230 protein-coding genes, 1 other RNA gene, 3 pseudogenes and 2 other annotated features (2 of these 236 running past the window's edge) are annotated in these 230,686 nt (G+C 48.1%); of the genes and pseudogenes, 171 read left to right on the plus strand and 63 right to left on the minus strand.

Translation table 11 applies throughout. From position 1 onward, the window contains the following. Positions 1-506: the final stretch of a valine--tRNA ligase gene (locus GIW82_RS01200; protein WP_154748113.1), read on the plus strand. The gene continues 2,128 nt to the left of window position 1, outside the view; only the last 506 of its 2,634 coding nucleotides appear in the window; its start codon lies off the left edge, out of view; the stop codon is at positions 504-506. Positions 507-691: 185 nt separating this feature from the next. On the opposite strand, the gene GIW82_RS01205 is transcribed toward GIW82_RS01200, so the two are convergent. Together GIW82_RS01205 and GIW82_RS01210 are read right to left on the minus strand one after the other, a co-directional pair. Further along, positions 692-1,462, minus strand: a complete 771-nt coding sequence (locus GIW82_RS01205; RefSeq protein ID WP_154748114.1) for an ATP-grasp domain-containing protein — start codon at positions 1,460-1,462, stop codon at positions 692-694. Beyond that, the gene (locus GIW82_RS01210; RefSeq protein WP_370456163.1) at positions 1,459-2,322 is read right to left on the minus strand and encodes an ATP-grasp domain-containing protein; all 864 of its coding nucleotides are present in this window, start codon (positions 2,320-2,322) and stop codon (positions 1,459-1,461) included. Before GIW82_RS01210 ends, GIW82_RS01205 begins: the two co-directional genes overlap by 4 nt. 68 nt (positions 2,323-2,390) lie before the next feature. Between GIW82_RS01210 and GIW82_RS01215 the strand changes: the two genes are divergently transcribed. Both GIW82_RS01215 and GIW82_RS15010 read left to right on the plus strand, forming a co-directional pair. Next, the gene (locus tag GIW82_RS01215) at positions 2,391-3,584 is read left to right on the plus strand and encodes a bifunctional folylpolyglutamate synthase/dihydrofolate synthase (protein WP_154748115.1); all 1,194 of its coding nucleotides are present in this window, start codon (positions 2,391-2,393) and stop codon (positions 3,582-3,584) included. A 75-nt stretch (positions 3,585-3,659) separates the two neighbouring features. After that, complete coding sequence (locus GIW82_RS15010; protein WP_154748116.1) at positions 3,660-5,360, plus strand: sensor domain-containing diguanylate cyclase; 1,701 nt, start codon at positions 3,660-3,662, stop codon at positions 5,358-5,360. A gap of 50 nt (positions 5,361-5,410) precedes the next feature. Here GIW82_RS15010 and GIW82_RS01225 read toward each other — a convergent pair whose 3' ends face one another. From GIW82_RS01225 to GIW82_RS01235, 3 genes are read right to left on the minus strand one after another with little or no spacing between them, the layout of a single operon-like run. Beyond that, positions 5,411-7,201 (minus strand): hypothetical protein, encoded by a 1,791-nt coding sequence (locus GIW82_RS01225; protein WP_195913912.1) that lies wholly within the window; start codon positions 7,199-7,201, stop codon positions 5,411-5,413. Then, the gene (locus GIW82_RS01230; protein ID WP_195913913.1) at positions 7,201-7,749 is read right to left on the minus strand and encodes a PulJ/GspJ family protein; all 549 of its coding nucleotides are present in this window, start codon (positions 7,747-7,749) and stop codon (positions 7,201-7,203) included. The genes GIW82_RS01225 and GIW82_RS01230 overlap by 1 nt, the downstream gene beginning before the upstream one ends. After that, positions 7,742-8,128 carry a type IV pilus modification PilV family protein gene (locus GIW82_RS01235; protein ID WP_154748119.1) on the minus strand — a complete coding sequence of 129 codons (387 nt, stop codon included), beginning with the start codon at positions 8,126-8,128 and terminating at the stop codon, positions 7,742-7,744. The genes GIW82_RS01230 and GIW82_RS01235 overlap by 8 nt, the downstream gene beginning before the upstream one ends. 219 nt (positions 8,129-8,347) lie before the next feature. On the opposite strand from GIW82_RS01235, the gene GIW82_RS01240 reads away from it, so the two are divergent. The 10 genes from GIW82_RS01240 (at position 8,348) to GIW82_RS01285 (ending at position 18,401) form a co-directional block, all read left to right on the plus strand. Continuing rightward, a complete protein-coding gene (locus GIW82_RS01240) occupies positions 8,348-8,749 on the plus strand; it encodes a hypothetical protein (protein WP_154748120.1) in 402 nt (133 codons plus the stop codon). A 6-nt stretch (positions 8,750-8,755) separates the two neighbouring features. Continuing rightward, positions 8,756-10,360, plus strand: a complete 1,605-nt coding sequence (locus GIW82_RS01245; RefSeq protein ID WP_154748121.1) for a VanW family protein — start codon at positions 8,756-8,758, stop codon at positions 10,358-10,360. Positions 10,361-10,386: 26 nt separating this feature from the next. Further along, a complete protein-coding gene (locus tag GIW82_RS01250; protein WP_370455948.1) occupies positions 10,387-12,045 on the plus strand; it encodes a GspE/PulE family protein in 1,659 nt (552 codons plus the stop codon). 1 nt (position 12,046) lies between these two features. Further along, positions 12,047-13,087 carry a type IV pilus twitching motility protein PilT gene (locus GIW82_RS01255; RefSeq protein ID WP_154749542.1) on the plus strand — a complete coding sequence of 347 codons (1,041 nt, stop codon included), beginning with the start codon at positions 12,047-12,049 and terminating at the stop codon, positions 13,085-13,087. Between the two features lies 1 nt (position 13,088). Then, positions 13,089-14,300, plus strand: coding sequence for a type II secretion system F family protein (locus tag GIW82_RS01260; RefSeq protein WP_154748122.1), 1,212 nt, complete (start codon positions 13,089-13,091; stop codon positions 14,298-14,300). 132 nt (positions 14,301-14,432) lie between these two features. Then, entirely contained in the window at positions 14,433-14,912 is a 480-nt protein-coding gene (locus tag GIW82_RS01265; protein WP_370455949.1) for a prepilin-type N-terminal cleavage/methylation domain-containing protein, read from the plus strand. 38 nt (positions 14,913-14,950) lie between these two features. Continuing rightward, on the plus strand, positions 14,951-15,892 hold the full coding sequence (pilM, locus tag GIW82_RS01270) for a type IV pilus biogenesis protein PilM (RefSeq protein WP_154748123.1): 942 nt from the start codon (positions 14,951-14,953) through the stop codon (positions 15,890-15,892). Positions 15,893-15,894: 2 nt separating this feature from the next. Next, a complete protein-coding gene (locus GIW82_RS01275; RefSeq protein WP_154748124.1) occupies positions 15,895-16,626 on the plus strand; it encodes a PilN domain-containing protein in 732 nt (243 codons plus the stop codon). Then, the gene (locus GIW82_RS01280; protein WP_195913914.1) at positions 16,623-17,567 is read left to right on the plus strand and encodes a LysM peptidoglycan-binding domain-containing protein; all 945 of its coding nucleotides are present in this window, start codon (positions 16,623-16,625) and stop codon (positions 17,565-17,567) included. Before GIW82_RS01275 ends, GIW82_RS01280 begins: the two co-directional genes overlap by 4 nt. A 78-nt stretch (positions 17,568-17,645) precedes the next feature. Continuing rightward, a complete protein-coding gene (locus GIW82_RS01285) occupies positions 17,646-18,401 on the plus strand; it encodes a prepilin peptidase (protein ID WP_154748125.1) in 756 nt (251 codons plus the stop codon). Positions 18,402-18,446: 45 nt separating this feature from the next. On the opposite strand, the gene GIW82_RS01290 is transcribed toward GIW82_RS01285, so the two are convergent. Then, on the minus strand, positions 18,447-19,973 hold the full coding sequence (locus tag GIW82_RS01290) for an AbgT family transporter (protein ID WP_154748126.1): 1,527 nt from the start codon (positions 19,971-19,973) through the stop codon (positions 18,447-18,449). A 320-nt stretch (positions 19,974-20,293) separates the two neighbouring features. On the opposite strand from GIW82_RS01290, the gene GIW82_RS01295 reads away from it, so the two are divergent. The 5 genes and pseudogenes from GIW82_RS01295 to GIW82_RS01315 all read left to right on the plus strand — a co-directional run bounded on the left by GIW82_RS01295 (position 20,294) and on the right by GIW82_RS01315 (position 24,964). Beyond that, positions 20,294-20,905, plus strand: coding sequence for a Maf family protein (locus GIW82_RS01295; protein ID WP_154748127.1), 612 nt, complete (start codon positions 20,294-20,296; stop codon positions 20,903-20,905). A 22-nt stretch (positions 20,906-20,927) separates the two neighbouring features. Then, positions 20,928-21,464: pseudogene (gene radC / locus GIW82_RS01300) on the plus strand (RadC family protein); the annotation flags it as partial. 131 nt (positions 21,465-21,595) lie between these two features. Further along, positions 21,596-22,681, plus strand: coding sequence for a tyrosine-type recombinase/integrase (locus tag GIW82_RS01305; protein WP_000867971.1), 1,086 nt, complete (start codon positions 21,596-21,598; stop codon positions 22,679-22,681). Between the two features lie 2 nt (positions 22,682-22,683). Continuing rightward, positions 22,684-24,597: a tyrosine-type recombinase/integrase gene (locus GIW82_RS01310; protein WP_029658482.1), complete on the plus strand. Its 1,914-nt coding sequence runs from the start codon at positions 22,684-22,686 to the stop codon at positions 24,595-24,597. A gap of 1 nt (position 24,598) precedes the next feature. Next, positions 24,599-24,964 carry a DUF6262 family protein gene (locus GIW82_RS01315; RefSeq protein WP_000619629.1) on the plus strand — a complete coding sequence of 122 codons (366 nt, stop codon included), beginning with the start codon at positions 24,599-24,601 and terminating at the stop codon, positions 24,962-24,964. A 282-nt stretch (positions 24,965-25,246) separates the two neighbouring features. Here the strand turns inward: GIW82_RS01315 and GIW82_RS01320 are convergent, their stop codons facing one another. The 3 genes from GIW82_RS01320 to GIW82_RS01330 form a co-directional block, all read right to left on the minus strand. Next, positions 25,247-25,663 (minus strand): NAD(P)H-dependent oxidoreductase, encoded by a 417-nt coding sequence (locus GIW82_RS01320; RefSeq protein ID WP_000855243.1) that lies wholly within the window; start codon positions 25,661-25,663, stop codon positions 25,247-25,249. 177 nt (positions 25,664-25,840) lie between these two features. Further along, positions 25,841-27,268, minus strand: coding sequence for a chloramphenicol/florfenicol efflux MFS transporter FexA (gene fexA, locus GIW82_RS01325; protein WP_040928540.1), 1,428 nt, complete (start codon positions 27,266-27,268; stop codon positions 25,841-25,843). A 253-nt stretch (positions 27,269-27,521) separates the two neighbouring features. Next, entirely contained in the window at positions 27,522-27,665 is a 144-nt protein-coding gene (locus tag GIW82_RS01330; RefSeq protein ID WP_002360221.1) for a hypothetical protein, read from the minus strand. Between the two features lie 444 nt (positions 27,666-28,109). On the opposite strand from GIW82_RS01330, the pseudogene GIW82_RS01335 reads away from it, so the two are divergent. The 14 genes and pseudogenes from GIW82_RS01335 to pheA all read left to right on the plus strand — a co-directional run. Continuing rightward, positions 28,110-28,250: pseudogene (locus GIW82_RS01335) on the plus strand (JAB domain-containing protein); the annotation flags it as partial. Positions 28,251-28,442: 192 nt separating this feature from the next. Continuing rightward, positions 28,443-29,471, plus strand: a complete 1,029-nt coding sequence (locus tag GIW82_RS01340; RefSeq protein WP_370455951.1) for a rod shape-determining protein — start codon at positions 28,443-28,445, stop codon at positions 29,469-29,471. Between the two features lie 15 nt (positions 29,472-29,486). Beyond that, the gene (gene mreC, locus GIW82_RS01345) at positions 29,487-30,371 is read left to right on the plus strand and encodes a rod shape-determining protein MreC (protein WP_154748129.1); all 885 of its coding nucleotides are present in this window, start codon (positions 29,487-29,489) and stop codon (positions 30,369-30,371) included. Then, positions 30,371-30,901, plus strand: a complete 531-nt coding sequence (gene mreD, locus GIW82_RS01350; RefSeq protein WP_154748130.1) for a rod shape-determining protein MreD — start codon at positions 30,371-30,373, stop codon at positions 30,899-30,901. The genes mreC and mreD overlap by 1 nt, the downstream gene beginning before the upstream one ends. A 22-nt stretch (positions 30,902-30,923) precedes the next feature. Next, entirely contained in the window at positions 30,924-31,589 is a 666-nt protein-coding gene (gene minC / locus GIW82_RS14805; RefSeq protein ID WP_230309127.1) for a septum site-determining protein MinC, read from the plus strand. A gap of 1 nt (position 31,590) precedes the next feature. After that, positions 31,591-32,391, plus strand: a complete 801-nt coding sequence (gene minD, locus GIW82_RS01360; RefSeq protein ID WP_370455952.1) for a septum site-determining protein MinD — start codon at positions 31,591-31,593, stop codon at positions 32,389-32,391. A 55-nt stretch (positions 32,392-32,446) separates the two neighbouring features. Further along, entirely contained in the window at positions 32,447-32,842 is a 396-nt protein-coding gene (locus tag GIW82_RS01365; RefSeq protein ID WP_230309129.1) for a nuclease-related domain-containing protein, read from the plus strand. Positions 32,843-33,199: 357 nt separating this feature from the next. Next, positions 33,200-33,278: a sequence feature (ribosomal protein L21 leader region), on the plus strand. A gap of 13 nt (positions 33,279-33,291) precedes the next feature. Beyond that, positions 33,292-33,600 carry a 50S ribosomal protein L21 gene (gene rplU, locus GIW82_RS01370; RefSeq protein ID WP_154748133.1) on the plus strand — a complete coding sequence of 103 codons (309 nt, stop codon included), beginning with the start codon at positions 33,292-33,294 and terminating at the stop codon, positions 33,598-33,600. Between the two features lie 3 nt (positions 33,601-33,603). Beyond that, positions 33,604-33,933: a ribosomal-processing cysteine protease Prp gene (locus GIW82_RS01375; protein ID WP_154748134.1), complete on the plus strand. Its 330-nt coding sequence runs from the start codon at positions 33,604-33,606 to the stop codon at positions 33,931-33,933. Between the two features lie 12 nt (positions 33,934-33,945). Next, on the plus strand, positions 33,946-34,236 hold the full coding sequence (rpmA, locus tag GIW82_RS01380) for a 50S ribosomal protein L27 (RefSeq protein WP_154748135.1): 291 nt from the start codon (positions 33,946-33,948) through the stop codon (positions 34,234-34,236). A gap of 127 nt (positions 34,237-34,363) precedes the next feature. Further along, a complete protein-coding gene (locus GIW82_RS01385; RefSeq protein WP_154748136.1) occupies positions 34,364-34,879 on the plus strand; it encodes a Spo0B domain-containing protein in 516 nt (171 codons plus the stop codon). Between the two features lies 1 nt (position 34,880). Further along, complete coding sequence (obgE, locus tag GIW82_RS01390) at positions 34,881-36,173, plus strand: GTPase ObgE (protein ID WP_154748137.1); 1,293 nt, start codon at positions 34,881-34,883, stop codon at positions 36,171-36,173. 15 nt (positions 36,174-36,188) lie between these two features. Then, positions 36,189-36,641 carry an ACT domain-containing protein gene (locus GIW82_RS01395; protein WP_154748138.1) on the plus strand — a complete coding sequence of 151 codons (453 nt, stop codon included), beginning with the start codon at positions 36,189-36,191 and terminating at the stop codon, positions 36,639-36,641. 19 nt (positions 36,642-36,660) lie between these two features. Further along, complete coding sequence (gene pheA, locus GIW82_RS01400) at positions 36,661-37,521, plus strand: prephenate dehydratase (protein ID WP_154748139.1); 861 nt, start codon at positions 36,661-36,663, stop codon at positions 37,519-37,521. 240 nt (positions 37,522-37,761) lie between these two features. Here the strand turns inward: pheA and GIW82_RS01405 are convergent, their stop codons facing one another. Then, positions 37,762-38,298: a transcription repressor NadR gene (locus tag GIW82_RS01405; RefSeq protein WP_154748140.1), complete on the minus strand. Its 537-nt coding sequence runs from the start codon at positions 38,296-38,298 to the stop codon at positions 37,762-37,764. A 130-nt stretch (positions 38,299-38,428) separates the two neighbouring features. On the opposite strand from GIW82_RS01405, the gene ruvA reads away from it, so the two are divergent. From ruvA to dtd, 14 genes are all read left to right on the plus strand, one after another. Next, positions 38,429-39,028 (plus strand): Holliday junction branch migration protein RuvA, encoded by a 600-nt coding sequence (gene ruvA, locus GIW82_RS01410; RefSeq protein WP_154748141.1) that lies wholly within the window; start codon positions 38,429-38,431, stop codon positions 39,026-39,028. A gap of 18 nt (positions 39,029-39,046) precedes the next feature. After that, on the plus strand, positions 39,047-40,045 hold the full coding sequence (gene ruvB, locus GIW82_RS01415) for a Holliday junction branch migration DNA helicase RuvB (protein WP_154748142.1): 999 nt from the start codon (positions 39,047-39,049) through the stop codon (positions 40,043-40,045). Between the two features lie 29 nt (positions 40,046-40,074). Next, on the plus strand, positions 40,075-41,127 hold the full coding sequence (gene queA, locus GIW82_RS01420) for a tRNA preQ1(34) S-adenosylmethionine ribosyltransferase-isomerase QueA (RefSeq protein WP_154748143.1): 1,053 nt from the start codon (positions 40,075-40,077) through the stop codon (positions 41,125-41,127). Beyond that, complete coding sequence (gene tgt / locus GIW82_RS01425) at positions 41,124-42,269, plus strand: tRNA guanosine(34) transglycosylase Tgt (protein ID WP_154748144.1); 1,146 nt, start codon at positions 41,124-41,126, stop codon at positions 42,267-42,269. The genes queA and tgt overlap by 4 nt, the downstream gene beginning before the upstream one ends. A gap of 45 nt (positions 42,270-42,314) precedes the next feature. Beyond that, positions 42,315-42,590: a preprotein translocase subunit YajC gene (yajC, locus tag GIW82_RS01430; protein ID WP_154748145.1), complete on the plus strand. Its 276-nt coding sequence runs from the start codon at positions 42,315-42,317 to the stop codon at positions 42,588-42,590. Between the two features lie 120 nt (positions 42,591-42,710). Beyond that, on the plus strand, positions 42,711-43,031 hold the full coding sequence (locus tag GIW82_RS01435; RefSeq protein ID WP_370455953.1) for a post-transcriptional regulator: 321 nt from the start codon (positions 42,711-42,713) through the stop codon (positions 43,029-43,031). Between the two features lie 64 nt (positions 43,032-43,095). Next, positions 43,096-45,369, plus strand: coding sequence for a protein translocase subunit SecDF (secDF, locus tag GIW82_RS01440; RefSeq protein ID WP_154748146.1), 2,274 nt, complete (start codon positions 43,096-43,098; stop codon positions 45,367-45,369). A 79-nt stretch (positions 45,370-45,448) separates the two neighbouring features. Next, positions 45,449-45,820, plus strand: a complete 372-nt coding sequence (locus GIW82_RS01445) for a LapA family protein (protein ID WP_154748147.1) — start codon at positions 45,449-45,451, stop codon at positions 45,818-45,820. Positions 45,821-46,102: 282 nt separating this feature from the next. Continuing rightward, positions 46,103-46,297 carry a hypothetical protein gene (locus GIW82_RS01450; protein ID WP_154748148.1) on the plus strand — a complete coding sequence of 65 codons (195 nt, stop codon included), beginning with the start codon at positions 46,103-46,105 and terminating at the stop codon, positions 46,295-46,297. 442 nt (positions 46,298-46,739) lie between these two features. Then, complete coding sequence (gene recJ / locus GIW82_RS01455; RefSeq protein WP_154748149.1) at positions 46,740-49,085, plus strand: single-stranded-DNA-specific exonuclease RecJ; 2,346 nt, start codon at positions 46,740-46,742, stop codon at positions 49,083-49,085. Further along, positions 49,076-49,588, plus strand: coding sequence for an adenine phosphoribosyltransferase (locus GIW82_RS01460; protein ID WP_154748150.1), 513 nt, complete (start codon positions 49,076-49,078; stop codon positions 49,586-49,588). Before recJ ends, GIW82_RS01460 begins: the two co-directional genes overlap by 10 nt. Positions 49,589-49,778: 190 nt before the next feature. After that, the gene (locus GIW82_RS01465; protein ID WP_154748151.1) at positions 49,779-51,278 is read left to right on the plus strand and encodes a glycosyl hydrolase family 28-related protein; all 1,500 of its coding nucleotides are present in this window, start codon (positions 49,779-49,781) and stop codon (positions 51,276-51,278) included. A gap of 126 nt (positions 51,279-51,404) precedes the next feature. Next, on the plus strand, positions 51,405-53,597 hold the full coding sequence (locus tag GIW82_RS01470) for a RelA/SpoT family protein (RefSeq protein WP_154748152.1): 2,193 nt from the start codon (positions 51,405-51,407) through the stop codon (positions 53,595-53,597). A gap of 9 nt (positions 53,598-53,606) precedes the next feature. After that, entirely contained in the window at positions 53,607-54,050 is a 444-nt protein-coding gene (gene dtd, locus GIW82_RS01475; RefSeq protein WP_154748153.1) for a D-aminoacyl-tRNA deacylase, read from the plus strand. Between the two features lie 173 nt (positions 54,051-54,223). Here dtd and GIW82_RS01480 read toward each other — a convergent pair whose 3' ends face one another. Beyond that, positions 54,224-55,765 carry an N-acetylmuramoyl-L-alanine amidase family protein gene (locus tag GIW82_RS01480; RefSeq protein WP_154748154.1) on the minus strand — a complete coding sequence of 514 codons (1,542 nt, stop codon included), beginning with the start codon at positions 55,763-55,765 and terminating at the stop codon, positions 54,224-54,226. 120 nt (positions 55,766-55,885) lie between these two features. Beyond that, positions 55,886-56,133 (plus strand) — a binding site (T-box leader). Between the two features lie 52 nt (positions 56,134-56,185). Between GIW82_RS01480 and hisS the strand changes: the two genes are divergently transcribed. From hisS to GIW82_RS01500, 4 genes are all read left to right on the plus strand, one after another. Next, a complete protein-coding gene (gene hisS / locus GIW82_RS01485; RefSeq protein ID WP_154748155.1) occupies positions 56,186-57,469 on the plus strand; it encodes a histidine--tRNA ligase in 1,284 nt (427 codons plus the stop codon). After that, the gene (gene aspS, locus GIW82_RS01490; protein ID WP_370455954.1) at positions 57,466-59,250 is read left to right on the plus strand and encodes an aspartate--tRNA ligase; all 1,785 of its coding nucleotides are present in this window, start codon (positions 57,466-57,468) and stop codon (positions 59,248-59,250) included. The genes hisS and aspS overlap by 4 nt, the downstream gene beginning before the upstream one ends. A 45-nt stretch (positions 59,251-59,295) precedes the next feature. After that, positions 59,296-59,481, plus strand: a non-coding RNA gene (gene ssrS / locus GIW82_RS01495) — 6S RNA. A gap of 99 nt (positions 59,482-59,580) precedes the next feature. Then, positions 59,581-60,342 carry a tRNA threonylcarbamoyladenosine dehydratase gene (locus GIW82_RS01500; RefSeq protein ID WP_154748157.1) on the plus strand — a complete coding sequence of 254 codons (762 nt, stop codon included), beginning with the start codon at positions 59,581-59,583 and terminating at the stop codon, positions 60,340-60,342. A 216-nt stretch (positions 60,343-60,558) separates the two neighbouring features. Here GIW82_RS01500 and GIW82_RS01505 read toward each other — a convergent pair whose 3' ends face one another. Beyond that, positions 60,559-61,848, minus strand: coding sequence for a replication-associated recombination protein A (locus GIW82_RS01505; protein WP_154748158.1), 1,290 nt, complete (start codon positions 61,846-61,848; stop codon positions 60,559-60,561). A 136-nt stretch (positions 61,849-61,984) separates the two neighbouring features. Between GIW82_RS01505 and cymR the strand changes: the two genes are divergently transcribed. The 28 genes from cymR to GIW82_RS01645 all read left to right on the plus strand — a co-directional run bounded on the left by cymR (position 61,985) and on the right by GIW82_RS01645 (position 87,976). Beyond that, positions 61,985-62,401 carry a cysteine metabolism transcriptional regulator CymR gene (gene cymR, locus GIW82_RS01510; RefSeq protein ID WP_154748159.1) on the plus strand — a complete coding sequence of 139 codons (417 nt, stop codon included), beginning with the start codon at positions 61,985-61,987 and terminating at the stop codon, positions 62,399-62,401. A 24-nt stretch (positions 62,402-62,425) separates the two neighbouring features. Beyond that, positions 62,426-63,556, plus strand: a complete 1,131-nt coding sequence (locus GIW82_RS01515) for a cysteine desulfurase family protein (protein WP_154748160.1) — start codon at positions 62,426-62,428, stop codon at positions 63,554-63,556. Positions 63,557-63,574: 18 nt separating this feature from the next. After that, positions 63,575-64,693, plus strand: a complete 1,119-nt coding sequence (gene mnmA / locus GIW82_RS01520; RefSeq protein WP_154748161.1) for a tRNA 2-thiouridine(34) synthase MnmA — start codon at positions 63,575-63,577, stop codon at positions 64,691-64,693. Positions 64,694-64,707: 14 nt separating this feature from the next. Continuing rightward, the gene (locus tag GIW82_RS01525; RefSeq protein WP_195913915.1) at positions 64,708-65,376 is read left to right on the plus strand and encodes a tetratricopeptide repeat protein; all 669 of its coding nucleotides are present in this window, start codon (positions 64,708-64,710) and stop codon (positions 65,374-65,376) included. A 21-nt stretch (positions 65,377-65,397) separates the two neighbouring features. Continuing rightward, positions 65,398-67,797, plus strand: a complete 2,400-nt coding sequence (recD2, locus tag GIW82_RS01530) for an SF1B family DNA helicase RecD2 (RefSeq protein ID WP_154748163.1) — start codon at positions 65,398-65,400, stop codon at positions 67,795-67,797. A 378-nt stretch (positions 67,798-68,175) separates the two neighbouring features. Continuing rightward, a complete protein-coding gene (gene alaS / locus GIW82_RS01535) occupies positions 68,176-70,806 on the plus strand; it encodes an alanine--tRNA ligase (protein WP_154748164.1) in 2,631 nt (876 codons plus the stop codon). 68 nt (positions 70,807-70,874) lie between these two features. Beyond that, complete coding sequence (locus tag GIW82_RS01540) at positions 70,875-71,147, plus strand: IreB family regulatory phosphoprotein (RefSeq protein ID WP_370455955.1); 273 nt, start codon at positions 70,875-70,877, stop codon at positions 71,145-71,147. Continuing rightward, entirely contained in the window at positions 71,144-71,563 is a 420-nt protein-coding gene (ruvX, locus tag GIW82_RS01545; protein WP_154748165.1) for a Holliday junction resolvase RuvX, read from the plus strand. The genes GIW82_RS01540 and ruvX overlap by 4 nt, the downstream gene beginning before the upstream one ends. Before the next feature lie 10 nt (positions 71,564-71,573). Continuing rightward, a complete protein-coding gene (locus GIW82_RS01550; protein WP_154748166.1) occupies positions 71,574-71,882 on the plus strand; it encodes a DUF1292 domain-containing protein in 309 nt (102 codons plus the stop codon). Positions 71,883-71,993: 111 nt separating this feature from the next. Beyond that, on the plus strand, positions 71,994-73,091 hold the full coding sequence (gene mltG / locus GIW82_RS01555; protein ID WP_154749547.1) for an endolytic transglycosylase MltG: 1,098 nt from the start codon (positions 71,994-71,996) through the stop codon (positions 73,089-73,091). An 84-nt stretch (positions 73,092-73,175) separates the two neighbouring features. Beyond that, positions 73,176-73,781, plus strand: a complete 606-nt coding sequence (locus GIW82_RS01560; protein WP_154748167.1) for an O-methyltransferase — start codon at positions 73,176-73,178, stop codon at positions 73,779-73,781. Further along, entirely contained in the window at positions 73,778-74,431 is a 654-nt protein-coding gene (gene udk, locus GIW82_RS01565) for a uridine kinase (protein WP_370456164.1), read from the plus strand. The genes GIW82_RS01560 and udk overlap by 4 nt, the downstream gene beginning before the upstream one ends. Positions 74,432-74,512: 81 nt before the next feature. Beyond that, positions 74,513-74,989: a transcription elongation factor GreA gene (gene greA, locus GIW82_RS01570; RefSeq protein ID WP_154748169.1), complete on the plus strand. Its 477-nt coding sequence runs from the start codon at positions 74,513-74,515 to the stop codon at positions 74,987-74,989. Positions 74,990-75,183: 194 nt separating this feature from the next. Next, positions 75,184-75,819: a YrrS family protein gene (locus tag GIW82_RS01575; protein ID WP_230309293.1), complete on the plus strand. Its 636-nt coding sequence runs from the start codon at positions 75,184-75,186 to the stop codon at positions 75,817-75,819. Positions 75,820-75,865: 46 nt separating this feature from the next. After that, positions 75,866-76,570 carry a 5'-methylthioadenosine/S-adenosylhomocysteine nucleosidase gene (mtnN, locus tag GIW82_RS01580; RefSeq protein ID WP_154748171.1) on the plus strand — a complete coding sequence of 235 codons (705 nt, stop codon included), beginning with the start codon at positions 75,866-75,868 and terminating at the stop codon, positions 76,568-76,570. A gap of 383 nt (positions 76,571-76,953) precedes the next feature. Further along, complete coding sequence (locus tag GIW82_RS01585) at positions 76,954-77,484, plus strand: YqeG family HAD IIIA-type phosphatase (protein WP_255475118.1); 531 nt, start codon at positions 76,954-76,956, stop codon at positions 77,482-77,484. Continuing rightward, positions 77,466-78,584 carry a ribosome biogenesis GTPase YqeH gene (gene yqeH / locus GIW82_RS01590; protein ID WP_195913916.1) on the plus strand — a complete coding sequence of 373 codons (1,119 nt, stop codon included), beginning with the start codon at positions 77,466-77,468 and terminating at the stop codon, positions 78,582-78,584. Before GIW82_RS01585 ends, yqeH begins: the two co-directional genes overlap by 19 nt. A 12-nt stretch (positions 78,585-78,596) precedes the next feature. Then, positions 78,597-79,424 carry a shikimate dehydrogenase gene (gene aroE, locus GIW82_RS01595; RefSeq protein ID WP_370455956.1) on the plus strand — a complete coding sequence of 276 codons (828 nt, stop codon included), beginning with the start codon at positions 78,597-78,599 and terminating at the stop codon, positions 79,422-79,424. Continuing rightward, complete coding sequence (gene yhbY, locus GIW82_RS01600; RefSeq protein ID WP_154748175.1) at positions 79,411-79,710, plus strand: ribosome assembly RNA-binding protein YhbY; 300 nt, start codon at positions 79,411-79,413, stop codon at positions 79,708-79,710. The genes aroE and yhbY overlap by 14 nt, the downstream gene beginning before the upstream one ends. Beyond that, positions 79,707-80,294: a nicotinate-nucleotide adenylyltransferase gene (locus GIW82_RS01605; RefSeq protein WP_154748176.1), complete on the plus strand. Its 588-nt coding sequence runs from the start codon at positions 79,707-79,709 to the stop codon at positions 80,292-80,294. Before yhbY ends, GIW82_RS01605 begins: the two co-directional genes overlap by 4 nt. Then, positions 80,263-80,817: a bis(5'-nucleosyl)-tetraphosphatase (symmetrical) YqeK gene (gene yqeK / locus GIW82_RS01610; RefSeq protein ID WP_154748177.1), complete on the plus strand. Its 555-nt coding sequence runs from the start codon at positions 80,263-80,265 to the stop codon at positions 80,815-80,817. The genes GIW82_RS01605 and yqeK overlap by 32 nt, the downstream gene beginning before the upstream one ends. 17 nt (positions 80,818-80,834) lie before the next feature. After that, positions 80,835-81,173 (plus strand): ribosome silencing factor, encoded by a 339-nt coding sequence (rsfS, locus tag GIW82_RS01615; protein WP_154748178.1) that lies wholly within the window; start codon positions 80,835-80,837, stop codon positions 81,171-81,173. Further along, on the plus strand, positions 81,170-81,895 hold the full coding sequence (locus GIW82_RS01620; protein WP_154748179.1) for a class I SAM-dependent methyltransferase: 726 nt from the start codon (positions 81,170-81,172) through the stop codon (positions 81,893-81,895). The genes rsfS and GIW82_RS01620 overlap by 4 nt, the downstream gene beginning before the upstream one ends. A 256-nt stretch (positions 81,896-82,151) precedes the next feature. Continuing rightward, positions 82,152-82,733 carry a helix-hairpin-helix domain-containing protein gene (locus tag GIW82_RS01625; RefSeq protein ID WP_230309137.1) on the plus strand — a complete coding sequence of 194 codons (582 nt, stop codon included), beginning with the start codon at positions 82,152-82,154 and terminating at the stop codon, positions 82,731-82,733. Positions 82,734-82,791: 58 nt separating this feature from the next. Continuing rightward, the gene (locus tag GIW82_RS01630) at positions 82,792-83,364 is read left to right on the plus strand and encodes a ComE operon protein 2 (protein WP_154748180.1); all 573 of its coding nucleotides are present in this window, start codon (positions 82,792-82,794) and stop codon (positions 83,362-83,364) included. 83 nt (positions 83,365-83,447) lie between these two features. Next, positions 83,448-85,637, plus strand: coding sequence for a DNA internalization-related competence protein ComEC/Rec2 (locus tag GIW82_RS01635; protein WP_154748181.1), 2,190 nt, complete (start codon positions 83,448-83,450; stop codon positions 85,635-85,637). A gap of 550 nt (positions 85,638-86,187) precedes the next feature. After that, a complete protein-coding gene (locus GIW82_RS01640) occupies positions 86,188-87,759 on the plus strand; it encodes an amidohydrolase (RefSeq protein WP_154748182.1) in 1,572 nt (523 codons plus the stop codon). Between the two features lie 13 nt (positions 87,760-87,772). Further along, on the plus strand, positions 87,773-87,976 hold the full coding sequence (locus tag GIW82_RS01645; protein WP_154748183.1) for a hypothetical protein: 204 nt from the start codon (positions 87,773-87,775) through the stop codon (positions 87,974-87,976). Positions 87,977-88,032: 56 nt separating this feature from the next. On the opposite strand, the gene GIW82_RS01650 is transcribed toward GIW82_RS01645, so the two are convergent. Continuing rightward, positions 88,033-88,836 carry a TIGR00266 family protein gene (locus tag GIW82_RS01650; protein ID WP_154748184.1) on the minus strand — a complete coding sequence of 268 codons (804 nt, stop codon included), beginning with the start codon at positions 88,834-88,836 and terminating at the stop codon, positions 88,033-88,035. A gap of 741 nt (positions 88,837-89,577) precedes the next feature. On the opposite strand from GIW82_RS01650, the gene GIW82_RS01655 reads away from it, so the two are divergent. Beyond that, on the plus strand, positions 89,578-89,835 hold the full coding sequence (locus tag GIW82_RS01655; RefSeq protein ID WP_154748185.1) for a hypothetical protein: 258 nt from the start codon (positions 89,578-89,580) through the stop codon (positions 89,833-89,835). Between the two features lie 65 nt (positions 89,836-89,900). On the opposite strand, the gene GIW82_RS01660 is transcribed toward GIW82_RS01655, so the two are convergent. Continuing rightward, positions 89,901-90,545 (minus strand): SDR family oxidoreductase, encoded by a 645-nt coding sequence (locus GIW82_RS01660; protein ID WP_154748186.1) that lies wholly within the window; start codon positions 90,543-90,545, stop codon positions 89,901-89,903. A gap of 207 nt (positions 90,546-90,752) precedes the next feature. On the opposite strand from GIW82_RS01660, the gene GIW82_RS01665 reads away from it, so the two are divergent. After that, on the plus strand, positions 90,753-90,941 hold the full coding sequence (locus GIW82_RS01665; RefSeq protein ID WP_154748187.1) for a hypothetical protein: 189 nt from the start codon (positions 90,753-90,755) through the stop codon (positions 90,939-90,941). 265 nt (positions 90,942-91,206) lie between these two features. Here GIW82_RS01665 and GIW82_RS01670 read toward each other — a convergent pair whose 3' ends face one another. From GIW82_RS01670 to GIW82_RS01680, 3 genes are all read right to left on the minus strand, one after another. Further along, positions 91,207-91,422 carry a hypothetical protein gene (locus GIW82_RS01670; protein ID WP_154748188.1) on the minus strand — a complete coding sequence of 72 codons (216 nt, stop codon included), beginning with the start codon at positions 91,420-91,422 and terminating at the stop codon, positions 91,207-91,209. Between the two features lie 84 nt (positions 91,423-91,506). Next, positions 91,507-91,896 carry a ribonuclease HI family protein gene (locus GIW82_RS01675; protein WP_154748189.1) on the minus strand — a complete coding sequence of 130 codons (390 nt, stop codon included), beginning with the start codon at positions 91,894-91,896 and terminating at the stop codon, positions 91,507-91,509. Continuing rightward, on the minus strand, positions 91,893-92,588 hold the full coding sequence (locus GIW82_RS01680) for a queuosine precursor transporter (protein WP_154748190.1): 696 nt from the start codon (positions 92,586-92,588) through the stop codon (positions 91,893-91,895). Before GIW82_RS01680 ends, GIW82_RS01675 begins: the two co-directional genes overlap by 4 nt. Before the next feature lie 144 nt (positions 92,589-92,732). Between GIW82_RS01680 and GIW82_RS01685 the strand changes: the two genes are divergently transcribed. Beyond that, entirely contained in the window at positions 92,733-92,933 is a 201-nt protein-coding gene (locus tag GIW82_RS01685) for a zinc-finger domain-containing protein (protein WP_154748191.1), read from the plus strand. Positions 92,934-93,072: 139 nt separating this feature from the next. Here the strand turns inward: GIW82_RS01685 and GIW82_RS01690 are convergent, their stop codons facing one another. Next, entirely contained in the window at positions 93,073-93,285 is a 213-nt protein-coding gene (locus GIW82_RS01690) for a cold-shock protein (protein ID WP_154748192.1), read from the minus strand. A gap of 203 nt (positions 93,286-93,488) precedes the next feature. Here GIW82_RS01690 and GIW82_RS01695 point away from each other — a divergent pair, with 203 nt between their 5' ends. From GIW82_RS01695 to GIW82_RS01790, 20 genes are all read left to right on the plus strand, one after another. Continuing rightward, entirely contained in the window at positions 93,489-95,366 is a 1,878-nt protein-coding gene (locus GIW82_RS01695; RefSeq protein ID WP_154748193.1) for an ABC-F family ATP-binding cassette domain-containing protein, read from the plus strand. Positions 95,367-95,391: 25 nt separating this feature from the next. Beyond that, entirely contained in the window at positions 95,392-96,528 is a 1,137-nt protein-coding gene (locus GIW82_RS01700; RefSeq protein ID WP_154748194.1) for a conserved virulence factor C family protein, read from the plus strand. A gap of 1,176 nt (positions 96,529-97,704) precedes the next feature. Beyond that, entirely contained in the window at positions 97,705-98,001 is a 297-nt protein-coding gene (locus GIW82_RS01705) for a hypothetical protein (RefSeq protein WP_154748195.1), read from the plus strand. A gap of 127 nt (positions 98,002-98,128) precedes the next feature. Beyond that, a complete protein-coding gene (locus GIW82_RS01710; RefSeq protein ID WP_154748196.1) occupies positions 98,129-99,019 on the plus strand; it encodes a TIGR01777 family oxidoreductase in 891 nt (296 codons plus the stop codon). 405 nt (positions 99,020-99,424) lie between these two features. Then, on the plus strand, positions 99,425-99,862 hold the full coding sequence (locus GIW82_RS01715; RefSeq protein WP_154748197.1) for a BrxA/BrxB family bacilliredoxin: 438 nt from the start codon (positions 99,425-99,427) through the stop codon (positions 99,860-99,862). Then, positions 99,859-100,653 carry a class I SAM-dependent methyltransferase gene (locus tag GIW82_RS01720; RefSeq protein ID WP_370455957.1) on the plus strand — a complete coding sequence of 265 codons (795 nt, stop codon included), beginning with the start codon at positions 99,859-99,861 and terminating at the stop codon, positions 100,651-100,653. Before GIW82_RS01715 ends, GIW82_RS01720 begins: the two co-directional genes overlap by 4 nt. 311 nt (positions 100,654-100,964) lie before the next feature. Then, positions 100,965-101,555, plus strand: a complete 591-nt coding sequence (locus tag GIW82_RS01725) for a YpjP family protein (protein ID WP_154748198.1) — start codon at positions 100,965-100,967, stop codon at positions 101,553-101,555. 177 nt (positions 101,556-101,732) lie between these two features. Next, positions 101,733-102,677, plus strand: a complete 945-nt coding sequence (locus GIW82_RS01730; protein ID WP_154748199.1) for a thymidylate synthase — start codon at positions 101,733-101,735, stop codon at positions 102,675-102,677. 11 nt (positions 102,678-102,688) lie between these two features. Further along, positions 102,689-103,177, plus strand: coding sequence for a dihydrofolate reductase (locus tag GIW82_RS01735; RefSeq protein WP_154748200.1), 489 nt, complete (start codon positions 102,689-102,691; stop codon positions 103,175-103,177). Further along, the gene (locus tag GIW82_RS01740) at positions 103,170-103,919 is read left to right on the plus strand and encodes a lysophospholipid acyltransferase family protein (protein ID WP_154748201.1); all 750 of its coding nucleotides are present in this window, start codon (positions 103,170-103,172) and stop codon (positions 103,917-103,919) included. The genes GIW82_RS01735 and GIW82_RS01740 overlap by 8 nt, the downstream gene beginning before the upstream one ends. Then, positions 103,920-104,759 carry a DegV family protein gene (locus GIW82_RS01745; RefSeq protein WP_154748202.1) on the plus strand — a complete coding sequence of 280 codons (840 nt, stop codon included), beginning with the start codon at positions 103,920-103,922 and terminating at the stop codon, positions 104,757-104,759. It begins immediately after the preceding gene. A 16-nt stretch (positions 104,760-104,775) separates the two neighbouring features. After that, a complete protein-coding gene (locus GIW82_RS01750) occupies positions 104,776-105,573 on the plus strand; it encodes an SGNH/GDSL hydrolase family protein (protein WP_154748203.1) in 798 nt (265 codons plus the stop codon). 15 nt (positions 105,574-105,588) lie between these two features. Beyond that, positions 105,589-106,161: a YpmS family protein gene (locus GIW82_RS01755; RefSeq protein ID WP_154748204.1), complete on the plus strand. Its 573-nt coding sequence runs from the start codon at positions 105,589-105,591 to the stop codon at positions 106,159-106,161. Positions 106,162-106,197: 36 nt separating this feature from the next. Next, positions 106,198-106,728 (plus strand): peptide-methionine (S)-S-oxide reductase MsrA, encoded by a 531-nt coding sequence (msrA, locus tag GIW82_RS01760; RefSeq protein WP_154748205.1) that lies wholly within the window; start codon positions 106,198-106,200, stop codon positions 106,726-106,728. Continuing rightward, entirely contained in the window at positions 106,725-107,153 is a 429-nt protein-coding gene (gene msrB, locus GIW82_RS01765; RefSeq protein WP_154748206.1) for a peptide-methionine (R)-S-oxide reductase MsrB, read from the plus strand. The genes msrA (GIW82_RS01760) and msrB overlap by 4 nt, the downstream gene beginning before the upstream one ends. A gap of 106 nt (positions 107,154-107,259) precedes the next feature. Beyond that, a complete protein-coding gene (locus tag GIW82_RS01770) occupies positions 107,260-107,475 on the plus strand; it encodes a YozE family protein (RefSeq protein ID WP_154748207.1) in 216 nt (71 codons plus the stop codon). Between the two features lie 74 nt (positions 107,476-107,549). After that, complete coding sequence (gene deoD / locus GIW82_RS01775; RefSeq protein ID WP_154748208.1) at positions 107,550-108,254, plus strand: purine-nucleoside phosphorylase; 705 nt, start codon at positions 107,550-107,552, stop codon at positions 108,252-108,254. Between the two features lie 84 nt (positions 108,255-108,338). Continuing rightward, on the plus strand, positions 108,339-109,883 hold the full coding sequence (locus GIW82_RS01780) for a lmo1851 family serine protease (RefSeq protein WP_154748209.1): 1,545 nt from the start codon (positions 108,339-108,341) through the stop codon (positions 109,881-109,883). Between the two features lie 95 nt (positions 109,884-109,978). Further along, positions 109,979-110,860, plus strand: a complete 882-nt coding sequence (locus GIW82_RS01785) for a CobW family GTP-binding protein (protein WP_154748210.1) — start codon at positions 109,979-109,981, stop codon at positions 110,858-110,860. Continuing rightward, positions 110,857-111,093: a hypothetical protein gene (locus GIW82_RS01790; protein WP_154748211.1), complete on the plus strand. Its 237-nt coding sequence runs from the start codon at positions 110,857-110,859 to the stop codon at positions 111,091-111,093. Before GIW82_RS01785 ends, GIW82_RS01790 begins: the two co-directional genes overlap by 4 nt. A 268-nt stretch (positions 111,094-111,361) precedes the next feature. On the opposite strand, the gene GIW82_RS01795 is transcribed toward GIW82_RS01790, so the two are convergent. Beyond that, on the minus strand, positions 111,362-112,711 hold the full coding sequence (locus GIW82_RS01795) for an MATE family efflux transporter (RefSeq protein ID WP_154748212.1): 1,350 nt from the start codon (positions 112,709-112,711) through the stop codon (positions 111,362-111,364). A 93-nt stretch (positions 112,712-112,804) separates the two neighbouring features. Between GIW82_RS01795 and GIW82_RS01800 the strand changes: the two genes are divergently transcribed. From GIW82_RS01800 to GIW82_RS01830, 7 genes are all read left to right on the plus strand, one after another. Further along, positions 112,805-113,884 carry an undecaprenyldiphospho-muramoylpentapeptide beta-N-acetylglucosaminyltransferase gene (locus GIW82_RS01800; protein WP_154748213.1) on the plus strand — a complete coding sequence of 360 codons (1,080 nt, stop codon included), beginning with the start codon at positions 112,805-112,807 and terminating at the stop codon, positions 113,882-113,884. Positions 113,885-113,914: 30 nt separating this feature from the next. Continuing rightward, positions 113,915-114,871 carry a diaminopimelate epimerase gene (gene dapF, locus GIW82_RS01805; RefSeq protein WP_370455958.1) on the plus strand — a complete coding sequence of 319 codons (957 nt, stop codon included), beginning with the start codon at positions 113,915-113,917 and terminating at the stop codon, positions 114,869-114,871. A gap of 229 nt (positions 114,872-115,100) precedes the next feature. Then, complete coding sequence (locus tag GIW82_RS01810) at positions 115,101-117,911, plus strand: 2-oxoglutarate dehydrogenase E1 component (RefSeq protein WP_154748214.1); 2,811 nt, start codon at positions 115,101-115,103, stop codon at positions 117,909-117,911. Positions 117,912-118,005: 94 nt separating this feature from the next. Continuing rightward, the gene (gene odhB / locus GIW82_RS01815) at positions 118,006-119,259 is read left to right on the plus strand and encodes a 2-oxoglutarate dehydrogenase complex dihydrolipoyllysine-residue succinyltransferase (protein WP_370455959.1); all 1,254 of its coding nucleotides are present in this window, start codon (positions 118,006-118,008) and stop codon (positions 119,257-119,259) included. 244 nt (positions 119,260-119,503) lie between these two features. Next, positions 119,504-119,701 (plus strand): DUF6501 family protein, encoded by a 198-nt coding sequence (locus GIW82_RS01820; RefSeq protein WP_154748215.1) that lies wholly within the window; start codon positions 119,504-119,506, stop codon positions 119,699-119,701. Positions 119,702-119,792: 91 nt separating this feature from the next. After that, positions 119,793-120,629, plus strand: coding sequence for an AAA family ATPase (locus tag GIW82_RS01825; RefSeq protein WP_154749551.1), 837 nt, complete (start codon positions 119,793-119,795; stop codon positions 120,627-120,629). A gap of 13 nt (positions 120,630-120,642) precedes the next feature. Continuing rightward, positions 120,643-122,493, plus strand: a complete 1,851-nt coding sequence (locus GIW82_RS01830) for a vWA domain-containing protein (RefSeq protein WP_154748216.1) — start codon at positions 120,643-120,645, stop codon at positions 122,491-122,493. Between the two features lie 62 nt (positions 122,494-122,555). On the opposite strand, the gene GIW82_RS01835 is transcribed toward GIW82_RS01830, so the two are convergent. Next, a complete protein-coding gene (locus tag GIW82_RS01835; RefSeq protein ID WP_154748217.1) occupies positions 122,556-123,731 on the minus strand; it encodes a toxic anion resistance protein in 1,176 nt (391 codons plus the stop codon). After that, entirely contained in the window at positions 123,703-124,401 is a 699-nt protein-coding gene (locus GIW82_RS01840) for a 5-bromo-4-chloroindolyl phosphate hydrolysis family protein (RefSeq protein WP_154748218.1), read from the minus strand. The genes GIW82_RS01835 and GIW82_RS01840 overlap by 29 nt, the downstream gene beginning before the upstream one ends. A gap of 223 nt (positions 124,402-124,624) precedes the next feature. Here GIW82_RS01840 and GIW82_RS01845 point away from each other — a divergent pair, with 223 nt between their 5' ends. The 3 genes from GIW82_RS01845 to GIW82_RS01855 all read left to right on the plus strand — a co-directional run bounded on the left by GIW82_RS01845 (position 124,625) and on the right by GIW82_RS01855 (position 125,681). Further along, on the plus strand, positions 124,625-124,957 hold the full coding sequence (locus tag GIW82_RS01845) for a DUF1033 family protein (protein ID WP_230309139.1): 333 nt from the start codon (positions 124,625-124,627) through the stop codon (positions 124,955-124,957). Positions 124,958-125,144: 187 nt separating this feature from the next. Further along, positions 125,145-125,345, plus strand: coding sequence for a cold-shock protein (locus tag GIW82_RS01850; RefSeq protein WP_154748219.1), 201 nt, complete (start codon positions 125,145-125,147; stop codon positions 125,343-125,345). A 129-nt stretch (positions 125,346-125,474) separates the two neighbouring features. Further along, positions 125,475-125,681: a cold-shock protein gene (locus GIW82_RS01855; protein ID WP_154748220.1), complete on the plus strand. Its 207-nt coding sequence runs from the start codon at positions 125,475-125,477 to the stop codon at positions 125,679-125,681. A gap of 56 nt (positions 125,682-125,737) precedes the next feature. Here the strand turns inward: GIW82_RS01855 and GIW82_RS01860 are convergent, their stop codons facing one another. Together GIW82_RS01860 and GIW82_RS01865 are read right to left on the minus strand one after the other, a co-directional pair. Then, positions 125,738-126,430, minus strand: coding sequence for a DUF4956 domain-containing protein (locus GIW82_RS01860; RefSeq protein WP_154748221.1), 693 nt, complete (start codon positions 126,428-126,430; stop codon positions 125,738-125,740). After that, positions 126,431-127,189, minus strand: coding sequence for a polyphosphate polymerase domain-containing protein (locus GIW82_RS01865; RefSeq protein WP_154748222.1), 759 nt, complete (start codon positions 127,187-127,189; stop codon positions 126,431-126,433). It abuts the gene before it with no gap. Between the two features lie 130 nt (positions 127,190-127,319). Between GIW82_RS01865 and GIW82_RS01870 the strand changes: the two genes are divergently transcribed. Together GIW82_RS01870 and GIW82_RS01875 are read left to right on the plus strand one after the other, a co-directional pair. Beyond that, positions 127,320-129,593, plus strand: coding sequence for a CotH kinase family protein (locus tag GIW82_RS01870; protein ID WP_154748223.1), 2,274 nt, complete (start codon positions 127,320-127,322; stop codon positions 129,591-129,593). Between the two features lie 69 nt (positions 129,594-129,662). Next, positions 129,663-130,139 (plus strand): YkvA family protein, encoded by a 477-nt coding sequence (locus GIW82_RS01875; protein WP_154748224.1) that lies wholly within the window; start codon positions 129,663-129,665, stop codon positions 130,137-130,139. A gap of 71 nt (positions 130,140-130,210) precedes the next feature. Here the strand turns inward: GIW82_RS01875 and GIW82_RS01880 are convergent, their stop codons facing one another. Beyond that, complete coding sequence (locus tag GIW82_RS01880; protein ID WP_154748225.1) at positions 130,211-131,815, minus strand: ABC-F family ATP-binding cassette domain-containing protein; 1,605 nt, start codon at positions 131,813-131,815, stop codon at positions 130,211-130,213. Positions 131,816-131,920: 105 nt separating this feature from the next. Then, the gene (locus GIW82_RS01885; RefSeq protein ID WP_154748226.1) at positions 131,921-132,160 is read right to left on the minus strand and encodes a hypothetical protein; all 240 of its coding nucleotides are present in this window, start codon (positions 132,158-132,160) and stop codon (positions 131,921-131,923) included. Between the two features lie 75 nt (positions 132,161-132,235). Between GIW82_RS01885 and GIW82_RS01890 the strand changes: the two genes are divergently transcribed. Together GIW82_RS01890 and GIW82_RS01895 are read left to right on the plus strand one after the other, a co-directional pair. Continuing rightward, entirely contained in the window at positions 132,236-133,399 is a 1,164-nt protein-coding gene (locus GIW82_RS01890; protein ID WP_154748227.1) for an MFS transporter, read from the plus strand. A 236-nt stretch (positions 133,400-133,635) separates the two neighbouring features. Further along, the gene (locus GIW82_RS01895) at positions 133,636-139,875 is read left to right on the plus strand and encodes a DUF4073 domain-containing protein (protein WP_154748228.1); all 6,240 of its coding nucleotides are present in this window, start codon (positions 133,636-133,638) and stop codon (positions 139,873-139,875) included. Positions 139,876-139,942: 67 nt separating this feature from the next. On the opposite strand, the gene GIW82_RS01900 is transcribed toward GIW82_RS01895, so the two are convergent. Continuing rightward, entirely contained in the window at positions 139,943-140,263 is a 321-nt protein-coding gene (locus GIW82_RS01900) for a hypothetical protein (protein WP_154748229.1), read from the minus strand. A 203-nt stretch (positions 140,264-140,466) separates the two neighbouring features. Here GIW82_RS01900 and GIW82_RS01905 point away from each other — a divergent pair, with 203 nt between their 5' ends. After that, a complete protein-coding gene (locus tag GIW82_RS01905) occupies positions 140,467-141,573 on the plus strand; it encodes a GGDEF domain-containing protein (protein WP_154748230.1) in 1,107 nt (368 codons plus the stop codon). A gap of 29 nt (positions 141,574-141,602) precedes the next feature. Here GIW82_RS01905 and msrA (GIW82_RS01910) read toward each other — a convergent pair whose 3' ends face one another. Continuing rightward, positions 141,603-142,133: a peptide-methionine (S)-S-oxide reductase MsrA gene (gene msrA / locus GIW82_RS01910; RefSeq protein WP_154748231.1), complete on the minus strand. Its 531-nt coding sequence runs from the start codon at positions 142,131-142,133 to the stop codon at positions 141,603-141,605. Between the two features lie 152 nt (positions 142,134-142,285). Between msrA (GIW82_RS01910) and GIW82_RS01915 the strand changes: the two genes are divergently transcribed. From GIW82_RS01915 to GIW82_RS01930, 4 genes are all read left to right on the plus strand, one after another. After that, positions 142,286-143,233 (plus strand): LCP family protein, encoded by a 948-nt coding sequence (locus GIW82_RS01915; RefSeq protein WP_154748232.1) that lies wholly within the window; start codon positions 142,286-142,288, stop codon positions 143,231-143,233. Between the two features lie 55 nt (positions 143,234-143,288). Beyond that, a complete protein-coding gene (locus tag GIW82_RS01920) occupies positions 143,289-144,482 on the plus strand; it encodes an AI-2E family transporter (RefSeq protein WP_370455960.1) in 1,194 nt (397 codons plus the stop codon). A gap of 34 nt (positions 144,483-144,516) precedes the next feature. Further along, complete coding sequence (locus GIW82_RS01925) at positions 144,517-144,921, plus strand: sporulation protein (RefSeq protein ID WP_154748234.1); 405 nt, start codon at positions 144,517-144,519, stop codon at positions 144,919-144,921. Positions 144,922-145,317: 396 nt separating this feature from the next. Further along, positions 145,318-146,628 (plus strand): M48 family metallopeptidase, encoded by a 1,311-nt coding sequence (locus GIW82_RS01930; protein WP_154748235.1) that lies wholly within the window; start codon positions 145,318-145,320, stop codon positions 146,626-146,628. A 50-nt stretch (positions 146,629-146,678) separates the two neighbouring features. Here GIW82_RS01930 and GIW82_RS01935 read toward each other — a convergent pair whose 3' ends face one another. Further along, the gene (locus GIW82_RS01935; protein WP_154748236.1) at positions 146,679-147,704 is read right to left on the minus strand and encodes a potassium channel family protein; all 1,026 of its coding nucleotides are present in this window, start codon (positions 147,702-147,704) and stop codon (positions 146,679-146,681) included. Positions 147,705-147,909: 205 nt separating this feature from the next. Between GIW82_RS01935 and GIW82_RS01940 the strand changes: the two genes are divergently transcribed. The 3 genes from GIW82_RS01940 (at position 147,910) to GIW82_RS01950 (ending at position 150,451) form a co-directional block, all read left to right on the plus strand. Then, on the plus strand, positions 147,910-148,866 hold the full coding sequence (locus GIW82_RS01940) for a tRNA dihydrouridine synthase (RefSeq protein WP_154748237.1): 957 nt from the start codon (positions 147,910-147,912) through the stop codon (positions 148,864-148,866). A 162-nt stretch (positions 148,867-149,028) separates the two neighbouring features. Next, a complete protein-coding gene (locus GIW82_RS01945) occupies positions 149,029-149,619 on the plus strand; it encodes a hypothetical protein (RefSeq protein ID WP_154748238.1) in 591 nt (196 codons plus the stop codon). Positions 149,620-149,785: 166 nt separating this feature from the next. Beyond that, positions 149,786-150,451, plus strand: coding sequence for a DUF1643 domain-containing protein (locus tag GIW82_RS01950; RefSeq protein ID WP_195913917.1), 666 nt, complete (start codon positions 149,786-149,788; stop codon positions 150,449-150,451). Positions 150,452-150,481: 30 nt separating this feature from the next. Here GIW82_RS01950 and GIW82_RS01955 read toward each other — a convergent pair whose 3' ends face one another. Continuing rightward, entirely contained in the window at positions 150,482-150,802 is a 321-nt protein-coding gene (locus GIW82_RS01955; protein WP_154748240.1) for a DUF3784 domain-containing protein, read from the minus strand. Positions 150,803-150,942: 140 nt separating this feature from the next. Here GIW82_RS01955 and GIW82_RS01960 point away from each other — a divergent pair, with 140 nt between their 5' ends. Further along, on the plus strand, positions 150,943-151,209 hold the full coding sequence (locus tag GIW82_RS01960; RefSeq protein ID WP_154748241.1) for a hypothetical protein: 267 nt from the start codon (positions 150,943-150,945) through the stop codon (positions 151,207-151,209). Positions 151,210-151,236: 27 nt separating this feature from the next. Further along, positions 151,237-152,706: a protein adenylyltransferase SelO gene (locus GIW82_RS01965; protein ID WP_154748242.1), complete on the plus strand. Its 1,470-nt coding sequence runs from the start codon at positions 151,237-151,239 to the stop codon at positions 152,704-152,706. Between the two features lie 80 nt (positions 152,707-152,786). On the opposite strand, the gene GIW82_RS01970 is transcribed toward GIW82_RS01965, so the two are convergent. The 3 genes from GIW82_RS01970 to GIW82_RS01980 form a co-directional block, all read right to left on the minus strand. Then, positions 152,787-154,385 carry a glutathione ABC transporter substrate-binding protein gene (locus tag GIW82_RS01970; protein ID WP_154748243.1) on the minus strand — a complete coding sequence of 533 codons (1,599 nt, stop codon included), beginning with the start codon at positions 154,383-154,385 and terminating at the stop codon, positions 152,787-152,789. 258 nt (positions 154,386-154,643) lie between these two features. Further along, positions 154,644-156,239, minus strand: coding sequence for a glutathione ABC transporter substrate-binding protein (locus GIW82_RS01975; protein ID WP_154748244.1), 1,596 nt, complete (start codon positions 156,237-156,239; stop codon positions 154,644-154,646). Between the two features lie 384 nt (positions 156,240-156,623). Continuing rightward, entirely contained in the window at positions 156,624-158,234 is a 1,611-nt protein-coding gene (locus tag GIW82_RS01980) for a glutathione ABC transporter substrate-binding protein (protein ID WP_154748245.1), read from the minus strand. 454 nt (positions 158,235-158,688) lie between these two features. Here GIW82_RS01980 and GIW82_RS01985 point away from each other — a divergent pair, with 454 nt between their 5' ends. Beyond that, positions 158,689-159,987, plus strand: coding sequence for an alpha/beta hydrolase (locus tag GIW82_RS01985; RefSeq protein ID WP_230309141.1), 1,299 nt, complete (start codon positions 158,689-158,691; stop codon positions 159,985-159,987). Between the two features lie 173 nt (positions 159,988-160,160). Continuing rightward, positions 160,161-161,597 (plus strand): flotillin family protein, encoded by a 1,437-nt coding sequence (locus tag GIW82_RS01990; protein WP_370455961.1) that lies wholly within the window; start codon positions 160,161-160,163, stop codon positions 161,595-161,597. Between the two features lie 122 nt (positions 161,598-161,719). Here the strand turns inward: GIW82_RS01990 and GIW82_RS01995 are convergent, their stop codons facing one another. From GIW82_RS01995 to GIW82_RS02005, 3 genes are read right to left on the minus strand one after another with little or no spacing between them, the layout of a single operon-like run. Then, the gene (locus tag GIW82_RS01995) at positions 161,720-162,442 is read right to left on the minus strand and encodes a hypothetical protein (RefSeq protein WP_154748247.1); all 723 of its coding nucleotides are present in this window, start codon (positions 162,440-162,442) and stop codon (positions 161,720-161,722) included. After that, positions 162,435-163,316, minus strand: a complete 882-nt coding sequence (locus tag GIW82_RS02000; RefSeq protein WP_154748248.1) for an ATP-binding cassette domain-containing protein — start codon at positions 163,314-163,316, stop codon at positions 162,435-162,437. The genes GIW82_RS01995 and GIW82_RS02000 overlap by 8 nt, the downstream gene beginning before the upstream one ends. Next, entirely contained in the window at positions 163,316-163,690 is a 375-nt protein-coding gene (locus GIW82_RS02005; RefSeq protein WP_154748249.1) for a GntR family transcriptional regulator, read from the minus strand. Before GIW82_RS02005 ends, GIW82_RS02000 begins: the two co-directional genes overlap by 1 nt. 153 nt (positions 163,691-163,843) lie before the next feature. Between GIW82_RS02005 and GIW82_RS02010 the strand changes: the two genes are divergently transcribed. Continuing rightward, a complete protein-coding gene (locus GIW82_RS02010; RefSeq protein WP_154748250.1) occupies positions 163,844-164,743 on the plus strand; it encodes a 3-hydroxyacyl-CoA dehydrogenase in 900 nt (299 codons plus the stop codon). Between the two features lie 225 nt (positions 164,744-164,968). Next, entirely contained in the window at positions 164,969-167,776 is a 2,808-nt protein-coding gene (locus GIW82_RS02015) for a M14 family metallopeptidase (protein ID WP_195913918.1), read from the plus strand. A 45-nt stretch (positions 167,777-167,821) separates the two neighbouring features. On the opposite strand, the gene GIW82_RS02020 is transcribed toward GIW82_RS02015, so the two are convergent. Together GIW82_RS02020 and GIW82_RS02025 are read right to left on the minus strand one after the other, a co-directional pair. Continuing rightward, positions 167,822-168,709, minus strand: a complete 888-nt coding sequence (locus GIW82_RS02020; RefSeq protein WP_154748252.1) for a fructose bisphosphate aldolase — start codon at positions 168,707-168,709, stop codon at positions 167,822-167,824. 123 nt (positions 168,710-168,832) lie between these two features. After that, positions 168,833-169,723 (minus strand): oxidoreductase, encoded by an 891-nt coding sequence (locus tag GIW82_RS02025; protein ID WP_370455962.1) that lies wholly within the window; start codon positions 169,721-169,723, stop codon positions 168,833-168,835. Between the two features lie 110 nt (positions 169,724-169,833). Between GIW82_RS02025 and ggt the strand changes: the two genes are divergently transcribed. Further along, complete coding sequence (gene ggt, locus GIW82_RS02030; protein ID WP_154748253.1) at positions 169,834-171,540, plus strand: gamma-glutamyltransferase; 1,707 nt, start codon at positions 169,834-169,836, stop codon at positions 171,538-171,540. 33 nt (positions 171,541-171,573) lie between these two features. Continuing rightward, positions 171,574-172,350: a YsnF/AvaK domain-containing protein gene (locus GIW82_RS02035; RefSeq protein ID WP_154748254.1), complete on the plus strand. Its 777-nt coding sequence runs from the start codon at positions 171,574-171,576 to the stop codon at positions 172,348-172,350. A gap of 60 nt (positions 172,351-172,410) precedes the next feature. On the opposite strand, the gene GIW82_RS02040 is transcribed toward GIW82_RS02035, so the two are convergent. Continuing rightward, positions 172,411-173,310 carry a GNAT family N-acetyltransferase gene (locus GIW82_RS02040; RefSeq protein ID WP_154748255.1) on the minus strand — a complete coding sequence of 300 codons (900 nt, stop codon included), beginning with the start codon at positions 173,308-173,310 and terminating at the stop codon, positions 172,411-172,413. Positions 173,311-173,488: 178 nt separating this feature from the next. Here GIW82_RS02040 and GIW82_RS15015 point away from each other — a divergent pair, with 178 nt between their 5' ends. The 5 genes from GIW82_RS15015 (at position 173,489) to GIW82_RS02065 (ending at position 176,937) form a co-directional block, all read left to right on the plus strand. Further along, entirely contained in the window at positions 173,489-174,127 is a 639-nt protein-coding gene (locus GIW82_RS15015; RefSeq protein WP_154748256.1) for a FusB/FusC family EF-G-binding protein, read from the plus strand. Positions 174,128-174,141: 14 nt separating this feature from the next. Further along, positions 174,142-174,537: a VOC family protein gene (locus tag GIW82_RS02050; protein ID WP_154748257.1), complete on the plus strand. Its 396-nt coding sequence runs from the start codon at positions 174,142-174,144 to the stop codon at positions 174,535-174,537. Between the two features lie 94 nt (positions 174,538-174,631). After that, positions 174,632-175,330, plus strand: coding sequence for a YsnF/AvaK domain-containing protein (locus GIW82_RS02055; RefSeq protein ID WP_154748258.1), 699 nt, complete (start codon positions 174,632-174,634; stop codon positions 175,328-175,330). Positions 175,331-175,462: 132 nt separating this feature from the next. Further along, entirely contained in the window at positions 175,463-176,332 is an 870-nt protein-coding gene (locus GIW82_RS02060; RefSeq protein WP_154748259.1) for a PPK2 family polyphosphate kinase, read from the plus strand. A gap of 104 nt (positions 176,333-176,436) precedes the next feature. After that, positions 176,437-176,937 (plus strand): DUF1648 domain-containing protein, encoded by a 501-nt coding sequence (locus GIW82_RS02065; protein WP_154748260.1) that lies wholly within the window; start codon positions 176,437-176,439, stop codon positions 176,935-176,937. A gap of 51 nt (positions 176,938-176,988) precedes the next feature. On the opposite strand, the gene GIW82_RS02070 is transcribed toward GIW82_RS02065, so the two are convergent. From GIW82_RS02070 to GIW82_RS02090, 5 genes are all read right to left on the minus strand, one after another. Continuing rightward, complete coding sequence (locus GIW82_RS02070) at positions 176,989-177,189, minus strand: hypothetical protein (RefSeq protein WP_154748261.1); 201 nt, start codon at positions 177,187-177,189, stop codon at positions 176,989-176,991. A 126-nt stretch (positions 177,190-177,315) separates the two neighbouring features. Next, positions 177,316-178,233, minus strand: coding sequence for a cysteine synthase A (gene cysK, locus GIW82_RS02075; RefSeq protein WP_370455963.1), 918 nt, complete (start codon positions 178,231-178,233; stop codon positions 177,316-177,318). A 112-nt stretch (positions 178,234-178,345) separates the two neighbouring features. Beyond that, positions 178,346-178,675: a four-helix bundle copper-binding protein gene (locus tag GIW82_RS02080; RefSeq protein WP_154748263.1), complete on the minus strand. Its 330-nt coding sequence runs from the start codon at positions 178,673-178,675 to the stop codon at positions 178,346-178,348. A 69-nt stretch (positions 178,676-178,744) separates the two neighbouring features. Further along, on the minus strand, positions 178,745-179,491 hold the full coding sequence (locus GIW82_RS02085; protein ID WP_154748264.1) for an arylamine N-acetyltransferase family protein: 747 nt from the start codon (positions 179,489-179,491) through the stop codon (positions 178,745-178,747). A gap of 91 nt (positions 179,492-179,582) precedes the next feature. Continuing rightward, positions 179,583-181,241 carry a DUF2207 domain-containing protein gene (locus GIW82_RS02090; RefSeq protein WP_154748265.1) on the minus strand — a complete coding sequence of 553 codons (1,659 nt, stop codon included), beginning with the start codon at positions 181,239-181,241 and terminating at the stop codon, positions 179,583-179,585. Positions 181,242-181,360: 119 nt separating this feature from the next. Here GIW82_RS02090 and GIW82_RS02095 point away from each other — a divergent pair, with 119 nt between their 5' ends. Next, a complete protein-coding gene (locus tag GIW82_RS02095) occupies positions 181,361-183,154 on the plus strand; it encodes a S9 family peptidase (RefSeq protein ID WP_154748266.1) in 1,794 nt (597 codons plus the stop codon). 29 nt (positions 183,155-183,183) lie between these two features. Here GIW82_RS02095 and GIW82_RS02100 read toward each other — a convergent pair whose 3' ends face one another. Further along, complete coding sequence (locus tag GIW82_RS02100) at positions 183,184-183,753, minus strand: TVP38/TMEM64 family protein (RefSeq protein WP_154748267.1); 570 nt, start codon at positions 183,751-183,753, stop codon at positions 183,184-183,186. A gap of 221 nt (positions 183,754-183,974) precedes the next feature. Between GIW82_RS02100 and GIW82_RS02105 the strand changes: the two genes are divergently transcribed. The 5 genes from GIW82_RS02105 (at position 183,975) to GIW82_RS02115 (ending at position 187,424) form a co-directional block, all read left to right on the plus strand. Beyond that, complete coding sequence (locus tag GIW82_RS02105) at positions 183,975-184,916, plus strand: MBL fold metallo-hydrolase (protein ID WP_154748268.1); 942 nt, start codon at positions 183,975-183,977, stop codon at positions 184,914-184,916. Positions 184,917-185,030: 114 nt separating this feature from the next. Beyond that, the gene (locus GIW82_RS02110; RefSeq protein WP_154748269.1) at positions 185,031-186,371 is read left to right on the plus strand and encodes an MATE family efflux transporter; all 1,341 of its coding nucleotides are present in this window, start codon (positions 185,031-185,033) and stop codon (positions 186,369-186,371) included. Positions 186,372-186,605: 234 nt separating this feature from the next. Further along, complete coding sequence (locus GIW82_RS14655; RefSeq protein WP_195913919.1) at positions 186,606-186,770, plus strand: hypothetical protein; 165 nt, start codon at positions 186,606-186,608, stop codon at positions 186,768-186,770. Positions 186,771-186,847: 77 nt separating this feature from the next. Beyond that, the gene (locus GIW82_RS14660; RefSeq protein ID WP_195913920.1) at positions 186,848-187,027 is read left to right on the plus strand and encodes a hypothetical protein; all 180 of its coding nucleotides are present in this window, start codon (positions 186,848-186,850) and stop codon (positions 187,025-187,027) included. A gap of 172 nt (positions 187,028-187,199) precedes the next feature. Continuing rightward, positions 187,200-187,424, plus strand: a complete 225-nt coding sequence (locus GIW82_RS02115; protein ID WP_154748270.1) for a hypothetical protein — start codon at positions 187,200-187,202, stop codon at positions 187,422-187,424. 293 nt (positions 187,425-187,717) lie between these two features. Here GIW82_RS02115 and GIW82_RS02120 read toward each other — a convergent pair whose 3' ends face one another. Together GIW82_RS02120 and GIW82_RS02125 are read right to left on the minus strand one after the other, a co-directional pair. Beyond that, positions 187,718-188,170 (minus strand): DUF305 domain-containing protein, encoded by a 453-nt coding sequence (locus tag GIW82_RS02120; RefSeq protein WP_370455964.1) that lies wholly within the window; start codon positions 188,168-188,170, stop codon positions 187,718-187,720. A 296-nt stretch (positions 188,171-188,466) separates the two neighbouring features. Further along, positions 188,467-189,054 carry a YdhK family protein gene (locus GIW82_RS02125; RefSeq protein WP_154748271.1) on the minus strand — a complete coding sequence of 196 codons (588 nt, stop codon included), beginning with the start codon at positions 189,052-189,054 and terminating at the stop codon, positions 188,467-188,469. Positions 189,055-189,293: 239 nt separating this feature from the next. Between GIW82_RS02125 and GIW82_RS02130 the strand changes: the two genes are divergently transcribed. The 3 genes from GIW82_RS02130 (at position 189,294) to GIW82_RS02140 (ending at position 192,360) form a co-directional block, all read left to right on the plus strand. Continuing rightward, entirely contained in the window at positions 189,294-190,202 is a 909-nt protein-coding gene (locus GIW82_RS02130; protein WP_154748272.1) for a F510_1955 family glycosylhydrolase, read from the plus strand. 99 nt (positions 190,203-190,301) lie between these two features. Beyond that, a complete protein-coding gene (locus GIW82_RS02135; protein WP_154748273.1) occupies positions 190,302-191,705 on the plus strand; it encodes a sensor histidine kinase in 1,404 nt (467 codons plus the stop codon). Beyond that, the gene (locus GIW82_RS02140) at positions 191,683-192,360 is read left to right on the plus strand and encodes a response regulator transcription factor (RefSeq protein ID WP_195913921.1); all 678 of its coding nucleotides are present in this window, start codon (positions 191,683-191,685) and stop codon (positions 192,358-192,360) included. Before GIW82_RS02135 ends, GIW82_RS02140 begins: the two co-directional genes overlap by 23 nt. Positions 192,361-192,419: 59 nt before the next feature. Here the strand turns inward: GIW82_RS02140 and GIW82_RS02145 are convergent, their stop codons facing one another. Next, on the minus strand, positions 192,420-192,752 hold the full coding sequence (locus GIW82_RS02145; protein ID WP_154748274.1) for a four-helix bundle copper-binding protein: 333 nt from the start codon (positions 192,750-192,752) through the stop codon (positions 192,420-192,422). Positions 192,753-193,092: 340 nt separating this feature from the next. Here GIW82_RS02145 and copZ point away from each other — a divergent pair, with 340 nt between their 5' ends. The 3 genes from copZ (at position 193,093) to GIW82_RS02160 (ending at position 196,263) form a co-directional block, all read left to right on the plus strand. Then, positions 193,093-193,296 carry a copper chaperone CopZ gene (copZ, locus tag GIW82_RS02150; protein WP_154748275.1) on the plus strand — a complete coding sequence of 68 codons (204 nt, stop codon included), beginning with the start codon at positions 193,093-193,095 and terminating at the stop codon, positions 193,294-193,296. Positions 193,297-193,434: 138 nt separating this feature from the next. Beyond that, positions 193,435-195,573, plus strand: a complete 2,139-nt coding sequence (locus GIW82_RS02155) for a copper-translocating P-type ATPase (protein WP_154748276.1) — start codon at positions 193,435-193,437, stop codon at positions 195,571-195,573. Positions 195,574-195,903: 330 nt separating this feature from the next. Further along, positions 195,904-196,263: a hypothetical protein gene (locus GIW82_RS02160; protein ID WP_230309142.1), complete on the plus strand. Its 360-nt coding sequence runs from the start codon at positions 195,904-195,906 to the stop codon at positions 196,261-196,263. A 178-nt stretch (positions 196,264-196,441) separates the two neighbouring features. Here GIW82_RS02160 and GIW82_RS02165 read toward each other — a convergent pair whose 3' ends face one another. After that, positions 196,442-197,038: a nitroreductase family protein gene (locus GIW82_RS02165; RefSeq protein ID WP_154748278.1), complete on the minus strand. Its 597-nt coding sequence runs from the start codon at positions 197,036-197,038 to the stop codon at positions 196,442-196,444. Between the two features lie 599 nt (positions 197,039-197,637). Between GIW82_RS02165 and GIW82_RS02170 the strand changes: the two genes are divergently transcribed. From GIW82_RS02170 to GIW82_RS02185, 4 genes are all read left to right on the plus strand, one after another. After that, the gene (locus GIW82_RS02170) at positions 197,638-198,282 is read left to right on the plus strand and encodes an O-methyltransferase (protein WP_154748279.1); all 645 of its coding nucleotides are present in this window, start codon (positions 197,638-197,640) and stop codon (positions 198,280-198,282) included. A gap of 658 nt (positions 198,283-198,940) precedes the next feature. Continuing rightward, the gene (locus GIW82_RS02175) at positions 198,941-199,438 is read left to right on the plus strand and encodes a GNAT family N-acetyltransferase (RefSeq protein ID WP_154748280.1); all 498 of its coding nucleotides are present in this window, start codon (positions 198,941-198,943) and stop codon (positions 199,436-199,438) included. Positions 199,439-199,470: 32 nt separating this feature from the next. Next, complete coding sequence (locus GIW82_RS02180) at positions 199,471-200,031, plus strand: hypothetical protein (protein WP_154748281.1); 561 nt, start codon at positions 199,471-199,473, stop codon at positions 200,029-200,031. A gap of 27 nt (positions 200,032-200,058) precedes the next feature. Further along, positions 200,059-200,610 carry a hypothetical protein gene (locus tag GIW82_RS02185; protein ID WP_195913922.1) on the plus strand — a complete coding sequence of 184 codons (552 nt, stop codon included), beginning with the start codon at positions 200,059-200,061 and terminating at the stop codon, positions 200,608-200,610. A gap of 408 nt (positions 200,611-201,018) precedes the next feature. On the opposite strand, the gene GIW82_RS02190 is transcribed toward GIW82_RS02185, so the two are convergent. After that, positions 201,019-201,705 (minus strand): hypothetical protein, encoded by a 687-nt coding sequence (locus GIW82_RS02190; protein WP_154748283.1) that lies wholly within the window; start codon positions 201,703-201,705, stop codon positions 201,019-201,021. Next, on the minus strand, positions 201,695-201,913 hold the full coding sequence (locus GIW82_RS02195) for a helix-turn-helix transcriptional regulator (protein ID WP_154748284.1): 219 nt from the start codon (positions 201,911-201,913) through the stop codon (positions 201,695-201,697). The genes GIW82_RS02190 and GIW82_RS02195 overlap by 11 nt, the downstream gene beginning before the upstream one ends. A 228-nt stretch (positions 201,914-202,141) precedes the next feature. Here GIW82_RS02195 and GIW82_RS02200 point away from each other — a divergent pair, with 228 nt between their 5' ends. The 5 genes from GIW82_RS02200 (at position 202,142) to GIW82_RS02220 (ending at position 206,454) form a co-directional block, all read left to right on the plus strand. Further along, complete coding sequence (locus GIW82_RS02200) at positions 202,142-202,636, plus strand: DUF4279 domain-containing protein (RefSeq protein WP_195913923.1); 495 nt, start codon at positions 202,142-202,144, stop codon at positions 202,634-202,636. A gap of 92 nt (positions 202,637-202,728) precedes the next feature. After that, on the plus strand, positions 202,729-203,043 hold the full coding sequence (locus GIW82_RS02205) for a hypothetical protein (protein ID WP_154748286.1): 315 nt from the start codon (positions 202,729-202,731) through the stop codon (positions 203,041-203,043). A 183-nt stretch (positions 203,044-203,226) separates the two neighbouring features. Next, on the plus strand, positions 203,227-204,864 hold the full coding sequence (locus tag GIW82_RS02210; RefSeq protein WP_154748287.1) for a tetratricopeptide repeat protein: 1,638 nt from the start codon (positions 203,227-203,229) through the stop codon (positions 204,862-204,864). A 408-nt stretch (positions 204,865-205,272) separates the two neighbouring features. Next, positions 205,273-205,689: an RrF2 family transcriptional regulator gene (locus GIW82_RS02215; protein WP_154748288.1), complete on the plus strand. Its 417-nt coding sequence runs from the start codon at positions 205,273-205,275 to the stop codon at positions 205,687-205,689. A gap of 204 nt (positions 205,690-205,893) precedes the next feature. Beyond that, a complete protein-coding gene (locus GIW82_RS02220) occupies positions 205,894-206,454 on the plus strand; it encodes a class I SAM-dependent methyltransferase (protein ID WP_154748289.1) in 561 nt (186 codons plus the stop codon). Positions 206,455-206,519: 65 nt separating this feature from the next. Here the strand turns inward: GIW82_RS02220 and GIW82_RS02225 are convergent, their stop codons facing one another. Beyond that, the gene (locus GIW82_RS02225) at positions 206,520-207,212 is read right to left on the minus strand and encodes a FadR/GntR family transcriptional regulator (RefSeq protein ID WP_195913924.1); all 693 of its coding nucleotides are present in this window, start codon (positions 207,210-207,212) and stop codon (positions 206,520-206,522) included. A 177-nt stretch (positions 207,213-207,389) separates the two neighbouring features. On the opposite strand from GIW82_RS02225, the gene GIW82_RS02230 reads away from it, so the two are divergent. The 4 genes from GIW82_RS02230 to GIW82_RS02245 all read left to right on the plus strand — a co-directional run bounded on the left by GIW82_RS02230 (position 207,390) and on the right by GIW82_RS02245 (position 211,039). Next, entirely contained in the window at positions 207,390-208,790 is a 1,401-nt protein-coding gene (locus GIW82_RS02230) for an FAD-binding oxidoreductase (RefSeq protein ID WP_154748291.1), read from the plus strand. Next, complete coding sequence (locus tag GIW82_RS02235) at positions 208,787-209,770, plus strand: bile acid:sodium symporter family protein (protein WP_154748292.1); 984 nt, start codon at positions 208,787-208,789, stop codon at positions 209,768-209,770. Before GIW82_RS02230 ends, GIW82_RS02235 begins: the two co-directional genes overlap by 4 nt. A 215-nt stretch (positions 209,771-209,985) precedes the next feature. Then, complete coding sequence (locus GIW82_RS02240) at positions 209,986-210,135, plus strand: hypothetical protein (protein ID WP_154748293.1); 150 nt, start codon at positions 209,986-209,988, stop codon at positions 210,133-210,135. Positions 210,136-210,307: 172 nt separating this feature from the next. Beyond that, complete coding sequence (locus GIW82_RS02245) at positions 210,308-211,039, plus strand: DeoR/GlpR family DNA-binding transcription regulator (RefSeq protein WP_154748294.1); 732 nt, start codon at positions 210,308-210,310, stop codon at positions 211,037-211,039. A gap of 46 nt (positions 211,040-211,085) precedes the next feature. On the opposite strand, the gene GIW82_RS02250 is transcribed toward GIW82_RS02245, so the two are convergent. Further along, entirely contained in the window at positions 211,086-211,268 is a 183-nt protein-coding gene (locus tag GIW82_RS02250) for a hypothetical protein (RefSeq protein ID WP_154748295.1), read from the minus strand. A gap of 117 nt (positions 211,269-211,385) precedes the next feature. Between GIW82_RS02250 and nhaC the strand changes: the two genes are divergently transcribed. The 8 genes from nhaC (at position 211,386) to GIW82_RS02290 (ending at position 218,825) form a co-directional block, all read left to right on the plus strand. After that, complete coding sequence (gene nhaC / locus GIW82_RS02255; RefSeq protein WP_154748296.1) at positions 211,386-212,780, plus strand: Na+/H+ antiporter NhaC; 1,395 nt, start codon at positions 211,386-211,388, stop codon at positions 212,778-212,780. 108 nt (positions 212,781-212,888) lie between these two features. Further along, entirely contained in the window at positions 212,889-213,338 is a 450-nt protein-coding gene (locus GIW82_RS02260) for an SRPBCC family protein (protein ID WP_154748297.1), read from the plus strand. 53 nt (positions 213,339-213,391) lie between these two features. Next, positions 213,392-215,389, plus strand: a complete 1,998-nt coding sequence (locus tag GIW82_RS02265; RefSeq protein ID WP_154749557.1) for an ABC1 kinase family protein — start codon at positions 213,392-213,394, stop codon at positions 215,387-215,389. A gap of 15 nt (positions 215,390-215,404) precedes the next feature. Further along, positions 215,405-216,007, plus strand: a complete 603-nt coding sequence (locus GIW82_RS02270; RefSeq protein ID WP_154748298.1) for a 3'-5' exonuclease — start codon at positions 215,405-215,407, stop codon at positions 216,005-216,007. A 131-nt stretch (positions 216,008-216,138) separates the two neighbouring features. Then, entirely contained in the window at positions 216,139-216,438 is a 300-nt protein-coding gene (locus GIW82_RS02275) for an ArsR/SmtB family transcription factor (protein WP_370455965.1), read from the plus strand. Then, positions 216,432-217,721, plus strand: coding sequence for an arsenic transporter (locus tag GIW82_RS02280; protein WP_154748299.1), 1,290 nt, complete (start codon positions 216,432-216,434; stop codon positions 217,719-217,721). Before GIW82_RS02275 ends, GIW82_RS02280 begins: the two co-directional genes overlap by 7 nt. A 15-nt stretch (positions 217,722-217,736) precedes the next feature. Next, the gene (arsC, locus tag GIW82_RS02285; protein ID WP_154748300.1) at positions 217,737-218,156 is read left to right on the plus strand and encodes an arsenate reductase (thioredoxin); all 420 of its coding nucleotides are present in this window, start codon (positions 217,737-217,739) and stop codon (positions 218,154-218,156) included. 279 nt (positions 218,157-218,435) lie between these two features. Then, positions 218,436-218,825 carry a hypothetical protein gene (locus tag GIW82_RS02290; RefSeq protein ID WP_154748301.1) on the plus strand — a complete coding sequence of 130 codons (390 nt, stop codon included), beginning with the start codon at positions 218,436-218,438 and terminating at the stop codon, positions 218,823-218,825. Between the two features lie 20 nt (positions 218,826-218,845). On the opposite strand, the gene GIW82_RS02295 is transcribed toward GIW82_RS02290, so the two are convergent. From GIW82_RS02295 to GIW82_RS02330, 8 genes and pseudogenes are all read right to left on the minus strand, one after another. Then, on the minus strand, positions 218,846-220,450 hold the full coding sequence (locus GIW82_RS02295; RefSeq protein WP_154748302.1) for a pyruvate oxidase: 1,605 nt from the start codon (positions 220,448-220,450) through the stop codon (positions 218,846-218,848). 137 nt (positions 220,451-220,587) lie between these two features. Then, positions 220,588-221,049: an immunoglobulin-like domain-containing protein gene (locus GIW82_RS02300; RefSeq protein WP_195913925.1), complete on the minus strand. Its 462-nt coding sequence runs from the start codon at positions 221,047-221,049 to the stop codon at positions 220,588-220,590. A 19-nt stretch (positions 221,050-221,068) separates the two neighbouring features. Further along, positions 221,069-221,203: pseudogene (locus tag GIW82_RS02305) on the minus strand (AMP-binding enzyme); the annotation flags it as partial. Positions 221,204-221,339: 136 nt separating this feature from the next. Then, positions 221,340-221,885 (minus strand): AAA family ATPase, encoded by a 546-nt coding sequence (locus GIW82_RS02310; RefSeq protein ID WP_154748304.1) that lies wholly within the window; start codon positions 221,883-221,885, stop codon positions 221,340-221,342. A gap of 110 nt (positions 221,886-221,995) precedes the next feature. Further along, complete coding sequence (locus GIW82_RS02315) at positions 221,996-222,637, minus strand: FMN-dependent NADH-azoreductase (protein ID WP_154748305.1); 642 nt, start codon at positions 222,635-222,637, stop codon at positions 221,996-221,998. A gap of 185 nt (positions 222,638-222,822) precedes the next feature. After that, entirely contained in the window at positions 222,823-225,255 is a 2,433-nt protein-coding gene (gene parC, locus GIW82_RS02320; RefSeq protein ID WP_154748306.1) for a DNA topoisomerase IV subunit A, read from the minus strand. Further along, positions 225,252-227,225 (minus strand): DNA topoisomerase IV subunit B, encoded by a 1,974-nt coding sequence (gene parE, locus GIW82_RS02325; protein ID WP_154748307.1) that lies wholly within the window; start codon positions 227,223-227,225, stop codon positions 225,252-225,254. The genes parC and parE overlap by 4 nt, the downstream gene beginning before the upstream one ends. Positions 227,226-227,344: 119 nt before the next feature. After that, positions 227,345-227,761 carry a CoA-binding protein gene (locus tag GIW82_RS02330; protein WP_154748308.1) on the minus strand — a complete coding sequence of 139 codons (417 nt, stop codon included), beginning with the start codon at positions 227,759-227,761 and terminating at the stop codon, positions 227,345-227,347. Positions 227,762-227,884: 123 nt separating this feature from the next. On the opposite strand from GIW82_RS02330, the gene plsY reads away from it, so the two are divergent. Beyond that, positions 227,885-228,475 (plus strand): glycerol-3-phosphate 1-O-acyltransferase PlsY, encoded by a 591-nt coding sequence (plsY, locus tag GIW82_RS02335; RefSeq protein ID WP_154748309.1) that lies wholly within the window; start codon positions 227,885-227,887, stop codon positions 228,473-228,475. A gap of 22 nt (positions 228,476-228,497) precedes the next feature. Further along, the gene (locus tag GIW82_RS02340) at positions 228,498-228,785 is read left to right on the plus strand and encodes a HesB/YadR/YfhF family protein (RefSeq protein ID WP_370455966.1); all 288 of its coding nucleotides are present in this window, start codon (positions 228,498-228,500) and stop codon (positions 228,783-228,785) included. 54 nt (positions 228,786-228,839) lie between these two features. Here GIW82_RS02340 and GIW82_RS02345 read toward each other — a convergent pair whose 3' ends face one another. The 3 genes from GIW82_RS02345 to acnA form a co-directional block, all read right to left on the minus strand. Then, entirely contained in the window at positions 228,840-229,148 is a 309-nt protein-coding gene (locus tag GIW82_RS02345) for a hypothetical protein (RefSeq protein ID WP_154748310.1), read from the minus strand. Beyond that, positions 229,132-229,572 carry an acyl-CoA thioesterase gene (locus tag GIW82_RS02350; protein WP_154748311.1) on the minus strand — a complete coding sequence of 147 codons (441 nt, stop codon included), beginning with the start codon at positions 229,570-229,572 and terminating at the stop codon, positions 229,132-229,134. The genes GIW82_RS02345 and GIW82_RS02350 overlap by 17 nt, the downstream gene beginning before the upstream one ends. Positions 229,573-229,826: 254 nt before the next feature. Then, a protein-coding gene (acnA, locus tag GIW82_RS02355) for an aconitate hydratase AcnA (protein ID WP_154748312.1) crosses the window boundary here: on the minus strand, positions 229,827-230,686 show its final stretch. 1,855 nt of this gene lie beyond the right edge of the window; the window shows 860 of its 2,715 coding nt (coding positions 1,856-2,715); the start codon falls outside the window, past its right edge; its stop codon occupies positions 229,827-229,829.

Here is a 230,686-nt window from a genome sequence, read left to right on the forward strand (position 1 = left end):
TTGACGCTTCACTGAGCAACGAGAAACAAGCAAACAGCATGAAACTGCTTGTTGACATCATCACTGCAGTTCGTTCGATCCGTGCGGAAGTACAAACACCGATGAGCAAAAAAGTGCCGATGACGATTTCGGCAAGAGATGAAGCGGTGCTTGCGACACTCGAAGCGAACGCATCGTACATCGAACGTTTCTGTAATCCGGAGACGCTGACGATCGGCTTGTCCATTCAAGCACCTGAAAAGTCGATGTCTGCAGTCGTTTCCGGAGCGGAATTGTTCATGCCGCTTGAAGGCTTGATCGACGTGGAAGCGGAACTTGCACGACTCAACAAAGAACTTGAGAAATGGGCGAAAGAAGTGAAACTCGTCCAAGGCAAACTGTCGAACGAACGTTTCGTTTCAAAAGCACCGGAAGCGGTGGTCGCGGAAGAGCGCAAGAAAGAAGCGGACTACCTCGAAAAACACGCGACGGTCGAGAAACGCATGGAAGAATTGAAGAACCTTTAAGGGATTTAGATGCCTGCCGGCTTTTGCCGGCGGGTTTTGTTTTGGTTTGGCCGTATTTCTGCCTAGTGCGGATGAAATTGAAGTTAGTGCGGATGAAATGTCTGCCAGTGCGGATGAACGGCTGGCTAGTGCGGAACAAAGTACGGTTAGTGCGGATTAAAAAATCACACACAAAAAAAGACGGCTCACAACCAGCCGTCTTTCCCTTCGTTTTGCCGCACGAGCAGCTCGGCGATATTCGTTTCATGTGTCGTGTAAAAAGCCCGGGCGCCGACGGGGTCTTCGATTTCGTTGAACAAGTGGCGGCCGTCCGGCAATAGGAGAAAGTCGATGCCGATGTAATCGCTCTTCAAAGCGCGTGCAATCTTCAGTGCCTGCTGCTCCTGTTCGGTGCTCAACTGGAACTTCTCCGCCGTGCCGCCGAGTGCGATGTTGGCTTTGAAGGAATCGGCCGGAACGCGTTTAACAGCGCCGACGACCTCGTCACCGATCACATAAATGCGGACATCCGCGGTGTGTTCGACGACCGGCTGAAAAATCAACCCTGCAGTTTCAGAAGGCACGCCGCTTTCCGATTCGATGATCTCGACTTGCGCACCGCCGTGTCCATCCACCGTCTTCATGACGCATGGGAAGGAAGACGTGCGCCGGGAAGTCGGAATCGCCGGGACGCCGAGCAGCAGAAATAATTGGAACGCCTGCCATTTGTCATTAGCGATCCGATTCACTTCCGCCCGGTTGATGAGCTGGATGCCGCGGTCTTCGAGGAAGCGTGCAGCTTCCGGGCGTCTCGCGCGAAATAGCACGCGCTTTCCAGCAGCACGCTCCGCAAACTCAGCCAGTGCCGCTTCGCTCCAATCTTCCAGCGTCTCCAAGGTGATATCGCCAAACCGAGCGAGTTCAGCGATGAATGCCTTGTTCCGTTCAGCGGCACTTTTTTCGTATAAAACAATCATGACAATTCTTCCAATATGAAGTCGATCATGGCGTCGCCGACATTGACCCCGGTGACATTCAACAAATTACGGATGTGCGCAGCGGCATTCACTTCACAGACGTGCGGACCATTTTTACCGAACAGTAAGTCCACACCGGCAAACTTCGCACCAACCGCTTCAGCTGCCGCAAGCGCGAGCTTTGCTTGTTCGTCAGTCAATTCAACAGGAGCGGCTGTGCCACCATTCGTGATATTCGCACGGAAGTCCGTTTCTGACACGCGCTTCATCGCAGCAATGACTTTACCACCGACGATGTTGACACGGATGTCACGGCCACGGCTTTCTGCGATGAATTCCTGGAAGACGAAATCGACACCGCGCAGCGCATCCGTCTTCTCATAAAACTGTTCTTCGGTCTCGATCAAGTATACTTTCATGCCGAACGAGCCGTGGCCTTCCTTGATGATCATCGGGAGGCCGAAACTCTGGAGCACCCGTTCGAAATAACCGGAATCCTTGATGGAGAATTTCGGATACACTTTCGGTGCGACAATCGTCCGTGGCATCGGAATATCAGCTTCCGATAGCCGGATGTATTGGTGCGCTTTGTTGTCGCAAAGTGCGATGACGGACGGATCGTTGTAGACCGGGACGCCGCGACTCTTCAAGAACTCACCGAGCAGGATGTCCTTGTCCAGCAGAACGACGAAACCAGGAAGTTCGCCGACGCCCATAGAAGTATCCATCAGCACTTCATAATTTTTCTTTAATAGGGCAGTGATGCCACGGCGCTCCGCCGCTTCTGCCACAAGACGGGCCTGATCGGCGAACTTGTCCGACTCGAGGCTGCCGTTATAAATGATCCAACAATTCACAATTGCCACCTTGCCTTCATGTTATAATTTAATAAAGTGTATCACGACTCGGAAGAAAGCAGGTAATTGAAATGATCAAGGGTTTGGAACAGTATAAGGAAAGATGGAATTTGATGAGCGAAAGCGCTGTGAAACCGGGGCTGAACGCAATCGAAGAGGCAATGAAAGAACTCGAAGATCCACATTTGGCGACGAAGACCGTGCATATCGCCGGAACGAACGGCAAAGGTTCGACAGCAGCGATGCTTGCAAATATTTTGAAGAAGCATGGCAAATTTGTCGGTACGTTTTACTCGCCGGGTATCCACGATCTGCATGATCAAATCCAGATCGATGGCAACAATATTACGGAACAAAGTATGGATGAGATCATGCAGCAGCTTGCGAAGATCAATACAAAGCTGACGGATTTCGAACTGTTGACGGCAGCAGCTTTCCTGGCGTTCCGGAATCACAGAGTCGACTTCGCGATCATCGAGGCAGGGATGGGCGGCCGGTTCGATTCGACGAATGTCATCCGACCGGAAGTGAGTATCATTCCTTCGGTCGCAATCGAGCATGCTGATTTCCTTGGCTCGACCTTAAAGGAAATTGCCTGGCATAAAGGCGGCATCATCAAGAAGTGGCAGCCGGTCATCATCGGAGCATTGCCGGAAGAAGCGGAGAACGTCATCCGCGACATTGCAAACACTCTTCACTCCGATTTGATCCAGCCTCGGAAGCTCGAGGCAACTTCGCTTTCGCTGAAAGGAGAGCACCAGCGTCAAAACGCCGCGCTTGCCATCGCTGCTGCTGAAGAGGTGTTGAAACTCGAGTATCACCCGGTCACAGCACACATAGCGCTCGTAGAAACGGTACTGCCATTCCGATTCGAAGAACGGTATCCCGGCTTGATTTTGGACGGCGCGCACAATGAAGCGAGCACAGATGCGCTTGTCCAGACCGTCAAAACGGAATATTCCGACGAGAACTTCCGTGTGGTGGTCGGGATATTAAAGGATAAAGATTACGGGACAGTTCTACAAAAACTGGAAAGCATTGCAGATGAGGCGGTATTCGTCGATTTTGACAATGAAAGAGCTCTTGATGCAAGGGTATTATTTGAAAAATGTAACATTTCATCAAAGACTTTAATATCCCAGTATGATATATTACCTTTAACGAAAAATAAAAAGAAGACGATAGTCACGGGTTCGCTTTATTTATTGAGCTCATTGACTGATGAGAAATCCGAATTTTTACAAAATTATCAACTCAACGCTTGAATTTTACCAACAGTTCACCTCCAACGCATGGACGCTGCTTGCCAAATAGGTCGCTGAAGAAGGGAAGTAATCGAAGTGGAAAGCACGAATAGAAGAAAAATCATAGTATGGATGCTATGGGCATCGATTGCGCTTCCTGGCCTGATCTGGGCTTCAGTGAACTTGCCGGAGAAACTGCTTTCCTGGGAATTGCTCGCGTTCTTCGTTCTCGCGGTGATCGTTGCGTTCTTCCCGCTGTCGATCAACGGAACGATGATGTACTGCGTCCAAGGGGTCACGGTTGCCGTATTCTTAAAATACGGACTGTCGACGGAAATTTTACTGACGCAAATCGTTTCCCTCGTCTTGCTTGTCCGGAATCAAAGTAGCCAGGCCCTGTCTGTCCGGCTGCCATTCAATTCGCTCATGTTCTTCGTCACATCGGTCATTTCTGGGCTTTTTTATTTTGCTGTCGGCGGGGAGACGGGCTCGACCAACTTGCTCCACATCGTCTTCTTCGGCTTGGTTTATCAGATCGTCAATGTCCTGATCAACCACTTGTTCCTTTATTTCGACGATCTCATCATGCGACAGAAAGTCAGCTTCTTCTCGGTCGATACGATTTGGGATTTCACCATTTCCTTCACCATCTTTCCGTTCGCGATCATGCTGTACTTGACGAACGCGGTGATCGGGCTGCCGGCGCTCCTGCTGCTCGGCATACCGTTCCTCGTCATCGCCATTTTATTGCGGATGTACAGCTCCTCGGAAATCATCAACGCCGACCTTCAGAAGACAGCGCACATCGGCCACCAGTTAGCTGAGCAATTATCACAATACGAAGTGCTCGATCAGTTCGTCTACCATGTAGCGGAATTGTTCAAAGCGGATTATACGTATATCATCGACTACCGAAAAGGGGAATTGCTGATGCTGCGAATGTTCGAAAACGGCGAAATTGTCGAGAAAGACATTATCCCGGTCCAGTACGATCGCGGCATTTCAGGGAAAGTGATCGAAGGCGGTAAACCGCTGTTCTTCGTCAAAAAAAATGACTGGGAGCATCTCGAGAGCTGGTACATGCCGGACGATGTGGAAAGCATCATGGCATCGCCAATTGCGCGCAACAACCGCATTGAAGGAGTGCTGCTCATCGCGTCCCGTAGAAAATACGCCTATACGAGCCACCAGATGCAAATCATGGATTTGTTGAGCACCTATTTCGCCGTGTCGCTCGAGAAGGCCGCGTACTTCGAGAAAGCCGTGGCGCAAAGCGAACGTTGTGGATTGACGAAGCTGTACAATTATCGCTATTTGAACGAAACACTGGAAAAGAGCATGGCGAAGTTGAACAGAGGGGAATTGAAGTCGCTGTCGTTGATCATGATGGACATCGACCATTTTAAGAAGATTAACGATACATATGGCCATCAAAGCGGGAATGATATTCTCGTGAAGCTTGCCGATATCCTGCGGGGGACGACCGAAGGGAAAGGCACGATTGCACGGTACGGCGGGGAGGAGTTCGTCGTGTTGTTGCCGAATTACAGCAAGGATGAGGCATTCGCCCTTGCAGAATCGATCCGCGGGACGATCGAGCAGCACCTGTTCCTGATCGAAAATGATCTGGATACGAATCGCAGTGCGATCGGCGTACATATTACATTGAGTGTCGGTGTCTCATCTGCACCAGACGACAGTGATGAGAGCATGAGTCTCATCCGTAATGCGGACCGAGCGCTCTACATCGGCGCCAAGCAAAAAGGGCGGAACAAGGTCGCGGCATATGTAAAATGAAATAAGACAGTGGAAGAAACGGTATTGCCGAATTCTTCCACTGTTTTTTATTAAGGTTCGTATCTCCGGTCAAGTTCGATAGGAGGGGAGACGTTATCGATCCACGGCTCTGTCACGATGTCCAGTTCGGAATAAGTCTTGATGACATCCAAATCATAGATGATCTGCAGGCGCGACCGGTCTTTCGGAAGCCGCTCCTGTTCGCGTTTCGTCTGGTAGCGGCTATTCGAGGCGCTGCCGCGCACTGCGTTCAAGATGATTTTCCGGGCAGAAATCCCGCCGTTGATTTTGATGTTCGAACCAACCCCGTAGATTTCCAACGTCTGCTCACTGTAGAAATATCCTTTGAATTCACTGGGAGTCGGCAGATCGACCGAGTTGTTGGATAAATTGATATTGCCTTTAGCGAAAATGATCAAGGAACCGGTCCGGTTGTTGTATGGAATGCCGTATATTTGCGATTGGGTGATTGTCACGTCTCCATCGACATACAAGATGACGTCGCTTTCCAGATATGCGTTTTCGATGATGACGTCATTTTCGACGTAAATGGTCCCTGCAATCCGTGAAGGCCTTGACCGAGTAGAGTCTCTGATTTCAAGGTTTCCTTTGACGAAAGCCCCTTTATTAAATGAAGTAGCCGTTGAATTGAAAACCAGATTGCCGGAAGTCCCGAACTTCCCGTTGAATGTATTGTTACCGGTACCAGTGAATGTTCCATCATAATTATCACTGCAAAAGATAAGCAAGATACAGGAACGGTACATGAGGTACGTATCGCCCGAGCGGCTCACCCCGCTGAATTGCTGATTCCTCCCTGTATCATATTTGTTGCTATTGCTTTCCGTCAGCCACAAGGTCCTATTCTTCTCATCAAAATTGATCGGTGTGATCTCAACGCTGCTGGTGATTTCACGCGGAGGCGTACTCCCGAAAAAGATGCGGCCGGGATCGCTCACTTGTTCGTAATAGCTCCGATTGTTCAAATCCGTTCCGTTAATATGCCGGATATAATTGAATCCGCTGCTGTAGCCGTTGAATGCATGTTTGAAGTTGTACATATTGCCTTCTACCGCAATTTTTCCAGCACCTCGCGAATCGAAGGCGGACAACTCTGGATAGACACTGTCGACAGAGTAATCATAATCACGGCTGCCGCTGTACGATCTCCAGACGCCGCGCTCGGAAGAGACCAGGTTGCCGTCGACTTTGATGTCACCGTCGATGCGGGAACCTCCATTCAAGATGAGATTGCCTTCTCCAGGAATCGGAGGGAATCTTCCTGAATTCCGGTTGGCTGGCGCTTTGAAGGCCCCGACTGCGTAATTCAGCACTTCCGGATATTGTGTAGCTCCGAGATTGAAAGTGGAATACAGTTCGTTTTCCGACTGACCGGATTTACCGGTGCTTTTGAATGTGATATTTTTCCGTAACGCCTGATGCCTCGAACCGAGCTGGACGAGACTGTCTGGATCGTCTTCCACTTGGTGGATGCATACCGTGTAGCTGGTACCGGTGTTCCCGCTTGCGCTTTCGGAAATCGGGCTTCTGCCGCAGCGGTAATTGTTCAGAATACGGTCGAACTGTGACAGGAAGACCTCGGCGGACATGCCTTCATCTTCCGTCAGCAGTGCATCTAGCTGTTCTGTGATTTCCGTCGTGATTCGTGTGATTCCCATGGATGCCAGATCATTCGACTGGACGATCTCTTCACGGGTGTCGTTGCGCGTCACGCCATTCAAAGTCATTGCCATCAGGCTGGCGCCAAGAATTGCAAACAGGACGATGATCAGCAGAGTAATCAATAAAGAGTAGCCGTTCTCGTTGTGTAACCTTTTCATCATTCTCCACCACCCGCTTCATCAGCCGAAATGACATTGATTGTATTGACGAATTCCATTTGCCGGTCTTCTCCGCGATATTCAGTCGACAGCACGAATTTCACGGTATAACGGATGCCGTCTTCCGTACTGATGGAATTATTGATGATGGAATCTGCCGGCCTGTTCGGGACAAGGATGACATCGTCGTTGTAAAAGCGGATTTCTTCGTTGCGGGCGATCGCCACATCAGTGGAGGCGGAGCCGCGTTGGAAACCGATGAAATAACTGTCACCGGAATCTTCTTTCGTCACACGGACACAAGAACCTGGAGCACCATTCATGCATGCCGGAGATTCTTCCAGTTCATCCGATTTCAAGACAAAGAGCTCCCGGACGAAATTGGCCATGATGAGATCGGCTTCGTCACGCAATTTCGTTTCGGCCTGCACCCGTTCATAATTTGCATAGCCTTGGAAAAGCACCGCGTAAGCAAGTGTCCCCACCATGCCGACAATTGCGAGAGTAGCGATCAATTCGACTAATGTGATGCCTCGCTGGTTAGTCATAAGGAACATATCCTTCCACTGAGCTGGACATATTTGAATCGACTGGACTCACTGTCACGATTACATTCAATAGATCCAAGCCCCCCGAGTCGCTGACATCCAGTCGCACTTCATATTCCGAGCCATTCATTTCGTGTAACGGCACAGCTATTCCGCGGCTCGTTTCAGTCAATGGATAAGGGGAGAAGAATTCTTCAGGATTAATTTGCGCGCGTTCCAAATAGGAGTCGGCGAGATTGATCACGACCAGTTTTTCGCTATTTGTGACGGCGAGCCGGTTTGTGCTAGTGAAAAGCGCCATGAAGCCCATTAATATCAAAGATATGAGGACGAGCGATGCCAAAACTTCAACCAATGTAAAGCCTTTTTCGTTTTTCATAAGTCACCTCGATGATCAATGATTTCAATTTCTGACACGATTGAGTCGGAAATGAAATATTATTTTAATATATACCCGAACATTATTCTAATTAACTGGCAAAGTATGATAATCTAAAACTAGAAGCTTTACTTCTTTTGACAGTTTAAAAGGTGATAATGATGGAATACTTACAAGTAGACCATTCGAAATATTCGTAATAGAAACAGGAGGGTCTCCATGGTCCAATTATTAGTCCTAATCATTCTTGGCGTTCTCGCACTCGTTCTAGCATACTTCTTGTTCCGGGAAATTCCGTTATTTAAAAAGATGGCAATCGTTGGCGGCGGATTTTTGGCTGCGCTCGTCGGTGTCGTTTTGCAGCCGAGCCAGCCGCTCTATCTGGCGCTTCTCGGCACACTTGCAGTTGTCATATTCGTAACACTCATATACACGAAACGCCAAGAGAAAATCCAGCAACAATATGCAGAATTGGCGGAACAAAACCGGACGAACCGGACGCAAGGGAACGGACCTTCCAACGATGCGGTCATGCCGGAACCTCCTGTTACAGAAACAAACGAACCGTCACCGAAAATCACGGGCATGGAATCGATCGACCCGAACAGAAAGGAGCAGTAAGCGAAGATGGATAATAAACAATTTGGCATCAGTTTCATGTGGATCGCGCTTGCTGCTTTACTGTTCTTCGGGGCGGCAAACGGCGGGGCCTATGCAGTCGACCGTTGGCTGTTCCCGACTGAACGGTTCGGCGAGAATACATACATCGGAACGACGGACGTTTCCGAGATGGAAAAAGAAGAAGTCCAAACGTTATTTGCTGGACGTGTTGATTCTTGGCGTGCGGAAAGTGAGCTCTTGGTCACGTACCAGGATGTCACCGCCGATTATCCGCTGCAGCAAGTGCAAATCCTTTTGGATGAGACAGTCGATCGTGCTGAAACAGGAACGCAGAACGGCTTTGTATTCCATTTAAGTGAGCCGGTGACACGGAATTTCTTATCCGCTCAATTCCCGGTGGCAGAGTTCACGGAAGAAAACGTGGCGATGATCCACGCCGAATTGGAACGTGCACTGAGTGATGGCAAGCGCCGGACGGAAGTGCGGATTACGGACGAACTGGCAGGCCTTCCACAAGAAGTGATGGGGGAGTTGTCGTTTGCTCATTCCTTGATCAACCCAGGCGCATATGAGCTCGTCCAGACGCTGATCAACGTACCGGTTGCACCAGGTGCAACGTTTTCGTTGATCGACTTCATGAGCGAATTGACGTTTACGGAAGTGACGGACACCGAATTGACGGAAATCGCATCCGCTTTATACGGAGCAGCACTTGATACGAACTTGGTCATCGAAAAACGCAGCATCGGAACAACGATTCCGGACCGGATTCCGCTCGGGAAAGAAGCGGCGGTCAATCGGGAGCTTGGCATCGATCTCGCCTTCACCAATCCGAACACGACAACGGTCTACTTGGCCGTTGAGCTCCAGAACAATCTGATCCGCGGCATGGTCAGCGGGCAGCCGCTCGTCCATGACTATTCGGCACTTGTCAGTGAGCGGGAGTCAGTGGAGCCGAGACTGATCAAGCAATTCAGCTCGTTCGTCCGGAGTGGGTCTCGTATTGAAGAGCGTGGCGAAGCGGGTGTCAGAGTACAAGTGACCCGCGTTGCGCTATTTGAAGGGGAGGAAGTCGCGATGGAAGACATCTCGACGGACTTCTACGCACCGATCCACCGTGTCGAACTGTTCCCGCTTGCGCAGCAGGAAGAGGAAGAGATACCGGCAGATCCGGCGAACGGCACCATCACGGTCCCGATCGACCCGAACGATCCAAGTAAAGGAACAATCACGATTCCATATGATCCGGATAACCCGACGATCCCCGGTACGAACACACCGATCAATGGCAATAATCCGGGCGGATCGACGGGTGGCGGTTCGGGATCAGGGTCCGGCAATGGTTCAGGCACGAACCCAGGCACCGGCTCGGGCAATGGCTCTGGCTCGGGATCTGGAAGTGGTTCTGGGTCTGGATCAGGGAATGGTTCAGGATCTGGCTCTGGTAGCGGCTCCGGTTCAGGCTCCGGCAACGGGAACAACAACAGTCCCGGCAATGGCTCCACACCTGGAGGCTCCAATTCCGGCAACGGCAATTCGAATGCACCAGGCTCAGGCAATAATGGTACGCCTTCTTACGACAAAGGCGGCAACCGCGTCGATCGCGATTAATGAATCAACTATAAGGAGGGATTGCTGTGGCTATTGTCCGCAGACGACTCGGGGATATTCTGATCGAACAAGGCTTGCTGACGGATGAAGATCTTCAGCACACCTTGAAGGAAAAGAAACCGGAACAGAAATTGGGGGACGCCCTCCTGCAACGGGGGCTCATCACCGAGCAGCAGCTCATCGAAACGCTTGAAGTCCAGCTCGGCATCCCGCACGTCACACTGTTCCGGTATCCGTTCGATCCGAACCTCTTCAATGTCGTGCCGAAAGATTTTGCGAAGCGCAACATGCTCGTCCCGCTGAAGACAGAAGGTGACCGGCTGTATGTCGCGATGGCTGACCCGATGGACTTCATCACGATTGATGATCTCCGGCTGACGACCGGTTTCCAAATCGAACCGGCGATCGCTTCGAACGATGATATTTTACGCACCATCGCGAAGTATTACGACGAGGAATCATATGATGAGCTGCTGAGTGATTTGCCGCAAGTGACCGAACAGCAGCAAGAAGAATTGACGGACTTGGACGCACCGATCGTCCGGCTTGTCAATCAGCTGTTGTCGAATGCCATTTCCCAGCGCGCGAGTGATATCCACTTCGATCCGCAGGAAGGGCGCATTCTCGTCCGGTACCGGATCGATGGAACGCTCCGCACCGTCCGGACACTACCGAAGATCATGCAGGCGATGATCACGGCGCGTATTAAGATCATGGCGAACTTGGACATTACGGAAAATCGTTTGCCACAAGATGGACGTATCAAGACGACCGTCGATTTCCGGCCGATTGATCTGCGGGTGTCGTCACTGCCGACCGTCTTCGGGGAGAAAATCGTTATGCGGATCCTCGACTTGAGCAACAACTTGACGGACATCAACAAGCTCGGCTTCAACGACATCAACATGGAACGGTTCATGAAGGAAATCCAGAAACCGAATGGCATCGTCCTCATTTCGGGTCCGACAGGTTCAGGGAAATCGTCCACGTTGTATGCTGCGATGAATCGGCTGAATAGTGAAGAAGTCAACATCATCACCGTCGAAGATCCGGTCGAGTACCAGCTTGAAGGCATCAACCAGATCCAAGTGAACACCAATGTCGGCTTGACGTTCGCCGCCGGTCTCCGCTCGATTTTGCGACAAGACCCGGACATCGTCATGGTCGGGGAAATCCGGGACAAGGAAACGGCGGAAATCTCTATCCGTGCTTCCTTGACCGGTCACCTTGTCTTGTCGACAATCCACACGAACGACTCGGTCGCGTCCGTCACGCGTCTCATGGACATGGGCGTGGAGCCGTTCCTTGTTACTGCTTCTCTGAATGCCGTCGTCGCACAGCGGCTTGTCCGCAGAACGTGCCGGGATTGCCGTGAAATCGAACAGGCGACCGAAGCGGAGCGGGAGATTTTCCGCAAACGCGGGATGGACATCGACATCATCTCACGTGGCAAAGGCTGTTCGCAGTGCAATATGACTGGCTACCGCGGCCGGATGGCAATCCACGAAGTGTTGGTCGTCGATGAAGAGATGAAGACCATCATCAACCGCGGCGGCACGTCGAAAGAAATCCGGGAAGTCGCCATCCGTAACGATACGATTTTCCTCATTGATGATGGATTAATGAAAGTGAAGGAGGGCATGACAACGCCGGAAGAAGTTCTGCGCGTTGCCATGGTTGAATAATATGCCTACTACGTATATCGATAAAGTATTGACGGCTGCCAGAGAACTCAATGTCTCGGATATTCACTTTACGGTCGGCATCCCGCCGATCTTCCGGATGCACGGGACGCTCCGGCGATATGGGGACGAGGATTTGACCCCGGAAACATCCCGGGACATCGCCAAAGCGCTCATGCCCGAGAAGCTTTGGATCGACTTCGAAGAACGCGGCGAGATGGACTATTCGTATGAAATCGAAGGCGTTGCCCGGTTCCGTGTCAACACGTTCCAGCAACGAGGTGCGATTTCCCACGCGTTCCGGACCATCCCGACGAAAATCCCGACAGTCGATGAATTGAACATGCCTGCGACACTCAAGAAACTCGCCGAGACGCATCAAGGCATGATTCTCGTCACTGGACCGACAGGCTCGGGGAAATCGACGACGCTTGCGGCGATGATCCGCCACATCAACGAAACGATGACAAAGCACATCATCACGCTGGAAGACCCGATCGAGTATATGCATAACCACAACGCATCCGTCATTGACCAGCGTGAAGTCGGCTTTGATACCGGATCATTTGCAAACGGTCTGCGTGCAGCGCTCCGGCAAGACCCCGACGTCATTCTTGTCGGGGAGATGCGCGATTTGGAGACCATTACGACTGCAATCACGGCGGCAGAAACCGGTCACCTTGTCATGGCGACACTGCACACGTCGAGTGCCGCATCGACGATCGAACGGATCATCGACGTCTTCCCGGCCGAACAGCAGTCCCAAATTCGGACTCAGCTCGGCGGCGTCTTGAAAGCAGTCATTTCACAGCGCTTGCTGCCGACAGCAGATGGCAAAGGACGCGTCGCTGCGACCGAGATCCTCATCAACAATGCGGCCGTGGCCAACTTAATCCGGACGGAAAAAGTGCACCAAATTCCGAACGTCATCTTGACCAATCGCGCAGCCGGCATGCATATGATGTCGACGACGGTGCAAGAGCTACTGACGCGAGGCAGAATTTCACGCCAGACGGCACTGCCTTTCTTGGAAGGGGAAGAATAACATGGCCCGTTTCCGTTACGAAGGGCGTGACCGGAAGAAAATCCGCTCCGGCGTCATTACCGCAACCAACCAGCGCGGGGCCATCGAGAAGCTGCGGGAAGAAGGCATCCGTGTCACGAACATCCTGCAGCTGGAAGAAACAACGCTGCAAAAAGACATCCAGATCGGCAATCCGGTCAAGCGGGAGCAGTTCATCATGTTCCTGCGCCAGTTTTCTACACTGATGCGGGCAGGTGTGACGATTGTCGACGCCGTCCACATCCTGTCCCAGCAAGTGGAATCCAAACCGCTCCAGAAAGTGCTCGTCCAAGTGGATGATGAATTGCGGAAAGGGAATTCGCTGTCGTCAGCACTTGCCGAGCACCCGAAAATTTTCGAACCGCTCACCGTCAACTTGATCCACGCGGGGGAACTTTCCGGGAACATCGACGAGTCGCTCGACCGTTTGGCGACTTATTACGAAAAAGCGTATCAGACGCGGCAAAAAGTGGTCTCCGCCATGACATACCCGGCAGTTGTCGGCGTGCTCGCAATCGGCGTCGTCATCTTCCTGTTGTCGTCCATCGTCCCGATGTTCGTCGACATGTTCGCGAGCTTCGGCGGGGAATTGCCGCTCATCACGCAATTCGTCATGGCCGCCAGCGAATTCGTTCAGCAATATTGGTACTTGCTCCTATTGATTGTTGCGATCATCGGCATCGTCTTTTGGATGCTCCGGCGCGACCCGAAAGGACGTTACTTCCTTGATACAGTGCTCTTGCGGATGCCGATCTTCGGCAAGATCTTCAAGAAATCCGCACTCGCCCGGATGACCCGAACGCTTTCTTCGCTGTTCTCGAGTTCTGTTCCGATTCTTCAGGCGCTGACAATGGTCGAGCGCGTCGTCGGCAACGAAGTCATCGCGAAAGTCGTCATCGAAGCACGAGACTCCTTGCAGCGCGGTGGATCACTGACCGAACCGATGCGGAATCACTGGGCATTTCCTCCGCTCATCGGGCATATGATCTCGATTGGCGAGAAAACCGGTTCACTCGATCACATGCTGTCGAAAGTTGCCGAGTTCTACGAGAAAGAAGTGGAAGCGGAGACGGACCGGCTGAAAGCGTTGATCGAACCGATGATGATCGTTTTCCTTGCCGTTCTTGTGGGGACTATAGTCCTCGCAATCATGATGCCGATGTTCGGCATGTTTGAGAATATAGACAATATGTAATGTTAAATAATAACTATCTACGAAAAATATTCACAATTTCAATGGAAAAATGTTTGTATCACCTAGGAAAAAGGCTATAATAAGAGTGTACCGAAGGGGTACAACACTATAAGAAAACGGGAGGTCATTTGAGTGAGAAAATTCATTCAGAACAAATTAAAAGAACAAAAAGGCTTAACGCTGATCGAGCTTCTAGCAGTTATCGTTATCCTAGCGATCATCGCGGCCATCGCGATTCCGGCGATCGGGAACATTATTGAGAATAGCCGTAATGGAGCGGTGAAATCCGATTACCAAAACGCTTTAGCAGCTGCGAATATCTATTTCACTGAAAACCCAGGAGCAGATGGCGCCACTGTAGATGTAAATGTATTAGCAGGAACTGCGGCGGATACTACAACATCTTATTTGGAAGATCAAGGATCACTAGCTGATGATGTAACAATTACAAAAGCACAAGCGGGCAATACTATTGATGGTACAGCAACTGCTAATGGTACCACCTATACAGTAAGTGGATTAACAAATTCGGAATTAGGTGCTATTCCAAATAGTGATTTTAATGATGAGCAAGATATTACTCCAGCATACGCTGCAACATTTGCTGACTGATTTCTAGTTTAATGAAATAATGTACAGGAGCTGAAAACATGGCCTTATCGTTTTTATCGAGAAAAGCGCGTGTGGTGACGGTGACGATTGAAGAAGACGCGATTCGTCACGTCGAATTGAAGTCGGCATCACCGCTCGCCTTGAACTGTGCGGAGGAGATGGATCTTCCGGAAGGAATTATTGAAGACGGGAAGATCGTCGACGCCGAAGCGCTTGGCTCGATTCTCGATAAGGCTGTCAATCAGTGGGGAATCTCCAGGAAGTCGGTCCGTTTCCTCGCCCCCGACGAATTTGTGATTATCCGCAAAACGCCTTATCCCGAAGACATCGAACCGGATGAGCTGAAAGGCCATTTCTTCATCGAGATGGGCTCGACGCTGTATCTGCCATTCGATGATCCTGTCTTTGACGTGGTGCCGCACACCACGAACAAAGAGGAAACGGAAGCGATCATCATCGCCTCCAAGGAATCGGTCGTCCGTGATTACGAACGGGCACTGGAAGAAGCGAAGCTCAAGCCGGTCGTCGCCGATGTGGCGCCGCTCGCACTTTACCGGCTCGGCCATCTGCAGCACGATTTCACGCCGGATGAGCACATCATGCTGATCGATGTGCAGTTTACCAAAATGACCGTCTCGATTTTCCATGAGCATTATCCGCTCTTCATGCGCTCGGTGGACTTCGAACTGCTGATGGGCGCCGGACAAAACGATGAAGATGCCATTACATCGTTCATCGAAACGGAAGCGGAGAAACTGGCGAATTTTTACCGGTATAATATGAACAATGGGGATCAGGGAATTACATGCGTCATCTGCAGCGGGGAATTCTCCGACTGGCTCCGTTTCCAGAGCCGTTTGGAAAGCCGTTTCGGGGTGTCGGTCATGCCGCTGGTCACTCAAGACATTCCGTCCAATAATGCCGCGCGCGTGACGGGACGATTCAACCGCGCGATCGGTCTTGCGCTGAAAGAGGTGTAACGATGCTCGTAGATATTAATTTATTGCCGCAAAAAGAGCGGGACCGTCCCGCCTTCCTTCTTGCGGCGATTTCCATTATCGTGCTTGGCCTCATCATCTGGCTTGTTTTGTTCCTGCTGGCAGGTGCGGAGGAATCCGAGCGTGCTGACCTCAATGCACAAGCAGCCGAAATTTCGGCCCAGCAAGCGGCACTGCGTGAACAATTGGACGCAACGACCGGCTTGAACGAAGAACAACAACTGCAGGCGACTGTCACTTGGGCGGAAAGCTATGAATTCGATACCGTCCCGTTGATGGAGGAGCTTGTCCTGTTGCTTCCGGAACGCGGATTTTTTGATACATTTTCTTACATAGAACCGAACGCAGCTACATTGACCGTCCAGTTCGACGAAGTGCGCGATGCCTCGTTCTACTTGGCGCATCTGAAAGAAAGCCCGTTGATCGCTTCGGTGACACTTGATACGATCGTCACCGAAGAGCTTGAAACACTCGCCGAAGAAGAAAACACGATCGTCCTGCCTGAAACGGCGATTCCACGCTATCTTGCAACTTACAGCATCGCATTCATCGACAACCGGATTCCGGCTGAAGGAATGGCGGAAGAAGGCGAGCTGCCGGTGGAAGAGACGCCTGTTGAAGAAACACCGGCAGAAGACACCGATGTGGACGTCAATGTCGATGTCGACACCGACACAGCGCCTGAAGATGACGAGACAGGAGGCGTTGACCAATGACGAGTTTGACGAAGCGTCAAAAAGAAGGCGCACTGATTGTCCTGGCATCCCTATTCCTCCTGGCGATCGTCGCTTATTCATACTTCATGCTTTACGCACCTGCACGGGACGCGCGCGAACAAGCAGAAAATCTCCTGCGGTCGGAACGTGAAGTGTACATGGCACTTGAAAACCAATTGAAGGAAACACCTGAAGGCGACCGTGTGCCGACGAGTGAACTGCAGCAACGCGTCGCCATCGAACCGTTGACGGACTTGATCCTGCTGCAAATCGAACAAGCGGAATTGATTTCCGGGACGACCGTGAAATCCGTGACATTCTCCGAAGGACCATTTGAACTGCTCCAGCCGGTCGAAGGCGTGGAAAACCTCCAGGAAGTGCTGACATCGATCCAAGTCGATGCACTGGACTACCCGAGTTTGAATGCATTTCTGACGGAAATCGAAGCGATGAAACGCATCATGATCATCGACTCAATCGACTTCACCGGTCCTGAAGAATTGACACAGGCCGACCAGGAAGCGGACGTCATCACAGTCAACTTAAACTTCTCTGCATTTTACCGGCCGGATCTCGTCGCTTTAAGCGATACATTGCCGAAAGTCGATGCGCCGGCACCGGTCCGCAAAACCAATCCGCTCGCACAAAATGACGGACTGGAATATGCGGAAGAAGAGGAAGAGGAAACACCGGTAGCGGATATCGACGTCAACGTCAACATCGATCCGGATGATGCGGCAGCTGCCACGTCACCGAATCCGAACGTCGCCGGTGCCCGCACTGCGATTATCCACGAAGTGCAGCCGAATGAAACATTGTATTCGATCGCACGGAAGTATTACGGCAGCCAAGACGGTGAAAAGCTCATCCGGGAAGCGAACAGCATCCGCGGCTGGACCATCTACGCCGGAGAAAACTTGATCATCCCGGAACGGCCTTAAAGAGAAATCATTGCGATTTCTCTTTTTCTCTACGACAGAACGAATTTTTACCATCAAATCGACGTAAAGAGGGGTAACATGACGATTTTATACACGATTTTCTTCTTCATTTACGGCTTAGTGTTTGGCTCATTCTTTAACGTCGTAGGCTTACGCGTGCCGAAAAACGAGTCTATCACACACCCGCCGTCGCACTGCACGACATGCGACAGACGGCTGACCGCACTCGACCTCATCCCGGTATTTTCGTACTTGTTCCTGAAAGGGCGCTGCCGCACGTGCGGGCAAAAGATCCACTGGGTGTACCCGCTGATGGAACTGATCACGGGAATCCTATTCGCACTTGCATACTGGCAGCTCGGCTTCACTTGGGAACTGGTCGTTGCAATCATCTTCGTCTCGCTGCTCGTTATCATCACCGTGTCGGACATCGCCTACATGCTCATTCCAGACAAAGTACTGTTGCCGGTCGGGGCGGTCTTATTGATCTTGCGCTTCCTTATTCCGCTCGACCCGTGGTGGGACGCGCTGCTCGGGGCGGTCATCGGATTCGGTGTCTTGCTGTTGATTGCCATCGTCTCGAAAGGGGGCATGGGTGGCGGGGACATCAAGCTGTTTCTCGTCATCGGTCTGGTCCTCGGGTTCGCTGGTACGTTGCTGACGTTGTTCCTGTCATCATTCATCGGCACGGTTGCCGGCATCATCATGCTGCGCATCAAAAAACAAGGACGCAAAACACCGGTCCCATTCGGCCCATCGATTGCACTCGCCGCCATTGTTGTCTACTTCTGGGGCGAAGCGATGCTCGGCTGGTATTTCGACTTCCTCACATAAAAAACAAGCAGCCCGGACATTTGCCCGAGCTGCTTGTTTTTTGGATTAAGGTTTGTAGAACACTGGTGAACCAGGACCGAGATCGAGTCCTAGCAGCATCCAGACGATCAACATGAGCGTCCAGAAGATCATGAAGAAGATCGAGTACGGGAACATGACCGAAATCATTGTTCCGATGCCCATTTTCTTGTCATACTTCTGGGCGAACGTAATGATGATCGCGAAGTAAGTCATGAGCGGTGTGATGATGTTCGTCGACGAATCAGCGACGCGGTAGGCCATCTGCGTGAATTCAGGCGAATAGCCGAGTTGCATCATAATCGGGACGAAGACGGTTGCCATCATCGCCCATTTCGCAGAAGCGGAACCGATGAACAAGTTGATGATCCCTGTGACGATGACAAAGCCGATGATCAGCGGAATACCGGTCAAGCTCAGTGACTGGAGCGCTTCCGCACCGTATACGCCGATGACCATGCCCATGTTCGATTCTGTGAAGTAAGCGACGAACTGTCCAGCAGTGAACGCAAGGACGATGAACATGCCCATCGCCGCCATCGTTTCCGATAAGTGCGATGCGACGTCTTTGTCGTTCTTGATGTCTTTCGTGACGATCCCATACACCAAACCAGGGATGAAGAACAGGATCGTGATGATCGGCACGAGCGAGCTCATGAACGGCGATTGGACAATGCCGCCATCTGCTGCGCGCAGGATGCCGTTCTCCGGAACAATCAACATAGCGACTGCAACGCTCGCAAGGACGATGGAAACAGTGGACCAAATGAGTCCTTTTTTCTCCATCGACGTCAAGCCGGACAGTTCTTCACGGAATTCACCTTTGTATTCGCCAAGACGCGGCTCGACGATTTTTTCCGTAACGAACGTACCGACAAGCGTCAGCAAGAAGACAGAAACGATGATGAAGTAGTAGTTCATTGCGACGTTCATGCCTTCCGCATATGCCGGGTCGATGATTGCCGCAGCTGCAATCGTCATTTCCCCGAGCATCGCATCAGTGGCGGACAGCAGCAAGTTGGCACTGAACCCTCCGGATACACCGGCGAATGCAGCAGCAATACCTGCAAGCGGGTGACGCCCGATCGCTGCGAAGATCACTGCGCCGAGCGGAGGCAGGACAACATAACCGGCGTCGGATGCGACACTCGACATGATCCCTGCAAAGACCAGCCCGGCAGTGATCAGGAATTTCGGAACGGACAGGACGAATGCGCGAAGAACTGCGCTGATCAACCCAGTCCGTTCTGCGAGTCCGATACCCAGCATCGTGACAAGCACAACGCCGAGCGGTGCGAAGCCGATGAAGTTATCGACCATGCTGTCGAATATGTACTGGATGCCTTCAACACTCAATAAGTTTTTTACTTCCACCATTTCGCCTTCTTGCCCCGGATGTTCGACCGAGATGTCGAAACTTGAGACAATGGCCGATAGAATCAGCACGGCAAGTGCAAGCAATGCAAACAAAGTAACGGGATGCGGCAATTTATTGCCGATCGTTTCAATGCTGTCCAAAGATTTTTGGAACAAGCCTTTTCTTTTCGTTTTCAATTTTGAACGGAACTCCTCTCCATAGCGAAAATATATATTTTCTGAAAATTAAAAGACAAGGACCATTATATAATCTTTTAAATCGAGATGAAAGCGATTTTCCGAAGTGCCAATTGCAATATAAGGGCTAATTTTCCGTCTAATAAAATTACGAAAATAAATTTTTGGATCGAAGAGGGCAGCCGCTTTTTCTGAAATACTGCTCCAAAAAAGATTTTTAGACATCGCTAGGAAGCCAAAAATTATTTTTCCGAAATGGTGAAAATTTTCACCCATACCAAAATCATGTATGATGCACTTACAAAGGAGGCGTCACTGGAATGGAATTTAACGCACACGAGCGGATCGTCCTCGCATCCGCTTCGCCAAGGAGAAAACAGTTGCTGGAAAGTATCGGAATCCCGTTTTCTGTCGAGCCGGCAGTGAACGATGAGCCGCCCGTCGAACGATTCGGGAGTCCACTTGAATATGTCGAAGAATGCGCTCGCCAAAAAGCACAGGAAGTCGCACAAAAACATCCGGATGCCGCAGTGGTCGGCTCTGACACGGCAGTCGTCGCTGGTGGAGAAGTCCTGTTGAAGCCGAGAAGTAAAGAACAGGCGGTCCGCTCGCTCCAGAAACTGTCCGGCACGACGCACCAAGTGATCACCGCCGTCTCAATCATGCACGGCGAAAAAGACTTGTCGTTCACCGAAACGACGGATGTGACATTTTTCGACTTGAAGGAAGAATGGATCGACGCCTACACGAACACGGAAGACCCATACGACAAAGCCGGGGCATACGGGATCCAGACTGCATCGATGTTGTTCGTCAAAGAGATCAAGGGAGATTACAACACCGTCGTCGGATTGCCGATTGCCCGGCTGACGCATACACTGTCGGATGCCGGCATCATTTCCTTGAAAGGGGAGCGGGGCGATGATCGTTGACAACTTGGTAGAGAAGAATTTGATGATCCGCGATCTCCACACGGCGGACCGGCCGCGGGAGCGCTTATTGAATCAAGGGGCTGCAGCGCTGTCGAACCAGGAGTTGCTTGCGATCCTGCTGCGGACAGGGACCAAGGAAGAGTCGGTGCTGCATCTTGCGAACCGTGTGCTCATCCATTTCGAGCAGATCCAGCAGCTGAAGGATGCGACGATCGAAGAGATGACAACCATCAAAGGGATCGGGCAGGCGAAAGCCATCCACCTGCTCGCAGCGGCAGAACTCGGCAAGCGGCTCAGTTCCAAACAGACGGAAGCGCGCTTTACGATCCGTTCGCCGAAAGACGCAGCGGATTATTTGATGGCGGACATGGCTTCACTGAGACAAGAGCACTTCGTCGTCCTATTCTTGAATATCAAAAACCAGATCCTCCACCGGCAGACGATATTTGTCGGCAGCCTGAACGCCTCGATCGTCCATCCGCGTGAAATTTTCCGGGAAGCCGTCAGACGCTCCGCTGCCTCGATCATTTGCGCCCATAACCATCCGTCCGGCAACCCCTTAAACATAGTATCCTAAACTAGAGTACTCTAAGTACTCGAAGTTTAGGATTTTTTAATTACAGTGCTTTAACTATTAAATATATAAGGGTATTATTAATAGTAGTTAAAGTATTTAAAGGTGGTGGAAAGATGAAGGTTCAGAAAGTAATTGTGGAGGAAAAATCATATCCGTTATACATACTGCTAGATAAAGAATTTGAAGTGATAGAACCGGTTAAGCGATTTATAAAGTACTTGGATAATACGGGCAAAGCTCCAAATACCATTAAAACATATTGTTATCATCTCAAGCTGTTTTATGAATTTATGAGCCAAAGTAGAATCGAATTAGGAGATTTACAATTTGAGGATTTAGCAAACTTTGTAGGATGGTTAAGAAATCCAGCAGGGCATTTAAAGGTAATAGATATACAACCAAAGAAGGCTAAAAGAGAGGAAACATCAGTTAATTCCATACTTAACGCTGTAACTAGTTTCTTAGAGTATTTAAATCGCACAGAAAATTTTAAAGCTATAGATATGTCTAAAGAAGCAAGAGGAAGAAACTTTAAGGGGTTTCTTCACCATATTTCTAAAGGTAGATCCTATAAAAAAAATATTTTAAAGCTTAGGGTCAAAAAGAAACTTGTACAAGTATTAGAACATGGACAAGTCAAAGCAATAATTGAGGCATGTCATACCAAAAGAGATAAGTTACTTATTATGCTTATGTATGAAGGGGGACTTCGGATAGGAGAAGCATTATCCCTTCGTATTGAAGATATTTCAACATGGGATAACCAGATTAACATCAGGCCAAGAGATCATAATGAAAATGGAGCTTATATTAAACTTAAAAAAGAAAGAACTATTGATGTAAGTAAGGAATTAATGGCATTATATACCGATTACTTAGTACATGAATATGGGGAAGATTTAGATCATGATTATATATTTATTAATCTTAAAGATTCTTATTTTGGCCACCCTCTAAAATATCAAAGTGTATTAGACTTAATAAGAAGACTAGGAAAACGGACAGGGATTACTTTCACTGCCCATATATTACGTCATACGCATGCCACAGAGCTTATTAGAAGTGGATGGGATGCTGCATATGTACAAAAAAGATTAGGGCATGCCCATGTACAAACAACACTTGATACGTATGTTCATCTTTCTGATCAAGATATGAAGAATGAATATAAAAAGTATCTTCAAGGGAGAGAAACATGACAATGAAATTTCCAAGTGTAGCAACTAATCGAAAGCTTATCGCTAGTACAGAGATTAATAAAAAAATAGCTAATATGACAAGTGTTTTAAAAGGTTATTGGGCAGCAGATAGATGGGATATAAGAATTTGTCCGCATCCTAGTGCAATTGAGTTAAGTAAGAATCCGTCACTAAGAAATCGTTGGGTAAATTTCGATAAGGTGGAAAATGTCTGGTTGAAAACAGAATTAAAATATTTTTATTACCTTCACTTGAATAATGGAGCTTGGAATGCAAAATCCGTTTGGATTAGAAAGGGAACAGTGATAAGCCGGATGATGGGATTTTTAAATTTAAAATATCCTAATATTACATCGATAACCGAAGTGCCTATAAAAAAAGCTTTGACAGAATACCGGACCTACTTAACAGAACAAAAAGTAAAAACTACGACTACTAATTACAAACTTGATGTAAATCAGCAGAAAGTTACTGTACATGCGAATTCCTATTACGTTACTCATCTTAAGCAGTTTATGGAATTCTATGAGGACTTCTATTTTGATGGGGAAGAATGGGAAAAAGATGTTTGGAATCGAAGAAAATTATCATTACCGGAAGATAAGGTAAACCCAACATCCTACGAATATACGATCAACTTTAAGGGTTTTAAGAATAATTATTTTAAAGAAATAGTTAAGCGATATTGTAAACTAATGTTAAACACAGCTAGCTTTTCTCACGTAGTAGATATAGCTTCAAAATTAAAAGAATTTTTTAATTTCATGAACAAAAATTGTGAAGGTATACAAAGGATTCATCAATTAACTAGAAATGAAATTGAGCAATATTTTAATTATATTAATTTAAAAGGTTTAAAACCCAGTACTGTAACTGGACGAATATCTACTTTAGACGTTTTTTTTACTACAATTCAAAGATATGACTGGAAGGATACACCTTCTAAGATCCTTATCTTTCAAGAAGATTACCCTAAAGTGCCGAAGGCACTACCACGTTATATTGATGAACATATACTTGAACAATTAAATGGGAAATTAGATAAATTGGAACCTTATATTGCTACAATGGTTATGGTACTTCAAGAATGCGGGATGCGTATCAGTGAACTTTGTACATTGAAAAAAGGGAGCGTCATAACCGATAAAGAAGGGGATTGCTTTTTAAAGTATTATCAGTGGAAAATGAAGAAAGAGCATATCATTCCTATTTCTAAAGAAATTGCTGCATTGATATTAGTTCAAGAGCAAAGGGTGGCTGATGAACTCGATGATGGATGTGTATATGTGTTTCCCCGAAAAGATTGCTCACCATTGAAACAAGATACCTTTAGGGTTAAATTAAATGAACTAGCTTATGAAGAAAAGATAACGGACAGCAACGGAGAAATTTTTCGTTTTCATGCTCATGCCTTTCGGCATACAGTTGGCACTAGAATGATAAATAACGGAGTGCCACAACATATTGTCCAGAAGTTCTTGGGTCACGAATCACCGGAAATGACGGCAAGATATGCACATATTTTTGATGAAACCCTAAAGAAGGAATTTACGAAATTTAAGGAAACCTTAGTAACGAATAACGGTAGCATTCTGGATTTAAGTGAGGAAAATACTGAAGCTGACAATACAGATCTTCAATGGTTTAAAAAGAATATCAATGCACAGGCACTTCCTAATGGCTATTGTCGGTTACCAGTAATTGCAGGACCATGTCCTCACGCAAATGCATGTTTAGATTGTACGAATTTCTGTACAAGTAAACAATTTCTTACTGAACATGAAGAGCACTTAGAGCGAACTAAAGAAATACTAAATAGGGCTAAACAAAACCAATGGCAGCGTCAGGTTGAAACCAATGAACGTGTTAAAAATAGATTAGAACAGATTATTCATTCGTTAAAGGAGACGAATTAAAATGATTAGAAAAGGTAACACAACTGCCATAGTTCAGCTAGCTAAAGACAAGTCGGAGAAAACAAGAATTAGGGTTGAAAAGACAATTTCAGAGATGGCATTGAAAGAAGAGAAGATTAATTTTAATTCCGTTGCACAAAAAGCAAATGTTTCAAAGTCATGGCTTTACAAACAAAAAGATATTAGAACTAGAGTGGAGACATTAAGAGGGATGCAGATAAGTGAGTTAACCCCCCGTAAACCTAGTAAAAGCCCTCGTTCAGAGGACGTATTAATAAAAACCTTAAAAAGCCGTATAAAGGCGTTAGAAGAAGAGAATGAACGGTTAAAGGATCAAGTTCAAAAATTACATGGCAAGCTGTTTTAGCAGATTTGTGTTTCTTGGAATTTATTGGGCACTTTGAATTGGCTACCTAAAATGAAATCGCTAAAACCTTCAATAACTTCAATAGCCCATTTCCCTAAATGTGTTAAGGGGAAATGGGCTTTCTTCTAGTATTGTTGGCATGATCGCAGAAGTGTTTTATGCTCTTAAATAATACTTTTTAATATATTGCAAATACTCATTAGCACTTTTCTGTATCTCTTCGCCCTTCATATCCGAATTAGCACCGTAAAGTACAAACTCTGGTACATATTCAGCATGAATCTATGCACATAAAGATTTGAATGGTGTTAACATCTGGGTTAATGTATGCTTGTTTTTACCCATACTTGTAAATTCACCTTTTTTTACGCCAGCTGATATAGCTAATCCTAATTTTCGATTATAAAATATTCTTTTACCCTTTGATCCGTAAGCCCATCCATATATAATCACTTCATCGATCCATTTTTTTAATAATGAAGGAGAACTATACCAATATAATGGAAATTGAAAAATAATATTATCATGATTTTCAACTAATTCCTGCTCTCTTTTTACATTTATAATAAAATCAGGATACTCTCTATAAAGATCATGAATGGTAATTTCGTTTGAATAAGACGCTGCTTTTTCTACCCAAACTTTATTGATTCGAGAATTTGGCATATCTGGGTGAGAAACGATCACCAATGTTTTCATTGTTTCATCCTTAACATACTCAACTTTCGCACCAATAAAACAGTGTACGAAAGTTGAGTTACTTAAAAGTATTCTATTCTAAGAAATTCAAATTTGCGTGATTCCTAAGCTATTTATTTACAGCTTAAACTATAGAAGATGAACTAAACAATAACTAATCTTTACATAACTAAGTTATTACCCACGCTTTTTTAAACCTAATCCAGCTATTAAGGCAATGAGTATTGCCCCTGTAGCTGCAAGGAACGCATCTGAGTAGGACATAGCGTCCAATATATATAATGGATTTATCGGCTCAGTAGCATCACGTCGAGCGGATAATAATGCTCCAATCATACCTGCTCCAGTTCCTGCTCCAAGGTACAAAGCACCTTGGAAAATCCCCATTCCGACACCAACCTTGTCTGCATCGAGTGCACTTACTGCGGCGTTATTTGCGGGAGAATTCGTGAATGCAAAAGCAATCCCTACTCCGAGGACCCCCACGGAAACTAACAGAGGTGAAGCACCAGATGCATAGGTGGACAAGAATAAGGTAGACAGCCCCATCAGAGTCATCCCAGTAATTATCAGACGTTTATCCCCAAATCGATCAGAAAGACGGCCAACGAAGGGAGATAAGATTGCAACAGCCACACCACCTGGCAACAATATCATTCCAGCCTGTCCAGAAGAGAGTCCATTCACCTCAACGACTAGTAATGGGACGAACACAAGAACAGCGAAATAAGCAAACATCGAAAAAAATGCAATTATGACCGTATTGACATAATCCTTGTTATTGAACAGGACAGGTGGTACAAATGGATTTTCTGCGGTAACAATTCTCCAAATAAATCCCACCAAAGCTACAACAGAACCAATTAGGCTAGTTAACGATGAGAACGAAGAAAAACCAGAAGTTTCTCCTTGAGTGATGCCAAAAAGGAGTAATCCTACTGTGAGGCCGAGGAATAAACCACCAATGAAATCAAAGTTCTTATTGCTTCCTACGGATTCTGCCGGTTTAATTGTCGGTAACGCGTAGTAGGCACCAATAACAATCATAATGGCTAACAAAAATGTGAACCAAAACAAGGCATTCCACCCTAAATATTGACCAACTACTCCACCAAATATTGGACCAGCAGCAGTTCCAACACCAATACTTCCTGCGATAATTCCCAAAGCTCCCCCACGTTTTCCTTGTGGGAAAACCTTCGAAATTGCAATGACTGATAGAACTGGAATTGCGGACATCCCAGCACCCTGAACCATTCTTCCCAAAACCAACAATGGGAGGTTCGGGGCAATTGCACATAAAAGACTACCACTTGCCAGAATCATAATGGCAAAGATATATAGCTTTCGTAACTCAAAAAAGTCTGAGATTCGACCATAAATCGGAACTCCAATCGCAAGAACAAGTGCAATACCACTAACTATCCAACTCACTTGAGATTTCGAAGCTTCTAAATCTTTGCTTATTAGTGGAAGTACGGGATTGACTAAATCAACCGTAATTGCAGCTACAAGTACAGATAGGGAGAGTACCATCATTAAAAGCCTAGTAGAACCCCTTTTTTCAGATTGAATCATTTCTTTAGATTTACTATCCTTTTTCATTTTATTTCCTCCTAAAATATATTGTGATTTTAGGAGGCTAAATCCACTGCTTTCACCATAAACCTCACCTCATATCTATTTATATTGTAAAACCAAATCAACGAACTCACCATATTTCTACAGCATGATTAAAGATTCGGTTCTCCAAACTAACTGAACTGATCAAACAAAAAAAAGGCACCAGTTTAACAACCGGTGCCTAATCATTCGTATGCATTTTTACAAATGCAATAGATTCATAAATTTTTGCCCATTATATAAAAGGAGGCAAAAAGTTTTCCGGTAGTGTTTCCATTTTTTGTTTTTGTGAAAAAGGACATACTGATCCCGTTGTACCTAAATCCCCTGAAACTTTTACATGCTTTCTAAACTCGACATTAATGAAATCAATTCCCATTACTTTTTGCCTCCTTTCTCATATTGTGATAATAACACAATAATAATTGATGAAAAAGAAATAATCAACCCTACTTTTTTGAAAACCAATTTAAAGCTTTACTACTTTTACTTACATAATAAAGGCAGGTGCAGTATAAACTTTTTTAAATAGGTCTTCTTTAACGAGCAGGTAGCGTCAGTTAAAGTAGATAATTTAAGATCGAAATCATATTATAGATATTCCGAAATTGGGCGTGATTGTTGCAGGTCAAAAGCTTAATTCCTCGATAAAATAAAAAGGAATTAGTTTTTTTATTTGTGGTACATTCTTCTGACCGTAATCAATTGTCATCTAATAATTACATTGTATTTTTTCATTTGATTTAACACGTTAAATATATGTTCTTAAAGTAAAAACATTGATGTTAATGGATTTTTAGTAATTTACTCTTGATAAAATTGTGCACCTTCAGCGGAAGACATCGGTGTGACGCAGCGGTTGATGGAAGCGGGCTCGATTGTCGGCATCGAATTGCTCGACCACTTGATCATCGGCGACCATCAATTCATCTCCTTGAATGAAAAAGGTTATATGGGAGAATAGACGAAAACACACTGGGAGTTCCGGCTGGTTCACTGCGCAAGTGGGAACTGGCGGAACTGCCTTTTTTTCTGCTGACGTTTCTTTTTTCCTGGCACTCCATGTAAGGCTGTTCCTTTTTTCCTTTTTCCGCTATAATCAAAGGTATTGTGTAAAGTTCACAGCAAACTGGCAAAACGGAAGGGAAGAAGTAATGTGTTTGGAATCGGATCAAAAGATGTAGGAATAGATTTAGGGACAGCGAATACACTTGTATTCATCAAAAATAAAGGGATTGTTCTGCGTGAGCCTTCAGTAGTCGCGAAGAATACTTCGACTGGCGAGATCGTTGCAGTCGGGAACGACGCCCGCAATATGATTGGCCGTACACCTGGTTCAATCGTGGCGATCCGTCCGATGCGTGATGGTGTCATCGCGGATTACGATACGACAACTGCGATGATCCAATACTATTTGAAGGAAGCGATGAAAGCTTCCGGCGGCACGTGGAAAAAACCGAACGTCATGATCTGTGTGCCTTTCGGGATCACGTCTGTTGAACAGCGTGCAATCATCGATGCATCCAGACAAGCTGGCGCTCGTGAAGCATTCACGATCGAAGAGCCGTTCGCAGCTGCGATCGGCGCGAACTTGCCGGTATGGGAACCTACAGGCAGCATGGTCGTCGATATTGGAGGCGGCACAACGGAAGTCGCAGTCATCTCTCTTGGCGGCATCGTCACGAGCGAATCGGTCCGTGTGGCCGGCGACTCGATGGATCAGGCAATCATCCAATACATCCGCAAAACGTACAATTTGACGATCGGTGAACGAACTGCCGAAGCGATCAAGATGGAAGTCGGTGCAGCACGTGTGACGACGGATGCTGAGAAGAAAGCGAAAATGGACATCCGTGGCCGTGATCTTTTGACAGGCTTGCCGAAAACGATCGAAATCACGGCAGAAGAAATCGCAGAAGCTTTGAAGGAATCCGTTTTCGCCATTATCGATGGCGTCAAGAAAACGCTTGAAACGACTCCACCGGAATTGTCGGCTGATGTCATGGAACGCGGCATCGTCTTGACAGGAGGCGGAGCGCTTCTGAAGAACCTCGATAAAGTGATCGCTGATGTCACTCAAATCCCGGTCATCATCGCTGATGAGCCACTTGATTGCGTCGCGATCGGTACTGGGAAAGCATTGGATAATATCGACCAGATCCGCCGCCAGCAATCACAGAAATAAAGGAGGATTGCCGGCATGCCACATTTTTTTTCGAACAAGCGGCTGATTTTACTGATGCTCGGCGTCATCCTGCTCGTCGGCTTGATTTTCTTTTCTCTGAGTAACCGTGACAATGTCAATTTCCCGGAGAGGGTCGTCAAGGATGTAGTAGGAGCGGGACAATCGGTGTTTTCGAAGCCTGCTCACTTTGTGACGGGCATTTTCGATAATATCGACGGACTGCTGAACACGTATACGGAAAACAAACAACTGAAAAACCGCTTGGACGAGTTTGCGACGGTGCAGGCGGAAGTGACCAGTCTGCGTACCGAAAACGAAGAATTGAAAGAGATCATCGGGAAAGAAGAATCTCTTCGCGATTACAATCCGATCCAGGCGTCCGTCATTGCCCGGAACCCGGATCAGTGGGAAGAGAAAATCATTCTTGATAAAGGGTCGAACAGCGGCGTGAAAGAGAACATGGCCGTCATGACGGCGAAAGGCTTGATCGGGAAAGTCATCTTGACGACACCGCTCACTGCCACTGTCGAACTGGTCTCCACCCAAAATCCGAATTACCGCGTCTCGGCGATGGTCATCGGGGGAGGAAAAAATGTTTTCGGATTGATCGAAGGCTATGATGCGGACCGCAAAGAATTGTTGTTGAAACGCATCGATGCCGACATCGACATCAAGGAAGGCCAACAAGTCGTATCGAGTGGCCTCGGCGGGATTTTCCCGCAAGGCCTTGTCATCGGTGAAATCACTGAAGTCGCGATCGACGAGTTCGGTCTGACGAAACAGGCGTTTGTGCGCCCGGCAGCGGATTTCACGCTGTTAAGCCACGTGATGGTCGCTGATCGCACGCTGCCGGAGACGGAAGGCGACGACAGTGAAAACGGCGAGGATGGTGAATCGTAATGATGCGCTTTTTCTTGCCGTTCATCGGCTTGATCCTGTTTTTCCTGGAACCGGTTTTCGGTCTGTTGTCACCTCTTCAATTCGGGGGAGAAGCTTACACGATCGTCCCGCGGTTCCTCTTAATGTATTTGATTTTCGTCGCGATTTATTACGACCGTAAACACGCGATGTATTACGGTTTATTTTTCGGACTCTTGTATGATGTGTTTTTCATTGATATTATTGGGTTATACTCATTTCTTTATCCGGCAATCGCACTAGTTGCGGGTTCAGTCGTACGGAGCATCCACAAAAACCTTGCAGTAGCAACGGGACTGGCGCTGATTTTGACAGCGCTATTCGAATTTGTGCTGTATCAGTTTTTCCTGTTGATCTCCTTGACTTCCTTGCCGGTCGATTTCTTCCTGGTCCACCGATTAATGCCGACCATCATCGCCAACTCGATTTTCCTGATCATGCTTGGATGGACATTCAAGCTGGCGATCAATGCACGGCTCCTTGAACGGGATCGACGGCTCGGGACATCATAATGAAAGCGCAGGTGACGCATGTTTGAAGAATCTTGTCTACATTAAAGGAACGAAGCATGGGCTTGTTTTGCAACTAGACGAACAATGCGCCTATGCAGACCTCCTGACAGAACTCGAAGCAAAGGTGTCGGATCCTGCGCTTGACGGCAGTGCCGAAATTCAGATCAATCTGGGGCACCGTTACTTGACTGAAACGGAAATGAAGGATCTTGTTTCCTTGATCGAAGAAAAATCACATTTACGCGTCACGAAAATTCGAAGTGATGTCATCACGGTCGAAGAAAGTGACCGGCGCCTCCGCGAACAGCAGTCGGAGACGTACGTCGGAATCGTCCGTTCGGGCCAAGTCGTCCGGGCAGAAGGCGATCTCGTCGTCGTCGGCGACATCAACCCGAACGGCCGGGTTGTAGCGGATGGCAATATATATGTTCTAGGCAGGCTGAAAGGTATTGCCCACGCAGGTGCTAGCGGGAACAAAGAAGCAGTCATCGCCGCATCGTGGATGGAAGCGACTCACTTGATGATCGCAGACCAGCTCGAATCGATGACGGATGAACTGCAAGTGTTATCCGAACAGCCTGAGATGGAATGTGCGTATTTACATACAAACGGGAAGATCATTATCGACCGTTTGCAGGAACTGCGTTATATACGGCCTCAAATCTCAACGTTTAAAGGAGGAAGCTGATGTGGGAGAAGCAATAGTCATTACATCTGGTAAAGGAGGCGTCGGTAAGACGACGACCACTGCCAATCTCGGAACTGCATTGGCTCTTCAAGGTAAGAAAGTATGTTTGATCGATACCGATATCGGATTGCGTAACTTGGATGTCATTCTCGGCCTTGAGAACCGCATCATCTATGATTTGATCGATGTCCTGGAAGGCCGCTGCAAAGTGCACCAGGCGCTCGTGAAGGATAAGCGTTTCGATGATATGCTTTATTTGCTGCCGGCTGCCCAGACGGCCGACAAGAACGACGTCAATCCGGAAGACATGAAAGAACTTGTCTTGAAGTTGAAAGAAGACTACGATTTCGTTTTGATCGATTGTCCTGCGGGAATCGAGCAAGGGTACAAAAATGCCGTTGCCGGTGCCGACAAGGCGATCGTCGTGACGACGCCGGAAATTTCGGCAGTGCGCGATGCCGATCGGATCATCGGTCTTCTCGAGCTCGAGGAAAACATCGAGCCGCCGAAACTGATCATCAACCGGATCCGGAAGCATCTTGTCGACAAAGGCGAAGCATTCGATGTCCAGGACATCACAAGCCACTTGTCGATCGACCTGCTCGGCATCGTCGCGGATGATGAGAACGTCATTTCTTCATCGAACAAAGGCGAACCGGTCGTCATGGACCCGAACAACCGTGCAGCACTCGGCTACCGCAACATCGCGCGCCGTCTGCTTGGCGAATCGGTGCCGCTCATGACGATGGAAAAGCCGAACCAAGGCATGTTTGCTAAAATCAAATCAATTTTTGCTAAGTAAGCTGAACCCCCGCATGGAAATGCGGGGGTTTTTTGAAACTTTCAGAAGGTGTCCATTGAACGAACAATTGCTCGCTCAAATGATTTTGCTGGAACGATTGCCGAAGAGTCATGGGGCTTGGCAGCCCGCAGCCGCTGACCTAAAGAATGCCCTCGCCGGTGCTAGAGGGGAAAGTAGGGTTTTGTCACTGTTGAGACGGGAGCTTGTATTAGAGGGACAACCGGTAATTTTGACTGATTTGCACGTGCCGTATGGCCAGGGAAGTGCTCAAATTGATTTGCTTGTGGTGCATCAATCATTCATCTGTGTACTTGAAGTGAAAAACATGAAAGGCGATTTTTACTTTGATTCCTCGCATCATCAGTTCCACCGGATGGTCGATGGACGCATGGAAGGCATGAAAAATCCTGAATCCCAATTGCACCGGGCTGTGACGATGCCCATGAAGTGACGCTCCAGGAATATGCCGTTTTGTTCGGGGAAGAGCTGCCGACGAAGTTTGCTTACCGCTTGCTCGGCGTGGAAGACAAGTATTTATTGTATCGTTTGCTTGAATAATCTGCGCTGCAGGGGGAGTGAGCGCGGAAAACGGTGGATTGTGCCACGGCACGAGCTGGTGGAAGCATATTTTAAGCCAATTTGGCGCTGAACGCACCTCGTTGCGATTGTTTCGCACCTCACGGCCACTTTATCACACCTCAACACAATTTCTCCGCACCCCGGCCGCAGACTCCATGAGAACTCTTGAAAAATAGTTGACGCACACACTGCCCACGTGGTATTATTTTAATGTTATGTTTGTAGCGCACCTGTGCTACAACCGCTCGAGACAGGTATCCAAGCATTCGCTCCGGCGATCACCTGATGAGGCGAGTCTTAGTCTAAGAGGAGGTGCAAGATATGTACGCAATTATTGAAACTGGTGGAAAACAAATCAAAGTTGAAGCTGGCCAAGAGATCTACGTTGAGAAATTGAACGTTGAAGCTGGCGAGACAGTAACATTTGACAAAGTTCTATTCGTAGGTGGAGATGACACAAAAGTGGGCGTTCCTTTCGTTGAAGGAGCTACTGTAACTGCTAAAGTTGAAAAACAAGGCAAACAGAAAAAAATCACTGTCTTCAAATACAAAGCGAAAAAGAACTATCGCAAAAAACAAGGTCACCGTCAGCCATACACGAAATTGACTGTTGACGCGATCAACCTGTAAGCGATGATTCAAGTTATTATCGACCAAAAAGAGGAACGCATCGTTTCTTTTGAAATGTCGGGCCATGCGAATTTTGACGAATATGGTTCAGACATCGTTTGTGCCGGCGCTTCGGCGGTATCCTTCGGGGCCGTCAATGCCATCATGGAATTGACGAAGACCGAGCCGGTGATCGAACAGGCGGACAGTGGCTTCTTGAAAGTCGTATTCCCTGAGCTCGAGAACGAAGAAACGGACGCACAAGTTCAATTGCTCGTCCGAGCGATGATCGTTTCATTAAAAACGATTGAACAAAGTTATCAGGATTACATGACGATAAGCTTTCTAACGTAGGAGGTGGAATATATGTTGAAATTGGATCTTCAGTTTTTCGCATCCAAAAAGGGTGTTGGTTCTACACGTAACGGTCGTGACTCAGAATCAAAACGCCTTGGTGCTAAACGTGCTGATGGACAGCTAGTTTCAGGTGGATCAATTTTGTACCGTCAACGCGGAACAAAAATCTATCCAGGTGAAAACGTTGGACGTGGCGGAGACGATACACTTTTCGCGAAAGTCGACGGAATCGTACGCTTCGAGCGTTACGGTCGTGACCGTAAAAAAGTGAGCGTTTACCCAGTAGCACAAGAAGCTTAATATTTGTGAAGGAGCTGCGACGCGCAGCTCCTTTTCTTTTTCGGAACTGTCCATCCCAGCAGGTCGGATGTGTAATTCGGGCCGTAAATTGATATACTGAAAAAGGAACAGGAATGGAGCGGGCACGATGAAACGGTTTTACAGCACGGCAGATCTCTTGAGGCAAGCACGACATGATCATTTGAATGATCTGCAGCTCGTGAAACTGTATCTCGCTCTTGGCAAGCCAGAACGCGTTACAGCGCTCATTCAAGCTGCCGGGAGACAAGCGGACGTGTGGAGAAGGCTGTCCGCTTTGAACTTGCCGAAGACGGAAGAATGGTTATTGCTGGCCGAATGGCGTTTTCCGGAGTTGAAGATCACGGTGGAATGCATTGCTTCTGCAGCGCCCAAAGAGATGGACGGGGCGATTTCGGAAATTGCGGAAAGCGTCATGACCAAGATTCGCGAAAACTTAGAGAAAGCGGATGGATGTGCTTGCACGATCCGCCTGTCCAATGAGCAAGGTGATTTCCGGCTGGCGTTTTCGGCGGAAGGTGTCCGGGGCATCGGCGAGTTGCCGGAAGTTCCGGGCATCGGGTTAAAGATTGAGGAAGAGGGCAAGTTGCTGTTAATCGAAGCAACGGTCCAGATGGAGGGATAGTATGTTTGTAGATCACGTAAAAGTATACGTTAGAGGTGGAGACGGCGGAGATGGTATGGTTGCTTTCCGACGTGAAAAGTATGTACCGAACGGCGGACCTGCCGGCGGTGACGGTGGGAAAGGTGCGAACGTCGTCTTTGAAGTGGACGAAGGGCTGCGTACGTTGATGGACTTCCGTTACAAACGGATTTTCAAGGCGGATCGCGGAACGCACGGCATGAGTAAGAACCAACACGGAGCAAAAGCGGTGGACTTGGTCATTCCGGTACCACCTGGCACAGTCGTCAAAGACGAGGAGACAGGTGAAACGATCGCGGACTTGGTGGAACATGGCCAGACAGCGATCATCGCACGCGGTGGGCGCGGCGGACGTGGCAACTCACGTTTTGCGACACCGCAAAACCCGGCTCCGGAGCTTTCCGAAAAAGGCGAACCGGGCATGGAGCGTCAAATCATCCTTGAGTTGAAAGTGTTGGCGGATGTCGGACTTGTCGGATTCCCGAGTGTCGGAAAATCCACATTGCTGTCAGTCGTATCGGCTGCAAAACCGAAAATCGCCGCTTATCACTTCACGACAATCGTCCCGAACTTGGGCATGGTCGAAACGGAAGATCAGCGCAGCTTCGTCATGGCCGACCTCCCTGGATTGATCGAAGGCGCGAGCGAAGGTGTCGGCCTTGGTCATCAATTCCTACGCCACATCGAGCGTACACGCGTCATCGTGCACGTCATCGATATGTCCGGCATGGAAGGACGCGTTCCTTACGAGGATTATGTTACGATCAATGAAGAATTGAAACAATACAATATGCGTTTGACGGAACGTCCGCAATTGATCGTCGCGAACAAGATGGATATGCCGGATGCGGAAGAGAATTTGAAAGAATTCCAAGCGAAATTACCGGAAGGGACGAAAGTATTCCCGATCTCTGCAATTTCCCGCCAAGGGCTGTCCAACTTGTTGTTCGAAATTGCCGACTTGCTGGAAGTGACGCCTGAATTCCCGTTGATCGACGAAGAGGAAGAAACGGAATCCGAAAACACAGTTCTGTACAAGCACGAAGCACAAGGAGACGAGTTCACGATCACACGTGCGGATGACGGTGCATACATCTTGTCCGGCTACGCAATCGAGCGTCTGTTCAAGATGACGGACTTCTCACGTGAAGATTCGATCCGCCGCTTCGCGCGCCAAATGCGCGGTATGGGCATTGATGATGCATTGCGTGAAAAAGGTGTGGAACACGGCGATACGATTCGCCTGCTTGAATTCGAATTCGAATTTGTTGATTGATGCGGAGGGGATGGCATGAAAGACATTTCTAACCAGCGTTTTTATCTAGTGCGGGAAGATGTTTTGACAGAAGCGATGCAAAAGACATTGGAAGTGAAGAAGCTCGTGCAGCGCGACAAAATTTCAATTTTGGAAGCATCCAATCGTACCGGCTTATCACGAAGTGCATTTTACAAATACCGCGATGCTGTTTTCCCGTTCCACTCGGTCGTCAAAGAGCGGATCTTGACGGTCTTCCTCCAATTGGAAGACCGGACGGGGACGCTTGCGACGCTGCTGAGTGAAGTGGCTTCAGCGCGCTGTAATATTTTGACGATCCACCAGACCATCCCGATCCAAGGGCGGGCGAACGTTACATTGTCACTCGATGTGACGGCGATGGAACAAGACTTGGAAGGTTTCCTGCAGCAGTTGAAGAAACTCGATTTCGTCGATTCTGCAGACATCGTTTCGAGCGGAGCATCTTAATGTAAACGGGGGAGAAAAGATGGAACAGCAGCACCGCATTTCTTATTTGGGACCGAAAGCATCATTTACGCATTTAGCAGCGTTATCTGTATTTCCGGAGAGTGAACTCCTGCCGTTCGTAAGTATTCCAGAATGTATCGAAGCAGTGGCGGAAGGGAAGGTCGACTATGCGGTCGTCCCGCTCGAGAACGCGCTGGAAGGATCAGTACCGCTGACAGTGGACTATTTGTTCCACGAAGTGCAGTTGTTCGTGACGGCGGAAGTGCTGTCGCCGATCCGTCAGCACCTTCTCGTCCATCCGGATAATGCCGGGTCCGATTCGTTTGAAGCGATCTACTCGCATCCACATGCATTGGCCCAGTGCCATAAATTTCTATACTACACATATAAAAGCACGCCGCTCCAGCCCTACAGCTCGACATCTGCTGCGGCGAAAATGGTGTCGGAGCTGCCGGAACGGAACATCGCAGCGATTGCGAACAGTTTCTCAGCCGAGCAGTACGGGCTTGAAGTGAAGCACGCGGACATCCACGACTTCCATTTCAACCATACACGCTTCTATGTGTTGTCGAAGGTCAACCACCATTTGAAAAAACCGGGTGACGACGTACAAGTGAAGACGACGCTCATGATCTCACCGCCAGAAGACGATCGTTCTGGTGTTTTGCACCGCGTATTGTCGGTCTTCGCCTGGAGACAGCTGAACTTGAGCAAGATCGAATCGCGTCCATTGAAAACTGGTCTCGGCGACTACTTCTTCATCGCTGATGTATTGGAAGACGAAGATGCACCGATGATGCGTGGTGCATTTGAAGAGCTCGCAGCACTCGGCTGCACCGTGAAGACGCTAGGTTCGTATTATACGTATCGAAGTGAATGACAGAATCCCGCAGCAGGGTGCTGCGGGATTTTTGAGTGGAGCGGAGTTGGCGGAAGGGGGTGGAGAAACAGATGAAAGTGCTCCTGCTTCTGCATCGCTTCGCTAGCTTCGAAGCATGAAAAACTGTTGGATCGCTCCGCTGCCTCGTCGCAGAAGTAGTCGCCAGACTGCCTACAACCAAATCGAAACAAACAACAAAAAGAGACCGTTTTCGCAAGCGAAAATGGCCCCCTTATCAATTCATTCGTCGCCTTTCAGTAATAACCCATTCACTCGCAGCACTTCTTCCGCGGTATCGAGCACGGCTTCGCTGTCGGCAGTGATGGTGTGGAGATGCGTGCCATCCGTCAGCTCAAGCAAGTACGTTGCGCCGGTCGTGCGGATGCGCTCCATGAATGCTTCGACTTCGCGCGCACTCGAGACGTGGACGCCGGCTGTCAATTCGCCGTATACCGGGTGCTCGACCGAGACGTCTTTCACCGAGACGCCTTCACCGACGAGGAGCAGCAGCTCGCGCTCAGTTTCGTCTGGTGAGTGGCGGCAGGCGATGCGCCGGCTCACTTGGCTGCTTTCCTTCTGTTCGTTGAAGTAGAGGTAGCCTTGGCTCGTTGCGAGAATCGGTTCGCCCTTCGCCTTCAGCAAGGTCATGTCACTGACGATGACTTGGCGTGACACACCCGCTTTTGCAGCGAGTTCGGCACCAGTGATCGGACCGCCAGCTGTTTTCAACGTTTCGAGCAAAATGGAACGGCGTTGTTCACCGTAAAGTTTTTTCATGAATAGATCCTCCGTTTCAAAAACGACTTCTATGTAACCAGTTTACCACGGAGTCCGCCGGTACGGGTTTTTTTCGTCAAAGGGGTTGGAATATGCTATAATCATGTAGTTATGAAGGAGCGGAATGTACATGTATGATTACATAAAAGGGAACGTCACACGTGTCACGCCGGAGTATCTTGTTGTGGAACAGCAAGGCATCGGCTGGCAGATTTTTGCGCCAAACCCGTATTCATTCGGGGACGGCGAAATCCAGGTGTTCACCCACCACCATGTGAGGGAAGATGCGGCACTGTTATTCGGCTTTCCGACACTCGAACAGCGGGAATTGTTCCGGAAGCTCATCTCGGTATCCGGGATCGGGCCTAAAGGTGCGCTTGCAATTTTAGCAAGCGGACAGCCGCAATACGTCGTGGAAGCGATCGAAGCGGAAGATGAGAAGTACTTGATCAAATTCCCTGGCGTCGGCAAGAAGACAGCACGCCAGATCATCCTTGACTTGAAAGGCAAGCTGAACGAGTTCTTCGGAGAGCTGCCTGTCGAAGCCCAACTGGGGGATACGTTGTTTTCTGGTGATGCAGTGGAGCTCGAAGAAGCGATGCTGGCACTGGCTGCACTTGGTTACTCCGAGCGCGAAATCACGAAAGTGAAACCGAAATTGAAAGATCTTGATTTGGATACAGAAGGATATATGAAACGGGCGCTTCAGCTGTTGCTGAAGCAGTCGTAAGGAAAGGAGGACATGGGCATGGAAGAACGGGTGATCGGGAGCGAAGCGTCGGACTTCGATGAACGCTTCGAGCAATCGCTGCGTCCGCAGTGGCTGTCGCAATACATCGGCCAGGACAAAGTGAAACACAATTTGGAGATCTTCATCCAGGCAGCGAAAATGCGCGAGGAAAGCCTTGACCATGTGCTGCTTTACGGTCCTCCAGGTCTAGGGAAAACGACGCTCGCCGCTGTTATTGCGAACGAAATGGGCGTCGGCTTCAAGACGACAAGCGGTCCGGCAATCGAGCGTCCGGGTGACCTGGCGGCGATCGTTTCGTCGCTTGAACCAGGAGATGTGCTTTTCATCGATGAAATCCACCGGCTGCACCGTTCGATCGAAGAAGTGCTCTATCCGGCAATGGAAGATTTCTGCTTGGACATCGTCGTCGGCAAAGGACCAGGTGCGCGTTCGGTGCGTCTCGACTTGCCGCCGTTCACATTGATTGGGGCGACGACGCGTTCAGGTGCATTGTCTGCACCGCTCCGTGACCGCTTCGGTGTGTTGTCCCGTCTCGATTATTACGACACGGAAGCGCTGACAGATATTGTCGTCCGGAGCGCTTCGCTGTTCGAAGCGGACATCGATGCACTGGCAGCGGTGGAAATCGCACGCCGTTCCAGAGGGACACCGCGTATCGCGAACCGCCTATTGAAACGCGTGCGCGACTTTGCACAAGTGCGCGGCAATGGGTCGATTACGATGGACATTGCGGAAGAAGCGCTTGAAATGCTGCAAGTCGACCCACTCGGTCTTGACCACATCGATCATAAGTTGATAATGGGCATGATTACGCGGTTCCGCGGTGGTCCGGTCGGGCTCGATACGATTGCGGCAAGCATCGGAGAAGAGTCGATGACGATTGAAGATGTGTACGAACCTTATTTGCTGCAGATCGGTTTTATCCAGCGCACACCGCGCGGACGGGTCGTCACGCATACAGCATACGAACATTTCGATCTGCCGATGCCTGAATGATATTCTAAGAAAAAGAAGGTTGTAAATACATGAATGTAGCTGATTTTGATTTTCACCTGCCAGAAGGATTAATTGCACAAACACCGCTTGAAGACCGGACAAGCTCACGCTTACTGGTCATGAACAAAGAGACCGGCGCGACTGAGCACCGCCACTTCCGCGACATCATCGAATACCTCGAAGCCGGCGACACGCTCGTCTTGAACGATACACGCGTCTTACCGGCGCGCATGATGGGTGTCAAAGAAGACACTGGCGCTCACATCGAAGTGCTGCTGTTGAAACAGATCGAAGACGATGTATGGGAAACACTCGTCAAACCAGCCAAGAAAGTGAAAGTCGGCACAGTTGTTTCATTTGGTGACGGATTATTGAAAGCTGAGTGTACCGGAATCCTGGATCACGGCGGCCGTCATTTCAAAATGATTTATGACGGCATCTTCTACGAAATTTTGGATGAGCTCGGGGAAATGCCGCTACCTCCATATATCCGTGAGAAGTTGGACGACCAGGACCGTTACCAGACCGTTTTTGCAAAAGAGCGGGGAAGCGCTGCAGCACCGACCGCCGGGCTTCATTTCACAGAAACGCTTTTGGAGGAGATCCGCGCGAAAGGTGTTGGGATCGCATTCATCACACTTCACGTCGGCCTTGGTACATTCCGTCCAGTTTCTGTCGATTCGATCGACGACCACGAAATGCATTCCGAGTTTTACCGCATTACACAAGAGACGGCAGACTTGCTGAATAACACGAAAGAACGGGGCGGACGCGTCATTTCGGTCGGAACGACATCGACGCGGACACTCGAAACCGTCGCGAAGAAATTCGGCGGCAAACTGCAGGAGGACAGCGGCTGGACAGACATCTTCATTTTCCCAGGCTATGAATGGGCGTGTGTCGATGGCTTGATCACGAACTTCCACTTGCCGAAGTCAACGCTCGTCATGCTTGTCAGTGCCTTATCATCACGCGAATCCATTATGAATGCCTATCACGAAGCGGTGGAGCTGGAATATCGTTTCTTCAGCTTCGGCGATGCGATGTTCATCCAACCACCGACTAAAGGAGAATATGAATGACTACACCAGCAGTAACTTATGAACATATCAAAACGTGCAAGCAGACCGGCGCGCGCCTCGGCATCGTCCACACGCCGCATGGCTCATTCGAAACACCGGCATTCATGCCAGTCGGAACTCAAGCGACTGTCAAAACGATGTCACCAGAAGAATTGATTAACATGGAAGCGGGCATCATCTTGAGCAACACGTACCACCTCTGGTTGCGTCCAGGGAACGACGTCATCAAAGAAGCGGGCGGCTTGCACAAATTCATGAACTGGGATCGTCCGATCTTGACGGATTCCGGCGGCTTCCAAGTGTTCTCACTGAGTGAATTCCGTAACATCAAAGAAGAAGGCGTTCATTTCCGTAACCACATGAACGGCGACAAATTGTTCTTGAGCCCGGAAAAAGCGATGGAGATCCAGAACGACCTCGGTTCGGACATCATGATGGCGTTCGACGAGTGCCCGCCTTATCCGGCGACGGAAGAGTACATGCGCTCGAGTGTGGAACGCACGTCGCGCTGGGCTGAACGTTGCTTGCAGGCACATGCGCGCCCGCAGGACCAAGCATTGTTCGGCATCATCCAGGGCGGCGAGTTCGAAGCGCTCCGCCAACAAAGCGCACGCGACCTTGTTTCACTCGATTTCCCGGGATATGCAATCGGCGGATTGTCCGTCGGCGAGCCGAAAGATGTCATGAACCGTGTGCTTGAATTCACGACGCCGCTGATGCCGGCAGACAAGCCTCGTTACTTGATGGGTGTCGGCTCACCGGACTCCTTGATTGACGGCGCAATCCGCGGTGTCGACATGTTCGACTGTGTATTGCCGACACGTATCGCACGTAACGGCACATTGATGACGAGTAAAGGCCGCGTCAACATTAAAAACGCTGTACACAAACGCGATTTCGGCCCCATCGACGAAGGATGTGATTGCTACACATGCACGAATTACTCGCGTGCGTATGTCCATCATCTACTTCGTACAGATGAGACGTTCGGAATCAGACTTACCAGTTATCATAATCTTCGTTTTCTGTTAAACTTAATGAAACAGGTGCGACAAGCGATTCGTGAGGACCGCCTGGGTGACTTCCGGGAAGAATTTTTCGAAGCTTATGGTTTCAATAAGCCGAATGCTAAAAACTTCTAAGGAAAATAAGAGAGAGAAAGATAGCGAAAGGGGGAAATTGAAAGAATGGATACAATTATTGCGTTATCGCCGTTATTACTGATGTTCTTGCTGATGTGGTTCTTCATCATCCGTCCAGCACAGAAGCGTCAGAAAGCGACTTCACAAATGCAGTCGGATCTTCGTCGCGGGGACCGCGTCGTCACGATTGGTGGCTTGCACGGACAAGTGGACGCGGTTGACGATTCGACAATCTACTTGACTGTTTCCGATGGCACGCGCATGCAGTTCGAGCGCCAAGCGATCGCACGCGTAGTAGATGCAGCGAAATCGACAATCTAAATGAAAAGGTCGCCTTCGTCTCGGAGGCGGTTTTTTTTGAAGCAAGATCACAAAATAGTTTGATAACCCATAAGCCAGCAATCATTATGGAATCAACGTGAAGCGAAAGAAGGGAATCCCGTGCATAAATTTACCGATCAATTCGACATCGTCCTGCCTGTGCTCCAGAGCAAGTGCAGTGAGTTCCGCTTTTTTGAGTATGATACAGTCACGCCGGAGGATGTCTGGCAGTATTGCATCAAGAAGAAGTGGAAGAAAAAAGATATCGGTGATATGCGCTTGCATGAAATGGTTAATGATATTCTCGCTTTGTCTCCTGCGGATTATTTGACGTACCATCAGATCGAAGGCTTCAAAGGCGATCAGTGGTTCTCAGCAGAAGGCGCGAAAGAGCTGGAGTTATTGCTTCGGCCATCTCCGAAAAAGCCGGATTCGATTTGACACCGGCGAGGAGCTGTTTCATAATGAAATTGCTGTGTTTTGAATTTGAGGGGGAACTATACATATGAAAGCAAGAGGTCGCATCATCGCCTTTTTCCTACTGGTCATCGCACTACTGGGAATGGTCGGGACGACAAGTTTACCGATCGCGAATAACATCAAGCTCGGACTGGACCTGCAAGGCGGATTCGAAGTGCTTTACGAAGCGGAAGCGCTGAATGAAGGGCAGGAAATCAACGAAGACGTCCTATCGGATACGACAGATGCACTGATGAGCCGGATCAACGTGCTCGGCGTCAGTGAGCCGAGCATCCAGATCGAAGGCAACAACCGCATCCGCGTCCAGTTAGCGGGAGTTGAAGATCAGGCGACTGCACGTGAATTGCTATCGACAGAAGCCAATCTGACATTCCGCGATGCGAACGACAACATCATGCTTGCGGGTAACGACTTGAAACAAGGTGGAGCGAATGGCAGCTTCGGCGAAACCGGCCAGCCGATCGTCACACTGGAATTGAATGATGCCGGCAAGTTCGCGGAAGTGACGCAACAGATCGCTTCCATGCCAGCACCAGACAACGTCCTTGTCATCTGGCTGGACTTTGAGGAAGGCGTCGATTCCTATAAGGAAGAACGCATGAAGCCGGATCCGAAATTCGTTTCGGCACCGAGTGTACGGAACCGTATCAATTCGCAAACGGTAGAAATCTCCGGATCGTTTACAGTGGAGGAAACACAGCAGCTTGCTGGAATTTTGAATGCCGGTGCACTGCCTGTAAAACTCGAGGAAATCTATTCGACATCTGTCGGTGCTCAGTTCGGTGAACAAGCACTCGACCAGACAGTGAGAGCGGCATTCATCGGGGTTGGCCTGATCTTACTGTTCATGGTCATTTACTACCGTTTGCCAGGCGTCATCGCACTCGTTACTTTGACTGTTTACACCTATCTGATTCTGCTTGTCTTCGAAATGATCGGCGGCGTCCTGACATTGCCAGGGATTGCAGCAATCATGCTTGGGGTCGGGATGGCAGTCGATGCCAACATCATTACGTACGAACGGATCCGGGAGGAAATCAAGATCGGCAAGTCGGTCAAAGACGCCTTCAAGGCAGGAGCAGCATCTTCGTTCTCTGCAATTCTTGATGCCAACGTCACGACAATGATCGCAGCGATCGTCTTGTTCATCTTTGGAACGAGTTCTGTACAAGGGTTTGCGACACTCTTGATCATTTCGATCCTGGTGTCATTCCTGACAGCAGTCTGGGGCTCACGCCTGCTGCTCGGTCTATGGGTCAACAGCGGCTTGCTTGACGGAAAAACCGGTTTGTTCGGCATACGGAAAAAAGATATTTATCCGGAAGAAGATGGCTTGGAGCTGACGGACTTGCCAACACGCTTCGACCGACTTAACTTCGCAGGGCATCGGAACAAATTCTTCATCGCTTCAGCGGTGTTGATCATTGCCGGGATGGCGGTCATCGGGATTTTCCGCCTGAACCTCGGCATCGATTTTGCAAGTGGTACACGTGTGGAAATCACATCCGAAAATGCGTTGTCCCAGCAGGAAGTGGAACAATTCCTTGAAGAGCAAGGCTATGCAGCCGATGTCGTCATTTCAGGCGATGCCGGTAATATCGCGGTCAGCCGCTATGCAGAGGAATTCAGCCAAGAAGAAGTCAACGCGCTGAAGCAGGAAGTCATGGAAGCTTACGGCGCTGAGCCGAACGTTTCAACAGTATCTTCCAAAGTCGGACGCGAGCTTGCGCAAAATGCGATTTATGCATTGTTGCTTGCATCAATTGGAATCATCATTTACGTCGCCTTCCGCTTTGAATGGCGCATGGGTGTCGCATCGATTGTCGGGCTTGTACATGATGCCTTCATTATCGTCGCTATCTTCAGTTTGTTGCGGCTGGAAGTCGATATCACCTTCATTGCGGCTGTCCTGACCATCGTCGGGTATTCAATCAACGATACGATCGTCACCTTTGACCGGATCCGCGAGAACTTGCGGCGCATGAAGAAAGTCGAAGATGTCGGCCAGCTGGAAAGCATCGTCAATACTTCTCTGCGCCAGACGTTGACGCGTTCTGTCAACACGGTCCTAACCGTCATCTTCGTGGTTGTTGCACTTATTTTCTTCGGTGCACCTTCCATTACGAACTTCTCGATCGCACTCTTGATCGGTCTTCTTGCAGGAACGTATTCTTCAGTCTTCATTGCTGCACAGCTTTGGTTGGTCCTGAAGAAACGTCAATTGAACAAAAAAGGCCCGATTGACATCGAGAAAATCGAAGAACAAACTAAGTGGGGTTCTGACGAGCCTGTCGTATAAGTTTATAAAGGAAATGGAACTGGGTATAGTTAAAATGACCTTGTTCCATTTTTTTATTTACGAAAGGGGAGATGGACGAATGAAAATGCAATGGCTCATTTTACTTGGACTTTTATTTTCAGTTATCATCGCAATTTTTGCGGTCGCCAATGTTGACTCTGTACCAGTCAATTACTTATTCGGCGAAGCGGAGTTGCCACTGATTCTAGTCATTCTTGGTTCGGCGCTTCTCGGATTCTTGCTGAGTGGTGTATTTGCTTTAGGGCGCTTGTACGGCTTGCGCTGGAAAGTGAAGGCGCTTGAGAAAGAGATTACAGTCAAAGAAACCTTGATTGCGACGCAGCAGAACGAAATCAGCGAGTACCAGAAAGCGGGCGTCGACCCGGATCCGGTGGTTATTACGTCGGATTCGGCTGATGATGGGCTGAATGGTGAAGAGCGGAAGATTTGACGGATGTAAAAGTGGGCAGGAGTCGGTAAGTGCGGCTTCTGTTTTTTTGTTTCGTGGAGTGTAAGAGTGAGAGCCGAAGAGAGGGGGTGTGGACAAACAGTGCTCCTGCATCGCTTCGCTGCTTCGTCGCAGAAACATCGACCGGACTTCCTCCGGCCAATGTTCCTGCGCCGTCGCTTCGGACAAGGCTCCCGGAAGAAGCCAAGCTGAAGGACGCTCGTCTTCTTCCTCCGCCCAGTCCAAACCATCTCCTTCGCTTTGTGTGGGAGAAGTGGAGGTAAGATGGAATGTTCATTTCATTCTATTGCTGGTGTTGAGTTAAATGTCTGGGCGGCTGACTGCGTAGGCCGCTGTGGTTTTGATGTTGAAGGAGGAAAAGTGAATGGGAGAGACAAATTTTTGTCGGATTACGACTTTGCCGGCTTGAGGTACGATATGCATCATCGACTCGCTCATTTTCAAGAGTGGAAAATCTGAGTCGCGACTAAATCCAGAATCAGCACGAAAATTGCAATTCTCACCAATTAGCCGGCACCTTCTGTGAGAATGCGACGATGGCTGCTACGCCTGGATCATCCAAATTCCCAGCATTCTACACCTCTCTCGTTCTCGAACGAGCTGAGCCGGAATGGAAGAGTGAATGTGCCGGAGTATCAGAGGGAATCCGAGACCTCACAGGTTGCGCAAGCAACCGAGGAGGCTCGGGTTTGCTCCTCCAGCACGTGAAACTCTGGAATGCAGGTCAGCCGATTTCTAGTTCATCTCGCACATGAGACATCAACTCAGTTATACTCAACCATAACTGAACTCGCCTCTCCGAAATGTAGGCAGCTGATACCCGGATGTTATCTCAAAACACCGTATATGTTTATATCCCGCCCGGATGCTGTATAATGTTCAATTGAGGAAGTGACTAAACATGATTGAATCAAAAAAGCGATGGCGTTTAGCTGCGCCGGACAATGAACTTGTCGAAACATTGCAGAAAGCATGCGCGATCCCGTCTGTGGTTGCCAAAATTTTAGTTGCACGTGGCATTGAAACTGCTGAAGAAGCGGACGCATTGCTTGCAGTGGGTGAAGGAACTTTACATAATCCTTTTATGATGAAAGATATGGATCGAGCGGTCGAACGGATCCGCACTGCAATCGAGCAGGAAGAAAAGATTCTTGTGTACGGCGATTATGATGCCGATGGTGTGACGAGTACGACTGTGATGATGACGGTGCTGGAAGACTTGGGAGCGGATGCTTATTTCAAGATTCCGAACCGCTTCCGTCATGGTTACGGCCCGCACGTTGAACTTTTCGAAGAAGCGTTCAATGAGGGCACGAAGCTGATCGTCACGGTTGATAATGGCATTTCAGCGGTTGAGCAAGTCGATTTCGCAAACAAACTTGGGATGGATGTCATCATCACGGATCACCACGACATTGGGGACGTAATGCCGAATGCACTGGCGGTTGTCCACCCACGTCATCCTGAAGGGAATTATCCGTTCGGAGAGCTTGCCGGGGTTGGTGTTGCGTTCAAAATGGCCCAAGCGCTTTATGAGGATGAGCCGGACCATCTTTATGAGCTCGCAGCAATCGGCACGATCGCCGACCTTGTGCCGCTTCATGATGAAAATCGCCTGCTCGTCAAACGGGGATTGGAAGCGTTGCGTTCCACGCCGCGTCCGGCGATCCATGCGCTGTCGGAAGTATCCGGTACGAAACAGCATGAAATCACGGAAGAGTCGATTGGTTTCCAGTTCGGTCCGCGGATCAATGCGATCGGCCGTCTGCAAGATGCAGGGCCAGCTGTTGATCTGTTTATGACAGAGAATCCGGCGCGTGCGCGTGAACTTGCGTCAGCGCTTGATGTCTTGAACAAAGAACGGCAAGCAATCGTCAAACAGATTGCAGATGAAGCGGTATCCCAAGTGGAGCAGGCGTATCCAGATGGACCACCGCATGTGATTGTTGTGTCACAGGAAGGCTGGAACCCTGGAGTTGTCGGCATCGTTGCGTCGAAGATTACAGAGCAATTTTACCGTCCGACGATTGTTTTGTCTCTTGATCATGAGACTGGTAAGGCGAAAGGTTCAGCGCGGAGTATTGAAGGCTTTAACTTGTACGCAGAGCTTGCAAAGAACCGCGACATTCTTCCGCATTTCGGTGGCCACCCTATGGCTGCGGGGATGACGCTTGAGGCGGCTGACGTCGAACAGCTGACGGCTCGCTTGAATGAGCAAGCAGAAGCTGGTTTGACAGCGGAGCAGCTCATTCCGGTCGTGCAAATTGATATTCCAGTGAAGATGGACGAAATTTCTGTGGAAACGATTGAATCGATCCGCAGGCTGGCACCATTCGGCATGGGCTTTGCGAAGCCGAAGTTTTATTTAACAGGTGTAAAAGTGACGTCGATCCGAAAAATTGGTGCTGCCCAAAACCATTTGAAGATGGAATTGACGGATGGTGTCTCTTCAGTTGATGCGGTCGGATTCGGAAAAGGGCCGATTGGGGACGAGTTGACGCCGGACGTGAAGATCGATGTGATCGGTGATTTGCAGGTCAATGAGTGGAAAGGCAATAAAAAGCCCCAATTGATGTTGGAAGACATCCGAACAGATGAATGGCAGTTGTTCGATATTCGTGGCATTCGTCAAGTGGCACGATGGGCTTCGACGATTCCAGAGAAACACCAACTTTATCTTGCCTTCAGAGATGAAACGCCGGCCGTATTCCATTCGCTACTGACGCATCCTGTACGTCTTGCGAAAGACTTGGATCAGTTTGAAACACCGATTGATCACTTAGTACTGCTTGATTTGCCAGAGTCTGAGACGCAGCTGGAAGAGGTCCTGACATATTTGAAGCCCAAGCGCATCTATGCCCATTTCTACACGAAGGAATCGCATTACTTCGAGCAGATTCCGACACGTGAGCAATTTGGCTGGCTGTTTTCGTTTATCAAACAGCGTGGATCGTTCGACTTCAAAAAAGATGGAGATGCGCTCGCCAAACATAAAGGGTGGAGCCAAGAGACTTTATTCTTCATGTTGCAGGTGTTTTTTGAACTTGATTTTGTTACACTTAAAAATGGACTGACGGAAATCGCTGAAACTCCAAGCAAGCGGAACTTGTCCGAAGCCCCTGCGTACAGTGCGCGGGAAGCACGGATGGCATTGGAACAGAAGCTATTATATGCATCCTATAGAGATTTAAAACAGTGGTTTGATACACGGGTATCAGCCAAGGAGGAAGAAAAGATATGGATTTGAAGAACTATGTAACGATTGTAGAAGATTGGCCGAAACCAGGCATCCGTTTCAAAGACATCACGTCCATCATGGACGACGGAAAAGCGTACAAGTATGCGACTGACCAAATCGTCGCTTATGCAAAAACGGTTGGAGCGGAAGTTATCGTCGGACCGGAAGCACGCGGCTTCATCATCGGTTGCCCAGTTGCTTATGCGCTGGAAATCGGATTTGCACCTGTTCGCAAAGAAGGAAAGTTGCCACGCGAAGTCATCCGTGCGGAATACGGCCTTGAATACGGCAAAGATGTCTTGACGATGCACAAAGATGCGATCAAACCTGGTCAACGCGTTTTGATCACAGATGACCTTCTTGCAACTGGTGGTACAATCGGTGCAACGATCAAGCTTGTCGAGCAATTGGGCGGCATCGTGGTCGGCTGTGCATTCTTGATCGAATTGACATACCTTGACGGACGTGACCAGATGGTTGGTTATGATGTCCATACACTCATCTCATACTGACATCCTGTAGTCTCCCTGCAACCTATTTGCAGGGAGATTTTTGATTTTCGGGAAAATAGCTGCAATTCGTCCCTGACAGTGGAAGATCCATCGGAATTTCTTGAAGAGACGCAGAAACATGGCTAGGTTACGGAACACTGCATCTGTAGTTTATAATAGAGGAACCAACGACTAAAGGGAGGCAACGGGCATGGAATTGACGAAGTATCATGATCCCGGGAAGAACCGGGAGCTGCTCGCCGCGATTTTTCAAGGGGAGCCTTCGCTCGCTGAGGTGACAGCGGAGACGGATGCATTGTTCGAAGGAATCCGGACAGGCGTCGCAGAACAGACGCCCTACGCGAAAAGAACATTGATTGAACGTTCCTGGGCAAAATTCGGGACGACTTACGAAGTAGCGGATGCTGATCACCTATGTGCCAAAGTTGAAGGAGATGACTGGTATCCAGTGTGGAAGCCACTCCTCGATGCGGAATACGACAAGCTGCTTGCGATAACGACCGAAGTACGTGATGTGACACATTACGGAGCGGTGGGCGATGGAGTGACGGACTGCACAAAAGCGTTCATCAAAGCGTTTGGCAACGGCAATGTACACGTTCATGTGCCACCCGGAATTTTTCTGGTGGATGGGCTGCGTGTGCCGTCGTGGACACGTTTGACGGGATGTGGAAAAGGAAGGACGGTCATCCGGCTGGACGATTCGGCTCCGAGAAGACGAAGGCTCTTGACGAACCGGAATCATGCTAAAGGAAACAGCCACATTTCGGTGGAGCGGATCGGCCTTGACTGGAATGTAGGCCGTTTGCCGGAGACGATGAAGACAAAAGGCATTGGCAATGCATCGAGCTGTCTGACGTATGCGAACGTCCAATTCGGCTGGGTCAAAGAAGTCGTCGGCATCGACCCAGGACTTCATTGCTTCGATCTTACGTCACCGCTTTATAATTACGGCGGAGACGGCATGCGGGCGCGTAAAGGGTGCCAGTACATATGGCTCGACCGTGTCAGTGGATACGGATTCGGCGATGATGGCGTGACGACGCATCATAGTGATCACTTGTTCATTTCGAATAGCCATTTTTGTGATCCGAGTGGGCGCTCGCACGCGAAAGGCGCGGCGAATTCGAACGGCATAGAAGTGGATGACGGCTCACGTTTCGTCTGGCTGCTGAACAATTCCACCACCCGGTGTTTTGGCGGGGTGGAAATCAAAGCGCACAAGGAGTCATCCGCTGCGAGCGGCGTCTTCATTTCCGGCCATTTGTCGGTCAACGATAACCGCTCCTTCAACTTCCGGCACATCGGTCATCACCGTGCGGGAGAAGAAATCTCATGTTCTGCCTATCACATAAAGGCGCAGCGACTTATTGCGGTAGCACCGATCAGGACTGCTTTGTACGAGAGGTCGACACCACGTGCGCTCGTCATTTCCGGCTACACGAATGTCGCAGTCAACCGTTTTCTGTTCGCCGGAGATCCGGCTTACGATTACGACAACGATCCAGCGGCAGCCGTCCAATTCCGGGCACGGCATGTCGCTATCGCTAATGGCTTATTCACAGGTTTCCGGACTGCGTCGTTCGATCTGTCAGTTGCTGGTGGGAAGAATGCGGCGACATCGGTCCACGTGGACAAGATCGAAAGCGTCGATTCGGCTCCTGTGCCGCTCAAAATGACAAATTTGTGACCGGACGGTGAAGCTTTTTCTTTAGAGAAAAGGTAAGCGCTTCCGTACTTTGCAATTTTGTCGGTATTTTCATATAATAAAGAGATATAATCTGATATTGATAAAAAGAAGACAAGGTGGGCGAATATGGCGAATATTACAGTGAGAACAGCTGAAGATGTGTTTGAAATGGTTGCTTCATACATGAATGAAGAGCATGTTGAAACCATCCGCAAGGCATATCACATAGCCTACGACGCTCATATGGGGCAGTTCCGTAAGTCCGGAGAGCCTTATATAATCCATCCCGTACAAGTGGCGAGCATCCTCGCAGAGCTGCAAATGGATCCGGCAACGGTAGCGGCAGGCTTTCTTCACGATGTCGTCGAGGACACCGACGTCAGCCGGGAAGATCTCGTCCGGGACTTCAACGAAGAGACGGCCATGCTCGTAGATGGCGTAACAAAACTGAGTAAAATCGAATACAAATCAAAAGAAGAGCAACAGGCAGAGAACCACCGGAAGATGTTTGTGGCAATGGCTGAAGACATTCGTGTGATCTTGATCAAGTTGGCTGACCGGCTGCACAACTTGCGGACGCTCAAATACCAGACTGTTGAAAAGCAGCGCATAAAAGCGAGTGAAACACTGGAAATTTTTGCGCCGATTGCGCACCGTCTCGGGATCAATACGATCAAGTGGGAGCTTGAAGATACAGCACTCCGTTATTTGAATCCGCAGCAATATTACCGCATCGTCAATTTGATGAAGAAAAAGCGGGCCGAGCGCGAAGCGTATCTGAACGATGTCATCGATGAGATCCAGAAGCAGTTGGACGATGTGGATATCACGGCAAATTTATACGGTAGGCCAAAACATATTTACAGCATCTATAAAAAAATGGTGCTGCAGAACAAGCAATTCAACGAAATCTATGATCTGCTGGCGGTCCGGATTACTGTGCCTAGTATCAAGGACTGTTACGCAGTACTTGGAATCATCCATTCGACTTGGAAGCCGATGCCTGGTCGTTTCAAAGACTACATCGCGATGCCGAAGCAGAACTTGTACCAATCGCTCCATACGACGGTCATCGGGCCACAAGGGGACCCGCTTGAAGTGCAGATCCGTACGGATGAAATGCACAGGATCGCCGAGTATGGGGTCGCGGCACACTGGGCTTACAAAGAAGGCAAGACGATCGATAAGCCGAACAATACCGTCGATTCACGCCTTAGCTGGTTCCGTGAGATCCTCGACTTCCAGAACGCGTCCGATAACGCGGAAGAATTCATGGAATCATTGAAATTCGACCTATTCTCAGACATGGTGTACGTATTCTCGCCAAAAGGGGATGTCGTTGAACTTCCGGCAGGCTCTGTCCCGATCGACTTTGCTTACCGCGTCCACTCAGAAGTCGGGAACAAAACGATCGGTGCGAAAGTGAACGGCAAGATGGTTCCGCTCGATCATGAACTAAAGACCGGCGACATCGTCGAAATCTTGACGTCCAAGCAGACGGCAGGACCAAGCCGGGACTGGCTGAAGATCGCCAAGTCGACGCAGGCCAAGAATAAGATCAAGCAATATTTCAAGAAGGCCCTGCGTGAAGACAACGTGTCTAAAGGAAAAGAATTGATCGAAAAGGAAATCAAAGCGCAGGAATTCATGCTGAAAGATATTTTGTCTCCGGCAAACATCAAGCGCGTCATCGAAAAATATAACTTTGCAGGAGAAGAAGACATGTATGCCGCAGTCGGGTTCAACGGCATCTCGGCACAGCAAGTCGTCAACCGTCTAGCGGAGAAGTTGCGGAAAGAACGCGAACAGGAAGAGAGCATCGAAAAAGTGACAGCAGAGAAGAAATTCTCTACACCGCCGAAATATACAGAAACCGGTGTACTTGTCAGAGGCATCGACAACATGATGATCCGCCTGTCCCGGTGCTGTAATCCGGTACCTGGGGACGCCATCATCGGCTTTATCACAAAAGGACGGGGCGTTTCCGTCCACCGTGCTGATTGTCCGAACGTCAATGCGGATGAATCGGATCGCCTGATCGCAGTCGAGTGGGAAAATGCAGGCTTGCCTGAAAACAAATCCTACCAGATCGATATCGAAGTGGAAGCGTATGATCGTGCCGGCTTGATCAACGAAGTGATGCACATGGTCAGCGAGACCAAGACGATGATCAGTGCAGTCAGTGGCCGTGCAGATAACAACAAAATCGCGACCATCAATATGACGATCATGATTCCGCACATCAAACACTTGAACCGCGTAGTCGAGCGGGTCAAACAAATACCGGACGTCTACTCGGTCGTCCGTGTCACGAATTGAGGGTGCTTTATGCGCATTGTCCTACAACGATCCAAACAGGCATCGGTCACGGTTGAAGGCGAAGTGACGGGTGCGATCGAGTCAGGCTTCGTCCTGCTCGTCGGCATCACACACGACGACACGAAAGCTGATGTCGAATATGCGGCGAATAAAATCGCCGGATTGCGTTTGTTCGAAGATGAGGAAGGCAAGATGAACCGTTCGATCGATGAAGTGGGTGGTGCGATCCTTTCCATCTCCCAGTTCACTTTGTACGGAGATATCCGCAAGGGCCGCCGTCCGAGCTTTATCGAAGCGGCGCGTCCCGAAGTAGCGGAACCGTTATGGAACCAATTCAATGAAGCGTTGCGGAGTCGTAACCTTCAAGTTGAAACGGGTGTTTTCGGAGCCATGATGGACGTACAGCTCATTAATGACGGTCCTGTGACGCTTGTCGTAGAATCCAAAAAATGAATAAAACTGCCCGGAATAACTGTTTCTTCCGGGCAGTTTTATTGTGAGGAAAAGGAACCGAATGGCACAGTGCGCTTTTGAAAAACAATGAATAAGGACTGCCCTGAGAAGTCATGACTCATGACCTTCGGGGCAGTCCTTGTTTTGTCACTGTCATTATTTAGGAGGAATGGTCAATCCAATTGGGCATCGAAGTAATCGATAATGCCTTCATATAATCCGAGTGCTGCTTGTTCGCGGAAATGGCTAGTGGAAACGACACGTTCTTCCGCGTAGTTGCTCAAAAATCCAAGTTCTACGAGAATGGCAGGCTGTCTGTTTTCACGAAGCACTAAATAATTTCCGGGTTGTGTGCCGCGGTCACGGAGCGATAATTTCTGGCCAAGTCCGTGATTGACGTAAGCAGCTAATTCTTCCTGGTAATCGTGCATGTAGTAGGAAGTGAAGCCGGAGACGCTGCGATCTTCGGTCGAATCGTAGTGGATGCTGATGAATGCATCCGCACCGGCTTGATGGCCGATCGATACGCGTTTACGAAGGTCGACGTAAACATCCGACTGACGTGTCAGTAATACGTTCGCACCTGCTGCACGCAAGTGGTGGGAAAGGATCTCGGCAGTTTTCAGCGTCAATCCTTTCTCAGCTGTTTGGCGGACGCCGACTGTCCCGCCGTCATTGCCGCCGTGGCCAGGGTCGAGAACGATCGTCAAACCGTTCAATGTCCCTCGTTGGCGGTCGACATTTTTTTTCTCGACTAGCTGCTCCGAACTTTCGCCATCGGTTACGACCCATCCGGCAACGTAGCCGGTGCGGCCGTTTGGCAGACGAACTTCATACCAGTCCGAAGTGGAACCGGCGACCTGCAGGACGGTCCCGGCATCAAGACGCGCCAGGACAGCAGATGAAGTGGAAGCATCCACACGAATATTGGTGCCGTCGCTCGTGACGGTCACTGAGCCAGTCTCATCTGATGAAACGGCTGTTGCGTCTTGGCTGGACAAGTGTCCGTAAAACGAATAGACCCAGCCGCTTTCGGAATCATTCAGTGAAATTTTCACCCAGTTGCCGGACATTTCAAGGACGGGATAAACTTCCGCTTTCCGAACGGTGCCGATTTTCTTCGAATTCAGATCAGGTTCGGTGCGGACATTCAGTCCAGAGACCGCGATTTCAAAAGAAGAAGCCGCTGCTGCACTTTCGGAATTTGTTTGTGCCGGTGCGTTGCTGTCTGAAATGCTTATGTATTGTGTGGAAACAAATCCTTGTGTGTTGCGGAAATTGACTTCCGCCCAGTCACCGTTGAATGAAATCAAGTCTGCCTGTTCGCCTGCATTCATCTGCGTCAGTACAGATGCATTGAGGTCAGGCTGCGTGCGAACGTTCAGTCGGTTTACAGAAGACACGGCTGTCTGGCCTTTCTGTGCAGTCTGTTCTGCTTCAGCTGTTGTCAGCCAGGAAGCGACCCAGCCGCTGCCATCTCGTGTATCCAAGTGGATCCAGTCACCGCTTCGGGAAAGTACTGCACCGGTATCGCCTTTCTTCAGCGAGCTGATGACGGAATAGGACAGACCCGGGCCGGAACGCATGTTCACGGAGTTCTCCGAGATCTCTACTGTTCCACTTTCTGCATGGACGATCGGGTCTTTCTGGAATGGAATGGCTGTTGAAGAAAAAAGTAAAACAATCATGAGTGCTGCCAGCCATTTATGCTTCATTGGACACCTCCTTGAGATTTGCATGGTCTTATTATCTGAAAAACAAACGCGTTTGTCAAAAAAGGTTGACAAAGGACTGCGCAGTTCATTAAGATTATCATTATTATAGTTCAAACAATTTTAATGCTGATGACGAAGAAAGTAATCGTATTCGGGACTGAAAAGAGAGGGAAAGCCTTGGGCTGAAAGCTTTCCTGCAGAACGGTGTGATGAAAAACACTTAAGAGGCTTCTTTCTGAAAAGTTTCGCGAAAAACTTATTAGGAAAGGACGGACCCCGGCCGTTATCCGGACAAAGAGGATGTCGTGAAGTTTTTTTGGCATCAACTAGGGTGGAACCGCGGAAGCTAGCTAGCTCTCGTCCCTTGCATAGCGCAAGGGCGAGGGCTTTTTTATTTGGAAAAAATGAGGAGTGAAGGAAATGGGGATTCAAGCGCCACGCGGCACGAATGATATTTTGCCGGAAGCAGCAGCGAAATGGCAGGAAGTCGAGCAGAAGATGTACGACATTTGCCGTTTGTATCAATATAAGGAAATCCGTACACCAATTTTCGAGAATACGGAATTGTTCCAGCGCGGTGTCGGGGATACGACAGACATCGTCCAAAAAGAGATGTACACATTCGAGGACCGTGGAGGCCGTTCGATCACGTTGCGCCCTGAAGGAACAGCGCCGGTCGTCCGTTCCTACGTCCAGCACAAATTGTTCGGCGAGCCGGATCAGCCGGTGAAATTATTCTACACGGGTCCGATGTTCCGTTACGAACGTCCACAAGCTGGCCGCATGCGCCAGTTCGTCCAGTTCGGCGTCGAAGCGATCGGCTCGAAAGATCCAGCGATCGATGCGGAAGTCATTGCACTCTCAATGGAAATTTACCGTTCTGCAGGACTGAAGAGCTTACGTCTCGTCATCAACTCGCTTGGTGACACAGAGAGCCGCAGCGCACACAAAGAAGCGTTGATCAAACACTTTGCGCCGCGTATCGATGAGTTCTGTGAAGATTGCCAAGTGCGTCTTGAGAAGAACCCGCTGCGCATCCTGGACTGCAAAAAAGACCGCGACCACGAGTTGATGGCGACGGCTCCATCACTTGCTGATTACTTGAACGAAGAATCAAAAGCATATTACGACAAAGTGAAAGCGTACTTGAACATTTTGGACATCGAGTTTGTCGAAGATGCGAACTTGGTACGCGGACTTGATTACTATAACCACACAGCATTCGAAATCATGAGCGATGCAGAAGGGTTCGGCGCCATCACGACACTTGCGGGCGGCGGACGCTACAACGGCCTCGTGGAAGATTTGGGTGGACCCGAATCTCCAGGGATCGGCTTTGCGATGAGCATCGAACGTCTCTTGCTTGCACTTGAGATGGAGAAGGTTCAAGTCGGTCAACAAGATACGCTCGGCGCTTATGTCATCGCGATGGATGAGTCGGCGAAAGAGCAGGCGGTCCGCACTGTCAAGCAACTGCGTAAAGCTGGCATCTCGGCTGATATGGATTACACGGGCCGCAAGCTGAAAGCGCAGATGAAATCAGCTGACCGCAAACAAGCCGCGTTCGTCATCATCATCGGCGAGAGTGAATTGCAGAGCGGGAAAGCAGCACTGAAAGAAATGGCGACAGGTGAACAAATGGAAGTGTCATTTGAAGAAATGGCGGAAGCGATCCAATCGAAACGGCAGAAGGAGGAAAAATGATGTCTAGAACGCATTATTGTGGAGAAGTGAACGAAACGTTGGTTGGGCAGCGCGTCAGTTTGAAAGGTTGGGTGCAGAAGCGTCGTGACCTTGGGGGATTGATCTTTGTCGACGTCCGCGACCGGAGCGGTTTGGTACAAATCGTCTTCAACCCGGAAATCTCAGAACAAGCGACACAGATTGGCGAGAAATTGCGCAACGAATTCGTTGTTCACATCGAAGGATTGGTTGTTGAGCGGCAAGAAGGCCAGCAAAACGCTTCCATGAAAACAGGGAAAGTTGAAATTCAAGTGACAAACGCTGAAATCATCAACGCAGCGAAAAACCCGTTGTTCGCAATCGAGAACGATTCGGATGTGTCGGAAGACTTGCGCTTGAAATACCGTTACTTGGACTTGCGTCGTCCGGTAATGTTCGAAACGATGAAAATGCGTTCCGATATCACGAAAGCAATCCGTGATTTCCTTGACCAGGAAGGCTTCCTTGAAGTGGAAACGCCAATTTTGACGAAGTCTACACCTGAAGGGGCACGTGACTATCTTGTGCCGAGCCGCGTACACGACGGAGAGTTTTATGCACTTCCACAATCGCCACAGCTATTCAAGCAGTTGCTGATGGTGTCTGGTTTCGATAAATACTTCCAGATCGCACGTTGTTTCCGTGATGAAGATTTGCGTGCAGACCGCCAGCCGGAATTCACGCAAATCGATATGGAGATGAGTTTCATGTCGATGGACGAAATCATCGAGATGAACGAACGCTTGATGGTCCGTTTGATGAAACAAATTAAAGGCATCGATGTCGAGCCAAAATTCCAGCGCATGAGCTACATGGAAGCGATGGGACGTTACGGTTCGGACAAGCCGGACGTCCGTTTCGGCCTCGAGCTGATCGATGTGTCGGAGCTTGTGAAAGATTCTTCTTTCAAAGTGTTCTCTGGCGCAATCGAAAACGGCGGTCAAGTGAAATTGATCAACGTCAAAGGCGAAGCTGCGAAATACTCGCGTAAAGACATCGACGCACTTGGCGAATTCGCTGCGCGTTACGGAGCGAAAGGTCTTGCTTGGCTGAAAGTCGAAGAAGGAGGCGTCAAAGGCCCGATCGCGAAATTCTTCGAAGGGCATGCGGATGACTTGCTACAACATGCTGATGCAGAAGCGGGAGACCTTCTTCTGTTCGTCGCTGATAAAAAATCAGTTGTTGCAGATGCACTCGGTGCTTTGCGTTTGAAATTCGGTAAAGACCTTGGCTTGATCGATAACTCTGTCTTCAAGTTCCTTTGGATTACAGACTGGCCGCTTCTTGAGTACGATGAAAAAGCAGGACGTTACTCTGCAGCGCACCACCCGTTCACAATGCCATTCGAGGAAGATATCGATAAATTGTTGACTGAGCCACAAAATGTCCGCGCGCAAGCATATGACCTTGTGCTCAATGGCTACGAGCTTGGCGGAGGATCTTCACGTATTTACAAACGTGAAATCCAAGAGAAAATGTTCCAAGCGCTTGGATTCTCGAAAGAAGAAGCACAAGCCCAATTCGGTTTCTTGATGGAAGCATTCGAATTCGGTACACCGCCGCATGGAGGCATTGCATTCGGTCTAGATCGCTTAGTGATGCTGTTTGCGGGTCGTACGAACTTGCGCGATACGATCGCGTTCCCGAAAACGGCAAGTGCGAGCGACTTGTTGATGTCTGCACCGAGCGGCGTATCCCAGGACCAGTTGGAAGAATTGAGTCTATCGGTCAGTATTCAGAATAATTCGAAAGCATCAGAGTAAAACCCTTGTACAAACTCTGACTGTGTGCTAACATATTAATTAATAAGAATCCTGATGTGTTCGTTTTTAGCAATTCAGTTTTGACCCAACATATTGTCGTAGGGAGACTGAATTTCATCATGGCTAACAGGCCTTCTCGGAGGAAGTTATAAGTGATGGAGAGGTCACCCACCTGCTTAAAGCGGGTTCAAAGCGATGCGCACCACAAAAGACGGCACGCTTGGGATTCTTTTACTTAACAACTATCAAACCCTTCGCATCTATTGTCGAAGGGTTTTTCTTTCGTTATAATCGAAAGGATTCTAATGAAACTGAAGGGCAGGGCCACGTATGTTACATCAATTTTCACGAAATGAATTAGCGGTAGGGAAAGAAGGAGTCGACATGATCCGCGGCAAGACCGTTGCGATTCTCGGCGTTGGAGGAGTCGGTTCATTCGCTGCAGAAGCATGTGCACGGAGCGGAGTCGGCCGCATCATCCTCGTCGATAAAGACGATGTCGATATCACGAACATCAATCGTCAGCTTGTTGCGAACCTTTCAACGATCGGCCAATCGAAGGCTGAAGTCATGAAACGCCGCATTGCGGACATCAACACAGAATGTGAAGTAATCTCACTCCACATGTTCTACACGGAAGAAACGTGCGAAGAATTTTTCAGCTACAAGCCGGATTATGTCATCGACGCTTCCGATACGATGATCTACAAAGTACATTTAATGATCGAATGTTATAGACGCGGTGTGAAAATCATCGCAAGCATGGGTGCTGCGAACAAGACAGATCCAACACGTTTCCAGATCGCAGACTTCTCGAAGACGCACACGGATCCACTTGCGAAAGTCATCCGTAAGAAATTGCGTGCGGCCGGTATCCGCAAAGGCATCCCGGTCGTCTTCTCGGACGAGAGCCCGATTGTCGTCCGTGAAGACGTCGTCGAAACGGTCGGAAAACCGGAAGCCGCGATCCGAAAAGCACAAATGCCACCAGCTTCAAATGCTTTCACACCGTCAACTGTCGGCTTGATCTGCGCGAGCTGGGTCATTAACGACATCACGAAAGATATCCATATCGAACGCGTTCGGAAGTGATGGTTGTCGCGTGAGTGCGATGGGTGAATGCCGCTTAAACTTTGATGAACGCCAGTTAAATGTGGATGAATCCAAGTTAAACTTCAGCGAACGCCATTTATCGGCCCATTGAAATGCCGGATGCCCGGTTATCCGCCGCGGATCCCCGGTTAAAATGCACAACCAACCAAAAAAAGCCCGTCCCACCCAACAAATCTCGGGTGCGACGGACTTTTTTCATTTCTTCTTTTTCCGGAACGATTTCAATTTCTCGTAGATCCCGGCAAATTTCTTCTCTTCACCAGCCACAACCGGTTTGTAAAACTCGAGTGACTTGATTTCATCCGGCAAGTACGTTTGGTCGACCCATCCACCGAATGTGCCGATCGGAGTATCGTGTGGATAGAGATAGCCGCCGTGTCCGAGCTCAGCGCTCCCTGCATAGTGCGTATCGCGCAAATGGAGAGGGATGTCCCCGGTTTGGCCTTTATGGATAGCGGCTGTCGCTGCGTCAATTGCGCGGTACGCAGAGTTCGATTTCTCTGACAAGCACATTTCTGCAACGGCTTGAGCGAGCGGGATACGCGCTTCTGGCATGCCGAGTCGATCAGCTGCCTGGCATGCGGCAAGGACGTGGCCGCCGAGCGCAGGATTCGCGAGTCCGATGTCTTCATATGCCATGACGAGTAAGCGTCGTGTCACAGCAGTCAAATCTCCGTTTTCTAGCAAATGCGCCAAGTAGAACATGGCTGCGTTGATGTCACTGCCGCGCACTGATTTTTGGAGTGCGGAGAGGAGGTTGTAAAAGTGTGAGCCTTTCTTGTCCGATACGAGGCCGATTCGCTTGATCATCTGCTCAATCATCGAGTCTTCAATGATGTAAGTGCCGTCACGTTCGTCCGATGCGATGACAATTGATTCGAGCATCGTCAACGCTTTTCGGGCGTCACCATTCGATCCTTCTGCGATGCGCTGGATTTGCTGCTCGGAGATCTCGATTGATTCCTTGCCGAGTCCGCGCTGTTCATCCGTTACAGCCGTCGTCAAAAGTTTCGTGACATCTTCTGTCGCCAGCCGCTTCAGTTGTTTGATTTCACCACAGCGGGAGCGGATAGCCGGGTTGACGTCATGGAACGGATTTTCCGTCGTTGCACCGATCAAGACGATCGCGCCGTTTTCCACGTGCGGCAGCAGTGCGTCTTGCTGTAATTTATTGAAACGGTGGATCTCATCGAGGAACAATAATACTTTCCCTGTGATCCGACTTTCATTAACAACTTCCTCGATATCTTTCTTTCCTGAAGTCGTTGCGTTCAAGGCGATGAACGGGAGAGAAGAGGTCCCAGCGATTGCATAGGCGATGGACGTCTTGCCGATTCCGGGCTCGCCGTACAGCAGCATGGAAGGAACATGCCCGTTCGTGATCATTTTGTAAAGCGCGGTATCCGGGCCGATCACATCACGCTGCCCGACGATTTCATCGATGTTGCGCGGGCGCATCCGGTACGCCAAAGGTTCGTTATGCATAAATGGATCCCTCCGTACATTTGTTCTTTCATCATGGAATTCAGTATATCGTTTTGCTTGCCGAAAGTCATGACAAGTCCATTCTGCGGCGGATATGCTATACTGTTTGAAGTGGAAAAATGTCTAGAGGTGTACTATGAAAATATCGACGAAAGGCCGTTACGGCTTGACTATAATGATTGAATTGGCAAAACAATACGGGGAAGGCCCGGTACCGCTCCGCAAGATTGCAGCAGATAACGAATTGTCCGAAGCGTACCTTGAGCAGCTTGTTGCGCCACTCCGGAATTCAGGACTTGTGCGGAGTGTCCGCGGTGCTTACGGCGGCTATATGCTGACGCGTAAACCGAGCGAAATTTCTGCAGGCGATGTCATCCGAATTCTTGAAGGACCGATCCAGCCGGTCGAAGGAATCGAAGAGGAGAAACAGCCTCAGCGCCAGTTGTGGGCGAGAATCCGCGATGCAGTAAAAAATGTGCTCGACACGACGACATTGGAAGACCTCGCCAATTACGGCAATGAAGAAACCGAACATTACATGTTCTACATCTGAACGTAAAAGTAAGGAGTTAACACGATGAACAGAATTTATTTGGACCACGCAGCCACGTCGCCGATACACCCGGATGTGCTCGAAACATTCAGCGCGGCACTGGCTGAGTTTTACGGCAACCCGTCGAGCATTCACGGGACGGGACGGGACGCACGCCGTATGCTTGACCAGGCGCGCAGAACGCTCGCTTCAAGCATCAATGCGGACGATACGGAAATCATCTTTACAAGTGGCGGCACGGAAGCGGACAATTTGGCCATTTTCGGAACGGTCGCACAGCATGGAGGAAAACACATCATCACGACAGCAATCGAACATCACGCCGTCCTTCACGCTGTCCAGAAGCTCGAGCAGCAAGGATACGAAGTGACATACTTGCCAGTCGATGAACAAGCGCGCGTGAAAGTCGAAGATGTCAAAGCGGCTCTTCGGGAAGACACGGCACTTGTCAGCATTATGCTCGGAAATAACGAAGTCGGCACAATTCAGCCGGTCAAAGAAATAGGGGAGCTGTTGAAAGACACAGAGACGATTTTCCATACAGATGCAGTGCAGGCTTATGGCTTGATCGACATCGATGTGGAAGAGCTGCAAGTGGACTTGCTGTCGGTTTCCGCTCATAAATTGAACGGCCCGAAAGGTATCGGCTTCTTGTACCAACGAAAAGGTACGCCTCTCACACCGCTTCTTTTCGGCGGAGAGCAGGAGCGGAAACGCCGTGCAGGTACAGAAAACGTTCCGGCGATTTTGGCATTCGCGAAAGCAGTGGAAATCGCAGGACAAGAACAACAGACGAAAACAGCGCTTTACGAAAGCTACAAAGAGCGGTTCCGTTCCGTCCTTCATGAACATGGCGTGGCATTCAAGGAGAACGGTGCGGATACATTGCCGCACGTCTTTAACATCAGTATCCCGAACATCGACATCGAATCGTTCCTCGTCAACTTGGACCTTGCAGGCGTTTCCGCTTCCAGCGGATCCGCTTGTACAGCAGGCTCGATCGATCCATCGCACGTGCTTGTCGCGATGTACGGCGAGGACGCAGAAGAGCTGCGGAACTCGATCCGTTTCAGCTTCGGTCTTGGACTGACAAAGGAACTGGTTGGAAAAGCCGCGGAACAAACAGCGGATATTACGAAGCGCTTGGCGCAATAACTATAGAGGTGAACAAACATGACAACAAAAACACCGGCAGAAACTCGGGTGGTCGTCGGCATGTCCGGCGGCGTCGATTCGTCTGTCGCAGCACATTTATTGAAAGAACAAGGATATGACGTCATCGGCATCTTCATGAAAAACTGGGATGACACGGATGAGAACGGCGTCTGTACCGCAACGGACGACTACGAAGACGTCATCCGCGTCTGTAACCAGATCGGGATCCCGTATTACGCAGTCAACTTCGAAAAGCAGTACTGGGACAAAGTGTTCACGTATTTCCTGGACGAGTACCGTGCAGGGCGTACGCCGAACCCGGATGTTATGTGTAACAAAGAAATCAAATTCAAAGCATTTCTTGAGCACGCGCTAAGCTTAGGTGCGGATTATTTGGCGACAGGCCACTATGCACAGGCAGTCCATACCGAAGGCGGTGAAACGAAAATGCTGCGCGGTCATGACGACAACAAAGACCAAACGTATTTCCTGAACCAGCTGAACCAAGAGCAATTGACGAAAGTCATGTTCCCGATCGGCCATATGGATAAGAAACGTGTGCGTGAAATCGCACTTGAAGCAGGACTTGCGACAGCGACGAAAAAAGATTCCACAGGCATCTGTTTTATCGGCGAACGGAATTTCAAGGAATTCCTCGGCCAATACTTACCGGCACAGCCTGGGTCGATGGAAACGCTTGATGGCGTCAAAAAAGGCACGCACGACGGCTTGATGTACTACACAATCGGTCAGCGTCAAGGCCTTGGCATCGGCGGAGCGGGCGACCCGTGGTTCGTCATCGGGAAAGATCTCGAGAAGAACGTTTTGTATGTCGGTCAAAACATCAACCACGATGCACTATATTCACACAGCTTGACGGCAGTTGACTTGAGCTTCACGTCTGACACACCGCCAACTGGTACGTTCCACTGTACAGCGAAATTCCGCTACCGCCAGCAAGACACAGGCGTCACAGTGGAAATGAAAGACGGACATGCAGTGGTGACGTTTGACGAGCCAGTACGTGCAATCACGCCAGGCCAAGCAGTCGTCTTCTATGACGGCAAAGAATGCCTCGGCGGCGGGACGATCGATCACGTATTCAAAAATGGCGCGCGTCTGGAGTACGTCGGTTAATGGGAGAGCTTGACATGAACTACAACGAAATCGGAATCAAGAAATTGCAAGAAGGCAAGATGGAAGAAGCGCTCCAAGCATTCGGGAAGGCGATTGACGAAAACCCGGAAGACGCACTTGGTTTCATCAACTTCGGTCACATTTTGACGGAAGTGAATGATATCGAAAGTGCGGAGCGGGCGTTCCAAAAAGCGATTACACTCGATGAGACGTCAGCGACTGCTTACTACGGTCTAGCGAATCTGTATTTCAATGCGGAGCGTTTTACGGAAGCGGCGAAAATCTATGAAAAAGCGATCCATCACGGACTGGAAGGCGGCGATGCACACTTGATGCTTGCCAGATGCTTCAACCGGATGGATCAGCATAAGCTAGCACTGCCATATTACCAGCGTGCAGTAGAAATCAACGACAACGACGAGCAGGCGCACCTCGAATTCGGTATTGCACTTGCGACGCTCGAACTGTTTGAGCTAGCACAGCCACAGCTTGAAAAAGCAGTAGAATTGATGCCGGAATCATCTGATGGCCACTATAACCTCGGCGTCTTATACGCCGTTTCGACGGACCGGACGGAAGATGCCCTGCATCACTTGAAGAAGGCGTATACGCTAGATGAAAACAATTTCATGGCACGCGACGTGTACAACATGGTCGCTTCAGGCCTCGAAAACGGACAATGACCCCTTAAGGAGACGATGGACATGACCAGGCAAATTGATTTATTCCAACAGGAAAGCCAATTTATATTGGGGCGTCCCATCGTCTCCATTTTTCATAACCCCGACAATTTATTCTCCATCGCAAAAGTGAAAATCCAGGAAACGAATGCGCACTATAGCGACAAGGAAATCATCGTTTCCGGCTATTTTCCGCCACTCGTTTTGGAAGAGACATATCGCTTCACTGGCGTGGTGAAAAACCATCCGCGTTATGGCGTGCAGTTCCAAGTGGAGACGTTCAAGAAAGAAGTGCCTGGCACTGAACAAGGCATCATCCATTATTTATCGAGTGATATGTTCCACGGCATCGGACGAAAGACGGCGGAGACGATTGTCGCGCAGCTTGGGAACGATGCGATCCGGAAAATCCTTGATGATCCGGAAGCGCTCGATGACATTCCGCGATTGTCGGATGAGAAGAAAGATACGATCCGTTCGACGCTGCAGCTGAACCTTGGACTGGAGCGGGTTATGATTCAGTTAAATGACTGGGGCTTCGGTCCCCAGATCGGCATGCGTATTTACCAGGCGTACCGTGAAGAGACGATCGACGTCTTGACAAAAAACCCGTTCCGCCTAATCGAAGAGATCGAAGGCGTCGGCTTCCACCGTGCGGATGAACTCGGTGCCAAGCTCGGCATCACCGGGAGCCATCCCGACCGGGTGAAAGCATCGATTTTGTATTTGTTGAACCAAGCGTCCTTGTCGGATGGCCACGTGTATTTGGATGCCAAGGAACTTATCCCGCTCGTCAAACGAATGCTCGAAGCGAGCCAGCGTGAGGAAATCCCGGTCGACGTGATTTCAAAAGCGATGATCGAATTGAACGAAGAAGGCAAAGTGGCGGGGGAACAGACACGCCTTTATTTGCCGTCTCTTTATTATTCGGAAATCGGCATCGCGACAAAGCTGGAGACGTTAATTGCTTCCCAGGAAAAACGCGAACGGTTCCCGGCATCCGAAGTGCGTTCTGCACTCGGCGAAGCGGAAGAACGTCTCGGAGTCAACTATGCGGAAACGCAAATCGAAGCGATCGATCAAGCAATCAACTCGTCGGTCATGATTTTGACGGGCGGACCGGGTACAGGGAAGACGACGGTCGTCCGCGGCCTCGTGGAAATTTATGCGGAGTTGCACGGTTTGTCGCTTGATCCGAAGGACTATGCGAAGAAAAAAGAACCGTTCCCGATCATTTTGGCTGCGCCGACTGGACGCGCAGCGAAACGGCTGAGCGAATCAACCGAACTGCCGGCAATGACCATTCACCGTTTGCTCGGCTTCAACGGTCAGGAAAAAGAGGAAGAGACCGAGAAAGAAATCGAAGGACGCTTGATCATCATCGATGAAATGTCGATGGTCGATACATGGATTGCCCACCAGTTGTTGAAAGCTGTACCGGAAGATGTCCAGCTGATATTCGTCGGTGACCAAGATCAGCTGCCACCAGTCGGGCCGGGGCAAGTGCTGCGTGATTTGCTCGAATCTGGCCGTGTGCCGACTGTCGAACTGACGCAGATTTACCGCCAATCATCGGGCTCTTCGATCATTGAACTTGCCCACCAGATGAAAGACGGCAAGCTGCCTGCAGACATCACGGGGAAAACGGCGGACCGCTCATTCATCCAAGCCTCTGCCGACCAAATTCCGTTTGTCGTGGAGAAAGTCATCAAAAGCGCCATGGCAAAAGGCCAGAAGATCAAAGACATCCAAGTGCTCGCCCCGATGTACAAAGGACCAGCAGGAATCGATGCACTCAATAAGAAGATCCAACAAATGGTCAATCCGAATGATGACGGCAAGCGGAAAGAGCTCGTGTTCGGCGACGTCACATATCGCATTGGCGACAAAGTGCTCCAGCTCGTCAACCAGCCGGAGAGTAACGTCTTCAACGGGGATATGGGTGAAGTCGTCGCGATTCTGAAAGCGAAAGAGACGGTCGAGAAGCAGGATCTTCTCGTCGTGTCGTTCGAAGGCATCGAAGTGACGTACGAGCGGAGCGACTTGAACCAATTGACGCTTGCTTATTGTTGCTCGATTCATAAATCGCAAGGATCAGAGTTCCAAACAGTCATCATGCCGGTCGTTCGCGGCTATTCGAAGATGTTGCGGCGCAATTTGCTGTATACAGGCATTACAAGGAGCCGTGATTTCCTAATTCTGCTCGGAGATCCAGCTGTCTTCCGTTTCGGCGTGGAGCGGACGGACGACGAGGCCCGCATGACGACGCTAAAGGACCGGCTCACGGGCCTCGTGGCGTCTGAAGGGGATGACGAAGATATTCCGGATGCGACAGGCGCTGCGTCACTGACAGCGGAGAACATTCACGCCATTCATCCACTCATTGGCATGAAAGGCATCTCTCCGCAGCAATTTATGGAATGATCGAACTCCCGCTTATTGACATTGGTCACGAGATTCTTTACAATTTGAATTATATATTTGCAAAACGATGATGGAGACCCGACAAAATCAACGCGTCCAGAAAGAAGTCCCTCGGCTGAAAGGACTTTCGCAAGCGATTTTCGATTGCTACTCCTGAGTGCAGCTAATCCCTGCCGTCAAGCCGCGTTAAGGCATTCTTGAGAGACATGGCACATTGCGGCCGTGTAACTAGGGTGGTACCGCGAACAATAGCCTTCGTCCCTTTTTTATGGGGATGGGGGCTTTTTCTATTGTTTTGGCGTTACCTGCACGAGAATGCCGACAGCCACAGCTTGCCGAACCGATCACTTCACGTAAATTCAAGGAGGAGAACTGAACATGGAACAAAAAACAGGCGCACAAATAAGAAAAATGTATTTGGACTTCTTTAAAGAAAAAGGACACGACCAGGAGCCGAGCGCATCACTCGTACCGTTCGAGGATCCGTCTTTGCTTTGGATCAACAGTGGAGTTGCGACGTTGAAGAAATACTTCGATGGCCGCGTCATCCCGAAAAACCCGCGGATCGTTAACGCACAAAAATCAATTCGTACGAACGATATCGAAAACGTTGGGAAGACAGCACGTCACCATACGTTCTTCGAAATGCTCGGGAACTTCTCGATCGGTGAATACTTCAAGAAAGAAGCAATTCACTGGGCATGGGAATTCTTGACGGACAAAAAATGGATCGGCTTCGATCCGGAGAAATTGTCGATCACAGTACATCCGGAAGACGAAGAAGCTTACGGCATCTGGCTGAATGAAGTCGGCGTGCCGGCTGAACGCATCATCCGTTTAGAAGGCAACTTCTGGGATATCGGGGAAGGCCCGAGTGGACCGAACTCGGAAATTTTCTACGACCGCGGCGAAAGTTACGGAAATGATCCATCTGATCCGGAATTATACCCGGGCGGCGAGAACGAGCGTTACTTGGAAATCTGGAACTTGGTATTCTCTCAGTTCAACCACAACCCGGATCACACATACACGCCGCTGCCAAAACAAAACATCGATACAGGAATGGGCCTTGAGCGGATCGTTTCAGTAGTCCAAGACGTACCAACAAACTACGATACAGACCTATTCACACCGATCATCCAGAAAACAGCGGACATTTCTGGTAAACAATATGGCGTGACAGAAGAGCAGGACATGGCATTCAAAGTTATCGCGGACCACGTGCGCACAGTCGCATTCGCAGTAAGTGACGGAGCATTGCCATCGAACGAAGGCCGTGGCTACGTATTGCGACGACTTCTGCGTCGTGCTGTTCGTTACGGCAAGAATCTCGGCATCGACAAGCCGTTCATGTACGAGCTTGTACCGGTCGTCGGGGAAATCATGGAAGACTTCTATCCGGAAGTGAAAGAAAACGAAGCGTTCATCAGCCGTGTGATCAAGCTGGAGGAAGAACGTTTCCACGAAACTTTGACGGAAGGACTGTCGATGCTGAACGGCGTCATTGCCGAGCAGAAAGAGGCAGGCAAAACGACAATTCCTGGTGCGCAAGCATTCCGTTTATACGACACATACGGTTTCCCAGTGGAATTGACGGAGGAGTATGCAGAAGAGCAAGGCATGGACTTGGATCACGAAGGCTTTGAAGCGGCAATGAACGAACAGCGAGAACGCGCGCGGAATGCACGTCAAAACGTTGATTCTATGCAGATTCAGTCAGAAGTGCTTGGCAGCATAACTGAAGACAGCGAATTCATCGGCTACGACCGCACAGTTTCTGAGGCAGTCGTAACGCACATCATCCGCGACGGTGAGCTTGTCGATGGAGCGCATGAAGGGGAAGAAGTACAAGTCATTCTTGACCGTACACCGTTCTATGCGGAAAGTGGCGGGCAGATCGCTGATCACGGAACGCTTGCGAACGATTCTGTTCAAGCGGAAGTGCTGGATGTCAAGAAAGCACCGAACGGCCAAAACTTGCATTCAGTCCGCATCACGAGCGGAGAATTGACAAAAGGCGAAGTCGCAGCAACAGTGAACGCGGCTGAACGTCGTCACACGGTGAAAAACCATACTGCGACACACCTTCTTCACCAAGCATTGAAAGATGTTTTAGGCACGCACGTCAATCAGGCGGGTTCTTATGTTGGGCCGGATCGTCTCCGCTTCGACTTCTCGCACTTCGGTTCAGTGACGAAAGAAGAGCTGCAGCAGATCGAAAAGATCGTCAATGAAAAAATATGGTCTGGCATCGACGTTAAGACAGGCTACCATAGCTTGCAGGACGCGAAAAATATGGGTGCAATGGCACTCTTCGGTGAGAAATACGGTGATGTTGTACGCGTTGTTGAAATCGCGGACTTCTCGCTGGAGCTTTGTGGTGGCGTACACGTCGCGAACACGGCACAGATCGGCTTGTTCAAGATTGTTTCGGAAAGTGGTATCGGGGCGGGGATCCGCCGCATCGAGGCAGTGACTGGTAAAGGTGCTTACGAAAGCCTGAAAGTGAGTGAAGAAACACTCGAACTGGCAGCTTCACAGATGAAGTCATCGACGAAAGACATCGTCCAGAAAATCCAAGCCCTTCAGGCGGACTTGAAAGCGTCACAACGAGAGAATGAATCCTTGCTTGCAAAAATGGCGAATGCACAGTCTGGTGAAATCATGGATGCAGCACAGCAAGTGAACGGAGTAACGGTCTTGTCTGCTCGTGTTGAAGCGAAAGATAACAACCAATTGCGCAGCATGATGGATGACTTGAAACAGAAGATGAGTGGAGCTGTCATCGTTCTCGGGGCTGTCGCGGACGATAAAGTCATGCTTGTGGCTGGTGTCACAAAAGATTTGGCAGGCGGGAACCATCATGCGGGGCAAATCGTCAAACACGTAGCGGAACTGTGTGGAGGCAAGGGTGGCGGACGTCCGGACATGGCGATGGCAGGAGCCAAAAACCCTGAAAAACTTGATGAAGCACTCGCTTCCGTTTATGATTTAGTTAAATCAGTTTAACCGCGGAACATTTTAGGTTATACTGTTCTAAGATACTGGAACGAAAATCCGAAAGCGAGGTGCTTGTCGTGAGTTCATTCGATCAGACTATGAAGTTTAATCCTTCTGATGAATCAATGGAACGTGAAGTGAAGCATGTGATGCTTCATGTGCACAGTGCCCTTGAAGAGAAAGGCTATAATCCGATCAATCAGATTGTCGGCTATTTATTGTCAGGGGATCCGGCGTATATTCCTCGCCATGAGGATGCCAGGAATATGGTCCGTAAATTGGAACGGGACGAAATTCTGGAGGAACTGGTGAAGTTTTATATCAAAAAAAGTAATGAGGACACAAAATGAGAATTATGGGTTTGGACGTCGGCTCGAAAACCGTCGGCGTAGCAATCAGTGATGCGCTTGGATGGACGGCTCAAGGCATCGAGACGATCAAGATTGCCGAAGACCAGGAACAGTTCGGTTTCGACCGCCTTGAGGAACTGATCAAGGAATACGAAGTTTCCGAGATCGTCATCGGCTATCCGAAGAACATGAACAATACGATCGGACCGCGCGCAGAAGCTTCAGAGCGCTATGCGGAAGGGCTGAAGGAGAAATTCTCCCTGCCTGTCAAGCTATGGGACGAACGATTGACCACGATGGCGGCTGAGAAGATGCTCATTTCTGCAGATGTCAGCCGGAAGAACCGCAAAAAAGTGATCGACAAGATGGCTGCGACAATGATCTTGCAAGGCTATCTTGATTTTAAAAAAATATGAGGTGACGACAATGGAACACGGACAAGAACATATCACAGTCGTGGATGAAAACGGCAACGAGGAACTATACGAAGTACTATTCACATTTGACTCGGAGGACTTCGACAAGTCGTACGTACTTTACTACCCACTTGGGGCGGAAGAGGACGATGAAGGCGAAATCGAAATCCAGGCATCATCATTCACTGAGAAGGAAGATGCTGAAGGCAAGATTTCAGGTGGAGAGCTGCGCCCGATCGAAACCGACGAAGAATGGGATATGATCGAAGAGATGCTCAATACTTTCCTTGAACAAGAAGAAGAAAACGAAGAGTTGTAAGGAAATGAAGGGGAAGGGCGGAATTGAACGTTGATTCCGTCTTTTTCTTTTGCCGAATAGAGAATTTTTTTGGCCGAAGGGGGAGAACCGGTGAAATCGAAGAAAGATATTATGTTCGACCGGATGAAAGAACGGAAGAAGCAAGTGAAAACAGTTCGCCGTATCGTTTTTGTGATTGCATTGGTGCTGCTTCTTGCACTTGCTGGACTTGGATACTGGGGATACAACTATGTGAAGGAAGCGCTACAGCCGATGGATGCCGAATCTGAAGAAACGGTCACGGTCGAAGTACCGATCGGTTCAGGCATTTCGAGTATCTCCCAATTGCTTGAAGACAATGGGCTAGTAAAAGATGCACGGATTTATGAGTATTACGTGAAATTCAATAACCAATCCGATTTCCAGGCCGGCACATACGATTTGACGCCGTCCATGACATTGGACGAAATCACGGAAAGCTTGAAAACCGGAAAAGTCTATCACGAGCCGGTCTTCTCGATAACCGTTCCGGAAGGCTTGCACCTGGAAGAGATCGCTTCACGCGTCATTGCGGAGAAGACGAACTACACGGCAGAGCAATTCATGGAACTGATCCAGAGCGACGCGTTCATCGACGAGATGATGGCGAAGTATCCGACATTGCTGACCGATGAAATCAAAGGCGAGAATATCCGCTATGCACTCGAAGGATACTTATTCCCTGCGACGTATCCATTTTATGAAGAAAACCCACCGCTCGCACACATCGCGGAAGAAATGATCCGTGCGATGGATGCGAACATCCTGCCACTTCTTCCGGCATTGGAAGAGCAAGAGCGCACGGTTCACTGGCTGCTGACGTTCTCATCCCTTCTAGAAGAAGAGGCGACAAGTAAGTCAGACCGTGAAGCAATCGCAAGTGTATTCTACAACCGGTTGAACGACGGAATGAAGCTACAGACTGACCCGACTGTCATCTATGCACAAGGCGAACATAAGGAACGTCTACTGTTCTCGGACTATGAGTTCGATCATCCGTACAACACGTACGTGACACCGGCACTGCCACCAGGACCGATTGCAGGGGCAGGGAGAGCATCGCTCGAAGCTGCACTCGACCCAGCGACAACCGACTATTTCTACTTCCTTGCCGACTCGGAAGGAACGAACCATTTCTCGAAAACGTATGAAGAGCATTTGGAGAAATCAGCACAATATATCGGCAATTAATTGAACGGTGAAGGAAGCATCTCGCTTTCCTTCCCGTTCTATGTTATTATTACTTGGATTTTTTTAATTGAAGGAGCTAACCTCATGAACCACGAAGCGGTAGACTCGACATTGTCCGCGATGAAAGAGAACGCGCGGCTGAACCATGTCCCGATCATGGAAGATGAAGGCATGGCGCAGCTGCTCCAATTGCTGGAACAACAGAAGCCTGTGCGGATCTTGGAGATCGGCTCGGCAATCGGTTATTCTGCGATGCGGATGGCAATCGGATTGCCGGAAGCTGTCATCGATACAGTGGAACGTGACGAAAAACGTTACGAGGATGCTGTGCAATTCATCCGCCAGGCAGGAATGGAAGACCGCATCCGGATCTTCCACGCAGATGCGCTGGAATTCGATACGGAATCGCTTTCCGGAAGTTATGATGCGATTTTCATCGATGCCGCCAAAGGGCAATATGAACGGTTCTTCGAGAAATACGAAAAACTGATCGACTCTGGTGGGACTATTTACTGCGATAATATGCATCTGAACGGTTCAATCGAAATTCCGATCGAGCAAGTGCCGAAAAGGAACCGAACCATGGTCCGGAATCTGCGGAAATTCCGCGCAAACATGTTGGAACATCCGGCGTATCACACGGTCCTTCACGATACAGGAGACGGCCTGATGGTCTGTACGAAAAAATAAATGGAAAATGCAAGGAGCAAAACCCAATGTCTAAAAATCGTCCGGTTGTAATCGGAATTGCTGGCGGATCCGGATCCGGAAAAACCAGCGTTACGAATTCCATCTATGAAGTATTCAAAGAAAATTCCGTTGTTGTAATCGAACAGGATTATTACTACAAAGATCAAAGCCACTTGGAGTTCGAGGAACGGCTTGAGACGAACTACGACCATCCGCTTGCATTCGATACGGATCTCTTGATCTCACACGTGAACGAGCTGTTGGAACGCAACGCGATCGAAAAGCCGGTCTACAATTACGCATTGCATACACGCAGTGAAGAGACGATCATCATCGAGCCGAAAGACGTCATCATCCTGGAAGGAATCCTTGTCCTTGAAGATGAGCGTCTGCGCAACTTGATGGACATCAAATTATTCGTCGATACGGATGCGGATCTGCGCATCATCCGACGCATGATGCGTGACATCAATGAACGTGGACGCACAATCGATTCCGTCATCGAACAATATATGACTGTCGTCCGCCCGATGCACAACCAATTCATCGAACCGACGAAACGCTATGCGGACGTCATCATTCCTGAAGGCGGCCAGAACGAAGTCGCAATTGATTTAATGGTTACAAAAATTAAAACAATTCTTGAATGAATTGAAAGAGTGTAATATGATGAGACAAGACTGGCGATATGCTCGCAGCATAAGAGTCAGCATTTGAAGGAGTGGGGAAAATTGGCTAACGAAAAACAATTTCCAATGACCGCTGCTGGAAAGCAGAAATTGGAGGAAGAACTCGATTATCTAAAAACCGTCAAACGTAAAGAAGTCGTAGAGCGGATTAAAATAGCGCGTAGCTTTGGAGACCTTTCCGAGAACTCGGAATACGATTCAGCGAAAGAAGACCAGGCATTCGTCGAAGGCCGCATTTCGACATTAGAAGGGATGATCCGCAATGCTGTGATCATCAAAGAAGACGATATGGGCAACGGCATCGTCCAACTCGGGAACACGGTATCATTCGTGGAAGTTCCGGACGGCGATGAAGAAGAGTACACAATTGTCGGTTCTGCAGAAGCGGATCCGCTGGAAGGCCGCATCTCGAACGATTCACCGATCGCGAAGAGCATGCTCGGCAAAACTGTAGGCGACAAAGTGAAAGTATTGACACCAGGCGGCGAAATGGAAATAAAAATCATTTCAATTTCATGACAAAAACAGCCATTCTTTAGGACGGAATGGCTGTTTTCGTTCGGAATGCAACATTCTTTTTGATAAAACGTCAAATTTGTTATACATTTTAATGGTAAAATGGATTTGAAGGGGAGGTTTTTTCAATGGCTAATGAATCACAACGGTATCCCTCTCGTTTAAACAAAAAGAACCGGTCTAATTCTATTTTGAATATGATGATTGGCCTTGTCTTTACGTTGATCTTGATTGTAGGCGCATTTATTTTCCTGGGCGGCGACGACGGTGACAAGGAGCAAGCGAATGAGAGTGTAACGGTCGCGAATGGCACCGAGGATGAAACTTCGGATGACGGCGGAGACAACGGCGGCAGCTCAGGCAATGGAGCTGCAGCGGGTGATAAAAAGGAAGAAAATGATCCTGAAACGGATGAATCGAACAATGAAAATGACGATGGAACAGATAACGGTGAAGAAGAAGAAGGGTCTGTGACGATCGAAGGATCAGTCACTTACGAAGAATCTTCAGATCCGATCGTCAAGGAAACGGTCATCAACACAGGGTGGAAGCCGATCGGAACGGAGCAGACGGGTGAACATGTATCTGTTTATGATCAGAGTTCGGTGGACTGGCAGGAAAAGATCGATGCCATTTCCTATGCAACGGGCTTGGGACAAGATAATATGTTTATCATGATGATTCAAAACGGCGGCGGTCCGCAGAAATCGATCGGCACCGTCACTTCCAAGGACAAGGAAGAGAAATACCGTGTCTACTTGGAATGGGTCGATGGCGAAGGATGGAAACCGATCAAGATGGATATCTTGAATACGATTGAAGGCGCCTATTAACGGGCGTCTTTTTAAAATGATTGAAGAGTCGAAAGGGAGTGCTACCATGAAAATCGGAGTTATCGGAGCAATGGAAGAAGAAGTTGAACTACTGCGTGCCAGTTTGGAAAATGTCAAGACGACGACAATCGCAAACAGTGAATTCACGGAAGGCATTTACCGCGGACAGGAAGTCGTCCTTTTGAAAAGCGGCATCGGTAAAGTCAATGCGGGAATGTCGACAACGATCCTGTTGCACCAGTTCAAGCCAGACATGGTCATCAACACGGGTTCAGCGGGAGGATTCGATCCGGAGCTTGAAGTCGGTTCCATCATCATTTCTGACGAAGTGCGCCACCATGATGTGGACGCGACGATCTTCGGCTACGAAATGGGACAAGTGCCACAAATGCCGCCAGCATTCAAATCCGACCCAGCGTTGATGGAAATAGCCAAACAAGCGGTGACGGAAATCGGTAATCATACATACGGTGTCGGCTTGATCGCGACGGGAGATTCGTTTATGAATGATGCTGAACGCGTCGAAACGGTCCGCCAGTTTTTCCCGGCGATGAAGGCGGCAGAAATGGAAGCGGCAGCGGTCGCACAAGTGTGCCATCAGTTCGAAACACCGTTCGTCGTCATCCGAGCGCTATCAGATATTGCGGGTAAACAATCGGAGCTGTCATTCGACGAATTCCTTCCGCTTGCAGCAAAACACTCAACAGAAATCGTCTTGAACGTGGTGGATCGCATTTCTTCACAAAAGTGACATGGTTGACTGAAAAATACGAAACCGAAAGCTGTACCCACATGCTACACTTTACCTATAAAATGCGTAAGGGGGCAGTTCTTATGTTACTTGTAATGGCATTCGGCATGATCGCGGCAACTGCGTTAACAGCAATAATCTCAGCAGAATTGAACGTCTAAAGGAAGGCAAGAAATAGAAGCGCCCAAATCAGAACAGGTGGAGAAAAACGCTTGGTTTTTCTCAGCCTGTTTTTGATTTTTTCTGACGAATTCGCACGTGTTGCTACTGACAGGCCCTCTAGCGGGTCGCGGAGTGGAATGCGAAGCGAAATTACATCCGAATCAGGAGTGCAGTGTCTAAATATGTTATAATCTTAACCATTGAGTACGGAGAAACAGGAGTTGTTAAGCATGTATAAAAAATTCATCCCGAGTGAATACAAAAAAACGATCTTCGATATCACACCGGAGGACTTGAAAGCGCGTGGCATCCGTGGCATCATTACGGATCTCGATAATACGCTTGTCGAATGGGACCGCCCGGACGCGACACCGAAGCTGATCGAATGGCTTGCATCGATGAAACAATCCGGCATCAAAGTCGTCATTGTCTCGAACAACAACGAGATGCGTGTGAAGAGCTTCTCGGATCCACTCGGTATTCCATTCATCTTCCAAGCGCGCAAGCCGATGGGCAAGGCGTTCAGAAGAGCGATCAAAGTACTTGATTTGCAGCGTAAGCAGATTGTCGTCATCGGGGATCAAATGCTGACGGATATTTTCGGGGGCAACCGCAACAAGCTGCACACGATCCTAGTCTTGCCAGTTGCGAAATCGGACGGATTCGTCACGAAGTTCAATCGCATGGTCGAGCGCAGAATCATGAAGAAATTGAAACAACAAGGTCAAGTGACATGGGAGGAAAAAAATTGAGCGAACAATTGTATTGTATCGGCTGTGGCGTTGAAATCCAGACGGAAAAACCAGGGGAGATCGGTTATACACCAGCATCGTCTTTGGAAAAAGAAGAAATCATCTGCCAACGCTGCTTCCGATTGAAAAACTATAACGAACTACAGCCGGTATCACTGACGGACGATGACTTCCTCAGAATCTTGAACGGTCTTGGCGAACGTCGCGGCTTGATTGTGAAAATCGTCGACATCTTTGACTTCAATGGAAGCTGGTTACCAGGCCTTCACCGTTTTGTCGGAGACAACGACATTTTACTTATCGCGAACAAAGTCGACTTGCTGCCGAAATCGGTGAAGCCGGCGAAATTGATCCGCTGGATGAAGCAGGAAGCGAACAAACAAGGCTTGAAGCCAATTGACATTTTGACGGTCAGCGCACATAAGGGAAATGGTGTCGAAGAAGCGATGCAAGCGATCGAGCACTTCCGCAAAGGCCAGGACGTCTTCGTAGTCGGATCGACGAACGTCGGGAAATCGACATTCATCAACCGCATCATCAAGCAAGCGACAGGACAAGGGGAAGTCATCACGACTTCACATTTCCCTGGAACGACACTTGATATGATCGGCATTCCACTCGACGACGAGCGTTCCATGTACGATACACCAGGTATCATCAACCATCATCAGCTGGCGCATTATTTGCATGGTTCGGACTTGAAGGCGATCATGCCGAAAAAAGAAATCAAACCACGCGTCTTCCAGTTGAACGCAGAACAAACATTGTTCATCGGCGGCTTGGCACGTTTCGATTTCATCAAAGGCGACCGTTCGTCCTTCACGGTATACGCATCGAACGAACTGGCAATCCATCGTACAAAGCTGGAGAAAGCGGACGACCTTTATGCAGAACATAAAGGCGTGATGCTGGCACCACCGTCTGAAGCGTCAATGGCAGACTTTCCGGAGTTAGTACGTCATGAATTCCGGGTAAAAGATGCTAAGACGGATATCGTCTATTCGGGACTTGGCTGGATCACGGTCCAGCATCCGAATGTAACCATCGCAGCATATGCATCAAGAGGCGTAGAAGTATTCGTTCGACCATCATTAATCTAGGAGCTGTTTTCCGTGAAAAAATGGTACGCGGTAATTGGCGATCCGATCGCCCACTCTCTTTCACCTTACATGCATGATGCGTGGTTCCAGGAATCAAGTATCGACGCAAGCTATATTCCGGTGCATCTGGAGCCGTCTGAACTGGAAGACGGCTTTCATGCCTTGAAGAAAATAGGGGTCAGCGGCTTTAACGTGACGCTCCCTCATAAACAAGCGATCATTCCGTTTTTAGACGGACTGGACGACACTGCACGGACGATGAACGCAGTGAATACAGTCGTTATGAAAGACGGCAAATCGTACGGTTACAATACGGATGGTGACGGCTTCGTGCAGTCGCTGTTCGCACTTCCAGTCGACCGGGAGCAGCCGCTACTGGTGATCGGTGCAGGCGGAGCGGCACGTGGCATCGTCCACGCCCTTCACCGCGCAGGATTCACGCGTCTAACAGTGACGAACCGGACATTTAGACGAGCAGAAGAGCTGGCTGGGGAAGTCGGAGCGGAAGTGATGACCATCTCGCAGGCAGAAGCGGAGCTTGGAACGTTCCACACGATTGTTCAGACGACTTCAGTCGGCTTATCGGACAACGAATCGTTGCCGCTATCGGTCGAATGGTTAAAACCAGGGACAGTCGTCGCGGATATCGTTTACAATCCACTCGTCACACCGCTTTTGAAAGTAGCGTCAGACAAGGGATGCAAGACAATTAATGGCGTCGGGATGTTCGTCCATCAAGGGGCAATCGCCTTCGAGAAGTGGACAGGAAAAACTCCGAATCAAGAAGCAATGATTGATTCAATTACTCAGAAATTAGGTGGCAATAATGTTAACAGGTAAACAAAAACGTTTTTTGCGCAGTGAAGCGCATCATCTAGATCCGATTTTCCAAGTCGGCAAAGGCGGCGTCAATGAACACATGGTCGTTCAGATTGGCGAAGCACTTGAAAAGCGTGAACTATTGAAAGTCAGCATCCTCTCGAACAACGAAGATGACAAGCATGAAGTAGCGGAAGCACTGGCAAAAGGTGCAAAAGCTGAGCTCGTTCAATTAATCGGGCACACGGTCGTTCTTTACAAAGAATCGATCAACAACAAACGAATTGAATTACCGGTCAAGCGATGAGACGAGTCGGGATATTGGGAGGGACATTCAACCCGCCTCATATCGGTCATCTCGTGATGGCCAATGAAGCATTTCACGCAGCCCGACTGGATGAAGTACGTTTCATGCCGAATTTCATAGCACCACATAAAGAAGTATCCGGCGGCTCTGCTGTGCAACGATTGGAAATGGTCAAGCTGGCAATTGCGGATCACCCGTCATTTGCGATCGAGCCGATCGAAATCGATCAAGGCGGCGTATCCTACTCCGTCGAGACGATGACGCGGCTCATCGAACGCGAACCGGATACCGAATTCCATTTCATCATCGGTGGCGATATGGTGGCGGGTCTCAAAGACTGGCACCGTATCGACGAGCTTTGTGAGATGGTCCGCTTCATCGGGGTGAGCCGCCCTGGCTACGAAGCGATCACCGAATATCCGGTGAACTTTATCCAGTCGCCGGAAATCCACCTGTCGTCGACATTGCTCAGAGAACGTGCAGCGAACGGCGCGACGATGAAATATCTCGTACCTGACGCTGTCGAATCGTATATCCGGAAGGAGCATTTATATGGACCAAACAGTGATGTTACAGAAAGTTAAGGTGAGACTGCCTGAAAACCGCTATAGTCATGTAATTGGTGTCATTGAAACTGCAACGGTACTCGCGAAGGAATTCGGTGTATCCGAAGAAAAAGCGAAGATCGCGGCGATTTTGCACGATGTGGCGAAGTTCTCCGACAGGGACTGGATGAAATCCATCATCGAACAGGAAAACATGGATCCGCGTCTGCTTGAGGCACATACGGAGCTTTGGCATGCTCCGGTCGGTGCTTATGTAGCCAAGAAGGAATTCGGCATCACGGATGAAGAAATCCTTGACGCCATCCGCTACCATACGACGGGACGTGCCGGGATGACGGATCTTGAGAAAGTGATTTACATTGCGGATATGGTTGAACCGAACCGCAAATTCAGTGGAGTTGAACAGCTGCGCAGCAAGAAGGAGGAAGGAATCGATGAGATGATGCGCGCATGCATCAACCACTCGATCGCATTCCTGGAGTCCAAGGGCCAGCCGGTATTTCCGGACTCGCTCGCATGCGCTGCTGATTATGAAAAGTAGAGAGGAAGATCGATAGTATGACACAATCAACATTACTTGAAGTCGCATTCAAAGCGGCAGACGATAAAAACGCGGAGGACATCGCGGTATTGAACATGGAAGGCATTTCCCTTCTAGCAGATTACTTCGTAATCTGTAGCGGAAGCTCAGATCGCCAAGTACAAGCGATCGCACGTGAAGTTATGGAGAAAGCAAACGAAGCAGGCAACGAAGTGAAAAGCGTCGAAGGCTTTGACTCAGCTCGCTGGATCCTTGTAGACCTTGGCGATGTAGTTGTCCACGTCTTCCACAAAGACGAGCGTTCATACTACAACTTGGAGCGTCTATGGCGCGAAGCTCCTGAAATGGAGCTATGAGATACGGCAAATTCGCCTCCATCTATGATCAATTGATGGAAGATATCCCATACGACAAATACGCTGAATGGGTCTGTTCCCATATCAAACAGGGCCGCGTGCTCGACCTTGCATGCGGGACAGGCGTGCTGTCGCAATTGCTGGCAGAGCTTGGCTTTGAAGTGACAGCTGCGGATTTATCGGACGAGATGCTTGTCATGGCCAATAGCCGTTTCGAAGAGGCTGGCCAGCGCATCCCCGTCCTGCAACTGTCCATGGATGACCTGGAAGGCTTAAGCGGCTTCGACGCTGTGACGATCGCCATCGATTCATTGAATTATCTCGAAGAGGAAGAGCAAGTCCAGGAGACGTTCCGGCAAGCATACGCCGCACTGAATCCGGGCGGGTGGCTTCTATTCGATGTCCATTCCATTTATAAAACCGATGTCGTCTACATGGACAGCCCGTTCGTTTACGACGGGGAAGATATCGCCTACATTTGGCATACGGAACCGGGTGAATATGCACATAGTGTATTTCATGACTTAACATTCTTCATGCGTTCGGGGAATCTGTTCGAACGCTTTGAAGAATCACATGAACAACGTACATTCGCTCCGGATCAGTACAAAGAATGGCTCGAGCAGGCAGGGTTCGAATTGGAAGCGGTAACTGCCGACTTCACGGACGCTGCACCTGTTGATGAGAGCGAACGTATTTTCTTCAGTGCACGAAAACGATGAAAGAAAGCCGTCCCAAAAGCGGATAAATTGCTTTTGGCGCGGTTTTTTTAGTGTGTGTTTCCAGCAAATTGGATGTACTGTGCGATTTGAGGCGAATTCTGTCCGATCCTAATTTCGTTACGAATTGGAAAAAATGATGGACACCTGCACTTAATTATCTTATAATTCATTCAACTCCATTTCATTACTTCCTTCGATTTAAGGAGGGACTCACCTGAACTTCACAGAACTTCGCTCAAAAGCCGGCTGGTTAATTTTGCCGGCGGTCGTTGGTGGCGGCTTGCTCGTCTATTCCTTAACGGGAGAAGAGCCGGCTGCGGTTACAGAAGTGCCATTCGATTTACCCCAAGCTGAATCCCCTCAGCCTGAACAACCTCAAGTAGAATTAATTCCGGAGATGGTCATGATCGACCTGAAAGGACAAGTGGCAGCGCCTGGCGTCTATGAATTGCCGGCGGGTTCCAGAATGACCGATGCCATCGACGCGGCCGGCGGTTTGTTGAAAGACGCCGAAAGTCGCGCAATCAACCTTGCCATGAAATTGCAGGACGAGATGACTGTCTACATTCCGAAAGTCGGAGAGGAAACGGTCGATTTGCCGAAAGTGGAAGCGGTCTCCACACCCGGCGCAGTTGCTTCTGAAGGTCTGATCAACATCAATACGGCGACAGCGGCAGATCTCGAACAGCTCCCAGGGATCGGTCCATCCAAAGCCGCCGCCATCATCGCACACCGCGAAGAGAACGGCGATTTTCCTGCAGTGGAATCGTTGACGGATGTGACCGGGATCGGCGACAAGACATTTGAAGCGCTGAAAGATTCCATTACCACGAAGTAGCGGTTGACGGCACGGACAGCTTTGCTAAACTTAGAAGAAAAGAGCAGGGGGCAATGAAATGGAGCGAATAACTTGGGATCAATTTTTCATGGCGCAAAGCCATTTACTCGCACTTCGGAGTACGTGTACAAGACTTGCGGTCGGTGCAACAATCGTACGTGACCGACGAATCATCGCGGGAGGCTACAACGGTTCGATTTCGGGCGGTGATCATTGTATCGACAAAGGCTGCTACGTTGTGGACGGGCATTGTGTGCGGACGGTCCATGCGGAAATGAACGCGCTTCTTCAGTGTGCCAAATACGGGACACAAGCAGGTGACGCGGACCTATACGTCACACATTTCCCGTGTCTACAATGTACAAAATCGATCATCCAGGGCGGCATTACGCGTCTATATTACGCTGCAGATTACCGCAACCACCCTTACGCCATCGAATTGTTGGAACAAGCGGGCGTCGAAGTGGTTCACGTGCCGTTTGACGAACGAAAAATCGATTTCCTGAGCGATGAAAAAACTGCTTTGTACTTGGAGATGCTCGAGAAGCTGCGCGAAAAAGGCGGAAGTGAAGAAGAATTGGCCTATTTTAGCGGGCGGGTGGAAGAGCTATACGGAAACCATTCAACGTAACGACATCAGTTTACTTATATCTTGCTATTACAATTGCACTTGCAACGTATGCAGCACATGAATCGAAGGTAGTCCTGACATTCATGGTGCTGCTTTTTATTTGGATTGCGTGGAAACGAGAACAGCCGGCCACGCATCTTTTGATCGGGATTTGCTGCATCGCTGTGTTCCTGCTGCAAGAAGCGCGTGAGCCGGCACCTCATCCGATGGAAGGGACGTACAGCGGCACACTCGAATTCCTCGCCAGCCCCAAACTGGACGGCGATCGGTTACGTGGGTTCGCCATGACGGAGGACGGTCTGAAAGTTTACGCAAATTACAAAATTCCACGTGCGGAGGAAAAGGACTGGCTAGACGCCAATCTTTCCGCGACCCGGTTTATAGTCAACGGTGCGTTCGAATGGCCAACTCCGCCAGCACACCGGTATGCGTTTGATATGAGCGATTATTTGAAGAAAAACGGCGCTTCGGCCATGCTCTCCGTATCGCGCATCAATTCTGTGGAACGAATCGATTCGTTCATGATCAAACTGGCAGCGCAACGTGAACGCATCAGTGCGCACATCCGACATACTTTCCCAGAATCCCTCGCAGCAGAGGCAGAAGCACTGCTCATCGGAGAGCGGGAACTGATGACGCTCGAACAGCAGCGAACATACCAAACACTCGGCATCACGCATCTATTCGCCATCTCAGGACTGCACGTCGGCATCACGGCAGGACTCGTCTATTTCTTATTGATCCGCTTGCGTGTCCGAAAAGAACCGGCACTCGTCGTCATGATCATCCTGTTGCCGCTGTATGCTATTTTAGTCGGCGGGGCACCGTCCGTCTGGCGCGCAGTTGGTATGGCTGTGGCGGTCTTTTCCTGCCGGCTGATTAAGGTTCGCATTCCTGTTTCACAAATTTTGCTCATCTGTTTCATCGTTGCGATCCTTTGGAATCCGTACACCATTCACAACATCGGATTCCAGCTTTCTTACGGTGCCACATTCGGCATCATTTACTCGATGAAATTCCTGGCTGCCTCCGACTCGAATTTGAAAACAGGCTTCTACATCACGTTCATATCGCAGATGACGCTTTATCCGTTGCTGCTTCTACACTTTTATGAAATTTCCTTATCGGCCTTTCTTGTCAACAGCTTGTTCGTGCCGTTGTATACAATTGTCATTCTGCCGGTGAACTTCATATTGCTTGCATTGTCTGCTGGCGCACCAGCTGTGAGTGGATGGGCATTTGCACTTTATGAACCGCTGCGGGCACTGTTGGAAAAATTCATGGAATGGCTTGCGTCGTGGCCGTATCAATTATGGAATCCAGGAAAACCGGAGTTATGGCTGGCTACCCTCATGTTTGCTTCAGTCTTTCTGTTTTATTGCCTAGCGGAAAAACGGCTCCATCCACGCTACATGGTGATAATACTCATTCCTGTATTGTTCGCAAGCTTGCTGCCTTACGCAGATAATGCGCTAAAAGTGACGTTCCTGGACGTCGGGCAAGGAGATAGCGCCATCATCGAGCTGCCGAACCGGAAAGCGGTATACGTCATCGATACGGGCGGGGTCTTGCGATTCGAAGGAGAAATTTTTCAAGAAAGACGACAAGTATACGAAGTCGGCAGGCAAGTGGTCGTCCCTTACTTGAAAGGGAACGGCATCTCGGGCATTGAGACACTCATCCTGTCCCACCCGGACGCGGATCATGCCGAAGGGGCGGAAGAAGTGCTTGAGCTGATCCGGACGAAAGAAATTCACGCGACACCTGGTACATTGGAAAATGAAGCCATGAAAGATATTATCCCTCATACGAGTCGCGCAGAACTTCATTTTCCTGGGGCCGGCTCTTCGTGGAGTAAAGGCGACGTAGACTTCCTGTATTTATCACCGACAGATTGGGAGTACGAAGGAAATGATGATTCGCTCGTCCTGCTCATGCAGCAAGATGACTTCAGCATCGTGTTCACGGGAGATTTGGAGCAGGAGGGCGAACGCGGGATCCTAACGGAGTATGGTCATCTTCTCGATGATGTCGCGGTCTTGAAAGTTGGACATCACGGCAGTAAAACATCCAGCGGGCAATCATTTCTAGAAGCACTCTCACCAGCAATATCCGTCTTCTCGACAGGTATCGACAACCGCTACAATCATCCGAGCCCAGAAGTCGTCGAACGTTTCCAAGCACTCTCGCTGCCCACCTTGAACACGGCCGACAACGGCACGATTGAAATCAAATACAAGGATGGCCAAATGTATGTGGAAACGAGCAGGTAAGGTTTGTGATTCATAGAGAAAGTTGGGTGTTTCATAGAAAGTCGCTTGTGGCTTAAGGACATGGCTCCCGAGGTAAGCTGAGCTAGACGCATCATAAATGGAGTTTGGGATGCGTCTCTGTGACCGTAGCGCAAAGCGCTATGAGAGCACGGGAACGCTCAACTTATTACTCCGCTATGTCAATGCGAGCCGCTTCCCTGGGATGGGGTTAATTGTTAGAGAGTGTCATCAGCATTTCTTTCTATTGTTAGGATAGAGATAAATTTTGGGGCGGCTGACTGTTTAAGCCGCTGAGGCTCTTTTTTAAGATTGAAGAGTGAGAGTGGGTATTGGATGAGAAATCTCTTTTTTGTCAGGGTTGCAAAAATAGGCGTAGTTTTTAGCTCTATTTTCAAGTGCGAAAAAACCTGCATCGCTGCGCTAGCTTCGCGACAAAGACATTGACCGATTTCATTCGGTCAACGTCTTCACGGCGATAAAATGCGAGAATAAAAGATTGTCGGTTCGGCTCGTTCGCATTATGATGAATGGAGAGAGGGAGGAATGATTTATGGCAACGGTCTGGCACGGAGGTACGATCTACACGATGGCGAATGAGGGCGAAACGGTGCAAGCGATGCTCGTCGATGAAGGTGTAATCAAAGGATTCGGTACATATGAAGAGTTGAAACAACAAGCAACTGTAGAAATCGATCTGCAAGGGAAGGCGGTCTATCCAGGATTTGTCGATAGCCATCTGCACATGATCGGACACGGCGAGAAATTGATGCGCGTGGATTTATCCAAAATTGATTCTTCCGAAGACATGCGGGAGCAGCTCGTTTTGCTGGCAGAAGATTTGAACGAAGACGAATGGCTGATCGGGGAAGGCTGGAATGAAAATAATTTCCCTGACCGCAAGATATTCCACCGATTGGAACTTGATGAAATTTCACATAATCCAATGCTGTTGAAACGGGTATGTCGGCATGCAATCCTTGCAAACTCAACAGCGCTCGCACTTGCAGGAATTACAAAAGATACACCGGATCCTAAAGGTGGCGTGATCGTACGTGACAAAGAAGGCGAGCCGACAGGGTATCTGCTTGATGCTGCACAAGAGCTTGTGGCAGTACATGTGCCGCCAGTCAGCGTCGACTATTTGACGAGAGCGCTACGCGTCAGCGTGGATAACTTACTGTCGCTTGGTTTGACGGGTGGACATACGGAGGATATGGCGTATTACGGGCATTTTTCTAAACCACTTCAGGCATTTAAAAATGTTGTCGGGAATGAAATTAAGTTCCGTGCGCATTTGCTCCGTCATCATCAGGCGTTCGAAGAGATGATGGAGACTGCGACGTATGCGGAGCCATTTGTCGATCCAGGTCCGATGAAGATCTTCGGAGACGGCTCGATTGGAGGACGTACAGCGTGGTTGAGCAAGCCGTATAACGACGACCCTTCAACAGATGGCGTCGCGATTCATTCGGACGAAGCATTGAAGGACCTCGTCGCGACAGCACGAAAACAAAGGGAAGCAATCGCAATCCATGTCATCGGTGACAAGGCTCTCGAACAAGCACTGGATGCGATCGAATTGCACCCAGTACCGGCAGGGAAACGAGATCGCCTCATCCATACGGTTGTCGTCAGAGAAGACCTCGTCGAGCGCATGAAGAAGTTGCCGGTCGTCCTTGATCTTCAGCCGAGCTTCGTCACGTCTGATTTCCCGTGGGTCGTCGAGCGGCTCGGGGAAGAGCGCTTGGAATGGGCCTATGCTTGGAAGAAGCTTCTCGACGCTGGCATCATCTGTTCTGGCGGTTCAGATGCACCGATCGAAGAAGTGAATCCACTGCTCGGCATGTACAATGCAGTCACAAGGCGCAATCCGGGGGAAATGCATGAAGGTTTCATGCCGGAAGAAAAATTGTCTCGTTTCGAAGCAATTCGCCTATATACGGTCGGAAGTGCTGAAGCGATTTGTAAAGAAGATGTGCGAGGGAAAATCAAGGAAGGTTTCGACGCAGATTTCACGGTAGTAGACCGCGATTTATTCGAAGGAGCGCCTGAACAATTCCTTGAAGCACAAATCGAAATGACGGTTGTAGCCGGTGAAATCATGTATAATCGTGTGGGATAAAGGAGTGGAAACAATGTCTATCGAAACAACTAAGCAAATGGAATTGCTCGAACGTGCCCAAAAGGCAGGCATCGATTTGAACAGTCCGAAAGCGTTCGTCACGTACTTGTTGCAACAAGGCGAAAAAGGATCTGTGCTGTCATTCTACAAGCCGAACAGCGTGGAATTTGATCTTGAAAAGTTCAATGAGCTTGTTGCGAAACTGACGAAAGCATAAAAAATTCATAAGAAAACGGAGAAAAGGAAGTTCCTTCTCTCCGTTTTTTTTGATTTCTAATTCCGGCCGCCAAGCAGATCGAACAATCCGCTGGCAGCACTGCCTTCACCTTGTGAACGTCCACCAGGTGTTTGCGGTGCAGCTGCAAAGACGCGGCTTGCCAGACGGGAAAACGGCAATGACTGGATCCAGACAGTGCCAGGACCAGTCAGTGTCGCAAAGAACAATCCTTCGCCTCCAAATAACGCGGTCTTGATGCCAGGAACCGCTTCGATGTTATACGTGACATCCGCAGTCATGGCGACAAGACACCCGGTGTCGACACGCAGCACTTCTCCTTTTTGCAGGCCTTTCCGGTGGATCGTCCCACCTGCGTGAACAAATGCCATGCCGTCGCCTTCAAGCTTTTGCATGATGAACCCTTCACCGCCAAAGAATCCAGCTCCTAAACGACGCTGGAATTCAATGCCGACTGAAACACCTTTCGCAGCAGCGAGGAATGCATCCTTTTGGCAAATGACTTTTCCACCGAGTCGGCTCAAGTCCATCGGAATGATTTTTCCTGGATAAGGGGAGGCGAAGTAGACGTGCTGCTTGCCGACGCCGTGATTCGTAAACGTCGTCATGAACAAACTTTCACCTGTCAGGACCCGTTTACCGGCTCCCATTAATTTGCCCATCAGTCCGCCGCTAGCGGATGAAGCTGAACCGTCCCCAAAAATCGTTTCCATCCGAATGCCGTCTTCCATCATCATCAACGCACCGGCTTCTGCGACGACCGTCTCCTGAGGGTCCAGTTCCACTTCCACGAACTGCATATCGTCCCCAAAAAGCTTGTAATCAATCTCATGGTTATTCATGCGTGTTCCTCCTTGGGTTTTTATATTCATTATACTTCTTATACGCAAAGCGGGGTGGGAAGTTTCAGATAGTTTGGAGATTGTGGGGAGGTTGTATTTTGAGAAGAGAGGGATGTCACATAGGAATCCGCTTCGTCGCTTCGGACAGGGCTCCCGGAAGAAGCCAAGCTGAAGAACGCTTGTCTCCTTCCTCCGCCCAGTCCAAACCACCTCCTCCGCTGGGTGTTGTGGGAGAAGTGGGAGTGAGGTGGAGCTTTCATTTTATTCTAATGTTGGTATTGAGTTGAATATTTGGGCGGCTGACTGCGTAGGCCGAGACTTTCAGATGATTTTGTGTGTAAAAGTTATCGGGAGCGTAGCATTATTGATCCCTTCTTATCCAGCATCGTATTGCAGCTGAAAATTGATGGGGGTTGACTATATGATCACGTGATACGACTTTGCCAACTTGAAGTACGATAAACTTCCTGAATTTGCCCGCTAATACTTGTCACCTTCTGATAGGACTAGAAGAAGGCACGGTATGCAGGGATCATCCCACTCCATAAAATTTTATGAAACTCCCGTTATCGAACGAGCTGAGCTGGAATGCAGGTCAGCTGGTCCTTAATTTGTCCATCTCCGCGCAAGATGCAGCTTCCGCATCCGCATAAAAAGATCATGCGGATCAAGAAATCACATACCGAAAATTCCGAAAATATGATATAATCCTTAGAAAGTACGTTAAATGGAGGACCTGCTATGCAAATCGCTTTATTGCTCATTATCATCGCAACGGCTGTATTTGTCGGCTTCGCTTCAAAGAAATTTTATGACAAGCCGCAGATCGTCAACTTTTCCATCGCATTGCTTATGATTCTTATTGTCATTCAAACATTGCTCATGCAACCGATTACGACGCTCGGTTACACGGCCATCGCGTTTTGTTCCATTGCCTTCATCATTCAGTTGATTCTTGGCATCCGCAATTCCAGAACGAGTGGAAACGTACAGGCTTGAGAGCTGGAAATTAAGAGGTTCTAATAGTAAAAAGCGAGGTACCAGAGTGGTCCTCGCTTTTTTATTCACAGATTAGCGATTGCTTTGTCGATCGGTGTGTCACCTGAGACGATGTCGAACGTTTGCTTGATGGTCTTGTCCTGCTGGAGGACGGAGAGCAATACACGTGCAACGTCTTCTCGTGGAATGGCTCCGGCTTCAAGTTCTTTTGCGAGTGCAATGTTTCCGTTACCGGCTTCGTCTGTCAGAAGTCCGGGGCGGACGATTGTGTAGTCCAGGCTACTTGCACGTAGGAGACGGTCTGCATGATGTTTCGCGACGTAGTAAGGTGCCATGGACTCGCTCCACGTTTCCCGTTTGTCCGCGTTGATCGCACTGACCATGATGAAGCGTTTGACTTTCATTTGTTCAGCTGCTTCAACCGCTTTCGCTGCACCGTCGAGGTCGATCAGTAACGTTTTGTCAGCTCCGGTCGCTGCACCACTTCCTGCAGTGAAGACGACAGCGTCGCAGTCCTTCATCGCTTCTGCGATATCAGAGACGTTCCCTTCAAGGCTTGTCAAAACAGATGCTGCACCGAGGTCGTCGAAGAAGCTGATCTGTTCCTGTTTTCTGACCATCGCTTTCGGAGTGAAAGCATCATTCTCTACAAGCAACTTGGTGAAAAGTTTCCCGATTTTCCCATTTGCGCCGATAATTAATACGTTCATTTGATCTCCTCCTTCTCCATACTGTAACGAAGAAAAAATCGGAAGTAAAACAAGCTGTTTTCTAAATATGCGAATTATTTCTAAATTGCCGAATAAATTGGGTATAATGGATTCATACATAATCGAAAAGGCAGACAGATCAATTCCGACATGCTGGCATCCAGTTCATTCGTTGGGAAGCCGGAAGTCAAAAGGAGGAGAAGTCCGTTGGAACCGAGAAGTGCCAAGAAAAAGAACCCGTACAATAAAGCATCCCGGTTGTCACCCGCGCTGATTGATGAGCGGTTGGACAAGCCGGCAAGCTCTTTTTGGGATGGCCTGGTCAATCTGTTTCTATTTTTACTTGGAGGCGTCATCTTGTGTGCGATGCTTTACGGAATTTTGATGTTTACATAGGTTTGCACCAGCTGGAAATGGTATGCTAGAAGAATCCTTTTCAGTGAATGGAGGAGGTAGCAGATGCCTTTATTGAAAGAAGTGAAAGAGGAGGAGGAAATCCGGAAAAAGAGGAACTTGGTGCGGGTCATCACGTGGATGGCGGTGGCTGTCGCGTTAGTCATCATTTGGTACGTGATGTGACGGTCGTTTTGAGAAGCTTGCGAGCGCAGGCTTCTCTTTTATTGCATAAAAAAAAGGAATCACTAAAGATTCCTCTTACTTGTTATCGGCGTGGTGCATTACCGTTCGCACTTCGGTTTTTAAACGTGTTATATAAATTATAGAGCGTAAAGACAAGTGCAAGTGTCACGATGACGATCGAGATGACCGGATAAGTGGAGAATCCGTTTTCCGAAATCTCACGCACTCGTCCGATTAAGATGATCGGTGCAATGACTACGATGAAGATGTCCAAGGCCGTACCTACTTTTGATCGCATAAAATTCCTCCTGAATGTGCTGTTGTTTTCAGTCTAGCAGAAGGGCGTCCGTCCGTCTTCTTTGAAAGTCACATCGGACAGAAATTATTTGTGTTTCCGGAGTTCCGTCCGTGCGAGTGCATCTGCGGCACGATTTTGCGAATCCGGAATCCATTTGATAAAGCAATAGTCGAACGTGTCGGCGAGTTTCAACGCTTCTTCCAGGAGCGGTTTGAAGACGGGGTTTTTCGTGAATCCTTTATCGAATGCGTCCGTCACCACTTTGGAGTCCGACTTAATGGACAGCATGCCGCTCGACAAGTCGGCTGCAAGCTGCAATCCTTTGACGAGGGCCGTGAACTCGGCTTCATGGTTGTCCATTTCGCCGACGTATTCACTGGTCTGTATATGGTGGTCTTCGCCTTTTAGGAAAACACCGATCGCACTGACTTTCGGGGAACCGGCAGTCGCTGCGTCGACAAACAATTCAATCATAGGGATTCCTTCTTTTCATCAAGTGGTGTGATGCGTTTCGCTAAATAGCCGAACGGTGTATCCATGAATGAGATGATGACTTTCAAGACATATGTACTGATGAAAATTTGGAACCAAATATCGAGCGAATAGACGCCGTAAAAAGCGATTCCGGTAAAAATCAGTGTGTCGAGCAATTGACTGAGCACAGCCGATCCGTTGTTGCGAATCCAGAATTGCCGATCGGACGGAAAGATTTTTTTGATGAAAGAGAAAATGATGACATCCAAGTGCTGGCTCGTCAAATACGCGATCATCGAAGCAATGGCGATTTGTGGAACAAGACCGAAGAGCGTCTCAAGCGATCCTTGTGCAAAATCGCTTTCGCCTGGAATGAATTTTACCCCGAATTGCATCGTCAAGACTAGGACGAGCAGGGAAGAGAAGCCAAGCCATACCGCTTTTTGCGCTTGTTTCTTTCCGTATTTCTCATTCAGGATGTCGGTAGCAAGAAATGTAGATGCATAAAGACTGTTGCCGAGTGTGGCAGTCAGCCCGATGACTTCGATTGTTTTCGTCACTTGGATATTCGCGATGATCGATGCGATCGCTACCCACGCGAATAGCCCAGTTTTGCCGAAGAGCTTATACATCGTAAGCAACATGGCAAAGTTGAACAGGATAAAAATGAGTCCTAAAATTTCGTTGAACAAAAAGATTCCTCCTTAGTTTTGGTAAAGCGGGAGTTTTCGAACCGCTGTACATAAAAATTGCCCTCTGATAGTATAGCCATTGTTGCAAAAAAAGACAACGGAGGAGTAGAATGGACGAATGGCGATTAATTAAGGGGTGAAGGCATGAACAAATTGACAGTGATCAAGGAAATCGATGAAACGATGGAGCGATACTGTGAAAGCTGTTTCATCAGGAAGCAAATCCGGAAAGAACAGGGGAAGACTGCTGCTCACCGCTTTTGTATCAGCTCTTGTACGATCGGCTCCCAACTGCAGTTTCTCGGCAATGAATTGAATAAAATTGGTGTAGACCATAAAGTATGAAAAAAAACACTTTTGATTCTGTCGAATCAAAAGTGTTTTTTGTATAGAGAGCCGCCAAAAAATAGGCCGCTTCCTGACCAGTATGTGGGCCGAGAGCAACCTGAAAGAATGGAAAAGTTCAGCATGCTGAATGGAAGGATCAGCTTTCGCTTTCAATTTCGATTACGTTTGCGGCTTGCGGGCCACGATTTCCATCGATGATCTCGAAGGAGACAGTCTTCCCCTCTTGCAAGGTACGGAAGCCGTCACCTTGAATGCCTGTGAAATGGACGAACACATCATCGCCATTGTTGCATTCGATGAAGCCATAACCTTTTTCAGAGTTGAACCATTTAACCGTTCCAAGCTGCATGAGCGTTCCCCCTATTCAATGATTGCATATGGCCGCCAATTGCATAGCGATTGGGTACAATATACCGTAAATTGTCGGAATCGTCAATAAACATATAGAAATTTACATAACATAATTATGTAAACAAAAAGAATGCATTAGCTGAAGTATGTCGCTGTTTGTGCTATCCTTTGATGGAGACTATATAGAACGGACGGAGATTTATGAGCCATTTGAATGTCAGCAATCTAACGAAAACAGTAGGGGACAAGACACTCTTTGAAAAAATCGGTTTTAATTTATACCCAGGTGAACGCGCTGGACTGATCGGAGTGAACGGGACAGGGAAGTCGACGTTGATGTCGATTCTTGCGGGAGAACTCGATGCAGATAGCGCGACGATGGATCACCCGAAAAAATACACGATCACGTATTTGAAGCAAGAGCCGGAGTTTGATGAAGAAGCGACTGTACTTGAAACGGTCTTCTCAGGTGACTCACCGGTCCTTGCCTTGAACCGATCATACGAGCAGGCATTGAAGAACATGATGGTGGATTCCTCATCGGTCGAGCTGCAGGATGAACTCATGAAGATTCAGGAAGGCATGGAGCGCGAGCAGGCGTGGGACTTGAACGCTTTGGCGAAGACTGCCTTGACGAAGCTTGGCATCGATCAATACGATCAAGTGATCAGCGAGCTTTCTGGTGGCCAGCGTAAGCGTGTCGCACTGGCGAAAGCACTGATTGAACCGGCGGACTTGATCCTACTGGATGAGCCGACTAACCATCTTGATGCGGAATCGACAGAGTGGCTGCAGGAGCAATTGCTGCGCATGGATAGTGCGATGCTTTTCGTGACGCACGACCGTTACTTCCTTGATGCCGTTTCGACACACATCTTCGAATTGGCCGACAAGACCCTTTACAGCCATAAAGGGAACTACGGGGATTATATTGAAGCAAGAGCTGTCCGGGAAGAGATGCAAGCTTCTACACAGCAAAAACAGCAAAACCGTTTCCGCGCTGAACTGAAGTGGATCAGAAGAGGTGCGAAAGCGCGCTCGACGAAACAAAAAGCCCGCATCCAACGCTTCGAGCAGTTGCAGGATGACGTCCAACAGGAAAACGATGGCACGTCATTGGAGCTGTCGATGACAAGCACTCGGCTTGGTAAGAAAGTCGTCGAAGGGGAAAATGTCGCGTTCCATTACACGAACCGCGAAATCATCCGGTCATTCGACTTCTTGCTACAAGGCGGAGACCGAATCGGGATTGTCGGCGCGAACGGTGCCGGCAAATCGACACTGATCCGCTTGATCGCAGGTGAACTCCAACCGACATCCGGCTTGATCGAATACGGCTCTACAGTGAAGATTGCCCATTTCACACAGCACTTACCAGAAATGGACGAGCGACAGCGCATGATCGAATGGATTCAAGAAACATCGAACGACTTCGAAGCGCAAAAAGGTGTGCGGATGTCCGCAAGTCAAATGCTCGAACGTTTCTTATTCCCGTCTAGCAGTCACGGGACAGTCATCGGCAAATTGTCCGGTGGAGAGCGCAAACGCCTTTATTTATTGAAACTGTTGATGGAGCAGCCGAACTTACTATTACTCGATGAGCCAACGAACGACCTGGACATCCAAACGTTGTCGGTATTGGAGAGCTTCCTGGAAGAATTCCCTGGCGTCGTCATCACGATTTCCCACGACCGTTTCTTCCTGGACCGCATCGCGCGGAAAATCTGGTCGATCGGGCAAGGCGAAGTCGAAGAATATCTCGGTCTGTACACGGACTTCATGAAAGAACAGAAGAAACAGCCGGAACAGAAGTTTGAAAAGCGTGAGTCTGAGCAAAAGACTGCGCCTAAAAAAGAGAAGAAAAAAATGACCTTTAAAGAACAGAAGGAATATGAAACGATTTTAGACGATATTTCTTCATTGGAACAACAAATCGAAGACATCGAAACTGAAATTGAACAAGCGGGTGCAAATTACGACAAGCTGCGCACGCTGACCGAGCAATCTGAAGCACTGGCCAAGGCATATGAAGAAAAGGTTGATCGCTGGAGCTATTTGCAGGAAATTGCCGAGTCATGACCTACTAATCGCTGGAGGGATTCACTTGAAAATCATTACAATCGAACCAACACCAAGTCCGAACACAATGAAAATTGTCATCGATCAAGAATTACCATTTGGCAAAAGTCATAACTATTCGAAAGACAAACTAGAAGGCGCACCAGCTGAAATTTTGAAGCTGCTCGAAATCCAAGGAGTAAAAGGTGTTTACCACGTAGCCGATTTCCTTGCGCTTGAGCGCATTGCAAAATTCGACTGGGAGCCGATTCTCGGAGAAGCACGAAAAGTCTTTGGTGAAGAAGGTGGAGCGGCTGGCCAGGAATTCGAAGCTGACGAACACTTCGGGGAAGTTTATGTCCATGTACAAGAATTCAAAGGCATTCCGCTGCAAGTGAAAGTATTCGACTCTGGGGGAGAAGAACGATTCGGCTTGCCGGAACGTTTCTCAATCGCGATGAGCAAAGTGCTCGACCCGACGGAAGAAAACTATTTGCTGCAGCGCAAATGGGCTGATTACGGTGTGCGCTACGGCGATAAGAAAGAAATTGGCCAAAGTGTCATCGAAGAAATCGAAGCGGCTTACCCGGATGAGCGTCTCGACACATTGACGACTCCACAAGAACAAAGTGAAACAGAAGCTGCATCACGCGGCAGAAAGGTCAGCCTCGCTGAATTCCAAGCGGCAGTGGACTGGGAAACACGCTTCCAACTGCTTGATCAAATGATTGAAGCAGACGAAAGCGACCTTGAGCTACTCGGAGCGGCTTTGGAAGACGAAAAAATGTCCATCCGCCGACAAGCTGCCATTTACCTCGGCGACGTCGACGACAAAGCTGCTGTACCATACGTGGAAAAAGCGATGAAAGACAAGAGCTGGGCGGTCCGCCGTACAGCTGGTGACACGATCAGTGACCTCGGTTTCGAAGAATTCGAACCGATCATGATTGACACATTGCAAGATAAAAACAAACTCGTCCGTTGGCGTGCAGCCATGTTCTTGTATGAAACAGGAACAGAAGCGAGCCTTCCAGCATTGAAAGACGCGGAAAACGATTCGGAATTCGAGGTCAAGCTGCAAATCAAGATGGCCATCGCCCGCATCGAACAAGGCGAAGACGCCAAAGGCTCTGTCTGGAAACAAATGACCGAAGCGAGACAAGCTATCAAAGACCAATCATGAACTGAAAACTGATTATGCTAGCGCCCGCAAGAAGTTTGTGGGCGTTTTTCTATTTATAATCGATGAGTGGCTGAGCTGCATTCTTCCCGCGGGTACGGTCATAATTAAAGATCGGCTGACCTGCATTTCAGAGTTTCGCGAGTTGGAGGCGCTGTGCCGAGCCTCCTCGATCGCTTCGCAAACTGCGGGGTCTCGACATAGCTTTAACCCTCCGACACGCTCACTTTTCCATTCCGGCTCAGGCTCGTTCGAGAACGGGAGAGGTGTAGCTTGCTGGAGATTTGGTTGATCCAGGCGTAGTAGCCATCGTCGCATTCGATCAGAAGGTGTCAGATATTTGTGAGTGATTTCAGGTTTCATGCTGATTTTGGATTTAGTCGCGACTCAACATAAACTAATCTCGACTCAGATTTTCACTCTTGAAAATGAGCGAGCAGAAGAATAAATATCGTACCTCGAGCTGGCATGAGTAGTGCTTTTCAATTTGTGCGATTCCGTCACTTAACGGTAAAAATTCCTCTTATCTGAAAGCAATGAGCAAAATGAGCGCTGATAAGGGTAAAAAAAATACCCCTATTGGCTCCGTAGATGGAAAATCGAACGACTTTCCAATGTATAACGGTAAAAATTCCTGTTATTGAAGCTGGAAATGCCACATTTTGCGGAATAGGGGTAAAAACTACTCCTATTTTGCACTCCTGTCGAAAAAGAGATCTCTCATGCGTCACTCGCTCTCACTATTCAACTCTCAAAAAAAGAATCCCAGCGGCCTACGCAGTCAGCCGCCAAACAAGTACGAAACACCATAATTAGAATGTAACGCTCGCAATCACTACGCCACCATTTCTCCAGCAACACCCAGCGAAGTGGCTGGCCTGGACATGGCGGAGGGATAAGATGAGCGGTTCCTAGCTCAGCTTATCCCGGGAGCCCTGTTCGAAGCCGCAAGCGAATTTCCATGCGCCACCCGATTTCACTTTTTCACTCTCCAAAATTAGAACCACAGCGACTTATGCAGTCAGCCGACTTCCGGGAGCCCTGTCCGAAGCGACGCAGCGGATCCTACAGAGACACCCGATTTCTAGTTCAAATCAAACAATTTCCCCGCCCCTGGTTTTCAAAAACATGAAAAGAGGAATAGGACTGGACCCCCCCTACGGAAAGGAAGTGTTCAACATGAATGAAACCATCTACGCAATTGAACTTTTGCACCAAGGCAAATACGATTCTTGGGAATTTTCATCCGAACAAGCACGCGACACCTTCTACGAAAAAACAAAGAACCATTTTGACGGAAGGGAAATCGCAAACAAAGAAACGGCAGACGATAAGGAAATCGTCCAGCTGTCTGCCACAAATCTCAACAAAGAACTAGGCAGCGGCGAAGGCAGGCCAGTGCCATATGAATGGTACGAAGCGGCAGCTTTTGAAGACATGCATGCCTTTATCGTCGAGCAGTACAAAGCCAAATAATCAAATTTCCATGACACATGCATCCCATTCGAACTAGCGGGTGCATGTTTTCGTTTAGTAAGATGAATCCTCGAGTGGCTCTCCGTCGTCCTGCTGAGTAGAACGAATGAAAGCTGGAGGGGTAAATATGAGAAATAAGATCGTCATCGCAGGAGGTACCGGTTTTATCGGTGAATATTTGAAAGAACAGTTCGAGCGTTCTGCCTATGAAGTTCTCATCGTTTCAAGGCGGAAAGGCCACGTGCAATGGAACGATCCGATCGGCTTGCGGGATGCGGTCGACGGTGCGGAAATGTTGATTAATCTAGCGGGGAAATCGGTCAATTGCCGCTATACAACTGAAAACAAGCGGGAGATTTATAATTCGCGTACGGAAACGACGGAGAAGCTTGGCTTCGCAGTCCAGGCGAGTGCACGTCCACCTGCGCTTTGGATCAATGCGTCGACTGCCACGATTTATCGGCATGCGGAAGATCGGCCAATGACAGAAAGTGAAGGGGAGATCGGTACAGGATTCTCTGTCGATGTCGGGAAAGCGTGGGAAGATTTCTTTTTTGGTTTCCAGTTGCCGCATACAAGAAAAGCGGCACTGCGCATTTCAATCGTGCTCGGCAGTCGAGGCGGCGTCATGGTTCCGTACCAGAGATTGGTGAAGTTCGGACTCGGTGGCAAACAAGGGAACGGCAAGCAAATGTTCAGCTGGATCCATATTGATGATTTGTATCGTATGATCTTATTCTTGCAAGAGCAAAACCATTTGAACGGCGTCTTTAACTGTGCAGCGCCACAAGCGGTGACAAACAAACAATTCATGAAAGAGCTTCGGAACCAGATGAAACGCCCGATCGGCATGCCTGCGACATCCTGGATGCTCGAAGTCGGTGCCGTCATGATCGGGACGGAGACTGAATTGCTGCTGAAAAGTCGTTGGGTAGCGCCGGAACGGATGATCAACGCAGGATTCCAATTCCGCTATCCGAAACTTTCGGATGCACTGGCGGAAATCACGAAAAAATAATCGATAATAAAACCTTCGAAGCGTGAAAACCTCATTGCGTTCGGAGGTTTTTTCTTATTCTGCAACTAAGTTAGCAGATACTACAACCAAGTGCTCCTGCTTCTGCATCGCTTCGCTGCTTCGTCGCAGAAGTAGTGGGCAGACTGTCTCTGCCTATTACTTTGCAACCAAATTCGAAATTCTACAACCAAGTGCTCCTGCTTCTGCATGGCTTCGCTGCTTCGTCGCAGAAGTAGTGGCCAGACTGTCTCTGCCTACTACTTCGCAACCAACCACCCCGATTCTACAAAAAACCTATCTCCGCAAACAACGGACATGAAACAAATCGCCCTTTGCGTTAGAATGGAAATGGGAGATGAATAAAATTCAAGCAATAACGATAAACTACAGAAAGAGGGAGAAAATATGAATGCTTACGATGAGTATATGAAGGGCATCGTCACACCGATGCGCAAAGAGTTGACAGACAATGGGTTTACGGAATTGACGACTGCAGAGGCTGTGAATGAACATATGGCTGAGGCGGAAGGGACGAGCCTTGTTGTTATCAACTCGGTTTGTGGTTGTGCGGCTGGACTTGCACGCCCTGCTGTTATCGAGGCATTGGAGACGGCGGACGTGAAGCCGGATCACCTTGTGACGGTATTCGCTGGACAGGACAAAGAAGCGACGGCACAAATGCGGAATTATTTCGAGGAAGTGCCGCCATCCTCACCATCTCTTGCGATTCTAAAAGGCGGCCAGCTTGCTTATTTTATTCCGCGTGAAAAGATTGAAGACCACGACGTGGAAGAGATCCGCGACGAATTGGCGCAGGCGCTGACACAAGTAGTTGCAGAGTGAAGACGGTCGTAACAACTGCTTACCGCCCGACGACAAAAACCATTGAGGAAGCTGCGCGTATCGCGGACTTGCTCGGATGTACTGCAGTGGAGCGGCGGAAGCGGACGATCGAACAGATTCAGGAAATGGAGCAGGCGGACGTTGTCGTTGCTGCGAAGAAGCGGTTGGAATATTATCCGGTCGGTACGTCCGATCCGTTTTTCTTCCATCCGAGTTCTGCCGCTTTTCGGACGAAGCGGCAGCCGGAGGAAGACCCCTTTCTTGAAGCAACCGGACTCTCGGAAGGAGATTCCTTGCTCGACTGCACGCTCGGAATAGCATCAGATGCCATCATGGCTGCGGTGATGGCTGGAAGCGCCGGACGAGTGGTCGGCTGTGAAAGTCAGCCGGTCATCGGACTCGTCGTCAAAGAGGGTTTGCAGCGCTACGAAGAAGTGCCGCGGCTATGTGAAGCGATGCAGCGGATCGAAGTCGTTCTAAGTGATGCAGTTACATATTTGCAGAACTGTGCGGACGGATCATTCGATATCGTCTACATGGATCCGATGTTTTCTGAAGCGATTGGGGAGTCGTCGAACTTCACACCGATCCGTCAAGCTGCTGTCCACGGAGGGCTGACGGAGGAGTGGGTCACACAGGCGAAGCGGGTTGCGAAGCGAAGAGTCGTTTTGAAAGCGCATTTCCGTTCAACGGATTTCGAGGAGTTCGGATTTGAACGCAAGATCAGGCCGAATACGAAATTCCATTTTGGCGTCATCCATTTGGAGCGCGGGAATGTGTCGGAACGTTGAACGATTGAAGCTTCTTTAATCCAAAAGAGAAAAGGACTGCCCTGAGAGAAATGAAATAAATCTCGCGGGGCAGTCCTTTTTTAAGTTCGTCTGATTAGTCAGTTATGCTGAGGGAAGTCAAATACCCAAGCATTAACAATAGGCCGAGGCCCATCAACCATGATGCATCCATGAAAAAATTCCTCCTTTTTTTCAAAAAACAAACCCTATTGCTATAGCTTTATTGTACAATGAATGGAGAAAAGAAGAAACCTTAATCATTACAATTCGTCAAAATGATAGACCTAATACATAAGATGAAGGTGATTACATTGAAAAAATGGTGGCAAAAGTCGATTATTGCACTTGTAGCAGTCGTCACACTCGGTGCGATTTCACCCAATCATGAAATTTGGGAAACATTACGGGACGATAAAGATCAGCCGAAGTCTTACGCTGAAGAAGAGCGGCAACAAGTTGTCTATGACCTTGTCGATCCGAGTGAAGTGTATTACCAAGACCGTTTCATCTTGGAGAACGTCCGGAAAACAGCTGAAGAGCAAGCTTACCTGAAGTTCGGTTCGCGCATCGGCCCTGTTATCCAGGGCGAATTCGATTCGGTCATTATGCCGAATATCCAGCGTGCGATTGATTTGCACCTTGGAGAGTTGCCAGCGGAATCGTTGAACCGTCTCGCAATCTCTGAAAAACCTGCGGGCGATTATTCGGAGAAAATCTTCCACATTTACGATTCGGAAACGAATAAGGATGCGATCCGCTTCCACGTGCGAACGGAGAAAAAGCCGCAGGAAGGGTTTTTCTTCAACTTCCATTACCATCTGGCGGAGGATGATTTCCAGCGGCATATCGAACTTGGCGATATTTACTGGTCGAAAAACACACCACCGAAGTGGCTATCATGAAATTTTCGAACCACCCGCGGCTAATCGCCGATCGGGTGGTTTTTTGTATCATGTATGAGATGCTAAATCCCTTGGAATATGCGAAAATAGCTTTATGAAGACGAATCCGCCTGCTGGATTTTGAAAAGGCAGGTTTCGGGTATAGTGAGTATGGAAAGAAACAGGAGGAGACGAGCAATGAAACAATATTTAGATCTTTGCCGCCATGTTTTGGAGAATGGAGCGCGCAAGGAAGATCGTACTAGGACCGGGACGATGAGTGTCTTCGGCCACCAAATGCGATTTGATCTCCAAGAAGGGTTTCCTCTGATGACGACGAAGAAGACAGCATTCCGGCTGATCGCATCTGAGCTACTTTGGTTTATTAAAGGTGATACGAATATACGGACGCTTCTAGAAGCAAACAACCACATTTGGGATGAGTGGGCTTTTGAGAAATGGGTGTCGGGCGAAGGGTACGACGGGCCAGACATGACGGATTTCGGCAAGCGCTCCCAAATGGATCCGGAATTCGCTACACAATATAAAGAACAGATGGCGTATTTCCGTGAACGTGTATTAAGTGATGATGCATTCGCTGGAAAATACGGGGATCTCGGTCCGGTTTACGGAGAGCAATGGCGATCATGGCCGACAACGAGCGGCGGTTCGATCGATCAGCTGAAGAACGTCATCGAATCGATTCGGAACTCGCCGGATTCAAGACGCCACATCGTGACGGCTTGGAACCCAGAGTTCATCAGCCAGCAAGCGCTGCCACCGTGCCATACGCTGTTCCAGTTTTACGTGGCAGATGGACGGCTGTCTTGCCAGTTGTACCAGCGCAGCGCAGACGTGTTCCTTGGCATGCCGTTCAACATCGCATCATATGCATTGTTGACGCACATGATCGCGCGTGAATGTGGTCTCGAAGTGGGGGAATTCATCCACACGACGGGCGATACGCACTTATACATGAACCACCTCGAACAAGTGAATGAGCAATTAAGTCGTGACCCGAGAACACTTCCTAAGCTTGTGTTCAAGGAAGGGGCACCATCAATCTTTGAAATGGAACTGACAGATCTCGGCATCGAGGGATATGATCCACATCCGAGAATATCCGCACCAGTTGCTGTGTAAGGGGGAATTTGATGATTTCGTTATTAGTCGCACATGATAGGGAGTATGTAATAGGGAAAGACAATGAATTACCTTGGCACATCCCGGAAGACCTCGCTTATTTCAAGCGGCAGACGATGGGCAAAGCGATGGTGATGGGGCGAAAAACGTTCGAGTCCATCGGCAGACCGTTGCCAGGCAGGAAAAACATCGTCTTGACTGGAAACAGAGAGTATCACCAAGAAGGGGTCGAAATCGTCCACGATCTGGACGAAGCAATCCGGCTTGCGGGAGAACATCATGAAGAAGTGATGATTATCGGAGGCGAACAGATCTTCCGGGCGACATTGCCGCTTGCAGACCGTTTATACATCACATACATCGACCATGATTTCGAAGGGGATACGTTCTTCCCGGAATACGGGAAGGGATGGAAACGCGTGTCAGAAACCGAAGAATACGTCTCCTCTGGAATTCCTTATCGGTATCAAGTGTATGAGCGCAGCGACGCTAATGTTTAAGTCGATCCGTACATTTTCATTCTTATTTGGATATTTGCCTGCCGCAGCGATGAATTTGAAGCGCTTCAAAGCAAGGAAAGCTGAGTTATCAACGGAAGAGTATGCAAAGCTCGTCCATACCGAGCCACAGAAATGGTCGAGAGGCATTATGCAAAGAGCAGGGAGCACGGTTGATTTACGGGGCGCTGAACTGTTGCCAGACGGACCGGTGCTGCTTGTTTCGAATCATGAAGGCAACTTCGACATTCCCGCCCTGCTCAGCTCGATAGAGAAGCCATTTGCTTTTATTTCCAAAGTAGAAGTGAAGAAGCTCCCAATCATCCCGACGTACATGGAGGAAATGAATTGTGTCTTCCTAGACCGGACGGACCGGCGGAGTGCCTTTAAGTCGATCGAGGATACAGTCGAAAAGTTAACGGCTGGCCAGTCGATCCTCATTTTTCCGGAAGGCTCCAGAAGTAAAGGACAAGGGCTCGGGGATTTCAAGTCCGGCTTCACGCGCATCGCGAAAGGAGCGGCAGTCCCGGTTGTCCCGATTGCGATTTCCGGCACATCGGAAATCATGGAGAAAAATGGAAATAAGATTAGACCAGCACGTGTGCACGTTGAAATACTCGAACCGATCCTTCCCGAACAAGTCGCTGATATGGACGCTAAACAATTGATTGGTACAGTCCGCGAAGAAATCGAGAAGGCACTCGAACAAATACAATTGTTGATGGAAGAAAGGAAGGTGGATTGAATGGCAGCGATTCGCATCGTTACGGATTCTACATCCGATTTGACGAAGGACATCATCGAAAAACATAATATTACCGTAGTTCCGCTTAATATTCAGATCAAAGGGAAAACATACTTGGACCGGGTAGACCTTGAACCGCGTTCTTTCTTGGAGCTGATGAAGAAGAGTCCGGAATTACCGAAAAGCTCACAGCCTGCACCAGGGATTTTCAAGGAAATCTATGACGAGCTAGGCAAGAACGGCGATCAGGTCCTGTCGATCCATATGACAGGCGGTATGAGTGGGACAGTAGAGTCTGCACAAGCAGCTGCTGAACTGGCAGATGCAGACGTGACCGTCATCGACTCACGCTACATTTCACATGCATTGACATTCCAAGTGCTGGAAGCTGTTGAACTGGCGGAGCAAGGAAAGTCGATGGACGAAATTGTAAAGCGACTTGAAAAAGTGAGACAGAATACGAAATTGTACGTCGTTCTTGATACACTCGATAATATGGTCAAAGGTGGACGGATCGGAAAAGGGCGTGCCATGGTCGGATCATTCTTGAAGATCAAACCGATCGCATCGCTTGATGATGGTTCCTATACACCTGTCGCGAAAGCGAGAAGCTACAAACAAGTTGTTCAATTCTTGATGGACGATTTCCTGAAACGTACTTCAGGGAAAGTTGTAAAAGGCATTGGGATCGCCCATGCAGGCGCTCATCAAATGGGAGATCCTTTATATGCACAATTGAAGGAAGCAGGCCATGACAATATCAAGATGGATTACACTACGCCTATCATTTCCACGCACACCGGCCCTGGTGCAATCGGCTTCATGTTCTATACGGATTAATAAGGAGGAACGACTTTTGAAACGCATCCTGTTTCTTATTGCCTCCATCGCCTTCTTAGCAGCAGGATGCAGTCCGGCATTTATTTTTGGAACAGACGAGGCTGAGCCTCGTCTTTCGCCTTCCTTCGAAGAATACGTCGTTCCGCCAAATTTTGTTCCGCGAACAATTATCATGACTGCCCTTGGTGACTCGCTCACACAAGGTGTCGGGGATGAGGAACAGTTGGGTGGATATGTCGGAAGGCTCGCTGCTGATATGGAAGAGTGGGACGGAGTAGAAGACGTGATCATCGAAAATACGGCGAAACGTGGAAGGCGAAGTGATCAATTGCTCAAATTGTTCGAGGAAGGGGAAGTGGACGCACCTGTTGCGGAAGCGGACATCCTCGTCATGACGATGGGTGGCAATGATTTGATGAAAATCGTCAAACGCGATTTGTTTTCACTTGATGAACAAGACTTTTACGACGAATTGGAGTTGTATGAAGAGCGTCTGCAGGAAGTCTTCGACTCGATCAGAGCGTTGAATCCGACTGCACCGCTCATTGTCATAGGTATCTACAATCCCTTCTCTCTATTGACGGATGAAGTGAATGAATTCGACGAAATTTTAACGGCTTATAATGATTCGGTGGAAGAGCTCGCTGTGAATGATCCACAAGCATGTTTCGTTCCGGTTGCGGATCTGTTTGTCGGCAACGAATCACTTGTTTACCATACAGATTTCTTCCACCCGAACAGTAACGGCTACGACACGATGACAGAACGGGTCATCGAACGGATGGAAGAATGTGGATTCCATCAACCTGAATAAAGAGGAGAGTGGCACATGAAATTTTGGAAGTTCGCTTTTTTTGCGTTGCTTGCGCTGAACTTGCTCGCTGTAATCGGCGTCGCCATTCTCGCCTTGACGCCAGCGAAGGATCACTCGCTTGAATCCTTAGTTTCTTCAGAGGAAGGCGAGGGGAATTCGGTCGTCGTACAAACGACAAAGGCAGATTTCGAAGGCATCGCGAACACATATATCGAGCAGGAGATGGCCGATCAGCCGATCCCGCTCCAATTATCGCTCGACGACGATGTCAGTTTGTCGACAGAGATTCAAGTCTTTTCATTGAGTTTGCCAATCCAGTTACGTTTTGAACCATACGTTCAGGAAGACGGCAATTTACTGCTTGTGCAAGAATCTGTCGGAGTCGGCTTGTTGGATATTCCGCCGGCGGATGCGTTAAAATTATTGAGAGACTCCGTATCGTTACCGGATTTCATGGAAGTCCGACCAGAAGATGAGACGGTGCTGCTGAAGTTGTCGGAAATTCCGATCGGCAGCGGCATCGTCGTGCGTGCTGAATCATTCGATCTTGAGAATGATGATATCCGGCTTCGTGTATCATTCCGTTAAACGGGGAATAAAAGCTCCATGAAAGGAAGTGGGCAGATGGCATTGGCAAAAGCGACATTTGCAGGTGGTTGTTTCTGGTGCATGGTCAAGCCGTTCGATAGCTTGCCTGGCATCGAAGCGGTCGTCAGCGGATACACCGGCGGGGATTTACCGAATCCTACCTATGAGCAAGTATGTACGAACAAGACCGGTCACATGGAAGCGGTCCAGATCACATACGATCCGGACATCTTTCCGTATGAACAGCTGCTGGATGTATATTGGTCCCAAATTGACCCGACTGATGGCGGCGGGCAATTTTTCGATCGCGGGGAATCGTACGGAACCGCTATTTTCTATCACGATGAAGAACAGCGGCTCGCTGCTGAACTATCGAAGAAGAAGTTGGCGGACTCCGGCAAGTTCAATCAGCCGATCACGGTGAAGATCTTGGAAGCGAAACCGTTTTACGAAGCGGAAACATATCATCAGGATTACTACAAGAAAAATCCGGCTCACTATAACCGATATTCTGTCGGTTCGGGCCGCGCTGCATTCATTGAAAGAAATTGGGGTGGAGAGGCATGAAGAAAGAAGAATTGAAACAGACGTTGACACCGATGCAGTATCACGTGACACAGGAAAGCGGCACAGAACCACCGTTCCGTAACGAATTCGATGCGCATTTCGAGGATGGTATTTATGTGGATATCGTATCCGGCAAGCCATTGTTCAGCTCGAAGGATAAGTTCGATGCACATTGTGGTTGGCCGTCATTTTCCAAGCCGATCGAATCGGAGGAAGTGACCGAGCACTTTGACGATAGCCACGGCATGAGACGTACGGAAGTCCGTTCTTCCACGGCTGACAGCCATCTTGGGCACTTGTTCCCGGACGGTCCATCAGAACTTGGTGGCTTACGCTACTGCATCAACTCAGCAGCACTTCGTTTCGTTCCGAAAGCGGACTTGGAAGCGGAAGGCTATACGGAATACAAGGCGTTATTCGAATAACAGAGGCAAGCCCGGTCATTTGGCCGGGCTTTGTTGTTCGCGACTCAATCGTAAGGGAGGAAAGCCGGAAGCGGGCATATAGTTTGCTTGCGCTTCCGCAAGGACGATGAAAAAATCCTTTTATCATTTTGCACAAATACATCGGGGAAAAATGCACGCCGATGAATTTTCACGATTCGGCGATGCGGTCTTTTTAGATCACAGCTTCCCGAAAACATCCTCCGACTTCGATGACCTGTCACGGTATATCGAGGAAAAGGCTCATCCACATATGACAGCGGCCGTCTTTGATCAATTATGGGAAGAATATGTGCGTACGTGAGGCTCTTCGTTGCACTGCGTAAGAAAAACCAGTATGATTAGTACGAAATATTATTTGAAACGAGGTTTTTATCAATGAGTGTTCACATCAATGCAAAAAAAGGCGAAATCGCTGACACGATCTTACTTCCAGGAGATCCGCTTCGCGCGAAGTACATCGCAGAAACGTTCTTGGAAGATGTCACAATGTATAACGAAGTACGTAACATGTTCGGTTATACAGGGACTTACAAAGGCAAGCGCATTTCTGTTCAAGGAACAGGCATGGGTGTTCCATCTATCTCAATTTACATCACAGAATTGATGCAGGAATACGACGTACAGAAATTGATCCGCGTCGGTACTTGTGGTTCGATCCACGCAGACGTAAAAGTACGCGATGTTATTATCGCACAAGGCGCTTCTACGGATTCGAAAATGAACGAAATCATTTTTGGGGGAATCGACTATGCACCACTTGCAGACTTCGACCTTTTGCTGAAAGCGTATAACGCTGGGAAAGAAAAAGGCTTGAACTTGCGCGTAGGTAACGTGTTCACAGAAGATGTTTTCTACAACGAATTCGCTGAACACGAAAAATGGGCGCAATATGGCGTACTTGGTCTTGAAATGGAAACAGCTGCACTTTACACACTAGCTGCGAAATTCGGACGTAAAGCATTGTCTGTCCTGACAGTAAGTGACCACCTTCTTACAGGTGAAGTAACTTCTGCTGAGGAACGTCAAATCACATTCAATGATATGATCGTTGTTGCACTTGACGCTGCGATCCAAGAATAAGGTAAGATAAGAAAAGGCTGTGTACGCAGTCTTTTTCTTTAATCACATTTGTGAAAAAGGCTTGAATGAAAGTGGTGAAAGCGAATGGATGAAAAGCGTCCTGATGAACAGCAAGAACAAACTCCGCCGACACAAGAGCAACCGGCGCATTTTGTCCAAATGAAGACCTTTTCCTTCATTATGCTGATATTCTCGGTCATCTTGCTAACTGCTGCTATCACCGTGTTCGCCTTAACATTCGGCGACGACCGTGCAGTGGAAGTAAGTTCACCGGAGCGACAGGAGTTCCAGAAGCTGTACTCAGCGTATGATCAACTCCAACGTGAATATTTCGAAGATGTGGAAAGTGAACAATTGATCAACGGCGCAATCAACGGCATGGTCGACTCACTTGGCGACCCATATTCTGATTACATGAACGAACAGGAAGCATCACAATTTCTAGAAGGAGTTTCTGCGAGTTTCCAAGGAATCGGTGCAGAAGTCCAGGAGCGTAACGGTTATGTGACGGTTGTCTCTCCAATCAAGAATTCGCCTGCTGAAAAAGCAGGCGTGATGCCGAATGACCAAATCATCGCTGTTGATGGTGAAAGCATTCAAGGCTTCAGTGCTTCAGAAGCGGTCATCTTGATCCGCGGTGAAAAAGGCACGGAAGTTACATTGACGATCCAACGCGGTGAAAACAGTGAGCCGATCGAAATTACCATTGTCCGCGATGAAATTCCGATCGAAACGGTTTACGCGGAAATGATCGGTGACGGTGTTGGCCACATTCAGATTACGAGCTTCTCGGAGCAGACATTCGATGAACTGATGAAGGCGATTGCTGACCTTGAAGATGAAGGCATGAAAGCAATGGTCATGGACGTTCGACAAAACCCAGGCGGTCTCTTGACTGCAGCGCTCGATATCTCGAACTTGTTCATCGAAGAAGGCAAGGAAATGTTCGAAGTCCAAAGTAAAGGTGGCACGCCGGAAGTCTACATGGCGACACCCGGAAGCAAAGTCAAAATCCCGGTCACATTGCTGATCGATGGAGGCAGTGCATCCGCTTCGGAAATTCTTGCAGGAGCGATGAGCGAATCGGCTGATATCAAACTTGTCGGTGAGAAGACGTTCGGTAAAGGAACAGTCCAGACTGCCAATGATATGGTGGACGGCTCGAACTTGAAATTCACAACGGCTAAATGGCTGACGCCTGACGGTAACTGGATCCATGAAGAAGGAATCAAACCTGATGTCGAAGTCGCTTATCCGGATTATATGTTCTTGAGCATTTTGGATACTTCACTCGAAATGAAACAAGGCGCACTTTCTGCACAAGTACGGACAGCTGAGCAAATGCTCGAAGCTGTCGGCTATGAAGTCGGGGAAGTCGATGGTTCATTCGATGAAGCGATGACAGAAGCGGTTAAGAAATTCCAGGAAGACAACGACCTGGAAGTGAACGGGATCCTGACAGGAGATACATCTTATGCAGTAATGGATGCACTTCGTCTGAAGCTCGAAGAAGATGACCAAATGCTTCTGGAAGCCAAAAAGATTGTAATGGAACAAGCGGGTATCACAGCGGAACAACCAGCGGATGAGGAAGCTTCCGAGGAAGAATCTGAAGAAGACGCTAAGTGATCTAGCTGAGCCATGAGAAAAGGACCCAATTGCGGGTCCTTTTTTCTTCAATCTGCGTGAATTGGAATGAATGCAAGGAGAAAGGGTGTACAATTTTGGTTGATGTATATTTGATCAGTGGCTTCCTGGGGAGCGGCAAGACGACGTTATTGAAACGACTTTTGATGCAAGTAAAAGAACAAGGGCTGAAACCGGCTGTCTTCATGAACGAAGTCGGGGCGTTAAATATCGATTCGCAGGAAGTGGAAGATGATGTCCCGATGAAGGAACTGCTGGACGGCTGTATTTGCTGTACGGGCTCTGAGAAGTCGGAAGCGCAGATCCAGACACTGCTCGCCGGACCGGCGTTCGATGTCTTGATCATCGAGACGACAGGAGCAGCACATCCAGTTGAAGCGATGGAAGCGATCTTTTCCCCGTTGTTTGCCGAGAAGCTGAACTTCAAAGGGATCGTCACAGTCGCTGATAGCAAACGATGGACGGCGAGAAATACGATGTCTCCGCAAATCCGTTCACTGTTTCTTGAGCAGATCCGCCATGCTGACCTTTTGCTTGCGAACAAGATGGACTTGTTGAGCGAATCGGAGCAGGCACAAGTCATTTTTGAAATGCAATCACTGAACCCGAAGGCGCGTATCGTCCAGACGGTCCAGTCGAAAGTCGGTTTTGCAGAACTGCAGAAACTGACCGCAAGCGAGAAGAGGCAATCCGAGTCGTTACCGCTCAGCAAGCTGAACTTGAAAGCGGAAGTCATCACGTTCACAGCCCCTGTGAAGCGTGAACGTTTCGAGGAATGGGTCAAGTCGCTGCCGGATGATGTATACCGCATCAAAGGATACGTGCCGCTGGAGGGCAATAAATATCCGCACGCATTCCAGTATGCTTACGGAATGATCCAGTGGCTGCCGGAATACATGAAGATGCCGCCGCAGATCGTGGTCATCGGCGAGCACCCGGAGCAGGTCGGACGTCCATGATCGAGGCGTACCGGAAATTATGGCAAGACCGCGCATCTGTCATGGCAATCGAATCACAGGAGCAATTGGATGCGCATATCCGCGCCGAGTTGGCAGATGAACTGACGCATCCAAGGCTTCGCCGTACGAAAGCGGAAAAGCTGGCGATTGCGCTGGAACGGATCGCCCAGTCGGATCTGACCGAAGTGGAAAAGCAGGAACTTCGCGTACGATATGAGAAACTTGCTCTGTAAGTTGGACTAAAGAATTAGCGTTTTAGCAATTTGGAAGAATTCGCTCCAGGATGAAAAGATATGGAGTAAAACAGCGGAGACTCCTGTGGGATAGCGCAGTGCCGAGATCCACTATGGAGAGCGAAGCGATACAGAGTTAGCTCGATGCAAGCCCACTGGACGCGGAGCTGTTTTATGGAATATCTATAAAGTATTAAGTTCTACTTCTATAGTGAAAATTGAAGAAACGAAAGGCCGTGGGAAATGATGCATTTCCCACGGCCTTGTTTTATATATGACGCATTTTCTTTTGCACCATCAGCAGACGGATCGACAGCGTGATGGCACCGGCGGTCAGTCCGAGAATGAGACCGATCCAATACGCAAATGGTCCGATGCCGGTCATGCGATCAAGTAAAATACCGCTAGGCAAGCCGATGACCCAATACGAAATCAGCGCCATGACGAATGTGACGTTGACGTCCTTATAGCCGCGAAGTGCACCTTGGACAGGGGCTTGAATCGCATCGGACACTTGGAACAGTGCTGCGAAGACAAGGAATGCCATCGCGAGTTCAATGACCTCAGGATCTGATGAGTAAAGAAGCGCGATCTTTTCCCTGAATACGTAAAGCAGAATTGCGGAGATGGTGCTTGTAATGACCGCTGAAGCGACGGCGAGCCAGCTATAAACTTTGGCGTCCTGGAACCGCTTCGCCCCGATCTCGTAGCCGACGAGGATCGTTGCGCCCATCGAGATGGAAAGTGGAAGCATATACAAAAGTGCCGTAAAATTCATTGCGATCTGGTGGGCAGAGATGGTCACGGTTCCGTATACACTCAGCATCAACGTGACAGCAGAGAAAATACTTGTCTCCGCAAAGATGGAGATGCCGATCGGAACTCCGATGCGGGCGATACCAAGCCAGTGCTTGAGGGAAGGCTTCGCCCAGTCGCGGAGAATCCGGAAGTTCGCGAATGGCGGCTGTTTCCAGACGATGCCGACCGCGATGAATAGGACAACCCAATATGTCAAAGCGGAAGCGATCGCTGCACCTGCACCACCGAGTTCAGGAAAGCCCAAATTCCCGAAGATGAATAAATAATTGAGTAAGATGTTAATCGGTGCCGATACGAGTGCGATCAACATCGTTACGCGTGTAGAACCGAGCGCATCCATGTAATAGCGCAGCACTTGGTAAATGAATAATGGAAGAAGGCCGAAGCTTAAGTAGAAAATGTAATCGCTCGCCACCTGTTCGACCGCAGGTTCCAATGAGATGAGCCCGAGAACGGAATCCATTCCGAAATAAAAGGCGACGAAAATGATGACCGCGATAAACGCAGAGAGGTATATCCCTTGCTGGACGGCGCTCTTTACATCGTCTTTTTTCTTCGCGCCGATCAATTGTGCTACAATTGGAGTGATGGACATCAAGATACCGGCGAGTCCGATATAGACGGGTGTCCAAAATGAAGAACCGATCGAAACGCCGGCAAGATCTTCTGTGCTGTAGCGTGCAGTCATGTAAATGTCGAAAAATGTGATCAAATACATGGCGATCTGCGTGATTAAAATGGGGAAGATGATTTTGAACATCATTTTCAGTTTTTCTTGTTTCGTCGCAGTTTCGTGCAATTCGGTACCTCCTGAATAGACAAATTAAAAACAGTATAGCACACCCGGCGGGAGCAATCGCCGTGATTCTTAGATGGAAAGTGAGAACGATTTATGACAAACAGAACAATCGTATTGACCGGAGGAGGAACGGCGGGGCATGTTTCGCTGAACCAGGCAATCATTCCGGAACTAATGAAGAAGCAATTGAACATTGAATACATCGGTTCCAAAGAAGGAATCGAGAAAGAACTGATCGAAGGGGCATACGATGCAGTCCCGTATCATGCCATTTCAAGCGGGAAGTTAAGACGCTATGCATCAATAAAGAACTTCACGGATCCGTTCCGTGTCGGCCTTGGTTTTTTCCAGGCGCGTAAAATCTTGAAGAAGACCAAGCCGGTCGCAGTCTTTTCAAAAGGGGGTTTCGTCTCGGTTCCTGTCGTCATGGCAGCGCGCACGTTGAAGCTGCCGGTCGTCATCCACGAGTCGGATGTCACACCAGGACTTGCGAATAAACTGGCACTGCCGTTTGCGAGTCAGATCTTCACGGTGTTCAAAGAGACACTGAAGTATGTGCCTGCAGACAAATCGACTTGCACTGGAGCAGTCATCCGGACGGAACTGCTCCAAGGCTCCAAGGAATATGCACGTGAGCTGTGCGACTTTCAAGAAGACCTGCCCGTCCTGCTTGTCATGGGAGGAAGCCAAGGGTCAGTCATCATCAACATGGCAATCCGCAACAATTTGGCGACATTGACGGAGCGCTTCAATGTCATTCACCTAACAGGGAAAGGCAACAGTGAACCGTCTTTGGTGGACCACCCACGATACCGCCAGTTCGAGTATGTGACGGATGAATTGACGCACTTACTGCATTTCTCGGATTTCATCGTCTCGCGCGCGGGTTCCAACTCGATCTTCGAATTTCTGGCACTGAAGAAGCCGATGCTGCTCATCCCGCTATCCAAGCTGCAAAGTCGAGGAGACCAGCTGCTCAACGCAGATCTGTTCAAGCGCCAAGGCTTCGCGCATGTTCTAGAGGAAGAAGAACTGACGCCGGAACGGTTCATGACCGCAATCGGCAACTTGCAAGCTGAGGAAGACATTCTCGTCGAAAACATGAGCAATGCAGAAATGCCGAAAACAGCTGAGAAGATGACAGAGCTTATTTTGCAGTATTCGAATTTGTAAGACCCAATCTAAGTAGAAGAGGGTGAGTCGGTGGAGTATTCGTTATTGAAAGTACATGGTTCAAAAAACACGTTTTATTTGCTCGAAGCAGAGGATCGCGACTGGAGCGCTCTTGCAATGCAAGTATGTGCATTGGATGCGGATGCGGACGGCTTGTTGGTCGTTTCTCCTTCAAAGGATCACGACGCGAAAATGCGCGTCTTCAACCGTGACGGCTCCGAAGCATCGATGTGCGGCAACGGGCTACGCTGTGTGGCACGGTATGTGTGTGAACGTGACGAGGTGAACAGTGCTGTCATTGAAACGATGAAGGCAGCTTTACATGTTCGGAAAGAACAGGAACTGGGTGAAGGCATCCCGACGTACGCAGTCGAGATTTCACCTGTGCTGTTCAATTTGTCGGCACTACCAATGCGTTTTGACGATAAAGAGGAGCTGCAGGGTGAACGGTTGCCATTTATGGAAGACGACATCGCATTTACAGCAGTCGCTGTGCCTAATCCGCACTTGATTGGCATTGTTTCACCGGAATATCAATCATCCTCCGCACATCAGGAGGAATGGGCATCCTATTTCAACGGGGACAACCCATATTTTCTTGACGGAGTGAATGTCAGTTACGTGACACCTGTGGAAGACGGGATCTTCGTCCGGACATTCGAGCGCGGCGTCGGCTTCACGAATGCATGTGGAACAGCGATGACCGCTTCCGCACTTGTTTCGGTATTGACCGGACATGCGGATTTTGGGGAAGTGACTGTCTACAATCCAGGGGGCATGGTGAAGTGTACCGTTCGTGAAGAAGGCGATTCATTCGCACTTGAGCTGAAAGGGAATGCGACATTCCTGTCAGCACACGTTTTCGAATGGAGTGAAGAAAATGGAAGTGGGAAATTTTTGCGGGAAGAAATGCGTGGAGAACAAGAAAAATACGACCATTTCAGCGAAGAAGTGATAAAAAGATCGCGCGAATTATTTGTTAAATGACGGCTTCGGCTGTCTTTTGACCGATGAAAACGCTTACCTTCGAAACGCCTGATTTTTATAATGAAAAACCATTGTTTTTTTTCTTGGAAGTAGTAAGATTGATATGGAAATTCGTTCTCCCCGTTCAGCCCACTATGCTTTATGTATGCAGCGAAGAGTGCTAAAATAAGGGAGATTAAATAATTATAAAGTGACTGCCTAGAGGCAAACTAGTGGAGGTAATTTTTAAATGGCTAGCAACTATTCAGATGCAACGTCTCCTTGGGGTAAAATTACGGGTCCCAACCTTGGATACGTAATGGAAATGTACGATCTCTACAAAGAATCTCCTGAACTGCTCGACCCTGAATTCGTCGAATTGTTCGAACAATACGGACCGCCTATGGAAGAGGCTGTACAGCCAGCCGTAAGCGCAGATGTAGAACCGAACCAATTTGCAAAAGTTCTTGGTGCGATCCAGCTTGCTGATGCGATTCGTGCACAAGGACACCTAGCATCGGATATTTATCCGTTGAATGATCGTGAGAAAGATACTTCACGTTTGGAACTATCAGCTCATGGATTGACAGAGCAAGATTTGAAAGCGGTGCCGGTTTCATTGCTGCTTGCAGATGCACCGAAAAACGTTACGGATGGTCTGGAAGCGATCAACTATTTGAAGGCCCTTTACACGGACAAGATCGCTTATGAATTCTCCCATGTGGTCAATGTCGAAGAGCGCAACTGGCTCCAGACGAAGATTGAAGCGGGCGATATGCAGCCATCATTTGATGTGGACAAGAAAAAGGCTTTATTGGACACATTGACGAAAGTCGAAGGATTCGAGAAGTTCATCCACCGCACATTCGTCGGCCAGAAACGTTTTTCCATCGAAGGTGTCGACACGCTTGTGACATTGATGGACGAACTCGTTCAACTGTCTGAAAAGAACGGAACAGAGAAAATTTTGATCGGGATGGCGCATCGCGGTCGTTTAAATGTGCTTACGCATATTTTACGCAAGCCGTACGAGATGATGTTCGCTGGCTTTGCTCACATCGGTGACGAAGCATTCCTGCCGAAAGATGGCTCTCTGGAAATCACGAAAGGCTGGTTCGGCGATGTGAAGTACCACATGGGTGCTTCGTTGACGTCGGCAGCGGGTACGAACATTAAGCTTGCTTATAACCCGTCCCACCTTGAAGTCGTTTCCCCGATCGTCACAGGTCAAACACGTGCGGCTCAGGAGACAGTTGATGAAAAAGGACAACCGAAACTTGATACGGAGAAAGCATTCTCGATTCTTGTACATGGTGATGCAGCATTCCCAGGACAAGGAATTGTCACAGAAACATTGAACTTCAGCCGTGTCGATGGATACCGCACCGGCGGATCGATCCATATCATCGCGAACAACATGATCGGGTTCACGACTGAACAGTACGATTCCCGTTCAACTCATTATTCTTCCGACCCTGCAAAAGGATTCGAAGTTCCAGTCATTCACGTGAATGCGGATCATCCGGAAGAAGTTGCCGCAGTTGCACAATTGGCATTCGAATATCGCTCGAAGTTCGGCAAGGACATTTTGATCGACTTGATCGGATACCGCCGCTATGGTCATAACGAAATGGACGAGCCACTCGTGACGAATCCACTGATGTACCACCGTATCCACAAACACCCGACAGTCCGCGAACTTTACGGTAAGCAACTGGCGGAACAGAACGTACTGACAACTGACGAGGTTTCGGAACTTGATGACAAGGTCCAGAAGATGATGCAGCAGTCATATGATTTCGTCAAAGAGAACCGCTCGGACGACGAAGGCAAAATAATGATTCCGGAAGGCGTCGTGAACGGCTATCCAGAAGTTCCGACCGGAGTTTCAAAAGACAGCTTGATCCGCCTGAACGAGGAATTGCTGCAATGGCCATCTGAATTCAGCGCATTCAAGAAGCTTGCACGCATCTTGAAGCGCCGCGAAGATCCGTTCAACGGCAAAGGCAAAATCGACTGGGCACACGCTGAAACGCTTGCGTTCGGTACGATTCTGCAGGACGGCTATCCGGTCCGCATTACGGGACAGGATGCTCAGCGTGGAACGTTTGCACATCGCCACATCGTCTTGCACGATGATCAAGATGGCAGTGAATTGATCCCGCTTCATCACATCTCGGATGCAAAAGCGTCATTCTCGATCTATAACAGCCCATTGAGCGAAGCATCCGTGCTTGGTTTCGAATACGGCTACAATGTCGAGAACGAACGAGCGCTTGTCCTGTGGGAAGCACAGTACGGGGATTTTGCGAACATGGCACAAGTAATGTTCGATAACTTCATTTCTTCTTCACGTTCGAAATGGGGACAGAAATCAGGTCTTGTTATGCTTCTGCCACACGGTTATGAAGGACAAGGACCAGAGCACTCAAGTGCCCGCCTGGAGCGTTTCCTTCAGAACTCGGCCGAAAACAACTGGACTGTAGCCAACCTTTCAAGCGCGGCTAACTACTTCCACCTACTTCGTCGTCAGGCGAAAATGCTGGAAGAAGATTCGATCCGTCCGTTGGTGCTTGTGTCACCTAAATCATTGCTTCGCCACCCGCTTGTCGGCGCTGAAGTGGAAGATTTGACTGAAGGCAGCTTCCAGACGATCATCGAACAGCCAGGCCTTGGCAAGTCGAAGAAAAAAGTCGAACGCATCTTGTTTGCAAGTGGTAAGATGGCCATCGATTTGGCAGAGCGCGTGAAAGATGGCGAAGGCTTCGATTCGCTTCACATCGTACGCGTCGAACAGTTGTACCCATTCCCATCTGAGAAGATTGCGGAAGTCGTGGGGCGCTATCCGAATGCGAAAGAGCTTGCTTGGGTTCAAGAAGAGCCAATGAACATGGGATCTTGGACGTTTGCAGATCCTTACTTGCGTGAAATTGCTGGTGACAAGCAAGAAGTCACTTACTACGGTCGCGTGAAGCGCCAAAGCCCTGCAGAGGGAGACGGCGAGTCGCACAAAGTAGAACAGACACGCATCCTTGATGAAGCGTTGAAACAAGCTGAATAAATGAATGAGGAAAGAGCGTGCTGCTGCGGCAGCCGCTGCTTCTTTATGACATAAAGCAAATTGTAAATGTGTGAAATCCTAAGGAGGAATTTTTGTGGCAGAAATCAAAGTACCAGAACTAGCAGAATCGATTACAGAAGGAACGATTGCCCAGTGGCTGAAACAGCCAGGCGACACAGTTGAAAAAGGCGAATTCATCGTTGAGCTGGAAACGGACAAAGTAAACGTTGAAGTCATTTCTGAAGAAGCGGGTGTCGTGCAAGAATTGATGGCAGCTGAAGGCGATACTGTCGAAGTCGGCCAAGTGATCGCAATCGTAGGAGCTGCTTCCGGAGCAGCTGCAACACCGGCACCAGCTGCAGAAGAGTCAGCGAAACCAGCTGCACCTGAAGCACCGGCAGCACCAGCAGAGCAAGCAGCACCAGAAGCAGAAGAAACTTCCTCTGACCGCACAATTGCTAGCCCGGCAGCACGCAAATTGGCTCGCGAAAAAGGCATCGATCTGGCTGCAATTTCACCTGTTGATCCAATGGGCCGCGTACGTGTGCAAGACGTTGAAGCACATGCATCGAAACCGGCTGCAAGCGCTCCGGCTGCGAAACCGGCAGCACCAAAAGCAGCGACACCTTCTTCTGACGAAGAGAGCGGTCGCGTAGTTCGAGAGAAAATGTCACGTCGTCGCCAAACAATCGCTAAACGTCTTTTGGAAGTTCGCCAAAACACGGCGATGCTGACAACATTCAACGAAATCGATATGACGAACGTCATGGCACTTCGCAGCCGCAAGAAAGACAAATTCCAACAGGATCACGACGGAACACGTCTTGGCTTCATGTCATTCTTCACAAAAGCTGTAACTGCAGCGCTTAAGAAATATCCTTATGTAAACGCTGAATTGGACGGCACTGACCTTCTTTTGAAACAGTTCTATGATGTAGGAATCGCAGTTTCAACTGAAGAAGGACTCGTAGTTCCGATCGTTCGCGATACAGACAAGAAAAACTTCGCTGAAATCGAAGCAAGCATTGCTGATCTTGCGAAAAAAGCGCGCGATAAGAAGCTTTCAATCGCTGACATGTCTGGCGGTTCTTTCACAATCACAAACGGCGGCGTATTCGGTTCATTGATGTCTACACCAATCTTGAACGGTACACAAGTCGGGATCCTTGGCATGCATACGATCCAAAAACGTCCGGTAGCAATCGGCGATTCAATCGAAATCCGCCCAATGATGTACGTAGCACTTTCATACGACCACCGCGTCATCGACGGAAGCGATTCAGTCGGCTTCCTGAAAATGATCAAAGAATTGATCGAAAACCCGGAAGATCTATTGCTTGAGTCTTAATCAAAAGTGAAACCAATTGCCGGTCCGCTAGTTGTTGCGGTCCGGTTTTTTTATTTTCTGTGTGATGATTTCCAGTTAATCGGCATTACTGTCCGATTTGGATGGAATACTGTCCGCAGCAAAAACTCCTATCAAACCAGCTTTGAATTCCAGTGGTAATTGCTTTAAACTGAGGAAGACGGTCCGCGCATATTAGCCGGGCTACACAACATATATACGTACAATCCAAAGGAGGTCAACCCAAATGATCCATACAGAATGGCAAACAAAAGAAACGACACGTGAAGTGACATGCAACCATACCGATGCGGCAAAATTCCTTGTGTCGAACGTCTTGACGCCTGGGAAATCATATCCGGTCATTAACGAAACTGAGGAATTCATTTTCGTTGTTGACAACACAGGTAAAGTTGGCGGCTTTTACAAAACATATTTCGAGTAAGTATTCAATAGGAACAAATCTAAAAGGCCGATGACCATAATCGGCCTTTTCTTTGAAGGAAGGTTTTGTAGTGGAGATCGTGAAGCAGGAAATGAAAAAGAGAGAAGCACGCGAACACGGTGAATTCGAGCAATTGATCGGAACAGGTGGCTATGTCGCACCAAAAAAGCATGCGTGGGAAGATTTATTGACGGCATTCGTATTGCGTAAGCCTGTTCTTTTGAAAGGCCCGACTGGTGCAGGGAAGACGAAGCTCGCAGAAAGCGTCTCAGCACTGTTTAACCAGCCGATGCAAAGCGTCAACTGCTCCGTCGACTTGGATGCGGAAGCACTCCTTGGCTTTAAGACGCTCGTCCAGCGAGACGGGAAGTCGGAGATCGAGTTCATCGACGGTCCGGTTATTACGGCGATGAAGCAAGGGCACATTCTCTACATCGACGAAATCAATATGGCGCGTCCTGAAACGCTGCCGATCCTGCATTCGGTGCTCGATTACCGGCGCATGATGACGAATCCATTCACGGGTGAATTCATCCGTGCACATGAAGATTTCGGCGTTATCGCAGCGATCAACGAAGGCTATATCGGAACAGCACCGATGAACGAAGCATTAAAAAACCGGTTCGTTGCGTTTCCGATCGGTTATTTGTCCGGTGAAGAATTGAAAGCGCTATGGAACCGGGAATTTCCGGATGCAGCACCCGAAATGGTCCGGTGGATGCTGTCGCTTGCAGCTGAATTGCAGACACAAGTATGGAACGGCCTCCTGTCAGAAGAAGCGGCTTCGATCCGCAGCTTGCTCGATGCCACAGCACTTGCACAATACATGGATCCGATGCGCGCGATTCGTTATGCCATCGCGGAGAAGCTAGAGGATGAAAGCGAACGTCAATTATTGCTCGATTTAGCACAAACGTTAGGCAAGTAGGTGAGGTGGACGAATGGCTTCTGTCAACCGATTTATCCAATTCAATAACGAGACGGTCAATACGCGAACTCTATTAAGGCTTGAACGGCTGGCCCGTGCGTTAGCCGGAGCGCCTTATTTGAAAATGACGACACGGAAATTGATTGAATTCCGTCCGTCAGAATCGGCCATTTCGCTATCAGTATTCTGGCGACACCGTCAAGAAAATATCGAGATGAACGGGTACTTGTCCGATGTTTATTTGTTGAGCGCTGGGTATTGGCGTCATTTCGATTTTGCTGCGTACTTGCGATGGGCGACTGAACGTACCCGACTGCCTTCGTTACGTATGCAATTGCTGCTTTGTGCAGAGGAGTTCCGTTTGTCTGAACGGATCATGAAAGAACGACCAGGGACGCAGGAAGCATTTCGTGTACGAGAAAACGTCTACCGCGACTTTCATGAAACGCAATATGAACAAAACCGCCAAAAAGGCTTTCATGCCGATGCGTTTTTGAACGCCGCTTATTTGACGCTGCACGGCACACAAAAAACATTGGAAGACCCGCAGCTCGTCTTGCACCTATGGACAGAATTGTTCGATGCACGGACGACTGCAGATAGTATGCGCGTCATCGATCGGATTGTCGTACGACTCGAGCACCTTTTAGAAAAAGACATGGTGCACGACTTGTATACGTTCGGTGAGAATCCTGACAAGGCGCCACCAGTCCATGAGCACGAAGGGGCTAGGGAATCCGAAGTGGGCAGCGATGAGAAAATCGAGACGATCGAGGAGTGGTTCCAGTCGTGGCACCGTGAGACAGAAGAAACGGATGCGTCAGCGATGGAGTATGAATTGAACGAAGGCAAGTCGATGATCGCTGAAGGGGGAAGGGAAGAAGCGGGAGCACTCGAAGAAGAGCTGCAGACCGCAAAAGGGCGTTCCGACGGAGATCATCTTGCTGACAATGAAACAGAAGACCGACGAACGAACAATGCACCGAAACCCGCGAAAGGCAAATATGGACGCGCTAATGAAGGAGTTGAATTCACAGAGAAGCGGCTTATCGCAGCGTCACACGACCTCAGGAAAATAGAGCAGTGGCGGATAGAGCAGGCACCGTACGTCAAAGCGCTCCTGAAAGAGCTCAGAAAACGCATCGAACAAAGACGGGAACAGCCACGCGCACTCAGTGCCGGAAGGTTATCCAAAAATCTGCTTCCACTGATCGTTGATGAACGACCGAAACCGTTTTACCGGAAAATGTCTCCATCGAAAAACTTGGATGCAGTGTTCAGCTTGCTCGTCGATGGTTCCGCATCGATGGTCGATAAATTAGAAGAGACGAAACAGGCAGTCTTGCTGTTTCATGATGTCCTGCGCGGACTCGGCATCCCGCATGAAATCGTTTTGTTCTACGAAGATGCATACGAAGCGGAAGAAGCACGACAGCCGAACTACTTCGAATGGGTTCACAAGTTCGAGGATAGCCAGCGCGATGCAGCGAGCTCCATCGATTCGATCGAAGCGCACGAAGACAACCGTGATGGCTTCGCGATTCGCTGGATGACGGAACGAATGCTGAGACGCAGTGAAAAGCACCGTTTCCTTCTTATGTTTTCAGACGGGGAGCCGTCCGCCTATAATTATGCAGATAATGGGATCCTCGATACAGCAGAGGCAGTCGATGAAGCCGAGAAAGCGGGCGTCACATTGCTCCATCTCTTCTTATCTGATTCCGTACCAGGTGAAGACCAGCAGCGGTTATTCCGCATGATGTATGGCAATCGCTCCGTGACCGCGGATTCGTTCGACCGGTTCACTGAGCAGACGCTTCATCTGCTTAGAAGAACGTTGCACATCATTGTCCAGTCTGGCTGAACGAAGAAAACCGTCCGAACTGATCGGGGGATTTCCCTGATCAGTTCGGACGGTTTATTTAATTATGCATTGCCGCCTTCGCGGTCGTCACGCAATGTGAGCAAACGTTGTTTCAATTCTTCTTCCATACGACCGATTTCCAGCTCGGCGGACTTGCGGTTGCGTCGTCCTTCAGCCTGGATTTTCAATGTTTCTTCGATCGTTTCCAGCAAGTTTTCCTGTGTCTGCTTCAACGTTTCGATTTCTACGAGGCCGCGTTCGTTTTCACGCGCCGTTTCGATCGAGTTCATTTTCAGCATTTCGGAGTTTTTCAGCAATAGATCGTTCGTCGTTGCGGTCACTTGCTTTTGCGCTTGAACTGCCTGTGTTTGGCGATTGAGCGTCAAGGCGATCGCAATTTGGTTTTTCCAAAGGGGAATGGACGTCATGATCGATGCTTGAATCTTTTCTGCAAGCGTCTGGTTCGTCTGTTGGATCATCCGGATTTGTGGTGCACTCTGGATTGTGATCTGACGAGACAGCTGCAAGTCGTACAAGCGTTTTTCGAGACGGTCCAAAAACTGAACCATGTCGTTCACTTCCTGGTAAGCCATCTGATCCTGAGAGGATTCCGCTTTTTTGCGAAGCTCAGGGATCGTTTCGTTTAGAATCTCATCGCGCTTCAGTTCAGCAGCGGCGATGTAGACGTTGAGTGCTTGGAAATATGTCTTGTTCTGGTCGTATAGTTGTTCAAGCATTTGAACATCGTCAAGAAGGCCACGCTTCGAATGCTCGAGCTGGATGCTGATACGATCCACTTGTGTACTGATCTTCTGATACTTCGTCATCATTTCCTGGACGGAAGCTTTCGCTTTATTAAATAGTCTGCGAATGCCTGGCTTCTTGTCATTCGACAATTCCTCCGGGCTCAATTCACGCAGCTTCTTCATCAAGTCATTCAAGACGTCTCCAACTGGTCCGATATCCTTTGATTGAACATGGTCGAGCATTTTGTGGGAGAACTGGCTCAATTGGTTTTGTGCGTTAGCACCGTAAGTTAAGATTGCTTCATAGTTGCCGGCAGGGATTTGCTTTGCCAAGTCTTTCGCTTTTTGCTGCTCCTCATCACTCAGCCGGTCGAGCAAAGCGGTCGGCTTCGCTTCTTGTTGTGCGTTGACCGGTGCTTTTTCGAGTTCAAGGCCGAAAGGGGAATCGAGCAAACTATCCAAGTCACTTGTAGTCGATTTGTTTTCGTTCATCAGGCACGTCTCCTTTATCATCCGTAGTCGGGGCATTCAATAATGGTTTGCGTTTCGATTGTTCGACAGAAAGGCGGGCATAGTCCAGCTCCATCTGCAATTGTTCGACATCTGTCGCCAACACGCGCTTCAAATCTTCTTCAAGCACGACTTTCATCGCTTGAAGCATCTCCCGTGTATCTTGCAAGGCGATTTTGATTTCCTTGTCCTTGACGGGCTGTCCGACAAGAAGTGAATATTTTTCAGTGAGTTCGACTGCTGTATCGAGATGGGAATAAAAGAATCGTTCCACTTGGTAAAACTTCCGTGGATTTTCCTGTACGATTGCAATGATCTTATTCGCGATGCGGGAAATCTCAATCAATTGCTTGAAAGAAGAAATCGAGCGGACGCGGTAATAAAATCCTTGCAAGTGCTTTACTTTCGCTTTCGCATCTTTCAATTGTTGCTTGACCCCTTTGAATTCCGATCGAGTCATGCCAAGCTGTTTGGAATTCGAAGAAATTTGCACTTGTTTGATGGTTGTATTGCTTGCGATATAAGTCCCTGCGGCAACTGCGCCGGATGCGAGCAATCCGATCTCAGCTCCCAGATAGAGGACGGGGAACATGACGGTCATGAGCGGCAGGCTGACAGATTGCCGCTTGATGAAATTTTCAATTGGCTTCATCCCGTAAGCCTCCTTAATATATATGATACTACTAGTTCTAATACGTTTCAGTAGCCGAAAGGTTTCGTTCGGCTGGATGCCGTTAGTAAAAAGTTGGGAGATTCTCTAAAATGATGCTTCTCTACCACACAGCATTGCTTCTTCTCCTTCTTATTTTACGGGAAAGGGAAGGGCTTTACAAACTTGCCGAATCAAGCGTCCAGGTGGACAAGAAGAGGAATATTTGGCACAATGTATAGTAGAGAACGGAGTGATCATCATGTATGAAGTCATCTATATGAAAGCGGATTACGAGCCTTGGTGGCAGTTCGATGGATGGGAAGAGGAAGTCATCGAACGTTGTGAATTCGCAGATCTAGCGGCGGCGACTGCCCATTTCGATAACTTGAGAAAACAGTACACGCAGAAATATCCGAAGGTCGCAGCGAAGGACGGCAAGTTCCTTGCATTCTGGTCTCATGATGAAAAAGAGTATTGTGAAGCGTGCGAAGAAAATCTGCAAATGTATCATGGGCTGTTTATTATGAATAATGGGAATGTAGAGAAATGTTTTTAATTTATCCTTAAATTGATTTGATTTTTAGTTAGAAGTTGTTATAATAGATTCAATCGAAAAAATAATCTAGACCGAAGAGCTATTCACCTATCCAAAAAAGTGATCAGCACGTATGGTACTTTTTTGAATATGTGAATTTTTTTCGATTCCATATTGAAATTTTTTATTATTCTAGGAGGTTTTTTACATGCAAGAAGGAACAGTAAAATGGTTTAACTCAGAAAAAGGTTTCGGTTTCATCGAAGTTGAAGGCGGAGACGACGTATTCGTACACTTCTCAGCTATTCAAGGCGAAGGCTTCAAAACACTTGACGAAGGTCAAAGAGTTGAGTTTGAAGTAGAGGAAGGCAACCGCGGACCTCAAGCTACTAACGTAGTGAAACTATAATTTTCAAGGGTGTCCTTATGGGCACCTTTTTTTTGTGCGGAAAATCCATCACATCTCTTCGCATCGCCGGTTTATCGCCATGGGGTTTCAGGGTAAAGAAAGGCATGAATGAAATAGGGGGGCTTGGAAATGGAAGGAACAGTGAAGTGGTATGACGAAGATAAAGGATATGGACGAATCGAAGGAGAGAATGGAGAAGAGTTTTTCATCGAAGCGATCAATATCGATGTAGTGGGACTCCGTTCCCTTCGGACTGGTCAGCGTGTCAAGTTCACCGTCGTCGATGGAAATCCGAAGAGGGAACGAATCGCAACGAATTTGACGTTGGTGTTCTGATTCGAACAAATGAAAAAGAGCGCAAGCGGATGAACCGTTTGCGCTCTTTTTTCTGTTCAATAGACTTCCGTGCTCAAGTAGTGGACGGATACTTTCAAGTTGCCGTTCATTTGGCGCAGCTCGTCCATGAGCTGTTTGTCTTTCACGCCATCTTTGTTCTGGATGATGTAGACGAGCTGAATCATCGTGCCGAGATTGGTCGTCTCGATCGACCGCAAGTCGAATGATTTCAAGTGGTGGGCAAGAATCTTGTCGAATGCATTCTCGTCGTGCAGATTTTCAGGAACGGTGATGGTCAGGCGTTTTTTTGTAGACGCTTGCTTCCCGAAGTCCGTGACATACAGGAAAATGATGATGATCGACAAGGCGACTGTGAACAGCACGGCCAAATAATAGAATCCAAGACCACACGTAATGCCGGCAGCCATTCCAAAAAAGATAAAGGCAATGTCTTTCGGGTCGCTCATGGCGCTTCGGAAGCGGATGATCGAAAATGCGCCGACGAGACCGAAAGCGACAGCGACGTTGTTGCCGATGACGATCATGACGACCGAAACGGTCACACCCATGATGATGATCGTTTGCACGAATGATTGCGAATAGCGAGCGCCTGTATGTGTTTTCTTGTAGAGGAATGCGATGACGAGTGTACAAACGAAGCTGAGAAGAATCGCGAGAAACGCTTCCAGAATCGTCAAGCGGCTCGTCGCGTCAGCCAATGATTTCAAGTCTGTTAAAAAGATATCCATTTACATTACCATGTCCTTTTCCGTAGAGATTTGTCCAGAAAGTGCTCGGTCGGCCATCAATTCGACGCTTGTACAAAATTTCGAGACGCTTTGCTTCGAGCAGCCGTGTTCACTGAGAAGACGGGACAACCAAAACGGCACAGTCTCGGAAACTTTCACTTCGAGGACGACATTGTCCCGATCGATGAAGTGCTGTCCTTCAGGTCCATTCTCGATGCGGAGGTCGTCAGTGCGGCACATCAGATTGTAGTCGAATGTGACGCGCAAGTCAGGTTCATCGATACCGGAGAACGCTTGGCGGTCATAGCTGACGACCAACTCCGGCCGCAAGTCGTAAAGGGACTTGAAATGCATTGCTTCTTTCAGGATCTGCTCATTGGATGCAAGCCACTTGCGTTGTTCCCAATCTTCGCCGGCTGCGTTGAGCAGTTCATATGCTTCGTTGAGGGGAAGCGCTGTCCGCCGCTTATTGACGACGTTCTTGAACTTCTGCTTCACTTCGATGAACGCCGTGCTCGTCTCATCTGCCTGATCGTAGATGCGCAGGCGTAACTTTTGCCGGAATCGCAGTTTATTCCTTGTTTCATAGTAAATCTTGGAATCATCGGAATCGTAATAGAGCGAGACGATGTTATACTTCCCTTCAGTGCCATATGCGTCATATTTCATCTTTTCCAACAGATGTTCACGGAGACTTATGTATTGTTCGAATGAAATCAAGTATTTCAATTCGTAACGTTTAAAGACTTCTTTGACCAATGGGGCTGCCTCCTTCGGTATGTATTGCAAATATTATTGCAGCCATGTTAATTGGCATATTATTATATAGTATACTAATGGGGAAGCGCTTTGACAATCGGCCATCATCATCTAGAACACAGGAGGAACTATGAAATTCATCTATTCGTTGATCGCAATCATTTTACTTTTAGGCGCAGGCGCGCTTTTTTATACAATCGGAAGGGAAGGGCAGGAACTGGATCCTGCACTGGAGTCCGTGCTGGAAGAACAATACGGCATCACACCAGGTTCATTCACTCCGGACAAAGTGCGTGCAATCACCGAGCTCGACATCTCAGGACGCGGCATCCGCCGAATGGATGGCATCGAACATTTCCATTCTTTGCAAAAGCTCGATGCCAGCCATAATATGATTGAAAATGCACCGGAACTGGAAGGGTTAGGAAAACTGGAGTCCGTTGATTTAAGTTTCAATCTGCTGAAGACAATTTCATTCAAGAGTCCTCACCTTCACACTATCGACCTCGAAAGAAATCTGCTGGGAACTGGAGCGTTCGTGAAAGGCTTGACGGCACTTCGCGAATTGAATCTGCGCGACAATGATTTGACCGAACTGTCGTCGCTTACGGTTGCCAAAACATTGACGCACTTAAACTTGCGTGGCAATCGGATCACCGACATCAAGCCGCTCAGTGAACTAGGCAACTTGGTTGATTTGAACTTGCGAAATAATGAAATCACCGATTATCGTCACTTGGATAAGCTACCGACGTTGAACGAGCGTCTTTACATTGCAGGGAATCCAGGGATAGATTATACGGAACTTGCACGTTTGTCCGAAATGGTGCGGGATGTGGACTTTGAAATCCGCTGGAAACAGCCGACTGTCAATCTCGAAAGTGGTTTCATCGGCGACGGTGCGATCGTTGAACTGTCTACGGATGTGGAAGGAGCCTGGATTTTCTACACACTCGATGGTTCGGAACCTACTGCATCGGCGACGAAATATGAAGGACCGATTGCGATAAATGCAGAAACCATTCGGCAAGTTCCGATCATCGCGAATACAAAAACTTCGATTTACCGTGAGGCGTTCTCATTGAAGCCGGAGCAAGTGAAAAAAGCGGCGGTGTTGCGGGCGAATGTTTACTATAGAGGCCAGTTTAGTCCCACAGTCACGCATACCTACTTCCTGGAGGAGAATGCAACAAAATTACCGATTATTTCCTTGTCATTGGACAACGACGATCTGTTCGATTCGAAGCGAGGGATCTACGTTCCAGGTGATTTTTACCGCGCCACGAACTTCTCAAGCGAAGGGAATTATTTTCAGCGCGGAAGGGACTGGGAGCGAAAAGCGAGCTTGGAGTGGTTCGAGCAAGGGGAACGTGTTTTCCAGCAAGATGTCGGCGTCCGTATCCACGGAGGTTACAGCCGTTCATTGCCCCAAAAAAGCTTGCGCGTGTATGCACGCGATGAATTCGGTGCAGCCTCTTTGAACTTCCCGTTCTTCGGAGAGGACAAGCGGGACCAGTTTGACCGAATCCTTCTCCGTAATGCAGGAAATGACCATGCAGGTGCATTTTTCCGTGATGCCCTCATGCATCACCTCGTAGAAGACGGTCCGGTCGAAACGATGGATGCAGCGCCGGCAATCGTTCTATTGAACGGGGAATATTGGGGAATCCACAATGTACGCGATAGTTACTCGGCGGAATGGTTTGAAACACGTTACAATGTGCCTGCAGGGGATGTTGTGATCATTGAGACGGACAAGCTAGCGGAGGAAGGGTTTGCGGTCGATGAAGGCGAAGCGGCAGACCTTGGATCGTTCATGGAACTGTTCGACGAGACGAAGGAAAACGCGCGCATCGATTATTTGGCACAACGGATGGATATCGACAACTATTTGCATTACCTCGCGTACCAAGTGTATTTTGCGAACACAGACTCATTCGGTAATAACACAGCAGTTTGGCGGAAACAGGGCGCAGTGCACGAGGGGGCGCCGGCAGGGCACGACGGCAAATGGCGCTGGCTCTTATACGATACCGATCAAGGCTTCGGGGGGAATCCGAATCTTATCGATGGCTATGCACACGATACGTTAGCTTGGGCGTTGGAAGACAAGCCGCAAAACCGGTTGACGCGCGATTTGTTGGCGGACGAAGAAACCCGCGCACGATTCATTGAAATCATGCAAGCTCTTCTTTTGGATGAATTTAACACAGAGCGTGTAATCGAAGAAATCGACCGGATGGAAACGGCAATTGCCGAAGAAATGCCAAAGCATATCACACGCTGGCAGGCACCTGCGGACATTGCAACTTGGCGCACGGAAGTTGAGGCGTTACGGGAGTTTGCTGAGAAACGGCCTTCCTATATCTTAGAGCAGTTGGAGGCACTAGAGAGAGAAAATTGAGTGCAAACGTTTCGTGGAGACGCACAATCGGGTATGGAAGGAAAAATAGATCGGATAGGTGGAGTGCTTATGCCAGAGAAATATTTGAACAAACCATTACCGTCAGAGAAAAAACAGCAAGACTTCTATAAAAATCTGCGCAGCAAAGTTGATACATGGGCAGACAAAAAAGGCGGTATTTTAGGCAAACTCGGGAAGTATGTCTTGCTTGCGCCAGACTTGTTCTACTTGCTTGCGAAACTATTGACAGACGACCGGATTGATAAGAAAAACAAGGCGACGGTGGGAGCAGGTCTGCTTTATTTCATCGCGCCTCTTGATTTCTTGCCGGAAATGCTCGTCGGTGCTGGAGGCTTCGTCGATGACGTCGTCGTAGCCGTCTTCGTCATCAACACGTTGCTGAATAAATTCCCGGTCGAATTGATCGAAGAACACTGGGCAGGGGATGACGAACTGTTGAGTGTCATCCGCGGTGTTGCAAATTCTGGCAACCAATTCGTCTCGAAACTTCCAGCCGGACGTCTCGTTAAGAAATTCATGAAATAGGAATGGTTGATGAATACGAAAAAGAGGAATCTGTGATGTCATGTAGACATCGCAGATTCCTCTTTTGATTTTTATTTGTAACCTTGTTGATCTTTCCACTCAAGGAACTCATCATACGTCAATTGCTTGTCAAGAATTGAACCGTCTTCACGGATCTCGATTACGCGGTTTGCAATCGTCTGGATGAACTGATGGTCATGTGATGTGAAGACCATCGCGCCTTTGAATGCGATCAAGCCGTTGTTCAATGCTTGGATGGACTCAAGGTCCAAATGGTTCGTTGGCTCATCAAGCAATAATACGTTCGCGTGCGAGAGCATCATTTTCGACAGCATACAACGAACTTTCTCTCCACCGGAAAGAACGGAAGGTTTTTTCTTCACTTCTTCACCAGAGAACAGCATACGGCCGAGGAAGCCACGTAAGAACGTTTCGCTCTCGTCGTCTGGAGAGTACTGGCGCAGCCAATCTACTAGAGATGGCTCGCTTCCTTCGAAGTACTCGCTGTTATCGATCGGCAAGTATGCACGAGTCGTTGTAACACCCCAGCGTACAGAACCTGTCGCTGGATCATCTTCGCCAGCCAAAACGCGCAGCAAAGCAGATTTCGCGAGAGGATCACCAAGAAGGATGATTTTATCTTCTTTGTTCATTGAGAAGTTGATATTTTTCAGCAGCTCTTCACCATCAACCGTTTGGCTAACATCTTGAAGCGTTACGACATCGTTCCCGATTTCGCGGCCAATTTGGAAGTTAACGTAAGGATACTTGCGAGAAGATGGACGGATGTCATCAAGTTCGATCTTATCAAGCATCTTCTTACGGGAAGTAGCCTGCTTAGATTTAGAGGCGTTCGCAGAGAACCGGGCGATAAATGCTTGGAGCTCTTTGATTTTCTCTTCTTTTTTCGAGTTTTGGTCAGCTGCCATACGTGAAGCCAATTGACTTGATTCATACCAGAAGTCGTAATTTCCTACATATAGCTGGATTTTTGCGAAGTCAAGGTCGGCAATGTGTGTACAAACTTTGTTCAAGAAGTGACGGTCATGCGAAACGACGATGACTGTGTTCTCGAAGTTGATTAGGAATTCTTCCAGCCACTGAATTGCTTTTAGGTCAAGGTGGTTAGTAGGCTCATCCAGAAGAAGTACATCCGGTTTGCCGAATAGTGCCTGTGCAAGCAATACTTTTACTTTGTCTGAACCGGAAAGCTCAGCCATCTTCTTGTCATGAAGTGCATCGGTAATTCCGAGACCTTGCAGGAGAATCGCTGCTTCAGACTCTGCTTCCCAACCGTTCAGCTCAGCGAATTCGCCTTCAAGTTCAGCTGCGCGCATGCCATCTTCATCGCTGAAATCTTCCTTCATGTAAATAGCATTTTTCTCACTCATCACTTGATAAAGCTTTTTATGGCCCATGATGACGGTCTCGAGTACCGGGAATTCTTCATATTCGAAGTGATCCTGTTTAAGGACTGCAAGACGCTCGTCTTTGCCCATTGATACAGTCCCAGTTTGGGATTCCAATTCACCAGAAAGGATTTTGATGAACGTTGATTTACCGGCACCATTGGCACCAATCAGTCCGTAGCAATTCCCTGGATTAAATTGAATATTCACTTCATCGAACAATTTTCTGTCGCCAAAACGTAGACTTACATTATTAACTGCGATCATTTTTTATACGTACCTCCTAAATTTCACAATGAGAATAGTATACCACGAATCGCTCCGGAACAGATAGCAATCGAAGGCGAACTGCGCTAAACTATTATCGTGATTCTAGAGCGTTCGGGTACGCCTGTTCTTATAAGCGTCCAGGAGACCGAGCTCCTTGTTCAACAAATATTCCATCCTTACATAATCACGGCGTTCCGGAACATGATCTTTCGTAACGCCTTGCATCGAAAAGATGAAGTAATAACCGCCGATTTGCCGGAACCGCACAACAATATGTGGGAAATCATCAAAAATCGCTTTAATATTATATCTTTTAGCGTAACTCCAGTTTACGAGTTTCATCGAATTAACCCGCCTTTCACTTCAATTGTAGTAAAAATTTGCGGGGAACACAAGTTTGGGAAAGAAGGTTGCTTAATGAGAGAACAGAAGAAGTGGGCACTTCCTTTCATGGTCATTTCCATCTTCATCATTTCGTTGAACTTAAGGCCAGCGATTTCATCCATCGGTCCATTGCTCGACACGATCAGGGATGATTTAATTTTAACGAATAGCCAAGTGAGTTTGTTGACGAGTATTCCTGTATTTTGTATGGGATTATTCGCTTCTCTCGCAGTGCCATTTAATCGCTCCTTTGGATTGAAGAAATCAGTTTACGTACTGATTACGCTCATCGGATTATTCACGGCGCTCCGTTGGTTCAATCCGAATTTCTGGACACTTGCCATCAGCGCATTCTTTATCGGCACAGCAATCGCCATCATCGGCCCGCTTCTATCTGCGACGATCAAGAAGAACTTTCCACAGCGTGCGACGCAGCTGATTAGTGTCTATTCCTTCGGGATGGGGCTAGGGGCAGCACTTGCATCGGGTTTGACTGGCGTTTTTTACGCAGTTTTCGATTGGCCGTTTGCTTTAGCTGCGTGGAGCCTGCTCGCAGTACTCGCGCTCGTCGTATGGAAATTCACGAAGTTTCCGGAACAGGATTTACAAGTAAAGAACACAACCGGTCGTAAAATCGCCTCTCCTTGGAAAGACTTCAAAGCATGGCTCATGCTGATCTTTTTCGGATTACAGTCCTCCCTTTTCTTTTCCTTTATTACATGGCTTGCTCCGATGGCGATCGAAAAAGGCTTCAGCTTATTGGAAGCGGGAACGATTTTGACCGTCATGACGACTGTCCAACTCGTAGTCAATCTATCGCTGCCTGGACTGCTCGCCAAATGGAAAAACCGGACTGGTTGGATTTTATTCGGTATTGTTTCAAGTTTGACCGGCGTATTGTTATTGATGGTCCCAGGAACCGCTACAATTTACCCCGCAGCCGTTCTGGTTGGTATATCTCTCGGGATGCTTTTCCCATTAGCGCTACTGATGCCGATTGATGCTGCTGAATCTGCAGAAGAAGTGAACAGCTGGACTTCGATGATCCAGTCGGGAGGATATTTGTTTTCCGCATTGATTCCGCTTGCAATTGGAATGGTTTATGACGTGACTGGGAATCATTTTTATACTAATTTCATATTCATAGTTATTTTATCCTTCATGATTCTCATTACTTTACTTCTTAAGAATAGGTAAATAACTACAAAAAAGAACACTCAAAGAGTGTTCTTTTTCTCATATTACAAATGATTCTTTTAAATGACGTTTTTAAAAGTTTGAAGTAAATATAATAGGCAAATATAAAACAGAATACAAATTATTTGAAATTTTCTTCGGTCAGTAATTCTTAATATACATATATCTTATAAAGAATTCTTACCGATCATTCATATTTGTATCATGATATTTCTTAAAATGGAGGTTATAGAAATATGCCGAAGAATTATGCAAAATCTTATCGTCAGTTTGTCGCAGTGGCAGCTTCCACAACATTAGTCGCCACAGCTTTGGTACCAGCACAAACAGCTCAAGCGCAAGAAAACCAAACTCCTTTTACGGATGTTGGTGAAAGATATTTAGAAGCGGTCGGTTATTTAGCTAGCAATGGCATTACCAGTGGAATAAATGATACCCAATTTGGCACATATCATAACATACTGCGGGTTGATGCTGCTGTGCTATTGGCAAATGCTCTGGATATGGAAATTGACATGACTGCGGTTTCATCTTTCACGGATGTTCCTGATCGTGCGCAGCCTCATTTAGCAGCTCTGCAACAATTGGAGATTGTTTTCGGTAAAACAGGTACTTCATTTGATTCTTATAACAATATTACAAGAGGCGAAGTTGCCTTGATCATCGCAGAAGCGTTTGAATTGGAAGGGGATCCTTCTAATCTGACATTCACGGATGTTTCGGACCGCTATGAGCAGGCCGTTGCGGCTTTGCTCGATAATGGCGTGACACAAGGTAAAACGGAAAGTTCATTTGGGACGCATGACCCGATCACCAGAGGGGAATATGCGATTTTCCTATATAAAGCATTAGAAGCAATCGGCGCGATACCTGGCGATCCGGGAGACCCAGGTGACCCGGGCGATCCGGGAGACCCAGGAGATCCAGGTGATCCAGGCGATCCGGGAGACCCAGGAGATCCAGGTGACCCAGGTGATCCAGGCGATCCGGGAGACCCAGGTGACCCAGGCGATCCGGGCGATCCGGGAGACCCAGGCGATCCGGGAGATCCGGGAGACCCAGGTGACCCGGGCGATCCAGGTGACCCAGGCCCGATAGCTCCAGAAGCTCCATATGTAACAGCGGATGATGAAAACAATGTTCTCGTCGGCGCAGATGAAACGATGGAATATTCGAATGACGAAGGAATAATATGGACTGATTATGATCCTTCAAACCCTCCAGTTTTTGAAGGAGATCAAACTGTCCAAGTGCGCTATTCAAGAGACGGTGATACTCCGCCTAGCCGTGTAAGAACGGTCGAATTTACTGCGAACACGCCAGGTGATCCAGATTTAGAGGCGCCTGAAGCACCATCTGTAAATCCGGTTGACAGCGACGACACAGTCGTGACTGGTACAGCGGAGGCTGGATCCACGGTGACAGCAACAGTTGATGGTTCGGTAATCGGAAGTGGAACTGCCGGAGAAGACGGCATATATACAATCGAAATCGCTCCGCAAGCTGTGGGTACGGTGATTGAAGTGACGGCGACAGACCAGGCTGGCAATGAAAGTGATCCAGCAAGCGTGACGGTGACGGAAGCGCCAGATACAGTCGCGCCTGAAGCGCCAGTAGTCAACGACGTTGACAGCGACGATACAGTAGTCACAGGCGAAGGGGAACCAGGAGCCGAAGTTGTCGTAACAATCGGTGAAGAGGAATACACGGGAGTAGTCGGCGAAGACGGCACATTCGAAGTGGAGATTCCAGCACAGGAAGCTGGTACGGAGATTGAAGTCGTGCTGATAGATGAAGCAGGGAACGAAAGTGACCCGACTGTTGTAACGGTCATTGAAGCACCGGATACAGAAGCACCAGGTGCGCCAGCCGTAGATCCGATCGACAGTGACGATGTGGCAATCACAGGAACAGCCGAAGCAGGTTCCACAGTGACAGCGACAGTTGAAGGTACGGAAATTGGCACAGCAGTAGCTAGCGAAGATGGCACGTACACGATCGAAATTACACCACAAGCTGCGGGCACAGTAATTAACGTAACCGCTGAAGACGAAGCAGGCAATGTAAGTGAGCCGACACCAGTCACGGTCACGGAAGCCCCTGACACAGTTGCGCCGGAAGCCCCGGTGGTCAATGACGTTGATAGCGACGATACAGTAGTCACAGGCGAAGGCGAACCCGGAGCCGAAGTTGTCGTGACAATCGATGAAGAGGAATACACGGGAGTAGTCGGCGAAGACGGCACATTCGAAGTGGAGATTCCAGCACAGGAAGCTGGTACGGAGATTGAAGTCGTGCTGATAGATGAAGCAGGGAACGAAAGTGACCCGACTGTCGTAACGGTCATTGAAGCGCCAGATACAGAAGCACCAGGTGCACCAGCCGTAGATCCAGTTGACAGTGACGATGTAGCAATCACAGGAACAGCCGAAGCTGGTTCCACAGTGACAGCGACAGTCGATGGTACAGAAATCGGTACAGCAGTAGCTGACGAGGATGGAGCTTATACAATTACAATCGCTCCGCAGCCAGCAGGTACAGTAATTACCGTTACCGCTGAAGACGAAGCGGGCAACGTAAGTGAGCCGACACCAGTGACAGTAACGGAAGCACCGGATACAGTTGCGCCGGAAGCGCCAGTAGTCAACGACGTTGATAGCGACGATACCGTTGTGACAGGCGAAGGCGAACCAGGATCTGAAGTTGTCGTGACAATCGGTGAAGAGGAATACACGGGAGTAGTCGGCGAAGACGGTACATTCGAAGTGGAAATTCCAGCACAGGAAGCTGGGACGGAGATTGAAGTCGTGCTGATAGATGAAGCAGGGAACGAAAGTGACCCAACTGTTGTAACGGTCATTGAAGCGCCGGACACAGTTGCACCTGAAGCACCGATAGTCAACGAAGTTGATAGCGACGATACGGTTGTGACAGGCGAAGGCGAACCGGGAGCCGAAGTTGTCGTGACAATCGGTGAAGAGGAATACACGGGAGTAGTCGGCGAAGACGGCACATTCGAAGTAGAGATTCCAGCACAGGAAGCTGGTACGGAGATTGAAGTCGTGCTGATAGATGAAGCAGGGAACGAAAGTGACCCGACTGTTGTAACGGTTATTGAAGCACCTGATGAAACAGCACCAGTTGCGCCAATCGTAGATCCGGTCGACAGTGACGATGTGGCAATTACAGGAACAGCTGAAGCAGGTTCGACAGTGACAGCGACAGTCGATGGTACGGAAATCGGCACAGCAGTAGCTGACGAAGATGGAGCTTATACAATTACGATCGCTCCGCAAGCTGCGGGCACAGTAATTAACGTAACCGCTGAAGATGAAGCGGGCAACGTAAGTGAGCCGACACCAGTGACGGTCACGGAAGCCCCTGACACAGTTGCGCCGGAAGCGCCGGTAGTGAATGACGTTGATAGCGACGACACTGTTGTGACAGGTGAAGGGGAACCAGGCTCTGAAGTTGTCGTGACAATCGGTGAAGAGGAATACACGGGTGTAGTCGGTGAAGACGGCACATTCGAAGTGGAGATTCCAGAACAGGAAGCCGGCACGGAGATTGAAGTCGTGCTTATAGATGAAGCAGGCAACGAAAGTGACCCAACTATTGTAACGGTCATTGAAGCGCCAGATACAGAAGCACCAGTTGCGCCTGCCGTAGATCCGGTCGACAGTGACGATGTGGCAATCACAGGAACAGCCGAAGCTGGTTCGACAGTGACAGCGACAGTCGATGGTACGGAAATCGGCACAGCAGTAGCTGACGAAGATGGAGCTTATACAATTACAATCGCTCCGCAAACTGCGGGCACGGTGATTAATGTTACCGCTGAAGATGAGGCTGGAAATGTAAGTGAGCCGACATCAGTGACAGTAACGGAAGCACCAGACGAAACAGCACCGGAAGCACCAGCCGTAGATCCAGTTGACAGTGACGATGTGGCAATCACAGGAACAGCCGAAGCAGGTTCGACAGTGACAGCGACAGTTGATGGTACGGAAATCGGTACGGCAGTAGTTAGCGAAGACGGCACATATTCTATCGAAATTACGCCGCAAGCTGAAGGCACGGTGATCGACGTAACGGCGACAGACGAAGCAGGCAATGAAAGTACGCCTACACCAGTGACGGTAACGGAAGCGCCAGACACAATCGCACCGGAAGCGCCGGAAGTCGATGACGTTGACAGCGACGACACCGAGATTACTGGCACAGCAGAAGCTGGATCCACGGTTACAGCATCAGTGGATGGTACGGAAATTGGTACAGCAGTAGCTGGTGAAGATGGCACATACTCCATCGGTATAGCCCCGCAGCCAGTAGGCACGGTGATTAACGTAACTGCTGAAGATGAAGCAGGCAATGAAAGTACGCCTACACCAGTGACGGTCACGGAAGCACCGGACACAATCGCACCGGAAGCACCGGAAGTCGATGACGTTGACAGCGACGATACTGTGGTCACAGGCGAAGGGGAACCAGGATCTGAAGTCATCGTGACAATCGGCGAGGATGAATATACTGGTGAAGTCGGCGAAGACGGCAGGTTCGAAGTAACGATTCCAGTACAAGATCAAGGAACCGAAATCGAAGTCGTCCTTGTGGATGACGCCGGGAATGAAAGTGATCCGACTATTATTACCGTCATTGAAGCACCAGATACAATCGCACCAGAAGCGCCGGTCGTAGATCCAATTGACAGTGACGACGCAGTAATCACAGGAACAGCAGAAGCTGGCTCGACAGTGACGGCGTCAGTAGATGGTACGGAAATTGGCACAGCAATAGCAGGTGAAGATGGGGCTTATACGATTACAATCGCTCCACAAGCTGAAGGCACAGTGATTGACGTAACAGCAACCGACGAAGCAGGCAACGAAAGTACGCCTACACCGGTGACGGTAACGGAAGCGCCGGACACAATCGCACCGGAAGCGCCGGAAGTCGATGACGTTGACAGCGACGACACTGTTCTTACTGGCACAGCAGAAGCAGGCTCGACAGTGACTGCAACGGTTGATGGTGTAGAAATCGGAAGTGGAACTGCCGAAGAAGACGGCACGTACACGATCGAGATCACACCACAAGCTGTGGATACGGTAATTGAAGTAACGGCGACGGATGAAGCAGGCAATGAAAGTGCGCCTACAACAGTAACCGTGACGCCAGTAGAACTTCCTGACCGAACTGATTTGGAAGAGCTGGTTGATCAACTGACAACTGACCTAAATGAAGATTTCTTTACTGAAGATTCATGGGCTGTATTCGAAGACGCTTTAACTGCTGCAAATGATGTACTCGCAGATTCTGGTGCAACAGATGAAGAAATCGCCCAAGCATATGATGACTTAGTTGCTGCATATGAAGGTTTAGTCTATATCGGTATTCCTTACCGAATTGATGGCGAGAATCCTGAAAGCCAAGTAATTCTTACCTTCACAAAAGGTGTTTCTCCGAATCAGACAATAGACATTGTGGACGGTACGCTGCCTAGTGCAACTGCAACTGTAACTGACAATGGTAGAACGCTAACTGTTTCTACACCTGTAGCTGCAGAGGAAGGTGATTTCTTAGAATTCGAATTGCCGGTCGGTGGCAAGCCAGTAGCTACTACTTTAACCTTTGTAGATGGTGGCTGGGTTGTTGAAACTGATCCGGAAGATGTGTTCATTTTAGGAGGTTCTGATGAGCCAGGAGCAGTAATCGATCTTTCGTTGCTTGGTGGAGGTAGCCCGATAATAGACGGAGAAATCAATTTGGATCAATTATTGAACAATCCAAACTTGATTCGACTTTCAGCTTTGGCTGAAGCTGGTTTCGTTGCTGGTGACGTCCTGACGTTAGGAATTCCTGGTTTCGAATTACTGAATGTAACACTTACTGAAGAAGATATTGCAAGAGGGTTTATCGATTTGGGAATTAGCACCGATATTTTAAGTCAATTGACTGAGGGATCCGATCTAAATCTAGAACTCCTTGTCACAAGAGATGCGATTGAACTTGTCAATGAAACACTTGGGTTATTACCTTTACCAGATGCTTTACTAAATCCAGTGACCGAATCATTAACTGGTATTGGCAATGAATTAGCTTATATTTTAACTGGCTCACAAGAATTGAGAGTTCAACTACCGGTTATTGGTAGCAACGCTGTTGAAGTAGGGGATATCATTTACTTTGAAGTAGTTAGGAAATCGAATTTACTTCCTGATGACAGGGGCACAACGAATCAATATATAATTACGCAACAAGATATAGCCAATGGATATGTAGACTATGAATTTGATAGTCCGAATCTAATATTCCGCCTTCTAACAGGTGCACTGCTTGGAGCCGACCTGGAAATTACACCAATCCTTGTCGATGGAAGTGAAGGAGGCAATAGAGGAGAAACACAGACTGTCCCGATCAGCGCAGGGTTAGTTGGAATTATCCTTGACTTGCTTGGCGACATCCTATTCCCTTAAGGATGAAAAACTAAATTTAAAAACAAGCCAGCCGGAAACTCCCCGGCTGGCTTGTTACTTATTCTTATTAAATTTTCCGTTCTCGATGTCTGTATGAACTTCGGCTTTTCAGCCAATTCGGGTGCTTGATCATGAGGTCCGATAAGAAAAAAGAAATGATCGGAAATAAGATGGCCCAGAAAAGGACCATTGAGAATGTAAGATCAATGTCGGGTACAGCATAAGTGAAATACCAATAATTAAATCCCAGTGCCAGAATCAATGAAGTGACTGGCCCCACGAATACTTTTTTACTGAGGACAGCAAAAAGCACACCCAATCCAATACAGGCAACTGGAACTACCACTAATTGCATGAGCATCAAATCCATGCTCTTGATAAATTCCAAGTTATTTACCTCCCTTGGATGGTCTCTTTTTAGTATTTTACTAGATTTTTTTTATGTGTCAATGATTTGTTACATTTTGATTACAAAAATATCATTTTGGATTACTGAAGGAGGGGTATATTGATGAGAGGATATTAATGCTATTTATCGTATTTTAAGGTACACTATTACAAATATAAAAAAATGATCAAGGGGTTAATTTCATGTCGCTTACATTCGATCTTCTCATTAATGCGTGTATTGCATTTTCAGGATTCTATGTAATTGCGCGCATTCTGCAACTGAAAAGGGCGAGGCTCTTCACCAAAATCTTCTCCGGTGTACTGGGTGGGGTTCTTGGTTATTTGCTGATGGAATTGACGATACCTCTTGAAAATTCGGTAATTCTCGATTTGCGTCACTTGCCGGTCTTGTTGTTCGCCATCTACGGCCTTCATCTTCCGCTCTTGATTTCCACCGTGATCATTGCGAGCATGCGCTTTGTTTTCGGCATCACTGATGCAGCCGTCGTTGCGTTCACAGGTATGATGCTGCTCGGATTTCTGTTATACCAAGCTGTGAAATTAATGAAGAAATACAATATTCCTTGGTGGATCAAAATTGGGATTTTGAATGTTATCGCACTCTTAGTAAGTGTAGGGGTCTTGATTATAAACCTTTACAATCATCCTATGCTCTGGAAAGTGCTTCCGGTATTCGTTCTGGTCGCGCTGATTGCAGGACTCATCTGTTCAGTGATGACAGCTGATTTGATTGCGCTGCATGATCTCCAGGCGTTGCATGAACAATCGAGCAACACCGACTTTTTGACAGGCATAGGAAATACCCGCTTTTGGGATGGGGAACTGAACATCGTGCAAAGAAAGGGCATCAAACAATCCATCGGGGTCATGTTGTTCGACATCGATCACTTCAAGTCCGTGAATGATATACATGGTCACGATAACGGGGATAACATTTTGCGGGAATTTGCGCGTATCCTCAACGAACACACAGAAAACGGCGACCTTCTCGCACGCATCGGGGGTGAAGAGTTTGTCATGCTCGTACAGGACAAGTCGCTCACCCAAGTCGAAGAACAGGCAGAAGCGATCCGGAAAGCTGTGGAAAGTCATAAATTCCTGTTGAAGGGCGGATCATCGCTCTTCATCACCGTGTCCATTGGTGTTCATTACGAACGAGCGGGGAACAGTAAGCTGAATATAAATGATGCAAAATTTAAAGCGGACAAAGCGATGTATGAGGCGAAAAACAGCGGCCGAAATCGCGTTAGGATCTCGACGACACAAAAAGAAAGGCGTATCCAATAGCGGATACGCCTTGTTCGTTTTTAAGAAAATCAGGTTGTTTGTTTTTTCCATTTGTCTTCGATGAACTCGTCTCGACCGGATTTCGCACGGTCTTCCAAATATTCATCTGGACTTTTCTTATAGAAATCCTGGTGATACTCTTCTGCAACATAAAATGCAGTCGCTGCCAGGATTTCCGTCACAACAGGCTTGTTGAAACGGCCGCTGTTGTCGAGGTCAACTTTCGATGCTTCGGCAAGTGCACGCTGCTGCTCGTCATGCACGAAAATAGCAGAGCGGTATTGCGATCCGCGGTCTTGGAATTGGCCTTTGTTATCAGTTGGATCGATTTGCTGCCAGAAAATCTCAAGGAGTTTTTCGTAAGGGAATATGCTCGGATCGAATGTGATTTCTACAGCTTCTAAATGACCTGTGCTACCGGTTTTCACTTCTTCATATGTCGGGTTTTCTGTGCTGCCGCCTATGTATCCGGAGACAACGCGCTCGATTCCATCAAATTGATCGAACGGCTTAACCATACACCAAAAACAGCCGCCGGCGAATGTCGCTTTTTGTGTCAATTATGCCAACTCCTTCTCTACCTTATAATAGGATTTTATCAGCTAGGCTGTTTAACGACAACTGGATTGCTTATAATAGAAGGAGTTGAAACCTCTGTGCATGAATAGGCGTCAAAAGGAATTAGTGACATCAAGAAAGGAATGGATTTTCGATGGAAGAAGAATTACAGACAGGAAGAAGAGAAAGAAGGAAGAAAAAACGTTCGCGCAGACGTAAGCTCTTTCTACTGTTCCTGCTGGTTGTGCTAATTGCAGGAATTTATACGATATTCCAATATGTGAGCGGCTACTTATCCGCAGATAGTGAAGAACTGACGACCGGTTCGTTCGACGCGGATCCGGCTCACCCTGATTATGAAAATATTCTTGTGCTCGGAGTCGATGCGCGCAATGAAGGTCCATCTCGTACAGATACGATGATCCTCGTTAGCCATAATAAAAAGACCGATGAAGTGAAGCTCACTTCATTCATGCGTGATATTTATGCAGACATTCCGGATTATCAGTCGTACAAGCTGAATACAGCATTTTACCTCGGAGGCGTCGACTTGTTAGCGGATACGCTCCGTCATATGTTCGGCGTGAAGATCCATCATTATGCAATGGTTGATTTCCAGAACTTCGAGCAGATCGTCGATATTGCAGCGCCGAATGGTGTGGAAATTGATGTCGAGAAGGCTATGTCCGAGAAAATCGGCGTATCGCTTGAGCCAGGTGTTCAAGACTTGAACGGGAAAGAATTGCTCGGCTATGCGCGGTTCCGTGCGGACAATGAAGGAGACTTTGGCCGTGTGCGCCGTCAGCAACAAGTAATCACCGCTATGAAAGATGAACTGATTTCCGTTTCGGCGATTCCAAAATTGCCGAAACTCGCAGGAGCGGTGCAAGGCTATATGGAAACGGATATGAAGATGGGCGAGCAAGTGAAGCTCGCAGCGGAAGTTGCATTGTTCGGCGGCGGAGAGTTCGAGCGGATGACGGTGCCGATCGAGGATGGCTACAATTATGCCACTTATCCGCAAGCAGGCTCTGTTCTCGAAATCGATCTCGAAGCGAATCGAAATGCTTTGGAAGAATTTTTGGGACAGGAACTCGATTGACTGAATAGTTCGTGATAGAATATTTACAAGGAAGCTGTTGAAAGTAGGGAAGAACGTGGAGCCGGAAAAAGAGAAGACATCATTTTTTTCAACAAATTTCATCCGCTTTTTAGGTGGACAAAACCTTTTGTTTTCACTGTTAGCATTGCTGTTGCTTGGCTCGGTCATTTTCATTTATGACCAAGTTTCATTTATTTTCGAGCCCTTGAGTGTCTTCATGAAGACGGTTGTTCTTCCAGTCGTTCTTGCGCTGATCCTGTTTTATTTGCTGCGGCCGGTGCTGCGGTTGCTGGAAAATTTCAAGATTCCACGGATTTGGGGCATCTTGATCATTTTCCTTGGCGTCAGCGGGCTCATCACATTGCTGATCGTGCTCGTCTTCCCATTTTTGAGGGATCAATTCCAGAATCTGATCCAGGAATTTCCGGATTATTTCATGCAATTGATTACAAACATTGATACATTTCTCAGAGAATCGTTCATTGGAGAGTATTATGTGGGATCCAGTTTTAATGTCAATCAACTGATTGAAACCTTGCCGGAAAATCTCGGCCAGACGATCCAAAACACGGCGACGAGCTTGATCACTGGCATAACCGGATTTATCTCGACCGTGACAGGGGTAGTTTTATCAGTAGTCATTGTGCCGTTTATCTTGTTTTACTTATTAAAGGATGGCGACAAATTGCCGGCGTATTTCATCAAGTTGCTGCCACCGCGTTTCCGTAATGATACGCGTGAAGTTCTTCATGAAGCGGATCGCCAGCTCGGTGCTTATATTCAAGGTCAGCTGATTGTCGCATTCTGTATCGGGGTCATGATCTACATCGGATTCCTGATCATCGGCATGAAGTACGCCCTGCTGCTTGGTGTTCTAGCAATGGTGACGAGTGTGGTTCCATATCTCGGGCCAGCGATCGCCATTACGCCTGCAGTCATCATCGCAATCGTCACTTCACCGTTCATGATCGTCAAACTGGCGATTGTGTGGACGGTCGTGCAACTTGTGGAAGGGAACTTGATTTCCCCGCAAGTGATGGGGAAAACAATGTATATCCATCCGGTGACGATCATCTTCGTGTTGTTGACGGCGGGTTCGCTGTTCGGTATTGCAGGGGTCATCCTCGGAATCCCAATGTATGCGTTATTACGCGTGGTCGTTTCCCACTTCTACAAGCTCTTCAAACGGCGATACAATAAACATGAAAACAATTTGGACAATCAATACGATTATACGGAACTGCATTAATGGTTGCACGAACTCTTAGGAAGGTGGAAGAACGATGAGATTCAAAGAATTTTCATCCTCAGTAAAGATCGGTTCACTACAAGTGGAGACAATCATCGAAAGGCCAAGCCTCGAAGAAGGGGAAACATTGAACGGAACTTTATACTTGGAAGACGGGGAAGATGAAAAGGAAATCGACTGGATCGAGTTGAAAGTATTACGATTAGTCGGATTGGAAGGACAGGAACTGGAGACGGTCATCGGCAAGCAATCGCTTGAGTTTGCGGGAGCGGACAAGTCGAAGAAATCAGTGATGCACCAATTCGAGATCATTCCGGATGAACGGTGGAGCGAAGAAAGTGAATCAGCAAGACTCGTCTTGCGCACGTCCGTCTTCTTAATGAACGGGGAACAAGCCGAGTCTGAAGACGGTTTTACTTACACAACGTACGAATCATGAAATAATTTGAACACCAACTTTAATGTTGGTGTTTTTTTATGGAGATGTATCTCCCAATTATTGATTAAGTATGTAATTACATAAGGGATTTTAATGAAAAATCAAAAACAGTCACCAAAAAGGAGTAAATAGGAGGAGGTAACCGACGTTGAAAGGATGATAACTTAGATTCGATTGTATATAACTGGTGTCCGTATTGATTTAACTGTTATTCGTGAATAAATACATCGATAAATACAACGGGGAATACAAAGTTATCATGGTGAAACCATGGAAATCTAACAGATAAAAATAAGTTCATTAAAATGCCAAATTACCCTGAATTCAAGTATTTATAATTGAATGAATATGCTACTATTTGTTTTGTTATTAACTATTTTTGAAGGGAAGAAGGGTATGAACAAATCTGCAATACAATCCAACAGGGAGATGCTTTATTTCGTCCTAAGCATCATCTTCAGTGTAGTCGTCTACATTTTGGCGGCTATCTCGATCATCGGTATCGCAATTGCACTTATCATTTTCACGGTTTTACTGATGACGAATGCGCTCATGCTCGGTTCGATCCGCGGCAATGGCATTCGCATACACGAAGGGCAGTTCCCGGATGTATACGAACGCGTGCAAAGCTTATCAAAAGAAATGGGATTGAAGAAAGTGCCGGATGTTTTCATTATCCAATCAGAAGGCGCTCTCAACGCATTTGCGACACGATTTTTTGGTCGTGATATGGTCGTTCTTTATTCAGAAGTATTCGAACTGGCACGTGAACAGGGAAATGCGGAATTGGATTTCATCATCGCGCATGAACTGGCTCATGTGAAGCGCCGCCATGTATGGAAAAACCTGCTGATCGCTCCAGCAGGATTCGTTCCATTTTTAGCACAGGCATACAGTCGTTCATGTGAATATACATGCGACCGCCATGCAGCATATACGATCCAGGATCCTGCTGCTGCAAAACGCGCATTGACCCTGCTCGGCGTCGGGAAAGTGCTTTACAATGAAGTGAATGAAAATGCCTACCGTGAACAAATCAGATCGGAATCGAATGCTTTCATTTGGTTCAGCGAAGTCCTGTCCACGCATCCGCGTCTGCCAAAACGGATCCAGGCGATCAATGAATTTTCACATGGCGACGGAATCGTCTACCAGCCGAATCACGGGAAAGCGATTCTAGGCGCAGGATTGATCTTCGGCGGCATATTTGCAGTCTACATCGCATCCGTCGCATTGTTCGCTGGCGGCAGTTTTGTCTTTGCACAATTGATTCCAAGTTCACTTGCTTCAAGTTTTGAGGAAGATCTTTACTATGAGGATGACGTATACTTTTCGGGACAGACGGACTTAATGGTTGCTGCGAACGAAGGAAATCTGGCTGAAGTCGAAAGTCTGATCGAAGGCGGCGCCGACATCTATGCACGCGACTCGGAAGGAACAGACGCATTAATGTACTCGATTTATTCCGGAGATCTTCCCACAATCGATTATCTGATCAGCCAAGGTGCGGATGTCAACACAGTGGACGACTACTCCACGGCAATAGGAACAGCCGTGAATCATGGTCAATACGAAGCTGCTTTATTGCTGATTGAAAATGGGGCGGACCCGAAACAGGAAGGACCCGACGGCTTAAATGCGATGGATCTCATGAGTTCAGCATCTGAAGCAGAATTCATCGAAGCATTACAGGCGGGCGGATATTAAAAACGTTTTGGTGCCAGACACTTTTGTGTCTGGCACTTTTTTAACTCTCTTTATTGACTCAGACAATTATTTGGTTTGCTATATTCACCGCCTGGCCATTGCCGTTCGTTTTCGCGTACAGCACCGAGTAGGCTTTTTCTTCTGTTTTCGAGAGCATTGAAACTTTCGAGAATTTGCGCAGTTGGCAGGACTGGCAAGCCTTGTTCACGCAGTTCTGCGAGATCAGGCAATGGAGGTGCTTCATCCGCTGGACTCGTATAAGCGTTTTTCTGGATGTTCAAATAGCTTTCGACGCTGGAGCGGGCTGATTTTAATAGCAGTTTATTTGGGCGGTACTCTTTCTGGATGCCGAACGAGAGCATAGTGAGTGTTTCGTCGAGGATGGCAATCGATAGCGGCAATGATTCCTGGTCTTGGTCGGAGAAGTAGAAGTGCAGTACCGGGTAGGCATTATGCTGCGCTGTAATGATATTCAACTGTGACGAGAACGAGTTCAGCAATAAGTCCACATCATGAAAATCGTTGCCGTTCCAAGCGTTTCTTACCAACTCTGAAGGTGATGTGGCCAGGCCGCTGATGCTCTTGGCCAGTGCGCGTTTTTGTGTCAACGCACCGAGGACAGACAGCACGTATGTGACTCCGATAGTAATGAAAATCAGCCCGCTTGCTGCAGCAGTGACGGAGAGGAACTGCCAGATCCCTTCTTTCGGACTGTAATCACCATTTCCCAGCGTAAACAACAAATAACCCGTATAATAAATCCTTTCTGACCAGCTGATCGGCTCATTGTCAGCCGTATCGGCGAAAGCGGTCATATCAGATGCAAAGATAAGCAGCCAGCCAGTCCACATCGAGAGAATCCAAAATAACAGCGTGCCGACTATAATGACCGGTCCGGCAAGACTCATGATCTCTTTGCGCCCGCGGCTAAGAACTCTTACGGTTTTCCATAAACCGTTTGTCAGTCGACTCGTTACAAAACCGCCGCTCCCGTTCGGCCAAAGAGTCGTCCAGATGAAATCGATAATGCCGCCACATAAAATAGTTATTCCTAGAACTAGAAAAACAACGGACATGAATACGCACCTCCCGTTTCTTTCGTTCAATGATAGAGGAAATGGGCTATTAGAACAAGGTGCCAGACACTCAGGTGTCTGGCACCTTTCCAGATCGGCGAGACTCGTGTAAACTGGATAAGGCTAAATTAGATTAAAGATGATTGAAAGAGCTTTGGATGGGGATTACGATTTCCGTCCCGCAAGGAAAGGGTTGTACGTTAAAATGGAAGAGAATTTTTGGCGTGATTTGCCGCGGCCGTTTTTTGTATTGGCGCCGATGGACGATGTCACGAATGTGGTTTTCCGGAAAGTGGTGGCGAAAGCGGCCCGTCCGGATGTGTTTTTCACGGAGTTTACGAATACCGAAAGTTATTGCAACCCGGATGCTGTTTTCGATGTCCGCGGCCGTTTGACGTATGCGGAAGATGAGCAGCCGATTGTTGCACATATATGGGGCAATAAACCCGAGCAGTTCCGGGAAATGAGTCTCGGCATGGCGAAGGAAGGGTTCAAAGGCATCGACATCAACATGGGATGTCCAGTGCCGAACGTCGCGACGAAAGGGAAAGGGAGCGGCTTGATTCGCTTTCCTGACAATGCGGCAGAAGTGATCCAAGCAGCAAAAGCTGGCGGATTGCCGATCAGCGTGAAGACACGCCTCGGCTATACGAACGTTTCGGAGTGGCGTGACTGGCTCACACATATTTTAAAGCAAGATATCGCCAACTTGACGATCCACTTGCGGACGAAGAAGGAAATGAGCGCAGCCCCAGCGCACTGGGAATTGATTCCGGAGATCAAGGCACTGCGCGATGAACTTGCGCCGGAAACGTTAATTACAATTAACGGAGATATACCGGATTATCAAACCGGTGTGGAACTGGCCGAGAAATACGGCATCGATGGTGTCATGATCGGGCGGGGGATCTTTGCAGATCCATTCGCTTTCGAAAAAGAGCCACGTGAGCACAGTGCTGACGAAATGATCGACCTGTTGAAGCTTCATTTGGATCTGCATGACCAATACTCGACGGAAGAAGAGCCACTGCGCTTCAAACCGTTGCGCCGCTTCTTCAAGATTTATGTCAACGGCATGCCGAATGCAGAAAGTTTGAAAATGCGCTTGCTGCAAACCGAATCGACGGATGAAGTCCGTGCATTACTAAAAGAATATGAATGATGAAATCACATGGATCTTGGCAGCTTAAGGTCCATGTGTTTTTTCACTTCTCAGCCCTCCGACCTAGAGAGCTATGCCCCCGCGCCTGATGTAGGAACTTCTGGCATCTTCTATAGTTAAATCACTAGAAAGTTGCTTAGAACGTTCAGAGGAGTTGAGGGAATGGAAGTCTATTTAGTGTTTACAGACACGAAAACGGTGCTGTCACGGCTGATCAAGAGCTACACTGGCCAACAGTTTAGCCACGTGTCGATTGCGTTTGATCGTGAGCTGCAGGAAATGTATAGTTTCGGCCGGAAGGATGTCAGAAATGCGTTCATCGGTGGATTCGTCAAAGAAGATGCAAGCAGTCCCTTTTTCCAACGAGCGAATTGTGCCGTCTACCGTTTGCCCGTTTCGCGAAATGCTTTTGCGCGCATGCGTGAGACGATCCACAACATGGAAGCACGCGAGGAGCATTTGAAATACAATATAAGCGGGCTGTTCGGGATCTTGCTGAACCGCTCATTCGAACGGGAAGATGCTTATTTCTGTTCGCATTTTGTCGGAGAAATATTGCAGGACGGTGGATTTTATATTTCAAATAAACCGATTCACCTGACCATGCCGCGAGATCTGTTCGTTCTGCCGCAATTGGAGTTCGCTTATAGCGGTCGTCTGTCGAACTACCAGTACTTAAAAAAGGAAACAAGTTTCGATGGAAATTCTACTACAATGAACTTTCTATATGAACATCGACAAAGAACCTTCTGAAAAAAATTAGGAGGTTTTTTATTTCCGGAAATTATTTGATTATTTGAAATAGTAGTTGCGAACATGTGTTCTATTTGTTATGATGATTCCAATGAGAGAGGAACAGCGAACGACAGTCATCGGGCACGGGTTCGGATAGGACTCGAAAATGAGCAGGAGGGGAACCATGTTTCAGACAGGAAAGGAACTAGAGGGTATTTTTCACACGGAGGGTGCATTTTATTTTCTTGAGACAGCGGGAAGGAATCAATTTTGCAGAAGCCTTGCAGCAGTTCGTCGGATCGGGATAGATTCGGAAACGGTTGATGCGTTATTAGTCTTGCAGAATCCAGGGAAGAGTATGCCAATCGATGTGCACATCGCGCCGTTAGTAATAGACTGGACTGAAGAAATACCTCTCGTTCCGGCGAAGCCCGATCCGACCATTCATCAAGTGATGCGGTTAATGGAGCGGCGTCAGTGGAACTTCGTACAGATCATCAATTTGACCGACTTACGCTGTGCGGAATTCGCGGATTACAAAGAACGGGTGGAGTTCATGAATCGGAACTTTGACGATCGCCATCGAATCTTTTCGGATTCCCGTCAACATGAGTTGGCGTGGTATGTCGAAAATGCTGAAATGGTCATCGTCGGATGGGGCACGAAACCTTACAATTTGGAAGTGGCGCATGATGCATACATGACATTGAATGGGATTCGTCCAGTAGAGGGACTTCGTGCCGGGATTCAGCCGTTGTATTATCACCCATATCCAATACTTCAGAAAAAATGTATCAAGTGGCTGGACGATATGGACAAACTTCTCGAGCGACGAGTTCTTATTAGCTGAAGTCTGACTGAAAACATCCTTGCCTACAAATCAGTTTTTCTTGTACCGCTGCCCACCACGCATGTAGATCAGTCCAACGACAATGACGGCTACCATCAGGATTGATCCGATGACGAATGGCCATTCAGCGTCAATGATCGAACCAATCATGAAGATGAACAAGCAACCCGTAATCGCCATCATCATTTTTCCCATAGCACGGCAAAGTGCCGCTTCGTCATAATTCTTTTTCTCGTCTTCAGGCATCGTATTGTAACCGGCGATCAAGAATCCCCCTTTTCCTTGCAGCAAGTAAATGCTTAGTATAAAAAAGAGCAAAGTGATGATGAGCAATGGAATCAGTTCAGCCAAACTATTCACGTCCTTTCTTCTCTATTGGACCATTCATTTACTGAATTGACAAGGGAATGCTTGTGCTTCGAGTACGTACAGCCATCCTCGATATGGTAAAGTGGAAGACAGAGAGATTAAGTTTGAAGGGGAGAAATGGTTTGGTTTCAGAAAAATTAGCTACCATCGGTTCAATTTTATTATTTGTCATCCTTTTGATTCCGATTGTTGTGCCAAGTTCAGCGGCAGAAGGGGATAAATTCGACTGGCTATATAGCATCGCACTCCTATTCCCGCTCGTCATGGGTGCATGGGGAATCTTGATGGCAAAGTATGGCCCCTCCGGGATCTTGAAGATTGCGCTCATGGTCGGCCATATCGGATTGCTTGCATTTTACGTGTATACATTCATATCTGGATTGCTCTGATGGTCAGATAGCAGAAAGGAAGATTCGATGACATCGAGAACTTCACCAACCGGTATCGGCTGGAATTTTGATAATACGTACTTCGATTTACCGGAAGCCTTTTATTCAACAATGACACCAAACGCTGTACCTTCACCTGAGATTAAGTTATTCAATGCGAATCTGGCACGTGAACTAGGTTTGAATGAATCGGAACTACAAACGCCGGAAGGAATTGACGTACTTGCTGGCAATCGGATGCCGGAAGGGGCTGCAGCAATTGCTCAAGCATATGCAGGTCATCAATTCGGCACGCTCAACATGCTTGGAGACGGGCGTGCGCTCCTGGTCGGTGAGCAACTGGCACCGGACGCGAAGCGTTATGACCTACAATTGAAAGGTTCAGGACCGACACCTTATTCACGCGGAGGAGACGGGAGAGCGGTACTTGGACCGATGATTCGTGAATATATCGTCAGTGAAGCGATGCACGGACTTGGAATTCCAACAAGCCGCAGCCTCGCTGTCTTATCGACCGGTGAGTCGATCCGCCGTGTAACGAGTCTCGAAGGCGGGATTTTGGCACGTGTTGCTTCGAGCCACTTGCGTTTCGGCACCTTCCAATACGCTTCTTTCGGGAGACCGAAGGAAGAGCTGGAGCAGCTGGTCGATTATGCATGGAATCGGCACTTCCAAGAAGCCGAGGAAGGGGAAATTCGCAGCTTGTCCATGTTTCGCGAATTGATGGAGCGGCATGCCTCTCTTGTAGCGAAGTGGCAAGCGGTCGGCTTCATTCACGGTGTGATGAACACGGATAACATGACGATTAGCGGAGAGACCATCGATTATGGACCTTGTGCATTCATGGATTCGTATGATCCAGCGACCGTCTTCAGTTCGATTGATACACAAGGACGTTACGCATACGGCAACCAGCCACAAATAACGGGCTGGAACTTGGCGCGGCTCATTGAAAGCCTTTTGCCTCTGCTGCATGAAAATCAGGAGCAAGCGCTGGAAATCGCGAAAGGCGAAATGGTTCGTTTCGCTCCTCTTTACGAAGCATATTGGCTCGAAGAGATGCGGAAGAAAATAGGCCTGTTCAATGAAGAAGAAAGTGATATGGAGCTGATTGCAGAGTTGCTGTCCGGAATGAAAGCATTCGGAGCAGACTTTACGAACACGTTCCGTGCATTGACACTTCAAGAGAATACGGAGCCATGGCAATCTTCCGGGGAATTCCAAGCCTGGCAAGCACGCTGGCAAGCACGTCTGGACAGGCAGGAACAGACTGAAGCACAAGCGGTAGAGCTGATGCGGCAGTCGAACCCTGCGATCATTCCGCGCAATCACCAAGTGGAGCATGCGCTTGAAGCAGCGGTGAACGATGGGGATTACAGCGTAGTAAATGCATTGAACGCCGCATTGGCAGATCCATTTGCATATTCCGAACAACAGCTTGCGTATGTCATGCCTGATGACAAGGAGCATACGTATCAAACGTTATGCGGCACATGAATTGAGCTAAATGGATAAAGACAGAAAAACAGCAGGGGAAGCGGTTCGCTTTCCCTGCTGTTTTCTATCCGGAGCCAGGATTATTGTTCGATTTTCACATTCTTCAAATTGTAAATACCACCAGAGTCGATTTCGAATCCGGTCGTATTGCCAGCAACTCCAAGAAGGTATTCGTTGTGCAGCAAGAAGACCATTGGAGCTTCTTCGGTCAAGATGTCAGTCGCTTCTTTGTAGATGGACAGACGTTCTTCCGGATTTGCCGCGCGTCGTGCATTATCGAGTAGGTCATCAATTACCGGATTGTCATAGAATGAACGGTTTCCTGGATTCCCGTGCTGGGAAGTGTGGAACAGGGAGTAGATCTGATAATCGGCATCGCCTGTCGGGTTAGATAGGCCCAAGATGAACATATCATGCTCGCCTGTCGATGTCTTGTCCAAGTATGCACCGAACTCCATCACTTCGATTGATACTTCAACGCCTAAGTCCGCTAGTGATTCTTGTGCCAGAACAGCAATTGCTTGGCGTTGCGGATTATCGTTCGTCCAGATCGAAGTCTTGAATCCGTTTTCGTAACCAGCTTCGGCTAACAGTTCACGTGCTTTATCCATGTCGTATTCAAGCACTTCGGTGTCTTCCGAATAGCCGAAGGTGCCGGGTGCCATCGTGCCGTTTGCAAGGATGGCATAATCTTCATAAATTCCCGAAATGATTGCTTCCCGGTCAATGGCGTGAGAAATCGCCTGACGGACAAGCGGGTTGTCGAATGGTTCTTTCTGGGTATTGAATCCGAGGTACGCCAGACTTGAAGAAGCCTGTTGATGAAGGTTTCCAAAATCCGAACCTTCGATACGCGCGACTTCGTTTGGCTGCACAGGATCGATGATGTGGACGTTTCCAGTTTCGAGATCTGCCAAGCGAACTTGAGAGTCAGGCACTACACGGAATTCAACTGAGTCGACAAATGCCGGATCGCCCCAGTAGTCTTCGTTATTCACGACTTTGATTGAAGAACCTGGATCCCAAGAATCGAATTTGAAGTAACCGGTTCCGATCGGGTTCGCCGAGATGGCAGCGAAAGGATCTTCGCCGTTTGCCAAGTCTTCGTTCGCTTCCGCGATTGAAGCAGGAGAGATCATGCCGACGCTATTATGGGATAGATGAGCAAGAAGTGGAGAGAATGCATATTCCGTTGTAATTTGGAATTCATATTCACTTAGTACTTCGATGTCAGTGATCATTTCAAACAAGTTCGTACGTGGAGAACCGAGATCAGGATTCAAGATGCGCTCGAGGTTCACTTTTACAGCCTCAGCGTTGAAGTCTTCACCATCATGGAACTTGATGCCTTCATTCAATGTGAATTTCCATGTCAATTCATCGACGGGCTCCCATGACTTGGCAAGTCCGGGAATGATTTCACTGTTTTCATCTTTATCGAGTAACGTGTCGTAAATTGTCTCTTGAACAATTACAGACGGTACATCGTTGGCACCATGCGGGTCCAAAGAAGATGCATCCGACAGGACGGCTAATACAAGGTCTCCGCCTTCAGCAACTTCAGCGTCCACTTTAGTATCAGCGTCTTCTGTTTCTTCACTTCCCCCTGCACATGCAGCTAAGAATAATACGGTACCAAATACAAAGAACAATAACCAGTTTCTCTTTAGATTTCTCATTGTACTCCCCCTTTTATTGAATGTTAGTTCGGAATATTAAGAAGAATTTAATATTCTGTTAATAATGATAACAATACTTAATATTCATTGCAATGGGATAAAATACACTTATATGCATGTGGGTTGCTTATTTTATATTGAAAAAATGCTGGTTTTCTTTTGCTTCGTATATTTTTATGAATATCTATTCAAAAAGTATGCAAAAATGCTTCTGCGAATGTTATTGGAACACTCGCAGAAGCATGAAAGAAAATCCTTTTAGTTGTTGATTGTGACATTTTGCAAATTATAGATACCAGCACTGTTTACTTCGAATCCGTCGATGTTGTTAGAAATACCCAACAGGAATTCTTGGTGAAGCAAGAAGGAGACAGGTGCATCTTCCGTCAAGATCTCAGCAGCCTCTGTATAAATGGCAGCGCGTTCTTCAGGAACAGTAGCACGACGAGCATCTTCCAGCAGTTTGTCGACTTCTGGATTTTCATAGAACGTCAAGTTCCCGGATTCCCCTTTTTGGGAAGAGTGGAACAGTGTATACATTTGGTAATCCGCATCACCGGTCGGGTTCGAGTAGCCGTCGATCAAAATGTCATGTTCTCCGGCAGCTGTTTGGTCCAAGTATGCGCCGAACTCCATCACTTCGATCGAAGCATCGATTCCGAGTTGTGCCAAGGATTCTTGTACAAGGACTGCAATCGCACGGCGTTGTGGATTGTCACTTGTCCAGATCGTTGTCGAGAAGCCATCTTCGTATCCAGCTTCTTCCAGTAATGCAGCGGCTTTTTCCATATCATATCCAAGAGGCTCAAGTGTCTCATCGTAACCGAAAGTGCCAGGAGCTAATGTTCCAATCGCCGGGATTGCGTAGTCTTCGTAGATTCCTGAAATGATGGCATCACGGTCGATTGCGTGAGACATTGCTTGGCGTACAAGCGGATTGCCGAATGGTTCTTTTTCATTATGGAAACCGATATAAGATAGACTTGCCGAAGACTGGCGGTGAATTTTTGCAACACCCGAAGCATCGATACGTGCAACTTCGTTCGGCTGAACCGGATCGATGATGTGTACATTACCAGTTTCAAGATCAGCTAGACGTACTTGCGAGTCCGGTACGACACGGAATTCGACCGTATCGACTTTCGGGGCTTCACCCCAATAGTTGTCGTTTTTCACAAGATGGATCGCTGCACCTGGCTCCCAAGAATCGAACTGGAAGTATCCCGTGCCGATCGGGTTGGATGAAATCGCATTAAATGGATCATCGCCGTTCGCCAAATCTGTATTTGCCTGTTCGATGGAAGCTGGGGAAATCATCCCCGAGCTGTTATGCGCTAAGTGAGCAATAAGGGGGGAGAACGGATATTCCGTGGTGATCTCCACTTCATACTCACTTACTGCTTCGATATTCGTAATCATATCGTATAAGTTGCTGCGTGGTGAACCGACGTCAGGGTTTAAAATTCGTTCCAAGTTCACTTTAACGGCCTCAGCATTGAAGTCTGTTCCGTCGTGGAATTTGATGCCTTCCTTCAACTTGAAAGACCAAGTCAATTCATCGATTGCTTCCCAAGAAGCAGCCAACCCTGGCACAATGGTGTTCTCTTCGTCCTTATCGACGAGTGTTTCAAAAATATTGCTTTGTACGACAGCGGAAGGGACATCGTTCGATGCATGTGGGTCAAGGGATGAAGCGTCCGAAAAGACTGCGAGGATCAGATCTCCGCCTTCACTTGTTTCATTCATTTCTGCTGCACTGCTATCCTGTGAACTGCCACCTGAACATGCTGTCAGAAAGATTCCTGCTAGCATGATGAATGCAAGCGAGCATAACTTAATTTTTGTGATTTTCATGTTGTTCCTCCTAGAGTATCTGCACTTGAAGTTTACTGCTTCCTTAGTATAACTAGTATTTATATACGTTTCAATGATTTTTTATACAAAATATAATATTTTCTGTATGTATATACATTTAGTTGACACAAAACGTACTATTTTTGTATAGATAGTGCATATTAATACGGCTATATAAGTGAACTAATGAATTCGCATTTTTAAGAGTTAGAAGAAATCGCTCCAGGCGGAAGCAAGAAAGCACGAGATGCGGAGCTGTTTTATGGAATATCGGAAAACCCATTTATTAATCTCCACTTGGATAGTTACCAATTGAAGAAAAACCTTCAAAATTCCAATAAAAAATCACGCAGGGAAGTGAAGCCTCCTGCGTGATTTCTCCGGTTAATTTTGAATTTGAACGTTTTTCAAGTTATAGATTCCTGCTGTATCAATTTCAAATCCGGTGACATTTTCAGCAATCCCAAGCAAATACTCTTGGTGCAGAAGGAATGCCATTGGTGCATCAGTTGTCAGGATTTGTGCTGCCTCTGCGTAGATGGCTGCACGCTCTTCGGAGTCGGTTGCACGTCTCGCATCATCGAGCAATTGGTCGACTTCCGGGTTGTCATAGAAAGAGCGGTTCCCTGGGTTTCCTTGTTGTGAAGAGTGGAATAATGCGTACATTTGATAGTCTGCATCACCAGTCGGGTTCGAATAGCCGAGGACGAACATGTCGTGCTCACCCGTTGCAGTTTTATCTAAATATGCACCGAATTCCATGACTTCGATTTCCACTTTAATGCCGAGTTGAGCGAGGGATTCTTGTGCTAGAACCGCAATCGCTTGGCGCTGTGGATTATCATTTGTCCAAATCGTCGTTGAGAACCCATCTTCATAACCAGCTTCATTCAATAACTCTTGGGCACGATCCATGTCGTAGGAGATTGCATCGACATCATCCGTGTATCCGAATGTTCCTGGTGCAAGCGGTCCGATTGCTGGACTTGCATGATCTTCGTAAATACCACTGATGATTGCTTCCCGATCAATCGCATAAGAAATCGCTTGACGGACAAGAGGGTCATCAAATGGCTCTTTTTGTGTGTTGAAGCCGATATAAGCTAAGCTCGATGAAGATTGCTGATGCAATTTTGCTACATCTGAACCTTCGATGCGGCTTACTTCGTTCGGCTGTACCGGATCGATGATGTGAACATTTCCTGTCTCAAGATCTGCAAGTCGGACTTGCGAATCCGGGACGACACGGAATTCGACAGAATCGACGTAAGCAGGTTCGCCCCAGTATTCTTCATTTTTGGTGAGACGAATAACAGAACCTGGCTCCCATGAATCGAATTTGAAATAGCCTGTTCCGATCGGATTGGTTGAAATCGCAGCGAATGGATCTTCTCCATTCTCGAGATCCATATTCGCTTGTTCAATGGATGCAGGTGAAATCATCCCGACACTATTATGGGATAAGTGTGAAAGAAGAGGGGAAAATGCATATTCCGTCGTAATTTCCACTTCATATTCACTGATCGCTTCAACTGAAGTAATCATTTCGAATAGGTTGGAACGTGGAGAACCGAGTTCCGGTGTCAAAATACGTTCCAAGTTCATTTTGACAGCTTCTGCATTAAAATCTTCACCGTCATGGAACTTGATGCCTTCATTCAACTTGAATTTCCATGTTAAATCATCCACTGGTTCCCATGATTCGGCAAGTCCTGGCATAATATCGTTGTTTTCATCTTTTTGCACAAGTGTTTCGAAAATATTCTCCTGAACGATCACAGAAGGGACGTCATTAGCGCCGTGCGGATCGAGAGAAGAAGCGTCAGACAAAACCGCTAGCTTCAGATCGCCGCCGGTTGCTTCTTCTGTCCCATCACCGGAGGAATTTGTCTCTTCCGTATTTTCATTGTCTCCTCCACCTGCACAGGCGCTAAGAAATAGACCGAGCAGCAACACCAATAAGATTGGCCATGTTTTCTTTTTCAAGCCATTCATTCAATTTCCCCCTCATATATTTAATTCGAATACTAAATATAATTTAATATTCTGGTCGCTATCATAACAATTTTTTATATGCGGAACAATGGGAATAAATTGATTTTTTAAAATGTGAATAAAAGGATTTTTTCTCCAGTCTTTAAAAAGCCCCGCTATGAATGCGTTTAAAGGTCGTTTAATGTAAGCTTAAATTAAATTAACAGTGACGTTTAATAAATTTTATGAAAAGGTGAAGTCGATTACTTCCGAATTTTACCATGGTTGGTGTGAGCTTTCCTCTACTAATAAGTTATATTAAAATACCGTTTCACCATTTTCCGTTTGCAGTCAGTACGGAATAAGTAATCATTTGTCCAAAAAATTCCAGGGAACAAAGTCAGTCACAGATGGATTTTCTCTTTTATGAAACTTTTTCACTTCCCATCAGTACATTAAGAGGGAGGAGATATGAATGAATAATCGAAAAAGCATCTTAATATTGATGGTGCTGCTGATTTTTTTGGCAGCATGTAGCAGTGAAGACAGTAAGAAGGAGCAAAAAGAAACTGAGGAGGAAACTTCAATGGACAAAATCACCGGCTATTGGGAAGGTGCAATTGAAGTGCCGAACCAGCCACTCCCTTTTATCGCAGAATTTGAAAGGGAGAGCGGAACTTTGAGCATTCCTGTCCAAGGATTATCCAATTTCCCTTTTGGGGAAGTTTCATTCGAAGATCCTGAAGTGAATTTTTCCATGAATCTTCAAGGGCAAATGATTGTATTCGACGGTGCATTGGAAGACGAGACGATCAGCGGGACATTTACACAGCAAGGCCAGTCGTTTCCATTCAAAATGAAGCGGGGGACAAAAGAAGCGTCAGCAGAAATTGGTGAAAAGATGGAAGTGGCTGTCACTAACGGGAAATTAACGGTGCAAGTGGAAGTGCCGGAAGGGGAAGGGCCTCATCCGGTTGCAGTCATCATCGCCGGTTCCGGTCCGACTGATAAAAATGGCAACTCCATCGCTCTTCCGGGCAAGAACAACAGCCTGAAAATGCTTGGGGAAGAGTTGAAAGAGCAGGGGATCGCAAGCGTCCGTTTCGATAAACGAGGCGTCGGCGAAAATATGCTCCTAGGCGGAAATGAGGAAGAATTGCGGTTTGAAGATTATATTGAAGATGTCGTAGCGCTTGTCGATACGCTAAAACGAGATGACCGCTTTTCCGAAATCAGCATCATCGGCCATAGTGAAGGTGCGCTTGTCGGGCTAGCCGCAGTGAACCGCACACAAGTCGATCATTTCATCTCACTGGCGGGTGCTGGTCGAACAGTGGATGAAGTGTTGGTCGAACAGTTGACTGCCCAACTTCCTGCAAGTTTATTGGAAGAATCGAAAGAAATCATCGATCAATTGAAGCAAGGGGAATTGGTAAGTGGTGTTAGTCCGGAACTGCAAAGCGTATTCCGCCCTTCTGTCCAGCCATACATGATTTCCTGGTTGTTATATGACCCCGCAGAAGAGATTGCGAAGCTCAATATACCAGCCTTAATTATTGGTGGAACGAACGATTTGCAAGTGCCAGCAGAAGACGCCGAACTGTTGCACGCCTCGAATGAAAGTTCGGAGCTTATGATTATTGAAGGCATGAACCACGTGCTGAAAGAAGTGGGGGATTCCGAAGAGGAAAACATAGCCGCCTATGCCGACCCTGAGCTTCCACTCGCAGACGGATTAATGGCTGCTATCGTGAAATTCATTTCCAGTAATTAATAAAAAACACGATTCATTCTGCTGAATTTTGAAACTATTTACCACTTTTTCCGTATATAATAGAGAAAGAATAGAAAAAGGGGGAGATAAAACTGGAGACGATCACATTTGTCACAATACTGATTGTCATTTTAGTCCTTGCAGCACTTGGAGGTGCAGGATACTATGTATGGATGCGCTTCCGTTACCGGACAGCGAAATCGAACGAAGCACTCATCATCACCGGACCGAAACTCGGGGACCCGAAGAAAGACACGAATATTTTCACGGACGATGAAGGCCGTTCGATGAAGATCATCCGTGGTGGGGGCTACCGGCTGCGGAGATTCCAGACATCGACACCGGTCAATCTGACATCCTTCCAATTGAAATTGTCGACGCCGCGTGTTTATACGAACGGCGGCGTACCGATTGTGGCAGATGCGGTTGCGATGGTGAAAGTGGCGGACACACTGAATGGGATTGCGAATTATGCCGAGCAATTCCTTGGGAAAGAACAACCGGAAATCGAGACGGAAATCATCGAGGTGCTCGGAAGTAACCTCCGCGCGATTCTGTCGAAGATGACAGTGGAAGATATCAACAGCAACCGTGAGAAGTTCAACCATGATGTGCAGGAAATCGCCCAGCAACAACTTGATTTGATGGGCTTTAAAATCACATCACTCGGTTTGACTGATATCCGGGATGCAGATGAGACGAATGGCTATCTCGAAAACCTTGGGCGTCCACGAATTGCGGAAGTCCGGAAGCTCGCTGAACTGGCTGAAGCGGATACGGAGCGCGAAACACGTATTCACCGTGCACGAACTGACCAGGAAGCGAAGGAGGAAGAATACATCCGCCAGATTGCGGTCGCTGAGTCCAGAAAAGACAAAGACATCAAAGATGCGGCTTTCAAAGAAGAGACGGAACGTGCACGTGCGAAATCCGAGCAGTCGTATGAACTGGAACGCGCGAAACTCGAAAAAGAAGTACAGGAAGAACAATTGAACTTGCGCTTCCGGGAACGGGAGCGGGCAGTTCAATTGGAGCAGGAAGAAAGCAAAGTGCGGAAGACGAAAGCGGACGCGGATTACTACGAAACGACGCGAAATGCTGAAGCGGAAGCCCGCAAAGCCGTCATCGACGGGGAAGCGAAAGCGAAAATCCGCCGCGATGAAGGTTCTGCTGAAGCGGAAGTCATCCGCGACCGCGGACGTGCAGAAGCAGAAGCACGCAAACTTCTTGCAGAAGCGATGGAAGAGCACGGCGACATCATCATCACCGAGAAATTGATCGAAATGCTGCCGGTATTTGCCGAGAAAGTGGCACAGCCGCTCAACAATATCGATTCGGTGAAAATCATCGATTCCGGTAATGGCAACGGCATCCCGTCCTTCGGCAAAAGCGTCACGAAAACGATGGTCGACATGCAGGAGCCACTCCGTGAAATGACGGGCATCGACATAAGCGAATTGTTGAAGACATATGTTCAGCGGAACAGTTCCGTTTCACCGGCACAGCGAATCGAACAATCACCTATGCAACAGCCGGCTGAACCGTCTCAACCGTTTGAAAATGAACAATCCGACCTTGCTGAAAGTGATGGATCGGAACAAACTGAATGACCGATTTTAGAAGACGGGGGGACATCCTCTCGTCTTCTTTTTTACGAAAAGCAATCGCATGGATTAGTATGCATAAGCAAAAGCAGCTGCCGGGATGGATCCCGTCAGCTGCTTTTTCATGGTTACTGTAATTTAATCGAAATACGTTTCGTCATCAGGCGTACCCAGAGGGCTAGTAAGACGATCATCATGACCGTGACCACTGCACTGACGACAGCTCCCGATTCAAACGAGACATCCGGCATCCACGGAATGTTGGAGATGATTCCTGAACTGTTCACGAATGCATCATTGACGGAGAAGGTGAACAGCGCAACGACGACAAACAGGAATCCGACGACCCAGCCATTTCGGTAATAGCCAGTCCCAATCATCCAGCCAACAAAGAAATACAAGACAATTTGTAAGAAGTTGAATAAAATTTGAAGCGTCATTGAATATTCTAAGCCGAAAATGACTGGTGGTTCGATTGCGACGGACAAATCAAGTTTGCCGATGATAAGTGCCTCCACTAACCCTATAATTACACTCAAGACGGTTAATAGAATCGCAAGAAGCAGTGCACCTCCTGAAATTCCGAAGAACGTCGCTTTACGAGTGAAGCCCGTCCGGACGAAGAAGGCGAAGAAGCCATACGCTGCCATGATGCCGACGACGAGCATGAAGATCGACACGGAATTCTGTGAGAATGCTAGAAACCCGGGGATCGGCTCACCGGAGCGGTTGAAAAAGTACACCGAGATGATGTTCGCCAAGATGAGAAAGCCGAAGAACCACGATGCCCACACTGTTTGCGCCCGAAACGTATCAACCATGACGATTTCTGCCATTGATCGTTCAGTCATTGTCGCCACTCTCCTTTGTTAAATGGATGAACAGATCTTGTAGGGGAACCGGACCGACTTCCAGCCCATCGATCTGCGCTTGTTCCATTTCTCGCTCCGACAGTTTGCCGTAGACCATGACAGACTTTGTTGAGCCGAGCCGCTGTTCGTTCAAGATATGCATGCCGGAAACGAACTGATCAACATGATTAGCGTGACCTGTGATGGAGGCACCGCGAGAAATGACGGATTCATAGTCTTCACTCAGTAATACATGACCTTCGTCGATAACCACGACCTTATCAAACAAATATTCCATTTCCGACACGAGATGTGTCGATAGGATGATGGTCCGCGGCTTCTTCTCTTGGGAAGCGAGCAGTTCCTCGTAGAAGATTTCGCGGGCAGGAGCATCCATCCCTAAATACACTTCATCTAAAATCGTAATCGGTGCAAAACTCGCCAGTCCAATGACTGCATTCAATGCTGATTGTTTTCCAGTAGACAATTTATAGACGGGCTGGTCCAGCTTCAGGCGGAACCGTTTCACTAAATGTGCCGCATATTCCGCATCGAAATGTGGGCGATAGCGGACCATGCCTTGGATATACTTTTTTACTGTTTCATATTCATATTCGTGATTCACTTGGTAGATGAAAGAGATTTGCTGGGTCAAAGCCGCATTCTCGAAAATGCGCTGCCCATCAATTTCAATCGACCCTTCACTAGGCTCCCGGAACGAGGCAAGCAGCTGCAGTAAAGAAGTTTTTCCTGCACCGTTGCGGCCGATCAATGCATAGATAGAACCGGTCTCCAGTGACAGGTTGAGGTCCTCTAGTACAGTTTGCGCTCCGTAACGTAGTGAGACGTCCTTAAAGTTGATACGCTCAGCCATCACTGTTCACGTCCTTTCATTTCTTGGATCAACTGCAAGATTTCTTCATCGGTAATTCCTAGTTTCTGCGCTTCGTCTACAAGTCCGCGGATGTAATCGTTTGCGAACGCTTTTTTCCGTTTGTTGATAAGCTGCCGTTTCGCACCCTCCGCTACAAACATACCAATCCCTCTTTTCTTGAATAAGATGTCTTCCTCAACTAACTGATTGATGCCTTTGGATACCGTGGCGTGGTTAATTTTATAGAAATTGACTAACTGCGTCGTAGAAGGTGCTTGGTCGCCTTCCGCCAATTCACCGTCGACAATCTGGTCTTCGATCAGCTCTCGGATCTGCAGAAATATGGGCTTCGTCGAATCAAATCCGCTCTTCAATTCACAACCTCCTTATATGGTTATATGCTTATGTGTATAACCATATAACACAAAAATAATTAACACAAGTATTTTCTTGCATCAAAATCAGATTAATTTTGCGATTGAAGGGAAGAGAAGAAAGAGAGCCATATACAAGAAAGGATGAGTTACATGAATTACAAGAAGATTACAGTCGCCGGAAGTGGGGTCCTCGGAAGTCAGATCGCTTTTCAATCAGCATTTCACGGGTTCGATGTCACTATTTACGACATTAATGAAGAAGCGATTGCAAAAGCAAAAGAACGCGCGGAAAAACTGAAAGCGACCTATAAAGCTTTCTTTAAGACAACTGATACGCAAGTAGAAGAAGCCTTTAGCCGTTTGACATTCTTTACAGATCTCGCACAGGCGACGGAAGACGCAGATTTGGTCATTGAAGCGATTCCGGAAGTTGTTCCGATCAAGACGGAATTTTATGAGCAGCTCGGAGAAGTGGCGCCGGAGAAAACCGTCTTCGTTACAAATTCTTCGACGCTATTGCCAAGCCAGTTCGCAGAAGCGACTGGGCGCCCACAAAAATTCCTTGCTTTGCATTTCGCAAACGAAATCTGGAAAAACAATACGGCGGAAGTGATGAAGCATCCTGGAACGGATGAGAACGTGTTCAATGAGGTCATCGCATTTGCAAGAGCGATCGGGATGGTCGCATTGCCTCTCCATAAGGAACAGCCTGGTTATATTTTGAACAGTTTGCTCGTGCCATTTCTTGAAGCTGCTGAATTGCTTCTTGTGAAAGAAGTTGCTGATCCTGAGACAATCGATAAAACATGGATGATTGGCACTGGCGCACCGCTCGGACCTTTCGCCATTCTTGATGTCGTTGGGATCCGCACGGCTTATAATATTGTTGAAGCGAAAGCTGCAGCGACAAATCGCGAAGATTTCCAGCAATTGGCCAAGCTGCTGAAAACAGAATACATTGATAAAGGAAAACTAGGGAGAGAAACTGGAGAAGGGTTCTATAAATATCCGAATCCTGCTTTCATGGCTTCAGATTTCCTGAAGAAATAAACATACATTGTCACCAGGCTGCCGAAGGAATGATTCGGCAGCTTTTATTTGGCTTTTGGCTGAGCGCACCTCGTTTCGATTGTTACGCACCTCGGATAGAAAATTCCGCACCCCATGTCCACTTTTTCGCACTTCAAACCGATTTCTCCGCACTTGCAGTTCATTTCCCTCGAAGACTGGAGTAAACTGGAGAGGAAACGAATGGTTATGAAAGAGGTGCATAGGATGAAACGACATTTTTCGTGGACATTGGAAGGACTTCTTGTGGATAAGAATGAAGACGGGGTGATAGATGGATTGTCACTGTTTATCGATCTTCCGGCCGAACTGATGCCGCCAGGGTTGATTGATTTCATGGCACGTGCAGGACTCGAGACCACTGCCTTGTCACTGAATTTTTTTGAAAGGGCAGGGCAGCAGTGGGCGATGGAATTCCAGCAAAGCGATGTGACGTTGTGTGAGGTTGAAGATAACAGAATTTCCCTGTTTTATCGGAACCCGGAAGAACTTTCTTCTCTTTTATCTGAAATGGCCGCTTCGGGGGACCCGGCAGTAGATCACCCGGAACATGCCTCCATCAGAAGTCTCGCAGACATCTGGAGCGGATCGGGTTTCGGAGAAGTCGAAGAAGCATCACCTGAACGCCACCTCGATCTGAATATCAGTTGGGAAGATGAGATTGCTTCAGCCCAATTGTTCAAAGAGCTGGGCCTTTTTGCTGCGCGCTGCGGTTTGTACAGCACATCGCTCGGCCTGCCGCTCACAGGAAATCCGCATACTGCGATTCAATTGACAGTGAAAGGTGGACGAGATGCTTCCGTCCAGTTGCGGGAAGAAAATCATGTGGAAGTGATTGGAAGCAGAACCGAACTGCCTGCTATGTTGCATGTTCTGACCGGACAGCGCCACTGGACAGCAAATGGAACGTTCGGCTTCTGGGAACAGTCCGAGAAAATGGAAGAACGGCAAGATGAAGTGTGGTATGACAAAGCGTGGGAGGATATCTCGGAAGTGGAACTTGCGCAACAGGGGCTCGCCGATATGGAGGGGCAAACGTTCGACGCGGTGAATGTCTATCTGTCGGAGCCACTACAGGTTCGGACTACCTTGATGAATGAATGGCAGAAGCGTTATCCGCAATTTGGCCGCATCACCGTCCGGTCCGCTTTCAAACCGGCGTTCCATTGGTTCCGGGAAGAACTGCTGCCGAACCTCCCCGATGGCGTGCAGGAAATCCGTATTGCCGCGCGGGAAGAAAACAGTGCGGGTGGGATGGAATTGCCGATTCGTTGGATCCAGGAGCTTTATCCAATAGATGCGCTGGTGGAAAAGGAAGTGGGAATCCCGAAAGACCAGGTCGTCTTTTCACTACTCAAAGATCTTCCGCACACATACGAAGTGGAAGCGATTTTGGAAGATGGGACTGTTTTACAGATCGGCAGCCTGGAAGTACCGGTTACGCGCCTCCCTTATCTGCAACAAGCCGGCCGCTTCGTTTACCCGACGACTGGTGCAGTGCAAGCATATTCTTCTGGCATCCTGGCAGAAGACAGGCTTGTTCCAACCGACCGTGAACGCTTCTACTCGTTTTACATGGAAGAGTTCGTCCCTGATCTGATCGGGAAGCTCGCAGGATACAAAAAAGGGCAGGGGCACGACCGGCCGTTTTTTGACCGGATGGAAATTCGTGTCACGATGAGTGAGGAAGAGGAGAAGCTCGGCATCGACGAAGAACGCACGTCATCGATGGAAGCGTTGTATGAGGATTTGTATTTTAATACGCTCGATGTCTTCGCGGATTGGGGAATCGAGATGGAAGGGAAGCCGTTTGATGCACCGGGCGGCATTCATCCGTTCATGGAAGTCGAGAAAGGTGCTTCACCGAAAGCGTCCATCAAACTGTACAAATGGAATGATGAACAGCCTAAGCCGTTGAAAACGGTGAAACTGATCTTTAAAAAGGACCGCTTCACGCACGTAGAGATGCTGAAAGGGAGCCAGCACATCCACAATGAACTCGAAGCCGCATCAGCTCTGCCAGTAACGACTACAGCATCAGGCACAACCGTCCTTGGCGGCTATTCGTTCCAAGGCCGTCCGATTCCGGTCACCGAACACGTTTTACCATCAGGCGAAACGTTCGATGCCGCATTAAAGTTGACTCTTTTCAAACGGACGGTGCTATACGAAGCTGGCCATCATGCGAATGAAATTTCTTCGACACCAGCAGTCGAAAGGCTTGCAGAAGACATACAATCGTATTTGAAGGAAATGAACGTCGTCGTCATTCCACTTGCCAATCCGGACGGGACGGCACTGCTCCACAAAATGACCGAAACGCATCCGGAGTGGAAGCACCATGCTGCGCGTTACAATGCCGTGGGACTGGAGTTTTCACAAGCGCGCTACAAAGACACGGTGTTCGGCGAGGCGAACGTCATGCCGCACCTCATGAAAAAATGGGCGCCGGACGTCATCGTCGACAACCACGGGATTCCTGGGCACGAATGGGTCCAGCCATTCGCAGGCTACAATTCACCGCCGCGCTTTCCGGTATCGTATTTCTTGCCGAGTGCCAAACTGTACGGCATTGCACGCCTGCCGCAAACAGGAGATACGCTTCACACGGACAACCTAGAATCGATTATCCGTTCGATCAGCGGCAAAGTCGCAGGGACGATCATTGCGGAAGAAAACCGTTATTGGAAAGAACGATTCCGGAAATATGGAAACGACTGGCTGCCGGAAGTGTTCCCGATCGAAGAAGGCGGGCATCTCCATTTTTACCGCCACCAAATCGTTACGCCGAAACATCCGACTTCTGCTGTGCTGCGCTACCCGGAATGGATCGCTGCTGATATCGTTTCGGAAGCGGCTGATGAAGTCGTACAAGGCGTGGCACTCGAACGCTGCATCGAAGGGCAGAGGTTGTTCAATGAAGGAGTCTTGGACGCCGTCGTGAAACAGCCGATCCGCCTGGACAGCACGGGACTCGCGAAGAAACGACAGCGCCCACTGCAAATCAATTCCTAAAAAAGACACCCTCCACTTTCCGGAAAGTGGAGGGTGTCTTTCGCTTTATTTACGTGAAGCTTCGAAAATGCCGTCGATTGTCTCTTGCATTGTCGAGTTGAATGCATCGTCTGTTTGGTCCGCACTCAAGCCTTCTGACAACGCACGTGAGAAGCTCGCGATCAAGCCGTTGTTGCGCGCAAGTTTTGCGTTCGCCTCTTCGCGTGAGTAACCGCCTGAAAGAGCAACGACACGGATGACGCGCGGATGGTCGATCAATTCTTTGTACAAGTTGTCAACTGTCGGGATCGAAAGTTTCAGCATGACTTCCTGGCCTTCAGCCAATTCGTCCAAGTGACGGAGGATGTCCGCTTTCATCAATTCTTCAATTTTTTCTTTGTCAGCACTTGTGATGTCGACTTCCGGCTCGATGATCGGAACAAGTCCAGCTGCAAGAATTTGTTTGCCTACTTCAAATTGCTGTGCAACGACTGCTTTGATGCCTTCTTCATTCGCTGCTTTGATGACAGAACGCATTTTCGTCCCGAAAATATTCCGTTCGTTCGCGCGTGCCAGAAGATCGTCAAGACCAGGGTTCGGCTTCATCAACTGAACACCGTTCTCTTCATCCGCAAGTCCTTTGTCGATTTTCAGGAAAGGTACGATTTTTTTCTCTTCCCACAAGTAGTCGCCAGTGTATTTGCCTTCCACTTTGCGATCCATTGTCTGTTCGAAAAGAATGGCGCCGATGATTTTGTCGGAAGTAAAGGATGGAGAAGTGATGATGCGCGTTCTCATTTCGTGCACAAGATCGAACATTTCCTCTTCAGTTGTGTAAGAATCTTCCTTCACTCCGTAAAGTGCAAGTGCTTTCGGTGTGCTTCCGCCGCTTTGGTCCAGTGCAGCGATAAAACCTTCGTTGTTTTGAATGAATTGTTTTTGTTCGTTGTTCATCATTCCAGCTCCTTCAAAAAGTCTTATGTCAGGGGGATACCCCCTGTCTAAAAGCTTTGTTCATCCCTAGTTTACCAAGAAACGGCTGAAACCACAAAGGGAATAGGCATCGCTTTCAGCCGTTCAGAAAGGATATGTCGTTCCTGTCAATGATTCGGACACTTCCCATAGCCTTCGTGCAGTTTCACGGTCGAGCGCATGTGGCTGTGGTGTTTCGATTACGGGATAACCGCGGCGTCTCTTCCAGCCATCAGGACCGATATATTCCCCGCCTTGAAGTTCGGGGGCTGTCGCAGCATGCACGGTTGCGAGCGCGCCGATTTCAGGCGGCTGTAAAAAGCGGTTGGCCAAGTTGCGCAAGACGATTGGTGCGTCCCATTTACCGAGCTTGAAAATATTTGTTGCCGATACGCCGGGATGGCAAGTGAGGGAGATGGTTTGGTAGCCGTTCTCCTTCAGCCTTTTGTCGAGCTCGAGCGCAAAGATCATGTTCGCCAATTTGCTTTGGTTGTAAAATTTTTTTGCACGATATCCGGTCGACCCATCCAAATTGTCGAAATCAATCGTCCCGCGTTCGTGCGCCAAGCTTCCGATCGTGACGATGCGCGATCCATCCGTCCCTTCCAAAACGGGAAGCAAGAGTGCAGTCAAAGCGAAATGGCCGAGATGATTGCCGCCGAACTGCAGCTCAAAGCCATCCACCGTTTTCGTATAAAGCGGCATCATGACGCCCGCGTTATTGATCAGGATGTCGAGTCGGGAAAACTGCTTGTTGAATTGGTCGGCGAACTTGCGGACACTCGCGAGGTCGGCAACATCCAGCTGCATAAGGCGGATGACCGTATCCGGGTGCGTTTCCTTCAGTTGCTGCATCACGGTTTCCGCTTTCCCGAGATTCCGCACAGCGAAGATCAGCTCCGCTCCAGCCGCTGCAAAAACCTTCGCAGCTTCCAGTCCGATGCCGCTGCTGGCGCCTGTTATGATGATTCTTTTTCCGATCAGATTCAAATCCAATTCGTCCGCTCCTTTCCCCAAGAAGATTAAAGATGGCTATAGATGGGGTACATAGACTATAGTAACGCAAAATGAATGCAATACGGAACTGAAACTGAAAGGATGATTGGATGCGTTTAGACGAAATTTTTGAAAACCAGAAATCGGCAGGAAATTCAAGTAAAAAAAAGACGGCGAAAAGTACGCACGGCATGGCTGCGAGTGCAGTCAGGGAAGCGACGGACGTCGGAACGAAAATCCTAGAACAAGATGGGAATGCCGTCGATGCGGTCATCGCGATGCAATTCGCGCTGGCAGTTGTCGAAGGAATGAATACAGGAATTGCGGCAGGCGGGTTCATTTCGATTTACGATGCGAAAAGCGGAGAGACGAAAATCGTCAACGGCCATAGTATTGCACCCGAAGCGGTCAGACCGACTTTGTTCATCGATGAAGACGGAGAAGTGGAAGACTACGATACACGGACCATGGATCCGAAGTCGGTCGGGGTCCCTGGCATCTTGCGGGCACTGGAAGTGAGCCATGAGAAATACGGTTCCTTGCCGATGCGCGACTTGATTGAACCGGCAATCGAACTGGCCGAAAACGGTTTTCGCGTCAACTCGTTATGGGAGCGGACACTCGAACTGTTCCAGGACCGGCTCGGGGAGGAAGCGAAGAAGAAATTCATGCCCGGTGGCAAGCTCCTCGTCGAAGGAGACCACCTAAAACAGCCGGAACTGGCCAAAACGTTGCGCATTTTGCGTGATGAAGGGATTTCTGCGGTATATGAAGGGGAAATCGCCGATGCCATCGTTAAGACCATTGAAGAGCACGGGGGCCTGATCACGAAGGAAGATCTCAAGAATTACAAGTCCCTGGTGGATGATCCGTTATGGGGGACGTACAAAGGGTTCGATCTCGCCTTGACGAATCCTCCGAACGGCGGCGGCTTCGCGGTCGGACAGATGCTGAAGATCGCCGAACAAATCGACATTGCAAAATACCGTCCAGATTCGTGGGAGAAGTATCATCTCCTTGCCGAGACGATGCGCCTGACTTTGAAAGACATGCACGAGCACATCGAAGATCCGCGCTTCGACAAAATTCCGCTCCACGGACTGCTGGATGATGAATATATAAAAGAACGGAGCAGCCTCATATCGTTGGACAAGCGAATCGAGAAAGTGGAGGAAGGAAATCCATGGCTGTACCAAGATGAGCAGCAGCCGATCCAACAGACGATGGAAACGAATGAAAGTGGCATGGAGACGACTCATTTTACTGCTGTCGACAAGTGGGGCAATGTAGCGGCTTGCACTTCATCAATCGAGCGCATTTATGGTTCAGGCATTCTCGTGCCAGGCTATGGATTTTTATTGAATAACGATTTGACCGACTTCAATCCGGAGCCTGATGCGAAAAACAACCCGGACAGTTGGAAGTTCGCCGTCAGCGCCAAATCACCGACGATCATGTTCCACGAAGGAAAGCCGTTTTTCACACTCGGTTCTCCTGGAGCCAAAACGATTGTCGCATCGGTGCTTCAAGTCATCATCAACGTCATCGATTACAAAATGGACTTGAAGAAAGCCATCAGTGAACCGCGGATCTACGTGACACCGGATGATGAGAAGGAATGGGAGGACGGTTTACCGGAAGACGTATTGAAGAAATTCGAAGAACTCGGCTATTCGATCGACCAAGGATTCCGCGAACAAACAGCCGATGACCGGATCGGGGATGTCCAGGCGATCTTGATCAATTCGGAGACCGGAGAGCTATACGGAGCGGCAGATTCACCCCGCCCCGGTAAAGCGGAAGGTCCGACTGAATAAAAGCTTCACGAATCTTGAATAGAGGTGATTGGGATGGATAAACAAGGAAGTTATTGGATTGCATCGTTCGCTGGCCAAATTGAAGCTGCAGACCAGGTTCGGGATTGGCTCGCTGAAGGATATGCACCGCAGGACTTGTACGTCATGGCGGACCGGGAAGACCAGTTGGCAGTCTTCAAAGAGTTTCCAGGCGTCCATATCTCGACGGATGCAGGAGGAGACTGGATGGATCAATTCCGCTCGTTGTTTTCCGGCAGTGCAACGCTGAAGGATGCATTCGTCCAAATGGGATTTGAATCCGATCAAGCGACCCGCTACTACGATGAATTGAAAGCAGGCAAACTTATTTTGGTCGCAGATGGTTCTCCTGAACAGGTACTAAATACAGAAGCACAAACACCAGCGAATTTGCAAAATGCAAACGAAGAGCGGTTAGCGTTGCACGAAGAGCGGTTGGACATCCGTAAAGAACGGATACAAGCCAATGAGGTGAATGTTCGAAAACGTACAGTCGAGGAGCAGCAACAATTCGATGTGCCGATCGATAAGGAAGAAGTGACGGTCGAGCGGAGACAAGTGAACGAAGGGGCACAAGATGACTTGCTTCCGAACACCGAACCGTACCTCGTCGGTGATGAGTGGCATATCCCGATCGTCGAAGAAAAAATCATCATCACGAAGAAAAAGGTCGTCACCGAAGAGTTGATCATCAAAAAACGCACTGTCCGGGAAGTCGAACGCATTACGGAGACGATCCGGAAAGAAGTTGCAGAAATCGATGAGGAATTTTACGGAGACAAGACTGATTAAGAAAAGAGAGTAGCTCTCAATGTGACGAACACACGGGGGCTACTCTCTTTCTGTTTTTTCTCAAGCAAAACGTCCGAACTGTACAGAAAGCTCTTTATGCATCGAAGGGCGGAATGCACCGTACAGGATCCACGGGGACGGCAATTCGAATGGATGACATGACGGGAGCGAAGCAACTTGCGTTTCATCGAAATCGATCCAGATGCGCTTCTCGTAGCCTGGTGGCGCGCCCTGCAGCTCATATGTCGTTTGTACCGTCTCCCAGAAGCCGGGTTGCTCCATAAAATCATCCCAAGGGTAGATGATGTGCCAGTTGAAATACTTCTTGTAATCCTTTTTCGCGATGAACATCCGGTCCCTGTTCGCATTTTCGTAAAAGTCCCAAGTAGCTATCAGCTCATCGTCGAAAAGCGCGGTCGTTGCAGGGAAGTTGTAATAGCACTCCAATGGAAAAATGCGGTTAGTCGCTACATAAACCTGCTCGAGCCAGTTCTTTTTCCGCTCCAAAGAATCGATCTTCGTCCATACTGGCGCAGCTTCACATAAAGAGCGGACATCTTCGGCAACGGCTCCATACAAGCGCGGCCCTTCAGCGAATGCCTGCTTCTCGAGCACACGGCGCGCAGGGGTATTTTCCTCTTGGGTGTTCGCACCGACCCAGATGAGTTCTTCCCGCCCAAACGCTTCTGTTTTAATGAACTCGGTCAAAACCGTGGCAAAATTCTTCCCGCGGAATCGTTCATCGCTCCGCAACCGGCCGATCATGGCGTAACGTCCAGCGAAAATGGTATATCCACACAGCGCGGCGAGTTTGTCCCCGACAAACAGGCCATAAAGCGTATTCGGAGGCATCACCATGCGTTCATACACCCGGATGACATAATCATCCTCGATGCCAGTCTGCATGGCTTTCAAAAAAGGTAAGTCATCTATCGTCAATAACCGGATTTTCGTTTCCATCTCGTTTCATCCCTCATCCTTCGATTCTCTATTCGGAAAATTCGTTTTTAATTATACATCAGCGAACGCCTGCTGCGCACGAAAACAATCTTTATCGCCACTCGTTTTAACGAAGCAGGCAATATGCTGTATACTGAAAAGCAGATACGTGAAATCAACTGATTCGGAGTGAACTAACGTGGAAGCTTTTATCCGGAATGATCAATTCAACGTCATTCGCAAGCAGGCGTTGCGAATTGTCGCGAGTCATAAGGCCAGTACGGACCAGGACGTCGTCGACACAATCCGCATCCTCGCCTTTGAACGTGTGCTCGATGCATTCGATTATCTTAATCAAAAGCAGAAGTGGCTATTGGATCCCCTTGTCGATATCGAAAGCAAAGCGGACCTGGAACGATTCCTGACCCACGTAAAATCATATGTCTTGCCGTTTGGCGGACTGGCTGCACCGGTTCTCGGATCGTATTTCCCGAAAGCGAAGAAAATGAAGACACCGTCCATGCAAAGAGTAGATGCGCGGGATTATTCATATGTCGGTTGGAATGATCCGGGTGCCGCCATGAAATATTTGATCTTGCCGAACGATGGTGAATGGATCGGGGTATCCGGATCGTTTCGCCAAAGCACACGAAAAGGAATGTGTTCGCTTTGTCAGACGGAATCTGAAGTCGGCCTGTTTTTGTATCGGCGACGGAAAGGCCAGGACGGCACGTTCATCAAAAACGGCCATTTGATTTGCGTCGACAGTGATGCATGCAACCAAAATATTATGGCGCTCGGTAAGATCGACGCGCTCATTCAGCAATTAAACAATTGAAAGGAGTTAGGAACATGATTAAAATCAACCCATTTTTAATGTTTGAAGGAGAAGCGGAGGAAGCAATCCGGTTCTATACCGAAATTTTCGAGGATGCTGAAATCCTGCACATCAGCTACCAGGAAAACGGCAAAGTGGAGCAGGCGGCATTCCGGATCCAGGAAATGACGTTCATGGCGATCGATTCGCCGGAAGCACATGACTTTGCCTTCACACCAGCCATTTCACTTTACGCCAATTTCGATTCCTCGCAGGAAATTGACTACGTATATGGCAAGCTAAAACGGGGCGGGGCGATCCTTATGCAACTGGACGCCTACCCGCATAGCCGGAAGTTCGCCTGGGTACAAGATCGCTTCGGCGTTTCTTGGCAGCTGAACTTGCTTGACGATGAATCCACCATCCAATAGTCCCCGCCTTCTGCTACCGCCCTGTTTCAATACATGTGCAGCGGGTAGATAGAAGGTGTAGAAGTTAAATACACCTTTGAAGGAGGTTTTCGTGATGGCATCTGAAAGAGAATTTATCGGCAGTTTTGATTTGGAAGCTCAGGCATTCAATAAAATTGGTGAACTGAAAGACAAAGGCTACAGGGAAGAAAATATTCATATCGTCTCTGACGGAAACCAGAACTTGGATATCTTAAAAGAGAAGACAAGCGCCCAGTTTACATTTGAATTCGATGAATCCGGCAGACAGGATTTCGAACGGGGCAAGATTCTTGTCTATGCTGATCCTGTAGATGGAGCTTCTCTCGGAACTGCAGAGAACACATTTGATTCAACAAGGAATGACTTTACAGATGACCGCGGGGAGCAGCACTTGCATCTCCACGAAGAGCACCTGGAAGTCGACAAGCAAAAAGTCCAGACAGGCGAAGTGAACGTCGGGAAGCATGTCGTCGAAGAACAGCGGACGGTTGAAGTACCGGTAGAGCATGACGAAGTCGTCATCGAAAGACGCACGGTCAATGAAGATGTCAATGGCTTGACGGGAACCGATGCTTATCAGGATGAAGAAAACATCCACATTCCACTGACGGAAGAACGTGTCGACGTTTCCAAGAAAGATGTCGTCAGCGAAGAACTTGTCGTCGGCAAACGGAAAGTGCAGGACGTTGAACATGTTGAAGGCACGGTCCGTAGGGAAGAAGCAGCAATTGAAGAGAAGCTGGACGAAGATGACCGATTCGGCCGATCATAAAGAAAACAGGAACCCTTCCGATTTGCTGGAAGGGTTTCACTATTTTATCTTGCGGGAAAACTAGAACGAAGAGATCCTGTAAATCAACCGACATTATCTTGTCGGGAAGACTACAGGGAAGGAGGTTATTCGATGGCAGAAAACAAGTACCGGCTTTCAGAGAATAAACAATGCAGGTTATCGGACTTCACGACAGTAGAATCAGACAGGCCCTCCGATTCCGAAATTGAACAGAACTTGCTTCCGACAAGTATTAAAAGGCTGAAGGAGTTGCACTGGAAGCTCCATGCAGAAGGAAAACATGGCATTGCGGTCGTTCTGCAAGCATTGGATGCAGCCGGGAAAGATGAAGCGATCAGCCACATTTTTTCTTATTTGAATGCACAAGGGCTGAAGACGACCAATTACGGCAAACCGAGTGAGGATGAACAAAAGCTCGATTATTTACGGCGCTTCCATAAAGGATTGCCTGCACGGGGCGAAATCGCCATCTACAACCGCTCGTATTACGAGGAAGTGATCGCACCGCGCATCCATGGTTTGGAACACGACGGCAAGATGCCGGAAGAAGCGAAAGAAGGCGACGTCTGGAGCCGACGTTTTCGGCAGATCAACGATTTTGAGCGCTATCTTCACGAAAACGGTTTTCATGTCATCAAATTCTTTTTTCATGTTTCGAAAGAAGAACAGCGTAAGCGTCTGCTCAAGCGCATGAAAGACCCGGAGAAGAAATGGGAATTCTCATTCAACGATGTCAAAGAACGCGCACATTGGGGTGAATATGAACACGTTTTTGAAGAAATGCTGACGCATACCGCGACATCCTATGCTCCGTGGCACGTATTGCCGGCCGACGATGAAGCGTATTCAAGATATATCATCGCCCAGGAGATGATTGCCCTTTTAGAAGAAATCAATCCGCAATTTCCAGATGTGGATGAGAAAGATCAAAAGAAGATGGATGAGGCAATCGACAAGCTGGAAAAGGAAAGAAGCGAGTAAAGAGGGTGGTTTTGCTGGATTCCAGCAAAACCGCTTTTTTTCTACGGCTTCAACTGAAACTTCACTCGTCTTCGTCCGTATAAGTAAGGAGAGGAGAGGAGAGGATGACCTTGGTGAAACAGCCGAAAATCAACTTGCCGAAAAGCGGTCTCGAAACATTTTTAAGCTGGATCGGCCTTCTTACTATTATTGCTACAACGATGTACTTGATTCTTACATATGGTTCATTGCCAGCAGAAGTACCAGCACACTATAACGGAGCAGGGGAAGTCGACCGGTGGGGTTCGAAAGCGGAGTTGTTCCTTTTGCCGCTCATCGCCTTTTTTGTCATTTGGCTACCGATTACATGGCTTGAAAAATACCCGCATACGTTCAATTACTTGAATTTGCGGGAAGACAACGTCGAGTTTCAGTACCGGAACGCACGGCTCATGATGAACGTCATGAAAACAGAATGCGCGATTCTTTTCTCTTGGCTGACATTTCAGGACATACGTATCGCAGAAGGGGGAGCGGACGGACTCGGCCCTTGGTTCTTGCCGGTCTTCATCGTCGTACTGTTCGGTTCCATGGGGATCTTCATCGTGAGGATGCTGCGGGCTTGACGGCAATCAAAAAAAGCGGAGGAAATTTCCTCCGCTTTTTCTTCTGCTCTATTATTGATAATTCAATGCGCGTTCATACATCCACCGCTTCAGATTGCCGAAAGAAGGGAACGAGACGGACTCGCCTGTCTCCAGATGCTCGGCTTTGATGATGATGTTCATTTCATTCGGTGTGAATGCCCACCCTTCCTGCATCAATGCGCGGGCGGTTTTGATGATCATGCTGGAACCCGTGATTTTCTCAAGTGTCATATTCTCAACTCCCTTTGGCTGGAAAATGTCGGACGGTGTAACGCGGACTTCCCTGTGCGGCAAAGCCGTCAAGATAAGTATAAGTTTTTTACCTGTTTTCTGCACGCGCTAAACCTCGCGCAGGAATTATTCAATCAATCCCATGCTCAAGTAGCGTTCGCCAGTATCAGGCGCGATACAGAGGACCTTTTTCCCTGCGCCAAGCTGCTTCGCCGTTTCGATAGCTGTGTAGACAGCAGCAGCTGCAGAAGGACCGACGAAGATGCCTTCATTACGTGCAAGGCGGCGGAACATGTCGATGGCGATGTTGTCGCTGATCTGCAGGATCTCGTCGTACACATCGGTATTCAAAATGGACGGCACAAAGCCTGGGCTTGTTCCAACAAGTTTATGTTTGCCAGGCTTCCCACCTGAAAGGACAGGGGAGCCTTTTGGTTCGACGACGACGATTTTAAGGTCAGGCCAATGTGCTTTCAATGTTTCGCCTGTGCCTGTAATCGTTCCGCCGGTTCCTGCTGTTGCGATGAACGCATCCAGCTCGCCGTTCATTTGCTCGATAATTTCGACAGCCGTCGTTGTGCGGTGAATGTCTGGGTTGGCTGCGTTTTCGAATTGCTGCGGGATGAAGCTATCCGGAATCTCTTTCGCCAACTCCTCGGCTTTCTTAATGGCACCCGGCATTTTTTCATCCGCCGGTGTCAGTACGACTTCTGCCCCGAACGCTTTCAGCAAATTGACCCGCTCAGAAGTTGCATTATCCGGCATGACGAGAATGGCGCGGTAGCCTTTGGCAGCTGCTACCATGGCAAGTCCGATGCCGGTATTGCCGCTCGTCGGCTCGATGATCGTAGAAGATGGATTCAGGCGTCCATGCTTTTCAGCTTCTGCGATCATGTTTGCAGCTGCACGGTCCTTGACGCTTTTTGAAGGGTTGAACATTTCAAGTTTTACGAATACTTCTGCCGCCTGTTCCGGCACGAGTTTCTGAAGTTTCACGACCGGCGTATTGCCGATCAAGTCGATAATGCTATGTACTGGCTTCACAAAATTCTTCCTTCCTTTTTCGAAAAGTGGTTGTACCAATATGTTAAGCGGAAACCCGCTCCGTTGCAAAAAAATAGCCTGCATCTAAACGAATAGATGCAGACACTTCTCATTATGCTACATTTCTGCAAGCTTCCGCACAGGCGAAGCATGCTTCTGCACATTTCTTGCAATGCTCGTGGTGCGCGTGCTTGTCACATTCCTCACCGCACGCCTGGCATACTTCCGCACAAACTGCCGCTAATTGCTTGATGAAAGGGGAGTTCCGGCTAATCGCATTTTCCAAGTAGCTGCAAAGATCCGCGCATTCCCGGTCGAGCCGGATGCAATCTGCCATCATCTTCACGTCATCTTCCTGCAGGCAAGCGTCGAAGCAGTGGTTACACGCCTCCATACATTCGTGAAGCGCTTTGAGTAATGCTGCATGATGTTCATGTGCCATTCCATCTTCCTCCTCTTCGAATAATGCTCTTCTCTCATCTCTTCCCGTAAAATGAAGATTTAAACGAAATCAGGCGAGTTCAATGCCGAAGTAGTCACGCAGTGCTTGCTCTTTTTCCTTATCATTCAGTTGAATTTTCTTCTTCTCTTTGTTTTCCCGAATTGTTAGTTGGTTGCCGGACAGCGTTGTACGTCCGAGGTCTGTCGCGATCGTCGCCAAGTCGTCGTGTGTGAACGAAGAATCTTTGGACACTTGGTTAAAGACACAGCCTTCATGGAAATCCTCCAGTTTTTTCGGGAAGGTGCTGAAGCGGTACAGCACGCGTTCTTTGCCTTCATCTTCCCGAATCAAATCGTAAAATGGCTCATCATGCGCTTCGATCCTGTACGTGCCGCTATTATCGGTCTGGCGCTCACCGCCAAGCGGGATAGGGGAGATGGTCGAATCGCCGAAACCGACATCGACCAAATAAGGCGCATCGAGTTGCACTAGAATCGCCGCATGCGTATCTGCTTTTGCCCACTTGCCGTTCGGCCGTTGCACCGTTGCTGAGACAAGCTGTGCATCAAATCCGAGCTGCTGCAGGAGCCAGTGGAACAAACCGTTGAGCTCATAGCAGTAGCCACCGCGTCCACGCTCGACGATTTTTTCGTAAATCGGCTCCAGATTCAAATAGATCGGCTCTTTTCGGATCACATCAAGGTTTTCAAAAGGGACATGCTGCATATGTAAGGACTGCAGCCTGGCCAAGTCTTGCAAATACGCTTCCTCCACCGGAAACGCGTGGAATCGTTTCAAGTATGCTTCAACTTCCATCGGTTCTCATCCTTTCTCTATGTGCATCTGTTCCCGTTAAGACTGAAGAAAAAACCTGACGGGACAAGCCCGAACCAGGTTTTCACTTTCGTTAAAATGCGCCGGATCCACCACCGCCACCGCCAATTCCTCCGCCACCACCGACGGAAGCGGAAGAAGCGGCACTGGCTGTTCCGGTATTGTTGTTTGCTGCTACGAAGATCAGCATCATGAAGACTGGATCAAACGCCAGACTGCCGTATTGTTCTTGTGTGCGAAACGCATGCATTGTGCCGGAGGATTCTGCTGCACCAGTTCCGACGTAATAGGCGTATGCACGCTGTTTTTTATCGGCGGACCAGCTATTCCATACTTCCTCTGGCAAGTCGTCCATCGCAGCTTTCAGATGCTTCCATTGCTGTTTGATACGGTGTCCTTTCACTGTCATAGGCGAATAGAACGCTGCGAAAATGGCGGCTGCCATAGTAATGAAAAGGGAAAGTGCCATCCACATTTCCAAGCCGTAAATGCCGGTATAAATGGCGACTCCTCCGAAGAGAAGTCCAACAAACGCGGCAGACCAGCGGATAATCGGGCTCTTGTCGTACATGTGCTGCTCTTTCACTTCTTCAGCAACCAGTTTTCCATGCTCCGAGACCGCTTGCATATAAACGGGTTGGACCTTCTCATTTTCCGAGTAGCGCTCGAGCTGATCCAAGTGAAGGATCTTTCCTTTTCCGACTTCGTTGAAAAGAAAGTCGAGCAAAACTTTTTCGTGCGGGTACTCGGTTTTCGAAGACAACAGTTCGAATTCTTTTTCTGAGTGTTGCAGGACGTATCCTTTCCGGATAAGCTCCATCATCGCCGCAGCGAGTGTATTAGCATTCAAAAATGGTGAATGCGAAAAGTAAAGCGCAGCAGGAATGCTCAGCTCATCGTTTACGACTGGTGTACCGTTTTTCGTTTCCAACGCTTCCCGTTTGATCTTCCGGGAGCGGCCAAAGAGAATTCCGAACAAGCCGAGGAGGGAAGCTCCTCCGACTGGCACCGCAACCGAACCGAAGGACTGTGCAGTCGACTGGTTTTGCTCGAAGGCAATTGCGTCTTCAACTGCATCTTCGCGGTCTTGCCGGATGGCATCACGGACTGTACCGTTTGCTGTGGCTAATCCAGTAAATAAATCATTTTCGTAAATGACCCGGATGTCGCCATTTTTGCCTGACGGTACGTGGCCGAGTGCGAAGACGACCGTTCCATCTGATTCCAACTGACCCGACTCGAAAGCTTCATCGTAGCCAAGGAATTCCGCTTCGTCAGCGGGTGCAGGCGGCGTGATTGTAATGGTCATGTTTTCATAATCGGTTTCGTTGTCGTCACTGAAGAACGGCCAGTAAAATTGTGCACCGTCTTCGTATGATACTATCGCACCGTTGATTGTATACAAAAGTTCGACGGTCACGGTCTCATCATCGGCAGGACGGTGGACTTTGTATAGGTTGTCATCCCGCTCCACATCAAGCTTCCGGCCGTTCTCGAATGCCTGAAATCCGTCGATGGACGTTCCTTCTTTCGGGATGAGTTCACGCGTCAAGCCGTTGAAATCATCTTCGAATACATACGTGTGGGTCTCTGTCACTTGTACGGTCCCATTTTCCTGGAGCAGCGCCTTGATTTCTACATCGCTGATCGAGAAGTCATCAGCGAAGACGCTTATCGGCATCAGGATCAACGCGAAGAAGATGCTAAACGGGAGAATCCATTTCTGTTTCATTTCAATCACCTCACCTATATTGTACGTTTTAATTGAGCTGAAGTTTCAGAAAACACTGCTGACTTGAAGGAATCTGTATGGTTAAATGAAGAAGCAGGCAAAACTTAAGGAGGAACTTCATGATTTCTTTTCCGAAAACACAAGTGGAACAATTTTTCCGTACATATGTCATCACCGATTTTACGGTAAGTAAAGATGAGCAGCGCCTCGTCTTCAGCAGCAACTTGAATGGCAAGATGAACCTATGGGCGATGGATTTGCCGAATAAGTTTCCGTACTTGTACGCCCAGGCGGACCAGTCGGGGAGCTTTATCCACCTGGAAGACAACAAGCGTTTCACGCTCGCGGGCTTCGACAAAGACGGGGACGAGAACCACCAGTTTTACGCAATCCCGTATGAGGGCGGTCTTCCGCAGCCATTGATCGAAGGGACAGCAGCGGATGAGAAGTTCTTCTTCGCTTCATTAAGTGAAGACGGCGAGCGATTGTATTACATGACGTCGAAAGCAAACCCTGAATTCTTGAACACGCACGTGCTTGATTTGAAGACCGGTGAAGACCATCTTCTTCATACTGGTGACGGAGCCATGACACAGCTTGAAGCGGTATCTGAAGACGAGAAATCCTTCATCTTCAAGAAAATGTTTGCCAATACGTTCAGCACAGCGTTTGTGCGAGTGGACGGCGAAGAATTGCCGCTGACACCGGATCCGGAAACTGTGCATACGATTCACGAAGCGTTGTTCACGGATGCACAGACGATCCATTTCGTCACCGATTTCGAAAGCGACTTCCGATACTTGGCTAAATTCGACCTTGCGACGAAAACGTTCGAACGGGTCTTGGAAATCGAAGGGGAGAGCATCTCCGAATTGAAGTGGGATGACGAGCGGAAAGTGTTTTACCTCGTGACAGAAAAAGGGGTGGAAGACTTCCTTTATCGCTATGAGCCTGGGGCTGCACAGCCGGAAGCGATCGACTGCCCGGTTGCGCTCATGGATAAAGTACAGCTCGGCTCGTCTGGAAAAGTATATCTTCTTGGCCGTAGTGCCCGTTTGCCACATAACTTATTTGTCCGTGAAACGGACGGTACGTGGATACAGTTGACAGAGAACCGCGTCCTCGGCGTATCGCTTGACGGAATGGTCGACCCCGATGTCGTCCAATACGAAAGTTTTGACGAACGTATGATCGAAGCACTGCTGTTCCGTGCCAAGCCTGAAAATGATAACGGCCATACGATCTTCTGGCCGCATGGTGGTCCTCAATCAGCTGAGCGTAAACAATTCCGCTCGATGTTCCAGAGCTTCCTGAACCGCGGCTACTCGATCATGGCACCGAACTTCCGCGGCAGTACCGGCTATGGTTCCGCCTTCACGAAGATGGTGGAACGTGATTGGGGAGAAGGACCGCGCCTCGACTGCTTAGCTGCGATCGACTGGCTGTTCGATGAAGGCATTTCAAGCCCGGACAAATTGTTCCTTGTCGGAGGCAGTTACGGTGGCTACATGGCGCTTCTGTTACACGGCCGCCACGCAGACCGTTTCAAGGCAGTCGTCGATATTTTCGGCGTGTCCGATTTGTTCACGTTCGTCCGCTCGGTCCCGCCGCACTGGAAGCCGATTATGGATCGCTGGGTCGGGGATCCCGTCCGCGACAAGGAGCGGTTCATCAAGGATTCACCAGTGACGTATCTGGACGGCATGACGAAGCCAATGCTTGTCATCCAAGGGGCAAAAGATCCGCGCGTCGTCAAAGAAGAGTCCGATCAAATCGTCGAGAAGCTGAAGCAAGCCGGTCGCACAGTCGACTACTTAGTGCTGGACGACGAAGGACACGGATTCTCGAAAAAAGAGAACGAGATCCGTGTGTACGAAACAATGCTCGACTTTTTGGAACAGTATCAGTCGTAATAAAATAAGAAAGAACCGGCTCCCCTCAATTAGGAGACCGGTTCTTTCGTCATTCTTTCTTTGTGGCGCTTATGCCATTTCTCGATCCCGATGTAGGCGATCAGCAGCACCGCGAAAAACAGGAGACTGCCGATCCACGAAAACTCGGCGATTGCTTGGCCGAATGCCGTGTACAGGACTGCTGGCATGACCATGCCGAGGATGCTGAAGTAGGCGTATTCTTTGAAGGAACGTGTTGATTCGATCAAGAACAACGACAGCAGGTGGAAATGGACGAACGGCATGACACGCAGCAACATCACTTGTCCGACCGAGACTTTCCGCTCCCCAAAAAGCTTTTTCTTCAGCGGGGTCAATTTCGCGCGGAACTTCGGCATCCGCTCGACGAGCAAATACGAAATGATGCCCATCAAAGACAAGCCGATGAATGAAAGCAGTGCGCCTTCGACGAAACCGAATAACAAACCACCAGCTACGCAGACGACGATCACCGGAAGGAATAGGAATGGACGGATGAGATGGAGGACCACAAAGAATACAGGGGCGAGCCAGCCAGCATTTTCGATAAATTCGCCTAACGACTGATTGAATGAATCCATCACCATTTCTCCTTTAAGATCAATTTTATAAATCGCTTGCCATCAGTATACTCCGTACAGAGCAAAAAATCTTATTCATCATATCATTTTTCCGGAATGGAAGCGGGCGTCTCGGCTTGTGTCGGGGGAATGAAACGCAAATCACGGATTTCTAGGAGGGTTTTCAACGGATTTAGGGAATAGGGTTAGAGTGAAGATTGAATTCAGAGGAGGAAGCTGGAATGGATAATGAAAAAACGATGCGCTTGGATGAACGCATCTACTTGATTGATGGATACGATATGGGACTGAAACACCGGACAGGGACGTATGTCATCGATGAGGAGCAGCTGACACTCGTCGATACCGGCCCGAGCCCGTCCGTGCCGCGCATCACCGCCGGACTCGCTGAAATCGGCCATACATTGGATGAGGTGAAGTACATCATCGTGACGCACGTGCACCTTGATCATGCCGGCGGAGCAGGATTTCTCTTGGAGGACTGTCCGAACGCGACGGTCGTCGTCCATGAGAAAGGTGCACGGCATCTCGCGGACCCATCGCGTCTGACTGCTGGTGCCAAGATGGTTTACGGAGAATCGTTCGACCGCTTTTTCGAACCGGTCGTGCCGATTCCCGAAGAGCGCCTGTTGATCAAACGGGAAGGGGACGAGCTGGAGCTGAGTCCGGCGTGTTCATTGAAGTTCCTCGACACACCAGGGCATGCAAATCATCATTTCAGCATTTACGATCCCGTTTCGAACGGTATGTTTGCCGGAGATACGGTCGGCGTGCGATATGAACAGCTGGCAAAAGAAGGAGTCGCACTGTTCTTGCCGTCGACTTCGCCGAACCAGTTCAATGAGCAGGCGATGCACCGTGCCATTGTGCGCTTTTCGGAAATGAAGCTCGACCGGATTTATTACGGCCATTTCAACCAGACGAAAGAACCGGAACTAGCACTGCAGCAAGTGGCGGAATGGCTGGATCTGTTCATGGAAGAAGGACGGAAAGTAGCGGCGGAAAGGGGCACGGCCGAGCTGTTGGCAGGCAGATTAGAAGCACACATACGTGACTACTTAGATGAATTCGAAATCCCACATGATCACGAAGTTTATGACATCATCCGGCTGGATTTGAACGTCGGTTCGATGGGCTTGTTGGAAGCATTGAACAAACAATAAAGTAGCTTTTGGCGCCCGCTTCCTCCCGGGCGCTTTTTCACGGAGCATTCCGATTGATTCCGCCCGATGCAGTGCCGATAATGAAAGGGCATATATAGAAAGTAGGGCAGATTCATGGCAAACCAACATGATTTCACGGAAGGACCGATCGCAAAACAGTTGTTCTACTTTTCGGGACCGATCCTTCTCGCGAATTTACTGCAAGTGTCGTATCAGCTGATCGACAGTTTGTGGGTCGGCAACTTGATTGGTGCGGGTGCACTTGCAGCGGTCAGTTTATCAGGAACGATTCTATTCACGGTCCTGTCCTTTGTCATTGGCTTGAATAATGCTGCGCTGACAATCCTGTCCCAGCAAAAAGGGCGGAAGAGCGGGGAAGGACTGCAACACTATTTGAACGCGTTCGTTGTGTTGCTCACCGCAATGTCGGTCGGCCTTGGCATCGTCGGGTTCTTTCTCGCAGAACCGCTCCTGCACCTTGTTGGGACACCGGAAGCGATCATACCGATGGCAGCTGCATATTTGAAAATCAACTTCATCGGGATGCTGTTCTTGTTCGGCTATAACTTTATCGGGACAGCACTCCGCTCCGTCGGGGATTCGAAGTCGCCGCTTTATTTCGTGGCGATCGCCGTCGCTTTGAATACGGTACTGGACCCGCTGTTCATCTCCGGCTTCGGCTGGGGCGTGGAAGGAGCGGCGTACGCCACCATCGTCTCCCAGGGCGCAGCATTCTTCATCGGCTTCTTTTACATCCGCAGTAAAAGAATTCTGCCGTTCACCCGGCCATCCGTGCCAGCGAAACGGGAAGTGCTCGATATCCTGAGACTCGGCATCCCGGCAGGTCTGCAGATGAGCGTCATCTCAGCCGGCATTCTTGCCATCATGAGCGTCGTCGCTTCGTTCGGTCCGGCAGTCGTCGCAGGGTACGGTGCGGCACAAAGGCTCGACAGCCTGATCATGCTGCCGGCGCAGGCGCTCGGCACAGCCATCAACTCCATGGCCGGGCAAAATATCGGGGCAGGGCAATGGGACCGCGTAGAGCGGGTCACACGCTACGGCTTTTTCTATAACCTCGGCATCATGCTCGTCATCGCCGGCATCCTTTACCTCCTTGCAGAGCCCGCTGTCCGGCTGTTCCTGAAAGAAGAAGAGGCGGTGGAATTCGGCACCCAGTATTTGAAGGGCGTCGCATTCTTCTATCCGTTCCTCGGCATCAACTTCATCCTGAACGGCACCGTCCGCGCAGCAGGAGCCATGTTCCAGGTGCTCATCCTCAACATCCTGTCGTTCTGGGTCCTGCGCTATCCGCTCACCTGGCTGTTCGCCCAGTGGTACGGGCAGGACGGCATCGCGCTCGGCATCGGCATTTCCTTCGTCATCTCAAGCGTCTTCGCCTTCCTTTATTACCGCTACGGCAAATGGCGGGAAATCAAGGCGATCAGCGGGGAATGAAGAATGATCCAACGACTATGCAGTTGCCTTGAATAAAAAAGTAATATCCAGGACACATTGAAGCGTTCGCAAATGTGTATGCAATTTTGCGAACGTTCGTAAAGTCATTTGACACGTTTACGAACGGTTTTTAGTGAGAAATAATCTATTGGCTTCTATCTATAGAGATTATGAATGGTAAAATAAGTATTATAAAGACGAGACACAAAAACCAAAGTGAAGGTGAATAGTAGAATGACACATCCGTATGAAAAATATGAAAATACCGAGCAATGGAAAAAAGTAAATCAGGTAATAGCTGAGTTAGTTGAAAATCAGGATATTGAAGAATTAACAAAGAGAGAATACATCGTAGGATATATTTGTAAGAAGCTCGCAGAAACAGAAGAAACAAAATAACGCGGAATATTAAGGAAGTGAATGTAACTTAAGTGCAGTTAAGTTACATTCGTTGAAATTCGAAAGGAGGAATTTTAATGTCATCTTCACCGATGTTCATTTGGGTAATCCTATCCGTTATTTGGATCGTTCTTTTTTTGTACGTGATAGATCGTATGCAAAAATCTAAGAGAAGCAATGATTCGGAAATGGAAAAAAGAATTCAAAAGCTTGAAGAAGAAAATAAAAAAATTAATAACGAGAAGAATGATTCTTAAAGTAACGCATATTGGTTAGGGCTTTTATATACGATTTTGCTCATCATTAATTCCTATTTACTTTTGTCTTTTGAGAACTTGAAAACGCCAGGCATCACAAAATAAGTTGCATTCATTTTCTATGAATATTAATACTGAGATATAAAAGCTAGGAAAGAGAGGGGAAAACCGAATGTCTAGTTTAGGATTGTTAGGAACAGGAAATTGGCTGGGGGTTTTATCGACAATTTTACTTGTTGTCGGCATATATTTTACTTTCACCTTTTTTGAAAATTTAAAAAGTGGAGATGATCGGTTAAGAAAACAAAGTAAAGTAGCTGCACTTGTCTGCATCTCAATTGCTTTACTGATTCCAGCCTTTTACAGCTTATATGTTAACTACGAAATGATGAAATAAAATAAATCTTCAGTAGTTCAATCTGAATGTAACTTATTGTGAAGCAAGTTACATTCAGAACCCCGATTCTACTGAATTCGCCAGAAAATCATTCCGAACTATTTTCATTTGAAAAAATGATACATTCAGAATGCTGTTCTGTAAGGCTTTGCAGCTTGAAACTCAAAAAGATATAGGTTTACATATCATGAGTTTATCGGAAGAAGATTGATGAGGTCAACATCTATCGCCAGAAAAAAAGGAAGCCCAAAAGCGAAATCTTTTCGCCGCTTGGCCTTCCTTTTTTGAGTCGGTTATTCCTCGTTCTCCAATTCTTCTATCAATCTTTTCATCTCGGCAATTTCTTCACGCTGCGTCTTGATGATCGCATCAGCCAGCTCTCTCGCTCGCGGATCTGAAATGTCTGCCCGTTCGCTGGTCAGGATGGCGATGGAATGGTGGGGAATCATCGCTTTCATCCATCCGGTGTCTTCTATTAATATTTGGCTGCGCACAAGCCATAGCGAAAGCGCGAATACCACAGCACTGCCGGCTAAAATAAAAGAATTTGCCTTTTTGTTTTTATACATCGGCCACATGAATAACATCATGACAATGGCCATCACAGAACCCATGATCAAAGCCATGTAGATTCTTGTTTCACTGAGTGTGATATGTTCGAATTGAAAAACATTTAAAAACATCAGCCAATACATCAGGAATGTAGAAGTTGCAATCATGACTCCGAATTTCACATAGTTGTTCACAGAATCCTCTCCTTATATCATTTTAATTAACGTTATCAACGATTTTTGTCTAGTTGGAATGAATGCCTTCCTTATCTGTATACCATTTGAAGTATTGAATAAACTCCATAGAAAATGCACAAAATACTATGGGAGAAAAGGTTCAAAAAACTCCCCCGCTGCTCTTTTAAGCCGGCTTATGCTCAAAGTACGAAAAAAACCGCTAATTTATAGGGGAATTAGCGGCCTTTCTTTGAACTGCCTATTCATCGATTTTATCAATACATGGAAGAACTATGGTACTGTCATTTCAAAAATTACTCCGCTGATAATTCATCTTCAGTCACCCACTTATGATTGGTGACTTCCTCTCCTCCAGTAGTAGGGACGAAATCAACCATATAGACGGTCGTCTGTTCGGCAGAATCAATCGTTGCCGTTGCACCGTCCATTCCTTCCATATGGTCGGCGGAAATGGTCGCTTCATCGCCTGCTTCCAGTGGTTCATCTCCCGGGTTTTCCAGTTCTTCATGAATCACCCATTTGTGGTTTTCCACCGGTTCGCCGCCAGTCTCAGGCGTGTAGGTCAAGGCATAAGCGGTTGTATCGTAAGCTCCGACAATTGTTGCTTCAGCACCTTTCATGCCTTCCATGTGATCCGTTTCAATAATGGCCTGGCTTCCGACTTCAAATGTTGGATTTTGGGCTTCTTGCAAATCATCCGGCACTTCACCTGAACCGGAATGGTCCATGTTCATGTGTTCGGAATCCCCACTCATATTTTCTTCGGTTGCGTTGTCCATGTCCATCGGTTCTTCACTCGTCCCGCTATCTGTATTGCAGGCGCTTAATGTGATGGCTGCCACAAGCGACAGCATCCCCATCATCCATCTGTTTTTCGGCATTTCAATCTCCTTCTTTCTGCATTTGTCTGTAGTTACTTTACCCCTTAACTTTGCATATTGTGTGCAGGAATCATGACATTTTCTATTTGGTGGAAATAGCCGCCCGATTGTGGCAAGTCCGTGAACCGCCGGATAAGTTCTCATTTATATAGAAGAAACTGCACAAAAAATCGAGATTTTTTCGCTAAACTGGAGGAGTACAATGATTTTTAGAAAAAACAATTTGGAGGAATAATCAAATGACAAAAAAGAGAATATTGACAAGTATGCTGTCGGCTTTGCTTTTAGTGGCAGGCTGCAGCACCGATACAGCAGAATCATTCGAAGTGCCGTTTGAAGGCAAAATGGATCATGTTCATGGGATGGGTTATGCAGGAAATGAGAACGGACTGTATTTTGCCTCGCATATCGGGCTGAAAATTTACCGGGAAGAGGGCTGGTTCGAAACGACGGATAATTTTCATGATTATATGGGCTTTAATGCAACAGCTGAAGGTTTTATTACGTCGGGCCACCCAAGTGCAGACTCAGAATTACCCAATCCCTTAGGGATACAGCGAAGCGTCGACAGCGGTGAATCGATTGAGGAGATTGCATTTCAAGGAGAAACGGATTTTCATGCCATGGCGGTGGGATATAACAGTAACGACATTTTCCTAATCAATCCGGCCAAGAATTCCCTACTGGAAGCCGGCGTATATAAAAGCGGTGATGAAGGCGAATCATGGAAAACTGTGAAGGCTGAAGGGCTGGAAGGCGAAGTGACTTCGCTCGCTCTTCACCCGGCTGACTCAAACTTCGTCGCTGCAGCTACGGCTGCAGGGATTTATTTCTCATGGGATGGCGGAGAAAATTTTAAAGCCATTACAGACGGAAGTGAAACAGGCACAGCGGTGCATTTCACCGAAGACCATTTATACTTCGGAAGCTACGGGACAGCGGCGGCTCTGGTGAAGTATACTATGGAAAATGAAGAACTCGAGCCGGTGGATACACCGGACCTTTCACAAGATGCCATCGCTTTTATTGCACAAAACCCGATGGATGAAATGGAACTGGCGATCTACACATTTGAAGGCAATGCCTACTTGTCGGAAGACGGATTACAGACCTGGAAAACGCTGCTGGAAGAGGGAAAAACCAAGTAGAAACCAGCTAGCCGTTTGAAAGACGAACCGAATCCAACAGCTTTCGGCAGCAGTCTTTGTCTTGATTGCTGCTAACCAATCGACTTAAAGAGGGATGCCATGTTAAACAGGCTTGCATTGAAAATAGGTTTGCTGTTTTTTGTGTTTATTATCATCATTGAATCGGTTTTGTTTCTAACCCTGTACGTTACTTTTGTCAATGAACGGGTGGATGAAGTCATGACCAACCTGCTTGCAAGAGGGAACACCCACAGCGAAGTATTGGAAGACAGTTTTGAACCGGCGACATTGAACCATGTGGCGTTGATGGAATCGGCCTCCGATTTCATCGTCATCATCACGGATGCAGCTGGCAACGAATTGACCCATTCCGATCTGATTGAACCTGAAATGAGGGAAGTGTTGGAACACACCGATTTTGATGAGGTTCTGCAGGGAGGGAAGGTCGTGGAAGAGCGATGGGACAAAAAAGAGTTTATTGCGACGGACAGCCCAATCACCATTGAAGGAGAACACCGAGGCCACGTGTTCATGTTTGCGGAAACGAATCATATCAAAGGGATGGTCAGTCATTTACGAAACCAATTCCTGATTGTTGGCCTGATTGCTGTCGGGTTGACCGTCATCACAATTTTTCTGTTATCCCGATTGATTACGTTGCCGTTGATTCGGATGAAAGAAGCGACGGAACAGTTAAGCGAAGGGCACCACGAGGTCAGCCTGAATATTGGCCGAAACGATGAGTTGGGAGAGCTGGCGAACGCCATCACTGCCCTATCCAGTGACTTGGAACATTTAAAAAATGAGCGGAATGAATTTTTGGCGAGTATTTCGCACGAGTTGCGGACGCCGTTGACCTATATCAAAGGATATGCCGATATCGCGAGCCGGCCGGATGCATCCGAGGAAGAGAAAAAGGAATACGTTGGCATCATCCGGGAAGAGACGGCCCATTTGACGGAATTGATCCGGCAGCTGTTTGAGCTGGCTCAGATGGATCATAACCAGTTCGCCATTCAAAAAGAGGAATTTTCACTGGAGATGCTTTTTGCATCCGTCGTTGCCTTGGTTCGGCCAGCTTTTGACGAGAAACAGATTTCATTGGCTGTCCGTTGTGAACATGAGATTGTCGCCTTCATTGATCCCGAACGTTTTCAGCAGGTATTGCTGAATGTCTTGGACAACGCCCGCAAGCATTCTCCTGAAGGAACACAAGTGGTATTACAGGGAGTCCAAGATAAAGGTATCATCACCATAAGCATCCGTGATGAAGGAGAGGGCATACCGGAAAAAGATCTTCCTTTTGTCTTTGACCGATTGTATCGGGTCGATAAATCGAGGTCCAGACAGTACGGAGGAAGCGGTCTTGGCCTGGCGATTGCGAAAGAAATCGTCGAATCGCACGGTGGTCTCATGACGCTTCAAAGTGAGTACGGACAAGGGACAACCGTCCTGATCGAATTGAAAAGGGGGGATTCGCTTGCAGAAAGTGCTGTTGGTTGATGATGAACAACGAATGCTGGATTTAGTGGCTTTGTATTTAAAGCCGCATCAGTACCTCTGTAAAAAAGCATTGGGAGCCCTTGAAGCCCTCGACTATTTGGAATCGGAGCCTTTCGATCTCGTCTTACTGGATATTATGATGCCAGAAATGGATGGCTGGGAACTGTGCCGCGAAATCCGGAAATTTTCGGATGTGCCAATCATTATGCTGACGGCGCGGGAACAACAGGAGGATATTGTTAAGGGATTGAATCTGGGGGCGGACGATTACATCACAAAGCCGTTTAATGAAGATGAGTTGCTGGCCCGGATGGGAGCGTTGCTTCGCAGAAGAACTCCGAAAAACGCCATTGAAGTGGATGGTTTGGTGTGGGACGAAGACCGGTTTGAACTCACGTACGGCAAACAGATCATCAAATTGACGCCAAAAGAATTTCTGATGGTGGGCCATCTGATGAAGAATGCCGATAAGGTGTTTACGAGAGAGCAGCTGATCCAGTTGATCTGGGGATTCAACTCGGAGACGGAAGGGCGGACCATCGATTCCCATGTGCGAAATGTCCGGGAAAAAATCCGCCAGTCCGGTTTTCCAGTCGATGAACATTTCCTCACCGTTTGGGGAATCGGCTACAAATGGATCAATGAAATGGAATAATACTTGATAAAGATAAAAGGCTCATCGGAAAATATCTCCAATGAGCCTTTTCGGGTAAATTACGCAACGTTACGGCAAGCTTCTGCACATCTGCGGCAAGCTTCCGCACAGCGTTTGCAATGGTCGTGATGGTCGGCGTGCTTGTCGCATTCATCTGCACATGCTTCACAAATGGTGGCGCAAACAGCCGCCAGTTCGGCTACAAACGGCGAATTGCGGGTAATTGCATGTTCCAGAAATGCGCAAATGTCTGCACATTCACGGTCTAATCGAATACATTGGGCCATCATCTTCACATCTTCTTCCTGCAGACAAGCATCAAAACAATGGTTACATTCCGCCGCACAATCGTGCAATGCCTGAATCAATTCCTGATGTTGTTCATGAGCCATGCTAAAACCTCCATTTTTTTATTCTTGCTTCATTTACTGAGTTTCCCTCTACTTTCCAGACTAAACGGAAATACCGAAACTCCATAGAAACTGCACAAATTTATTGGCGAAACAGCAAACACCTTCCGAAAAAAAAACAGAAAGCTTATCGGGTGATGGTCCATTGTTGGCCGTCTATAGAAAAGTAATCGAATATCAAATCAATAGGGTGGGTTTTTCTTTTTGGTCCCAGTAAATTCCTTGGGCATCAAGAAGACAAGGTAAAAATGAAATTGGAAACTTGATATACCCTTATGGGGTATGTTAAGTTTAAGGAAATACCACTTTAGGAGGAATAATAATGATTGAAACATTAAAAGTACAAGGTATGTCTTGTGGCCACTGTGTAAACTCGGTTAAAACGGGTGTCGGTGAACTCGGAGGGGTTTCGTCTGTGGCAGTTGATCTTAAAAAAGGTGAAGTGGCAGTAGACTATGATTCTGGCAAGACATCGTTAAACGAAATCCAGGAAGCGATTGAAGAACAAGGATATAACGTCGTATAAGAGTGCTTTCACAGCACTCTTTACTTTTAAAAGATATATACCCCCGGGTAGTATGTTGCGGGGAGGACTTTGTGGCTGTAAAGAATGTAAAAAGGTTAATTGGAATAAAGAAGCACTATTTTGAAGGAGGCGTACTGAATGGCTAAAAATGAAAAAGACCATCACCACCATCACGACGAACAAGTAGATCACAGTAAAATGGATCATTCCAGTCATGTTGGGCATTCGTACCATGAAGACCAAGTGAAAGAAGGCATTCAAGACGACAGCAATCCTGCCAAAATTCATGATGATCATGCCCATCACAATCATGGTGGCCACGATCATAGTGACCATGGACATCACCATCATGGGAATTTCAAAGAAATTTTCCTGAAGTCGCTGCCGGTTGGCATCATCATTCTGTTATTGTCGCCGATGATGGACATTCGGCTTCCCTTTCAATTCACTTTTCCATACTCGGATATTGTGGTCGCAGGATTAGCAACCATCTTATTGGTTTATGGAGGTAAACCTTTCTTTCAGGGGGCGATAGAAGAATTCAGGCAAAAAGCGCCGGGTATGATGGCCCTTATTTCTTTAGGGTTGTCCGTTTCCTATCTGTATAGCATTTATGCGGTGCTGGCACGCTATGTGACTGGCGGACACGTTATGGATTTCTTCTTTGAATTTGCTTCCTTGCTGTTGATCATGCTCCTTGGGCACTGGATTGAAATGAAGGCTGTCGGAGAGGCAGGAGACGCGCAAAAATCGCTCGCTGAATTGGTGCCGAAAGATGCACATGTGGTATTGGAAGACGATGCCATTGAGACGCGTCCCGTAAATGAGCTGAAAGTCGGAGACCTTGTACGGGTTCAGGCCGGAGAAAACGTCCCTGCCGATGGCATCATCAAAAGAGGCACCTCCCGGATCAATGAAGCTTTGCTGACGGGGGAATCTAAACCCATTGAAAAAGGAGCCGGGGACAAAGTAATCGGCGGTTCCACGAACGGTGCAGGCATCTTATATCTTGAAGTACAGGAAACCGGCGACCAATCGTTCATTTCTCAAGTTCAAACCCTGATAAGCCAGGCGCAGGATCAACCTTCAAGAGCTGAAAATCTGGCTCAAAAAGTAGCCGGCTGGCTGTTTTATATCGCCATTGCGGCGGCTTTCATCGCTTTTGTCGTTTGGCTGTACATTGCTGACATTCAAACCGCTGTTCTTTTTACGGTTACGACATTAGTCATTGCATGTCCACACGCTCTCGGCCTTGCCATTCCGCTGGTTATTGCACGAAGCACCAGTTTAGGTGCAAGCCGCGGGCTGTTGGTGAAAGACCGCGAAGCATTGGAGTTAGCAACTAAGGCTGATGTAATGATACTGGATAAAACGGGTACGTTGACTACTGGCGAATTTAAAGTTTTGAACATGGAAACACTGGATGGTCAACATACCGAAGCTGAAATCGCGGCGTTAATGGCAGGGATTGAAGGCGGATCGAGCCATCCAATCGCCCAATCGATCATTCATCATGCTGAGAAACTGGGGATTCAGCCTGTCCGTTTTGATTCGATTGATGTTGTGTCGGGTGCGGGTATAGAAGGAAACGCCAATGGCCGCAAATACGAATTGATCAGCCAAAAGGCACTTGGAAGAGATGTAGCGATGGATGTTCCCAAAGGAGCAACATTAAGTATACTGGTTGAGGACGGGAATCCGATCGGTACGGTCGCATTAGGCGATGAATTGAAAGAAACGAGCAGAACGCTGATACAAGCATTGAAGCATTACAATATAAAACCGATTATGGCTACAGGCGACAATGAAACGGCTGCACAGGGAGTTGCGGAGGAACTGAACATTGAATACAGAGCCAATCAATCTCCGCAGGATAAATATGATTTAGTGGAATCATTAAAGAACGAAGGGAAGACGGTCATCATGGTCGGGGATGGCGTAAACGATGCACCGTCCCTTGCAATAGCGGATGTCGGCATTGCAGTCGGAGCCGGAACTCAAGTCGCGATCGATTCTGCTGATGTGATTTTGACGCAGTCGGATTCCGGGGATATCGGATCCTTTATCGAATTGGCCAATAAAACTACCGGTAAAATGAAACAAAACCTCGTGTGGGGAGCCGGCTATAACTTTATTGCCATTCCCCTGGCTGCGGGAGCTTTGGCTTTCATCGGGATTACGTTGGCCCCTGCAGCAGGGGCAGTTCTGATGTCCGTATCCACGGTTATCGTGGCGATCAATGCCATGACATTAAAACTAAGTACCAGAACTGTTTGACACAAATGCATGGGAAGTGCTGGTTCCCGCAAACAAGAGAGGAAGGTGGATGTTGGCAGGCATCCATCTTCCTCTTCAATTTATTTAATTTATTTTCACGGGCGGTATTTTATAAATCTCATTCAATTTAGTTTCCAGAATTGTCTATCATTTTATTGGAGTATTAAGTATATTTGAGATATATGATCAGAACCATTCTGCTGCTTATTAAATGAAAAAGGGGGCTTGAACTTGAAGGGTATTTTTTTGTCATTTGGCTTGTTAATCGTGTCCGTTTTCATCTTAAGTGCGTGTGGTAATGTTGAAACAGTGCAACATGTTGAGGTATATATGATTGAAACATTGGAGGAAAACGATGAAGGGATTTACGAAACAACGGGTTACAAGAAAGTGAATGCGATTACCAGTATCGAGGAAAGTGAAAATCATGTGGAAACAGATATCAAAGCGATTGAGGACTTTTATAATATAAACGGAAATTATATGCGGACGGAAATCATCCATTCAAAATTTAATGGATCCAGCATTACTCAGGCCGAAGATAGTGAAGAACGCAGGGCGGAAATTCAGGAGCCATCAACTATCCTCATTCCGGATGAAAGCATGGAACATTTTGATTCAGAAGACATGACTAAGGAAGTGGAAGATAAAGTGGAAGAGCATGTGCTGTCTTTTATGGATTTGTTATAAGTCATAAAGCTCTTCTGTTCTCAAAACCTCTAATCTCAAAAGTTCATGATTACTTTTATCAGGCGTTTTCGGAAGCTGCTTGAACAGAAAAGAATCAACCGCAAAAAAAGAAGCGAGCCCAGCCGATCAATTAAGATCACGCGGACTCGCTTCGTCAATTGTTATGTCAAAAAATCAATTAGCTAAAGACTTTTACTTGAACGTCAGTATCGATATGCTCTTTCTCGCTGAGTTCCTGTTCGATCGAACCGAATGGCATTTGCGCAATCATTTCATATGATGCCGGTAGGTTGAACATTTCCTTCGTCGCTTTGTCGAAGCCTTGCTCATAGCCGACGTTGAAATGCTGGAGGCTTGCGCCGAGGTTCATTTCTGCAAGAGCGAGCCACACACCGTACTGGGCATTGGCGTTGTTGTTTTGTTTGTAAGCTTCTTCACGCGCTCCCTGTGCAGGCATTTCTTTGACTGCATCTCTGTCTTCAAAGAAGAGGACTGTTCCGATGCCGTTTTTGGCGCCTGTTACAACACCGTTCATCCAATCGACCATGCCGCCTTCGAGAACGTTCTTCTGGACGTCATAGATGTGATCCCAGAACTTGGTGCTTGCTTCATCAAACAACACGACAATACGGGTCGTCTGGCTATTGAATGCAGTAGGTACTTGTTTGACGACTTCACGGATTCTCGCCTCAATGTCCTTTTGTGTATACTTGCTGTCTGTTCCCAATGCATATACTGAACGTCTTTTTTCTGCTAATTCTACGAATGTTGACATGTTCATTCTCCTTTTGTTTGAAATATATTCAGCTTCTCTAATGAGTCATAGCCACTATTACAGTGTAGGATAATTATTGTGGTATATCAAAATATGTGCTCACAGTTTCACTATATGAAACCTGCCCCATATCCCTGCGTCAATTGGCAATAAACTCTTAAAGATTTTATTCAGGTGTGACAAGATGGATCAGGAACGAATAGGAATAACTTCATAACGAACATGTGGGGGGACCGGTGTTGCCGGTTGAGAGTATATCCGTGAGATATTGACCCTTGGAACCTGAACTGGCTCATAGCGGAGGAAACATATTCAAAACGATTTTGATTTGTAATAGGAGGTTAGTATGATGGAGTCTGAAGGGCATTAAGGCCGTTATAAATCTAGACACCGAGGGGAAGGGCTTAAAGAGAAAGGTTTCGAGCCCCGTCAACAAGGCGCAAAAACGTTACGCCGAGGAAGAGCAATCGAATCGGTTATCGATGAATTTGTCCAATTATTCGAGATTCATGAATTTGAAGAAACAGAAGAAAAGGCCGATTTTGTAAGTATTGATGAAGAAAAAGTGAAAGACAAACTCAAATGAGGGAGCAGATAAAATGAAAAAAATTAATAGCTATATCGATTCAGTTTTTCAGGATGAAGACGACCTTTTAGAAAGCGTTCTTCTTTCCATAAAAGAGAATGGAATGAGATCTATGTCAGTTTCACCGGCTTCGGGGAAACTTCTTACCATGCTCGTGTCCCTTTCAGGAAGTCAGAATGTCCTTGAAATCGGAGCTCTCGGAGGCTATAGCGGAATTTTTCTTGCGAGGGGATTCGGCAGTGAAGGGAAATTGACTTCACTTGAATTGGAAGAGAGCTACGCAAATTTAGCGCACAAAAACCTGGCTGAAGCCGGATTTGGCCATCAAGTCTCTTATATGACCGGACCAGCTTTGGATAGTCTGGAACAATTGGAGCGGACGAACAAGCGTTTTGATTTTTTCTTTATTGATGCCGATAAAGAAAACTATGAAAACTATTTGGATGCTTGCTTGAAGCTGGCAGAGAATGGCGCTATAATCGTGGCGGATAATGTACTTGCGAACGGCAGTGTCGCAGACGAAACCGTTGAACCTAAGCATTATACGGAAGTGATGAAAAAATTCAATGAAACGGTGGCCAATCACCCGCAGTTGGAAAGTATACTCCTTCCTGTCGGAGACGGAATGACCGTTTCGAGAGTGAAAATACAGAAATGAAAGATGTCCGCATATATAAGTTGAACTAATGAATTTGCGTTCTTAAAGTTAGAAGAAAGCGCTCCAGACGGACGCTTTCCGCGGGAGCAAGATGTTGAACGAAGGAAGTTCGGTCAACATCTTTGCGACGAAGCTAGCGAAGCGATGCAGGAGCACGTCTTTGCTCTTTGAGCCTCCTCAGTCGCTTCGCTCCCTGCGGGGTCTCATCACTACTCTATTCCCGCAGGAAAGTATTAGCCGAAGGAAGTTCGGCTGATGCTTTGCGACGAAGCAGCGAAGCGATGCAGGAGCACATCTTTGCCCTTCGCCGCCTTCCGCTCTTTCTTCTTAATGGAGTGTGGTGGCATCAGATATCACCTCTCATTATCATCTATGAGAAGATATGGAGTAAAACAGCGGAGACTCCTGAGGGAGCAGGAACCGAACTGAGTAGCAGTTCGGTTCCGATAAAGTAGAGATCCACTCTGGAGAGCGCAGTGATTCAGAGTTAGCTAAGAATGGGCTGAAGGAAGTTCAGCCCATTCTTCTGCGACGAAGCAGCGAAGCGATGCAGGAGCAAAAGCACTGGACGCTGAGTTGTTTTATGGAATATCGGAAAACCAATTTATTAATCTCAACTTATATAGATTCAAATTAATGAAGTGAAGGAGTGATCTATATGGTGGAAATCCGCGGAGGAATCAGCAGCGATGCTGACCAGCTAGTAAACGTGATAAAAAATGCAGAGGACTCGGGCTATATGCTTTTCGACCCCGGCGAACGAAAAGTTGCGCCTGCGGCATTCGCTAAATTCATTGATACGGTGAATGCGAATGAAAAGTCCGCTGTATTTATTGCTGAAGAGGACAGGGAGATCCTTGGCTATATGTTTGTCCAGAATGAGAAGCCTAAGCGGGTTTCACACCGCGCTTATATCGTCATCGGCATTCACAGCGATAGCCGCGGCAAAGGGATCGGAAAAGCGCTGTTTCTTCATCTGTTCGAGTGGGCGAAGAAAGTAAACCTGCATCGTCTGGATTTGACGGTAATCGCAAAAAACGAAGCGGCTGTGGCTCTCTATAAAAAAGTCGGTTTCGAAATCGAGGGTGTAAAAAGAGATTCGCTGCTCATTGACGGCGAATATGTCGATGAGTACTATATGTCGAAATTAATTTGAGAAGCATAACTTTCGATGAAAGGAAAATGGCAATGGAGCAATCGAATAACTTCGTGATTTCAATCGAAAACCAGAAGTGGATTGATGAAAATGAAGAGATGGACCTGTCTTCTCACGGAGAAATCCACTTGGCTGTGGATGGAACGGTCATTACCGGGAGCGGGATGGATGAAGAGTGGGGAATCAGCGAGTCTGCACTGGCTTTGTTGCGCACTGTCGATCATGATTATAGATGCGCCCCTGAAGATGAGGAAGGGCTGATCCTCCATGGCTGCGGCGCAGTATTGATGATGGGCTGCCCGATATCGATCCACTGGACGGTTCAGCATATGGGCGACCAGGTTTTGCTGTCGGACTTCGTGAAAACCACGACGACCGATCCAACTTCAGGTAGCTTCTATTATCCAGAACTGCAAGTTATACTGAAGGCAAATGACTATAAGAGACAGATTGTCCAATTTGCCGAACAAGCGAAAGAATTCTTTGCTGCTGCAAAAGAAAAACGGATTGATGATGAAGATCGATCCATGTATGAAGAGTTTTGGGCTGAATATAATCGCTTGTTGGAAGAGCATGCACATTCTAAACAATAGCCTCGTTGTAAAGGAAGGTGGGTAATGATGAGAGCATGGAAAATTGTCAGCGGCGGTTTGTTTGTGGTCATACTGATTTTGATTGCCGCAATGTTATGGCAAAATCAGCAGGTCAAGAAAGAATTAATCAGAGACTATATTTTGCATCACTCCAATATCGAATATTCACTTCGTCTTTTTATTGATGAATATGAAAAGTCGCAAGATACTGAACAGCTAGCGGACGACTTGTTCATTGCGTACGGAGCGGCGACGGTCACTACGAGAAAACCGGTGAATATTCACCAATTGACCGGTATCCCCTATATTAATAATGTCGATTTCTTATATGAAATAAGAGACCAATTCGACTTCTATTTGCCGGGAGCTGTGAAAGCAGCGAGCGATGATGCAAGGGATGGTGAACTCACTGAGGCTCAATATCAAAACCTCCAGGGCTATCAGCAGCTTCTGCTGGAGTTTATGGAACTAACGGTTGATGAGGATTTCGGAGAGAAGTCCGTGTCCGATTTCGAGGATGATTTCAAAACGTTCTATGAGAAAAATGAAGTAAAAATCTCTGAACTTATCAATAATTGAGCATGTAGGATTTTCAATTGTTCAATGACATAGAGAGGCAGGAGAAATATAGGAGGAGGGTATACAATCAAAAACTTCAATCCTATCGTTTATTTGTTAATAAGCATAACAGTCTCCGTATTAATGATTTTTCTCGATCCGATTTCAACAGCTACAAAAGAACAACTGGCTGGTATAACAATATATGCTATTTTAATTGGAACTTTCATCACGTTAGTATATTCGGCGTTGCTCTTATTCAATAGAGTCAAGAGAAATGGGAGGTCTATCATTGCCTTCATCCTTACGACACTCAATACGGTTATTATTTTACTGGTGTTAGCGTTTGGAGCTCTTTTTGTTTAAAGAAGTTGTCAATTACTAATAAAAATGGATCGAGCTCAGTTAATGACTGGGCTCGATCCATTTTTATTTCCTGCTGCCTTCAGTAGCTGCCTTTTCGATACGACGGGCCGTATAGATAACTAAAGCGATAATTACTGCGGTAAACAAATAAGGAAATGGGTTAAAATTTCCACTGGCTGGCTCCCCAAACAAATATGTCAGCAAATCAGAAAAACCTCGGGATCCATCGAATAATGGACTTATGATAAACATACCCACGAATATTGCGAAAATCCATTGCACTCTGCTTTTTGTCTTCTTACTTACACTGGCGTTTAATTCCATCACGCGATTAGCCAGTTTCCCCCACAGATTTGGCGTGATTTGATACGTCTGAGCAATAACATACGTCATCAAAGCAGGAATTACCAAAGCCGCGACGAATACAATCAACAGAGTCACATTGACCGTGCCAGTTGCAATTCGATCAATGACCAGTCCGAGAAACATGACGCCTAAAATGACTGCGTAACTGGCATTATAACTTGTATTCTGGATTTGTTTCCCCAACTCCTCGGCAGGAAGAATGCCATCTTTCTTCTTCTTTGAACCCCAAGTGATCGTAAACAGGAAAACAAGTAAGAAAAAGATTGCGAATAAAATTTCCACGAATCCCACTTCCAGTCCTAAGGAAAAACGATAAGCCAGATTGCCGAGCAAGGCTAGACTTCCTATGCCTAATAATGCTGCGAAGACTTTTCTACTGTTCATTTTTTTCTCCTCCATTCAGGAATAAAGTATCCACTGTGACGCCAAGGTTTTTCGCCATATCGAATGCTAACTGTAGACTAGGATCATACTTGTTGTTTTCGATCGCATTAATCGTCTGCCTGCTTACGTTGCACAGATCGGCAAGCTTCCCTTGGGAAATGTTTTTCTTCTCACGCAACCCCTTAATTTGATTTTCCACTGACAACATCCTCTATCATTGAAGTGTGTAAAAAATCTTTTACACCTCAAGGATAATATAAGCACCCCTCAGTTGTCAAATATGTTTGACAATTTGACGTTCACTTCTTTAATGGGCGTCTTTTAAAATCCGATGCCCAATAATAGTCATTGACCGGGTTTAGAATAATCTGTAAATTAATAGTAACAAGATTATTGCTCTCGCATGATCAACTAAAACTAATTCATGAGGTGGATGATGGAGAAAACGAACAGCTATACTTATTTTGCGATCCAAAGTAATGGAGAAAATGATGAACGACTTATTGCTAAAGCGGAGGGGATGTTCAATCCTGATGATATGACTTGCTTATTGGAAATCCAGCCTTTCAGCAGCTGGGCCAGCGATGATCAACGAAAAGACGGATCTGAATATCTTTTCTCTCAATGGAGTGCAGAGAAATCTGATATTTATAGGTTAGATGTTATGGCACAGTGCAAGGATACAATCAAAAACCTTAAGAACAAAATCCCTCAACTGAAACAGATCAAAGAGCAGTATGATGTGAAGTTTGTCCTCATGATTGTGCCGAGTATCTTTAATGGCGAACAGCCTTGGATAGAGTTTGATGAAGAGCTCATTGAATTTTGCTATTTAACTGGCACGACCATTGGAGTGGATATGTATGTCTATCCACTAGATAACACAGAGTGGGAAAATGAGGAGATTTTTGCAGGGAATAATGAGAATTGAAGTCGCTTCTGGTCAATTGATATAAATAAGAAGCGGGAAAATCCCGAAATTCAAGGAGTTTGCAACTCGTACCGAGAGAAGAGGACTGAAGTGTGAAGCGAAATTTCAAATATGCAATTGCAATCTTACTTACTCTAGCTTTGAGCATAACCATCTCTTCATTAGTCTCCGAAGGGTATACTGAGGGATCGACTACCGAAAACGTTGAGGTAGCTACAAAGGGTAAGAATTCTGAAAAACATTGGATAGTGCTTTCAAATGAGAAGAAAATCTATATTGACAACTTCAGTATTTGGGCTTTGATTGAGGAGAAACAAAATTATACAGTCGAATATAATCAGAGCAAAAAATCAAAGGAATATCAATTGGTCACGATTGTTCCTGGCGACTATAATGGACGGTTTTAAACCGAAAGGCATTATAGGAGTGAAAAAATCATTTTTTGGGATGGATCATTAAGATATCTTTTTATCCCTTAAATAGCGATTGTTGAGAGGTTATGCGCAAACTTAAGAAGTAGAAGGTGAACTGGTAGAATCCTTTAGTTTTATAGAACAGAATCCTTTTTAAAATTTTTCGAGAGGTGTTCAATGCGTACTTTTAAGCATTCATTAATCAGTCTTACAATTACAATTTTGGGAGCACTTGCTTTTGGGACTTTGCTTTTATTTTTGGAGCCAAAAGAAGGGATTATCGCCTGGCTTGTGCTTAGTTTGTTATTCATTGGGATTCTTATCTCAGTGATTATTGGATACTTACAAAAAAGAAGAGCAGATAGGGTACGTCCATTAAGTTTGATAACAACAAGCATTACTTTATTAGCGATATGGATTCTTACATTGGTACTGATTTTCGCAAACTTCACAATATATAAAGTTGATGACTTTTTGACGGCGGAAAATGAATTATCAGCAGTGCAGAAATTGGCATATTATCAGCAATTCCTCACAGGCCCAGAAAGCATGGCCAACTTAGAAGAGTTGGAAACAACACATAGAGCGGACATGGCTTTTTATTATCCTCATGGAAAAGAGTACATAGATGAAATCAATAAAATTGCTGATTTTATTCCAAGCAATAAAAAACAATTTGAAAAAAGCCTCGGCGGAAGAAGTGATGCCGCTGTTTCAGTGGTACTTTATCCTGATGAATCATCCATGCCGAAAAGAGAAGCAAATAGCACCGAATACAGCGGACTCTACACAGTGGATGATCAAATGATTCATCTCCCGATACCTGTGGATTTCACTGCATTAGCCCATGAGTATATCCACCACTTGTTTTTCAGTATCGGAAAAGATAGAGGTATGCTTCTCACACAGATACCTCAATGGTGGAGTGAGGGAATTGCAACACATTTATCTCAAAAGAACGGCAGTACCCCTCTGTTGCGTTTGAATGAAGAAAATTATATCGAATTCAAACAACTCACGGATGTCGGCGAATGGGAAAACCATCTTAAGAAAGATTCTCTGCCTTATAAACAGAGCAGCACTTTCATTAATTACTTGATGATTAATGAAGGAGAGGATGTCATTGCAAAAATCTTTAGTGAGATGGAAAACGCCAACTTCCCAACTAGCTTTCAAAGAGTGACTGGCAAAACAATTGAAGAATATGAAGGATCCTTTGTTTCTGATTTTAAGAGTATTGCAGAATTATGGGATGAAGCCAGCCTGTTAGAAACCCGCGATAATGAAGCTCAAAAGTCGTTGGAATCATTTTTAGCGATTGCTGAAATCATGCCTAATCTTGAATTGGTAAACCACCGGATTGCAAATTTATATATGGAAATCGGTGACTATGAAAAGGCGATCGAATACCGTAAGAATGAACTGGAGATTGCTGTAGCAGATAAAAACGATACACTTTCTTCTTCCTATGGTTATTTAGCAGAAAGTCAGCTATTCATCAATCTCAGGGAAGCTATTAATACTGCAGAACTTGCAGTGCAGGTTTCTAGTGAGTACGACTTGGAATGGAATAAGGGGAGATTAGAAGAACTCACCTCACTTGATCAACAGATCAAACAAGGGAGGCCACTTCAAGGTTACTTTGAATTATTAAACGGTAAATTTGTTATAAATGGTGGCAGCTCCAATCCATCCGAGAAAATTGGTCTGATTAAGATTGCGTTGAACGAGTATAGTGGAAAAGATCTGGCAGGAGAAGAAAAGCTGTCTTCTCTGAAGAAAACCTTGGAAAAAGAATTAGCACTAGAAGAATAAGGGAGTAGAAACGACTTCGGAGTATCTCAGAAGGTAAGTGAGGATGGCCAGTTGAAACCTAGTAAGGAGACTGAATGACTTTGGAAAAAGGACCTACAATTAATTTGACAGACATGCTTTTCACATTCTTGATATAAGGAGGACTAGCTTTTGCAGCATTGCTCATTATTTTGTGGATTATAGGAAGACAAAAGAACAAGACTTCAAGGTGAATTCAGATCGAGATGAATCTCATAAGGGAGATTGCTCAAAGGCTTGTTTTATCGGCTACTCGGAGCAGTCTCTTTTATTTCCAAGGATTTATTTATACAATCGTTCAAGTTGACTTTGATTTCCGATCATGATATTTTGAATTAAAGACATCAAGAGTCTTTAATATCTCTTGAATTTCATGAGAGGAGAATGAATATGAAATATTCGAACGCAACAAATTATGCTTTGCATACAATGGTGTATTTAATGCATTTGCCTCCGGGTAATACGATCGGCGTACAGGAACTGGCTGAAATACAAAAGCTGTCGCCAAGTTACCTTTCGAAGATTTTAACGAAGTTGGCCAAAGCCGGATTGATTGAGTCGACTCCTGGCGTTAAGGGGGGCTATAAAATATCACGTCTTCAACACGAAGCGTCATTTTTCGATGTCATCAAAGCGATCGAAGGGAATGCGAACTTGTTTGATTGCTCGATTCACCATGAAGGGTGCTTGATTGAAGAAACGATGCTGCAGGCTGAAGAAAATATGAAGAAAGAACTCCAGTCGAAGCTGCTCATTGATATTGTCAAGGAAGCGGAAGCACGTCGAGCAGGGAAGAACAACGAATAATCCGATGAATGGAACTGGACAGATGAACTTGTCGGCTGCTGAAAAAGACAGCATGTCGGCAATCATTATCAACAGCGGATTGACCGAAGAGAAGTTTAAGTGAGCTTCTACGTAAATAGGGAGTGAATATTTTTTACACTAATTATAGATAACGAATGTCTCTAATGGTCTTAATGGGAACTACAAATCAGAGGAGATTTTATCATGAATGAAAAACTGCAGAGAAAGATCAAAAACTTAGAGGGCTTAACACGACTTCCGGCAAAGGAGTTCTTTGATTTCCTACAGCTTCGTGAAGAAGACGAGCTGTTGGACCTTGGAGCGGGTACCGGCTATGTGAGCCTGCCGATCGCACCTTACGTGAAAAAAGTGGCAGCACTTGATTTTGATGCGGATGTTCTGGGTTATTTAGAACAGAAGGCCGGGGAACAAGGAATCACAAACATTGAGACGGTTGTCGGCGACTTCAAGGACATCCCGTTGGCGAACGGCCGATTCGATAAAGCAGTCGCATCGATTTCCTTGCACGAGGTGAAGCCGCTATCCGTTGTGTTAAGTGAAATTCACAGAGTGCTGAAAGACGACGGACTCTTCTTGTGCATCGATCTGGAGGAAACGGCTAAACCGTCCGGGCCGAGAGTTGCTTCTGATGAGATGGAAGAGGCGATCCGAAGAGCTGGTTTCACGATTAAAGAAACAGTGCAAGAATTGACGCGCATTAAAGATGAGCCTGTGTATTTGATTGTCGCGCAAAAGAATCAATAATCAGCAACGCCACAAATCCTGGGCAAATGGATTTGTGGCGTTTTTTCATTCACTCTATTCATGCTTCATTGCTGTTCAATTTCCTCCGTGATACGCTTCAAATGCCCTTCCATCAATTCACGTGCAAGCTCAGGGCTTTGTTTCCGAATTGCTTCACCAATTTGACGGTGTTCGTCCACTGTGCCGAGGAAGCGGCTGTCATCGAGCAAGCGGTGCGTTCTCGTTGCCCGGATCGTGTCTTCCATTCGGTCGGATAGCTTCTGCATTAACGACTGGAGCAGTCGGTTGCCAGAAGCCTCGGAAATGGCCAGGTGGAAGGAGAGGTCTGCTTGGATGCCGCGCTCGACGTCACCAACTGCCGCTTCCATTTCCGCTACAGCGGCTTGGATGGTGGCCATTTGTTCTGGGGTTCTTCTTGCAGCTGCAAGACGGGCGGATTCGAGTTCAAGTGCCATCCGCAGTTCCAGCATTTCCATGACGAGCTGTTCTTCCGTTTCGGCGATGGAAGAACCGAGATCGTTTTTCAATGATGCCACTTCGGTCGTCCGGATGAAACTGCCGCCACCTTGGCGCGTTTCGATTTTCCCGGCGAGTTCCAATACTTGCAGGGCGTCGCGGACGGAAGTGCGGCTGACACCGAATTCCTTAGCCAGCTCCCGCTCCGGTGGCAATTTATCTCCGACTGCCAATTCCCCTTCAAGAAAAAACTGCTCGATTTTTGCTAACACGATTTCGTATGTCTTCTTTTTCTCTGCCAATAGGTGCACGTCCTTTGTCTGTCTTCCTTCAACGATAGCAAGAAATAAAAAAATTGGCAATTCGAAAACAGGTGGTTGTAATGTTCAGATAATTATGTATAATATAAATTATTGGTTGGACCAATTCGAATTTTACACTGACAATCATTTATTTGAGATCCAAAGGAGCGTTATAAAATGGCAAACATCTTAGCAGAAGCAACAGCGGCACTGGTCGCAGAACTATCAGCGGATCAAGTGACGGAGAACGAGACGGTACGCGAATTGCACGGACGCGATGAATCCTATCACCTTCCGAAAAACCCCGACGTGGTCGTCTTCCCGGAAACGACAGGGGAAGTAGCACGTGTTATGAAAATTGCAGGGCGCTACCAAATTCCGATCATCCCGTTCGGTCTCGGCTCAAGCCTGGAAGGGCATGTCATTCCAGAAAGCGGCGGGATCACGATCGACTTCTCACGCATGAACCGGATTCTTGAAATCATACCGGAAGACTTCCTCGTGAAAGTACAACCTGGTGTGACGCGCAATCAGTTGAACAAAGAACTGAAGAAGCACGGGTTGTTCTTTTCGGTAGACCCTGGTGCAGACGCTACGCTCGGCGGGATGGCCGCAACGAACGCAAGTGGGACGACAACGGTGAAATACGGTGTCATGCGCGACCAAGTGCGCGATTTGGAAGTGGTCATGGCGGATGGATCGATCATCCATACCGGCAACCATGCAGCAAAATCATCTTCCGGCCTTCATTTGAACGGCATTTTCACAGGCTCGGAAGGGACACTCGGCTGCTTCACCGAATTGACGCTCCGCGTATATGGTATTCCGGAACACGAAGCGGCAGGACGCGCGACATTCCCGACCGTCAAGCACGCGGTGGAAGCGGTCGTCTCGATTTTGCAGGCAGGCATTCCGGTTGCACGCGTTGAATTGGTCGACGAAGCATCGGTTCGCCAAGTGAATGCATTCAGCGAGACAGATTATGCGATCGAGCCGACACTTTTCCTTGAGTTCCATGGCAACGAAGCAGGACTCGCACAGGACGTCGCCTTTACGGAGGAAATCGTCGCTGCTTATGAATGCACCGGTATTGCATTCGAGACGAGTACAGCAGGCCGCAAGCAGTTGTGGGAGGCGCGGCATAACCTCGCCTATGCGTTCATCCACGGCTACGCCGGCAAGAAAATGATGGTCACGGATGTCTGTGTCCCGATTTCGGAACTGGCAGACGCGGTCATGCACGCACGTGAGAGCATCGATGTACTCGGTCTCGTCGGCGGTATCACGGGACACGTCGGAGACGGCAACTTCCATGCGTTACTCATGATCGACATGAATGACCCGGAAGAGATTGCGAAAGCACAGGAAATGAACGAACGCATCGTCCGCTACGCACTCGAACGGGGGGGCACCTGTACTGGAGAACACGGCGTCGGAACAGGCAAACAGAAGTATCAGGCACTCGAGCACGGCGATGCACTTGTCGTCATGGAAAAAATCAAACGCGCACTGGACCCGGACAATCTATTGAATCCGCACAAAATCTTCAACCCTAAATCGGAAGGAGCAATTTTATGAAGCAAATCTCAGCAATCAGTCAATTTGCCGGAAAGTACTTTGCGGTGTTCGTCATCCTCTTCGCGGTGATTGCATTCTTGATTCCAGAACCATTCTTACCGCTTGGCGCATATGTAACGCTGCTGCTCGGGGTCGTCATGTTCGGAATGGGGCTGACGCTCAAGCCTGTCGATTTTAAAATCGTCGCAACGAATCCGAAGCCGGTCATCCTCGGCGTCATTGCACAATTCATGGTCATGCCGCTTGTCGCATTCGGACTCGCATACTTGCTGAACTTGCCAGCTGAATTGGCGGCAGGGCTTGTTCTTCTCGGTTCCGTGCCAGGGGGAACTGCTTCAAACGTGATGGTCTATTTGGCGAAAGGAAACGTCGCGTTGTCAGTCGCAATGACTTCCCTGTCTACGCTGATGGCACCAATCATGACACCGCTCCTGCTTCTGTTATTGGCAGGGCAGTGGCTGCCGGTCGATCCGATGACGATGTTCACGTCAATCTTCCAAGTCATCATCATTCCGATTGCACTCGGCTTCATCTTGCAGCGCTTCTTGCCAAAAGCTGTCGAGAAGACAGTGGAAATCGTTCCACTCATTTCCGTACTGGCAATCTTGATCATCGTTTCTTCTGTAACAGCTGCAAACGCTGCAAACGTCATTTCTTCCGGTGTTATCATCTTCGTCGCCGTGTTCTTGCATAACAGCATCGGGTTGCTGCTCGGCTATCTCGTCGCCATGATGATGAAACTGAACGAAAACGATCGTCGTGCGATTTCCCTCGAAGTAGGAATGCAGAACTCCGGACTTGCTGTTGCACTGGCCACTGCGCATTTCAGCCCGCTCGCGGCACTGCCTGGGGTATGGGGCGCCATCTGGCACAATATCTCTGGACCAATCCTCGCGACGATCTGGGCCAAGTCACCGAAAGAGAATACGAAGGATTCCAGTGTAATAGTGAAATCCGGAGCGCCAAGTGTGACGAAATAATTTGAAACAAAAAGCATTCACCTTTAAATAGGATGGATGCTTTTTTGATTGACTTTGACGGATTTTTAGAACGAACGAATATGACTGATTGTCGTTGTGATTGTTTTTGAATGAATTTGTAATGCCATCCCCAGAAGATAATAGAGCTGGTTTTGCTTATCCATCCACCAGAGCGGGTATTTTATAGTTAACGATTTCAATGGAGGTGCAAGACAATGGCAAAGAATGAACACGAGACGAGTAAGAAACATCCCTTCACTGGTACACCTGAGGAACAGCTGCCTGATCTCGAAGGGGAGCGTGTACAAAGCGAACATACAGATGAACTGAAAGACACCGATAAGCATGAAGTGGATGAGGATTAACCAATCAATCACTTAAGCCAATAAAGAACGGGCTGGCATGAAATACGTGCCGGCTTTTCTCATTGCACGAAAAATCATATGAACGTTTTTGGATGAATTGAAAGTGGTTGTTTTTGAATGAGTCGTCCGTTAAAATGAAAGGAGATGAGCATGGACGAAAGGAGAGACTGAAATGCTGACGGAGGAAAGACGCCGATTCATTCTTGAAAAATTGAATGAAAAAGGATCAATCGATATACACCAAATCATGAAGGAGACCGCCACATCGGAATCGACTGTCCGGCGCGACCTGTCCGTATTGGAAAAACAGGATCAATTAAAGCGGGTATTCGGTGGAGCTGTTTTGCCAGGACAATTGGCGACAACAAAAACGGAAGTGAAAGTGGAGGAGCAAGAAGATCGTGTTGCCAAAGCTTTGATCCAGGCTATCCCGGATGGCAGCCGCCTGTTTCTGGACGGACGCGCGCCAGCCAAAGGACTACTTCCATTACTCGGGCAAAAGAACGTACTCATCGTGACGAACAGCATTTTCTATGCAGCAGAACTAAGCCGTTTGAACGTCGATGTCTTCATCCCTGGTGGTGTAATTGACCGAGATGGCATTTTATCCGGGCAAGAGACAGCCGCCTATATTCGTCTCTTCGATTTTGACGTCAGCGTCGTCGCAGCCGATGGATTGACGACGCGTGGTGCGCTCGGGGTTAATCATCCGGGCCGCGCCAATCTCGCGCAACTAGTCGCTGAGCGGTCACAGGAAGTAATGGTCTTGTTTAATCAGAAAGCATCCAAGCAAAAAGCGTTCATGGAAATGCAGGGGCTTGAACGTGCACACGTCGTGACGTACCTGGACGAAGAAAGCGTCCGAGCATGCATTTCACCAATATACCGAGTGATGCATATCTAAAAAGGTCAAGGAACGGGACAATTCCCGTTTCCTTGACCTTTTTTCATTAATCGTTTTTTTCTGTGTCTTTGTTGAATTTCCAGAAATACAATGCAAATGCAGCCATGAAAAATGTCGAGTTAAACCAGAACACCAAATCATTCAATGCACTGTCAAGAAGCAGGAAGTTGACCATTGTCAATAAGTGCATGACTGAGAGGATAAGTAAAAGTAACGTGGATAATTTCAAAAGATTCTTCCTTTCTTTCTGTTAGTCCACCTCCATTGTAGCAGAAATTCAACGAAACGCGTTTATCCTCCTATGGACAAGGAGATATTGATAAGAAATGGTTAATGGAGGGATTCGATGAAACAAAAGGAACCGACCTTTACATACGCACTTTTGGCTTTCCTCTTTATCTTCGCTTTTCTTGTGACCGGCATCCTCGTCATCGGAGCAAGTCTTCAGCTAATGATGTTCCTCGGCTGGCTTCTTGTGATCCCCATCGCGATGAAGATCGGCTTCACATACCAGGAGGTGGAAGGATTCGCCTTTGACATGATCAGAGGCGTTCTCGGTGTCATTATGATCCTGCTCGCTGTCGGAGCATTGATCGGTACGTGGGCTGCGGCCGGAACGATTTCCACGATGACTTCGATTGGACTTGATCTCATTTCCCCTCAATTCTTTCTCGTCGTCGCGCTTCTTCTTTGTTCGGCCGTCTCGCTCGCCACGGGCACTTCCTGGGGCACATTGGGATCTGTCGGCATCGCGTTGATCGGTGTGGCCGCCGCGTTTGAAATCAACCTTGCGATCGCCGCCGGGGCAATCGTCTGTGGATCGGTATTCGGGGACAAATTGTCACCATTCTCTGATAGTACGAATATGGCTGCAGCGGTGTCGCGTGTCGATTTGATGGATCACGTCAAGCACATGCTCTGGACGACAGTGCCGGCGCTGACGGGTACTGCCATTATCTTTCTCGCCATCGGCCTTTATCAAGAAGCAGGCTCGTCACTCGCAGCAGTCGGGCAGATCAATGAAATCAAGGAAGGGGTCGGTGCAGAACTGGCACTTGGATGGGTGACACTGCTGCCGATGGTTGTCATCTTTGTCTTGCTGATGCTCCAGAAGCCGGCGTTTCCTTCCATTTTTCTCGGAGCGGCCGCAGGTTTCCTCATCTCGATGTTTTACCAAGGACACAGCCTGGAGCAAGCGCTTGGGTTCATGGTCAGCGGCTACGTCTCCACTACAGGCATCGAAATCGTCGATACGCTTCTCAGTGACGGCGGCATCAACTCGATGCTCGAAACGGTTGCACTGTTCATCTTCACACTTGGTCTCGGTGGCATCTTAAGTGGGTCAGGCATTTTACCAACTGTATTGGAACCACTTTTCGCAAAGTTGAATTCCGTCAAGAAGCTGATCAATGCGACACTCGGTATTACGTTCATCAATTGCATGATCGGGGCATCCGCAACTTTTGCCTATGCGGTAACTGGACCTGCCATGAGCCCGATCTATAACCGGCTGAACCTCGACCGGGTCAATCTTTCGCGAACGATGGAAGACGCTGGAGCGGTGTCTGGGGTCATCATCCCGTGGCACATCACGGCGGTATTTGCCGCATCGGTACTAGGGGTCAGCCAGTTTGAATTCATCCCGTTCCTGTTCCTGAGTTTCCTATCTCCGCTCGTCGCATCAATTTACGCATGGACTGGCTTTGCAATCAAAGAAGCACGGCCTGAAGACGTCGGATAAACGTATGATCAAGCAGTCCGTTACCGGGCTGTTTTTGTTGTTCGTCATCGTTCTTGTTCCACAACCAACTATGGTACGATAAAGGCACTACGAGTGGAGGGATTGGTCATGGTCAAATGGCGGCAGGAACGGACAATCAACGAGCCGATCGACAAGGTGTGGCAGTTGTTTTCGGACAAGGAAATCAAGCGTCTGTTCCCGAAAGTGGAGGAGCACCAATTGCTTGAAGGAGAAGACGATTCGGTCGGTGCTAAACATGCACAGAGCTACACTGAGGGGAAGCAGCTCCAACACTATATGATTGAAACAACGGTTTTTGATGATACACCAGAGCGGAAAGTGCGGGAAACGCAATTCACGATGAGTCAGTTGTTCGAAGTGACATACCGGTACATAGTGGAGAGAGTCAACAACACGACGACACGCTTTATTTATGAAGGGTGTCAAAAAGGGGTCAATTTGACAGCAAAAACGATGCTGCTGACAGGCAGTAAAGCTCGGCGGCAAGAAACGATCAACGCATTCATGCACCGCGTCGAAGTAGAAGCAAGGAAGTAACGCATCAACAGGATAGATGGCATTTGCGCGAGGGGATGAGGAAAATGGTCATAATGGATCTCATCAAAGTGCTGGTAGTCGCAGCAACTATCGGGATCTTCATTTATTTTGTCAGCGGCCGCCTGATCGGGCCGAAAATCAATTTCAAGAAACGTATTCTTTCCGTATCGCTCGGCGTGACCTTAACGACATTCGTTTATTGGTACTCATACTTACGCGATTTCGGAGCGGATATCAACCAGTTGGCAACAAGTGCAGCTGACGGCAGCTTGATTCTTTGGATCGGCTCGATGTTATTGATTACGATGCTCCTGTATTTATTCTTCGAGCTGTTCGATCCGGTGGAGATCAGTGATTCTCGTTCATTGACCGGGATCCGAAATCCGTTGAAACGGCTCCAAAAACAATGGCGGTTGCAGAAGCGGCTCCGGCAAATTCTGCAGATTGCGGTACGGAACGGTGTTTCGACGGGATTGAAATATGCGAGAAGACGCGAGAACGACCGTGACCTCGCCATCGGTTTCCGGAAGACGCTAGAGGAAGCAGGAGGTGTCTTCATTAAGTTCGGCCAAGTATTATCGACGCGTACGGAGCTGTTCTCACCAGTCTTCATCGAAGAATTAGCATCGCTCCAGCAAAACGTGCCACCGCTTGCACCGGAAGACGTGAAGAAGATTCTCGAAAAGCGCTTGCCGCTGCCAAAAGACGAGATTTTCTCGCATTTCGATTTGACGCCGCTTGCTGCTGGTTCCATCGGTCAAGTGCACAAAGCGGTCTTGGTCGATAAGAGCCAAGACGTTGTCGTCAAGCTTCTGTACCCGCACGTCCGGGAATATATGCGGGATGACCTTGGCATGCTTGTGGAATTCGCGGACTGGATGTCTGAGAAGTCAACATGGGCTGAACATATTGGATTCCGGGAGCTGGCAAGAGGATTCGCCGCAGGATTCCAGGAAGAAGTCGATTTCCGCATCGAAGCGCGTAATACGAAACAAGTCGCCAATGCGTTAAGTGAAAGTGAATTCGATGTAAGAATCCCGACCGTTTATGAGCAGTATAGCGGGGAGGGCCTACTCGTACTCGAGTATGTCGTCGGAAAGAGCATTGCAAAAGGCGGCTGTGTATTTGAACAGCACGGAGTAGACCCGAATGGATTCGCAAGAAACGTTCTTTTCTCATTTTTCGAACAGATGATGTTCTCCGGCATTTTCCATGCCGATCCGCATCCAGGCAATATTTTCATCGACGAAAAAGACGGCAAGCCGATCCTGCTTGATTTCGGAGCGGTGGGGAGGCTCGCAGATTCACAGCAGCATGCACTCAATTTGTTCATTATCGGTGTGCAGCAAAACGATCCCAGCGTCTTGTACGATGCGGTGATGGGGTTAGTGGAAGACAAAGGGGAAGTGGATCGCCACCGTTTTGAGCAATCGATCGGGCAGATTTTACTGCGCATCTCGTATGTCGACCGCATCCCGACGAAAGAGCTTGTCCACGATATGTTCGATGTTGTGCAGGAATTCGGCTTATCGTTTTATCCATCTGTCGGGATGGCACTGCGTTCACTTATCACACTTGATTTGACGCTTCGGTTCATCGACCGGGACTTCGATATGTTCTCAGAAGCAAAAGTGTTCGCGAAGAAATACAAAACGGCTATTTTGAAAAAGCCATTCACGGAACCATTAGCAACGAAAACGAAAATCGAAGAAGAGTTGGCACTCTTGATACCGGAAGCGCTGCGTCTTCCGAAACGGATCGATCAATTGATCCAACGCGTGGAGAGCGGCAAGATCATCTTGCATCACGACATCTTCTCGGATAAGAAGAACTCGAGCTTTGTATTGCAGCTCTTCTCACGACTTGTGCTGTTGCTGACTGGGATTACGTTCGGCGTCATTTCAGTGGCGCTGCTCGCGATTTCGTTGTTCTTGAATACAGCGTATGCGATTTACTTGAACACAGCGGCGTATGCCGGACTGTTCCTGTGTGTCGTCCTATTGGTCAGGTTATCGATCCAGGCCATCCGGGACGTCAAACGAAATTCTTAAGAGAGGTGGAATTCGATGAATAGACGAGATCCACGTTGGATATTAGAAGAAAAGATGCGCCAGACGCGTGCACCAGGTGCAAAATCTCCAAAAGTGAAGAAATACCGCTCGAGCCTTGCGAAAGTAACGGATTATGTGGTCCTTGATTTTGAGACGACCGGCCTCCGTGCAGGAAGTGATAAGATCATCCAGATCGGAGCAGTCAAATACATCGGGCACAAACAGCAAGAAACACTTTACACGTTCGTCAATCCGGAGCGGCCGATTTCGGCGACGATCACACGGATTACAGGAATTACGGACCGGGATGTCCGGGACGCTCCCGTCATTGAGGAAATTGCACCAGCACTTGTCCGGTTCATCGGGAACTTGCCGATCATCGCGCATAATGCACCGTTCGATATGGGATTCCTGTATGCGCTTGATGCCATTATGCCTATTCCGGAATACACAGTCATCGATACGGTCAGAGTCGCGCGGCAAGCCATCAAAGAAACACCGAACCACAAACTGACGACGTTGTCCGCCTACTTGCAGCTGGAACACGACGCCCACGATGCACTCGGCGATTGCCTTGTGACAGCGGCACTTTACCAATACTGCATTAAACGGATATAAGGATATCATTAGAACCCTTTTAGCAGAACGCTTGCTGAAAGGTTTTTTTATTATATAACCATTTACTTATTTACAAAGCGAAATCTGTGTTTTACAATGAAGCGTATGTAAAAAAGGTAGGAGAGGACGACGTGGATTTGGATTTATTGGAACAACAGTTAAAGGCACTGGCCGACCAGAACCGGCTAAAGCTGCTCGCTTGCTTGAAAAGCGGGGAACTGTGCGTCTGTGATTTCGTCAGCGTTTTGAATATTTCACAGCCTGCAGTCAGTCAGCAGTTGAAAAAATTGAAAGAAGCACAATTGGTGGCGGAGCGGAAAGTTGGTACGTGGAAGCATTACCGGCTAGCTGAAGAAATCCCTGGGTTCGCACAACAAGTCATCAATGATTTACCAGACATGGAACTGCTGATGAGTAAGAGCTCATGCTGATCCTGGCAGGGGCGATTTTCATCGCGACGCTCGTATTCGTCATTTGGCAGCCTAGAGGGTTGAATATTGGATGGTCTGCGTGTACCGGAGCGGTTGTTGCATTACTCGTCGGCGTCGTCGATTTCACGGATGTGCTGGAAGTGATCGACATTACGTGGAATGCGACGATCACCTTCATTGCAATCATCATCATTTCACTCGTACTTGATGAAATCGGCTTGTTTGAGTGGGCAGCGCTTCATATGGCTCGTATTTCGCGCGGGAGCGGCGTTCGGATGTTCGTCTTGATCAGTTTGCTCGGAGCGGTTGTGGCGGCGTTATTCGCCAATGACGGGGCTGCATTGATCTTGACGCCGATTGTTCTCGCAATGGTGCGTCATTTGAATTTTAAAGAACACATGATTTTTCCGTTCATCATGGCAAGTGGCTTCATCGCGGATACGACGTCGTTGCCGTTCGTTATTTCGAACCTTGTAAACATCGTATCGGCGGACTTTTTCGGGATTGGCTTTGCTGAGTACGCCATCCGGATGTTTTTACCTAATATCTTCTCATTAATTGCGACAATTGTTGTATTACTGCTGTATTTCCGGAAGGCGATTCCGCGTACATATGATTTGGCGCTCCTGAGCGAGCCACATACAGCAATTAAAGACTTACGGCTGTTTCATTTGTCGTGGTATGTGCTGGCAGTGCTCTTGATTGGGTATTTTTCAAGCGAATGGACGCAAATTCCAGTGTCAATCATCGCTGGAGCGGTCGCCGTATTCTTTTTAGGGATGGCGAGAAGAAGTTCTGCCGTCAATACTGCTGCAGTCATGAAAGGAGCACCGTGGAACATCGTCTTTTTCTCGATCGGCATGTATGTCGTCGTATACGGTGTCGGAAATGCTGGGTTTACTGCTGCACTGGCAGGCGTCATCCAGTACGTAGCCGGCCAAGGACTGTTCACTGCGACGGTTTCCATGGGCTTTATCGCAGCATTCCTGTCGTCGGTCATGAATAACTTGCCGACGGTCATGATCAACGCGCTGGCGATTGCTGAGACGAATTCGACCGGAATCGTCCGTGAAGCACTCGTTTACGCGAATATCATCGGTTCGGACCTCGGACCGAAAATCACGCCGATCGGTTCGCTTGCAACGCTCGTCTGGCTGCATGTTTTAAGTCAAAAAGGCGTGAGAATCTCGTGGGGAACGTATTTTAAGGTGGGGATTGTGCTGACCATCCCGATTTTACTATTCACGTTGATCGGACTATACGTATCACTGCTTATCATTTAATGAGGAGGAAGCAAAATGGCGAAGAAATTGCTCTACTTTTTATGTACAGGCAACTCGTGCCGCAGTCAGATTGCAGAAGCGTTCGGAAAGCTTCATTTAAGTGATGAATGGGACGTGAAGAGTGCTGGCATCGAAGCACATGGGCTGAATCCGCGAGCTGTCGAGACGATGGCAAGCATTGGAATCGACATGACGGATCAGACATCGGATATCATTGACCAAGAGACGCTCGAGCGTGCAGATTTCATCGTGACGCTGTGCGCGGATGCTGATTCGAATTGTCCTGTCACACCGAGACATGTGCGCCGTGAACATTGGGGCTTCGACGATCCAGCGAAAGCGACAGGGACGGAGGAAGTGATCCGTGCGGAGTTCGAACGCGTACGGGATGAGATTGGAGCACGAATCGTACGTTTTAAAGAAACAGGAAACTAACGGATTATAGTATGGTTGACGGATGGGAGAAGGAGCTTGAAAAAGAGCTCTTCTTTCATTTTTGATTTTAAGTTTACATAATATAAATTATCGGAAGTAATGTTTCATTCATAAAGTATACTCTTGATAGTGAGACGTAACGAAGAAAATCGGTTTTTGAAACCAATTTCCAGCATTTACGTACAGTTAGTTAGCAACGCATTCTTTGATCTGTTTTTTAAGCGTTTAATGAATCATTGCTGCACAACGCTTCACCAAATTTTTTTAGGAGTTGACTTCATGAATCAAACTTTCATAAACGGTCTGCATTCTGTTATCCGTTTGCTGCTGACGCTTGGACTTGTGTTCTTCCTGTTCAACACAGCATTCGATGAGCGCTTCATGTCATTCTGGAATTTGCTTGCTGTTCTTGCCTTTCTATTCTTCATAAGCGCTTTTATTGAAATCAAATTCACTCCTACGACTGATTTCTGGCTACGCTTGCCTGTCCGGTTCATTGCATTATTTGTTGTCTGGCTGACGAATCTTTTCCTTCTTCTGACAGTCAATCGTGAAACAATTATGACCACATTGTTTATCATCTTGACGTTCAACCTTTTGAAAATATGCTATGAATGGTACAAAGCACGGAAAAGTAGAGATTCGCTACAAGAACAGCCCCTCGAATGAATGAGGAGCTGTTCTTTATTTTATAATGTTTCGGGAGAGATATCTTCTACATAGGCATCGATGACAACTGGCTTTTTACTGTTTTTCGCTTGCTGCAACGCCGCTCCGAGTTGTTCCTGCGTCTCGACCGTGTAGCCTTCCCCTCCACAAGCTCTTGCAAATGCAGCAAAATCGATGTTCGCCAATTCGATTCCAGTAGGCTCGTTGCCGATTTCGGCTTGTTCATGCTCAATCAATTGAATCTTTTGGTTGTTCATCACGACAATGGTCATCGGCAAATCATATTTGACCGCTGTGACAAAGTCTTGCATGCCCATCGAGAAGCCGCCGTCTCCAATGATCGCCACGACTTGCCGCTCCGGAAACGCAATTTTTGCCGCGATAGCACCTGGCAAACCGCATCCCATTGTCGCGAGCCACGAAGACACCACCATTTTTTGTCCGGACAAGACGAGGTAGCGCGCTGACCAGAGTGTTACACTGCCGACATCGAGTGATACGATCGCCTCTTTCTCCAAAATCCGCTGAATCTCCGTCAGCATATGCTGTGGCTGCATGTCATCCGTTTGCTTGTTTCGTTCCTTATCGAGATGCTTATGCCAGTCTGCACGCATTTTCAAACACGTTTCCAGAAAATCGCTATTCCGTTCACCTATCCGCTCCGTCAAGGACACCAAGGCTGTCCCTGCATCACTCGTGATCCCCACATCTGCCGGATAATACTTGCCGAGTACGAGTGGATCGATGTCAATTTGAATTGCCGGGGCGTTTTCAGGTAAATAATCACGATACGGATAAGCAGTCCCTGCTAATAGGAGCAGATCGGCCTCTTTCATCGCTTTCTTTGCCGGTTCCGTCCCAAGTTGTCCGAGATGACCAAGATTTTGCGGATGATCATCGGGAATCATGCCTTTGGAAGGAAATGATGAAATGAACGGTGCTTTCAACTTCTCGACGAATGCCAGGAACTCCGGAACCGCTCCGTGGACACCTTTTCCTGCAAGCACAATCGTTTTTTGCGAAGAAGAGATCAACTCCATTGCTTTCTTCAGTTCTTCTTCCGGAGCGTAAATGCGTGGTGCTGTGTAGACCGGAGAACTCTTCCGCATTTCCCGTTTCACTTTCTCCTTGAACAAATCATCTGAAACGATTAAGACGGCAGGTCCTTTTCTTGCATATGCAGTCTTGATTGCTTGATGGAGCATATCCGGCAATTGCTCAGCCGTTTGCACGCGGCGATTGAACACGGCGACTTCCTCGAACATTGATTCCAGCTTCACTTCCTGGAATGTATCTGTGCCGACTTCTTCGCTGCTCACTTGTCCGACGATCGCAAGTACCGGGACTTTATCCATTTTGGCATCGTACAGTCCATTTTGCAGATGTATGGCGCCTGGTCCTGTAATCGCCATACAGACACCGATGTGACCTGTCAGCTTGGCGTATGCAGCTGCTGCGAGTGCTCCTGTCTCTTCATGCCTTACTTGGATGAACCGGATGGCATCTTCTTTTCTCAGCTCTTCCATGAAATGATTGATCGAATCCCCAGGCATTCCATACAAATGATCGACATTCCACTGTTTCAATCCCTTCACGACATAGCTTCCTGCAGTTTTCTCGAACATCCTACCAGCTCCCTTTCACTTCCCATTCCCTTCTCCCTCTATCCCATAAACACATCGTTTTCATTAGAAAAATGCCAATTCCCCCGAGACGAAAACACCTGTTCGCTTATTAAGACTGAACAGGTGTTTCAACTGGGTTATTCGGTTATGTCGAACGGCACAGCGAGTGATACCTCATAAAATGGCTGTTCCTGACTCAAAAACGTCTTTACGAGCCGGTAATGCCCCGGAGGTAACTCCACTTTCAATCCTTCTAAGGCGAAGTTTTGACGAATATCGGCACCCGCTTCAAGCAATAAGCCGAAATCCGTCAGTTCTGGGTTGTCCAAAAACACTGAATCCGAATGCACAATCGTGTACCAATCTCCGTCTTTGTTCACTTCGATGTAGTAATACTGACCATGTTCGTAATCGCTCTCACTGTCGTTCGTGATGATCGTCTCAACGACTGCGGGCGTTTCAGTGAATTCATTCTCTACAAGTTCGAGCGATAGTCCGGAACTGCTCGCATGCAAGTCTTGCATCGGTGATGGATGATCGAGTGTCTTCAGCTGATTCACCGGCGAGCAGGCAGCGAGCAGGAGAAGCAATGTGAGCATGAGCAGTCTCTTCATCACATCAGTTTCCTTTTTTCCAGCCGCTCCAGTACATTTCGCGCAAGCGGAACTTCTGCAGCTTCCCTGTCGCAGTCTTCGGTAGCTCTTCTACGAATTCCACTGACTTCGGTGCTTTGAAGTGCGCCATGTTGTCGCGTATGTGTGCCAGCATTAATGGTGTCAATGGCACGAACATGAACAAAACCCCTTTCGTTAAGCACAACGTGAATATCGTTCAAGTATATTTTATGCCTCCGAGTACTGTCAAACGAATTGAGGGAATTAACTGAATATTATTGACTTGTCAGATGGACGGCATGTGTTTTCTCGATGATGTACTGAACAACCTCTTCTGTCGTCAGCCGTTCCGTATCGATGGTCTCATCGAAACCGCCACGCGCGTATGCATCGACACATTTATCCGTCTGCTGGAACACCCAGTTGCCTTCCTCTTCCCCGCGCATCCGCAAGCGGTCGTGGATGGTCTCTTTACTCGCAATCAAGCAAAAATGAAACGTCTTCTCTCCCGTCGCTTCGAAGCCGCCGCGTATTTCCGCCAAATAGTCAGGACGGCGTATCGTCATTGGCACGATCAAGTGCTTGCCGAATTCTTTTAAAAAGTGTTCAGCCAGTTTGACTGTCCACTCACGCCACATCGACAAGTCTTGAAAATCCTCTGAGCCGGCTTTTTCTTCCCGCATCTGCTCTGGCACCATCTTCATCAGCATGAAGCCGATTTCTTCCGGATCAAACAGCATGCTGTTTGGAATCTCCTCAACTAACCTGTTTGCCGCACTGGTCTTTCCGGCACCGAATGCCCCGTTCACCATGATGATCATCTTTCATTCCTCCAGTAGCTCCATTGTCTCTCTTATTGTAGCCGAATTACTCGTTCATTTCATAAGAAAAAGAGGAGTGCACGGGGCACTCCTCTTCCTGTAAGCCGTTCTTATGCGTTTTGCAAAGCAAGTGTGTCTGCTACACGTTCTACGCGCTCAAGACCTTCTGCGATGATTTCCTGCGCTTTGGCAGGCATTGCATTGTGTCCTTCGATGATTACTTCGCTGATGATCTCCATCCCGAAGACGCCTCCGAGCACATTGCGCATGTAGTTGATCGACATGTCCATCCCAGCCATCTCCGGTGTTGAGTAGATGCCGCCACGTGAGTTCAAAAGAACCGCTTTCTTGTCTGTCATCAATTGGATCATATTGCCTTCTGCGTCGTATTTGAACGCAAAGCCAGCAGCATAGACGTAATCGATGAACGTCTGCAATTTCGCAGGGATCGTCAAGTTCCAAAGTGGGAATGCGAAGACCACTGTATCTGCTGCAGTCAATGCATCCATTGCTTTTTGTTTTGCTGCTAGAAGACGTGATTCGATATCCGTCAATTCTTCGCCGCTCTGCAGTTTCCCGAATGCGTTGAACAAGTCTTGGCCAAGGTATGGCATATCTTCTTCGAACACATCATATACGGACACATTCAAATCTTCGCGTCCTTTAATCGACTCCATGAACGTTTCGAACATTTTGCTTGAAACTCCTTCGGAAGCCGGGCGGTTATTCGCTTTCACTACTAATACATTCATTCCAAAAACCTCGCTTTAAAAATATTTTAAAATAACAGCAGTTCTTATCATAAGTGATTGCGACTGATATATCACGTATTTTGCTCAGAAACCGAGATGTTTTAATTCTTTCTAACAATCGAACATCCAGAGACTTCGACATATGAAAAAACCCACCTCACAAATCGTGGGATGGGTTACAATCATTATTCGGTTTTCTCGAATGGCACTAAATAGACTTCGTGCACTTGGCCATCCGTCATTTCATCGAGAATGTACGAGCCATTCGAATAACGGTCGACCGGCTTCAGCTTCGCAGCTGGAACCGTCACTTCTATTCCTTTCACCGTCCGTACGAGTAAGGAATCGTGTTTCGCAGCAGCGTTAACGGACATGACGCGGTGTGGATTGGACTTCAATTCCTTCAGTATGACGACGCCACGTTTCGCGCGTCCGCCGGTTTCGAATTCCGTTAAGCGCATCTTCTTGGCCGCTCCGCGGTGCGTCACGAGCAGTAAGTCTTTCGGTTCCTGTGGATCGAGCAGGACGGCGGATACTGCCGCGTCGCCATCTTTCAGTTTGACGCCTTTGACACCGGCCGTTTTCAGTCCCGTGACCGGAACTTCTTCCAAGTCGAAACGGACACCGTACGCGCCGTGTGTCGCAATGAATAGCTCAGTTTCTGACGTTGCAAAGCCAGCGAAGATCATTTCGTCACCTTTTTTCAAGTTCATCGTCTTGATTGGTTTAGAGTAACGCTGCACTTCATAGTCTTTCAGCAACGAGCGTTTCACTTGGCCGTCTTTCGATGCCGTGACGATGTGGGCTTCCAGGCTGAAGTCTTCGACCGGGTAAGCTGCGAGTATGGCCTCTTCACTGTCGAGTGGGACGATGCCGGACAAGTGCTGTCCGAGATCTTTCCAGCGGATATCCGGCAGTTCGTTGATCGGCTGGTAAATGAAATTGCCACCGGTCGTAAAGATCAAAAGTGTGTGTTGTGTATTGAGCGTCTCTGCAAACAACAGATGATCCGAGTCCTTCATCGCGAAATCCGCTCCATTCGAAGCCGCATGGGAGCGGAGGCTCGTACGTTTGACGTAGCCTTCCTTCGTCACTGTCACGACGACGTCTTCACTCGGAATCATCACCTCACGGGTAATCGTAATTTCCTGGATTTTCTCTTCAATTATAGAGCGGCGCGGTTCGCTGAATGCTTTCCGGACGCCGTTCAGTTCTTTCTTCAGCAAGCTTTTCAGTTTTGCCGGCTTCGTTAAGATCGCCGTCAATTCTTCGATCAGTTTCTTCAGTTCTTCCTCTTCCTTGCGCAATTCGGTGATATCTGTATTGGTCAAGCGGTAAAGCTGGAGGGAAACGATCGCTTCGGCTTGGATTTCGGTGAAGCTGAAGGAGTCGATCAAGTTGTTTTTGGCGTCGCGTTTGTCTTTCGAGGCACGGATGGTCTTGATTACCTGATCGAGAATCGAGAGTGCTTTGATAAGTCCTTCGACGATGTGCATCCGGTCATTCGCCTTTTGCAGGTCGAATTCGGAACGTTTCGTGATGATCTCTTTTTGGTGATCGATGTAGGCGTCAAGCATCATCGGCAAGCTCATAAGCACCGGACGCTTTTTGTAGATCGCGACCATGTTGAAGTTGTAGTTCACTTGCAGGTCAGTGTTTTTGTATAAGTAGTTCAAAATGCCGACCGCTTGGACATCCTTCTTCAGCTCGATGACGATGCGGAGCCCTGTACGGTCCGATTCATCACGTGCTTCCGAGATGCCTTCAAGCTTCCGGTCAAAGCGAAGGTCGTCGATTTTCTTGATCAACGACGATTTGTTCACTTCATACGGAATTTCCGTAATGACAATCTGTTCTTTGCCGCCTTTCAGCGGCTCGATGTCCGCTTTTGCACGGACGACGATTTTGCCTTTTCCGGTCTCGTACGCTTTCCGGATGCCGTCGACGCCTTGGATGATGCCGCCTGTCGGGAAATCCGGTCCTTGGATGACTTCCATCAATTCGGCGACCGCTGCGTCGGGGTTATCGATGCGCATCAGGACAGCATCGAGCACTTCGTGGAGTGCATGCGGCGGGATGTCCGTCGCATACCCTGCCGAAATCCCGGTCGAGCCGTTGACGAGCAAGTTCGGGAACCGTGCCGGCAAAACGGTCGGTTCCATATCTGTATCGTCAAAGTTCGTAACGAATTCGACGGTGCGTTTATCAATGTCACGGAGCAGTTCTGATGAAATCGCGGAAAGGCGTGCTTCCGTATAACGCATCGCAGCAGCCGAGTCTCCGTCCATTGAACCGTTATTCCCATGCATTTCAATGAGCATGTGGCGGTTTTTCCAGTCCTGGCTCATCCGGACCATGGCGTCATAAACGGATGTGTCACCGTGCGGGTGGTAGTTGCCGATAACGTTCCCGACCGTTTTGGCCGATTTCCGGAATGCTTTGTCGTTCGTATTGCCTTCTTTGAACATGGCATACAAAATTCGGCGCTGGACAGGCTTCAAGCCATCGCGCGCATCCGGCAAGGCACGTTCTTGGATGATGTATTTACTGTACCGGCCAAACCGATCGCCGATGACTTCTTCGAGTGGCAGATCTTGAAAGCGCTCGGTTTGTGTCATACGATCTCCTCCTCTGTGTGGATCAAATCATTCTCTAAGATGCTGTTGTCGTCATCTTCCATGCCGAAGTTGACGTTGCTTTCAATCCATTTTCTACGCGGTTCGACTTTGTCGCCCATCAGCGTCGTGATACCGCGTTCGGCGCGTGCGCTGTCTTCCAGTGTCACACGGATCAATGTGCGGCTTTCCGGGTTCATGGTCGTGTCCCACAGCTGGTCTGCATTCATCTCCCCAAGTCCTTTGTAGCGTTGGATCATGTAGCCTTTGCCGATTTTCTTGATGGCTTTTTCCAAATCGGTTTCGGTCCATGCGTATTCGAGCACTTCCTTTTTGCCTACACCTTTCGACACTTTATAGAGCGGTGGCAAGGCAATGAACACTTTGCCCGCTTCGATCAATGGTTTCATGTAACGGTAGAAGAACGTCAAGAGCAACACTTGGATGTGCGCGCCGTCCGTATCCGCATCCGTCATGATGACGATTTTGTTGTAGGCGATGTCTTCGACCGAGAAATCTGCTGCGACGCCGCCACCGATTGCGTGGATGATCGTGGAGATTTCCTCGTTTTTAATGATGTCTTCGAGTTTCGCTTTTTCCGTGTTGACGACTTTCCCGCGGAGCGGCAAGATCGCCTGGAATGTCCGGTCACGCCCTTGTTTGGCGGACCCTCCGGCAGAATCGCCCTCCACCAAATACAGTTCGTTCTTTTTGGCATTGCGTGATTGGGCCGGTGTCAGCTTGCCAGACAATAAGACGTCCGATTTCTTGCGTTTTTTGCCGTTCCTTGCATCTTCACGCGCTTTCCGTGCAGCAAGGCGTGCCTGTGATGCACGAATCGCTTTCCGGACGAGAGACGCGCTCAGTTCTGCGTTCTCCTCGAGGAAATACATCAACTTCTCGGAAACGACCGTCTCGACGATGCCGCGTGCAACACTTGTGCCGAGCTTGCTCTTCGTTTGCCCTTCGAACTGCAACAGCGCTTCCGGAATCCGGACGGAAATGATGGCCGCCAGCCCTTCACGGATGTCTGAGCCTTCCAGGTTCTTGTCTTTGTCTTTCAACAAGTTGATCTTCCGTGCATATTCGTTGAAGACGCGCGTCATGGCAGACTTCGCCCCTGTTTCGTGCGTTCCGCCGTCACGTGTCCGGACGTTGTTGACGAATGACAGGATCGTCTCTGAGTAGCCGTCGTTGAACTGGAACGAAAATTCCACTTCCAACTCGTCTTGTTTGCCTTCGATGTAGGCGACTTTATGGAGCACTTCTTTGTCTTCATTCAAGTATGCGACGAATGCTTCGATGCCGGTTTCGTAAAAGAATGTCTCGGAATCACCTGTACGTTCATCTTTCAGGACGATTTTTAAGCCCTTCAGCAAAAATGCCGATTCGCGCAAACGCTCAGACAGCGTCTCATAGTTGAATTTCGTTACTGAAAAGATCGTCGTATCTGGCAGGAAGTGGATCGCCGTCCCTGTTTCCTTCGTCTTGCCGATCGCTTCGAGCGTAGTTGCCGGTTTGCCCCCGCCTTCAAAACGTTGGCGGTATTTCTTGCCGTCCCGGTGAATCGTCACTTCGAGTACAGATGACAAGGCATTCACGACAGACGCCCCGACGCCGTGCAGTCCGCCACTCGACTTATAGCCGCCCTGGCCGAACTTCCCACCGGCATGCAGGACCGTCAAAATGACTTCCGGTGTCGGCTTGCCGCTCGCGTGCATTCCTGTCGGCATCCCACGGCCAAAGTCCCGCACCGTGATGCTGTTGTCTTCATGGATGGTCACATTGATTTCGCTTCCGTATCCAGCGAGTGCTTCATCCACCGAGTTGTCGACGATCTCATAGACCAAGTGGTGCAAGCCGCGTGCATCCGTCGACCCGATGTACATCCCCGGGCGCTTGCGCACTGCGTCCAACCCTTCGAGTACTTGGATCGCTTCTTCGTTATATGTCATCTTATTTGTTTTGACCATGTTGTCCCCTCCAACAAAACGTACGTTCGTGTTCTTTCCTCTTCCTAGCGTATATGAAAGCGCTACGGTCTGTCAAACACCATAGAAAAAGAGCGCCATGCGCTCTTTTCAACAGCCGGTTATTTTAAAATGGCATGTTCTACTTTGATGCATCTGTCCATGATAACGGTATAGCCGGCGTTTGCCAATTCTTCGAATACCTGCTCGTCGACCACATTCAATTGACTCCAGAACACGGGCGCATCGATCTGCAGGAATTCTTCAGACAGCCCTTTCAGGTGTTCACTGCGCCGGAAGATGTTGACGATGTCGACTTTCTCCGGTACATCTTTCAATGAAGGGTAACTCTTCTCACCCAGCACTTCGTCAGCTGCCGGATTCACCGGAATGATCCGGTAGCCTGCACGCTGCATCGCTTCCGATACCATATAAGATGTCCGGCTCGGGTTCGGGCTGAGACCGACTACTGCGATCGTTTTCGCAGCATCCAGAATTTCTTTGATTTCTTCTCTTGGTGGATTGTTAATCAAAGTCATCGCTCCTTTTCCTTTTATCATACATGATTTGACGGAATTATTGAATGCTTGGCTTCTATTGTTCTTCAAAGAGACCACGTGGTAAACTGAATTTATCACAAGTATTTGTAAAAGGAGTTTACCATGGAAAATGCAGTTGTGCTTTTATTAGCTTATTTGCTCGGTTCGATTCCGTCCGCCCTTTGGATCGGAAAATGGTTTTACGGTACGGATATCCGTACGAAAGGGAGCGGGAACCTCGGCGCTACCAATACCTTCCGTGTACTGGGGAAGAAAGCGGGATTCATCGTCACCATCATGGATATCCTGAAAGGGACGGCAGCGACGCTCCTGCCGCTTGTCATCGCGACAGACATCCACCCGCTCATCCTCGGTGTCCTTGCGGTCGTCGGGCATATGTTCCCGGTCTTCGCGAAATTCAAAGGCGGAAAAGCCGTTGCGACATCGGGCGGTTTGTTGCTCGGCTACCAGTGGCCACTATTTTTCCTTGCCGTGGCAGTACTGCTGATTACGCTGAAACTGACGAAGATGGTTTCTCTTTCTTCCATCATCCTTGCGGTTGTCGCAGTCATCTACACATTGATCTATGCACTAAATACAGGGGACTATCCATTCTTGGTCGTTATCTTGATCTTAGCAAGCTTCATCATCTACCGCCACCGCGCGAATATCGGCCGGATCCGTGCAGGCACTGAGCCGAAAATTAAGTGGTGAACAGTTGAAAGGACGTGTTGATGTGAAAATTCAAATCACAGAAGAAGCATTTAAATGGTTTCATGAAGAGATGGACGTCGAAGAGAACGAATCGGTCCGCTTTTTCGTCCGTTACGGAGGCTCAGGCGGTTTGCAGCCAGGCTTTTCACTTGGTGTGACGATCGATGAACCACACGAAGCGGCAGTTTCCGTCGAACAGGCCGGCGTCACGTACTTCATTGAAAAAACCGATCTCTGGTATTTCGATGATCACGATCTGATCGTTTCAATCCAAAGTGAATCCGAGGAATTATCCTATCAATATGAATGACAGGGAAAGGAGACATTTCGGCACCTAACACGGGGGCCGGAGTGTCTCCTCTTTTCATTCAGTCCATGGTAAAAAACGGTGAAGCTGATCCGTCTGCCCCTCTGCCTTCAAAACCCGCTCCTGGTGCTCCCCAAACAAATCGAAGTGCGGGTATTCACCGCGCAAATCCATCCATTCGGCCTTCAGCCCGTATTTCTTCCCCCACTCAGCGAGCCGATCCAAGTCGCTGCATCCGACCTTTGTGACTGTATCACAGCCCGGAAAACGAGGGTCTTTCCAGTAATGGGTAAAAAAGACGATGTCACCTGCAGTGACTCCTTGTTTCCAGCGCTGCAATTCCTCCCGCTTAACGCCGAACGCCATCAGCTTCACTTCTTTTCACTTGCTTGTATTTGGCATCCCATGCCGGATCTACTTTTACGAGCGATACCGGCCGGAAGTTCTCTTTCTTCACGACAACGTGTTCCGATGTCGCTTTTGCGGCGATTGTGCCATCTTCATGGAGAATTTCGTAGCCATATGTCGTGCGCAGTCGGCCATGGTCTTCAATCCATGTCCGGACAATCGCCTTTTGGCCGTAGCGGAGGGCTGCCTTGTACTGGATCGACACGTCCGTGACAGGCGACAAGTAGCCGTCCGCTTCCATGCCAGCGTATGTAAAGCCGAGATCTTGGATCAATTGCGTCCGCCCGATTTCTAGCCAAATGATGTAGTTCGCATGATAGACGACACCCATCTGGTCGGTTTCAGCATAACGGATTTCGATTTCCTTTTCACTAATAAACATTTTATGTTCACCTCAACAGTAAGTATACAGAAATCTGCGTGGAATTCTAAAGGAAAAGACTATTTTACTAGGTGTTTTGTTGATTCTTTTCTGTAGGAGATAAATATTTTTCCAATAAAAGGATTTAACGTCCAATTTGCGAAAGATACTGTCCGATTCCGGCACTTTATTGTCCGATGCATATTCATTCAAACATTCCCTGAATTCAGCCATAAGAAAAAAGCTGCCCGGGGGCAGCTTTTCATCTTCTGATCTTATGCTTCCAAAAGCTTGTTGCGAAGAACCATTTGCAGGATACCACCGTGACGGTAGTAGTCAACTTCGACTTCAGAGTCGAAACGAGCCAATGCTTGGAACTCAGTGACTTTACCGTCTTCAGCAACAGCTGTAACAGTCAAGACGTCACGTGGTTTCACATCATCCGTCAAGTTGACTGCGATTGTTTCGTGTCCAGTCAAGCCGAGAGATTCAGCGTTTTCTCCGTTTACGAATTGAAGCGGAAGAACACCCATCATCACAAGGTTCGAACGGTGGATACGCTCGTAGCTTTCCGCGATAACTGTCTTGACGCCAAGAAGGAATGTTCCTTTCGCAGCCCAGTCACGGGAAGAGCCCATGCCGTAGTCTTTACCAGCAAGTACAACAAGACCAGTGCCTTGTTCTTGATACTTCATACATGCATCATAGATCGGCATGATTTCGCCAGTTGGCCAGTAAGTCGTGAACCCACCAGTCGTACCTGGAGCCACTTGGTTACGGATGCGGATGTTCGCGAACGTACCGCGCATCATGACCTCGTGGTTCCCACGGCGTGAACCGTATGAGTTGAAGTTACGTGGCTCGACGCCGTTTTCACGCAAGTATTTCCCTGCGGGTGTATCTTTACCGATCGCACCTGCTGGAGAAATGTGGTCTGTCGTGATCGAATCCGCAAACTTCGCCATTACACGCAAGCCAGCAAGCGTCTGGATCGGTTGCGGTTCTTTCGAAAGACCTTCGAAGAACGGCGGGTTTTGGATGTAAGTCGATTTGTCGTCGAAGTCATATAGTGAATCGTCGTTTGTTTCAATTGCGTTCCAAGCTTCGTTCTCGTGGAATACGCGCTCGTACTCTT

Source organism: Planomicrobium sp. YIM 101495, assembly GCF_009707665.1.
GTDB lineage: Bacteria > Bacillota > Bacilli > Bacillales_A > Planococcaceae > Planococcus.

Bases quoted from the DNA above. Each gene is read 5' to 3' on its own strand.
- GIW82_RS01205 (WP_154748114.1), bottom strand. From the start codon at position 1,462: ATGATTGTTTTATACGAAAAAAGTGCCGCTGAACGGAACAAGGCATTC.
- GIW82_RS01215 (WP_154748115.1), top strand. From the start codon at position 2,391: ATGATCAAGGGTTTGGAACAGTATAAGGAAAGATGGAATTTGATGAGC.
- GIW82_RS01225 (WP_195913912.1), bottom strand. From the start codon at position 7,201: ATGAAAAGGTTACACAACGAGAACGGCTACTCTTTATTGATTACTCTG.
- GIW82_RS01230 (WP_195913913.1), bottom strand. From the start codon at position 7,749: ATGACTAACCAGCGAGGCATCACATTAGTCGAATTGATCGCTACTCTC.
- GIW82_RS01235 (WP_154748119.1), bottom strand. From the start codon at position 8,128: ATGAAAAACGAAAAAGGCTTTACATTGGTTGAAGTTTTGGCATCGCTC.
- GIW82_RS01240 (WP_154748120.1), top strand. From the start codon at position 8,348: ATGGTCCAATTATTAGTCCTAATCATTCTTGGCGTTCTCGCACTCGTT.
- GIW82_RS01245 (WP_154748121.1), top strand. From the start codon at position 8,756: ATGGATAATAAACAATTTGGCATCAGTTTCATGTGGATCGCGCTTGCT.
- GIW82_RS01255 (WP_154749542.1), top strand. From the start codon at position 12,047: ATGCCTACTACGTATATCGATAAAGTATTGACGGCTGCCAGAGAACTC.
- GIW82_RS01260 (WP_154748122.1), top strand. From the start codon at position 13,089: ATGGCCCGTTTCCGTTACGAAGGGCGTGACCGGAAGAAAATCCGCTCC.
- pilM (WP_154748123.1), top strand. From the start codon at position 14,951: ATGGCCTTATCGTTTTTATCGAGAAAAGCGCGTGTGGTGACGGTGACG.
- GIW82_RS01275 (WP_154748124.1), top strand. From the start codon at position 15,895: ATGCTCGTAGATATTAATTTATTGCCGCAAAAAGAGCGGGACCGTCCC.
- GIW82_RS01280 (WP_195913914.1), top strand. From the start codon at position 16,623: ATGACGAGTTTGACGAAGCGTCAAAAAGAAGGCGCACTGATTGTCCTG.
- GIW82_RS01285 (WP_154748125.1), top strand. From the start codon at position 17,646: ATGACGATTTTATACACGATTTTCTTCTTCATTTACGGCTTAGTGTTT.
- GIW82_RS01295 (WP_154748127.1), top strand. From the start codon at position 20,294: ATGGAATTTAACGCACACGAGCGGATCGTCCTCGCATCCGCTTCGCCA.
- GIW82_RS01305 (WP_000867971.1), top strand. From the start codon at position 21,596: ATGAAGGTTCAGAAAGTAATTGTGGAGGAAAAATCATATCCGTTATAC.
- GIW82_RS01310 (WP_029658482.1), top strand. From the start codon at position 22,684: ATGAAATTTCCAAGTGTAGCAACTAATCGAAAGCTTATCGCTAGTACA.
- GIW82_RS01315 (WP_000619629.1), top strand. From the start codon at position 24,599: ATGATTAGAAAAGGTAACACAACTGCCATAGTTCAGCTAGCTAAAGAC.
- GIW82_RS01320 (WP_000855243.1), bottom strand. From the start codon at position 25,663: ATGAAAACATTGGTGATCGTTTCTCACCCAGATATGCCAAATTCTCGA.
- fexA (WP_040928540.1), bottom strand. From the start codon at position 27,268: ATGAAAAAGGATAGTAAATCTAAAGAAATGATTCAATCTGAAAAAAGG.
- GIW82_RS01330 (WP_002360221.1), bottom strand. From the start codon at position 27,665: ATGGGAATTGATTTCATTAATGTCGAGTTTAGAAAGCATGTAAAAGTT.
- mreC (WP_154748129.1), top strand. From the start codon at position 29,487: ATGCCACATTTTTTTTCGAACAAGCGGCTGATTTTACTGATGCTCGGC.
- mreD (WP_154748130.1), top strand. From the start codon at position 30,371: ATGATGCGCTTTTTCTTGCCGTTCATCGGCTTGATCCTGTTTTTCCTG.
- rplU (WP_154748133.1), top strand. From the start codon at position 33,292: ATGTACGCAATTATTGAAACTGGTGGAAAACAAATCAAAGTTGAAGCT.
- GIW82_RS01375 (WP_154748134.1), top strand. From the start codon at position 33,604: ATGATTCAAGTTATTATCGACCAAAAAGAGGAACGCATCGTTTCTTTT.
- rpmA (WP_154748135.1), top strand. From the start codon at position 33,946: ATGTTGAAATTGGATCTTCAGTTTTTCGCATCCAAAAAGGGTGTTGGT.
- GIW82_RS01385 (WP_154748136.1), top strand. From the start codon at position 34,364: ATGAAACGGTTTTACAGCACGGCAGATCTCTTGAGGCAAGCACGACAT.
- obgE (WP_154748137.1), top strand. From the start codon at position 34,881: ATGTTTGTAGATCACGTAAAAGTATACGTTAGAGGTGGAGACGGCGGA.
- GIW82_RS01395 (WP_154748138.1), top strand. From the start codon at position 36,189: ATGAAAGACATTTCTAACCAGCGTTTTTATCTAGTGCGGGAAGATGTT.
- pheA (WP_154748139.1), top strand. From the start codon at position 36,661: ATGGAACAGCAGCACCGCATTTCTTATTTGGGACCGAAAGCATCATTT.
- GIW82_RS01405 (WP_154748140.1), bottom strand. From the start codon at position 38,298: ATGAAAAAACTTTACGGTGAACAACGCCGTTCCATTTTGCTCGAAACG.
- ruvA (WP_154748141.1), top strand. From the start codon at position 38,429: ATGTATGATTACATAAAAGGGAACGTCACACGTGTCACGCCGGAGTAT.
- ruvB (WP_154748142.1), top strand. From the start codon at position 39,047: ATGGAAGAACGGGTGATCGGGAGCGAAGCGTCGGACTTCGATGAACGC.
- queA (WP_154748143.1), top strand. From the start codon at position 40,075: ATGAATGTAGCTGATTTTGATTTTCACCTGCCAGAAGGATTAATTGCA.
- tgt (WP_154748144.1), top strand. From the start codon at position 41,124: ATGACTACACCAGCAGTAACTTATGAACATATCAAAACGTGCAAGCAG.
- yajC (WP_154748145.1), top strand. From the start codon at position 42,315: ATGGATACAATTATTGCGTTATCGCCGTTATTACTGATGTTCTTGCTG.
- secDF (WP_154748146.1), top strand. From the start codon at position 43,096: ATGAAAGCAAGAGGTCGCATCATCGCCTTTTTCCTACTGGTCATCGCA.
- GIW82_RS01445 (WP_154748147.1), top strand. From the start codon at position 45,449: ATGAAAATGCAATGGCTCATTTTACTTGGACTTTTATTTTCAGTTATC.
- GIW82_RS01450 (WP_154748148.1), top strand. From the start codon at position 46,103: ATGGAATGTTCATTTCATTCTATTGCTGGTGTTGAGTTAAATGTCTGG.
- recJ (WP_154748149.1), top strand. From the start codon at position 46,740: ATGATTGAATCAAAAAAGCGATGGCGTTTAGCTGCGCCGGACAATGAA.
- GIW82_RS01460 (WP_154748150.1), top strand. From the start codon at position 49,076: ATGGATTTGAAGAACTATGTAACGATTGTAGAAGATTGGCCGAAACCA.
- GIW82_RS01465 (WP_154748151.1), top strand. From the start codon at position 49,779: ATGGAATTGACGAAGTATCATGATCCCGGGAAGAACCGGGAGCTGCTC.
- GIW82_RS01470 (WP_154748152.1), top strand. From the start codon at position 51,405: ATGGCGAATATTACAGTGAGAACAGCTGAAGATGTGTTTGAAATGGTT.
- dtd (WP_154748153.1), top strand. From the start codon at position 53,607: ATGCGCATTGTCCTACAACGATCCAAACAGGCATCGGTCACGGTTGAA.
- GIW82_RS01480 (WP_154748154.1), bottom strand. From the start codon at position 55,765: ATGAAGCATAAATGGCTGGCAGCACTCATGATTGTTTTACTTTTTTCT.
- hisS (WP_154748155.1), top strand. From the start codon at position 56,186: ATGGGGATTCAAGCGCCACGCGGCACGAATGATATTTTGCCGGAAGCA.
- aspS (WP_370455954.1), top strand. From the start codon at position 57,466: ATGATGTCTAGAACGCATTATTGTGGAGAAGTGAACGAAACGTTGGTT.
- GIW82_RS01500 (WP_154748157.1), top strand. From the start codon at position 59,581: ATGTTACATCAATTTTCACGAAATGAATTAGCGGTAGGGAAAGAAGGA.
- GIW82_RS01505 (WP_154748158.1), bottom strand. From the start codon at position 61,848: ATGCATAACGAACCTTTGGCGTACCGGATGCGCCCGCGCAACATCGAT.
- cymR (WP_154748159.1), top strand. From the start codon at position 61,985: ATGAAAATATCGACGAAAGGCCGTTACGGCTTGACTATAATGATTGAA.
- GIW82_RS01515 (WP_154748160.1), top strand. From the start codon at position 62,426: ATGAACAGAATTTATTTGGACCACGCAGCCACGTCGCCGATACACCCG.
- mnmA (WP_154748161.1), top strand. From the start codon at position 63,575: ATGACAACAAAAACACCGGCAGAAACTCGGGTGGTCGTCGGCATGTCC.
- GIW82_RS01525 (WP_195913915.1), top strand. From the start codon at position 64,708: ATGAACTACAACGAAATCGGAATCAAGAAATTGCAAGAAGGCAAGATG.
- recD2 (WP_154748163.1), top strand. From the start codon at position 65,398: ATGACCAGGCAAATTGATTTATTCCAACAGGAAAGCCAATTTATATTG.
- alaS (WP_154748164.1), top strand. From the start codon at position 68,176: ATGGAACAAAAAACAGGCGCACAAATAAGAAAAATGTATTTGGACTTC.
- ruvX (WP_154748165.1), top strand. From the start codon at position 71,144: ATGAGAATTATGGGTTTGGACGTCGGCTCGAAAACCGTCGGCGTAGCA.
- GIW82_RS01550 (WP_154748166.1), top strand. From the start codon at position 71,574: ATGGAACACGGACAAGAACATATCACAGTCGTGGATGAAAACGGCAAC.
- mltG (WP_154749547.1), top strand. From the start codon at position 71,994: ATGTTCGACCGGATGAAAGAACGGAAGAAGCAAGTGAAAACAGTTCGC.
- GIW82_RS01560 (WP_154748167.1), top strand. From the start codon at position 73,176: ATGAACCACGAAGCGGTAGACTCGACATTGTCCGCGATGAAAGAGAAC.
- GIW82_RS01575 (WP_230309293.1), top strand. From the start codon at position 75,184: ATGATGATTGGCCTTGTCTTTACGTTGATCTTGATTGTAGGCGCATTT.
- mtnN (WP_154748171.1), top strand. From the start codon at position 75,866: ATGAAAATCGGAGTTATCGGAGCAATGGAAGAAGAAGTTGAACTACTG.
- yqeH (WP_195913916.1), top strand. From the start codon at position 77,466: ATGGGAGGAAAAAAATTGAGCGAACAATTGTATTGTATCGGCTGTGGC.
- yhbY (WP_154748175.1), top strand. From the start codon at position 79,411: ATGTTAACAGGTAAACAAAAACGTTTTTTGCGCAGTGAAGCGCATCAT.
- GIW82_RS01605 (WP_154748176.1), top strand. From the start codon at position 79,707: ATGAGACGAGTCGGGATATTGGGAGGGACATTCAACCCGCCTCATATC.
- yqeK (WP_154748177.1), top strand. From the start codon at position 80,263: ATGGACCAAACAGTGATGTTACAGAAAGTTAAGGTGAGACTGCCTGAA.
- rsfS (WP_154748178.1), top strand. From the start codon at position 80,835: ATGACACAATCAACATTACTTGAAGTCGCATTCAAAGCGGCAGACGAT.
- GIW82_RS01620 (WP_154748179.1), top strand. From the start codon at position 81,170: ATGAGATACGGCAAATTCGCCTCCATCTATGATCAATTGATGGAAGAT.
- GIW82_RS01630 (WP_154748180.1), top strand. From the start codon at position 82,792: ATGGAGCGAATAACTTGGGATCAATTTTTCATGGCGCAAAGCCATTTA.
- GIW82_RS01635 (WP_154748181.1), top strand. From the start codon at position 83,448: ATGGTGCTGCTTTTTATTTGGATTGCGTGGAAACGAGAACAGCCGGCC.
- GIW82_RS01640 (WP_154748182.1), top strand. From the start codon at position 86,188: ATGGCAACGGTCTGGCACGGAGGTACGATCTACACGATGGCGAATGAG.
- GIW82_RS01645 (WP_154748183.1), top strand. From the start codon at position 87,773: ATGTCTATCGAAACAACTAAGCAAATGGAATTGCTCGAACGTGCCCAA.
- GIW82_RS01650 (WP_154748184.1), bottom strand. From the start codon at position 88,836: ATGAATAACCATGAGATTGATTACAAGCTTTTTGGGGACGATATGCAG.
- GIW82_RS01655 (WP_154748185.1), top strand. From the start codon at position 89,578: ATGCAAATCGCTTTATTGCTCATTATCATCGCAACGGCTGTATTTGTC.
- GIW82_RS01660 (WP_154748186.1), bottom strand. From the start codon at position 90,545: ATGAACGTATTAATTATCGGCGCAAATGGGAAAATCGGGAAACTTTTC.
- GIW82_RS01670 (WP_154748188.1), bottom strand. From the start codon at position 91,422: ATGCGATCAAAAGTAGGTACGGCCTTGGACATCTTCATCGTAGTCATT.
- GIW82_RS01675 (WP_154748189.1), bottom strand. From the start codon at position 91,896: ATGATTGAATTGTTTGTCGACGCAGCGACTGCCGGTTCCCCGAAAGTC.
- GIW82_RS01685 (WP_154748191.1), top strand. From the start codon at position 92,733: ATGAACAAATTGACAGTGATCAAGGAAATCGATGAAACGATGGAGCGA.
- GIW82_RS01690 (WP_154748192.1), bottom strand. From the start codon at position 93,285: ATGCAGCTTGGAACGGTTAAATGGTTCAACTCTGAAAAAGGTTATGGC.
- GIW82_RS01695 (WP_154748193.1), top strand. From the start codon at position 93,489: ATGAGCCATTTGAATGTCAGCAATCTAACGAAAACAGTAGGGGACAAG.
- GIW82_RS01705 (WP_154748195.1), top strand. From the start codon at position 97,705: ATGAATGAAACCATCTACGCAATTGAACTTTTGCACCAAGGCAAATAC.
- GIW82_RS01710 (WP_154748196.1), top strand. From the start codon at position 98,129: ATGAGAAATAAGATCGTCATCGCAGGAGGTACCGGTTTTATCGGTGAA.
- GIW82_RS01715 (WP_154748197.1), top strand. From the start codon at position 99,425: ATGAATGCTTACGATGAGTATATGAAGGGCATCGTCACACCGATGCGC.
- GIW82_RS01730 (WP_154748199.1), top strand. From the start codon at position 101,733: ATGAAACAATATTTAGATCTTTGCCGCCATGTTTTGGAGAATGGAGCG.
- GIW82_RS01735 (WP_154748200.1), top strand. From the start codon at position 102,689: ATGATTTCGTTATTAGTCGCACATGATAGGGAGTATGTAATAGGGAAA.
- GIW82_RS01740 (WP_154748201.1), top strand. From the start codon at position 103,170: ATGTTTAAGTCGATCCGTACATTTTCATTCTTATTTGGATATTTGCCT.
- GIW82_RS01745 (WP_154748202.1), top strand. From the start codon at position 103,920: ATGGCAGCGATTCGCATCGTTACGGATTCTACATCCGATTTGACGAAG.
- GIW82_RS01755 (WP_154748204.1), top strand. From the start codon at position 105,589: ATGAAATTTTGGAAGTTCGCTTTTTTTGCGTTGCTTGCGCTGAACTTG.
- msrA (WP_154748205.1), top strand. From the start codon at position 106,198: ATGGCATTGGCAAAAGCGACATTTGCAGGTGGTTGTTTCTGGTGCATG.
- msrB (WP_154748206.1), top strand. From the start codon at position 106,725: ATGAAGAAAGAAGAATTGAAACAGACGTTGACACCGATGCAGTATCAC.
- GIW82_RS01770 (WP_154748207.1), top strand. From the start codon at position 107,260: ATGAAAAAATCCTTTTATCATTTTGCACAAATACATCGGGGAAAAATG.
- deoD (WP_154748208.1), top strand. From the start codon at position 107,550: ATGAGTGTTCACATCAATGCAAAAAAAGGCGAAATCGCTGACACGATC.
- GIW82_RS01780 (WP_154748209.1), top strand. From the start codon at position 108,339: ATGGATGAAAAGCGTCCTGATGAACAGCAAGAACAAACTCCGCCGACA.
- GIW82_RS01790 (WP_154748211.1), top strand. From the start codon at position 110,857: ATGATCGAGGCGTACCGGAAATTATGGCAAGACCGCGCATCTGTCATG.
- GIW82_RS01800 (WP_154748213.1), top strand. From the start codon at position 112,805: ATGACAAACAGAACAATCGTATTGACCGGAGGAGGAACGGCGGGGCAT.
- GIW82_RS01810 (WP_154748214.1), top strand. From the start codon at position 115,101: ATGGCTAGCAACTATTCAGATGCAACGTCTCCTTGGGGTAAAATTACG.
- GIW82_RS01820 (WP_154748215.1), top strand. From the start codon at position 119,504: ATGATCCATACAGAATGGCAAACAAAAGAAACGACACGTGAAGTGACA.
- GIW82_RS01825 (WP_154749551.1), top strand. From the start codon at position 119,793: ATGAAAAAGAGAGAAGCACGCGAACACGGTGAATTCGAGCAATTGATC.
- GIW82_RS01830 (WP_154748216.1), top strand. From the start codon at position 120,643: ATGGCTTCTGTCAACCGATTTATCCAATTCAATAACGAGACGGTCAAT.
- GIW82_RS01835 (WP_154748217.1), bottom strand. From the start codon at position 123,731: ATGAACGAAAACAAATCGACTACAAGTGACTTGGATAGTTTGCTCGAT.
- GIW82_RS01840 (WP_154748218.1), bottom strand. From the start codon at position 124,401: ATGAAGCCAATTGAAAATTTCATCAAGCGGCAATCTGTCAGCCTGCCG.
- GIW82_RS01850 (WP_154748219.1), top strand. From the start codon at position 125,145: ATGCAAGAAGGAACAGTAAAATGGTTTAACTCAGAAAAAGGTTTCGGT.
- GIW82_RS01855 (WP_154748220.1), top strand. From the start codon at position 125,475: ATGGAAGGAACAGTGAAGTGGTATGACGAAGATAAAGGATATGGACGA.
- GIW82_RS01860 (WP_154748221.1), bottom strand. From the start codon at position 126,430: ATGGATATCTTTTTAACAGACTTGAAATCATTGGCTGACGCGACGAGC.
- GIW82_RS01870 (WP_154748223.1), top strand. From the start codon at position 127,320: ATGAAATTCATCTATTCGTTGATCGCAATCATTTTACTTTTAGGCGCA.
- GIW82_RS01875 (WP_154748224.1), top strand. From the start codon at position 129,663: ATGCCAGAGAAATATTTGAACAAACCATTACCGTCAGAGAAAAAACAG.
- GIW82_RS01880 (WP_154748225.1), bottom strand. From the start codon at position 131,815: ATGATCGCAGTTAATAATGTAAGTCTACGTTTTGGCGACAGAAAATTG.
- GIW82_RS01885 (WP_154748226.1), bottom strand. From the start codon at position 132,160: ATGAAACTCGTAAACTGGAGTTACGCTAAAAGATATAATATTAAAGCG.
- GIW82_RS01890 (WP_154748227.1), top strand. From the start codon at position 132,236: ATGAGAGAACAGAAGAAGTGGGCACTTCCTTTCATGGTCATTTCCATC.
- GIW82_RS01895 (WP_154748228.1), top strand. From the start codon at position 133,636: ATGCCGAAGAATTATGCAAAATCTTATCGTCAGTTTGTCGCAGTGGCA.
- GIW82_RS01905 (WP_154748230.1), top strand. From the start codon at position 140,467: ATGTCGCTTACATTCGATCTTCTCATTAATGCGTGTATTGCATTTTCA.
- GIW82_RS01915 (WP_154748232.1), top strand. From the start codon at position 142,286: ATGGAAGAAGAATTACAGACAGGAAGAAGAGAAAGAAGGAAGAAAAAA.
- GIW82_RS01925 (WP_154748234.1), top strand. From the start codon at position 144,517: ATGAGATTCAAAGAATTTTCATCCTCAGTAAAGATCGGTTCACTACAA.
- GIW82_RS01930 (WP_154748235.1), top strand. From the start codon at position 145,318: ATGAACAAATCTGCAATACAATCCAACAGGGAGATGCTTTATTTCGTC.
- GIW82_RS01935 (WP_154748236.1), bottom strand. From the start codon at position 147,704: ATGTCCGTTGTTTTTCTAGTTCTAGGAATAACTATTTTATGTGGCGGC.
- GIW82_RS01940 (WP_154748237.1), top strand. From the start codon at position 147,910: ATGGAAGAGAATTTTTGGCGTGATTTGCCGCGGCCGTTTTTTGTATTG.
- GIW82_RS01945 (WP_154748238.1), top strand. From the start codon at position 149,029: ATGGAAGTCTATTTAGTGTTTACAGACACGAAAACGGTGCTGTCACGG.
- GIW82_RS01950 (WP_195913917.1), top strand. From the start codon at position 149,786: ATGTTTCAGACAGGAAAGGAACTAGAGGGTATTTTTCACACGGAGGGT.
- GIW82_RS01965 (WP_154748242.1), top strand. From the start codon at position 151,237: ATGACATCGAGAACTTCACCAACCGGTATCGGCTGGAATTTTGATAAT.
- GIW82_RS01970 (WP_154748243.1), bottom strand. From the start codon at position 154,385: ATGAGAAATCTAAAGAGAAACTGGTTATTGTTCTTTGTATTTGGTACC.
- GIW82_RS01975 (WP_154748244.1), bottom strand. From the start codon at position 156,239: ATGAAAATCACAAAAATTAAGTTATGCTCGCTTGCATTCATCATGCTA.
- GIW82_RS01980 (WP_154748245.1), bottom strand. From the start codon at position 158,234: ATGAATGGCTTGAAAAAGAAAACATGGCCAATCTTATTGGTGTTGCTG.
- GIW82_RS01985 (WP_230309141.1), top strand. From the start codon at position 158,689: ATGAATAATCGAAAAAGCATCTTAATATTGATGGTGCTGCTGATTTTT.
- GIW82_RS01990 (WP_370455961.1), top strand. From the start codon at position 160,161: ATGCGCTTCCGTTACCGGACAGCGAAATCGAACGAAGCACTCATCATC.
- GIW82_RS01995 (WP_154748247.1), bottom strand. From the start codon at position 162,442: ATGACTGAACGATCAATGGCAGAAATCGTCATGGTTGATACGTTTCGG.
- GIW82_RS02000 (WP_154748248.1), bottom strand. From the start codon at position 163,316: ATGGCTGAGCGTATCAACTTTAAGGACGTCTCACTACGTTACGGAGCG.
- GIW82_RS02010 (WP_154748250.1), top strand. From the start codon at position 163,844: ATGAATTACAAGAAGATTACAGTCGCCGGAAGTGGGGTCCTCGGAAGT.
- GIW82_RS02015 (WP_195913918.1), top strand. From the start codon at position 164,969: ATGAAACGACATTTTTCGTGGACATTGGAAGGACTTCTTGTGGATAAG.
- GIW82_RS02020 (WP_154748252.1), bottom strand. From the start codon at position 168,709: ATGAACAACGAACAAAAACAATTCATTCAAAACAACGAAGGTTTTATC.
- ggt (WP_154748253.1), top strand. From the start codon at position 169,834: ATGCGTTTAGACGAAATTTTTGAAAACCAGAAATCGGCAGGAAATTCA.
- GIW82_RS02035 (WP_154748254.1), top strand. From the start codon at position 171,574: ATGGATAAACAAGGAAGTTATTGGATTGCATCGTTCGCTGGCCAAATT.
- GIW82_RS02040 (WP_154748255.1), bottom strand. From the start codon at position 173,310: ATGGAAACGAAAATCCGGTTATTGACGATAGATGACTTACCTTTTTTG.
- GIW82_RS02050 (WP_154748257.1), top strand. From the start codon at position 174,142: ATGATTAAAATCAACCCATTTTTAATGTTTGAAGGAGAAGCGGAGGAA.
- GIW82_RS02055 (WP_154748258.1), top strand. From the start codon at position 174,632: ATGGCATCTGAAAGAGAATTTATCGGCAGTTTTGATTTGGAAGCTCAG.
- GIW82_RS02060 (WP_154748259.1), top strand. From the start codon at position 175,463: ATGGCAGAAAACAAGTACCGGCTTTCAGAGAATAAACAATGCAGGTTA.
- GIW82_RS02065 (WP_154748260.1), top strand. From the start codon at position 176,437: ATGACCTTGGTGAAACAGCCGAAAATCAACTTGCCGAAAAGCGGTCTC.
- GIW82_RS02070 (WP_154748261.1), bottom strand. From the start codon at position 177,189: ATGACACTTGAGAAAATCACGGGTTCCAGCATGATCATCAAAACCGCC.
- GIW82_RS02080 (WP_154748263.1), bottom strand. From the start codon at position 178,675: ATGGCACATGAACATCATGCAGCATTACTCAAAGCGCTTCACGAATGT.
- GIW82_RS02085 (WP_154748264.1), bottom strand. From the start codon at position 179,491: ATGGAAGTTGAAGCATACTTGAAACGATTCCACGCGTTTCCGGTGGAG.
- GIW82_RS02090 (WP_154748265.1), bottom strand. From the start codon at position 181,241: ATGAAACAGAAATGGATTCTCCCGTTTAGCATCTTCTTCGCGTTGATC.
- GIW82_RS02095 (WP_154748266.1), top strand. From the start codon at position 181,361: ATGATTTCTTTTCCGAAAACACAAGTGGAACAATTTTTCCGTACATAT.
- GIW82_RS02100 (WP_154748267.1), bottom strand. From the start codon at position 183,753: ATGGATTCATTCAATCAGTCGTTAGGCGAATTTATCGAAAATGCTGGC.
- GIW82_RS02105 (WP_154748268.1), top strand. From the start codon at position 183,975: ATGGATAATGAAAAAACGATGCGCTTGGATGAACGCATCTACTTGATT.
- GIW82_RS02110 (WP_154748269.1), top strand. From the start codon at position 185,031: ATGGCAAACCAACATGATTTCACGGAAGGACCGATCGCAAAACAGTTG.
- GIW82_RS14655 (WP_195913919.1), top strand. From the start codon at position 186,606: ATGACACATCCGTATGAAAAATATGAAAATACCGAGCAATGGAAAAAA.
- GIW82_RS14660 (WP_195913920.1), top strand. From the start codon at position 186,848: ATGTCATCTTCACCGATGTTCATTTGGGTAATCCTATCCGTTATTTGG.
- GIW82_RS02115 (WP_154748270.1), top strand. From the start codon at position 187,200: ATGTCTAGTTTAGGATTGTTAGGAACAGGAAATTGGCTGGGGGTTTTA.
- GIW82_RS02125 (WP_154748271.1), bottom strand. From the start codon at position 189,054: ATGCCGAAAAACAGATGGATGATGGGGATGCTGTCGCTTGTGGCAGCC.
- GIW82_RS02130 (WP_154748272.1), top strand. From the start codon at position 189,294: ATGACAAAAAAGAGAATATTGACAAGTATGCTGTCGGCTTTGCTTTTA.
- GIW82_RS02135 (WP_154748273.1), top strand. From the start codon at position 190,302: ATGTTAAACAGGCTTGCATTGAAAATAGGTTTGCTGTTTTTTGTGTTT.
- GIW82_RS02145 (WP_154748274.1), bottom strand. From the start codon at position 192,752: ATGGCTCATGAACAACATCAGGAATTGATTCAGGCATTGCACGATTGT.
- copZ (WP_154748275.1), top strand. From the start codon at position 193,093: ATGATTGAAACATTAAAAGTACAAGGTATGTCTTGTGGCCACTGTGTA.
- GIW82_RS02155 (WP_154748276.1), top strand. From the start codon at position 193,435: ATGGCTAAAAATGAAAAAGACCATCACCACCATCACGACGAACAAGTA.
- GIW82_RS02160 (WP_230309142.1), top strand. From the start codon at position 195,904: ATGATTGAAACATTGGAGGAAAACGATGAAGGGATTTACGAAACAACG.
- GIW82_RS02165 (WP_154748278.1), bottom strand. From the start codon at position 197,038: ATGTCAACATTCGTAGAATTAGCAGAAAAAAGACGTTCAGTATATGCA.
- GIW82_RS02170 (WP_154748279.1), top strand. From the start codon at position 197,638: ATGAAAAAAATTAATAGCTATATCGATTCAGTTTTTCAGGATGAAGAC.
- GIW82_RS02175 (WP_154748280.1), top strand. From the start codon at position 198,941: ATGGTGGAAATCCGCGGAGGAATCAGCAGCGATGCTGACCAGCTAGTA.
- GIW82_RS02180 (WP_154748281.1), top strand. From the start codon at position 199,471: ATGGAGCAATCGAATAACTTCGTGATTTCAATCGAAAACCAGAAGTGG.
- GIW82_RS02185 (WP_195913922.1), top strand. From the start codon at position 200,059: ATGAGAGCATGGAAAATTGTCAGCGGCGGTTTGTTTGTGGTCATACTG.
- GIW82_RS02190 (WP_154748283.1), bottom strand. From the start codon at position 201,705: ATGAACAGTAGAAAAGTCTTCGCAGCATTATTAGGCATAGGAAGTCTA.
- GIW82_RS02195 (WP_154748284.1), bottom strand. From the start codon at position 201,913: ATGTTGTCAGTGGAAAATCAAATTAAGGGGTTGCGTGAGAAGAAAAAC.
- GIW82_RS02200 (WP_195913923.1), top strand. From the start codon at position 202,142: ATGGAGAAAACGAACAGCTATACTTATTTTGCGATCCAAAGTAATGGA.
- GIW82_RS02210 (WP_154748287.1), top strand. From the start codon at position 203,227: ATGCGTACTTTTAAGCATTCATTAATCAGTCTTACAATTACAATTTTG.
- GIW82_RS02215 (WP_154748288.1), top strand. From the start codon at position 205,273: ATGAAATATTCGAACGCAACAAATTATGCTTTGCATACAATGGTGTAT.
- GIW82_RS02220 (WP_154748289.1), top strand. From the start codon at position 205,894: ATGAATGAAAAACTGCAGAGAAAGATCAAAAACTTAGAGGGCTTAACA.
- GIW82_RS02230 (WP_154748291.1), top strand. From the start codon at position 207,390: ATGGCAAACATCTTAGCAGAAGCAACAGCGGCACTGGTCGCAGAACTA.
- GIW82_RS02235 (WP_154748292.1), top strand. From the start codon at position 208,787: ATGAAGCAAATCTCAGCAATCAGTCAATTTGCCGGAAAGTACTTTGCG.
- GIW82_RS02240 (WP_154748293.1), top strand. From the start codon at position 209,986: ATGGCAAAGAATGAACACGAGACGAGTAAGAAACATCCCTTCACTGGT.
- GIW82_RS02245 (WP_154748294.1), top strand. From the start codon at position 210,308: ATGCTGACGGAGGAAAGACGCCGATTCATTCTTGAAAAATTGAATGAA.
- nhaC (WP_154748296.1), top strand. From the start codon at position 211,386: ATGAAACAAAAGGAACCGACCTTTACATACGCACTTTTGGCTTTCCTC.
- GIW82_RS02260 (WP_154748297.1), top strand. From the start codon at position 212,889: ATGGTCAAATGGCGGCAGGAACGGACAATCAACGAGCCGATCGACAAG.
- GIW82_RS02265 (WP_154749557.1), top strand. From the start codon at position 213,392: ATGGATCTCATCAAAGTGCTGGTAGTCGCAGCAACTATCGGGATCTTC.
- GIW82_RS02270 (WP_154748298.1), top strand. From the start codon at position 215,405: ATGAATAGACGAGATCCACGTTGGATATTAGAAGAAAAGATGCGCCAG.
- GIW82_RS02280 (WP_154748299.1), top strand. From the start codon at position 216,432: ATGCTGATCCTGGCAGGGGCGATTTTCATCGCGACGCTCGTATTCGTC.
- arsC (WP_154748300.1), top strand. From the start codon at position 217,737: ATGGCGAAGAAATTGCTCTACTTTTTATGTACAGGCAACTCGTGCCGC.
- GIW82_RS02290 (WP_154748301.1), top strand. From the start codon at position 218,436: ATGAATCAAACTTTCATAAACGGTCTGCATTCTGTTATCCGTTTGCTG.
- GIW82_RS02295 (WP_154748302.1), bottom strand. From the start codon at position 220,450: ATGTTCGAGAAAACTGCAGGAAGCTATGTCGTGAAGGGATTGAAACAG.
- GIW82_RS02300 (WP_195913925.1), bottom strand. From the start codon at position 221,049: ATGCTCACATTGCTTCTCCTGCTCGCTGCCTGCTCGCCGGTGAATCAG.
- GIW82_RS02310 (WP_154748304.1), bottom strand. From the start codon at position 221,885: ATGATCATCATGGTGAACGGGGCATTCGGTGCCGGAAAGACCAGTGCG.
- GIW82_RS02315 (WP_154748305.1), bottom strand. From the start codon at position 222,637: ATGAATGTATTAGTAGTGAAAGCGAATAACCGCCCGGCTTCCGAAGGA.
- parC (WP_154748306.1), bottom strand. From the start codon at position 225,255: ATGACACAAACCGAGCGCTTTCAAGATCTGCCACTCGAAGAAGTCATC.
- parE (WP_154748307.1), bottom strand. From the start codon at position 227,225: ATGGTCAAAACAAATAAGATGACATATAACGAAGAAGCGATCCAAGTA.
- GIW82_RS02330 (WP_154748308.1), bottom strand. From the start codon at position 227,761: ATGACTTTGATTAACAATCCACCAAGAGAAGAAATCAAAGAAATTCTG.
- plsY (WP_154748309.1), top strand. From the start codon at position 227,885: ATGGAAAATGCAGTTGTGCTTTTATTAGCTTATTTGCTCGGTTCGATT.
- GIW82_RS02345 (WP_154748310.1), bottom strand. From the start codon at position 229,148: ATGGCGTTCGGCGTTAAGCGGGAGGAATTGCAGCGCTGGAAACAAGGA.
- GIW82_RS02350 (WP_154748311.1), bottom strand. From the start codon at position 229,572: ATGTTTATTAGTGAAAAGGAAATCGAAATCCGTTATGCTGAAACCGAC.